General features: G+C 55.2%; 204 protein-coding genes, 7 tRNA genes, 1 other RNA gene and 1 pseudogene (1 of these 213 running past the window's edge). 143 read left to right on the top strand and 70 right to left on the bottom strand.

Features of this window, described 5'->3' with window-relative positions; genetic code table 11:
• Nucleotides 1–125 carry the 5' portion of a phosphoribosylformylglycinamidine cyclo-ligase gene (gene purM / locus ACMGGM_RS07420; protein WP_023331057.1) on the bottom strand. 913 nt of this gene lie to the left of the window's left edge, so 125 of the gene's 1,038 nt are visible here — the first part of the coding sequence; the start codon lies at nt 123–125; the stop codon falls past the left edge of the window.
• A gap of 266 nt (nt 126–391) precedes the next feature.
• Here purM and ACMGGM_RS07415 point away from each other — a divergent pair, with 266 nt between their 5' ends.
• The 4 genes from ACMGGM_RS07415 (at nt 392) to ACMGGM_RS07400 (ending at nt 4,835) form a co-directional block, all read left to right on the top strand.
• Nucleotides 392–1,822, top strand: a complete 1,431-nt coding sequence (locus tag ACMGGM_RS07415; protein WP_045135494.1) for a 6-phospho-beta-glucosidase — start codon at nt 392–394, stop codon at nt 1,820–1,822.
• 216 nt (nt 1,823–2,038) lie between these two features.
• Complete coding sequence (upp, locus tag ACMGGM_RS07410) at nt 2,039–2,665, top strand: uracil phosphoribosyltransferase (protein WP_008501641.1); 627 nt, start codon at nt 2,039–2,041, stop codon at nt 2,663–2,665.
• An 83-nt stretch (nt 2,666–2,748) separates the two neighbouring features.
• Entirely contained in the window at nt 2,749–4,038 is a 1,290-nt protein-coding gene (uraA, locus tag ACMGGM_RS07405) for a uracil permease (RefSeq protein WP_023337593.1), read from the top strand.
• 95 nt (nt 4,039–4,133) lie between these two features.
• Nucleotides 4,134–4,835 (top strand): DnaA inactivator Hda, encoded by a 702-nt coding sequence (locus ACMGGM_RS07400; protein WP_213014348.1) that lies wholly within the window; start codon nt 4,134–4,136, stop codon nt 4,833–4,835.
• 80 nt (nt 4,836–4,915) lie between these two features.
• Here the strand turns inward: ACMGGM_RS07400 and ACMGGM_RS07395 are convergent, their stop codons facing one another.
• From ACMGGM_RS07395 to celB, 3 genes are read right to left on the bottom strand one after another with little or no spacing between them, the layout of a single operon-like run.
• Nucleotides 4,916–6,334: a leucyl aminopeptidase family protein gene (locus tag ACMGGM_RS07395; protein WP_045135493.1), complete on the bottom strand. Its 1,419-nt coding sequence runs from the start codon at nt 6,332–6,334 to the stop codon at nt 4,916–4,918.
• On the bottom strand, nt 6,334–7,290 hold the full coding sequence (locus tag ACMGGM_RS07390; RefSeq protein WP_014884773.1) for a N(4)-(beta-N-acetylglucosaminyl)-L-asparaginase: 957 nt from the start codon (nt 7,288–7,290) through the stop codon (nt 6,334–6,336). Before ACMGGM_RS07390 ends, ACMGGM_RS07395 begins: the two co-directional genes overlap by 1 nt.
• Nucleotides 7,291–7,293: 3 nt before the next feature.
• A complete protein-coding gene (gene celB / locus ACMGGM_RS07385) occupies nt 7,294–8,613 on the bottom strand; it encodes a PTS cellobiose transporter subunit IIC (protein ID WP_023337590.1) in 1,320 nt (439 codons plus the stop codon).
• A gap of 146 nt (nt 8,614–8,759) precedes the next feature.
• Here celB and ACMGGM_RS07380 point away from each other — a divergent pair, with 146 nt between their 5' ends.
• Nucleotides 8,760–9,584, top strand: a complete 825-nt coding sequence (locus ACMGGM_RS07380) for a transcriptional regulator (RefSeq protein ID WP_014884772.1) — start codon at nt 8,760–8,762, stop codon at nt 9,582–9,584.
• Here the strand turns inward: ACMGGM_RS07380 and arsC are convergent.
• Nucleotides 9,581–9,937: an arsenate reductase (glutaredoxin) gene (gene arsC / locus ACMGGM_RS07375; protein WP_023331051.1), complete on the bottom strand. Its 357-nt coding sequence runs from the start codon at nt 9,935–9,937 to the stop codon at nt 9,581–9,583. The two genes, ACMGGM_RS07380 and arsC, sit on opposite strands and share 4 nt — an antisense overlap.
• Nucleotides 9,938–9,950: 13 nt before the next feature.
• Nucleotides 9,951–11,414 carry a beta-barrel assembly-enhancing protease gene (bepA, locus tag ACMGGM_RS07370; protein WP_014884770.1) on the bottom strand — a complete coding sequence of 488 codons (1,464 nt, stop codon included), beginning with the start codon at nt 11,412–11,414 and terminating at the stop codon, nt 9,951–9,953.
• A gap of 221 nt (nt 11,415–11,635) precedes the next feature.
• Between bepA and ACMGGM_RS07365 the strand changes: the two genes are divergently transcribed.
• Nucleotides 11,636–12,700: an AI-2E family transporter gene (locus tag ACMGGM_RS07365; protein ID WP_014884769.1), complete on the top strand. Its 1,065-nt coding sequence runs from the start codon at nt 11,636–11,638 to the stop codon at nt 12,698–12,700.
• Nucleotides 12,701–12,795: 95 nt separating this feature from the next.
• On the opposite strand, the gene bcp is transcribed toward ACMGGM_RS07365, so the two are convergent.
• Nucleotides 12,796–13,266: a thioredoxin-dependent thiol peroxidase gene (bcp, locus tag ACMGGM_RS07360; protein WP_014884768.1), complete on the bottom strand. Its 471-nt coding sequence runs from the start codon at nt 13,264–13,266 to the stop codon at nt 12,796–12,798.
• Entirely contained in the window at nt 13,266–13,835 is a 570-nt protein-coding gene (locus ACMGGM_RS07355; protein ID WP_014884767.1) for a glycine cleavage system transcriptional repressor, read from the bottom strand. Before ACMGGM_RS07355 ends, bcp begins: the two co-directional genes overlap by 1 nt.
• Nucleotides 13,836–13,980: 145 nt before the next feature.
• Between ACMGGM_RS07355 and dapA the strand changes: the two genes are divergently transcribed.
• The 6 genes from dapA (at nt 13,981) to ypfH (ending at nt 20,438) form a co-directional block, all read left to right on the top strand.
• Nucleotides 13,981–14,859, top strand: a complete 879-nt coding sequence (gene dapA, locus ACMGGM_RS07350) for a 4-hydroxy-tetrahydrodipicolinate synthase (protein ID WP_014884766.1) — start codon at nt 13,981–13,983, stop codon at nt 14,857–14,859.
• Nucleotides 14,860–14,875: 16 nt separating this feature from the next.
• Nucleotides 14,876–15,910 carry an outer membrane protein assembly factor BamC gene (bamC, locus tag ACMGGM_RS07345; RefSeq protein ID WP_014884765.1) on the top strand — a complete coding sequence of 345 codons (1,035 nt, stop codon included), beginning with the start codon at nt 14,876–14,878 and terminating at the stop codon, nt 15,908–15,910.
• Between the two features lie 109 nt (nt 15,911–16,019).
• Nucleotides 16,020–16,733 carry a phosphoribosylaminoimidazolesuccinocarboxamide synthase gene (purC, locus tag ACMGGM_RS07340; RefSeq protein ID WP_008501631.1) on the top strand — a complete coding sequence of 238 codons (714 nt, stop codon included), beginning with the start codon at nt 16,020–16,022 and terminating at the stop codon, nt 16,731–16,733.
• Nucleotides 16,734–16,853: 120 nt separating this feature from the next.
• Nucleotides 16,854–17,723, top strand: a complete 870-nt coding sequence (locus ACMGGM_RS07335) for a neutral zinc metallopeptidase (protein WP_045135492.1) — start codon at nt 16,854–16,856, stop codon at nt 17,721–17,723.
• Nucleotides 17,723–19,669 (top strand): tRNA(Met) cytidine acetyltransferase TmcA, encoded by a 1,947-nt coding sequence (locus tag ACMGGM_RS07330; protein ID WP_063943768.1) that lies wholly within the window; start codon nt 17,723–17,725, stop codon nt 19,667–19,669. Before ACMGGM_RS07335 ends, ACMGGM_RS07330 begins: the two co-directional genes overlap by 1 nt.
• 73 nt (nt 19,670–19,742) lie before the next feature.
• Nucleotides 19,743–20,438: an esterase gene (gene ypfH / locus ACMGGM_RS07325; RefSeq protein WP_045135490.1), complete on the top strand. Its 696-nt coding sequence runs from the start codon at nt 19,743–19,745 to the stop codon at nt 20,436–20,438.
• A 71-nt stretch (nt 20,439–20,509) separates the two neighbouring features.
• Here ypfH and ACMGGM_RS07320 read toward each other — a convergent pair whose 3' ends face one another.
• Genes ACMGGM_RS07320 through ACMGGM_RS07310 form a run of 3 tightly spaced genes read right to left on the bottom strand, consistent with a single transcriptional unit; the run spans nt 20,510 to nt 22,219 of the window.
• Nucleotides 20,510–20,707 carry a YpfN family protein gene (locus tag ACMGGM_RS07320; RefSeq protein WP_014171111.1) on the bottom strand — a complete coding sequence of 66 codons (198 nt, stop codon included), beginning with the start codon at nt 20,705–20,707 and terminating at the stop codon, nt 20,510–20,512.
• Between the two features lie 24 nt (nt 20,708–20,731).
• A complete protein-coding gene (dapE, locus tag ACMGGM_RS07315) occupies nt 20,732–21,859 on the bottom strand; it encodes a succinyl-diaminopimelate desuccinylase (protein WP_014884761.1) in 1,128 nt (375 codons plus the stop codon).
• Between the two features lie 3 nt (nt 21,860–21,862).
• Complete coding sequence (locus tag ACMGGM_RS07310; protein ID WP_014884760.1) at nt 21,863–22,219, bottom strand: ArsC family reductase; 357 nt, start codon at nt 22,217–22,219, stop codon at nt 21,863–21,865.
• A gap of 387 nt (nt 22,220–22,606) precedes the next feature.
• Between ACMGGM_RS07310 and ypfM the strand changes: the two genes are divergently transcribed.
• Complete coding sequence (gene ypfM / locus ACMGGM_RS07305) at nt 22,607–22,666, top strand: protein YpfM (protein WP_015572204.1); 60 nt, start codon at nt 22,607–22,609, stop codon at nt 22,664–22,666.
• A gap of 108 nt (nt 22,667–22,774) precedes the next feature.
• On the opposite strand, the gene acrD is transcribed toward ypfM, so the two are convergent.
• Nucleotides 22,775–25,888 (bottom strand): multidrug efflux RND transporter permease AcrD, encoded by a 3,114-nt coding sequence (acrD, locus tag ACMGGM_RS07300; protein WP_014884759.1) that lies wholly within the window; start codon nt 25,886–25,888, stop codon nt 22,775–22,777.
• A gap of 142 nt (nt 25,889–26,030) precedes the next feature.
• The gene (narQ, locus tag ACMGGM_RS07295) at nt 26,031–27,725 is read right to left on the bottom strand and encodes a nitrate/nitrite two-component system sensor histidine kinase NarQ (RefSeq protein ID WP_045134553.1); all 1,695 of its coding nucleotides are present in this window, start codon (nt 27,723–27,725) and stop codon (nt 26,031–26,033) included.
• 220 nt (nt 27,726–27,945) lie between these two features.
• Between narQ and nudK the strand changes: the two genes are divergently transcribed.
• Together nudK and ACMGGM_RS07285 are read left to right on the top strand one after the other, a co-directional pair.
• Nucleotides 27,946–28,536, top strand: coding sequence for a GDP-mannose pyrophosphatase NudK (gene nudK, locus ACMGGM_RS07290; protein WP_014884757.1), 591 nt, complete (start codon nt 27,946–27,948; stop codon nt 28,534–28,536).
• A 109-nt stretch (nt 28,537–28,645) separates the two neighbouring features.
• Nucleotides 28,646–29,689, top strand: a complete 1,044-nt coding sequence (locus ACMGGM_RS07285; RefSeq protein WP_023331047.1) for a DUF1176 domain-containing protein — start codon at nt 28,646–28,648, stop codon at nt 29,687–29,689.
• A gap of 69 nt (nt 29,690–29,758) precedes the next feature.
• On the opposite strand, the gene tkt is transcribed toward ACMGGM_RS07285, so the two are convergent.
• Together tkt and tal are read right to left on the bottom strand one after the other, a co-directional pair.
• Nucleotides 29,759–31,747, bottom strand: a complete 1,989-nt coding sequence (gene tkt / locus ACMGGM_RS07280) for a transketolase (RefSeq protein ID WP_045134552.1) — start codon at nt 31,745–31,747, stop codon at nt 29,759–29,761.
• A 19-nt stretch (nt 31,748–31,766) separates the two neighbouring features.
• Nucleotides 31,767–32,717: a transaldolase gene (tal, locus tag ACMGGM_RS07275; RefSeq protein WP_014884754.1), complete on the bottom strand. Its 951-nt coding sequence runs from the start codon at nt 32,715–32,717 to the stop codon at nt 31,767–31,769.
• A 289-nt stretch (nt 32,718–33,006) separates the two neighbouring features.
• Here tal and maeB point away from each other — a divergent pair, with 289 nt between their 5' ends.
• The gene (gene maeB, locus ACMGGM_RS07270) at nt 33,007–35,286 is read left to right on the top strand and encodes an NADP-dependent oxaloacetate-decarboxylating malate dehydrogenase (RefSeq protein WP_023331046.1); all 2,280 of its coding nucleotides are present in this window, start codon (nt 33,007–33,009) and stop codon (nt 35,284–35,286) included.
• 79 nt (nt 35,287–35,365) lie between these two features.
• Here maeB and hemF read toward each other — a convergent pair whose 3' ends face one another.
• Entirely contained in the window at nt 35,366–36,265 is a 900-nt protein-coding gene (gene hemF / locus ACMGGM_RS07265) for an oxygen-dependent coproporphyrinogen oxidase (protein ID WP_014884752.1), read from the bottom strand.
• Nucleotides 36,265–37,140 carry an N-acetylmuramoyl-L-alanine amidase AmiA gene (amiA, locus tag ACMGGM_RS07260; protein WP_014884751.1) on the bottom strand — a complete coding sequence of 292 codons (876 nt, stop codon included), beginning with the start codon at nt 37,138–37,140 and terminating at the stop codon, nt 36,265–36,267. The genes hemF and amiA overlap by 1 nt, the downstream gene beginning before the upstream one ends.
• A gap of 212 nt (nt 37,141–37,352) precedes the next feature.
• On the opposite strand from amiA, the gene ACMGGM_RS07255 reads away from it, so the two are divergent.
• The 10 genes from ACMGGM_RS07255 (at nt 37,353) to pdxK (ending at nt 45,685) form a co-directional block, all read left to right on the top strand.
• Nucleotides 37,353–37,778, top strand: coding sequence for a GNAT family acetyltransferase (locus ACMGGM_RS07255; RefSeq protein WP_014884750.1), 426 nt, complete (start codon nt 37,353–37,355; stop codon nt 37,776–37,778).
• On the top strand, nt 37,765–38,214 hold the full coding sequence (locus ACMGGM_RS07250) for a DUF2919 domain-containing protein (protein ID WP_023331045.1): 450 nt from the start codon (nt 37,765–37,767) through the stop codon (nt 38,212–38,214). The genes ACMGGM_RS07255 and ACMGGM_RS07250 overlap by 14 nt, the downstream gene beginning before the upstream one ends.
• Nucleotides 38,215–38,277: 63 nt before the next feature.
• Nucleotides 38,278–38,853 carry an RpoE-regulated lipoprotein gene (locus ACMGGM_RS07245; protein ID WP_014884748.1) on the top strand — a complete coding sequence of 192 codons (576 nt, stop codon included), beginning with the start codon at nt 38,278–38,280 and terminating at the stop codon, nt 38,851–38,853.
• A 92-nt stretch (nt 38,854–38,945) separates the two neighbouring features.
• On the top strand, nt 38,946–39,845 hold the full coding sequence (locus tag ACMGGM_RS07240) for a Dyp-type peroxidase (RefSeq protein WP_023331044.1): 900 nt from the start codon (nt 38,946–38,948) through the stop codon (nt 39,843–39,845).
• A 163-nt stretch (nt 39,846–40,008) separates the two neighbouring features.
• Nucleotides 40,009–41,022, top strand: a complete 1,014-nt coding sequence (locus ACMGGM_RS07235; protein WP_023331043.1) for a sulfate ABC transporter substrate-binding protein — start codon at nt 40,009–40,011, stop codon at nt 41,020–41,022.
• A complete protein-coding gene (gene cysT / locus ACMGGM_RS07230) occupies nt 41,022–41,855 on the top strand; it encodes a sulfate/thiosulfate ABC transporter permease CysT (protein WP_023331042.1) in 834 nt (277 codons plus the stop codon). The genes ACMGGM_RS07235 and cysT overlap by 1 nt, the downstream gene beginning before the upstream one ends.
• The gene (gene cysW, locus ACMGGM_RS07225) at nt 41,855–42,730 is read left to right on the top strand and encodes a sulfate/thiosulfate ABC transporter permease CysW (RefSeq protein ID WP_023331041.1); all 876 of its coding nucleotides are present in this window, start codon (nt 41,855–41,857) and stop codon (nt 42,728–42,730) included. Before cysT ends, cysW begins: the two co-directional genes overlap by 1 nt.
• Complete coding sequence (gene cysA / locus ACMGGM_RS07220) at nt 42,720–43,814, top strand: sulfate/thiosulfate ABC transporter ATP-binding protein CysA (RefSeq protein WP_014884743.1); 1,095 nt, start codon at nt 42,720–42,722, stop codon at nt 43,812–43,814. Before cysW ends, cysA begins: the two co-directional genes overlap by 11 nt.
• A gap of 117 nt (nt 43,815–43,931) precedes the next feature.
• Complete coding sequence (gene cysM / locus ACMGGM_RS07215; protein ID WP_023331040.1) at nt 43,932–44,843, top strand: cysteine synthase CysM; 912 nt, start codon at nt 43,932–43,934, stop codon at nt 44,841–44,843.
• 5 nt (nt 44,844–44,848) lie between these two features.
• Nucleotides 44,849–45,685, top strand: coding sequence for a pyridoxine/pyridoxal/pyridoxamine kinase (gene pdxK / locus ACMGGM_RS07210; protein ID WP_023331039.1), 837 nt, complete (start codon nt 44,849–44,851; stop codon nt 45,683–45,685).
• A 44-nt stretch (nt 45,686–45,729) separates the two neighbouring features.
• On the opposite strand, the gene crr is transcribed toward pdxK, so the two are convergent.
• The 5 genes from crr to cysZ form a co-directional block, all read right to left on the bottom strand.
• A complete protein-coding gene (gene crr, locus ACMGGM_RS07205; protein ID WP_003861316.1) occupies nt 45,730–46,239 on the bottom strand; it encodes a PTS glucose transporter subunit IIA in 510 nt (169 codons plus the stop codon).
• A 40-nt stretch (nt 46,240–46,279) separates the two neighbouring features.
• A complete protein-coding gene (gene ptsI / locus ACMGGM_RS07200) occupies nt 46,280–48,007 on the bottom strand; it encodes a phosphoenolpyruvate-protein phosphotransferase PtsI (protein ID WP_014884740.1) in 1,728 nt (575 codons plus the stop codon).
• 44 nt (nt 48,008–48,051) lie between these two features.
• Complete coding sequence (ptsH, locus tag ACMGGM_RS07195) at nt 48,052–48,309, bottom strand: phosphocarrier protein Hpr (RefSeq protein WP_000487600.1); 258 nt, start codon at nt 48,307–48,309, stop codon at nt 48,052–48,054.
• A 317-nt stretch (nt 48,310–48,626) separates the two neighbouring features.
• Nucleotides 48,627–49,598: a cysteine synthase A gene (gene cysK, locus ACMGGM_RS07190; RefSeq protein ID WP_063943766.1), complete on the bottom strand. Its 972-nt coding sequence runs from the start codon at nt 49,596–49,598 to the stop codon at nt 48,627–48,629.
• A gap of 163 nt (nt 49,599–49,761) precedes the next feature.
• The gene (gene cysZ, locus ACMGGM_RS07185) at nt 49,762–50,523 is read right to left on the bottom strand and encodes a sulfate transporter CysZ (RefSeq protein ID WP_023338618.1); all 762 of its coding nucleotides are present in this window, start codon (nt 50,521–50,523) and stop codon (nt 49,762–49,764) included.
• Nucleotides 50,524–50,752: 229 nt separating this feature from the next.
• Here cysZ and zipA point away from each other — a divergent pair, with 229 nt between their 5' ends.
• The 3 genes from zipA to ACMGGM_RS07170 all read left to right on the top strand — a co-directional run bounded on the left by zipA (nt 50,753) and on the right by ACMGGM_RS07170 (nt 54,038).
• The gene (gene zipA, locus ACMGGM_RS07180; RefSeq protein WP_045134549.1) at nt 50,753–51,736 is read left to right on the top strand and encodes a cell division protein ZipA; all 984 of its coding nucleotides are present in this window, start codon (nt 50,753–50,755) and stop codon (nt 51,734–51,736) included.
• Between the two features lie 69 nt (nt 51,737–51,805).
• Nucleotides 51,806–53,821, top strand: a complete 2,016-nt coding sequence (gene ligA / locus ACMGGM_RS07175; RefSeq protein ID WP_014884736.1) for an NAD-dependent DNA ligase LigA — start codon at nt 51,806–51,808, stop codon at nt 53,819–53,821.
• 1 nt (nt 53,822) lies between these two features.
• Complete coding sequence (locus ACMGGM_RS07170) at nt 53,823–54,038, top strand: DUF3820 family protein (RefSeq protein ID WP_063943764.1); 216 nt, start codon at nt 53,823–53,825, stop codon at nt 54,036–54,038.
• Here ACMGGM_RS07170 and ACMGGM_RS07165 read toward each other — a convergent pair.
• Nucleotides 54,035–55,030 carry a bile acid:sodium symporter family protein gene (locus ACMGGM_RS07165; RefSeq protein ID WP_014884734.1) on the bottom strand — a complete coding sequence of 332 codons (996 nt, stop codon included), beginning with the start codon at nt 55,028–55,030 and terminating at the stop codon, nt 54,035–54,037. The two genes, ACMGGM_RS07170 and ACMGGM_RS07165, sit on opposite strands and share 4 nt — an antisense overlap.
• A gap of 89 nt (nt 55,031–55,119) precedes the next feature.
• On the opposite strand from ACMGGM_RS07165, the gene ACMGGM_RS07160 reads away from it, so the two are divergent.
• Nucleotides 55,120–56,055, top strand: coding sequence for a LysR family transcriptional regulator (locus tag ACMGGM_RS07160; protein WP_047027338.1), 936 nt, complete (start codon nt 55,120–55,122; stop codon nt 56,053–56,055).
• On the opposite strand, the gene ACMGGM_RS07155 is transcribed toward ACMGGM_RS07160, so the two are convergent.
• Nucleotides 56,052–56,393 carry a FlxA-like family protein gene (locus ACMGGM_RS07155; RefSeq protein WP_014884732.1) on the bottom strand — a complete coding sequence of 114 codons (342 nt, stop codon included), beginning with the start codon at nt 56,391–56,393 and terminating at the stop codon, nt 56,052–56,054. The genes ACMGGM_RS07160 and ACMGGM_RS07155 overlap by 4 nt on opposite strands.
• Nucleotides 56,394–56,600: 207 nt before the next feature.
• Between ACMGGM_RS07155 and xapA the strand changes: the two genes are divergently transcribed.
• From xapA to ACMGGM_RS07140, 3 genes are all read left to right on the top strand, one after another.
• Nucleotides 56,601–57,425, top strand: coding sequence for a xanthosine phosphorylase (gene xapA, locus ACMGGM_RS07150; protein WP_023338616.1), 825 nt, complete (start codon nt 56,601–56,603; stop codon nt 57,423–57,425).
• 51 nt (nt 57,426–57,476) lie between these two features.
• Nucleotides 57,477–58,733, top strand: a complete 1,257-nt coding sequence (locus tag ACMGGM_RS07145; RefSeq protein WP_063614212.1) for a nucleoside permease — start codon at nt 57,477–57,479, stop codon at nt 58,731–58,733.
• Between the two features lie 67 nt (nt 58,734–58,800).
• A complete protein-coding gene (locus ACMGGM_RS07140) occupies nt 58,801–59,691 on the top strand; it encodes a LysR family transcriptional regulator (RefSeq protein WP_063943762.1) in 891 nt (296 codons plus the stop codon).
• 55 nt (nt 59,692–59,746) lie between these two features.
• Here ACMGGM_RS07140 and ACMGGM_RS07135 read toward each other — a convergent pair.
• The 5 genes from ACMGGM_RS07135 to ACMGGM_RS07115 form a co-directional block, all read right to left on the bottom strand.
• Nucleotides 59,747–59,872: non-coding RNA, RtT sRNA (locus tag ACMGGM_RS07135), on the bottom strand.
• A gap of 29 nt (nt 59,873–59,901) precedes the next feature.
• A tRNA-Lys gene (locus ACMGGM_RS07130) sits at nt 59,902–59,977 on the bottom strand.
• Nucleotides 59,978–59,981: 4 nt separating this feature from the next.
• Nucleotides 59,982–60,057 (bottom strand) — tRNA-Val (locus tag ACMGGM_RS07125).
• 29 nt (nt 60,058–60,086) lie between these two features.
• Nucleotides 60,087–60,162: transfer RNA gene (locus tag ACMGGM_RS07120), tRNA-Val, on the bottom strand.
• A gap of 41 nt (nt 60,163–60,203) precedes the next feature.
• Nucleotides 60,204–60,279 (bottom strand) — tRNA-Val (locus ACMGGM_RS07115).
• A 258-nt stretch (nt 60,280–60,537) separates the two neighbouring features.
• Between ACMGGM_RS07115 and gltX the strand changes: the two genes are divergently transcribed.
• Nucleotides 60,538–61,953 carry a glutamate--tRNA ligase gene (gene gltX, locus ACMGGM_RS07110; RefSeq protein ID WP_023331032.1) on the top strand — a complete coding sequence of 472 codons (1,416 nt, stop codon included), beginning with the start codon at nt 60,538–60,540 and terminating at the stop codon, nt 61,951–61,953.
• 44 nt (nt 61,954–61,997) lie between these two features.
• On the opposite strand, the gene ACMGGM_RS07105 is transcribed toward gltX, so the two are convergent.
• Both ACMGGM_RS07105 and ACMGGM_RS07100 read right to left on the bottom strand, forming a co-directional pair.
• The gene (locus ACMGGM_RS07105) at nt 61,998–62,390 is read right to left on the bottom strand and encodes a YfeC-like transcriptional regulator (protein WP_063943759.1); all 393 of its coding nucleotides are present in this window, start codon (nt 62,388–62,390) and stop codon (nt 61,998–62,000) included.
• Nucleotide 62,391: 1 nt separating this feature from the next.
• Nucleotides 62,392–62,754, bottom strand: a complete 363-nt coding sequence (locus ACMGGM_RS07100) for a YfeC-like transcriptional regulator (RefSeq protein ID WP_014884727.1) — start codon at nt 62,752–62,754, stop codon at nt 62,392–62,394.
• A 217-nt stretch (nt 62,755–62,971) separates the two neighbouring features.
• On the opposite strand from ACMGGM_RS07100, the gene ACMGGM_RS07095 reads away from it, so the two are divergent.
• From ACMGGM_RS07095 to ACMGGM_RS07085, 3 genes are all read left to right on the top strand, one after another.
• Nucleotides 62,972–63,047, top strand: a tRNA-Ala gene (locus ACMGGM_RS07095).
• Nucleotides 63,048–63,088: 41 nt separating this feature from the next.
• A tRNA-Ala gene (locus ACMGGM_RS07090) sits at nt 63,089–63,164 on the top strand.
• A 215-nt stretch (nt 63,165–63,379) separates the two neighbouring features.
• The gene (locus ACMGGM_RS07085; RefSeq protein WP_032635939.1) at nt 63,380–65,569 is read left to right on the top strand and encodes an EAL domain-containing protein; all 2,190 of its coding nucleotides are present in this window, start codon (nt 63,380–63,382) and stop codon (nt 65,567–65,569) included.
• Between the two features lie 44 nt (nt 65,570–65,613).
• On the opposite strand, the gene ACMGGM_RS07080 is transcribed toward ACMGGM_RS07085, so the two are convergent.
• Entirely contained in the window at nt 65,614–66,801 is a 1,188-nt protein-coding gene (locus tag ACMGGM_RS07080) for a NupC/NupG family nucleoside CNT transporter (RefSeq protein ID WP_014884725.1), read from the bottom strand.
• 346 nt (nt 66,802–67,147) lie between these two features.
• Between ACMGGM_RS07080 and ACMGGM_RS07075 the strand changes: the two genes are divergently transcribed.
• Entirely contained in the window at nt 67,148–68,386 is a 1,239-nt protein-coding gene (locus ACMGGM_RS07075) for an Nramp family divalent metal transporter (RefSeq protein WP_045134545.1), read from the top strand.
• 40 nt (nt 68,387–68,426) lie between these two features.
• Here the strand turns inward: ACMGGM_RS07075 and ACMGGM_RS07070 are convergent, their stop codons facing one another.
• The gene (locus ACMGGM_RS07070) at nt 68,427–68,777 is read right to left on the bottom strand and encodes a DUF2502 domain-containing protein (RefSeq protein WP_045134544.1); all 351 of its coding nucleotides are present in this window, start codon (nt 68,775–68,777) and stop codon (nt 68,427–68,429) included.
• 127 nt (nt 68,778–68,904) lie between these two features.
• Entirely contained in the window at nt 68,905–69,903 is a 999-nt protein-coding gene (mgrA, locus tag ACMGGM_RS07065; protein WP_045134543.1) for an L-glyceraldehyde 3-phosphate reductase, read from the bottom strand.
• A gap of 184 nt (nt 69,904–70,087) precedes the next feature.
• On the opposite strand from mgrA, the gene ipdC reads away from it, so the two are divergent.
• Nucleotides 70,088–71,746: an indolepyruvate decarboxylase gene (ipdC, locus tag ACMGGM_RS07060; protein ID WP_045134542.1), complete on the top strand. Its 1,659-nt coding sequence runs from the start codon at nt 70,088–70,090 to the stop codon at nt 71,744–71,746.
• Here the strand turns inward: ipdC and ACMGGM_RS07055 are convergent, their stop codons facing one another.
• The gene (locus tag ACMGGM_RS07055; protein ID WP_014884720.1) at nt 71,747–72,982 is read right to left on the bottom strand and encodes an ion channel protein; all 1,236 of its coding nucleotides are present in this window, start codon (nt 72,980–72,982) and stop codon (nt 71,747–71,749) included. It lies immediately after the preceding gene.
• A gap of 205 nt (nt 72,983–73,187) precedes the next feature.
• Between ACMGGM_RS07055 and glk the strand changes: the two genes are divergently transcribed.
• Nucleotides 73,188–74,153, top strand: a complete 966-nt coding sequence (gene glk / locus ACMGGM_RS07050; RefSeq protein WP_014884719.1) for a glucokinase — start codon at nt 73,188–73,190, stop codon at nt 74,151–74,153.
• Nucleotides 74,154–74,184: 31 nt separating this feature from the next.
• On the opposite strand, the gene ACMGGM_RS07045 is transcribed toward glk, so the two are convergent.
• Nucleotides 74,185–74,916 carry a LytR/AlgR family response regulator transcription factor gene (locus tag ACMGGM_RS07045; RefSeq protein ID WP_023338608.1) on the bottom strand — a complete coding sequence of 244 codons (732 nt, stop codon included), beginning with the start codon at nt 74,914–74,916 and terminating at the stop codon, nt 74,185–74,187.
• Between the two features lies 1 nt (nt 74,917).
• Nucleotides 74,918–76,624, bottom strand: coding sequence for a sensor histidine kinase (locus ACMGGM_RS07040; protein ID WP_014884717.1), 1,707 nt, complete (start codon nt 76,622–76,624; stop codon nt 74,918–74,920).
• 387 nt (nt 76,625–77,011) lie between these two features.
• Here ACMGGM_RS07040 and alaC point away from each other — a divergent pair, with 387 nt between their 5' ends.
• Nucleotides 77,012–78,250 carry an alanine transaminase gene (gene alaC, locus ACMGGM_RS07035; RefSeq protein WP_045134540.1) on the top strand — a complete coding sequence of 413 codons (1,239 nt, stop codon included), beginning with the start codon at nt 77,012–77,014 and terminating at the stop codon, nt 78,248–78,250.
• A 52-nt stretch (nt 78,251–78,302) separates the two neighbouring features.
• Here the strand turns inward: alaC and ypdK are convergent, their stop codons facing one another.
• Both ypdK and lpxP read right to left on the bottom strand, forming a co-directional pair.
• Nucleotides 78,303–78,374, bottom strand: coding sequence for a membrane protein YpdK (gene ypdK / locus ACMGGM_RS07030; protein ID WP_099458937.1), 72 nt, complete (start codon nt 78,372–78,374; stop codon nt 78,303–78,305).
• Between the two features lie 358 nt (nt 78,375–78,732).
• Nucleotides 78,733–79,653, bottom strand: a complete 921-nt coding sequence (gene lpxP, locus ACMGGM_RS07025; RefSeq protein ID WP_087529900.1) for a kdo(2)-lipid IV(A) palmitoleoyltransferase — start codon at nt 79,651–79,653, stop codon at nt 78,733–78,735.
• 767 nt (nt 79,654–80,420) lie between these two features.
• Between lpxP and tssB the strand changes: the two genes are divergently transcribed.
• The 25 genes and pseudogenes from tssB (at nt 80,421) to ACMGGM_RS06900 (ending at nt 110,196) form a co-directional block, all read left to right on the top strand.
• Complete coding sequence (gene tssB / locus ACMGGM_RS07020) at nt 80,421–80,918, top strand: type VI secretion system contractile sheath small subunit (protein WP_414149160.1); 498 nt, start codon at nt 80,421–80,423, stop codon at nt 80,916–80,918.
• 32 nt (nt 80,919–80,950) lie between these two features.
• The gene (tssC, locus tag ACMGGM_RS07015) at nt 80,951–82,495 is read left to right on the top strand and encodes a type VI secretion system contractile sheath large subunit (protein WP_014884713.1); all 1,545 of its coding nucleotides are present in this window, start codon (nt 80,951–80,953) and stop codon (nt 82,493–82,495) included.
• A gap of 18 nt (nt 82,496–82,513) precedes the next feature.
• Nucleotides 82,514–83,850: pseudogene (tssK, locus tag ACMGGM_RS07010) on the top strand (type VI secretion system baseplate subunit TssK).
• Nucleotides 83,847–84,500, top strand: a complete 654-nt coding sequence (gene tssL / locus ACMGGM_RS07005) for a type VI secretion system protein TssL, short form (RefSeq protein WP_045134537.1) — start codon at nt 83,847–83,849, stop codon at nt 84,498–84,500. The pseudogene tssK and the gene tssL overlap by 4 nt, the downstream one beginning before the upstream one ends.
• Nucleotides 84,501–84,503: 3 nt before the next feature.
• Nucleotides 84,504–86,228, top strand: coding sequence for an OmpA family protein (locus ACMGGM_RS07000; protein ID WP_177336742.1), 1,725 nt, complete (start codon nt 84,504–84,506; stop codon nt 86,226–86,228).
• Nucleotides 86,229–86,232: 4 nt separating this feature from the next.
• On the top strand, nt 86,233–86,724 hold the full coding sequence (gene hcp / locus ACMGGM_RS06995; RefSeq protein ID WP_014884709.1) for a type VI secretion system effector Hcp: 492 nt from the start codon (nt 86,233–86,235) through the stop codon (nt 86,722–86,724).
• Between the two features lie 168 nt (nt 86,725–86,892).
• Nucleotides 86,893–89,532 (top strand): type VI secretion system ATPase TssH, encoded by a 2,640-nt coding sequence (tssH, locus tag ACMGGM_RS06990; RefSeq protein WP_045134536.1) that lies wholly within the window; start codon nt 86,893–86,895, stop codon nt 89,530–89,532.
• Nucleotides 89,525–90,079, top strand: coding sequence for a hypothetical protein (locus ACMGGM_RS06985; RefSeq protein ID WP_045134535.1), 555 nt, complete (start codon nt 89,525–89,527; stop codon nt 90,077–90,079). Before tssH ends, ACMGGM_RS06985 begins: the two co-directional genes overlap by 8 nt.
• The gene (locus ACMGGM_RS06980; RefSeq protein WP_045134534.1) at nt 90,073–90,540 is read left to right on the top strand and encodes a putative T6SS immunity periplasmic lipoprotein; all 468 of its coding nucleotides are present in this window, start codon (nt 90,073–90,075) and stop codon (nt 90,538–90,540) included. Before ACMGGM_RS06985 ends, ACMGGM_RS06980 begins: the two co-directional genes overlap by 7 nt.
• 370 nt (nt 90,541–90,910) lie before the next feature.
• Nucleotides 90,911–93,547 (top strand): type VI secretion system Vgr family protein, encoded by a 2,637-nt coding sequence (locus ACMGGM_RS06975; RefSeq protein WP_045134533.1) that lies wholly within the window; start codon nt 90,911–90,913, stop codon nt 93,545–93,547.
• Nucleotide 93,548: 1 nt separating this feature from the next.
• The gene (locus tag ACMGGM_RS06970; protein WP_230278747.1) at nt 93,549–94,079 is read left to right on the top strand and encodes a hypothetical protein; all 531 of its coding nucleotides are present in this window, start codon (nt 93,549–93,551) and stop codon (nt 94,077–94,079) included.
• 8 nt (nt 94,080–94,087) lie between these two features.
• Entirely contained in the window at nt 94,088–95,992 is a 1,905-nt protein-coding gene (locus ACMGGM_RS06965) for a LysM peptidoglycan-binding domain-containing protein (protein ID WP_045134531.1), read from the top strand.
• Nucleotides 95,989–96,672, top strand: a complete 684-nt coding sequence (locus ACMGGM_RS06960; RefSeq protein ID WP_045134530.1) for a hypothetical protein — start codon at nt 95,989–95,991, stop codon at nt 96,670–96,672. The genes ACMGGM_RS06965 and ACMGGM_RS06960 overlap by 4 nt, the downstream gene beginning before the upstream one ends.
• 29 nt (nt 96,673–96,701) lie before the next feature.
• On the top strand, nt 96,702–96,968 hold the full coding sequence (locus ACMGGM_RS06955) for a PAAR domain-containing protein (RefSeq protein ID WP_072044387.1): 267 nt from the start codon (nt 96,702–96,704) through the stop codon (nt 96,966–96,968).
• Nucleotides 96,969–96,971: 3 nt separating this feature from the next.
• The gene (locus ACMGGM_RS06950) at nt 96,972–98,132 is read left to right on the top strand and encodes a hypothetical protein (protein WP_045134529.1); all 1,161 of its coding nucleotides are present in this window, start codon (nt 96,972–96,974) and stop codon (nt 98,130–98,132) included.
• Nucleotides 98,119–101,538, top strand: a complete 3,420-nt coding sequence (locus ACMGGM_RS06945) for an ImcF-related family protein (RefSeq protein WP_045134528.1) — start codon at nt 98,119–98,121, stop codon at nt 101,536–101,538. The genes ACMGGM_RS06950 and ACMGGM_RS06945 overlap by 14 nt, the downstream gene beginning before the upstream one ends.
• Nucleotides 101,538–103,133: a type VI secretion system protein TssA gene (gene tssA / locus ACMGGM_RS06940; protein WP_045134527.1), complete on the top strand. Its 1,596-nt coding sequence runs from the start codon at nt 101,538–101,540 to the stop codon at nt 103,131–103,133. Before ACMGGM_RS06945 ends, tssA begins: the two co-directional genes overlap by 1 nt.
• A 30-nt stretch (nt 103,134–103,163) precedes the next feature.
• Nucleotides 103,164–103,895 (top strand): hypothetical protein, encoded by a 732-nt coding sequence (locus tag ACMGGM_RS06935; RefSeq protein WP_063943755.1) that lies wholly within the window; start codon nt 103,164–103,166, stop codon nt 103,893–103,895.
• A gap of 64 nt (nt 103,896–103,959) precedes the next feature.
• Nucleotides 103,960–104,490 (top strand): DUF805 domain-containing protein, encoded by a 531-nt coding sequence (locus ACMGGM_RS06930; protein WP_063943753.1) that lies wholly within the window; start codon nt 103,960–103,962, stop codon nt 104,488–104,490.
• Between the two features lie 21 nt (nt 104,491–104,511).
• On the top strand, nt 104,512–106,275 hold the full coding sequence (gene tssF / locus ACMGGM_RS06925; RefSeq protein WP_063943751.1) for a type VI secretion system baseplate subunit TssF: 1,764 nt from the start codon (nt 104,512–104,514) through the stop codon (nt 106,273–106,275).
• On the top strand, nt 106,230–107,333 hold the full coding sequence (gene tssG / locus ACMGGM_RS06920) for a type VI secretion system baseplate subunit TssG (protein ID WP_063943749.1): 1,104 nt from the start codon (nt 106,230–106,232) through the stop codon (nt 107,331–107,333). Before tssF ends, tssG begins: the two co-directional genes overlap by 46 nt.
• A complete protein-coding gene (gene tssJ, locus ACMGGM_RS06915; protein ID WP_023331002.1) occupies nt 107,314–107,850 on the top strand; it encodes a type VI secretion system lipoprotein TssJ in 537 nt (178 codons plus the stop codon). The genes tssG and tssJ overlap by 20 nt, the downstream gene beginning before the upstream one ends.
• The gene (gene tssE / locus ACMGGM_RS06910; RefSeq protein ID WP_023331001.1) at nt 107,843–108,295 is read left to right on the top strand and encodes a type VI secretion system baseplate subunit TssE; all 453 of its coding nucleotides are present in this window, start codon (nt 107,843–107,845) and stop codon (nt 108,293–108,295) included. Before tssJ ends, tssE begins: the two co-directional genes overlap by 8 nt.
• A 14-nt stretch (nt 108,296–108,309) precedes the next feature.
• Entirely contained in the window at nt 108,310–108,780 is a 471-nt protein-coding gene (locus ACMGGM_RS06905) for a hypothetical protein (protein WP_023338586.1), read from the top strand.
• Between the two features lie 96 nt (nt 108,781–108,876).
• The gene (locus ACMGGM_RS06900; protein ID WP_023338585.1) at nt 108,877–110,196 is read left to right on the top strand and encodes a VasL domain-containing protein; all 1,320 of its coding nucleotides are present in this window, start codon (nt 108,877–108,879) and stop codon (nt 110,194–110,196) included.
• A gap of 44 nt (nt 110,197–110,240) precedes the next feature.
• Here ACMGGM_RS06900 and ACMGGM_RS06895 read toward each other — a convergent pair.
• Nucleotides 110,241–110,312: transfer RNA gene (locus tag ACMGGM_RS06895), tRNA-Arg, on the bottom strand.
• A 75-nt stretch (nt 110,313–110,387) separates the two neighbouring features.
• On the bottom strand, nt 110,388–111,317 hold the full coding sequence (locus ACMGGM_RS06890; protein WP_014884689.1) for a formate/nitrite transporter family protein: 930 nt from the start codon (nt 111,315–111,317) through the stop codon (nt 110,388–110,390).
• Between the two features lie 315 nt (nt 111,318–111,632).
• Between ACMGGM_RS06890 and mlaA the strand changes: the two genes are divergently transcribed.
• Complete coding sequence (mlaA, locus tag ACMGGM_RS06885; protein ID WP_023338584.1) at nt 111,633–112,385, top strand: phospholipid-binding lipoprotein MlaA; 753 nt, start codon at nt 111,633–111,635, stop codon at nt 112,383–112,385.
• Between the two features lie 44 nt (nt 112,386–112,429).
• Here mlaA and fadL read toward each other — a convergent pair whose 3' ends face one another.
• Nucleotides 112,430–113,713, bottom strand: a complete 1,284-nt coding sequence (gene fadL / locus ACMGGM_RS06880) for a long-chain fatty acid transporter FadL (RefSeq protein WP_014884687.1) — start codon at nt 113,711–113,713, stop codon at nt 112,430–112,432.
• Nucleotides 113,714–114,085: 372 nt separating this feature from the next.
• Between fadL and ACMGGM_RS06875 the strand changes: the two genes are divergently transcribed.
• The 4 genes from ACMGGM_RS06875 to sixA all read left to right on the top strand — a co-directional run bounded on the left by ACMGGM_RS06875 (nt 114,086) and on the right by sixA (nt 118,759).
• On the top strand, nt 114,086–114,370 hold the full coding sequence (locus tag ACMGGM_RS06875; RefSeq protein ID WP_014884686.1) for a YfcZ/YiiS family protein: 285 nt from the start codon (nt 114,086–114,088) through the stop codon (nt 114,368–114,370).
• Nucleotides 114,371–114,606: 236 nt separating this feature from the next.
• Nucleotides 114,607–115,917, top strand: a complete 1,311-nt coding sequence (gene fadI / locus ACMGGM_RS06870; RefSeq protein WP_023338583.1) for an acetyl-CoA C-acyltransferase FadI — start codon at nt 114,607–114,609, stop codon at nt 115,915–115,917.
• On the top strand, nt 115,917–118,064 hold the full coding sequence (gene fadJ, locus ACMGGM_RS06865; RefSeq protein ID WP_063943746.1) for a fatty acid oxidation complex subunit alpha FadJ: 2,148 nt from the start codon (nt 115,917–115,919) through the stop codon (nt 118,062–118,064). The genes fadI and fadJ overlap by 1 nt, the downstream gene beginning before the upstream one ends.
• A gap of 209 nt (nt 118,065–118,273) precedes the next feature.
• Nucleotides 118,274–118,759 (top strand): phosphohistidine phosphatase SixA, encoded by a 486-nt coding sequence (gene sixA, locus ACMGGM_RS06860; RefSeq protein WP_014884683.1) that lies wholly within the window; start codon nt 118,274–118,276, stop codon nt 118,757–118,759.
• A gap of 47 nt (nt 118,760–118,806) precedes the next feature.
• Here the strand turns inward: sixA and smrB are convergent, their stop codons facing one another.
• Entirely contained in the window at nt 118,807–119,358 is a 552-nt protein-coding gene (gene smrB / locus ACMGGM_RS06855) for an endonuclease SmrB (RefSeq protein ID WP_014884682.1), read from the bottom strand.
• 145 nt (nt 119,359–119,503) lie between these two features.
• On the opposite strand from smrB, the gene prmB reads away from it, so the two are divergent.
• From prmB to ACMGGM_RS06825, 6 genes are read left to right on the top strand one after another with little or no spacing between them, the layout of a single operon-like run.
• Entirely contained in the window at nt 119,504–120,436 is a 933-nt protein-coding gene (gene prmB, locus ACMGGM_RS06850; protein WP_014884681.1) for a 50S ribosomal protein L3 N(5)-glutamine methyltransferase, read from the top strand.
• A gap of 60 nt (nt 120,437–120,496) precedes the next feature.
• Complete coding sequence (aroC, locus tag ACMGGM_RS06845) at nt 120,497–121,582, top strand: chorismate synthase (protein WP_014884680.1); 1,086 nt, start codon at nt 120,497–120,499, stop codon at nt 121,580–121,582.
• 2 nt (nt 121,583–121,584) lie between these two features.
• A complete protein-coding gene (gene mepA / locus ACMGGM_RS06840; RefSeq protein WP_014884679.1) occupies nt 121,585–122,409 on the top strand; it encodes a penicillin-insensitive murein endopeptidase in 825 nt (274 codons plus the stop codon).
• Nucleotides 122,409–123,218 carry a sulfite exporter TauE/SafE family protein gene (locus tag ACMGGM_RS06835; RefSeq protein WP_023330989.1) on the top strand — a complete coding sequence of 270 codons (810 nt, stop codon included), beginning with the start codon at nt 122,409–122,411 and terminating at the stop codon, nt 123,216–123,218. The genes mepA and ACMGGM_RS06835 overlap by 1 nt, the downstream gene beginning before the upstream one ends.
• Nucleotides 123,218–123,763, top strand: a complete 546-nt coding sequence (locus tag ACMGGM_RS06830; RefSeq protein ID WP_014884677.1) for an elongation factor P hydroxylase — start codon at nt 123,218–123,220, stop codon at nt 123,761–123,763. Before ACMGGM_RS06835 ends, ACMGGM_RS06830 begins: the two co-directional genes overlap by 1 nt.
• Before the next feature lie 13 nt (nt 123,764–123,776).
• On the top strand, nt 123,777–124,052 hold the full coding sequence (locus ACMGGM_RS06825) for a YfcL family protein (RefSeq protein WP_014884676.1): 276 nt from the start codon (nt 123,777–123,779) through the stop codon (nt 124,050–124,052).
• A gap of 97 nt (nt 124,053–124,149) precedes the next feature.
• Here the strand turns inward: ACMGGM_RS06825 and mnmC are convergent, their stop codons facing one another.
• Nucleotides 124,150–126,147, bottom strand: a complete 1,998-nt coding sequence (mnmC, locus tag ACMGGM_RS06820; RefSeq protein WP_063943742.1) for a bifunctional tRNA (5-methylaminomethyl-2-thiouridine)(34)-methyltransferase MnmD/FAD-dependent 5-carboxymethylaminomethyl-2-thiouridine(34) oxidoreductase MnmC — start codon at nt 126,145–126,147, stop codon at nt 124,150–124,152.
• A 158-nt stretch (nt 126,148–126,305) separates the two neighbouring features.
• Here mnmC and fabB point away from each other — a divergent pair, with 158 nt between their 5' ends.
• Nucleotides 126,306–127,523, top strand: coding sequence for a beta-ketoacyl-ACP synthase I (gene fabB / locus ACMGGM_RS06815; RefSeq protein ID WP_014884674.1), 1,218 nt, complete (start codon nt 126,306–126,308; stop codon nt 127,521–127,523).
• 68 nt (nt 127,524–127,591) lie between these two features.
• The gene (locus ACMGGM_RS06810) at nt 127,592–128,770 is read left to right on the top strand and encodes an MFS transporter (protein WP_058691117.1); all 1,179 of its coding nucleotides are present in this window, start codon (nt 127,592–127,594) and stop codon (nt 128,768–128,770) included.
• A gap of 84 nt (nt 128,771–128,854) precedes the next feature.
• Here the strand turns inward: ACMGGM_RS06810 and flk are convergent, their stop codons facing one another.
• Nucleotides 128,855–129,859, bottom strand: a complete 1,005-nt coding sequence (gene flk / locus ACMGGM_RS06805) for a flagella biosynthesis regulator Flk (protein ID WP_063943740.1) — start codon at nt 129,857–129,859, stop codon at nt 128,855–128,857.
• Between the two features lie 113 nt (nt 129,860–129,972).
• On the opposite strand from flk, the gene pdxB reads away from it, so the two are divergent.
• The 15 genes from pdxB (at nt 129,973) to hisP (ending at nt 144,035) form a co-directional block, all read left to right on the top strand.
• Entirely contained in the window at nt 129,973–131,109 is a 1,137-nt protein-coding gene (gene pdxB, locus ACMGGM_RS06800) for a 4-phosphoerythronate dehydrogenase PdxB (protein ID WP_023338578.1), read from the top strand.
• 67 nt (nt 131,110–131,176) lie between these two features.
• The gene (locus ACMGGM_RS06795; protein ID WP_023330985.1) at nt 131,177–132,190 is read left to right on the top strand and encodes an aspartate-semialdehyde dehydrogenase; all 1,014 of its coding nucleotides are present in this window, start codon (nt 131,177–131,179) and stop codon (nt 132,188–132,190) included.
• On the top strand, nt 132,190–133,002 hold the full coding sequence (gene truA, locus ACMGGM_RS06790; protein WP_014884669.1) for a tRNA pseudouridine(38-40) synthase TruA: 813 nt from the start codon (nt 132,190–132,192) through the stop codon (nt 133,000–133,002). The genes ACMGGM_RS06795 and truA overlap by 1 nt, the downstream gene beginning before the upstream one ends.
• 28 nt (nt 133,003–133,030) lie before the next feature.
• The gene (locus ACMGGM_RS06785) at nt 133,031–133,690 is read left to right on the top strand and encodes a DedA family protein (protein WP_014884668.1); all 660 of its coding nucleotides are present in this window, start codon (nt 133,031–133,033) and stop codon (nt 133,688–133,690) included.
• A gap of 154 nt (nt 133,691–133,844) precedes the next feature.
• Entirely contained in the window at nt 133,845–134,750 is a 906-nt protein-coding gene (gene accD, locus ACMGGM_RS06780; RefSeq protein ID WP_014884667.1) for an acetyl-CoA carboxylase, carboxyltransferase subunit beta, read from the top strand.
• 70 nt (nt 134,751–134,820) lie between these two features.
• Nucleotides 134,821–136,089: a bifunctional tetrahydrofolate synthase/dihydrofolate synthase gene (gene folC / locus ACMGGM_RS06775; RefSeq protein ID WP_063943738.1), complete on the top strand. Its 1,269-nt coding sequence runs from the start codon at nt 134,821–134,823 to the stop codon at nt 136,087–136,089.
• Entirely contained in the window at nt 136,079–136,765 is a 687-nt protein-coding gene (gene dedD / locus ACMGGM_RS06770; RefSeq protein ID WP_023330982.1) for a cell division protein DedD, read from the top strand. The genes folC and dedD overlap by 11 nt, the downstream gene beginning before the upstream one ends.
• 219 nt (nt 136,766–136,984) lie before the next feature.
• A complete protein-coding gene (gene cvpA, locus ACMGGM_RS06765; RefSeq protein WP_000262116.1) occupies nt 136,985–137,473 on the top strand; it encodes a colicin V production protein in 489 nt (162 codons plus the stop codon).
• 33 nt (nt 137,474–137,506) lie between these two features.
• Complete coding sequence (gene purF / locus ACMGGM_RS06760) at nt 137,507–139,024, top strand: amidophosphoribosyltransferase (protein ID WP_014884664.1); 1,518 nt, start codon at nt 137,507–137,509, stop codon at nt 139,022–139,024.
• A gap of 89 nt (nt 139,025–139,113) precedes the next feature.
• Nucleotides 139,114–139,683: a UbiX family flavin prenyltransferase gene (locus ACMGGM_RS06755; protein ID WP_014884663.1), complete on the top strand. Its 570-nt coding sequence runs from the start codon at nt 139,114–139,116 to the stop codon at nt 139,681–139,683.
• A 290-nt stretch (nt 139,684–139,973) separates the two neighbouring features.
• Entirely contained in the window at nt 139,974–140,756 is a 783-nt protein-coding gene (gene argT / locus ACMGGM_RS06750; RefSeq protein ID WP_045269239.1) for a lysine/arginine/ornithine ABC transporter substrate-binding protein ArgT, read from the top strand.
• 226 nt (nt 140,757–140,982) lie between these two features.
• Nucleotides 140,983–141,765: a histidine ABC transporter substrate-binding protein HisJ gene (hisJ, locus tag ACMGGM_RS06745; protein WP_008502592.1), complete on the top strand. Its 783-nt coding sequence runs from the start codon at nt 140,983–140,985 to the stop codon at nt 141,763–141,765.
• 88 nt (nt 141,766–141,853) lie between these two features.
• On the top strand, nt 141,854–142,540 hold the full coding sequence (locus ACMGGM_RS06740; RefSeq protein ID WP_014884661.1) for a histidine ABC transporter permease HisQ: 687 nt from the start codon (nt 141,854–141,856) through the stop codon (nt 142,538–142,540).
• Complete coding sequence (locus ACMGGM_RS06735) at nt 142,537–143,253, top strand: ABC transporter permease (protein WP_008502590.1); 717 nt, start codon at nt 142,537–142,539, stop codon at nt 143,251–143,253. Before ACMGGM_RS06740 ends, ACMGGM_RS06735 begins: the two co-directional genes overlap by 4 nt.
• An 8-nt stretch (nt 143,254–143,261) precedes the next feature.
• Nucleotides 143,262–144,035 (top strand): histidine ABC transporter ATP-binding protein HisP, encoded by a 774-nt coding sequence (gene hisP, locus ACMGGM_RS06730; RefSeq protein WP_014884660.1) that lies wholly within the window; start codon nt 143,262–143,264, stop codon nt 144,033–144,035.
• 122 nt (nt 144,036–144,157) lie between these two features.
• On the opposite strand, the gene ACMGGM_RS06725 is transcribed toward hisP, so the two are convergent.
• From ACMGGM_RS06725 to yfcG, 4 genes are all read right to left on the bottom strand, one after another.
• The gene (locus ACMGGM_RS06725; protein ID WP_023330979.1) at nt 144,158–144,667 is read right to left on the bottom strand and encodes a GNAT family N-acetyltransferase; all 510 of its coding nucleotides are present in this window, start codon (nt 144,665–144,667) and stop codon (nt 144,158–144,160) included.
• A 44-nt stretch (nt 144,668–144,711) separates the two neighbouring features.
• Nucleotides 144,712–145,605, bottom strand: coding sequence for a TIGR01777 family oxidoreductase (locus ACMGGM_RS06720; RefSeq protein ID WP_023330978.1), 894 nt, complete (start codon nt 145,603–145,605; stop codon nt 144,712–144,714).
• A gap of 13 nt (nt 145,606–145,618) precedes the next feature.
• Entirely contained in the window at nt 145,619–145,987 is a 369-nt protein-coding gene (gene folX / locus ACMGGM_RS06715) for a dihydroneopterin triphosphate 2'-epimerase (protein ID WP_023330977.1), read from the bottom strand.
• 75 nt (nt 145,988–146,062) lie between these two features.
• Nucleotides 146,063–146,692 carry a GSH-dependent disulfide bond oxidoreductase gene (gene yfcG / locus ACMGGM_RS06710; protein ID WP_014884653.1) on the bottom strand — a complete coding sequence of 210 codons (630 nt, stop codon included), beginning with the start codon at nt 146,690–146,692 and terminating at the stop codon, nt 146,063–146,065.
• Nucleotides 146,693–146,833: 141 nt separating this feature from the next.
• Between yfcG and yfcF the strand changes: the two genes are divergently transcribed.
• From yfcF to yfcD, 3 genes are read left to right on the top strand one after another with little or no spacing between them, the layout of a single operon-like run.
• The gene (yfcF, locus tag ACMGGM_RS06705) at nt 146,834–147,478 is read left to right on the top strand and encodes a glutathione transferase (protein WP_048997211.1); all 645 of its coding nucleotides are present in this window, start codon (nt 146,834–146,836) and stop codon (nt 147,476–147,478) included.
• Nucleotides 147,479–147,534: 56 nt separating this feature from the next.
• Nucleotides 147,535–148,086 carry a phosphodiesterase gene (gene yfcE, locus ACMGGM_RS06700; RefSeq protein ID WP_014884651.1) on the top strand — a complete coding sequence of 184 codons (552 nt, stop codon included), beginning with the start codon at nt 147,535–147,537 and terminating at the stop codon, nt 148,084–148,086.
• A 55-nt stretch (nt 148,087–148,141) separates the two neighbouring features.
• Nucleotides 148,142–148,708: an NUDIX hydrolase YfcD gene (gene yfcD / locus ACMGGM_RS06695; protein WP_006811396.1), complete on the top strand. Its 567-nt coding sequence runs from the start codon at nt 148,142–148,144 to the stop codon at nt 148,706–148,708.
• A 3-nt stretch (nt 148,709–148,711) separates the two neighbouring features.
• Here yfcD and ACMGGM_RS06690 read toward each other — a convergent pair whose 3' ends face one another.
• Nucleotides 148,712–149,731: a LacI family DNA-binding transcriptional regulator gene (locus tag ACMGGM_RS06690; protein ID WP_014884650.1), complete on the bottom strand. Its 1,020-nt coding sequence runs from the start codon at nt 149,729–149,731 to the stop codon at nt 148,712–148,714.
• 233 nt (nt 149,732–149,964) lie between these two features.
• Here ACMGGM_RS06690 and ACMGGM_RS06685 point away from each other — a divergent pair, with 233 nt between their 5' ends.
• The 5 genes from ACMGGM_RS06685 (at nt 149,965) to ACMGGM_RS06665 (ending at nt 153,946) form a co-directional block, all read left to right on the top strand.
• Nucleotides 149,965–150,408 carry a PTS sugar transporter subunit IIA gene (locus ACMGGM_RS06685; protein WP_047344843.1) on the top strand — a complete coding sequence of 148 codons (444 nt, stop codon included), beginning with the start codon at nt 149,965–149,967 and terminating at the stop codon, nt 150,406–150,408.
• Nucleotides 150,409–150,487: 79 nt separating this feature from the next.
• Nucleotides 150,488–150,760, top strand: a complete 273-nt coding sequence (locus tag ACMGGM_RS06680) for a PTS sugar transporter subunit IIB (protein ID WP_014884648.1) — start codon at nt 150,488–150,490, stop codon at nt 150,758–150,760.
• Between the two features lie 21 nt (nt 150,761–150,781).
• Nucleotides 150,782–152,173 carry a PTS ascorbate transporter subunit IIC gene (locus tag ACMGGM_RS06675; protein WP_014884647.1) on the top strand — a complete coding sequence of 464 codons (1,392 nt, stop codon included), beginning with the start codon at nt 150,782–150,784 and terminating at the stop codon, nt 152,171–152,173.
• Entirely contained in the window at nt 152,170–153,000 is an 831-nt protein-coding gene (locus tag ACMGGM_RS06670; RefSeq protein WP_063614220.1) for a transketolase, read from the top strand. Before ACMGGM_RS06675 ends, ACMGGM_RS06670 begins: the two co-directional genes overlap by 4 nt.
• Nucleotides 152,993–153,946, top strand: coding sequence for a transketolase family protein (locus tag ACMGGM_RS06665; RefSeq protein ID WP_014884645.1), 954 nt, complete (start codon nt 152,993–152,995; stop codon nt 153,944–153,946). Before ACMGGM_RS06670 ends, ACMGGM_RS06665 begins: the two co-directional genes overlap by 8 nt.
• Before the next feature lie 114 nt (nt 153,947–154,060).
• Here ACMGGM_RS06665 and pta read toward each other — a convergent pair whose 3' ends face one another.
• Together pta and ackA are read right to left on the bottom strand one after the other, a co-directional pair.
• Nucleotides 154,061–156,202 carry a phosphate acetyltransferase gene (gene pta, locus ACMGGM_RS06660; protein WP_014884644.1) on the bottom strand — a complete coding sequence of 714 codons (2,142 nt, stop codon included), beginning with the start codon at nt 156,200–156,202 and terminating at the stop codon, nt 154,061–154,063.
• Nucleotides 156,203–156,278: 76 nt separating this feature from the next.
• Nucleotides 156,279–157,481, bottom strand: a complete 1,203-nt coding sequence (gene ackA, locus ACMGGM_RS06655; RefSeq protein WP_414149159.1) for an acetate kinase — start codon at nt 157,479–157,481, stop codon at nt 156,279–156,281.
• Nucleotides 157,482–157,818: 337 nt separating this feature from the next.
• Between ackA and yfbV the strand changes: the two genes are divergently transcribed.
• The 4 genes from yfbV to ACMGGM_RS06635 all read left to right on the top strand — a co-directional run bounded on the left by yfbV (nt 157,819) and on the right by ACMGGM_RS06635 (nt 161,440).
• The gene (gene yfbV, locus ACMGGM_RS06650; RefSeq protein ID WP_014884642.1) at nt 157,819–158,274 is read left to right on the top strand and encodes a terminus macrodomain insulation protein YfbV; all 456 of its coding nucleotides are present in this window, start codon (nt 157,819–157,821) and stop codon (nt 158,272–158,274) included.
• A gap of 92 nt (nt 158,275–158,366) precedes the next feature.
• A complete protein-coding gene (locus ACMGGM_RS06645) occupies nt 158,367–158,861 on the top strand; it encodes a YfbU family protein (RefSeq protein ID WP_008502874.1) in 495 nt (164 codons plus the stop codon).
• Nucleotides 158,862–158,872: 11 nt separating this feature from the next.
• On the top strand, nt 158,873–159,532 hold the full coding sequence (locus ACMGGM_RS06640; protein ID WP_059373646.1) for a sugar phosphatase: 660 nt from the start codon (nt 158,873–158,875) through the stop codon (nt 159,530–159,532).
• A gap of 75 nt (nt 159,533–159,607) precedes the next feature.
• A complete protein-coding gene (locus ACMGGM_RS06635) occupies nt 159,608–161,440 on the top strand; it encodes an SLC13 family permease (protein ID WP_063943736.1) in 1,833 nt (610 codons plus the stop codon).
• 52 nt (nt 161,441–161,492) lie between these two features.
• Here ACMGGM_RS06635 and yfbR read toward each other — a convergent pair whose 3' ends face one another.
• Together yfbR and alaA are read right to left on the bottom strand one after the other, a co-directional pair.
• Nucleotides 161,493–162,092, bottom strand: a complete 600-nt coding sequence (gene yfbR, locus ACMGGM_RS06630) for a 5'-deoxynucleotidase (protein ID WP_014884639.1) — start codon at nt 162,090–162,092, stop codon at nt 161,493–161,495.
• A 118-nt stretch (nt 162,093–162,210) separates the two neighbouring features.
• Complete coding sequence (gene alaA / locus ACMGGM_RS06625) at nt 162,211–163,425, bottom strand: alanine transaminase AlaA (protein WP_003861471.1); 1,215 nt, start codon at nt 163,423–163,425, stop codon at nt 162,211–162,213.
• Nucleotides 163,426–164,365: 940 nt separating this feature from the next.
• On the opposite strand from alaA, the gene lrhA reads away from it, so the two are divergent.
• The 14 genes from lrhA to nuoN all read left to right on the top strand — a co-directional run bounded on the left by lrhA (nt 164,366) and on the right by nuoN (nt 180,874).
• A complete protein-coding gene (gene lrhA, locus ACMGGM_RS06620; RefSeq protein WP_014884638.1) occupies nt 164,366–165,304 on the top strand; it encodes a transcriptional regulator LrhA in 939 nt (312 codons plus the stop codon).
• Between the two features lie 630 nt (nt 165,305–165,934).
• A complete protein-coding gene (gene nuoA / locus ACMGGM_RS06615; protein ID WP_014171000.1) occupies nt 165,935–166,375 on the top strand; it encodes an NADH-quinone oxidoreductase subunit NuoA in 441 nt (146 codons plus the stop codon).
• A 15-nt stretch (nt 166,376–166,390) separates the two neighbouring features.
• Complete coding sequence (gene nuoB / locus ACMGGM_RS06610) at nt 166,391–167,065, top strand: NADH-quinone oxidoreductase subunit NuoB (protein ID WP_003861482.1); 675 nt, start codon at nt 166,391–166,393, stop codon at nt 167,063–167,065.
• Between the two features lie 89 nt (nt 167,066–167,154).
• On the top strand, nt 167,155–168,957 hold the full coding sequence (nuoC, locus tag ACMGGM_RS06605) for an NADH-quinone oxidoreductase subunit C/D (RefSeq protein WP_014884637.1): 1,803 nt from the start codon (nt 167,155–167,157) through the stop codon (nt 168,955–168,957).
• Between the two features lie 2 nt (nt 168,958–168,959).
• Nucleotides 168,960–169,460: an NADH-quinone oxidoreductase subunit NuoE gene (gene nuoE, locus ACMGGM_RS06600; protein ID WP_014884636.1), complete on the top strand. Its 501-nt coding sequence runs from the start codon at nt 168,960–168,962 to the stop codon at nt 169,458–169,460.
• Nucleotides 169,457–170,794 carry an NADH-quinone oxidoreductase subunit NuoF gene (gene nuoF, locus ACMGGM_RS06595; RefSeq protein WP_003861487.1) on the top strand — a complete coding sequence of 446 codons (1,338 nt, stop codon included), beginning with the start codon at nt 169,457–169,459 and terminating at the stop codon, nt 170,792–170,794. The genes nuoE and nuoF overlap by 4 nt, the downstream gene beginning before the upstream one ends.
• A 54-nt stretch (nt 170,795–170,848) precedes the next feature.
• A complete protein-coding gene (gene nuoG / locus ACMGGM_RS06590; RefSeq protein WP_023330966.1) occupies nt 170,849–173,572 on the top strand; it encodes an NADH-quinone oxidoreductase subunit NuoG in 2,724 nt (907 codons plus the stop codon).
• On the top strand, nt 173,569–174,546 hold the full coding sequence (gene nuoH / locus ACMGGM_RS06585) for an NADH-quinone oxidoreductase subunit NuoH (RefSeq protein ID WP_008500211.1): 978 nt from the start codon (nt 173,569–173,571) through the stop codon (nt 174,544–174,546). The genes nuoG and nuoH overlap by 4 nt, the downstream gene beginning before the upstream one ends.
• A gap of 13 nt (nt 174,547–174,559) precedes the next feature.
• A complete protein-coding gene (nuoI, locus tag ACMGGM_RS06580) occupies nt 174,560–175,102 on the top strand; it encodes an NADH-quinone oxidoreductase subunit NuoI (protein WP_003861491.1) in 543 nt (180 codons plus the stop codon).
• Between the two features lie 10 nt (nt 175,103–175,112).
• A complete protein-coding gene (gene nuoJ, locus ACMGGM_RS06575) occupies nt 175,113–175,667 on the top strand; it encodes an NADH-quinone oxidoreductase subunit J (RefSeq protein ID WP_008500212.1) in 555 nt (184 codons plus the stop codon).
• Nucleotides 175,664–175,966, top strand: coding sequence for an NADH-quinone oxidoreductase subunit NuoK (gene nuoK / locus ACMGGM_RS06570; RefSeq protein WP_003861496.1), 303 nt, complete (start codon nt 175,664–175,666; stop codon nt 175,964–175,966). The genes nuoJ and nuoK overlap by 4 nt, the downstream gene beginning before the upstream one ends.
• The gene (nuoL, locus tag ACMGGM_RS06565; RefSeq protein ID WP_014884634.1) at nt 175,963–177,804 is read left to right on the top strand and encodes an NADH-quinone oxidoreductase subunit L; all 1,842 of its coding nucleotides are present in this window, start codon (nt 175,963–175,965) and stop codon (nt 177,802–177,804) included. Before nuoK ends, nuoL begins: the two co-directional genes overlap by 4 nt.
• 76 nt (nt 177,805–177,880) lie before the next feature.
• Entirely contained in the window at nt 177,881–179,410 is a 1,530-nt protein-coding gene (nuoM, locus tag ACMGGM_RS06560; protein WP_014884633.1) for an NADH-quinone oxidoreductase subunit M, read from the top strand.
• 6 nt (nt 179,411–179,416) lie between these two features.
• Nucleotides 179,417–180,874, top strand: a complete 1,458-nt coding sequence (gene nuoN, locus ACMGGM_RS06555) for an NADH-quinone oxidoreductase subunit NuoN (protein ID WP_014884632.1) — start codon at nt 179,417–179,419, stop codon at nt 180,872–180,874.
• Nucleotides 180,875–180,964: 90 nt separating this feature from the next.
• Here the strand turns inward: nuoN and ACMGGM_RS06550 are convergent, their stop codons facing one another.
• Both ACMGGM_RS06550 and rbn read right to left on the bottom strand, forming a co-directional pair.
• The gene (locus tag ACMGGM_RS06550; protein WP_014884631.1) at nt 180,965–181,969 is read right to left on the bottom strand and encodes a chemotaxis protein; all 1,005 of its coding nucleotides are present in this window, start codon (nt 181,967–181,969) and stop codon (nt 180,965–180,967) included.
• A 64-nt stretch (nt 181,970–182,033) separates the two neighbouring features.
• Complete coding sequence (gene rbn / locus ACMGGM_RS06545; RefSeq protein ID WP_045134335.1) at nt 182,034–182,951, bottom strand: ribonuclease BN; 918 nt, start codon at nt 182,949–182,951, stop codon at nt 182,034–182,036.
• A 71-nt stretch (nt 182,952–183,022) separates the two neighbouring features.
• On the opposite strand from rbn, the gene ACMGGM_RS06540 reads away from it, so the two are divergent.
• From ACMGGM_RS06540 to menE, 8 genes are all read left to right on the top strand, one after another.
• Nucleotides 183,023–183,484 (top strand): GNAT family N-acetyltransferase, encoded by a 462-nt coding sequence (locus tag ACMGGM_RS06540; RefSeq protein ID WP_023338569.1) that lies wholly within the window; start codon nt 183,023–183,025, stop codon nt 183,482–183,484.
• 53 nt (nt 183,485–183,537) lie between these two features.
• Entirely contained in the window at nt 183,538–183,843 is a 306-nt protein-coding gene (gene elaB / locus ACMGGM_RS06535) for a stress response protein ElaB (RefSeq protein ID WP_008500219.1), read from the top strand.
• 86 nt (nt 183,844–183,929) lie between these two features.
• Nucleotides 183,930–185,225, top strand: coding sequence for an isochorismate synthase MenF (gene menF, locus ACMGGM_RS06530; protein ID WP_063943734.1), 1,296 nt, complete (start codon nt 183,930–183,932; stop codon nt 185,223–185,225).
• Between the two features lie 88 nt (nt 185,226–185,313).
• Nucleotides 185,314–186,984 carry a 2-succinyl-5-enolpyruvyl-6-hydroxy-3-cyclohexene-1-carboxylic-acid synthase gene (gene menD, locus ACMGGM_RS06525; protein ID WP_014884627.1) on the top strand — a complete coding sequence of 557 codons (1,671 nt, stop codon included), beginning with the start codon at nt 185,314–185,316 and terminating at the stop codon, nt 186,982–186,984.
• On the top strand, nt 186,981–187,757 hold the full coding sequence (gene menH / locus ACMGGM_RS06520) for a 2-succinyl-6-hydroxy-2,4-cyclohexadiene-1-carboxylate synthase (protein ID WP_063943732.1): 777 nt from the start codon (nt 186,981–186,983) through the stop codon (nt 187,755–187,757). The genes menD and menH overlap by 4 nt, the downstream gene beginning before the upstream one ends.
• Nucleotides 187,754–188,611, top strand: a complete 858-nt coding sequence (menB, locus tag ACMGGM_RS06515; RefSeq protein ID WP_013098093.1) for a 1,4-dihydroxy-2-naphthoyl-CoA synthase — start codon at nt 187,754–187,756, stop codon at nt 188,609–188,611. Before menH ends, menB begins: the two co-directional genes overlap by 4 nt.
• Nucleotides 188,611–189,576: an o-succinylbenzoate synthase gene (gene menC, locus ACMGGM_RS06510; RefSeq protein ID WP_045268976.1), complete on the top strand. Its 966-nt coding sequence runs from the start codon at nt 188,611–188,613 to the stop codon at nt 189,574–189,576. The genes menB and menC overlap by 1 nt, the downstream gene beginning before the upstream one ends.
• Entirely contained in the window at nt 189,573–190,934 is a 1,362-nt protein-coding gene (menE, locus tag ACMGGM_RS06505; protein WP_063943730.1) for an o-succinylbenzoate--CoA ligase, read from the top strand. Before menC ends, menE begins: the two co-directional genes overlap by 4 nt.
• Here the strand turns inward: menE and ACMGGM_RS06500 are convergent, their stop codons facing one another.
• Genes ACMGGM_RS06500 through ACMGGM_RS06490 form a run of 3 tightly spaced genes read right to left on the bottom strand, consistent with a single transcriptional unit; the run spans nt 190,935 to nt 193,884 of the window.
• A complete protein-coding gene (locus ACMGGM_RS06500) occupies nt 190,935–192,449 on the bottom strand; it encodes a tripartite tricarboxylate transporter permease (protein WP_014884623.1) in 1,515 nt (504 codons plus the stop codon). It lies immediately after the preceding gene.
• An 11-nt stretch (nt 192,450–192,460) separates the two neighbouring features.
• Nucleotides 192,461–192,892, bottom strand: coding sequence for a tripartite tricarboxylate transporter TctB family protein (locus ACMGGM_RS06495; protein WP_014884622.1), 432 nt, complete (start codon nt 192,890–192,892; stop codon nt 192,461–192,463).
• An 11-nt stretch (nt 192,893–192,903) separates the two neighbouring features.
• Nucleotides 192,904–193,884 (bottom strand): Bug family tripartite tricarboxylate transporter substrate binding protein, encoded by a 981-nt coding sequence (locus tag ACMGGM_RS06490; RefSeq protein WP_045281815.1) that lies wholly within the window; start codon nt 193,882–193,884, stop codon nt 192,904–192,906.
• 141 nt (nt 193,885–194,025) lie between these two features.
• Here ACMGGM_RS06490 and tctD point away from each other — a divergent pair, with 141 nt between their 5' ends.
• The 4 genes from tctD (at nt 194,026) to ACMGGM_RS06470 (ending at nt 198,057) form a co-directional block, all read left to right on the top strand.
• Nucleotides 194,026–194,700, top strand: a complete 675-nt coding sequence (gene tctD, locus ACMGGM_RS06485; RefSeq protein ID WP_014884620.1) for a transcriptional regulator TctD — start codon at nt 194,026–194,028, stop codon at nt 194,698–194,700.
• Entirely contained in the window at nt 194,687–196,096 is a 1,410-nt protein-coding gene (locus ACMGGM_RS06480; RefSeq protein ID WP_023330956.1) for a sensor histidine kinase, read from the top strand. The genes tctD and ACMGGM_RS06480 overlap by 14 nt, the downstream gene beginning before the upstream one ends.
• A gap of 128 nt (nt 196,097–196,224) precedes the next feature.
• The gene (locus tag ACMGGM_RS06475; protein WP_023330955.1) at nt 196,225–196,764 is read left to right on the top strand and encodes a YfaZ family outer membrane protein; all 540 of its coding nucleotides are present in this window, start codon (nt 196,225–196,227) and stop codon (nt 196,762–196,764) included.
• A 93-nt stretch (nt 196,765–196,857) separates the two neighbouring features.
• Nucleotides 196,858–198,057 carry a nicotinamide mononucleotide deamidase-related protein YfaY gene (locus ACMGGM_RS06470; protein ID WP_023330954.1) on the top strand — a complete coding sequence of 400 codons (1,200 nt, stop codon included), beginning with the start codon at nt 196,858–196,860 and terminating at the stop codon, nt 198,055–198,057.
• Nucleotides 198,058–198,089: 32 nt separating this feature from the next.
• On the opposite strand, the gene glpC is transcribed toward ACMGGM_RS06470, so the two are convergent.
• The 3 genes from glpC to glpA are packed head-to-tail and all read right to left on the bottom strand — an operon-like array spanning nt 198,090 to nt 202,112.
• Nucleotides 198,090–199,280: an anaerobic glycerol-3-phosphate dehydrogenase subunit GlpC gene (gene glpC, locus ACMGGM_RS06465; protein WP_063614234.1), complete on the bottom strand. Its 1,191-nt coding sequence runs from the start codon at nt 199,278–199,280 to the stop codon at nt 198,090–198,092.
• Complete coding sequence (gene glpB, locus ACMGGM_RS06460; RefSeq protein ID WP_063614236.1) at nt 199,277–200,494, bottom strand: glycerol-3-phosphate dehydrogenase subunit GlpB; 1,218 nt, start codon at nt 200,492–200,494, stop codon at nt 199,277–199,279. Before glpB ends, glpC begins: the two co-directional genes overlap by 4 nt.
• Nucleotides 200,484–202,112, bottom strand: a complete 1,629-nt coding sequence (glpA, locus tag ACMGGM_RS06455; protein WP_063614237.1) for an anaerobic glycerol-3-phosphate dehydrogenase subunit A — start codon at nt 202,110–202,112, stop codon at nt 200,484–200,486. Before glpA ends, glpB begins: the two co-directional genes overlap by 11 nt.
• Nucleotides 202,113–202,364: 252 nt before the next feature.
• Between glpA and glpT the strand changes: the two genes are divergently transcribed.
• Together glpT and glpQ are read left to right on the top strand one after the other, a co-directional pair.
• Nucleotides 202,365–203,717, top strand: coding sequence for a glycerol-3-phosphate transporter (gene glpT / locus ACMGGM_RS06450; protein WP_014884613.1), 1,353 nt, complete (start codon nt 202,365–202,367; stop codon nt 203,715–203,717).
• Between the two features lie 11 nt (nt 203,718–203,728).
• On the top strand, nt 203,729–204,784 hold the full coding sequence (gene glpQ, locus ACMGGM_RS06445) for a glycerophosphodiester phosphodiesterase (RefSeq protein WP_050862915.1): 1,056 nt from the start codon (nt 203,729–203,731) through the stop codon (nt 204,782–204,784).
• An 81-nt stretch (nt 204,785–204,865) separates the two neighbouring features.
• Here glpQ and yfaE read toward each other — a convergent pair whose 3' ends face one another.
• From yfaE to ubiG, 4 genes are all read right to left on the bottom strand, one after another.
• Nucleotides 204,866–205,120 (bottom strand): class I ribonucleotide reductase maintenance protein YfaE, encoded by a 255-nt coding sequence (gene yfaE, locus ACMGGM_RS06440; protein WP_023338559.1) that lies wholly within the window; start codon nt 205,118–205,120, stop codon nt 204,866–204,868.
• Nucleotides 205,120–206,250 (bottom strand): class Ia ribonucleoside-diphosphate reductase subunit beta, encoded by a 1,131-nt coding sequence (nrdB, locus tag ACMGGM_RS06435; RefSeq protein ID WP_014884611.1) that lies wholly within the window; start codon nt 206,248–206,250, stop codon nt 205,120–205,122. Before nrdB ends, yfaE begins: the two co-directional genes overlap by 1 nt.
• A gap of 100 nt (nt 206,251–206,350) precedes the next feature.
• Nucleotides 206,351–208,636: a class 1a ribonucleoside-diphosphate reductase subunit alpha gene (gene nrdA / locus ACMGGM_RS06430; protein ID WP_014884610.1), complete on the bottom strand. Its 2,286-nt coding sequence runs from the start codon at nt 208,634–208,636 to the stop codon at nt 206,351–206,353.
• 347 nt (nt 208,637–208,983) lie between these two features.
• Nucleotides 208,984–209,712, bottom strand: a complete 729-nt coding sequence (gene ubiG / locus ACMGGM_RS06425; protein WP_014884609.1) for a bifunctional 2-polyprenyl-6-hydroxyphenol methylase/3-demethylubiquinol 3-O-methyltransferase UbiG — start codon at nt 209,710–209,712, stop codon at nt 208,984–208,986.
• Nucleotides 209,713–209,858: 146 nt separating this feature from the next.
• Here ubiG and gyrA point away from each other — a divergent pair, with 146 nt between their 5' ends.
• Together gyrA and rcsC are read left to right on the top strand one after the other, a co-directional pair.
• Nucleotides 209,859–212,495: a DNA topoisomerase (ATP-hydrolyzing) subunit A gene (gyrA, locus tag ACMGGM_RS06420; RefSeq protein ID WP_045134322.1), complete on the top strand. Its 2,637-nt coding sequence runs from the start codon at nt 209,859–209,861 to the stop codon at nt 212,493–212,495.
• A 134-nt stretch (nt 212,496–212,629) separates the two neighbouring features.
• Nucleotides 212,630–215,476, top strand: a complete 2,847-nt coding sequence (gene rcsC / locus ACMGGM_RS06415; protein ID WP_063943728.1) for a two-component system sensor histidine kinase RcsC — start codon at nt 212,630–212,632, stop codon at nt 215,474–215,476.
• 79 nt (nt 215,477–215,555) lie between these two features.
• Here the strand turns inward: rcsC and rcsB are convergent, their stop codons facing one another.
• Both rcsB and rcsD read right to left on the bottom strand, forming a co-directional pair.
• On the bottom strand, nt 215,556–216,206 hold the full coding sequence (rcsB, locus tag ACMGGM_RS06410) for a response regulator transcription factor RcsB (protein ID WP_003859405.1): 651 nt from the start codon (nt 216,204–216,206) through the stop codon (nt 215,556–215,558).
• Nucleotides 216,207–216,222: 16 nt separating this feature from the next.
• Nucleotides 216,223–218,895 (bottom strand): phosphotransferase RcsD, encoded by a 2,673-nt coding sequence (rcsD, locus tag ACMGGM_RS06405; protein ID WP_045268967.1) that lies wholly within the window; start codon nt 218,893–218,895, stop codon nt 216,223–216,225.
• A 742-nt stretch (nt 218,896–219,637) separates the two neighbouring features.
• On the opposite strand from rcsD, the gene ACMGGM_RS06400 reads away from it, so the two are divergent.
• The 6 genes from ACMGGM_RS06400 to mgtE all read left to right on the top strand — a co-directional run bounded on the left by ACMGGM_RS06400 (nt 219,638) and on the right by mgtE (nt 227,009).
• Nucleotides 219,638–220,753 (top strand): porin OmpC, encoded by a 1,116-nt coding sequence (locus ACMGGM_RS06400; RefSeq protein WP_014884606.1) that lies wholly within the window; start codon nt 219,638–219,640, stop codon nt 220,751–220,753.
• A 151-nt stretch (nt 220,754–220,904) separates the two neighbouring features.
• Entirely contained in the window at nt 220,905–221,924 is a 1,020-nt protein-coding gene (gene apbE / locus ACMGGM_RS06395; RefSeq protein WP_396294964.1) for an FAD:protein FMN transferase ApbE, read from the top strand.
• Nucleotides 221,925–221,996: 72 nt separating this feature from the next.
• Entirely contained in the window at nt 221,997–223,055 is a 1,059-nt protein-coding gene (ada, locus tag ACMGGM_RS06390; RefSeq protein ID WP_023330946.1) for a bifunctional DNA-binding transcriptional regulator/O6-methylguanine-DNA methyltransferase Ada, read from the top strand.
• On the top strand, nt 223,055–223,711 hold the full coding sequence (gene alkB, locus ACMGGM_RS06385; protein ID WP_023330945.1) for a DNA oxidative demethylase AlkB: 657 nt from the start codon (nt 223,055–223,057) through the stop codon (nt 223,709–223,711). The genes ada and alkB overlap by 1 nt, the downstream gene beginning before the upstream one ends.
• A gap of 69 nt (nt 223,712–223,780) precedes the next feature.
• On the top strand, nt 223,781–225,424 hold the full coding sequence (locus tag ACMGGM_RS06380; protein ID WP_063943815.1) for a multidrug ABC transporter permease/ATP-binding protein: 1,644 nt from the start codon (nt 223,781–223,783) through the stop codon (nt 225,422–225,424).
• 148 nt (nt 225,425–225,572) lie between these two features.
• Nucleotides 225,573–227,009, top strand: a complete 1,437-nt coding sequence (gene mgtE, locus ACMGGM_RS06375; RefSeq protein ID WP_063943726.1) for a magnesium transporter — start codon at nt 225,573–225,575, stop codon at nt 227,007–227,009.
• Here mgtE and ACMGGM_RS06370 read toward each other — a convergent pair.
• Nucleotides 226,972–228,261, bottom strand: coding sequence for a SulP family inorganic anion transporter (locus ACMGGM_RS06370; RefSeq protein WP_063943724.1), 1,290 nt, complete (start codon nt 228,259–228,261; stop codon nt 226,972–226,974). The two genes, mgtE and ACMGGM_RS06370, sit on opposite strands and share 38 nt — an antisense overlap.
• 187 nt (nt 228,262–228,448) lie before the next feature.
• On the opposite strand from ACMGGM_RS06370, the gene mqo reads away from it, so the two are divergent.
• Nucleotides 228,449–230,098, top strand: a complete 1,650-nt coding sequence (gene mqo, locus ACMGGM_RS06365; RefSeq protein ID WP_014884599.1) for a malate dehydrogenase (quinone) — start codon at nt 228,449–228,451, stop codon at nt 230,096–230,098.
• An 80-nt stretch (nt 230,099–230,178) separates the two neighbouring features.
• Here mqo and eco read toward each other — a convergent pair whose 3' ends face one another.
• Nucleotides 230,179–230,679: a serine protease inhibitor ecotin gene (eco, locus tag ACMGGM_RS06360; protein ID WP_045134317.1), complete on the bottom strand. Its 501-nt coding sequence runs from the start codon at nt 230,677–230,679 to the stop codon at nt 230,179–230,181.
• Nucleotides 230,680–230,686: the final 7 nt, after the last annotated feature.

The raw sequence follows: 230,686 nt of genomic DNA, 5'->3' as shown, positions 1-230,686 counted from the left end.
AGACCACCCATCACTTCCGGGCGGCGGGTTTTTTTCACCACACCTTTGATTCGGTCAACCAGCGCATTACCTGCGTCAATATCAACACCGGCATCTTTGTAGCTGAGAGAAGTTTTGTTGGTCACGGCTCAAGTCCCCACGCGATTGCATAGCTAGTAAGAAAAATCGGCGCAATTCTAACAGTCCAGGCAAACGTTTGCGAGCCTATTCTCGGTGCAGGGATCTTTTTTTCTCTCTGGCCATTGCGGGGCAACAAACTTGACTCTGTTCACGAAAATGAAACCGGTTTCGGCGATCTGCTTGCAACGGATAACCCCTTTGCACATCATCGAACTGAAACCGGTTTCTGTAATTGTTTTTGCAGAAAATAACGCAGAATGAGGGAAAGCGAATGTCAGGATTTAAAGCAGATTTTCTGTGGGGTGGTGCCGTTGCGGCGCATCAGCTGGAAGGCGGCTGGAAAGAGGGCGGCAAGGGCGTAAGCGTTGCCGACGTCATGACGGCGGGTGCGCATGGCGTGCCGCGTGAAATCACCAACGGCGTGCTGGAAGGGAAGAATTACCCTAACCATGAAGCCATTGATTTCTACCATCGTTATAAAGAAGACATCAGACTCTTTGCCGAGATGGGGTTCAAATGTTTCCGTACCTCCATCGCCTGGACGCGTATCTTCCCGAAAGGCGACGAGCGGGAGCCTAATGAGGCTGGCCTGAAATTCTATGACGATCTGTTCGACGAATGCCTGAAGTACGGCATTGAACCGGTTATTACGCTTTCTCACTTCGAGATGCCTTTCCACCTGGTGACGGAATACGGCGGCTGGCGCAACCGTAAGCTGATCGACTTTTTCGTTCGTTTTGCAAAAGTGGTCTTCCAGCGCTATCAGCATAAAGTGAAGTACTGGATGACCTTCAATGAGATCAACAACCAGGCTAACTTCCACGAAGATTTTGCGCCGTTCACCAACTCCGGGTTGAAGTATGAGCCGGGTGAAGACCGTGAGCCGGTCATGTTCCAGGCCGCGCACTACGAGCTGGTGGCCAGCGCCCTGGCGGTGAAGGCGGGACGCGAAATTAATCCGTCGCTGCAGATCGGCTGTATGATTGCTATGTGTCCTATCTATCCGCTGACCTGCGCGCCGGACGATATGATGATGGCGATGAATGCGATGCACCGTCGCTACTGGTTTACCGACGTGCACGTCCGCGGTAAGTACCCGCAGCATCTGCTCAACTACTTTGAACGTCGCGGGTTCGCGCTGGATATTACCGATGAGGATAAAGCAGCGCTGCGCCAGGGTTGCGTTGATTATATTGGCTTCAGCTATTACATGTCCTTTGCCACCAAGGCGACGGCGGACAACCCGCAGCTTGATTACGACGAGAGCAAGAGCCTGGTCTCTAACCCGTATGTGCAGAAATCCGACTGGGGCTGGCAGATTGACCCGGTTGGGCTGCGCTACTCCCTGAACTGGTTCTGGGATCACTACCAGCTGCCGCTGTTCATTGTTGAAAACGGCTTTGGCGCGATTGACGTGCAGGAGAGTGACGGCACGGTAAACGATCGGTACCGTATTGATTACCTTTCTGCGCACATCCGCGAGATGAAAAAAGCGGTGGTGGAAGATGGTGTAGACCTGATGGGCTACACCCCGTGGGGCTGTATCGACCTTGTGTCTGCCGGCACCGGTGAAATGAAAAAACGCTACGGCTTTATCTTTGTAGATAAAGACAATGAAGGGAACGGCACGCTGAACCGCAGCAAGAAAAAGTCCTTCGACTGGTATAAGCAGGTGATTGCGAGCAACGGCGAGCAGCTATAATTGCCCGGTGGCGCTGCGCTTACCGGGCCTACGGGACGTGTAGGCCGGGTAAGCGTTAGCGCCACCCGGCAGAACCCCGCACCCAAGCCGGAGCCCAGCCTCCGGCTTTTTTGTCTTTGATTGACATATGTCAAGCAAGATGGGTATGGCGCAATCCGAAAAAAGCGGTATAATCCCGCGATTTTTTTGCGGATGCCACCTCAGAGGAGAAAGAGAATGAAGATTGTGGAAGTGAAACACCCACTCGTTAAACACAAGTTGGGCCTGATGCGTGAGCATGACATCAGCACGAAGCGTTTTCGCGAACTGGCTTCTGAAGTGGGCAGCCTGCTGACCTACGAAGCAACCTCTGATCTGGAAACGGAAAAAGTCACCATCGAAGGCTGGAACGGCCCGGTGCAGGTTGAGCAGATCAAAGGGAAGAAAATTACCGTCGTGCCTATCCTGCGTGCCGGTCTGGGTATGATGGAAGGCGTGCTAGAGCACGTACCAAGCGCGCGCATCAGCGTGGTCGGTATCTACCGTAATGAAGAGACGCTGGAGCCGGTTCCTTACTTCCAGAAGCTGGTGTCCAACATCGACGAACGTATGGCGCTGGTGGTTGACCCTATGCTGGCGACCGGCGGTTCAATGATCGCCACCATTGACCTGCTGAAAAAAGCGGGCTGCAGCAGCATTAAGGTGCTGGTACTCGTTGCGGCACCGGAAGGGATCGCGGCGCTGGAAAAAGCGCACCCGGACGTTGAGCTGTACACCGCCTCTATCGACCAGGGTCTTAACGAGCACGGATACATCATCCCGGGGCTCGGCGATGCCGGCGATAAGATCTTTGGTACGAAATAATCGAATAACGATAAAAAAGCCGACTTTGATAGTCGGCTTTTTTTTGAATAAAACACCAACAACAAAACTCAGAGGAAAACACTATGACGCGCCGTGCTATCGGGGTGAGTGAAAGACCGCCGCTTTTACAGACTATCCCGCTTAGTTTGCAGCACCTGTTCGCCATGTTTGGCGCAACCGTGCTGGTGCCAATCCTGTTTCACATTAACCCGGCTACCGTGCTGCTGTTCAACGGCATCGGTACGCTGATGTACCTCTTTATCTGTAAAGGCAAAATCCCGGCGTATCTCGGGTCGAGCTTCGCCTTTATCTCTCCGGTGCTATTGCTGCTGCCGCTGGGTTATGAAGTGGCGCTGGGCGGCTTTATCATGTGTGGCGTACTGTTCTGCCTGGTCTCCTTCATTGTGAAGAAAGCCGGTACCGGCTGGCTGGACGTGATGTTCCCCCCTGCGGCGATGGGCGCAATCGTTGCCGTCATCGGTCTCGAACTGGCGGGCGTGGCGGCGAATATGGCCGGTCTGCTGCCTGCGGACGGGCAATCGCCGGATTCTAAAACCATCATTATCTCGATGGTGACGCTGGGCGTGACGGTGTTTGGCTCCGTGCTGTTCCGCGGCTTTATGGCGATTATCCCGATCCTGATCGGCGTGCTGGCGGGCTATGCGCTCTCCTTCGTGATGGGCGTGGTGGATACCACACCGATTGCCGAGGCGCACTGGTTCGCGCTGCCAACCTTCTACACCCCGCGCTTCGAGTGGTTTGCTATCTTCACCATTCTGCCCGCCGCACTGGTCGTGATTGCGGAGCACGTCGGCCACCTGGTGGTAACGGCGAACATCGTTAAGCGTGATTTAATCCGCGACCCGGGTCTGCACCGCTCCATGTTTGCGAACGGTTTCTCCACCATCATCTCCGGTTTCTTCGGATCCACGCCAAACACCACGTACGGTGAGAACATCGGCGTGATGGCAATCACCCGCGTCTACAGCACCTGGGTTATTGGCGGCGCGGCGATTATTGCCATTCTGCTCTCCTGCGTGGGTAAGCTGGCGGCAGCGATTCAGATCATCCCGGTGCCGGTCATGGGCGGCGTCTCGCTGCTGCTGTACGGGGTAATCGGTGCCTCCGGGATTCGCGTGCTGATTGAATCGAAAGTGGATTACAGCAAAGCGCAGAACCTGATCCTCACCTCGGTCATTCTGATTATCGGCGTGAGCGGTGCGAAGGTGCACATCGGTGCGGCCGAGCTGAAAGGCATGGCGCTGGCGACCATCGTCGGCGTGGGCCTGAGCCTGATTTTCAAGCTGATCTCGGTGATCCGCCCGGAAGAGGTGGTCCTGGACGCTGACGAAAGCGAAAAAGCGCCACATTGATCCTTTAACCGGGTGGACGATCCGCCCGGTTCTCTCCTTGCAGGTTCCGTGTTAAACTCCGTTCCGATTTTACGTAAGATCTGGTTGAGGTACTTCTGAACGGACCGGCACAGCTCTCTCTGCCACTCTATCTCCCTGACGATGAAACTTTTGCGAGTTTCTGGCCGGGTGATAACCCCTCTTTACTGGCTGCACTGCAAAACGTGCTGCGCCAGGAGCACAGCGGATACATCTATATCTGGTCACGCGAAGGCGCGGGGCGCAGCCACCTGTTGCATGCCGCCTGCGCGGAGCTTTCGGCGCGCGGTGATGCGGTAGGCTATGTGCCGCTGGATAAACGTACCTGGTTCGTGCCTGACGTGCTGGAGGGAATGGAACATCTCTCCCTGGTCTGCATCGATAATATCGAATGCGTCGCGGGGGATGAGCCGTGGGAAATGGCGATCTTTAACCTCTATAACCGCATTCTGGAGTCGGGCAAAACCCGACTGCTGATCACCGGCGATCGTCCACCGCGCCAGCTCAATCTTGGGTTGCCGGATCTGGCGTCACGTCTGGACTGGGGGCAAATCTACAAGCTCCAGCCGCTGTCGGATGAAGATAAGCTTCAGGCATTACAGCTGCGCGCAAAGCAGCGTGGCTTTGAGCTGCCGGAAGACGTGGGCCGTTTCCTGCTCAAGCGCCTGGACAGGGAAATGCGCACCCTGTTCGATACGCTCGATCAGCTCGATCGCGCTTCCATTACCGCCCAGCGCAAGCTGACCATTCCGTTTGTGAAAGATATCCTTAAGCTTTGAGTGTTTTCGCCCGGTGGCGCTACGCTTACCGGGCCTACAGGTGCTCTTTGTAGGCCGGGTAAGGCGCAGCCGCCACCCGGCTAAAGATCCCCCATCAGGTGTTCAACCAGAAGCGGAATCGGCCGTCCGGATGCCACGCTCCGTCCCCCTTCACGCCACAGCGCCGTGCCGCTGATATCCAGATGCGCCCACGGAATGGTTGGCGGGCAGAAGTGATGCAGCAACCACGCCGCCGAGGCGCTTATCGCCGCATTGTTGGTTGGCGTGTTGCACAGATCGGCGATGGCGCTGTCGGTCTGCTTTTTCAACCGCGCATCCAGCGGCAGGGACCACACTTCGTCGCCACTCTGTTTCCCTGCCTGCGTCAGCGCACTGCGCAGCGGTTCATCCTGCGTCATTAGCCCGCTTAGCTCATACCCCAGCGCCTTCACGACTGCACCGGTTAAGGTCGCCATATCAATAATATAGCGCGTCTGCGGATGCCGCTGGCTGGCCCAGGCGATGGCATCCGCCAGCACCAGTCGACCTTCAGCATCGGTATTGTTGATTTCAACCGTGGTGCCGTTGCAGGCTGTTGCCACCGTGCCGGGCTGCATGGCATTGGGGCCGATGGCATTTTCTGCCAGTGCCAGCACGCCCATGATGCGTACGGGTAATCCCAGCTCTGCCACGGTGAGCATCAGCCCCAGCACGTTAGCCGCCCCGCACATGTCATATTTCATGGTGTACATGCCCGCACCTTCTTTCAGCCACAGACCGCCGGTATCAAAGGTGATGCCTTTTCCCACATAGCAGCGCACCGGGCCGTCGTGAGTGCCATCATAATGCATCGCCAGCAGACGTGGCAGGCAGCTCGCCCCTTTGCCCACGGCGTGCAGTAGACCCAGGCCGTGCTCAACAATCTCTTTTTCGTTGAGCACTTCGCAGCGCAGGGCGGGGAAGAGGGCGCAGAGCTTTAGTGCCTCTTCTACCACAAACTGCGGCGTACACCGGTCAGAGGGGATATCCGCCAGACGTCGTGCCGCGACCATGCCGTGCGCGATAGCCTGCTGCTGGCGGAAAACACTCTCCAGCTTCGCCTGTTGTTCCGGCAGGCAGAGGGCGGTGATATGCGCAATACGGACGTCATCGTCGGTTTTCTTTAGCTGCAAATCGCTCAGCCGGTGCGCCTGATTAAAGAGAAAACGCAGCACTTGCGCCAGCACGACGTCGTCGATATTTGTCACGTCCAGCATCACATCGGGACTCACGGGTGAGGCCAGCAGCGGGCGCAGCGCCGTGAGCAATCCTTCTGTCAGGCTATCGTGCCAGAGCGCATCCGGGAGCAGCGTGATCCGGGCAAAAGGGGCGCAGCCAAAGCGGGCGTCAGCGATGCCGCTGGACTCGCGCATTTCCGCGATAAGCGCAGTTTGCGGCAAATGCGCACAGGCGGTGCGGGCGATGAAATGGCTTTGCGGCTTTGCGTCGGAAAGTGCGGTAATGAGTTGATATGTAATCATCATGACTCCTCAATCGGGGCGCGGATCCGCGCGGCATAGGCCTGCATCCATTCATCGTCTACCGCGTGATAATGCGTTTTTTCCCGCAGACGCTCTGTGCGATAAACGGTGAGAGGCTGTCGAGCCGTCGCCACCACAAACGAAAAGGTTTTGATATTCGTCGCGGCGCCGAACTCGCCCTTGTTATTCATGCACACCACGGAGAGATCGCCCGCGCGACCAAAGCGCGACATCAGCTTATCTTCCAGCTCGAACACCACTGAATCTGCGGCCTGCTGCGGCGACATGCCTTGCGCCATCCGGCGAACGATTTCGTAGCTGGTGCAGCCTTTCATCAGATCTTCACCGACGCCCGTGGCGGTAGCGGCACCGGTTTCGCTGTCGCAGTAAAAGCCGGAGCCGATAATGGGGGAATCCCCAATGCGGCCGCGTTTTTTCATAAACAGGCCGCTGGTGGAGGTGGCGACGCTCATGGAACCCTGCTTATCAAGACCGATAATGCCGACGGTATCGTGTCCGTCGTACGGGCTTAAGCCTTTATCCAGCGTCTCGCGGCAGCGCTTGCGGTAGTGCTGCATGGCGCGCTCCGTGAGCATGGTTTTGTCGGCAAAGCCCTGGCTCAGTGCCCATTCACGTGCGCCCTGGCCGACCAGCAGGCTGTTGTAGCGCTGGCGGCTAAGCGCGTGCGCCACGCGCACCGGATTGGCGATATCCACCAGATTTCCTACGGCACCGAACGCCAGCGTGTCGCCGTCCATGTACGCCGCATCCAATTCGACTTCGCCGTTTTCGGTAGGCAGCCCGCCATAGCCGACGGATTTATACAGCGGGAAGTCTTCCACGGCAGCGACGGCATCCACCACCGCTGCTGAGACCGGTTTTCCCGCCGCCAGGGCAGATGCAGATTCCGTTACGCCTTCAAGCGCCATTCGCCAGGTTGCGATAATTCCCCACATGCTTTACTCCTGTTTTGCAAGGGTGGTGTCAGTTTGCGTGACCGTGCTCAGCTCCGCAGCACGGTACTGTTTGTCCACGATACGCATGAAAGGCAGGTACAACATGGCGCCAATCAGCAGGTTGATAAGCTGCATCACGCTGCCGCTCAGGTGCCCGGTAACGATAAAACCGCTGATGACCGGTGGCAGCGTCCAGGGGATAAACACCCCGGTGGTGACGGCGACCGCGCCAATTTTCATCGCCGCATACTGCACGGTAACCAGCACCAGCGGCACCAGGTTGAACGGAATAAGCATGATCGGGTTCATGATCACCGGCAGGCCAAACAGGATCGGCTCGTTAATGTTAAACACCGACGCCCCCGCGCCGAGGCGCGCCACTTCGCGCATGTTTTTGCTGCGGGCGAAAATCAGCATCGCAATCACCAGCGACAGCGTGGCGCCCGCTCCCCCCATCCAGATCATGTCAAAAAACTGTTCAGTAATAATGTGCGGCGGCGTCGTGCCCGCCTGAATGGCGGCGATGTTATCGGTCTGGTTTTCCATCCACAGCGGACGAATGATGCCGTTGATCATCGAGCCGGAGTTAATCCCCACTGACCAGAGAATGGTGATGCTGAATACGGTCATCAGCGCGCCAAAGTAAGAGGTGCCGTAGTGGCGTACCGGCGTGGCGACCACCTCGTAAATGAACTGATGGATGGTGTTGTAGTGGGTATTTTCGAAGATGATGCGGATACCCAGCACCAGTATCATGACCAGCAGGGCCGGGATCAGCGCCGCGAAGGACTCCTGCACCGCAGGCGGCACGCCGTCCGGCATTTTAATGACCAGATTTTTGCGCTTCAGCCAGCAGAACAGTTCCGTCCACAGCAGCGAACCGATCATCGCCACAAACAGCCCCTTGCTGCCAATCCACTCTACCGGTATGACGGTAATGCCGCCGTTTTCCGCCACTTTGATAAACGGCGTCAGGATTAAAAATGCGACCAATGCCAGGATGCCGCAGGAGATACGGTCCTCGCCATAGTGTTCGGCCAGGCGGAAGGCGACCAGGAAGCTGATAAACAGCGACATGGTGGAGAAGACCGCATTGAACGGAATTTCGATAATCGCGCTCCAGCTCTCACCAAAGGCCTGAGACATAAACTGCTGATAGGTTTGATTCGGGAACGACGAGATGACGAGCAGAATGGAGCCGACGATGATAAATGGCATGAATGAAACGTAGGCACCACGAATGGCCCCGAGATGGCGCTGCTGGGCCGTTTTCGCCGCCAGCGGCATCAGTTTTGCTTCAAGAAATCCCAGAACATTGTTCATTGTGAACTCCGTACAAGATTGAGGGGTGTTGTTTATGTTATGTCTGTGGATTATCAGTGAAGCGCGGTGAGCGAAAGGTGAAATCGGTCACAAAGCAATCGCTTGTATAATATAAATCTCATCAGATTAGTTTCAGGAGGATTGGAATGGAAATCAAACTGCACGCCAATGCCACCACCACGCCGCGCATCCGCCGCTACCTTCAGCAGTCTGATAAAAGCGACCGGGAATTGGCCGTTGAGCTGGGGATCTCGGTCACTACCGTCAGGCGCTGGCGCAACCGCGATCGGGTTTCGGATAACCACACTACGCCAAAAGTGATACACAAAGCGCTGAGACAAGAGCAGGTTGCACTGGTTAATGCCCTGCGCGACATATCAGGTGCGCCATTAGATGAATTGCTGCAGATAGTTAACGACATCCTGGGCATCCCCGTCTCACGGGCAACGCTGAGCCGCTATCTCAAACCGGCACCCGCGAAACAAAAAGGGGCTTCGTTGCAGGGAAAAAAGGCGCTGAAAGCTGGCATCAGGCCGCATACGCTGCTGCTGTATCATCAGCCTTTGTCGCTGCATATGGATGATGGGGGCGAACAACACCTGCTCTGGGCGCGCGAACCGGTGAGCGGCTGGTGTTATGCCCGGCTCTATGCGGGTCTTTCACCGCAGTTGCTCACTACCTGGACGCGCGCGCTGCTGGAGGCCTGCCCCGCTGATATACAATCTGTTGAGACTTTCGGTTTTGAACCGACGCTGCCTGCACAAGACGTTGTTGTTAACGCTCATCCACACAAGCACAATGCGCTGCAGGTGGCGCTACCGCTCCGGGATATTATTCCGCGAGTGAATGATGAACCGGCTGGAGAGGTCGTTATCACGCTATGCGAGTTTTATAACCGGGGTAAAACGCAGAAAAAACTGGGAGAAAGTACGCCGCAGGCGTTTCTGGAAGCGCTGCGGCGTAAGGACTAGAGGATCTCGAGGACATCTTCCGGCGGACGGCCGATGCGTGCTTTACCGTTTGCCACCACAATCGGTCGCTCAATCAGCTTTGGATTGTCAACCATCGCCTGAATCAGCTGGTCTTCGCTGAGGTACGTGTCGTCCAGATTCAGTGACTTATACAGATCCTCTTTCTGGCGCATCAGTTCGCGCGCGCTGCCCATTCCCAGCATGTGCAGCAGCTGACGAAGCGTCTGCGCGTCCGGCGGTGTGTCGAGATACAACACCACGTCAGGGTCGATACCGTTAGACTTCAGCAGGCTGAGCGTGTCGCGGCTCTTGGAGCAGCGAGGGTTATGATAAATTTTTACCGCGTCTGTCATGACTTCTCCTTGGTTACATCTTCTCGTACGGCTTAAAGCGTTGTTGCAGACTACGCAGCTGGTCGATACGCGCGTCGTAGCGGGCCTGTTGCAGGCTGCCGAGTTTGACCTGCGAGCTGGCACTGCTCAACAAGGAAATCGCCTGATCGAGGCGACCCGCCAGTGCCAGGCCTTCAGCACGCGCGGCCAGTTCCTGATCGCGGTTACCCAGTTGCCCCTGGGCCTGGGCGAGCAATTCCCAGCCGTTCTGGTCATCTTTATTGTTAAAGGTATAGCGGTTCAGGATGGTCACAGCCTCCGCTGGCTGACCGCCCTGTAGATAAGCGTTAGCCAGGTTAAGCTGTAGCACCGGGTTGGTGCGTATGTCTTTCGCCCCTTTCAGGCGGTTAATCGCATCGGTGGTTTTCTTCTGCCCCAGATCGATATCCGTCGAGAGATCGAGATACCATGGGTTATTCGGATCTGCGGCCAGCAGGGGCTGCAGCGCTTTCCGCGCGTCGTCGTATTTGCTGGCTTCCATCGCCTGTAATGCCTGGCCATACTGCGCGGCGTTTTTTTCACGCACGTTGCCTTTCGCCAGGGTGTCCAGCAGATCGCTGGTAAGCTGGTTACGCCCGGAGTTGTACATGCCGAGCGTTCGCACTTTCGCCATGTAGAAGTCCTGAGACGACTGCACGACGACCGGGCGCATCTGGTTGGCACGGTTACGTGCATCCGACAAACGGCTTTCCGGTAACGGGTGGGTGAGTAAAATTTCCGGGGGACGGGAAGAGTAACGTGCCTGATCGAGCAGTTTTTCCAGGAAGCTCGGCATGGCCTGCGGGTCAAAGCCCGAACGCTGTAAAACCTGAATGCCGATACGGTCCGCTTCCTGTTCGTTTTGCTGGGTGAAGCTGATCATCCCCTGACGCGTTCCGGCCAGCGTACCGGTCAGTGCCGCCATCCCCGCCTGTGGGCTGGCCATTGCGAGCAGAATAGAACCCAGCGCGCCCACCCAGGTGAGCGGGGCATTGCGCTTCTGGTCTTCCATTGCACGCGCCAGGTGGCGCTGGGTGACGTGTGAAATTTCGTGCGCCATCACTGAAGCCAGCTGGCTTTCGTTGTCAGAGTAGCGAAATAATGCCGAATGCAGCACCACGTTCCCGCCAAAGAAGGCGAAGGCGTTAATTTCGTCGTTATTGATTAAATAGAAATGGAAGGGCGTTTTGACCGAGTCGGCGTGCGCCACCAGACGCATCCCCAGCCCGTTAATATACTGTACCAGCAAAGGATCGTTAATCAGCGGGGCGCTGCCGCGCAGCTGGCGAACATAATAATCGCCCATTTGCATCTCTTGCCCGATAGAGAGCGTGCTTCCTGCTGTGGTGCCCATGTCCGGCAATGAGTCGGACGAGTCAGCGAAAGCGGGCAACACCTGACCGACCGTCACTGCGGCAATCAGTGTTGCAACCAGTGTTTTTCTCAACTGCCTGAACATAACCACTGTCCTGTATGTTGGATGTGCTAATTTGACCGATGAACCGCCATATCGTTCATCTCTGCTGCCCTGCGAGTGTAGCTGTGTTACAGCATGAAGAAAATCCCATTCATCAGGCTTTTGCGGATTGTGACAGGGATACAAAAAGCGAAAGTCTTTTTTGTGACAGTTAGATACAATTCACCGTCTCACTCCCGCCATTCGATTCAGGGAAGGGTTGTATGCTCGAAATGTTAATGCAGTGGTACCGGCGTCGGTTCAGTGACCCGGAAGCCATTGCTTTGTTGGTTATTCTGGTTGCCGGATTCGGTATTCTGTTCTTCTTCAGCGGCCTTCTCGCGCCTCTGCTGGTGGCGATTGTGCTGGCGTATCTGCTGGAGTGGCCAACGGCGCGCCTGGAACATATCGGTTGTTCTCGTCGCTGGGCGGCAAGCATCGTCCTGGTGCTGTTTGTCGGCATTCTGCTGTTGATGGCCTTCGTGGTGATGCCCGTGGCCTGGCAGCAGGGGATCTACCTGATCCGCGATATGCCCGGCATGTTGAATAAGCTCTCTGATTTCGCCGCCACCCTGCCGCGCCGTTATCCCGCGTTGATGGACGCCGGTATCATCGACGCGATGGCGGAAAACATGCGTGCCCGCATCATGACGATGGGCGACTCGGTGGTGAAATATTCGCTGGCCTCACTGGTGGGGCTGCTCACTCTGGCCGTTTACCTCGTGCTCGTGCCGCTGATGGTCTTCTTTCTGGTCAAAGATAAAGACCAGATGCTTAACGCCGTGCGGCGTATTTTGCCGCGCAACCGCGGGCTGGCGGGGCAGGTCTGGGAAGAGATGAACCAGCAGATCACTAACTACATTCGCGGCAAGGTGCTGGAGATGATGGTGGTGGGGGTAGCAACCTGGATTGGTTTCGTGATCTTCGGCCTCAACTACTCGCTGCTGCTGGCCGTGCTGGTGGGATTCTCGGTCCTGATTCCGTACATCGGCGCGTTTGTGGTCACCATTCCGGTGGTGGGCGTCGCGCTGTTCCAGTTTGGTCTGGGGACGGAGTTCTGGAGCTGCTTCGCGGTGTACCTGATTATTCAGGGGCTTGACGGGAACCTGCTGGTACCGGTGCTGTTCTCCGAAGCGGTAAACCTGCATCCGCTGGTGATTATCTTATCCGTGGTAATTTTCGGCGGGCTGTGGGGGTTCTGGGGCGTGTTCTTTGCGATTCCGCTGGCCACGCTGATTAAAGCGGTGGTGCACGCATGGCCGGATGTACCGGCGGTGGAAGAGAAGTAGATTTTGTGCGGGCTGATGCCCTCACCCCAACCCTCTCCCACGGGAGAGGGAGCAAACATTAAAAAAGGCAACTGACGTTGCCTTTTTGCTGTTGATCAGGCGTTTGCTTTCAGCCAGTTCAACACCACGTCGTGGTGATTACTGGTTTTGAAGTCGTCAAACACATGTTCAACTTTACCGTCAGCGTCAATCAGGAAGCTGATGCGGTGAATGCCGTCATAGGTTTTACCCATAAACGTTTTCTCACCCCAGACGCCAAACTGCTCGCAAACCTGGTGGTCTTCGTCGGAAAGGAGCGTGAAGTTCAGCAGCTCTTTTTCCGCAAATCGTGACAGCTTTTCTGGTTTATCGGTGCTGATACCCAGCACTTCCACACCGACTTTTTTCAAGTCGTCCATGTTATCGCGTAAGCCGCAGGCCTGTACGGTGCAGCCGGGGGTCATGGCTTTCGGGTAGAAATAGACCAGAACACGCTGTCCCTGGAAGTCGGTCAAATTTACTTGCTCACCGTCTTGATCCGGTAAGCTAAATTTCGGTGCGATGTCACCGGCTTTCAGTGGATTCATTACTCAACTCCATCCTGTTCGTGCTGCGAATAATTGACGACGCTTATACTGCCCTGCGCGTTTAATTCTGTACAGAGGGCTTTGAACGCTTGCTCGATATTTGACGCATCCTGTGAGGCAGGGCTGTGTGCAGTGATTTGAATAAAGAGCGTGGGAACGGTGCTCTCGTCGCCCGGTTGCGTGCGGGAAACGAGCTCTGCAATGTTCATCTGATGGCTGTCGAACAGCGCGGTAAAACGCTCGATCAGATGCGGGGAATCAGTGACTTCAACCTGCACCCAGACGGTAGCGGGCATGGCCGGGCGCGGGCGCGCGGTAGTGCGTTTCATCACGATCAGCAAATCCAGCTCCGCGCCTTTCAGCGGCAGGGTGGATTCAATAAGGGTAATGGCATTCCATGTTCCGGACAGCAGCATGATAAACGTGAACTCTTCGCCGAGCATTGCCAGACGGCTGTCTTCGATATTACAGCCGCAGCTGCTCACGTGACGGGTGATGGTGTTCACGATACCCGGCCTGTCGGCACCCAGCGCAGTGATAACCAGGTAATGTTGTGATGAGGTTGTCAAACCTGTTCTTCCTTTGCATGGTTAAGTCTTCCTAAGGAAAGCATAAAAAAAACATGCATACAACCGCCTGAGGGCCTCAGGTCGCTTGCTTTTATTACAGTTCCAAACGTACCATTGAGGCTCTTGTTCGCACAGAGGATGGCTCATGTTCACGGGAAGTATTGTCGCGCTTGTAACACCGATGGATGAAAAAGGTAACGTCTGCCGGTCTAGCATGAAGAAGCTGATTGATTACCATGTCGCCAATGGAACCTCGGCGATCGTTTCGGTAGGGACTACCGGTGAATCTGCAACGCTGAGCCACGAAGAGCATGGCGATGTGGTTATGCTGACCCTGGAGCTGGCTGACGGACGTATTCCGGTCATCGCGGGGACAGGCGCTAATGCAACCGCAGAAGCGATCAGCCTGACCAAACGTTTTAATGACAGCGGCATCGTAGGCTGTCTGACGGTGACCCCTTATTACAACCGTCCTACCCAGGAAGGTTTGTTCCAGCACTTCAAAGCCATCGCTGAACATACTGACTTGCCACAAATTCTGTATAATGTGCCGTCCCGTACTGGCTGCGATATGCTGCCGGAAACCGTTGGTCGTCTCTCGGAAGTAAAAAATATTATCGGTATTAAAGAGGCGACAGGGAACTTAAGCCGCGTTCATCAGATCAAAGAGCTGGTTTCAGACGACTTTATCCTGTTAAGTGGTGATGATGCGACCGCGCTGGACTTTATGCAGCTCGGTGGTCATGGCGTGATCTCCGTAACGTCAAACGTTGCGGCGCGCGATATGGCTGAAATGTGCAAACTGGCCGCAGCCGGTCACTTTGATGAGGCACGCGTCATTAACCAGCGCCTGATGCCGCTGCACAATAAATTATTTGTCGAACCCAATCCGATCCCCGTGAAATGGGCGTGTAAGGAGTTGGGACTTGTAGCATCCGATACGCTGCGTTTGCCAATGACACCGATTACCGACCACGGTCGCGACATCGTCAGGGCAGCGCTGAAGCATGCCGGTTTGCTGTAAAGTTTAGGGAGATTTGATGGCTTATTCAGTACAGAAGTCGCGCCTGGCGAAGGTTGCGAGTGTTTCGCTTGTTATGCTGCTCGCTGCCTGTAGTTCAGACTCGCGCTACAAGCGCCAGGTGAGCGGTGATGAATCCTATCTGGATGCGACCCCGCTTGCTGAACTTCATGCACCGGCTGGTATGATCCTGCCGATTCAGAACGGCGATTATAATATCCCCGTCACCAATGGCAGTGGCCTGGTGGGTAAAGCGCTTGATATTCGTCCACCCGCTCAGCCTCTGGCGCTGGTCAGCGGAGCGCGTACCCAGTTCACCGGTGATACGGCGTCTCTGCTGGTTGAAAGCGCGCGCGGAAGCAATCTGTGGCCACAGGTGGTGAGCGTTATTCAGGCGAAGAACTACACCATTGATAAACGCGATGACGCCAGCCAGACCTTAACCACCGACTGGATCGAGTGGAACCGGCTGGATGAAGATCAGCAGTACCGTGGACGTTATCAAGTCTCCGTTAAACCACAGGGTTATCAGCAGGCGGTTAACGTTAAGCTGTTAAACCTGGAGCAGGCGGGCAAACCGGTTGCGGATGCCGCCTCCCTGCAGCGTTACAGCACTGAAATGCTGAACGTGATTGCCGCGGGTCTGGATAAGACCGCGACTGATGCCGCAAATGCGGCGCAGAGCCGTAACGGCGTCACCTTCGACGTTCAGAGCGGTGCGGACGATACCGGCCTGCCAATGCTGGTGGTGCGTGCACCGTTTAACCAGACCTGGCAGCGTCTGCCAGCGACGCTGGAAAAAGTGGGCATGAAAGTGACCGACAGCACCCGTTCAACCGGTAGCATGACGGCAACCTATAAGCCACTGTCCGACAGTGCATGGCTGGAACTGGGCGCCAAAGATCCTCAGCTTGCCTCCGGTGATTACAAGATTCAGGTAGGCGACCTTGATAACCGCAGTAGTCTGCAGTTTATCGATCCAAAAGGTCACACGCTGACCCAGTCGCAGAACGATGCGCTGGTCGCTGTCTTCCAGGCAGCATTCAGCAAATAAATACGAGGGCGGGTTAATCCCGCCCTTTTTATTTTCGTGCTACGCAAACGTGTGCGTGGCATAATATGCCCAGTTTTGAACACAAATCATCACACCAGGAGTAATGAAGATGCAGAAGCAAGCTGAGTTGTATCGTGGCAAAGCGAAGACCGTATACAGCACGGAAAACCCGGATCTGTTGGTGCTCGAGTTCCGCAATGATACGTCAGCAGGGGATGGCGCGCGCATTGAGCAGTTCGATCGTAAAGGCATGGTGAACAACAAGTTCAACCACTTCATTATGACCAAACTGGCCGAAGCGGGTATCCCGACTCAGATGGAAGCGTTGCTGTCCGATACGGAATGTCTGGTGAAAAAACTGGATATGGTTCCGGTTGAGTGCGTTATTCGTAACCGTGCAGCGGGCTCCCTGGTGAAGCGTCTGGGTATTGAAGAAGGTATCGAACTGAATCCACCGCTGTTCGACCTGTTCCTGAAAAACGATGCCATGCACGATCCGATGGTCAATGATTCCTACTGCGAAACCTTCGGCTGGGTCAATAAAGAGAACCTGGCGCGCATGAAAGAGCTGACCTACAAAGCCAACGACGTGCTGAAAAAGCTGTTTGACGATGCGGGCCTGATCCTCGTCGACTTCAAGCTGGAGTTCGGTCTGTTCAAAGGCGAAGTGGTGCTGGGTGATGAGTTCTCCCCGGACGGTAGCCGCCTGTGGGACAAAGAAACCCTGGATAAAATGGACAAAGACCGTTTCCGTCAGAGCCTGGGTGGCCTGATTGAAGCCTATGAAGCGGTTGCTCACCGTTTAGGCGTTAAGCTCGACTAACTCCCTCACTTGCCAAAGGATGTTTGCATCCTTTGGCGTCTTACCTTTGTTTCCTATGGTAATCTTGCCGTTAACCGCCTACGATCATAGCTATTATTAATGGAATAGTTCGAGGTGGTTATGCGCTGGCAAGGGCGTCGTGAAAGTGACAATGTAGAAGACAGGCGCAGTGATGGCGGCGGCGGTCCTTCAATGGGGGGGCCCGGCTTTCGGCTACCCAGCGGCAAGGGCGGTCTCATCCTGCTGATTGTGGTACTGGTCGCAGGCTATTACGGGGTCGACCTCACCGGTTTGATGACCGGTCAGCCGCTGCAACAGCAACCACAGTCTCCGCGCTCCATCAGCCCGAACGAAGATGAAGCGGCCAAATTTACCTCCGTTATTCTCGCGACCACTGAAGATACATGGGGTCAGCAGTTCGAGAAGATGGGGCGCACCTATCAGCAGCCGAAACTGGTGATGTACCGGGGCGCAACCCGCACCGGATGTGGTACCGGTCAATCTGTGATGGGGCCGTTCTACTGCCCGGCAGATGGCACCGTCTATATCGATCTCTCTTTTTACGATGACATGAAACGCAAGCTTGGCGCTGACGGTGATTTTGCCCAGGGCTACGTGATCGCGCATGAAGTCGGGCACCATGTGCAGAAGCTGCTGGGCATTGAGCCAAAAGTGCGTCAGCTTCAGCAAAATGCGTCTCAGGCTGAAGTGAATCGTCTTTCCGTCAAGATGGAACTGCAGGCGGACTGCTTCGCAGGCGTCTGGGGGCACAGCATGCAGCAGCAGGGCGTACTGGAATCCGGCGATCTTGAAGAGGCATTAAACGCGGCGCAGGCCATCGGCGATGACCGTCTTCAGCAGCAAAGCCAGGGACGCGTCGTGCCGGACAGCTTCACTCACGGTACGTCGCAACAGCGTTACACCTGGTTTAAACGCGGTTTTGACAGCGGTGATCCTGCCCAGTGTAATACCTTCGGCAAAGCCATGTGATGGTGTCGTTTGCACATCTGATACGCGAGCTTGAGCGAACCGGGCACCGCCGTCTGGTGGTGCTCACGGGCGATGAGCCGTGGACGCTGAGCCAGGCCACCGCCCTGCGTGATGCTTTACCGGGAGACTGGCTGTGGCTGAATGAAAACCCGTCTAACGCCATCGGCGGACTGTTGGGACGCGAATACCTGCATGCTGTGTTTGACGCGCATGCCGGGTTTGACGTCTCCGCATTCGCCGCACTCAGCGGAACGTTGCGCGCCGGGAGCCTCCTCGTACTGCGAGTACCACCGTTCTCTGGCTGGGCCGACAGGCCAGACAGCGATTCTGTGCGCTGGAGTGACAGCGCAGAGCCGATCGCTACCCCGCACTTTGTTCACCATTTTTGCCGGACGCTTGCCGCCGATACGGATGCGATCGTCTGGCAACAGCATCATCCCCTGACGCTTCCCGCTGCGCCAGATTTACCCGCCTGGCAGCCCGCCAGCGGTGAGCCGCAGCGTGAGCAGGCGGCGATCCTCGACGCGCTTTTGGTCATGCCTGCGGGCATCGCTGCCGTGACGGCACCTCGCGGACGCGGAAAGTCAGCGCTGGCGGGGATGCTGCTGGGCAGCATCCAGGGGAGTGCGGTGGTGACGGCCCCGGCGAAAGGCGCAGCGGATGTCATCGCGCGTTTCGCGGGCGAGCGTTTTCACTTTATGGCACCCGATGCGCTGCTGGACTCCACGCTGCAGGCCGACTGGCTGATTGTCGATGAAGCGGCAGCCATCCCTGGCCCGCTGCTGGAGAAGCTGGTGACACGCTTTCCCCGCGTATTACTGACCACTACGGTTCAGGGTTACGAAGGGACGGGAAGGGGATTTCTGCTGAAGTTCTGCGCCCGATTCAGTGGGTTGCAGCGTTATACCTTATCCACCCCCATTCGCTGGGCGGCCGGATGTCCGCTTGAACGGATCGTGGCGAATACGCTGCTGTTTGACGATGCGCTTATCGACCACAAACCGGAAGGTGAGGTGTCTGTAAGGTCTCTGGAGCCACAAGAGTGGGAGAGCGACCCGGCACGAGTGGCAAGCGTTTATGAACTGCTCTGTGCTGCCCACTACCGGACCTCACCGCTCGATTTACGCCGGATGATGGACGCCCCCGGCCAGCACTTTGCTGTTGCGGACGCGGGGGCTGATATTGCGGGCGCGATCTGGCTGGTGGACGAGGGCGGATTGTCCCCCGAACTCAGCCGGGCGGTGTGGGCTGGCTCTCGTCGTCCACGCGGGAACCTTGTGGCGCAGTCGCTGGCGGCGCACGGCGGAACGCCTCTTGCGGCGACGCTGGAAGGCCGACGGATTAGCCGCATTGCGGTTCATCCCCGTCGTCAGCGGGAAGGCATCGGTCAGCGGCTGATCCTGAACGCCAGCGGTGAAGATTATCTCTCCGTGAGTTTTGGTTATACCGACGAGCTGTGGCGTTTCTGGCAGCGGTGCGGGTTTGTGCTGGTGCGAATGGGCAGCCATCGGGAAGCCAGCAGCGGGTGTTACACGGCGATGGCGCTGCTGCCGCAGAGCGAAGCCGGGCATCAACTGTGTACGCAGGCACATCGGCGTTTATGCCGCGATATGCGCGTCCTGTCGGCCTGGAATGGCGAAAACATCCCGGTGACTGATGCCTGGGAAGCTACCCTTAATAGTGACGACTGGCTGGAGCTGGCGGGGTTTGCTTTTGCGCACCGGGCGTTTTCAACCTCGGTAGCCGCGCTGACGCGGTTGCTGTTAGCCACAGATATGTCGCTTCCGGCGCTGCGCGGGAAAATCGAGGGGAGAAGCGAAGCGGTCGGGCGAAAAGCGTTACTGGCAAAGCTTCGCGAAGAAACCGCGCAAGCGCTTGAGAGCCTTGATTATTCGCGCTGTCAGCAGTTGAAAGCAGACATTTTGCAATGGCAATTTTTTCAATGACTTCTTCAGTAAAGTGGCATGGTCATTACCCCGCATAGGCGTAAAATCCTGCTCATCAATTAAGGAGACCGCCATGAAACACGACCATTTTGTTGTTCAAAGCCCTGACAAACCGGCTAAACAGTTACTGCTTCTGTTTCATGGTGTTGGCGATAATGCCGTCAATATGGGGCAGATTGGTAGCTGGTTTGCGCCTGTTTTCCCTGAAGCATTGATTGTCAGCATCGGCGGCGTAGAACCGTGTGGTCCGAACGGACGACAGTGGTTCCCGGTTCAGGGCGTGACGGAGGAGAACCGTCAGGCGCGCATTGATGCCATCATGCCCACGTTTATCGACATCGTACGTTACTGGCAGCAGCAGAGCGGCGTGGGTGCTGACGCGACCGCGCTGATTGGCTTCTCGCAGGGATCTATCATGTCCCTGGAAAGTGTGAAAGCGCAGCCGGGTCTGGTTTCACGGGTGATCGCGTTTAACGGCCGCTTTGCGACGCTGCCGACGAGTGCGACCACGCAGACCACGATCCATCTGATCCACGGTGGTGAAGACCGGGTCATTGAGCTTTCACATGCGGTTGCCGCTCATGAAGCATTGATTCGTGAAGGTGGGGATGTGACGCTGGATATCGTTGACGATCTGGGCCATGCGATTGACGACCGCAGCATGCAATTCGCGCTCGATCATCTGCGTTATACCGTACCGAAGCACTACTTTGATGAAGCGCTCAGCGGCGGCAAGCCGAATGACGATAATATTGTTGAGTTTATGTAGGCACTTTCCCCCTCACCCCCAGCCCCTCTCCCCACAGGGGCGAGGGTTAGGGGGAGGGGTGAGATTAACAATTACTTCTTCTGGTCTTTCTTCGGCCAGTCGTCGTCATCGTCCCACTTGTCGTTAAAATCGCGGTGTGGCGGGAGATCCGGCTTGTTCGCAAGAAACTTTTTGTGGTCAACGCGCTTAAGGTCTTTAATCACGTTGAGCAGTACGCCGACCAGAAACACCAGCACCAGAATCCACCAGTACTTTGAAAGCCAATCCATTCGCTATTCCTCTCAGAGCATTCGTCAGGCGACGAGTTGCTCCATAATACGTTGATACATACGAGCCAGCAGTTGCAAATCTGCCGCATTAACACACTCATTTATTTTATGAATGGTTGCGTTTACTGGCCCCAGTTCGACAACCTGAGCTCCCATACGGGCGATAAAGCGTCCGTCTGAAGTGCCACCCGTCGTCAGCAGTTGTGGCTTAATTTCATTATAGTGCTCGATGGCGTTCACTACCGCATCAACCAGTTTGCCGCGCTGCGTCAGGAACGGCTGGCCGGAAAGCCACCAGTCCACGGTGTAGCGCAGGTGATATTTTTCCAGCAGCGCGACAACGCGCGCTTTGATCATCTCATCGGTCAGTTCGGTGCTGAAGCGGAAGTTGAACTGGACGAAGAAATCCCCCGGGATCACGTTGTTGCTGCCGGTCCCGGCCTTGACGTTAGCAATCTGCATACTGGTCGGGGGGAAGAACTCGTTACCTTTATCCCACTCAATCGCCACCAGTTCGCTCAGCATTGGCGCAGCGCGATGAACGGGGTTATCGGCCAGATGTGGATAAGCAACATGTCCCTGAACGCCGTGAATGGTCAGGTTACAGGTCAGTGAGCCACGGCGACCGTTTTTCACGACATCGCCCACCACTTCGGTACTGGACGGCTCGCCGACCAGACAGTAGTCGAGACGCTCGTTGCGCGCCATCAGCGCTTCAACCACCTTCACGGTACCGTTATGGGCACTGGCTTCTTCGTCGGAGGTGACCAAAAACGCGAGACGGTTTTTGTGGTTCGGATGCTGAGCCACGAAGCGTTCAGCCGCGACCACCATCGCTGCCAGCGAGCCTTTCATGTCTGCCGCGCCGCGGCCAAAGAGCATGCCATCGCGGATGGTCGGTTCAAACGGCGGGTTAATCCAGCGATCTGCGTCACCTGCGGGAACGACGTCAGTATGCCCGGCAAACGCCAGCGTTTCACCCTGGCCGCGCCACGCCCAGAAGTTCTGAGTATCGCCAAAATCCATGCGTTCAACGGTAAAACCGATGGCACGCAGGCGCTCAATCATTAATGCCTGACAACCTGCGTCGTCCGGGCTAAGGGAAGGACGGCGAATAAGCTGTTGAGTCAGCTCAATGACCGGGCATGACATACACTACACCTCAACGAAAAAGTCAGAATAAAGGGTTTCACTGAAACCCAGCAGCATAGGCTGACCTGGCTTGCAGAGCAATGGGCGTTTGATAATTGCCGGCATTTCACGCATCAGTTTTGCCGCGCTGTCGGCATCAACGATGCTGGCGCGCAGGGATTCGTCCAGTTTACGCCAGGTGGTACCGCGGGTGTTAAGCAGTGCCTCCCAGCCCAGTTCATTGATGGCGTTATGCAGAAAATCTGCATCAAGCCCATCGGCACGGTAATCGTGGAAGCGGTACTCGATGTGGTTCGCTTCCAGCCAGCGGCGGGCTTTTTTGATGGTGTCGCAATTTTTAATGCCGTACATCACAACCATGGTGAATCCTTTTGTCCTTATGACCATTAAATGTTCAATAAATTCGAAGATATATCCTTAAGTAGAATATAACACATTCAGGAATACTCTGGATTTACACGTCTGCTTAATTCAACGCACATCTGTACGCTGAATATTCTTTCATCATTTAAGCATAGATGTCCACCGGGTATAAATTGCTAACAAACTCAGCTGGTAAAATAAAGCTCACCCGTTCGTAGGGTTATTTCAAAATATTGCTGGCCGTCACACAAAATTTAAGATTCTCCATTCATATTTATCATAAATCCCCAACGGTGGCGGGGTACAATCACAGCAATTGGTTAAATAGTCTTCACAATGATGATACGTTTTCGTAGAATGCGCATAATAATAAGAGAGGTTGTTATGATTGAACGTGAACTGGGGAACTGGAAAGATTTTATCGAAGGCATGCTTCGTAAATGACATTCAGTAAGAATTGCAAGAGCACTTAAATAAGTAAAATAATCATAGTGTGAATTAATCACACAATAAAAAGGCGGCTGATAAAGCCGCCTTTTTTATGGCTGAATGTTATTCCTGCCGCTCTCTGAGCGGGAAGCGACGACGCACCAGCACAAAGAACAGCGGCACGAAATAAATGGCCAGGATGGTGGCCGAAATCATGCCCCCCATTACCCCGGTACCGACCGCGTGCTGGCTGCTGGAACCTGCACCCGTGCTGGTTGCCATTGGCAATACGCCAAAAATAAAGGCCAGCGAGGTCATCAGGATCGGGCGCAGTCGCTGACGGCAGGCATGTAGCGTGGCGGCCATCAGCTCGTGGCCTTTGGCATTCATCTCGTTGGCAAACTCAACGATCAGAATGGCGTTTTTCGCCGACAAGCCGATCACCGTCAGCAGCCCGACCTGGAAGTAAACATCGTTTTCCAGGCCGCGCATCCAGGTTGCCAGCAGCGCACCGATAACCCCAAGCGGTACCACCAGCATGACCGAGAACGGAACCGACCAGCTCTCATACAGCGCGGCAAGGCAGAGGAACACCACCAGCAGAGAAAGGGCATAAAGCGCGGGGGCCTGCGCGCCGGAGAGACGTTCCTGGTAAGACATGGCCGTCCATTCCAGACCAAAACCGGCGGGCAGCTGTTGCACCAGTTTTTCCATGGTGTCCATGGCCGTGCCGGTACTTACGCCCGGCGCGGCTTCCCCGACGATTTCCACCGCAGAATAACCGTTATAGCGCTCCAGACGCGGCGAACCGCTCTCCCAGCGCGAGGTGGCAAACGCCGAGAAGGGAACCATCCCGCCGCTGTTATTGCGTACAAACCAGCGGTTAATATCATCCGGCAGCATGCGGTACGGCGCGGCGGACTGAACATATACTTTTTTGACGCGACCGCGATCCATAAAGTCGTTCACATAGCTCGAGCCCCACGCCGTTTGCAGGGTGTCGTTGATATCGTCGATGGAGACGCCCAGCGCCTGCGCCTTACGCTGGTCGATATCCACCTGAAGCTGCGGGCTGTCGTCCAGGCCGTTGTGGCGCACGCGGGTCAGGCCAGAATCATTACCTGCCAGCGCTAACAATTTGTCGCGTGCCGCCATCAGCGCATCGTGACCCGCGCCGGCGTGATCCTGCAGCTCCATATCAAACCCGGCAGAACTCCCCAGGCCGCTGATAGCTGGCGGACTGCTCGCAAAGACGCGCGCCTCTTTAATACGGGAAAAGGCTTTAGTGGCACGTTCAATGATGGCAAATGAGGTTCCCGTTTGGGTGTCCCGTTCATTCCAGTCTTTCAGACGGACAAACATACGGGCGACGTTCTGTCCGTTCCCGCCCGGGCCGGAGCCAACGGTCGAAAAGACCGACACAACGTTATCTTTCTCGTGGGTGAAGAAGTACTGCTCTACGTTTTGGACCACTTTCAGCGTCTGCTGCTGCGTTGAGCCGCTCGGGAGCTGCACCGAGGTGATGAACATCCCCCGGTCTTCCATCGGCAGGAACGAGGTGGGCAAATGCAGAAACAGCCACACCATGCCGCCCAGCAGTACAACGTAAATCATCATCCAGCGCAGGCTGCGGTGCAGCACTTTACCGACCGCAGATTCATACCGGGCGGCATTGCGGTTGAACATCCGGTTAAACCAGCCGAAGAACCCTTTCTGACCGTGATGTTCCCCTTTGTGCAGCGGCTTGAGGAGGGTGGCGCAAAGCGCAGGGGTGAGGATCAGGGCCACCAGTACGGAGAGTACCATTGCTGAGACGATGGTTATCGAGAACTGGCGGTAAATCGCGCCGGTCGTGCCGCCGAAGAAGGCCATCGGGATAAAGACCGCCGACAACACCATCGCAATGCCGACTAACGCCCCCTGAATTTGTCCCATGGATTTTCGCGTGGCCTGGCGCGGGGAAAGACCTTCTTCGCTCATGATGCGCTCGACGTTTTCGACCACCACGATGGCATCATCCACCAGCAGGCCAATTGCCAGCACCATGGCAAACATCGTCAGGGTGTTAATGCTGTACCCGAACGCGTAAAGCACCGAAAAGGTACCCAGCAGCACCACGGGGACGGCAATAGTGGGGATCAGCGTGGCGCGGAAGTTTTGCAGGAACAGATACATGACCAGGAATACCAGGGCAATCGCTTCCAGCAGGGTCTTTACCACATCCTCAATCGAGGCTTTTACGAAGGAAGTGGTTTCATAGGCGACTTTATACTCCAGCCCGTGCGGGAAATACTGCGACAGCTCATCCAGACGGTCCAGCACCAGTTTCGCCGTCGCCATTTCATTTGCGCCGGAGGCCAGCTTAATCCCAAGGCCAGAGGCCGGGTTGCCGTTAAATCGGCTCAGGTAGTCGTATTTCTCAGCACCCATTTCCACCGTCGCCACATCGCTCAGACGCACTTCTGAGCCATCCTGATTCACGCGCAGGGTGATGTTGCGGAACTGGTCCGGTGTCTGAAGCAGGGATTGCGAATTAATGGTGGCGTTCAGGGCTTGTTTATCAACGGAAGGCGTTCCTCCCAGTTGCCCCACGGCAATTTGTGCGTTCTGGGCTTTGATGGCATCCGTCACGTCGGTGGCCGTCATCTGATAGCTGTTCAGCTTGTTGGGATCGAGCCAGATACGCATGGAGTATTGTGAGCCGTAGGCGTCGATATCCCCCACGCCGTTAATACGGCTGAGCGGGTCCTGAATATTACTGGCGACGTAGTCCGCAATGTCCTGTTTATCCATTGAGCCATCGGTGGAGACAAACGCGATGGTCAAAATGTTGGTATCACCGGTTTTACGTACGGTAACGCCCTGGTTCTGCACCGCCTGGGGCAGCTTACGCATAGCCGACTGAAGCTGGTTTTGTACCTGCTGCACCGCTTCGTCCGGGTCGGTGCCCGCCTTAAAGCTCAGGGTAACCGTCGCTTGTCCCGTGGCGCTGCTTTGCGAGGACATGTACATCAGGTTATCCAGACCCGTCATGTTCTGCTCGATAACCTGCGTCACGGTGTTTTCCAGCGTTTGTGCGGAAGCGCCGGGGTAGTTTGCGGTGACACGCACATTAGGCGGTGCCAGATCGGGATATTGCTCAACAGGAAGAGAAGTAATCGCCAGGACACCTGTCAGACACAACAGGATGGCAAGCACCCAGGCAAAAATGGGGCGATCGATGAAAAAATTCGCCATGTAAAAGTGACCTCGTTTTGCTGCACGTCATTATTGTTTATTGCCCGCCTAACTTTAGCGGTAAGGCCCAGGTCAAACGTGGAGAAATAAAGGAGATAGTGTAAATTATCATGCGCTTTTCCCTGCGCTTGCCTCTTTACCGTTATTTACCCGTTAACGGCGCAGGCACCGGGAACGTCACGCAGACCAGCGTGCCGCCGTTTTGCGGTTGCGAAAAGTGCAGCATGCCTCCGAGTCGTTGTGCGCGCTCACGCATAATGTTCAGTCCGTAGTGTCCGGGCGGTTCGCTTGCCTCGCCAATCCCGATGCCGTTGTCGCGAATGCTGACGCTGTGCGTGCCATCCACCGCCGTTACGCAGCTAACGGTAATTTCGCTGGCCTGGGCGTGCTTAATCGCATTCAGAACGGCTTCCCGGACGATCTGCAATAAATGCACCTGTTTCTGGGCGTCAAGCGCCAGGGAGGAGAGACGACAGTCGAGGTGCAGCCTGGCCTGCGTCTGGCTCTGCAGGGCATCGAGAGACTCCTGCAGCGCTGCGGGTAAATTCGCATGATTTAACGTCAGCCGGAAGGTCGTCAGCAGCTCGCGCAGCTGCTGCCAGGCGTTGTTCAGCTCGCGGGAGAAGTCGGTGATGATAGTTTGCGCGGGAGCATTATCCGCTGGCAACGCGCGTTTAAGCAGGGCAAGCTGGATCCGCAGATAAGACAGCACCTGCGCCAGCGAATCGTGCAGTTCCCGGGCGATGGTGGCGCGTTCTTCCATCAGCAGCAGCTGCTGGTAATGCTTTTGCGCCTGGTTAAAGTACAGCCCGCGCCCGAGCATGGTCGCCACGCTTCTCATCAGCGGGAGGGGAACGCTGTCCGTCTCGCTTTGCCAGCGCAGTTCACCGTAAAGGGTGTCCTGCATCAGTACCGGCAGATTTTGCATCGGGATGCTGCCCGACGCGGTCCCTTCACACAGTCGCCAGTCGTCACTGGTGCGGAGTTCCAGGTAATTCATCTGAGTGTATTCATGGACAATCTGCAATATGTGCCGAAAACAATGGCTGTCTATCTGCCCCGTATTCAACGCCTGGGAGCATTTAAACAGCATGTCGAGCTGCTGGTGGGCTTCGTGCAAATGTCGTGTCTTTTCCGCCACGGAAGCTTCAAGCGACCGATAAAGGGTGTGTAGCTCCCCCGACATATGGTTGAAAGCGCGGGAAAGTTGGCCCAGCTCGTTGGGTAGGGCGGTATCCGGCGCAGGCGTCGTAAATTCACCTCGCTCAATCCGCTCGCTGGCCGCCACCAGATTATTCAGCGGTAATACGACCTGGCGGCGGATACGCCGCAGGGTAAACAGCGTCAGCAGCAGGATCCCGAGGGCGCCAGCCAGAGAGAGGAGGGTCACTGTCTGGATTTTATGTTCACTGTAATGCTGGAGGGCGAGCACAAAGGCATCAATGCGGCCGACAAAATCCTCAATATGCGCGGCATACCATGCGCTGTCACCGCGGGCGATGTGCTTATCCATTTCCAGCCAGGCAAACTGCAGTTGCTGGTAGCGCGTTTTGACATTGCCCGGAACGTACCAGCGGTTCAGCTTTTGCAGGGAAGGTGCGCTCAATGTCTGCCGCCAGTTCTCACGATGCGCCATAAGGGAAGGGCTGTTACGCTGCATCTCGTAACCGAGACGATAGCTCTGCATGCGCAGTGAACCCGCAACGTTGATGGCTTCAGCGTCGCGCTGGCTGCTGGCAAGCGTCAGTAGCGCGACGCTGCTGGTCAGCACGGAGAGAACAATTATCGAAAAGAAAGCCCAGGCAAGGCTTCCGGAAACGGGTCGCTTAACGGTCACAGAACGGCTCTCTGGGAGAAATAATCAGACGTTTCGGGCAGGTGTACATTGCCTGATAACGCAGTGATGAGTAAACACTTTATTCATACGTACAGTAAGGTTATTGCGCCTGGCGCAGCTGGAAACATCATCCAGCGAGAAACGCGCCGTCTGAACCCACGGGCGACAAAGCGAGCGTCACGGCGTAGTATAAACAGACTCATTTTGCCGTGGAGCCCGTATGTCCCTGAACATTACCGTTATCAAAGACAAAATCCTTTCTGAAAATTACTTTGTCCTGCGTAACATCACTTACGATTTAACCCGTAAGAACGGGGACGTTATTCGCCATAAACGCGAAGTCTACGACCGGGGCAATGGCGCTACCATTCTGCTGTATAACCGCGAAAAGCAAAGCGTGGTATTGATTCGTCAGTTTCGGGTGGCGACATGGGTCAATGGCAACGCGGACGGGCGCCTGATTGAAACCTGCGCCGGTCTGCTTGATGACGATGAGCCGGAAGTCTGTATTCGCAAAGAAGCCATAGAGGAAACGGGTTTTGAGGTGGGTGCGGTACAAAAAGTCTTTGAGCTTTTCATGTCTCCAGGCGGGGTGACCGAGCTGGTCCACTTCTTCGTTGCGGAATACACCGACGCTCAGCGTACTCACCGCGGCGGCGGGGTCGAGGATGAAGATATTGAAGTGCTTGAAATGCCCTTCGCTCAGGCGCTGGAAATGGTGAAAAGCGGCGAGATACGCGACGGTAAAGCGGTGATCCTGCTGCAGTATCTGCAAACCAGCGGCGTGATGAACGCCGCGCAGGTCCGGTGATAAGTTATATTTCAGATAAATCTATCCGATAAATCCGATTGAGCCCGCCCGTCCAGGGCACGAAGATACGCCCCAGATTGACCTTTTCGTTTCCGGGGCTGTGCCATTCATGCGCTACTGCGTTTTGCTTCTCTTCTTTTTTTGCGTGCTACCCGCACCTCTGGTGTGGGCTGCACCTGCGCAGCAGTCTTTCTCTGACTGGCAGGTCACCTGCAATAACCAGAATTTTTGCGTTGCCCGAAATACCGGTGAACACCGCGGGCTGGTGATGACGCTGAGCCGTAGCGCTGGGGCAAAAACGGACGCCAGCCTGCGTATCGATCTCGGCGGGCTTTCGGCTCCTCCGGTAAAAGAGCCTGACATCGCCCCCCGACTGCTGCTCGACGACGTTCCCTTAAAACTCAATGCCCAGCACTGGCAGTTAACGCCCTGGCATCTCAAGACTGACGATACGGGTACCCTCACCACGTTTCTGAAAACGATTCAGGAAGGACAGAGGCTGACCCTGCGCGGAGGGAAGCAGACGATCTCTCTGGTCGGACTGAAAGCGGCGCTGCTGTTTATCGACGCTCAGCAAAAGCGCGTGGGGAGCGAAACAGCATGGATTAAAAAAGGGGATAGCCCGCCGCTGAGCGTGCCTCCAGCTCCGGCATTAAAAAAGGTGGCCGTGGTGAACCCCACGCCAACGCCACTCTCCCACGCTGAACTAAACGATCTGCTGGATTACGGCACCTGGCGGATGAACAACAGCCAGTGCTCGCTGGATCCTAACCGCCGCGAAGTGCGCGTCACCGCATTAACGGATGATAAAGCGCTGCTGATCGTCAGCTGCGAGGCGGGGGCTTACAATACGGTCGATCTGGCGTGGCTGGTATCGCGTAAAAAACCGTTTACCGCGCGCAGCGTCAGGCTGCGTCTGCCGTTTACCCCGTCCAGTCAGAGTAGCGATATGGAACTGATGAACGCCAGCTTCGATGAAAAAACACGCGAGCTGACGACGCTCGCACTGGGGCGTGGGATCGGTGATTGTGGGATCCAGACGCGCTGGCGTTTCGACGGCCAGCGCTTCCGCCTGGTGCGGTATGCGGAAGAGCCAAGCTGCGATAACTGGAACGGGCCGGACGCCTGGCCCACGCTGTGGATCACGCGGTAGTCCGGCTTACGATTTGATGGTGTTGTAGGCCGGGTAAGGCGTAGCCGCCACCCGGCAACGAAGACCGCACTAAAGCACGCTCAACGCCTTCTCCACCACGTTCTCAACGGTAAAGCCGAAGTACGGGAACAGCTTGTCGGCAGGGGCGGACTCACCGTAGCCCCGCATACCGACAATCGCCCCCTTCAGCCCCACATACTTATACCAGTAGTCGGCAATTCCCGCTTCCACCGCCACGCGCGCCGCGACGCTGGAGGGGAGCACCGATTCACGGTATGCCTCGTCCTGGGAATCAAAGATATCCGTTGAAGGCAGGGAAACGACGCGCACCGCGTGACCTTCGGCAGTCAGTTTCTCCGCCGCTTTCACCGTGATTTCCACCTCAGAACCCGTGGCAATCAGGATCACGTCCGGTTTGCCGCCGCTGTCCTTCAGGATGTACCCGCCGCGGGCGATATTTTTCACCTGCTCCGGGGTGCGCTCAATCTGCGCCAGGTTTTGACGCGACAGGATCAGCGCCGTCGGGCCGTTATGGCGCTCAACCGCCAGCTTCCAGCCCACTGCCGCTTCGACCTGATCGCACGGACGCCATGTGCTGAAGTTTGGCGTTAAGCGCAGGCTCGCCAGCTGTTCCACCGCCTGGTGCGTCGGGCCATCTTCACCCAGCCCGATAGAGTCGTGGGTGTAGACCATGATCTGCCGGGCCTTCATCAGCGCCGCCATGCGCGCTGCGTTACGGGCGTACTCAACGAACATCAGGAAGGTGGCGGTGTAGGGCACGAAGCCGCCGTGATGGGCGATACCGTTGGCAATGGCGGTCATCCCGAACTCGCGCACGCCGTAGTGGATATAGTTTCCGGCGATGTCCTCTTTCAGCGATTTCGAGCCCGACCAGATGGTCAGGTTACTCGGCGCCAGATCCGCCGAGCCGCCGAGCAGTTCGGGCAGGATAGGGCCGATGGCATTCAGGGTGTTTTGCGACGCCTTACGGGTGGCGATTTTCGCCGGGTTAGACTGCAGGTTTTCAATCAGTGCCTGGGTTTTATCGTCCCAGTCTTCCGGCAGACCACCGCTCATGCGGCGGGAAAACTCAGCCGCCAGTTCCGGGTATGCTTTTTTGTAGGCGGCAAATTTTTCGTTCCAGGCATGCTGGGCTTTTTCACCCGTTTCGCGCGCATCCCATGCCTTGTAGATCTCTTTCGGGATCTCAAACGGCGGGTATTTCCAGCCCAGTTTCTGTCGGGTCAGTGCCACCTCTTCTTCGCCGAGCGCCGCGCCGTGCGCTTCTTCTTTACCTGCTTTGTTTGGTGAGCCAAAGCCGATGACCGTACGGCAGATAATCAGGGACGGTTTGTCCTTCACGCTCTGCGCTTCCTGAATCGCTTTTTTCACCGCTTCGGGATCGTGGCCGTCGATCTCATGCACGACGTGCCAGTGATAGGCTTCGAAGCGTTTCGCCGTGTCGTCGGTGAACCAGCCCTCGGTTTCCCCGTCAATGGAGATGCCGTTGTGGTCGTAAAAGCCGATCAGCTTGCCGAGCCCCAGCGTGCCCGCCAGCGAGCAGACTTCATGCGAAATCCCCTCCATCAGGCAACCGTCACCCATAAACACGTACGTGTAGTGATCGACAATCTCGTGGTCCGGCTGGTTAAACTGTGCCGCCAGCGTGCGTTCGGCAATCGCGAGTCCGACGGCGTTGGCCAGCCCCTGACCCAGCGGTCCGGTGGTGGTTTCGACACCCGGCGTATAGCCGATTTCCGGGTGACCCGGGGTTTTCGAATGCAGCTGGCGGAAATTCTTCAGCTCCTCAAGCGGCAGATCATAGCCGGACAGGTGCAGCAGGCTGTAGAGCAGCATCGAGGCGTGGCCGTTAGACAGAATAAAGCGGTCACGATCGTACCAGGCAGGATCGTTGGGGTTGTGCTTCAGGAAGTCGTTCCACAACACTTCGGCAATATCAGCCATGCCCATGGGGGCGCCAGGGTGGCCGGAATTGGCTTTCTGCACGGCATCCATGCTGAGGGCGCGGATGGCATTGGCGAGCTCTTTACGGGACATAGTTCACTCCATGGCAAGGTTAAAGTTTGGCGGCGAGTAGGTCTTCAAGTTTGCGCTGGTCGACGGCGAACAGGCGGATGCCTTCCGCCAGTTTATCCACGGCCATCGCGTCCTGATTGTGCTCCCAGCGGAACTCGGCTTCGGTCATGGCCTTCGGTTTCGGCAGGACGGTGGAGGTTGGCACCAGTTTGCGGATCACCGTCTCTTCTTTGTCCTGTAATTCTTTAAGCAGGTTAGGGGAGATGGTCAGGCGGTCGCAGCCTGCCAGGGCGAGGATCTGCTCGGTACGGCGGAAGCTGGCCCCCATCACGATGGTTTCATAGCGGTGCTGTTTGTAGTAGTCGTAGATATTTCGCACTGACTTCACGCCCGGATCTTCCTCGACTACGTACGGGTCCATGGGCTGTTTCGCCTGATACCAGTCGTAGATGCGCCCGACAAACGGCGAGACGAGGAACACGCCCGCTTCAGCACAGGCGCGTGCCTGTGCAAACGAGAACAGCAGCGTCAGGTTGCAGTGGATACCCTCTTTTTCCAGCACCTCTGCCGCGCGGATACCTTCCCACGTCGACGCGAGCTTGATCAGAATGCGTGACGTATCAATTCCCTGCTCCTGGTAGAGTTCAACCAGACGACGCGCTTTCGTAATACTCTTTTCTTTATCGAACGAGAGGCGGGCGTCCACTTCGGTCGAGACGCGTCCTGGAATGCTTTTCAGAATTTCTGCACCAAAATTAACCGCCAGTTTGTCGCTGGCTTCGGCAACCTGTTGCTCCTGCGTTTTGCCGCGCTTCTTGCCGTAAGCAATCGCGTCATCAATCAGATGGCTAAAATGGGCAAGCCCTGCCGCTTTCAGAAGCAGGGAAGGGTTGGTGGTCGCGTCCTCCGGCTGATAGTGGCGAATCGACTCGATATCGCCGCTGTCCGCAACCACGGTGGTGAATTGTTTGATGCCGTCTAGCTGGTTCATAAATCATTACTCCTTGGAAATAAAAGAGTTAGATGAGTGCGTTAGTTCACACTTCTGAGAAAATCATGATGGACTTAACAAAAAAGCATAGCAGACGGGGGAGGCATTGCTTTTGAGACGGGTAACATGGCTGTTATAAATTGATAACAATTTTTAATGTGTGATGGTGAGAGTTTGGCAGCCTTCAAAGTTTATGCGCTGTCCTGAGGCGATACTAGGCGGCACACCAGGGTGTGCATCAGGATCGCAAACGTCACCCTTTTGACCGATACGTGAAAGGAAAAATAAGATGGATGAGCAGTTGAAACAGAGTGCCCTCGATTTTCACGAGTTCCCCGTTCCGGGCAAAATCCAGGTTTCCCCAACCAAGCCGCTGGCGACTCAGCGCGATCTGGCTCTTGCCTACTCACCGGGCGTGGCGGCACCGTGTCTGGAAATCGAAAAAGATCCGCTGGCGGCCTATAAGTACACCGCGCGCGGTAACCTGGTCGCGGTGATCTCTAACGGTACGGCGGTACTCGGCCTTGGCAACATTGGTGCGCTGGCGGGTAAGCCGGTGATGGAAGGGAAGGGCGTTCTATTCAAGAAATTCGCCGGTATCGACGTGTTCGATATCGAAGTGGACGAGCTGGACCCGGATAAATTCATTAACGTCGTCGCCGCGCTGGAGCCAACCTTCGGCGGTATCAACCTGGAAGACATCAAAGCGCCGGAATGTTTCTATATCGAGCAGAAGCTGCGCGAGCGTATGAACATCCCCGTGTTCCATGACGACCAGCACGGTACGGCCATTATCAGCACCGCCGCCATTCTGAACGGCCTGCGCGTGGTCGAGAAAAATCTTTCCGACGTGCGTATGGTGGTCTCCGGCGCGGGCGCGGCGGCCATCGCCTGTATGAACCTGCTGGTGGCGCTGGGGATGCAGAAACACAACATCGTGGTTTGCGATTCCAAAGGCGTGATCTACAAAGGCCGTGAGCCAAACATGGCGGAAACCAAAGCGGCGTATGCGGTGGACGATGACGGCAAACGCACGCTTGAGGACGTGATTGACGGTGCGGACATCTTCCTTGGCTGCTCGGGCCCGAAAGTGCTGACCCAGGAGATGGTGAAGAAGATGGCGCGTGCGCCAATGATCCTGGCCCTGGCGAACCCTGAACCGGAAATTCTGCCGCCGCTGGCGAAAGCGGTGCGTGAAGACGCCATTATCTGTACCGGCCGTTCGGACTACCCGAACCAGGTGAACAACGTGCTCTGCTTCCCGTTCATCTTCCGTGGCGCGCTGGACGTTGGTGCAACGGCGATCAACGAAGAGATGAAGCTGGCAGCGGTTCACGCCATCGCGGAACTGGCGCATGCCGAGCAGAGCGAAGTGGTGGCTTCTGCCTATGGCGATCAGGATCTGAGCTTCGGGCCTGACTACATCATCCCTAAACCGTTTGACCCGCGACTGATCGTGAAGATCGCGCCAGCGGTGGCCAAAGCGGCAATGGACTCCGGGGTGGCAACGCGTCCGATCCAGGACTTCGACGCTTACGTTGATAAACTCACCGAGTTCGTCTACAAAACCAACCTGTTTATGAAGCCAATTTTCTCTCAGGCCCGCGCGGACGCAAAACGCGTGGTGCTGGCGGAAGGGGAAGAGGCGCGCGTGCTGCATGCCACCCAGGAGCTGGTGAGCCTCGGGCTGGCGAAGCCGATCCTGATTGGTCGTCCGAGCGTCATCGAGATGCGCATTCAGAAACTGGGGCTGCAGATTAAGCCGGGTGTGGACTTTGAGATCGTCAATAACGAATCCGATCCGCGCTTTAAAGAGTACTGGAACGAATACTACGCGATCATGAAGCGTCGTGGGATCACCCAGGAGCAGGCGCAGCGGGCGGTGATCAGCAATACCACGGTGATCGGCGCGATTATGGTCCATCGCGGCGAAGCGGATGCGCTGATCTGCGGTACCATCGGCGATTACCACGAGCATTTCAGCGTGGTGCAGGAGATCTTCGGCTACCGCGAAGGGGTTCACGCCGCCGGAGCGATGAACGCGCTGCTGCTGCCAAGCGGGAACACGTTTATCGCCGATACCTACGTTAACGACGATCCAACCCCGGACGAGCTGGCGGAGATCACCGTGATGGCGGCAGAAACCGTGCGTCGCTTTGGTATTGAGCCGAAAGTGGCGCTGCTGTCGCACTCTAACTTTGGTTCGTCTAAATCAGCGGCGGCGTGCAAAATGCGTCAGACGCTGGAGCGGGTGCGCGAGCGTGCGCCGGAGCTGATGATTGACGGAGAAATGCACGGCGATGCCGCGCTGGTGGAAAGCATCCGCAACGAGCGTATGCCGGACAGTCCGCTGAAAGGCTCGGCAAACATCCTGATTATGCCGAACGTGGAAGCGGCGCGTATCAGCTACAACCTGCTGCGCGTATCCAGCTCTGAAGGGGTGACCGTAGGGCCGGTACTGATGGGCGTGGCGAAACCGGTGCATGTATTAACGCCGATTGCCTCTGTGCGACGCATCGTGAACATGGTGGCGCTGGCGGTGGTTGAGGCGCAGACGCAGCCTCTGTAGCGGCGGTGCGTCGGGTGGCGCGTTCGCTTACCCGACCTACGGGTTAACCAGGCCGGATAAGCGCAGCGCCGTCCGGCAATTACACCCAGTCGCGTACTTTCAGAAACTCACTCAAGGCAGCCTCCGGGCTGCCTTCTTTTGGCTCGTAACAGTATTCCCAGCGTACCAGCGGCGGCATCGACATTAAAATCGACTCCGTGCGCCCGCCGGTCTGCAGGCCGAAGAGCGTCCCGCGATCCCACACCAGGTTAAACTCCACGTAGCGCCCGCGGCGATAAAGCTGGAATTCGCGCTCGCGCACGCCATAGTCGATATCTTTACGTCGTTCGACAATGGGCAAATAGGCCTCAGTAAAGCCTTCGCCCACCGCGCGCATAAAGCTGAACGCGGTATCAAAATCGGGCGTGTTGAGATCGTCAAAGAACAGTCCACCGATGCCGCGCTGCTCGTCGCGGTGCTTCAGGTAAAAGTAGTCATCGCACCACTTTTTAAATTTCGGGTAGACGTCTTCGCCAAACGGCAGACAAAGGTCGCGCGCGGTGGTGTGCCAATGCACGGCATCCTCTTCGAAACCGTAGTAGGGCGTTAAGTCGAAACCGCCGCCGAACCACCAGACCGGATCAGCCCCCGGTTTTTCGGCAATGAAAAAGCGTACGTTAGCGTGACTGGTCGGCACAAACGGATTATGCGGATGCACCACCAGCGAAACGCCCATCGCTTCAAAACTTCGGCCCGCCAGCTCAGGACGATGCGCTGTCGCAGAGGCGGGCATAGCGTCACCATGAACGTGGGAAAAATTCACCCCCGCCTGTTCAAAGATGCCGCCATTTCGCAATACGCGGCTGCGGCCACCGCCGCCTGCCTCACGCTGCCAGTTATCCTCCTGAAATTCACCGCCGTCTGCGGCGGCCAGTTTCTGGCAAATCTCATCCTGCAGTTGCAGCAGGAACGTTTTGACCAGTTGAGCATTGGGTTTCATTAACGTTTCCTGGCGTGCGCTTTTTGGTTATCGAACCAGTTGAAGTAACTGATAATGCCGGAGGCGATGGCGTTAGCAATCTTCTGGCGAAACGCCGTGGTGCCGAGCAGCCGCTCTTCTTCCGGATTGGTAATAAAAGATGTTTCCACGAGTACGGACGGAATTGAAGGTGACTTCAGCACCACAAACGCCGCCTGCTCGGTGCTTTTACTGTGCAAGCGGTGCACCGGCTTAATCCGTTTGAGGATATGCGAGCCGAGCGTCAGGCTATTTTTGATAGTGTCCGTCTGCACGAGGTCGAACAGCACCTGCTGTAACAGATGATCTTTGTCCGTGGCCTTCTTCCCGGCCACTTCATCCGCCCGGTTCTCACGGTCGGAGAGGTATTTTGCCATGGCGCTACTGGCCCCACGGTTGGACAGGGCAAACACCGACGCGCCCGCGGCTGACGGGTTGGTAAAGCCGTCAGCGTGAATCGACATAAACAGATCCGCGCCGTGTTGATGGGCGATCTCCACGCGGTCATACAGCGGGATAAAGGTGTCGCCAGAGCGCGTCAGACGGGCGTCAATGCCGTTGCTGCGTAAAATTGCGCGCACGTTTTTTGCAATCGCCAGCACGACGTGTTTTTCTTTTGACCCGTTTTTACCGATGGCGCCGGTATCAATCCCGCCGTGGCCCGGGTCCAGCATCACCAGACGCTTTGCGCCGGGCTTTTTGGTTTTGGGTTTACTGTGTCCGTTACTGGTTTTGAGCGTGCTCTCGTCTTTCGCCTGAGCCTGCTTTGCAATACCGGTTAACGTTAAGGCCGCCAGCCCCGCTTTGAGAACCTGACGACGCGATGTGAGTGCTTTTAATGGTTTGAATGTGCTCATGCGGCCTGAATACTAAAAAAAGGGGTCCTGGTGTTATATCGTATCGTGTTTCCCGTTACGACAGTCCTTATTGAGAATTGTTTTACTTTTCATTTCAATACGTGACAAAGTGACATTATGCCAAATTTTGGCGAGATTTTCCCCGGTTATTGGCTAAACGTCCCGTACGCGCCATAATCACTGTTTTTGAACCCGAAAAGGCGGTTAATACCATGGAGATACGCGTTTTTCGCCAGGAAGATTTCGAAGAGGTGATCACCCTTTGGGAGCGCTGCGATTTGCTGCGTCCGTGGAACGATCCGGAGATGGACATCGAACGGAAGGTGAATCACGACGTCAGTCTGTTTCTGGTCGCGGAAGTGAATGGCGAGGTTGTCGGCACCGTCATGGGCGGATATGACGGCCATCGCGGCTCGGCTTATTATCTTGGGGTCCATCCGGAATACCGTGGGCGTGGCATCGCGAATGCGTTACTGAACCGGCTTGAGAAGAAGCTGATTGCTCGCGGCTGCCCGAAAATTCAGATCATGGTGCGGGAAGATAACGACGTGGTGCTGGGCATGTATGAACGTCTGGGCTATGAGCACTCTGACGTGCTGAATTTAGGTAAACGCCTGATCGAAGATGAAGAGTACTGAGATCCATCCGGCAGACTATGACGCGCAGGGCCGCCTCAGGCTGCCTTTTTTATTCTGGTGCGTTCTGCTGCTGCAGGCGCGAACCTGGGTGCTGTTTGTGATGGCTGGCGCGTCGCGCGGGCAGGGCGACACGCTGCTGAATCTCTTCTATCCCGATCACGATGCCTTCTGGCTTGGCTTACTGCCGGGCATTCCCGCCGTTCTGGCGTTTTTGGTCAGCGGACGGCGGCATCTGATTCCACGCTTTTGGGGCGCGCTTCGCTGGCTGCTGATCATTGCCCAGACTGCGCTACTGTTCTGGCAGCCTGTACTCTGGTGGTACGGTGAACCGCTAACGGGTATCGGGATTGCGCTGGTGATCGCGGATATTGTGGCGTTGCTGTGGCTGCTGACAAATCCCCGGCTACGCGCCTGTTTTACGCAAGAGTCAGATTAGAACGGCACTTTTTACCGAAGTCGTACTCCAACAAGCGTTGATTTAACACGTAAGGACGTTTCAATGAAATCGCTGCGTTTACTTTTATGCGCTCTCCCGCTGGCATTAACCGGCTGTTCAACGCTCTCCTCCATCAACTGGTCCGCAGCCTATCCGTGGAACTGGTTTGGCGCGTCCACGGAAGTGACCGAGCAGGGCGTAGGAAAAATTACCGCATCAACCGCGCTCGATCAGGATGCCATTCAGGATGCCCTGAGCAGTGACTACCGCCTGCGTAGCGGCATGAAAACCGAGAATGGCAACATTGTGCGGTACTTTGAAGCGCTAAAAGGGGACAAACTGGCGCTGGTGATTAATGGCGATAAAGGCACGGTGAACCGCATTGCGGTGCTCGACGACGAAATCCCGACCGCCAGCGGTGTGAAAGTGGGTACGCCGTTTAGCGATCTGTATAAACAAGCCTTTGGCAACTGCACCAGCGCGCCTTCCGACGAGGGCGTCGCGGTGGAATGTAAGGCGGAAGGCAGCCAGCACATCAGCTATGTCTTCACCGGTACCTGGAGCGGTCCGGAGGGATTAATGCCGTCTGACGACACGCTGAAAAGCTGGAAAGTGAGCAAAATAGTCTGGAAGCAGTAATTTGCGCCTGAACAAACCGCCTCGCTGAAATCCGGGTATAATACCCGCCATCAATGCCACGCTGACGTGGCATCTTTATTTCAGGAGGAGCGATGTCTCAGGTTCAGAGTGGCATTTTGCCAGAACATTGCCGCGCGGCGATTTGGATCGAAGCCAATGTCAAAGGGGACGTGGATGCCCTGCGTGCGGCCAGTAAAGCGTTTGTTGATAAACTGGCGACTTTCCAGGCCAAATTCCCGGATGCCCATCTCGGCGCCGTTGTTGCTTTTGGCAATAACGTCTGGCGTCAGCTGAGCGGCGGCGAAGGGGCGGAAGAGCTGAAAGACTTTATCCCTTACGGTAAAGGTCTGGCTCCGGCCACCCAGTACGATCTGCTCATTCATATTCTCTCTCTGCGTCACGATGTTAACTTCTCCGTTGCCCAGGCCGCGGTGGCAGCGTTCGGCGACAGCATTGAGGTGCAGGAAGAAGTTCACGGTTTCCGTTGGGTAGAAGAGCGCGATCTGAGCGGCTTCGTCGACGGCACGGAAAACCCGGCGGGTGAAGAGACGCGTCGTGACGTGGCGGTCATCAAAGATGGCGTGGATGCGGGCGGCAGTTACGTGTTCGTGCAGCGCTGGGAGCATAATCTCAAGCAGCTTAACCGCATGAGCGTGCATGACCAGGAGATGATGATTGGTCGCACCAAAGAGGCGAACGAAGAGATCGACGGCGATGACCGTCCGGTGACCTCTCACCTGACCCGCGTTGACCTCAAAGAAGAGGGCAAAGGGCTGAAGATTGTCCGCCAGAGCCTGCCGTATGGCACCGCAAGCGGCACCCATGGTCTTTACTTCTGCGCGTACTGCGCACGCCTGTATAACATCGAGCAGCAGTTGATGAGCATGTTCGGCGACACTGACGGCAAGCGCGACGCGATGCTGCGCTTCACCAAACCGGTAACCGGCGGCTACTACTTCGCGCCGTCCGTTGAGCGTCTGCTGGCGCTTTAACGCCCCTCACCCGAACCCTCTCCCCGCAGGGGAGAGGGGGATTGCAGCCTTATTCCCTTTTCTGCTTCTAAATCACCAAACGGTATATAAAACCGTTACTCCTTTCGACCTCGTTATAAATATTATGACTATAAGATAGTCATCACATTTATAAGGGTGCGTAATGGCCGTTACTGTACTGAAAAAAGGAACTCTGGCGCTGGCAGGTTTATTGCTGGTGGCCCAGGCGCAGGCGACTGAGCTGCTGAACAGTTCGTATGACGTCTCCCGCGAGCTGTTTGCCGCCCTTAACCCACCGTTTGAACAGCAGTGGGCGAAAGACAATAACGGCGATAAGCTGACCATCAAACAGTCCCATGCAGGTTCTTCCAAACAGGCGCTGGCGATATTGCAGGGACTGAAGGCGGATGTCGTGACCTACAACCAGGTTACTGACGTGCAGATCCTGCACGACAAGGGCAAACTTATCCCTGCTGACTGGCAGAGCCGTCTGCCGAATAACAGCTCGCCGTTCTATTCCACCATGGGCTTCCTGGTGCGTAAAGGTAACCCGAAAAATATCCACGACTGGAGCGACCTGGTGCGTTCTGACGTGAAGCTGATTTTCCCGAACCCAAAAACCTCCGGTAACGCGCGTTACACCTATTTGGCGGCGTGGGGTGCGGCGGACAAGGCCGACGGTAACGATAAAGCCAAAACCGAGCAGTTCATGACCCAGTTCCTGAAAAACGTTGAAGTGTTTGATACCGGCGGCCGCGGGGCAACCACCACCTTCGCAGAACGTGGGCTGGGCGATGTGCTGATCAGCTTTGAGTCGGAAGTGAACAATATCCGCAAACAGTATGAAGCGCAGGGCTTTGAGGTGGTTATCCCGAAAACCAACATTCTGGCCGAATTCCCGGTGGCGTGGGTGGATAAAAACGTGAAGGCAAATGGTACTGAGAAAGCGGCAAAAGCCTATCTCAACTATCTGTACAGCCCGCAGGCGCAGACCATCATTACCGATTACTACTACCGCGTGAATAACCCGGACGTGATGAACAAACTGAAGGATAAATTCCCGCAGACCGCACTGTTCCGCGTGGAAGATCATTTCGGCTCCTGGCCTGAGGTGATGAAAACGCACTTTGCCAGCGGCGGTGAGTTAGACAAGTTGCTGGCGGCGGGGCGTAAGTAATGTTTGCAGTCTCGACCAAACGCGTGCTGCCGGGCTTTACCTTAAGTCTGGGGACCAGCCTGCTGTTCGTCTGCCTGATCCTGTTGTTGCCGCTCAGCGCACTGGTTATGCAGCTTGCGCAGATGAGCTGGGCGCAATACTGGGACGTGGTCACCAACCCGCAGGTGGTGGCCGCCTATAAAGTGACGCTGCTGTCGGCGTTTGTCGCCTCCATTTTTAACGGTGTGTTCGGCCTGCTGATGGCGTGGATCTTAACCCGCTATCGTTTCCCTGGCCGCACGCTGCTTGACGCACTGATGGATCTGCCGTTTGCGCTGCCGACGGCTGTTGCGGGCTTAACCCTTGCGTCGCTCTTCTCCGTGAACGGACTGTACGGTGAGTGGCTGGCAAAGCTTGATATCAAAGTCACCTATACCTGGCTTGGTATCGCGGTGGCGATGGCCTTTACCAGCATCCCGTTTGTGGTGCGTACCGTGCAGCCGGTGCTGGAAGAGTTGGGTCCGGAATATGAAGAAGCGGCGGAAACGCTGGGGGCCTCGCGCTGGCAGAGTTTCCGCAAGGTCGTGTTGCCGGAACTCTCCCCGGCGCTGATGGCGGGCGTTGCGCTGTCGTTTACCCGCAGCCTCGGTGAATTCGGCGCGGTGATTTTTATCGCCGGGAACATTGCCTGGAAGACGGAGGTCACCTCGCTGATGATCTTCATCCGTCTTCAGGAGTTTGATTATCCGGCGGCGAGCGCCATTGCTTCGGTGATCCTCGCAGCCTCACTGCTGCTGCTGTACTCAATTAACACTCTGCAAAGTCGCTTTGGTCGACGTGTGGTAGGTCACTGATGGCGGAAGTTACGCAATTGAAGCGATACGATGCTCCCCGTATCAACTGGGGTAAATGGTTTCTGATTGGTGTGGGCGTGCTGGTGTCCGCCCTCATTCTCGTCGTGCCGACGGTGTATATCTTCGTTCAGGCGTTCAGCAAGGGGCTGATGCCCGCGCTGGAGAACCTGGCGAATCCGGACATGCTCCATGCCATCTGGCTGACCGTACTGATTGCCCTGATCACCGTGCCGGTGAACCTGGTGTTCGGGACGCTACTGGCGTGGCTGGTGACGCGTTTTAACTTCCCGGGACGTCAGCTGCTGCTGACCCTGCTGGATATTCCGTTTGCCGTGTCGCCGGTGGTGGCGGGTCTGGTGTACCTGCTCTTTTACGGCTCTAACGGCCCGCTGGGCGGCTGGCTGGATGAGCATAACCTGCAGGTCATGTTCGCCTGGCCGGGTATGGTGCTGGTGACTATCTTCGTGACGTGTCCGTTTGTGGTGCGCGAACTGGTGCCGGTGATGTTAAGCCAGGGGAGCAACGAAGACGAAGCGGCGGTGCTGCTGGGCGCGTCAGGCTGGCAGATGTTCCGTCGCGTGACGCTGCCAAATATCCGCTGGGCGCTGCTTTACGGCGTGGTGCTGACCAACGCCCGAGCGATTGGTGAGTTTGGTGCCGTTTCCGTCGTATCCGGCTCCATCCGCGGTGAAACCCTGTCGCTGCCGTTACAGATTGAATTACTGGAACAGGACTACAACACCGTCGGTTCCTTTACTGCCGCAGCGTTACTGACGCTGATGGCTATTTTGACCCTGTTTTTGAAGAGTGTGGTGCAGTGGCGTTTAGAGAATCAGGAAAAACGTCAGCATCAGGAGGGAAATCATGAGCATTGAGATTGCCAATATTAAGAAGTCTTTTGGTCGCACCCAGGTGCTGAATGATATCTCGCTGGATATCCCTTCCGGACAAATGGTGGCGCTGCTGGGGCCGTCTGGCTCGGGTAAAACCACGCTGCTGCGTATTATCGCCGGGCTTGAGCATCAGACCAGCGGGCACATTCGCTTTCACGGCACCGATGTGAGCCGCCTGCATGCCCGCGATCGTAAAGTGGGTTTTGTGTTCCAGCACTATGCGCTGTTCCGCCACATGACCGTGTTTGACAACATTGCGTTTGGCCTGACCGTGCTGCCGCGTCGCGAACGCCCGGATGCCGCCACCATCAAAGCCAAAGTGACTAAGCTGCTGGAGATGGTGCAGCTGGCACATCTGGCGGATCGTTTCCCGGCGCAGCTGTCTGGCGGACAGAAACAGCGTGTCGCGCTGGCACGTGCGTTGGCCGTTGAGCCGCAAATTCTGCTGCTGGACGAACCGTTCGGCGCGCTGGATGCGCAGGTGCGTAAAGAACTTCGCCGCTGGCTGCGTCAGCTGCATGAAGAGCTGAAGTTTACCAGCGTCTTTGTGACCCACGATCAGGAAGAGGCGATGGAAGTGGCGGACCGCGTGGTGGTCATGAGCCAGGGCAACATCGAGCAGGTTGACGAGCCGGAGCAGCTCTGGCGTGAACCGGCGACCCGTTTCGTGCTGGAATTTATGGGTGAAGTGAACCGTCTGCAGGGCACCATTCGCGGTGGACAGTTCCACGTCGGCGCGCACCGCTGGCCGCTGGGCTATACCTCCGCGCATCAGGGGCCGGTCGATCTGTTCCTGCGTCCGTGGGAAGTGGACGTGAGCCGCCGCACCAGCCTGGATTCACCGCTGCCAGTGCAGGTACTGGAAGCTAGCCCTAAAGGGCACTACACCCAATTGGTGGTACAGCCGCTGGGCTGGTATACCGAGCCGCTGACCGTCGTCATGCGCGATGATGTGCCGCCGCACCGGGGCGAGCGTCTGTTTGTCGGCCTGCAGCATGCCCGTATTTATCACGGGAAGGAGCGCATCGAGACGCGCGAGAATATTGCTCTGGCGGAGTCAGCCTGATAGGTTATTAGGATGTTTATCGCCCGGTGGCGCAGCGCTTACCGGGCCTACAGTTATCACTGAGTCTTGTAGGCCGGGATCGCTGCGCGCCCCCGGCTTTTTTATTGAGTAAAAATCGTGAATACACTCGAACATACCATCGGCAATACCCCTCTGGTCAAACTACAACGCATGGGGTTTGCCAACGGCAGCGAAATCTGGGTCAAACTTGAGGGCAATAATCCGGCAGGTTCGGTGAAAGACCGTGCGGCGCTGTCGATGATTGTTCAGGCTGAAAAACGCGGTGAGATAAAGCCCGGCGACGTGTTGATTGAGGCCACCAGCGGCAATACCGGGATTGCACTGGCAATGATTGCGGCATTGAAAGGCTACCGCATGAAGCTGCTGATGCCGGACAACATGAGCCAGGAGCGCCGTGCCGCAATGCGTGCCTACGGGGCCGAGCTGATTCTGGTCACCAAAGAGCAGGGGATGGAAGGCGCACGCGATTTAGCCTTAGAAATGGCGGAGCGCGGCGAAGGTAAGTTGCTCGATCAGTTCAACAACCCGGATAACCCCTACGCGCATTACACCACCACCGGCCCGGAAATCTGGCAGCAAACCGACGGACGTATTACCCATTTTGTCTCCAGCATGGGCACCACCGGCACCATCACCGGCGTGTCGCGTTTTCTGCGCGAGCAGGAAAAAGCCGTCACTATCGTTGGCCTGCAGCCAGAAGAGGGGAGCAGCATTCCGGGGATTCGCCGCTGGCCAGCAGAATACATGCCGGGTATTTTTAATGCGCAGCTGGTGGATCAGGTGCTGGATATTCACCAGCGCGAGGCGGAGAATACCATGCGTGAGCTGGCCGTACGTGAAGGCATCTTCTGCGGGGTCAGCTCGGGTGGCGCGGTAGCGGGGGCGTTGCGCGTTGCGCAGGCGAATCCAGGCGCTGTTGTGGTCGCGATTATCTGCGACCGCGGCGATCGCTATCTGTCTACCGGCGTCTTTGGTGAAGAGAGTTATTCGCAGGGGGCGGGAATTTAAGCGTCATGGAGATGATTTTATTCCGGGATAACACCCGGGCGCAGCAAACCGATATTGTCGCAGTGCAGTCGCAGGTGGTTTATGGCAGCGTGGGGAACAGCATTGCGGTTCCGAATATTCGTACCCACAGGCTGAACGTCACCGCCGTGCCGACGGTATTGTTCAGCAATACGCCGCACTATGACACTTTCTACGGCGGCGTGATCCCCGATGAGTGGTTCAGCGGCTACCTGAAGGCGCTTGAAGAACGCGAGATCCTGCGCGAGCTTAAAGCGGTCACCACCGGTTATATGGGCAGCGCCAGCCAGATCGCCCTGCTGGCTGAGTGGCTGAAGGCGGTCAAAGCGCACCATCCTGACCTGCTGGTTCTGGTTGACCCGGTTATTGGCGACATTGACAGTGGAATGTACGTGAAGCCGGATATTCCGCAAGCGTATCGGGAGCACCTGTTGCCGCTGGCGCAGGGCATTACGCCAAACGTCTATGAACTGGAAGTATTAAGCGGAAAACCGTGCCGCACGCCGGAAAGCGCCGTCGCGGCAGCGCAGGGGCTGCTTTCCGATACCCTGAAATGGGTGGCGATTACCAGCGCGCCGGTCGCTGACGACCCGCACAACATCCACGTGGTGCTGGTGACGAAAGAGGGCGTTACCGTTAGCGCGCATCCGCGCGTAGAAACCGATCTGAAAGGGACGGGCGATCTGTTCTGTTCCGAGCTGGTCAGTGGTATCGTTGAGGGGAAAACCGTTGCCGATGCTATCCGCATGGCGGGGGATCGGGTGACTGACGTGATGTTGTACACCCAGTCGAAAGGGTACGACGAGCTTATCCTTCCCGCATAAACAAAAATGGCGCCCGAAGGCGCCATTTTTCTGTACGGCAAGAATTACTTCTTGATGCGGATAACCGGGGTTTCACCCACGGTGACGCTGCCAGACAGTTTGATCAGTTCTTTGATTTCGTCCATGTTGGAGATAACAACCGGCGTCAGGGTAGACTTGGCTTTTTCTTCCAGCAGTGGCAGATCGAATTCAATGACCGGGTCGCCAACTTTCACACGCTGGCCTTCTTCCGCGATACGTTTGAAGCCTTCGCCTTTCAGTTCAACGGTGTCGATACCGAAGTGAACGAACAGTTCGATACCGCTATCAGATTCGATAGAGAACGCATGGTTGGTTTCAAAAATTTTACCGATGGTGCCGTCAACTGGAGCAACCATTTTGTTGCCAGTTGGTTTGATAGCAATGCCATCACCAACGATTTTCTCAGCAAACACTACATCCGGCACGTCTTCGATGTTGACGATCTCGCCGGAGAGCGGAGCAACAATCTCAATAGTTCCGGAGTCTTTCTTATCATCAGAAACCAGAGATTTCAGTTTATCGAACAAACCCATGATCTTCTCCTAAGCAGTAATTTGGGCCGCATCTCGTGGATTAGCAGATTGTTTTTTCTTCAATGAACTTGTTAACCAGCGTCATTAACTCGTCCGTTGTCGGTTGAGCAAGAGCCTGCTCTGCTAACACCTTCGCATCTTCGAAGTTCGTGTTACGGATAATCTTCTTAATGCGCGGGATGGAAATGGCGCTCATAGAGAATTCGTCCAGACCCATACCCAGCAACAGAAGTGTAGCACGTTCGTCGCCTGCAAGCTCACCACACATGCCAGTCCATTTACCTTCTGCATGAGAAGCATCAATAACTTGCTTGATCAAGTTCAGTACGGACGGTGACATTGGCTGGTAGAGATGTGAAATCATATCATTACCACGGTCAACTGCCAGGGTGTACTGCGTTAAATCATTGGTGCCGATACTAAAGAAATCAACTTCTTTGGCTAAATGACGCGCAATGGTCGCGGCTGCTGGGGTTTCCACCATCACGCCGATCTCGATTGACTCGTCAAACGCTTTACCTTCGTCGCGCAGTTCCTGTTTGTAGATTTCGATCTCTTTCTTCAGTGCACGCACTTCTTCAACAGAGATGATCATCGGGAACATGATGCGCAGTTTACCGAAAGCAGAGGCACGCAGAATTGCGCGCACCTGGTCACGCAGGATCTCTTTGCGATCCATGGCGATACGCACTGCACGCCAGCCCAGGAACGGGTTCTCTTCTTTCGGGAAGTTCATGTATGGCAGCTCTTTGTCGCCACCGATGTCCATAGTACGGACGATAACCGCCTGAGAGCCACACGCTTCTGCTACGGCTTTATACGCAGCAAACTGCTCTTCTTCAGTAGGCAGCGCGTCACGGTCCATGAACAGGAATTCTGTACGATAGAGACCCACACCTTCCGCACCGTTGCGCTCAGCGCCTTCAACGTCACGTACGGTACCGATGTTTGCGCACACTTCAACCTGATGGCCGTCCAGGGTGATGGCTGGCAGGTCTTTCAGCTTAGCGAGTTCCGCTTTTTCAGTCGCAACTTGCTCCTGAACCGCGCGCAGTTTTTCGATCTCTTCGTTTGTTGGATTGACGTAAACCAGATTGTTTACGGCATCCAGAATCAGATAGTCGCCGTTTTTCACCTGAGAGGTGACGCTACCGGTACCCACGATGGCAGGCAGTTCCAGAGAACGGGCCATAATAGAGGTGTGGGAGGTACGGCCACCCGCGTCGGTAATGAAACCGAGGACCTTTTTCAGGTTCAACTGTGCGGTTTCGGACGGGGTGAGGTCAGCGGCAACCAGGATCACTTCATCCTGAATCGCGCTCAGGTCGATGATGGCCAGACCCAGGATGTTGCGCAGCAGGCGCTTACCGATGTCACGTACGTCAGCCGCACGTTCTTTCAGGTATTCATCATCCAGTTCTTCCAGGGCAGTTGCCTGACCTTCGATAACTTCATGCGCAGCCGCGTCGGCCGTCATGCCTTTATCTTTAATCAGGGCTATGATTTCCTGCTCCAGCTCCTCATCTTCGAGCAGCATGATATGCCCTTCGAAGATGGCTTCTTTTTCTTCACCGAAAGTTTCGCCAGCTTTAGTTTTGATTGCTTCCAGTTGCGCAGATGCCTTGGCACGACCGCTCAGAAAACGTTCAACTTCCTGATCAACCTTGTCGGCAGAAATTTTTTTCCGGTCGATGACGATCTCGTCTTCTTTCAGCAGCAGTGCTTTGCCGAAAGCGATACCCGGGGATGCTAAAATGCCTGAAATCATAACCCTACCTTACTTGTGACTGATATTTAAAAGAACCCGGAAACTTACTCGAGCTCAGCCATCAGTTTTACCAGATGCTCAACTGCTTTCTGCTCGTCTTCACCTTCCGCAGAAATGGTGACTACGGTGCCCTGAGTCAGGCCCAGAGTCTGCAGTTTGAACAGGCTTTTTGCGCTGGCGCTTTTGCCGTTGGAAGTCACAGTGATTTCAGAAGTGAAGCCTTTCGCTTCTTTAACAAACTGAGCAGCAGGGCGGGTGTGCAGACCGTTCGGAGCGGTAATGGTAACTTCTTGCTGGAACATTGTATTTCCCCAACTTATAGGTTTAGTGTTGTGGAACTAAAGTCTAGCCTGGCGACTGAACTTTAGCCTGTATTGTTAGCGCTGACGTTTCGATCGTCATTAAACATTATGCAGCGAAAGCAAGACTTGAACCAAATCATAAAATCGATTCAGCAAGGCTATTTCGTTCACTGATTAATTTCACGCATCAAAATAATTGCTGGTTTAAATACCAGACCCAACGGGGTGAAGCAATGCCAGGAGGGGCAAAAGTTTGAAGCAGGCCACAAAAAAGCACCTGAAAAGGTGCTTTTTTACGCGTTATTAACATGCTGGCATTACTGTTGCAGCTCTTTTTCAGTGAACAGATCGGCAAACAGTGCGGTGCTCAAGTAACGCTCACCCGAGGAAGGAAGGATAACCACAATATTCTTATTGGTAAAGGCTTCATCTTCCTGAAGTTTGAGCGCTGCCGCAACAGCAGCACCGGAAGAGATACCGGCGAGAATGCCTTCTTCATCCATCAGACGACGCGCGGTAGAGATGGCTTCTTCGTTAGTGATGGTGACCACTTTATCGATCAGCTTCAGATCCAGGTTGCCCGGAATGAAGCCCGCGCCAATACCCTGGATTTTATGCGGACCCGGCTTGAGCTCTTCGCCCGCCAGTGCCTGGGTGATAACCGGTGAGTCGGTGGGTTCAACCGCAACGGTGATCAGATCTTTTTTACCTTTTGTGCCTTTTATATAGCGTGACACGCCGGTCAGGGTGCCGCCGGTACCGACGCCGGAGATAAACACGTCAACCTGACCGTCAGTATCTTCCCAGATTTCCGGTCCAGTGGTCTTCTCGTGAATTTCCGGGTTAGCCGGGTTGCTGAACTGCTGCAGCAGCAGATATTTTGCCGGATCGCTGGCGACAATCTCTTCCGCTTTCTGAATGGCACCTTTCATGCCCTTCGCACCTTCGGTCAGTATCAGGTTCGCGCCGAGTGCTTTGAGCAGTTTGCGGCGTTCGATACTCATGGTTTCCGGCATGGTCAGCGTCAGTTTATAGCCACGCGCGGCAGCGACATAGGCCAGAGCGATACCGGTGTTACCGCTGGTCGGTTCAACCAGTTCAACGCCAGGCTTCAGCACGCCACGTTTTTCAGCATCCCAAATCATGTTTGCACCGATACGGCATTTTACGCTGAAGCTCGGGTTACGAGATTCGACCTTCGCCAGAATGCGTCCATTACCGATACGGTTCAGTCGAACCAGGGGCGTATGACCGATAGTCAGCGAGTTGTCTTCATAAATCTTACTCATGGCCTGTCCTTAACTGTATGAAATTGGGATACCGCCCCAGCATACCTGCTAAGCAGGGAGGGGGAAGTAAGGAATTCGCATATCTATATACTGCAAGGAAATAATGGGGATCAGTATGGAATAAGGGGCGGCATAAGCCACCCCTGCTTTACACATTTTTGCATCATTTCCATAACGCGTGCTTAGCACGGTAGCAGTCCACCCACATTGCCGTCGCGCCGCACACAGCAACCGGCATTATGAACAGGTTCAGGAAGGGAATCATCGTGAACAGGCTGGTTAGCGCGCCGAACTGCATATTGGCGACCTTCTGGGTACGCAGGGCGTTGCGCATCGCTTTAAACGGTACCTTGTGGTTATCGAACGGATAATCACAATACTGGATGGCGAGCATCCAGGCGCTGAACAGGAACCACAGCACCGGCGCCACGGTCTGGCCAATGCCGGGCACAAAATAGAGGATAAGCAGCACTACCGCCCGGGGGAGGTACCAGGCAAATTTCTGCCACTCGCGCTTCATGATGCGGGGGATATCTTTCATGATCCCGAGCACGCCCGTGTCCGGCGGCGTCGCGCCGGTAAGCCGCGCCTCCAGCTGTTCTGCCAGCAGGCCGTTAAACGGTGCGGCTATCCAGTTAGCGATGGTTGAGAAGAAATAGCCGAACACCAGCAGCACGGAGATAACCGCCACCGGCCAGAGCAGATAGTTCAGCCACTGTAGCCAGTCGGGCACATAGCTCATTAACGCAGGGATCCAGCTCTCGAGCTTTGTAAAAAGCCACCAGAACGCGCCGCCCATCAGAAGAATGTTGATCAACAGCGGAAGGATGACGAAGCGTCGGATACCCGGCAGTGAAACCAGTTTCCAGCCCTGAGAAAAATACCAGACGCCGCTGCGTGGGGGAGAAGACGATGTTGAAACCATAACCAGGCTGTACTCCTTTTTTCACAACCAGTGGAATTGCCGCCTATATTATCCACTTGTAGGCTAATGACCAGTTCGGAAATGTTCGAAAAACCAGCAAAAAGCACGATTTCCTTCATCTTTATGCTGTGAATGCTCTGCACACACTTGCACTTGACGTAAACGGCAAATACTCTTAGTGAGTAAATGTTTGCCGTGGTGGCAAGGTGTTAGAACAACAGAGAATATAATGATGCAGGATTTGCGTCTGATATTAATCATTGTTGGCGCGATCGCCATAATCGCTTTACTGGTACATGGTTTCTGGACCAGCCGTAAAGAGCGTTCTTCGATGTTCCGCGATCGCCCACTGAAGCGCATGAAGTCCAGTCGTGATGACGATGACATTGAAGATGACATCGACGGTCGCGACGATGACGGCGTGGGTGAAGTTCGTGTTCATCGGGTCAATACTGCGCCCGGCGCGGCTCATGGGGAGCATGAAGCCCCCCGTCCTGCGCAGCACCAGTATCAACCGCCGTACGCCTCTGCTCAGCCGCGCCAGCAGGCGCCGCAGCCGGTAGAAGAGCCTGTGCGCCAGCCGCCGCAACAGCCTGTCCATCAGCAGCCTGCTGCGCCACAGCCGGTTCAACCGCAACCCGTGCAGCAGCCTGTGCAACAACAGCCCGCGCAGCCGGTACAACAGCCGCAGCAGCCTGTTCATGTGCAGCCAGCGCCGCAGCCTGCTCCAGCACAGCATGTTGAGCCAGAACCGGTAGCAGAGCCAGAACCGGTTGTTGAAAAACCGCAGCGTAAAGAAGCGGTGATCATCATGAACGTGGCCGCGCATCACGGTAGCCATCTCAACGGTGACGTGCTGCTTAACAGTATTCAACAGGCAGGCTTCAAGTTTGGCGACATGAATATTTTCCATCGCCACCTGAGCCCTGACGGTAGCGGCCCGGCGCTGTTCAGCCTGGCCAATATGGTCAACCCGGGTACTTTTGATCCGGAAATGACCGGTGATTTCGTGACCCCAGGTGTCACCATCTTTATGCAGGTGCCCTCTTACGGTGATGAACTGCAAAACTTTAAGCTGATGTTGCAATCCGCTCAGCACATCGCTGACGAAGTAGGCGGTGTGGTGCTCGACGATCAGCGTCGAATGATGACCCCGCAGAAACTGCGCGAGTATCAGGACCGCATCCGCGAAGTTAAGGAAGCCAACGCGTAATCATCGCGTTTACGTCAACTCCTCCTCAACCCCCGCATGTCGGGGGTTTTTTCTCATTGATGGTGCGATATGGACTCAATCGAACAACAACTCACTGACCTGCGAACCACGCTTCGCCATCATGAATATCTCTATCATGTTATGGACGCGCCGGAGGTGCCGGATGCGGAGTATGACCGCCTGATGCGCGAACTTCGCGAACTGGAGGCGCAGCACCCGGAACTCATTACGCCGGATTCTCCCACCCAGCGCGTCGGTGCCGAGCCGCTGGGAGCGTTCAGCCAGATACGCCATGAAGTGCCGATGCTGTCGCTGGATAACGTCTTTGATGAAGAGAGCTTCCTCGCGTTTAACAAGCGCGTGCAGGACCGTCTGAAAAGCAGCGACGCTCTCACCTGGTGCTGCGAGCTGAAGCTTGATGGCCTGGCGGTCAGTCTTCTCTACGAAAACGGCGTGCTGGTGCGTGCCGCCACGCGTGGCGACGGCACGACGGGTGAAGACATTACGACCAACGTGCGCACCATCCGCGCAATTCCGCTGAAGCTGCAGGGGGACAATATTCCTGCGCGTCTGGAAGTGCGCGGCGAGGTGTTCCTGCCGCAGGCGGGTTTCGAGAAAATCAACGAAGAAGCGCGCCGCACCGGCGGGAAAGTATTTGCTAACCCGCGTAATGCGGCGGCAGGCTCTTTGCGCCAGCTTGACCCGCGTATCACCGCGAAGCGACCGCTCACTTTCTTCTGCTACGGCGTGGGGATCCTGGAGGGAGGCGAGCTGCCGGATACGCACCTCGGGCGCCTGATGCAGTTTAAGGCGTGGGGCCTGCCGGTGAGTAACCGCGTACAGCTCTGTGACTCGCCAGAAGCGGTACTCGCGTTCTACCAAAAGGTGGAAGCGGACCGTCCGACGCTCGGTTTTGATATTGATGGCGTTGTCATTAAGGTGAACTCACTGGCGCTTCAGGAGCAACTCGGGTTTGTGGCGCGTGCGCCGCGCTGGGCGGTTGCGTTTAAGTTTCCTGCTCAGGAACAGATGACCTTCGTTCGCGACGTGGAGTTCCAGGTCGGCCGTACGGGCGCCATTACCCCGGTCGCCCGTCTTGAGCCTGTGCAGGTCGCGGGCGTGCTGGTGAGTAACGCCACGCTGCATAACGCCGATGAGATTGAACGTCTGGGCCTGCGGATTGGTGACAAAGTGGTGGTTCGTCGCGCGGGCGATGTTATTCCGCAGGTGGTAAACGTCGTTGAGTCTGAACGCCCTGATGATACGCGTGAAGTGGTCTTCCCGACCCATTGCCCGGTGTGTGGCTCTGACGTGGAGCGTGTTGAAGGTGAGGCGGTAGCGCGCTGTACGGGCGGCCTGATCTGTGGCGCGCAGCGTAAAGAGTCACTGAAGCACTTCGTCTCCCGTCGCGCCATGGACGTCGACGGCATGGGCGATAAGATTATCGATCAGCTGGTTGAAAAAGAGTATGTGCATACGCCAGCGGATCTCTTCAAACTGACGGCGGGCAAGCTGACCGGTCTGGATCGCATGGGGCCGAAGTCGGCGCAGAACGTGGTTAACGCTCTGGAAGCCGCAAAAGAGACCACCTTCGCCCGTTTCCTTTACGCGCTGGGCATCCGTGAAGTGGGGGAAGCAACGGCAGCAGGTCTGGCGGCGTACTTTGGCACGCTGGAGGCGCTGGAAAAGGCAAGCATCGACGAGCTGCAGAAAGTGCCGGATGTCGGCATTGTAGTCGCCACGCACGTCTTTAACTTCTTTGCGGAAGAGAGCAACCGCGAAGTCATTGGCAAACTGCTGGCAGAGGGCATCAAATGGCCCGCGCCGGTGGTGGTTAATGCCGAAGAGATCGACAGTCCGTTCGCCGGTAAAACGGTGGTGCTGACCGGCAGCCTGAGCCAGCTTTCACGCGACGATGCGAAAGCGCGTCTGGTGGCGCTGGGCGCAAAAGTGGCGGGCAGCGTGTCGAAGAAAACCGACCTGGTGATTGCCGGGGAAGCAGCGGGTTCGAAGCTGGCGAAAGCCCAGGAACTCGGCATTGAGGTTATCGACGAAGCGGAAATGATGCGTCTGTTAGGAGAGTAACGTGGAAAAAGAGCAGCTCGTTGCGATCGCCAATACGGAGATGCCGTTCGGTAAATATAAGGGCCGCAGGCTGATCGATTTGCCGGAGGAGTATCTGCTGTGGTTTGCCCGTAAGGATGAGTTCCCGGCCGGGCGACTGGGCGAGCTGATGGCTATCACGCTGCTGATCAAAACCGAGGGGCTGACCCAGCTGGTTCAGCCCCTGAAACATCCTTAAGCCTTCGCGGCGCGGGTCTCTTCCTGCGCCAGTTTTTCCGTCTGACGTTTATAGCGACGCGCCAGCACGGCGCAGACCATCAGCTGGATCTGATGAAAAATCATCAGCGGCAATACCATCATCCCAATTACCGAGGTCGGGAACAGAATGTTGGCCATCGGGATACCGTTCGCCAGGCTCTTCTTCGAACCGCAGAAAACAATCGTAATTTCATCTGCTTTGTTGAAGCCGCATTTACGTGCCACAAAGACGTTTACGGCAATGACAATCGCCAGCAGGACAATGCTGACGACCACGATAAACAGCAGTGAGCCTGCGCCCACCTTGTGCCAGATCCCGTTCACGACCGCTTCGCTGAAGGCGGAGTAAACCACCAGCAGAATTGAGGTCTGGTCGGTTTTGGAGATCCACTTTTTATGCTTCGTCACAAACGCACCTGTCCACGGGCGCGAGAGATGGCCCAGGACAAACGGCAGCAGCAGTTGCAGACAGATCCTGCCCACCTGCTCAAGGTTACCTTCCGCGCCATGCATGTTCATCAGCAGGCCCACCAGCAGCGGGGAGACGAAAATCCCTAACAGGCTGGATGCCGATGCGGAGCAGACTGCGGCCGCAACGTTGCCACCCGCGAGGGAGGTAAACGCAATGGCCGACTGCACGGTGGCTGGCAGAATACAGAGATACAAAAAACCGGTGTAGAGTGCCGGGTCGACGTTAACCGGCGCCCACCACGCAAACAGCACCCCGAGGATGGGGAACAGAATAAAGGTGCTGCACATCACCCAGAGGTGCAGTCGCCAGTGGCCACCACCCGCGATAATCGCTTCGCGGGAGAGTTTTGCGCCGTGCATAAAGAACAGCAGCGCGATAGCGGCCGTCGTCAGCCCCTCAAAAAACGGGACGAAACCACCGCGGGCCGGGAAAAACGAGGCCAGTAAAACGGTGACCACCAGAGTAAGCGTAAACGGATCAACAATACGAAATAGTTTCATAATGACTCCTGAAAACAGATGTCGCTATTGTGCTTTTTTCCATTTGAGAAATAAAATTGATTTATTGCATTCATTCATGAATTAAACAGATGAATTACTCCTTACGCCAGCTTCGTATTTTTGTCACCGTCGCCCATGCCCGTAGCTTCAGCCGGGCAGGAGAGATGATTGGCCTCAGCCAGTCAGCCGTCAGCCACAGCGTGAAAGAGCTGGAAAATCAGACCGGCGTGCGGTTGCTTGACCGTACCACACGCGAAGTGGTGCTGACCGAAGCAGGGCAGCAGCTGGCCCAGCGCCTCGAACGTCTGCTGGATGAACTGAACAGCACGCTCAGAGACGTGGGAAGGCTGGGGCAGCAGCTTTCGGGCACCGTGCGGGTCGCAGCCAGCCAGACAATATCGGCACACCTTATCCCGCAGTGTATCGCGGAGGGAAACCACCGCTATCCGGACATTGATTTTGTGTTGCACGACCGGCCGCAGCAGTGGGTGCTGGAAAGCATCCGTCAGGGAGATGTGGATTTTGGTATTGTGATCGACCCCGGCCAGGTGAGCGACCTGGCGTGCGAAAGCGTGCTTTCTGAGCCTTTTTTACTGCTCTGCCGGGATGACGATCCGCTGGCAACGTTGCCGGCGGTCAACTGGCAGTTCCTGCAGGGCGCGAACCTGGTTTTGCAGGATTATGCTTCCGGCAGCCGTCCGCTGATCGATTCCGCGCTGGTTAATCAGGGCGTAAAGGCCACCATCGTGCAGGAAATTGGGCATCCGGCCACGCTGTTTCCCATGGTGGAAGCCGGAATTGGGATCAGCGTGTTGCCCGCTCTGGCGCTCCCCCTGCCGCAGGGGAGCCGACTGGCCGTGAAGCGTTTAACGCCTGTTGTCGAGCGAAAACTGATGTTAGTACGGCGCAAAAATCGTTCCCTCTCGGGGGCGGCGCAGGCTATATGGGAAGTGGTGCGTATCCAGGCACAGCGATTAACCGAGGCCCGCATACGCGACCCACTGTTTAACGCATCCGACGATTAAATATAGATATCGATCTGATGATCGTCTGTCGGGCTATTCACCCCTTCCACTTTACCCGGCGCTTGCTCCTGTTTCTTTTGCTCCTCTTCAGCCTGCTGGTGCTGCAGCGCGGCGAGCTGCGCCTGTAGCACGGTGATTTGGGTCTGAATGAGCTCCTGCTGCTTTTTCTTTTCATCTGCACTGCCGGAACTGTCCGCCAGCTCTTTTAACTGCTGAGTCAGCTGTTGGATCTTGTCGAGAATACGGCTGATTTGCGCAGCAATATCGTTCCCGCCAGAAGCCCCACTCCCGCCGCCGCTGGTTTGAATGGGTGGGGCTGAAGCCTGGATAGTCGTCATACTTTTTCCTCGCGTTATAAAACAGAGGTATCGGCACTGACGGGATTAGCTTGAGCAAAACTGCCATATCTGGCAGGACATTACATTGATACAAAAACAGTATTGATGGTGCCGGGAAAGTGTATTGGAGGTCACCCGCAGGCTCCGGATATAAGACTAAGGTCATGCGATCTATGCTATCGCGAACTTCATTCTCAAGGAGCCTCTATGACCCTCTCAAAAAACCCGTGGTATTGCGCCGATATTATCCGTGCGGCTAAGCCTGACTTCACGCCTCGCGTGGCGTTTATTCTCGGATCTGGCCTTGGCGCGCTCGCCGACCAGATTGATGATGCCGTTTCCCTGAGCTATGAAAAACTGCCGGGCTTCCCGGTGAGCACCGTCCACGGCCACGCAGGCGAGCTGGTGCTGGGGCATCTTGCCGGGGTGCCTGTTGCCTGTATGAAAGGGCGAGGGCACTTCTATGAGGGGCGCGGGATGACCATCATGACCGATGCGATCCGCACGTTCAAACTGCTGGGATGTGAGTTGCTGTTTAGCACCAATGCGGCAGGCTCATTGCGCCCGGAAGTTCTGCCGGGGAGCCTGGTTGCCCTGAGCGACCATATCAATACCATGCCTGGCACGCCGATGGTGGGGCTGAACGATGAGCGCTTTGGCGACCGTTTCTTCTCCCTGGCCAATGCTTACGACGCGGATTACCGTGCGATGCTGCAAACCGTGGCGGCGAAAGAGGGTTTCCCGCTGCATGAAGGGGTATTTGTCTCTTATCCGGGCCCGAACTTCGAGACGGCGGCAGAGATCCGCATGATGCAAATTATCGGCGGCGATGTGGTCGGCATGTCCGTGGTGCCGGAAGTGATTTCCGCACGCCACTGTGGCCTGAAGGTTGTAGCCGTTTCTGCAATTACCAACCTCGCCGAAGGTTTGGGCGAGGTAAAGCTGTCGCATGAGCAGACGCTCGCGGCGGCTGAGCTCTCACGCCAGAACTTCATCAATCTTATCTGCGGTTTTCTCCGCCATATTGCCTGAGTAAAACAATAAAGTGGCCCGTCAGGGCCACACTGCTATAAGGAATGGGCTATGAACATCACGACTCGCTTAAAGATGATGTCCTTTATGCAATATTTTATCTGGGGGAGTTGGCTGGTTACCCTCGGTGCTTACATGATCAACACCCTACACTTTACCGGCTCCGACGTGGGCATGGTCTACAGCTCCAAAGGCCTTGCCGCGATCGTTATGCCTTCGCTGGTGGGAATCATTGCCGACAAATGGCTACGGGCAGACCGCGCCTACGTCATTTGCCACCTCGTCTGTGCCGCCGCACTCTGTTACGCCGCGCAGGTGAATGAGCCCGGCCTGATGTTCTGGGTCATGCTGGTCAATGCGATGGCCTTTATGCCCACCATTGCGCTGTCGAATACGATCTCCTATTCCTGTCTTGAGCAGGCGGGTCTGGAGACGGTAAGCCATTTTCCGCGCGTGCGGGTGTATGGCACCGTGGGTTTTATTGCGGCAATGTGGGCCATAAGCCTGATGGGGGCGGAGCTAAGCAACGTGCAGCTTTATATTGCAGCTGGCGCGTCTCTGCTGCTGGCGCTCTATTCTTTGACGTTGCCGGCCATTCCCGTGGCGAAGCAGAAAACGTCCCAGTCTCTGGCCAGCAAGCTGGGCCTTAATGCCTTTGTTCTTTTTAAACAGCCTCGTATGGCGGTGTTCTTTTTGTTCGCGATGCTGCTGGGTGCTGTGCTGCAGATCACCAATACCTTCGGTAGCCCCTTCCTGCATGATTTTGCCCGTAATCCGGCGTATGCAGATAGCTTTATCGTCAGGCACCCGTCCATTTTGCTCTCCGTTTCGCAAATGTCAGAGGTGTTCTTCATTCTGACCATTCCGTACTTCCTCGGACGGTTTGGTATTAAAGCCGTGATGCTGATGAGCATGGTGGCCTGGATGCTCCGGTTTGGTCTGTTTGCCTTTGGCGACCCCTCCGCAACGGGCTTTGTGCTGCTCATGCTTTCCATGATTGTCTATGGCTGTGCATTCGACTTCTTCAATATTTCCGGCTCAGTGTTTGTCGAACAGGAGGTCAGCACCGATATTCGCGCCAGCGCACAGGGGCTGTTTATGACGACGGTTAACGGTATTGGGGCTTATTTCGGATCGGTATTGAGCGGTATGGCAGTTGATTATTTCTCGGTGGATGGGGTGAAAGACTGGCAGACGATTTGGCTGGTGTTTGCAGCCTATGCCCTGGTACTGGCCGTAGTGTTTTATTTCAGCTTTAACTACCACCACGCCAGTAAAAACAGCGAGATGCGCACAGTTGCGCACTAAATTTCCCCTCTCTGCGGTGAAAGGCTTTAAGGTAGGCGCTTAAGTGTTATCGCCAGGATATGTTTTGATGGAACGCGTCTATCGAACCGACCTCAAGCTGCTGCGCTATTTTCTGGCCGTGGCGGAGGAACTGCATTTTGGACGGGCTGCGGCCCGTCTCAATATGTCCCAGCCGCCATTAAGCCTGCACATTAAAGAGCTGGAAAGCCAGCTGGGCACGTTACTGTTTATTCGCCACTCGCGAAGCGTCGCGTTGACGCATGCGGGTAAAGTGCTGATGGAAGAGTCTCGTCGGCTGCTTGCCAGCGCAAATCAGGCTCTGGCGCGCGTCGAACAAATTGGCCGGGGTGAGGCAGGGCGTATTGAGCTGGGTATTGTCGGTACCGCCATGTGGAGTGAGGTGCGCACGGTTATGCGCACTTTTTTGAAAGAACATCCGAATGTTGATGTCGTTTTTCGCGAAAAGTCGCCGGTCATGCAGATGGCGCTGCTTGAGCGTCAGGAGCTGGATATTGGGATCTGGCGAATGGCAACGGAACCCACCGCGGGGTTTACCAGCGTGCGGTTGCGCGAGGCGGCGTTTCTTGTGGCGATGCCGGAAGATCACCGGCTGGTCAGGGAACCCTGCGTTGCGCTTGCTGATTTACAGGACGAGTATTTCGTCACGATGCCGTCAGCACATTCTGACTGGGCATTTTTACATCGCGTCTGCCAGCAGGCCGGTTTTTCACCGATGATTGTACGCGAAGCCGTAGAGCCACAAACGGTACTGGCGATGATAAGCATGGGGATGGGGATTACGCTCGCTGCCGACAGTTACGCGCAAATGCAGTGGCCGGGCGTGGTGTTTCGCCCGCTGAAAGAGCGTATTCCGGCAGATTTGTATGTCGTGTATAACGAGAAACAGGTGACGCCGGCGGTGAAGACGTTGATTGAGACGTTGACGGCAGGAAAGTAGACAAACTGCAGATACGCAGATAGCAAAAAAGCGCCTTTAGGGCGCTTTTTTACATTGGTGGGTCGTGCAGGATGACTCGCTTCGCTCGCCCTTCGGGCCGTCGCCGTAAACGACTCCGGTGCCTCACTGCGTTCGGCTCGAACCTGCTGCAGGTTCGAATCATCCATATCGCAGATAGCAAAAAAGCGCCTTTAGGGCGCTTTTTTACATTGGTGGGTCGTGCAGGATTCGAACCTGCGACCAATTGATTAAAAGTCAACTGCTCTACCAACTGAGCTAACGACCCGAAATGGTGGGCGATGACGGGCTCGAACCGCCGACCCCCTCCGTGTAAAGGAGATGCTCTACCAACTGAGCTAATCGCCCATTTCGGAACTACTGCGATAAGATGAGAATGGTGGGCGATGACGGGCTCGAACCGCCGACCCCCTCCGTGTAAAGGAGATGCTCTACCAACTGAGCTAATCGCCCAATCTCAACACTTATCTACACTGCGAGTCTACCGAAGTAGATGGTGGGTGATGACGGGCTCGAACCGCCGACCCCCTCCGTGTAAAGGAGATGCTCTACCAACTGAGCTAATCACCCCCGCTGTGTGGAGTCGCATTATAGGGAGAGTTGAAAATGAGTCAACGCATTTTCTAAAGTTTTTATTCGTTCGTCGTAAAATTAAACAAAACGATCGCAAAACGGGCGGTGGCGCATGATTTCTAAACAAAAACAGCAAACTCGCTCATGATAAAGGGATGAACATTGAGGAATCCCCCCACAGTGATAGAATATTGCCCATTGTTTTTTCCCCGGGATTTGCCGATTGCCGGCATCTTTATAACGTAAGGCCATTTCATGAAAATCAAAACTCGCTTCGCGCCGAGCCCGACAGGCTATCTGCACGTCGGTGGTGCTCGTACTGCTCTCTATTCCTGGCTTTTTGCACGCCACAACAAAGGTGAGTTCGTGCTGCGTATTGAAGACACCGATCTTGAGCGCTCCACGCCGGAAGCAATTGAAGCCATTATGGATGGGATGAACTGGCTGAACCTGGAGTGGGATGAAGGCCCGTATTTCCAGACCAAACGTTTTGACCGCTATAACGCAGTTATTGATGAGATGCTGGTCGCGGGCACGGCGTATAAATGCTACTGCTCCAAAGAGCGTCTGGATGCGCTGCGTGAAGAGCAGATGGCAAACGGTGAAAAGCCGCGTTATGACGGCCGCTGCCGCCATGACCATAGCGAGCATGCTGCTGATGAACCGTGCGTGGTGCGTTTTGCTAACCCGCAGGATGGCTCGGTGATCTTTGACGACCAGATCCGTGGCCCGATCGAATTCAGCAATCAGGAGCTGGACGATCTGATCATCCGCCGCACCGATGGTTCCCCAACCTATAACTTCTGCGTTGTGGTTGACGACTGGGATATGGAAATTACCCACGTTGTCCGTGGTGAAGACCATATCAACAACACGCCGCGCCAGATCAACATTCTGAAAGCGCTGAACGCCCCTGTGCCTGTCTATGCACACGTTTCCATGATCAACGGCGATGACGGGAAAAAACTGTCTAAACGTCACGGCGCGGTCAGCGTTATGCAGTATCGCGATGACGGTTATCTGCCTGAAGCGCTGCTGAACTATCTGGTGCGTCTGGGCTGGGCCCACGGCGACCAGGAGATCTTCAGCCGCGAAGAGATGATCGAACTCTTTTCTCTGAGCTCAGTGAGTAAATCAGCGAGCGCATTTAATACCGATAAGCTGCAGTGGCTGAACCATCATTACATCAATACCATGCCGCCGGAATACGTGGCGACTTACCTGCAGTGGCACATTGAGCAGGCAAATATTGATACCCGTACAGGCCCTGAACTGGCGGACCTGGTGAAACTGCTCGGCGAGCGCTGCAAAACGCTGAAAGAAATGGCTGAAAGCTGCCGCTACTTCTATGAAGAATTTGATGAGTTTGACGCGGATGCGGCGAAGAAACACCTCCGCCCGGTTGCGCGTCAGCCGCTGGAAGTGGTGCGAGACAAGCTGACTGCGATCGCTGACTGGACCGCAGAGAACGTGCATCACGCTATTCAGGCGACGGCGGACGAGCTGGAAGTTGGTATGGGTAAAGTCGGTATGCCGCTGCGTGTTGCGGTGACCGGTGCGGGCCAGTCCCCGGCACTGGATGTGACCGTGCATGCAATTGGTAAATCACGCAGCGTGGCGCGTATTAACAAAGCGCTGGACTTTATTGCGGCACGTGAAAACCAGCAGTAATTACATTTTAGTCTGGCAGAACGGCAGGGTGACCTGCCGTTTTTTTATGCCGTATATTCAGCCAGATTCAGACGGGTAAGAAAGCCGCGTAACCCTTCGCGCTTCAGGAATGCATCCAGACATTCCTGTTCAGACGGCGTCAGGTTTTCCAGCGTCGCAATGATATCCGGTCGCAGAGTAGAGGAGGGGACACTGTATGGCGCTGTTGTCTCTGCCAGGTGGTAAACTGCCTGACGGTTTCGGATAGCCGGGAGGCGCATGATATGTTCCTTCACGCGCGCATCGACGTGTATGAGCCTCGCCCGACCGCCTTTCACACCATTGAGACCTTCGGTCTCCCATCCCTGCTGGCGTATCCAGCGATTCACCGTTTGCCTGGCAACGCCTAAACTCTCCGCCAGCTCTTCCGTGGTCATTTTGCTACGTAATCTTTTCATATTAATTCTGGTCGCGAATTCCCAGGCGTTGTAACAAACCGGTAATCCCTTCCCGCAGTAACAGTGATGTCATCTGCTTCTGCTCTTCTGGCGTCATTTCATTTGCCAGCGTCAGGAGGAGGGTATGAAGCGAACGCTCATTGCTGATGCCGTCAGGCATTGCGGATGTCTCCGTTGCCCGTCGCGCGCTGCGGATAAAGTCACGCACCTTTTCATTCACATGTACCAGGCGTGCTTTGCCCCCCTGGACGCCTGGTTTTGGTGACGTTATCCAACCCTCTTTGCGTACCCATTTATTGATGGTCTGTCGGCTATAGCCGGTGAGCAGGGCTAACTCTTCCGGCGTCATTCGTTCCTTGATCATACAATTTCCTGAATATTCGTGGGGTTAATTAACGGCTCATTTTATAGCACCGTTTAACGTGAAAACGTGACAGGCTTAACTCATGACTGCGAGCAGGCTCGCAAAGTGATTCATTTGCATGAATTTTCGGCGATTGAATCACGGTCAATGAATTTGCCGTTGACACTCCGCGGCGGAATTCATATTATGCCGCCCGTCAACATGACAGCTTTACGATGGGGCTATAGCTCAGCTGGGAGAGCGCTTGCATGGCATGCAAGAGGTCAGCGGTTCGATCCCGCTTAGCTCCACCAAACTCTGAACCCAACAGAGTGCGGTCAGTAAAGTCACATGTGGGGCTATAGCTCAGCTGGGAGAGCGCTTGCATGGCATGCAAGAGGTCAGCGGTTCGATCCCGCTTAGCTCCACCAAAATTTTAAACCCTCGTCAAAAGACGAGGGTTTTTTTTATCTGTTTGTAACGTTCACCACCGCATTTTGTTATCAAAAAGAAGGTATTCCTGTACCTGACCTCAATCGAAATCAATAAACCTGTCCATAAATAGACTTCAACTTGATTCGCACAATTAATAAACCTATTATCCATCCGGTCAATGATATGAACGGATAATAATCGCATCAGCTTAATGAATAGAAAAACGTACAATAATGTAAAGATATTTATAATTGCCCTGGCGATATGCCTGATCGCGGTTCCTTTCTCCCGTTATCTCTCCCCGCGCGCGATTGTGAATGGTCACGACGTTTATTTAGCCTGGTTACCCCTGAGCGTTATGCTGGCGGTAATTCTGTTATTTGGTCGTCGGGCAATTCTTCCCATTCTGTTAGGTTTTACTGTCACTAATTTATTCTATATTAATTTAGCACCGCTACAATATTCAGTATTGCTGTTTTGTCAGACCTTTGCGTTGTTCGCGGCGTGCGGCCTGTTGCGCCTCATGCTGGGCAGGCGCTGGCGCTACTGCATTCCTAACAAGCACATTGGATTACGGATATTCTGGCTCGGTTTTATTGTGCCACTCGGCATTAAAATGTCGATGTATTTAGCGGGCTATTTGTTTGATTTCCCGGTAACTATCTCCACCTTCTTCGGTGAAGGGACGGTAATTTATAACGTCGTGGATATTCAAAGTCTGATAGGCGCGGCGCTGATTTTTACCATGATGTTCTATTACCCGTTAAGAATGATAATTAATCCTCGTTATGCCATTACCTTCTGGCGACGAAGCGTGAAGCCCATTTTTTTCCATAAGAATTCATTGTTTATATTTGTCTGGCTCATGCTTCTAGGCTTCATTCTCGCTGTTTTATGTGGCCCTTTTGAATCCCCTGTTATAGCGGGCTATTTAATGCCGCTGATTTTTATTCTCTTTACCTTAGCGATAAGCCGCCTGACCTATGCACTTATCTCTCTGCTTTGGGCTGCTTCAGCGCTTCTGCTGTTGACCTACAACTATAACTTCCTGAATGGTGTGGAGTCGGGCCATTCACTCTCCTTTATCCTGTCCGTGCTGATCTCGTTTGCCATCTGCTTGCTTTACATGTCGCGGATTTACCAGCGTAGCGAGTGGCTGAAGCGGGGATGGCAGGGCAGAGCGCTGACCGATCCGCTGACCGGTTTGCCCAATATCCGTGCGCTGGAGGAGTATCTTGAGATTCACCAGGATGCCAAAGTGTGCATTCTGCGCATGGATAACCTGGAATTTTTGAGCCGCCATTACGGGATCCTGATGCGGGTCCACTGCAAACGCACGATCGCCTCGTCGCTGCAGCCCCTTCTGCAAAAGGACGAGATGCTCTTCCAGTTGCCCGGAAGCGAGCTGGTGGTGGTCTTGCTGGGGCCGGAAATTGCTGAGCGTCTCCAGCATATGGTTGATCGGTTGAACAGCCGGAAAATTTTCTGGAACAACACCGGGCTGGATATTGAGTTTGGTGCCTCCTGGGGGATGGTCGAAAACGGTGAAAAATTGCATCACACGCTGGGGCAATTAAGCTGGCTGGCTGAGCAATCTTGTGCAGGACAGAACGTACTTGCGCTGACGAATAGCCTGGAGGCTGCATCAGGACAAACAACAGAGCGCGTCCTGATGTTAGCGCGGATTAAGCATGCCCTGGAGGCGGGTCAGTTCCATTTATACGCGCAACCGATCCAGAAGGCAGACGGTAGCGGTTACTACGAAATTCTGACGCGTATGGAGAGCGAGGGCGAAATCATCACCCCTGATCGCTTTATTCCGCTGATTGCTCAGTTCAACCTTAGCCACCGGTTTGATATGTGCGTTATGGAAAAATTACTGCTGTGGCTGCGCGATCATCCAGCGACGCAGCCTGGGGCCCGTTTCTCCGTCAATCTGATGCCGCTCACGCTGATGCAAAAAGAGGTGGCGACCGAGATTTGTGCGCTGTTTGAACGATACGGCGTTGCCCCTCAAACCGTGGTCATTGAGATCACCGAAGAGCAGGCTTTCTCCAATTCAGGTTGCAGCATCAATAATATTCAGCAACTGCGGGATTGTGGATTCCGGATTGCTATTGATGATTTTGGTACAGGCTACGCTAACTACGAGCGTCTCAGACGTCTGCAGGCGGATATCATCAAAATTGACGGCTGCTTTGTTAAAGACATTTGTACTGATGACATGGATGCGATGATCGTCCAGTCGATGTGTAATCTGGCGAAGACGAAATCGCTATGTGTGGTGGCGGAGTATGTCGAAACACCCGCACAGCGGGAGATGTTGCTTCGCTTCGGCGTGGATTACCTGCAGGGCTACCTGATAGGTAAACCCAAACCGCTGGAAGAAATTCGGGCATAAAAAAACCGGGAGCAAGCTCCCGGTTTTTTGTTTTGCAGTAAACGTTACAGGACCAGCGCTGCGATGGACGCGGACAGAACGCTCACCAGAGTGGAGCCGTACACCAGTTTCAGGCCAAAGCGTGAAACCACGTTACCCTGTTCTTCGTTCAGGCCTTTAATCGCCCCGGCGATAATACCGATAGACGAGAAGTTCGCGAAGGAGACCAGGAACACGGACAGGATGCCTTCCGCGCGCGGAGAAAGCGTGCTGGCAATTTTCTGCAGATCCATCATCGCAACGAATTCGTTAGAAACCAGTTTGGTTGCCATGATACTGCCCACCTGCAGCGCTTCGTGAGCCGGAACACCCATCACCCAGGCAACAGGATAGAAGATGTAGCCCAGAATCCCTTGGAAGGAGATACCCAGCACCGCGGCGAACAGGGCGTTCAGCGCAGAGATCAGCGCAATGAAGCCGATCAGCATGGCGGCAACGATAACCGCCACTTTGAAACCGGCCAGAATGTACTCGCCCAGCATTTCGAAGAAGCTCTGACCTTCGTGCAGGTTGGACATCTGGATATTCTCTTCGCTGGCGTCAACGCGGTATGGGTTGATCAACGACAGCACGATAAAGGTGCTGAACATGTTCAGAACCAGCGCAGCGACAACATATTTTGGCTCCAGCATGGTCATATACGCGCCCACGATAGACATGGAAACGGTAGACATTGCGGTTGCCGCCATGGTGTACATGCGGTTACGCGACATTTTGCCGAGAATATCTTTATACGCGATGAAGTTCTCAGACTGACCGAGGATCAGGGAACTGACGGCGTTGAAAGACTCCAGCTTGCCCATGCCGTTGACTTTGGATAACAGGAAACCAATTCCACGAATCACGAACGGCAGAACACGGATGTGCTGCAGAATACCGATGAGCGCGGAGATGAAGACGATTGGGCACAGCACCTTCAGGAAGAAGAATGCCAGACCTTCGTCGTTCATTTTACCGAAGACAAAGTTGGTCCCTTCGTTGGCGAATCCGAGCAGTTTTTCGAACATTTCGGAGAAGCCTTTTACGAAGCCGAGACCTACGTTGGAGTTCAGGAAGAACCACGCAAGTAAAACTTCAATGACCAGCAGCTGGACAACATAACGAATACGAATTTTTTTGCGGTCTGTGCTGACCAGCAATGCGAGTGCAGTAACGACAACAAGTGCCAGGACAAAATGAAGGACGCGGTCCATATTTGCTCCAAATATGAGGCAGGTTTAATTTTCGTGCACATTCTATGCAACAAGCGAAAAGAAAACGAGATCAAGGACACACTATAGTTACATCCTGTGACGAGTCTCAAAAATAGTGATCCACAATACATTTTCGTTATGTTAGGTAAATGAGTGAAAAGTTAAGTTTGTGTGCTACGCTTCACAAATGACTGCGCATTTTCACATTCTGTGATGTCGCACCACCTGCCCATCTATCGTTCTTAGCTATCAGAGAAATCATGTTTAACCACTTAAATGATCTTGATAATCATTATCATTTTGATAGCATTAAACATAGCAAAGGCTATATTTCCAGAGGCAGATAATGACTAACAGTCGCGTAGAGGGTAGCAGTGGCAGAGCGGCGCGCAAGCTGCGGTTCGCATTAATGGGACCTGCGTTCATTGCTGCCATTGGCTATATCGATCCGGGTAATTTTGCGACCAATATTCAGGCCGGGGCCAGCTTCGGCTATAAGTTGCTGTGGGTGGTCGTCTGGGCGAACCTGATGGCGATGCTGATTCAAATGCTCTCAGCAAAACTGGGGATTGCTACGGGCAAAAACCTGGCAGAACAAATCCGCGACCACTACCCACGTCCGGCCGTCTGGCTCTACTGGGTGCAGGCTGAAATCATCGCCATGGCAACCGATCTCGCTGAATTTATCGGTGCGGCGATCGGCTTTAAGCTGATTCTGGGCGTATCGCTATTGCAAGGGGCGGTCCTGACCGGGATTGCCACTTTCCTGATCCTGATGTTACAGCGTCGGGGGCAAAAGCCGCTTGAAAAGGTGATTGGTGGGCTGCTGCTGTTTGTCGCGGCGGCCTATATTGTCGAGCTGATATTCTCCCAGCCAAACCTGGTACAGCTTGGTAAAGGCATGGTGATCCCCAGCCTGCCAACGTCGGAAGCCGTCTTCCTGGCTGCCGGGGTGCTTGGGGCGACCATTATGCCACACGTCATTTATCTGCACTCTTCGCTGACCCAGCATCTTCACGGTGGGACGCGTAAAGAACGTTATTCGGCAACCAAATGGGATGTGGCGATTGCCATGACCATCGCGGGTTTTGTGAACCTGGCGATGATGGCCACCGCAGCTGCCGCTTTTCACTTTAACGGTCATACCGGTATTGCCGATCTCGACCAGGCGTATCTCACGCTGGAGCCGTTACTGAGCCATGCTGCTGCCACGATTTTTGGTTTGAGCCTGGTGGCTGCCGGTCTCTCTTCCACGGTGGTGGGCACGCTGGCAGGGCAAGTGGTGATGCAGGGATTTGTGCGCTTCCATATTCCCCTGTGGGTTCGTCGTTCCGTCACCATGCTGCCGTCGTTTGTTGTGATTCTGATGGGGCTTGATCCCACGCGAATTCTGGTGATGAGTCAGGTGCTGCTGAGTTTTGGTATCGCACTGGCGCTGGTTCCTCTGCTGATTTTTACCAGCAATCCAGCCCTGATGGGCGGTCTGGTTAACTCGACGCTGGTGAAACGGACAGGATGGGCAATTGTAGTAGTGGTTGTGGCGCTAAATTTATGGCTGTTGATTGGCACAGCGCTGGGGTTATAAAAGAGAAAGGAGCCGAAAGGCTCCTTTTTTACATTTTACATTAATGACGACCGTGGCCGTGACCACCGTGTCCTTTTGGGCCGTGACCCCAGCCACCGCGGCGGTCGTCACGATCGTTCCAGCCTTCGCGGTAGCCGCGTTCATAGGCATTGTTTTTATACCAGCCGCGGTGTCTGCCGTTATCGTGTTTCCACCAGCGGTCTCCGCGCCACTCATAGTGACGATGCCAGTAATCACGGTCGCGCCAGTAGCCGCCGTCCCAGTATCTGCCGTAGTCGTCACGATCGCCAATTTGTAGTTTTACTGATGGCAACAGGGTGATTTCGCCCGCAGTGGCGATCAGCGGGGCGGAAGCCAGTAATACCGCTGCAAGAATCAGTGACCTGAACATACTCTTTCTCCTTCACGATCGGGGCCTTTGTGGGGCCTGTTAACGCAATATTACGAGTTGGTAAAGCCTCGTTTCATCGCCTCAACTCCGAATTCCAGGTTTAGAGCACTTTTTGCTAAAGATGGTTTTATTTTGAGCTACTCAGTATTTCTTCAATAAGGTTCAGCTCTTCCGCGGAGAAATGGCGGTTTTCCAGCATGCCAACGGCGTCATCAATTTGAGCCGCTTGACTTGCCCCAATCAGCACCGACGTCACGTCGTCATGGCGCAACACCCAGGCCAGCGCCATCTGCGATAGCTTCTGGCCGCGGTCTTCCGCCAGGGCATTGAGCTTACGCACTTTTTCCAGCTTCTCTTCGGTGATCTGATCCGGGTTGAGGAACTGACTGCCACTTGCCGCACGGGAGTCTGCGGGAATACCGTTCAGATATCGGTTGGTGAGCTGTCCTCCCGCCAGCGGCGAGAAGGGAATACAGCCGACGCCTTTTTCCTGCAGCACGGCCAGTAAACCCCCTTCCGGTCCTCGTTCAAACATGGAGTATTTCGGCTGGTGGATCAGGCAGGGCGTGCCAAGGTCATTCAGGATATCAATCGCTTTTCGCGCCAGCTCTGCAGGATAGTTGGATAACCCGACATACAGCGCTTTTCCCTGGCGCACCAGATGGTCAAGCGCTTTCATGGTTTCAGTCAGCGGGGTTTCCGGGTCAGGACGGTGATGATAGAAGATATCGACATACTCCAGCCCCATGCGTTTCAGGCTTTGATCCAGGCTTGCCAGCAGATATTTACGCGATCCCCAGTCGCCGTAGGGGCCGTCCCACATGGTATATCCCGCTTTCGTCGAGATAATCAGCTCGTCGCGCCAGGGCAGAAAATCCTCCTGCAAAATACGCCCAAAATTACGCTCGGCCGACCCCGGTGGAGGACCATAGTTATTGGCAAGGTCGAAATGCGTAATACCCAGGTCGAAGGCGCGCTGTAAAAGTTGACGGCTGTTTTCGAGACGCGTGGCGTCCCCAAAGTTATGCCACAGACCCAGCGATATGACGGGCAACCTGAGCCCGCTTTGACCGCAGCGACGATACTGCATTGTCTGGTAACGATTTTTATCCGGCTGATAACCCATTTTATGACCTCGTGCGCAGATGAGAAAAATCAGTGTATGCGTTTACATTAACGTGAAAAAAAGCAGCATAGCGCAGCCTTTTTTGTAAAGCATTCTTTCCATAACCTTCTTGCCGCTGATTCTGGACAGCCATCACGCTTCTCTAATACTCAAAGTGAGGTCAACATTAGAAGGATACCTGTTCATGCGTACCCCATACTGCGTCGCCGATTACCTGCTGGACCGTCTTACTGATTGTGGAGCCGATCATCTGTTTGGCGTGCCGGGCGACTATAACCTGCAGTTTCTCGACCATGTAATAGACAGCCCCGACATCTGTTGGGTGGGCTGTGCCAACGAATTAAACGCGTCGTATGCCGCTGACGGATATGCCCGCTGCAAGGGCTTCGCCGCGCTGCTCACAACATTCGGTGTCGGCGAGTTAAGTGCCATGAATGGCATCGCGGGAAGCTATGCCGAGCACGTTCCGGTATTGCATATTGTCGGGGCGCCGGGGACGGCGTCACAGCAACGAGGGGAACTGCTGCACCATACGCTGGGTGATGGGGAGTTCCGCCATTTTTATCATATGAGCGAGCCGATTACCGTCGCTCAGGCGATCCTGACCGAACAAAACGCCTGCTATGAAATCGACCGGGTTCTGACCACCATGCTCCGGGAGCGTCGCCCCGGCTATTTGATGTTACCTGCCGACGTGGCAAAAAAAGCCGCCACGCCTCCTGTAAACGCTCTCACACTTCACCATGCCCATGCCGACAGTGCCTGCCTGAAAGCGTTTCGGGATGCTGCGGAAAATAAACTGGCAACCAGCAAGCGCACCGCGCTGTTAGCTGATTTCCTTGTTCTGCGCCATGGACACAAGCATGCGCTACAGAAGTGGGTGAAGGACGTGCCGATGGCGCACGCCACGATGCTAATGGGTAAAGGGATATTCGACGAACGTCATGCCGGTTTTTACGGCACATACAGCGGCTCGGCAAGCGCCGGCCCGGTAAAAGAGGCGATTGAAGGGGCGGATACGGTACTGTGCATCGGCACCCGTTTTACCGATACCCTCACCGCCGGTTTCACCCATCAGCTAACCCCGGCCCAAACGATAGAAGTTCAGCCTCACGCTGCCCGCGTCGGTGACGTCTGGTTTACCGGCATCCCGATGCTTCAGGCAATCGAAACGCTGGTGGAACTGTGCAAACAGCATGTGCATGATAAACCTGCGCCAGCTTCCCATCGTGCAATGAGCTTCCCTCAGCCGGAGGGCGCGCTGACCCAGGAGAATTTCTGGAAAACGTTGCAAACGTTTATTCGCCCAGGAGACATCATCCTTGCCGATCAGGGAACTTCGGCCTTCGGCGCCATTGACCTGCGCCTTCCGGCTGACGTGAATTTTATCGTCCAGCCGCTGTGGGGGTCGATCGGCTACACGCTGGCCGCAGCGTTTGGCGCACAAACGGCTTCCCCGAACCGGCGTGTGATAGTGCTGACGGGGGATGGCGCGGCGCAGCTGACTATTCAGGAGCTCGGGTCGATGTTGCGTGATAAACAACGTCCGATCATTCTGGTGCTGAACAACGAAGGGTACACGGTCGAAAGGGCCATCCATGGGCCGGAGCAACGGTATAATGATATTGCGCTCTGGAACTGGACGCACCTTCCTCAGGCGCTGAGTCTCGCGCCTCAGGCCGAGTGCTGGCAGGTGAGTGAGGCGGGCGAGCTGGTGGATGTGCTGGAAAAAGTGGCGCACCACGAGCGGCTTTCGCTGATCGAGGTCATGCTGCCGAAATCCGACATACCGCCGCTGCTGAGCGCGCTCACCAAAGCGCTGGAAGCGCGCAACAGCGCCTGATTACTTATCGTTTCGCCAGGCCATCATCATCGGTTTGCCCGCCAGCAGGAGCCAGGCGGGCAACATCACGATGCAGAGCAGCGGGAACAGCGTCGAATCCGGCACCACAACCGCCGCCATAAACAGGCTCAGCCATGCGTCACGCGTCACCACCAGAACCAGACCCAGAATCGAGCAGGAGACGGTAATTGCCGCCGGAACCGCATCCACATGTTCGTGCAACATCAGCCCCAGCGCCACGCCGACAAAGACTGCCGGGAAAATGCGTCCACCGCGGAAACCGCACGCAGCCGCGACGACCAGCGCCGCCAGTTTGATGACGGCAAACAGCAGATAGTCGGAAACGCTAAATACCTGACTGAATGCCAGCTGCTGCATCTCGTCCAGGCCTTTAAACAGCGTCACCGTCCCGCCGATGGTGCCTAAAATACCGAGGATCAATCCCCCTGTGCCCAGAATCAACACCGGATGCTTGAGTTTATGCACCAGCCGGTGCAGGCGCGGCAGACACCATACCGCGACCATCCCCAGCGCGATGGCAATTGCAACGACGATGGCACCGCTGAAAATATCCGCTATTCGCATCTCTCCGTAGTGGGGCAGAGAGAGGGAGAAGTGGGGATGGAAAAACAGACTGGTTGTTAGCGCGCCCGCCGCCGCGGCCATCAGGGGAGCAAACAGTTTGTCCCAGAGCGGGACATCATTATTGCTGGTAAGCGTCTGTGAAAAAATCAGCGCGGCAGCTACCGGCGTGCCGAAAAGCGCCCCGATGGTGCCTGCGGAGGCGAGGATCGTCCAGTCCAGCGCACCCACGCGCGGTAAAATGCGTGAGCCCAGGAACACCGCCAGACCAATATTCACCGCCATAATGGGATGCTCGGGTCCGAGGCTGACGCCGCCCGCCAGGCCCACAATTAACGCGATGATCAACCCCGGCAGCGCAGAGGGCGGAACCGGGGCGCCAATCAGCGGCTCCAGCGCCGGGTCCGGTCCGGCGTGGCCGGGACTGAATCGGATCACCAGGCCTACCGCAATACCGGTTAACGTCAGCATCAAAATGATCCACGCTGAAGAATCAGCGGTGATCCCCAGTTTCGCCGGAAGCGCCGTCCATAGCAGGGCTTGCAGTACCGACGCGACTTTCATCACGACAATGAGTACCAGGCTTGACGCCACGCCAATGATGAGCGCCGGAATTGCCAGCAACAGCATGGTTCTGGCTCGCGGGTGGAGCATGATGATTTCCTTGTACAAAACGGTATAACGTTACTCTGCACAATCAGCTTTATGGCAATAGTGCAAAAGGTGCTGAAACGGTAAAGTTATTCTGTGACGAAGATCGATAATCCATGGGCATTCACCTTCCAGTCGTTGTTGTTATCACGCCTTGAATTTACAGTGTCCCAAAGATTTATTCTGACTTTAGCGGAGCAGTAGAAGAATGACAAAGTATGCTTTGGTAGGTGATGTGGGCGGCACGAACGCGCGCCTCGCATTATGCGATGTAAGTAGCGGTGAAATTTCCCGGGCGAAAACCTACTCGGGGCTGGATTATCCCAGCCTTGAGGCCGTTGTCCGCGTCTATCTGGATGAACATCAGGTGAGCGTCGAGGATGGCTGCATTGCCATTGCCTGCCCGATAACTGGCGACTGGGTCGCCATGACCAACCATACCTGGGCATTCTCTATTGCAGAGATGAAAAAGAACCTCGGTTTTGCGCATCTGGAAATCATCAATGACTTCACCGCCGTGTCTATGGCGATCCCGATGCTCAAGCCAGAGCATCTGATCCAGTTCGGCGGTGCTGAACCGGTCGAGGGAAAGCCGATTGCGGTTTACGGTGCCGGTACGGGTCTGGGCGTTTCGCATCTGGTGCATGTTGATCGGCGCTGGGTAAGCCTGCCGGGTGAGGGCGGTCATGTAGACTTTGCGCCAAACAGCGAAGAAGAGGGCATTATTCTCGAAGAGTTACGCGCTGAGATCGGCCACGTCTCTGCCGAGCGCGTCCTGTCTGGACCGGGGCTGGTGAACCTGTACCGTGCAATTGTGAAATCGGACGGACGTCTGCCGGAAAACCTGCAGCCGAAAGACGTCACCGAACGCGCGCTGGCGGACAGCTGCATTGACTGCCGTCGTGCTCTGTCGCTGTTCTGCGTGATCATGGGACGTTTCGGCGGCAACCTGGCGCTGACGCTTGGCACCTTTGGTGGGGTCTATATTGCGGGCGGGATCGTACCGCGCTTCCTCGACTTCTTTAAAGCTTCAGGTTTCCGCGGTGGGTTTGAAGATAAAGGACGCTTCAGAAGCTACGTGCAGGATATTCCTGTTTATCTCATCGTGCATGATAACCCTGGCCTGCTGGGTTCGGGTGCCCATCTGCGTCAGGTTCTCGGGCAAATCCTCTGACACAGAGCCCTCTCCGCCGGGAGAGGGCGTTTTACAGGTGCATCAGCTGACGGAACTCTTTCACCTTGCTGCGGCTCACCGGCACCTGAAAATCCAGATCCTTGAGACGCAAAATATAGGTATTGTTAAACCACGGCTCGATCTCGCGGATCTTATTTAAATTCACGCAGAACGAACGGTGGCAGCGGAAAAAGTGGGCCGACGGCAGCTTGCCGCAGAATTCGGTAATGTTCATCGCCATGACAAACGATTCCCGCCGCGTATAGACAAACGTCATCTTCTCATGCGCTTCGGCGTAGTAGATATCATTCACTGGCGTCACGATGATGCGTTCATCCTTGACCAGATTAATGGTGTCGTTTTCCCGTACCGTCGGGCTGGCGGTGACCGGAGCGCTCTGTTGCTGCCATGCGGCCTCCAGCTTTTGCAGCATGCTGACAATCCGCGACTCCTGGTAAGGTTTCAGAATATAGTCAAACGCCTCCAGTTCGAAGGCCTCAACGGCATGCTCTTTCCAGGCGGTAACGAACACAATAAACGGCTTGTGGGCAAACTGATTGATGTTTTGCGCCAGCAAGACGCCGTCCAGCGAAGGAATATTAATATCCAGAAAAATGGCGTCGACCCGGTTATGCTGCAGAAATTTCAGCACGTCCAGCCCATCGTCAAAGGTACCCACAATCTCCATCTGACTGTGGGTTTTGATGAGCCAGGTGAGCTCCTGTTGAGCCAGAATTTCATCTTCAACGATAATGACTTTCATATTACTCACCCTGAGGTAACAGTGATGCCGTCGCATGAACAGGGGAGCGTTCATTCGGGACGTAAAAAGCGATTTCAGTGCCGGGTTCAAGACGGTGAATATGCAGCCCATCGCCGTAGAGCAGCTTGACCCTGTGATGCACATTCAGCAGCCCGATTTTATTCCCCGGCATCTCATTAGACTCCACGCGCTCGATGACTTTTGGGTCAATCCCGTGGCCGGTATCGCGCACGGCGATACGCACCCGGTTGCCGCTTTCGGTGATGCTAATGGTGACCACACCTTTGCCTTTACAGGGCTGAATACCGTGAACAATGGCGTTTTCGACCAGCGGCTGGATCAGCAGGCTCGGGATCACGCAGTTGACCTCTTCATCAATATCGTAAATGACCGTCAGTTTGTCGCCAAAGCGAGCCTGCTCGATCGCGATGTAGTCTTTAATCTGATACAGCTCTTTTTTGATGTCGATCTGCTCGTCATCCTTCAACTCAATGTTGTAGCGCAGATAACGCGACAGGTTGAAAATCAGCTGGCGCGCGGTGTCCGGATTCAAACGAATCGAAGAGGAGATGGCGTTTAACGCGTTAAACAGGAAATGGGGATTGATTTTGCTCTGCAGCGCGCGCAGCTCTGCCTTATTTGCCATCTCGCGTAACTGTTCCGCCCGGGAGACCTCAAGCTGCGTGGAGATGATCTGCGACAGACCTATCGCCATCTCCTGCAGCGTTGAGGTGATCTGATGCGCGTGACAGTAATAAATTTTCAGCGTGCCCGTCACCACGCCTTTCTCCCAAAGCGGGATCACCAGCATAGAGTGGATCTCCGGCGTTCGGTGGGCTTCATCATTGTTTTTAATAATGATTTTACCGTAGTTAATCGCTTGTCTGGTGGTCGGGCTTATCGTGTCATCATTGTCGCGGTAGTTGTGCTCGCCAACGCCGACGTAAGCCAGCACGTGGTCAATATTGGTGATAGCGACGGCATCCGCGTGAATGTCGTGGCGAATAATCTCGCAGACTTGACGCAGCGACTCCGCGTTAACGTGGCGGAAAAGCGGCAGCGTTTTGTTGGCGATATCCAGCGCCAGCTTGGCCTGGCGAGCGGCACTGGCCTCTTTTTCCCCTTCCACACTCTGCACCAGCAGCACGATAAAACCGATGCACACGCTACCCAGAATCATAGGGATACCGATTTTCGAGACGATATCCAGCCCCAGCGCGGTCGTGGGAGCCCAGACGACAACCAGGATCATGGTCAGCGTTTCGCACACCATGCCTGCGAGGATCCCGGCGCGCCAGCGCTGCTTTTTCGGGATTTTACGGCTGATCCAGCCGGATAGTACCCCGGCGATAATGCTGGTGATAAAGCACGGCACCGCCGTGACGCCGCCGATATCAATCAGGTAGCGATGGGTTCCGGCAATCACGCCGGTGATGACACCTACCCACGGACCAAACAAAATTCCGCCAGACATGACGGCGATAATCCGCACGTTAACCAGCGAGCCCTCTACCGGCACGCCGGACCAGGTGCTGAACAGCGCAAAGAGCGAAAAGATAGCGGTGACGGCCAGCAGTTCTTTCGGCGAGTGAGCAGATTTATGCAACAGCTCGCGAAACAGGCGAATGCGAATAAGGAAGAACAGGCAAATCAGCATTAATGCTGCGCGATCAAAAACCGCCAGCAGCATAGTGAATATTTCGTGCACGAGCAGACCTGGGAAAACGGGAAAGAACCATGATAAAAAACCTGGGGCATATTGACCAGCTATCCGTCAGGTTTATCAAATGAGGAAAAACCCTGTTTTAGAAAGGGGATTATCGAATGAGGATTGATACCTCCCGATTCTTTCCTGCTGTCGCATCGTCCGGTAACTGTTTTGATATCATTGTGTTAAACAATAGATAACGGAAAGCCGATATGAGTCCCCCTCCTTCCGCTTTAAGGCGTACCCGTGTTCCGGTTTTCATGGGGTTCTCTTTTTTTTCATTTCCCTCTCGACAGCGTGATTTTTTTCAGGTTATTTTCTAAGCATGTCACATCAGTGGCAGCGTCGCTCGGACGGTCCGGGCGCTAACGTTAATCTGAGGAATCTATGGCTGAATTCAGTCCTGAACGCCGTTTTACGCGTATCGATCGTCTCCCCCCTTATGTTTTCAATATCACCGCTGAACTGAAAATGGCTGCGCGTCGGCGCGGCGAAGACATCATTGATTTCAGCATGGGCAACCCTGACGGCCCCACGCCACCGCATATCGTTGAGAAGCTCTGCGCGGTTGCCCAGCGTCCGGATACGCACGGCTACTCAACCTCGCGCGGTATTCCCAGATTACGCCGCGCGATCTCGCGCTGGTATCAGGATCGTTATCAGGTTGATATCGATCCTGAGAGTGAAGCCATTGTGACCATCGGCTCGAAAGAGGGGCTGGCGCACCTGATGCTGGCCACGCTGGATCACGGTGATACGGTACTGGTTCCCAATCCGAGTTACCCAATCCATATTTACGGCGCGGTGATAGCCGGGGCGCAGGTACGTTCTGTACCGCTGGTGGAAGGCGTCGATTTCTTCAACGAACTGGAGCGCGCAATTCGCGAAAGCTATCCGAAACCCAAGATGATGATCCTGGGTTTCCCGTCCAACCCGACGGCGCAGTGTGTGGAGCTCGATTTCTTTGAGAAGGTTGTGGCCCTGGCTAAGCGTTATGACGTGCTGGTGGTACATGATTTGGCGTATGCGGATATCGTCTATGACGGCTGGAAAGCGCCTTCAATCATGCAGGTACCGGGGGCGCGTGACGTGGCGGTAGAATTCTTTACCCTGTCGAAAAGCTACAACATGGCGGGCTGGCGTATTGGTTTTATGGTGGGTAACAAAACGCTGGTGAGTGCGCTGGCGCGAATCAAGAGCTATCACGATTACGGCACCTTTACGCCGCTACAGGTTGCCGCTATTGCGGCGCTTGAAGGCGATCAGCAATGCGTTCACGACATTGCAGCCCAGTATAAACGCCGCCGCGACGTGCTGGTAAAAGGGTTACATGAAGCGGGCTGGATGGTGGAAATGCCGAAAGCGTCCATGTACGTCTGGGCGAAAATTCCGGAGCCGTATGCGGCAATGGGATCGCTTGAGTTTGCTAAAAAACTGCTGCAGGACGCGAAGGTGTGTGTTTCACCGGGCATTGGCTTTGGTGATTACGGTGACACCCATGTGCGCTTTGCTTTAATCGAAAATAGCGACCGTATTCGTCAGGCGGTGAGGGGCATCAAGAGTATGTTCCGGGCCGATGGCCTGCTCTCAACAAAGAGCGTCTCCGAACACCCCGCATCATCATGACATAAAAAGACAGGAGCCTATGGCTCCTGTCTTTTTGACTGCATGTTCTTCACTAGATCATCAGGGCAAAGGTTCCGGCCCAGACTAAAACGATCACCGAAATGCCCATAAAGAAATATTTCACGTTTCATCGCTCCGCGTATCTTGTGGTACGCATTTTAAAACAGAGTCCAACTGAGTATAGAGAACTGAAATCCGGCCAAAACGGAAATGAGAATTTTCCCGCTATGCCGCCGACTCCAGCTCAGAATTCTGTGCTTTCCTGTAGCCAGACGGCGCTAATGTACGCCTAAAAAAGAGGGGTGACAAGAGAGATTTTTTTAAATAATTTCCGACACTTACGGGTGTCGTGGAACGGCGACAGTTTGATTTCGCAAGGCAATAAATTCACTTTGAGCGACGTGACGAAAAACCGTTACACGGGGTTATTACAGGTGATTGAAAAGGTTAGTTTCTTATCGAAACTAACCGTCGCGCGGGACTTAAATATAGAGCGAGGCTTCGCCAAGTGGGCGCGTTTTGAAACGGCGATGCATCCAGAGATATTGCTCTGGCGCGCGCATGATTTCAGTTTCGATGACCTTGTTGATAAACGCTGCGGCTTCGCATTCGTTTTCCGGATAGTTGGCCATTTCAGGAGAGATGTGCAGACGATAGCCTGATTTATCCGCTTTTCTCACCATCGTCACGGTCAGCATGGCGGCGCCTGACAACCGCGAAATCACAAAGGTACCGTTGGTTGTCGCCACGTCTTTAACGGCAAAGAAGGGGGCAAAGCTGCTGCCTTTACGTCCATAATCCTGGTCAGGGGCAAACCAGACGGCTTCACCTTTCTTCAGGGCACCGACCATTCCACGCAGATTATTACGGCTGATCATCGCTTTATTGGAACGCATGCGGCCGCGCGTCTGTACCCACTCCATTACCGGGCTATTGTGCGGTCTGTAGGTCGCCATCATTGGCTGGCAAAGACCCATCACCCGGCCACCCAACTCCAGCGACATAAAGTGAACGCCCACAACCATCACACCGCGGTTTTGCAACTGCGCGCGTTTAAGGTTGTCCAGCCCTTCGACATCAAACCACTTGCGGACGCGTTCATCCGACCAGAACCAGGCCATACCGGTTTCGAGCAGCGCCATACCGATAGATTTAAAGTTTTCAGAGATCAATTTTTCGCGCTCTTCAGCATTGTACTGAGGAAAGCAAAGCTCGATGTTTTTGCGCGCGATGGCTTCGCGACGTTTCAGGAAATAGCGAGAGGCGCTGCCCAGTTTCGACCCCAGCAAACGCAGCACAGGGTAGGGAAGTTGCACCAGCAGCCAGAGTACGCCAAGACCAAACCATGTAAACCAGTAACGCGGGTGTAAAAACGCACGTTCAAATTTGGATTGAGACAAGATAGTAAAACCTATGTGAAGCCTGTAAAGGTAGCGCAGCGTGTGCGATACGACGTGCCATTAAGACCGTTCTTCAAGGTGATGGTTTCAGGCTTTACCGAACTTTACGGCGTTGCCTGACCACTGCTGATTTGGGTGGGCGGCGTAATGTAGCACCGTTATACGTTATGTGCTATTACTCGTTTTTGATTAAAAAAGCGGCAGCCAAGGAGGTGGTTGATTTTACAGTTTTTATAGGCAGTCAGTCATGAGAACACCTTCCACCTGAGTCGGGCAGGAAGCCTCTTCGAGAGAGGATGGATTAAAAGCGCTATTTTTTTGTGGCAGATTCCGTATTCAAATTTTTTTTTACCTCTTCGTTTAATAAATAAGAATTTTCTTTGTGAAAGTTCTTATTTATTATTCATCCAATGAATGGAGCGCCTGAGTCCATAATTTATTCATCTTTCCTTTTATCGAGTCTAAAGCAGTTCTCTCCTGTGTTTTTGATATAGTGCTGTGATGCAAATCAAAACAATATTGTTTTTTTAGCATCTGACTGGCTGCAACCTCTTTTACGATACAAATATTTGTTTTACAGAAAAAGAGTAGCTTCTTTTTCTGGGTTGGTCTGATAAGTTGCAATAATATCTTAGAGGAAAATTCTTAAGAATTTTCTAATTGCGGATAAATGATCTGTGTATTTGATTTGCGGTCGATCATTGTTCTAATATTGCGCATCAAGAACGATACCGTGAAGTTTGCATCGCAAAACAAAGAGGGATGATCAAATGTCTGACAGTTTTCAGAATGAAGTGCCTAAGGCACGTATTAACCTGAAGCTTGACCTGCATACTGGCGGAGCAAGCAAAAAAATGGAATTACCCTTAAAACTGCTTGTTGCCGGTGATTTCAGTAATGGTCAGGATGCTGCGCCAATATCTGAGCGTGAAAAAGTTAACATCACCAAAAATAATTTCGACAGTGTTCTTTCCGAATATTCCCCAAAAGTTAATCTGAGCGTCAAAAACACCCTGTCAGATGATGGTGGTGAGGACAATATTGAGCTGACTTTCCAGAGCATGAAAGATTTCACGCCAGAGCAGGTGGCTGCCCAGATACCACAGCTGAAGGCGATGCTGGCGATGCGCAACTTACTCCGCGATCTTAAGGCCAACCTGTTGGATAACCAGACTTTCCGAAAAGAGCTGGAAAAAATCGTTCTTGACCAGTCGCTTAGCGCTGAATTTCGCAATGAATTATCCGCACTGGCACCCAAAAAAGCTTAACCATCACGATGTTTTAACGGATTAATCAAGGAATGCTCATGTCTGTACAAAATAATATTGCTGGCGGTGAAAGCATGGTGCTGGAACGTCCTGCTGCGGGTGGGGTTTACGCCTCCCTGTTTGAGAAAATCAACTTAAGTCCCGTCTCTGAATTGAGCGCCCTGGATATCTGGCAGGACGCGCAGGCGATGTCGGATGCGACCGCTGATGAACGTCTGACGGCAGGTATGCAGGTCTTCCTGGAATGTCTGACCAAAGCCGGTGCGAAAGTCGAAAAACTGGATAAAAGCCTGATTGATCACCACATTGCTGAACTCGATTACCAGATCAGCCGTCAGCTGGACGCGGTAATGCACCATGAGGAGTTTCAGGCAGTTGAAGGTCTGTGGCGCGGAGTGAAGTCGCTGATTGATAAAACAGATTTTCGCCAGAACGTGAAAATTGAGCTGCTGAGTATGTCTAAAGAAGACCTGCGTCAGGACTTCGAAGACAGCCCGGAAATCATCCAGAGTGGTCTGTATAAACACACCTATATTGATGAATATGACACACCAGGCGGCGAGCCAATTGCGGCACTGATTTCCGCATACGAGTTCGATGCTTCAGCGCAGGATGTCGCGCTGCTGCGCAACATCTCTAAAGTCTCCGCTGCTGCGCACATGCCGTTTATCGGCTCAGCAGGTCCAAAATTCTTCCTTAAAGAGTCCATGGAAGACGTCGCTGCGATAAAAGATATTGGTAACTATTTTGACCGCGCAGAGTACATCAAGTGGAAATCGTTCCGCGATACCGACGACGCTCGCTATATCGGCCTGGTCATGCCGCGCGTACTGGGACGTTTACCGTACGGACCAGATACCGTTCCCGTTCGCAGCTTCAATTATGTCGAAGAGGTCAAAGGTCCGGATCACGACAAATACCTGTGGACGAATGCCTCGTTTGCCTTTGCTTCCAACATGGTGCGTAGCTTTATCAATAATGGCTGGTGCGTACAGATTCGGGGTCCGCAGGCCGGTGGTGCGGTTCAGGACTTGCCTATCCATCTTTACGATCTCGGTACCGGTAATCAGGTAAAAATCCCGAGTGAGGTCATGATCCCCGAAACCCGCGAATTTGAGTTTGCGAATCTGGGCTTCATTCCTTTGTCCTACTACAAAAACCGCGACTATGCCTGCTTTTTCTCGGCTAACTCAAGCCAGAAACCGGCGCTGTATGACACCGCAGATGCAACGGCTAACAGCCGCATCAACGCGCGTCTGCCGTATATCTTCCTGCTGTCGCGTATCGCCCATTACCTGAAGCTGATTCAGCGCGAAAACATCGGTACCACGAAGGATCGCCGTCTGCTTGAACTGGAGCTGAATACCTGGGTTCGCAGTCTGGTCACTGAAATGACCGATCCGGGCGATGAACTGCAGGCGTCTCACCCGCTGCGTGATGCGAAAGTGGTTGTCGAAGATATTGAAGACAACCCGGGCTTCTTCCGCGTGAAGCTGTACGCGATCCCTCACTTCCAGGTCGAAGGCATGGACGTCAACCTGTCACTGGTTTCCCAGATGCCGAAGGCGAAATCGTAAGGCGAGGGGTAATCAGGGATGAAAATTTACCGCCCACTTTGGGAGGATGGGGCCGCTCTGGCCCCGCAACAATTCCAGCAGCAAGCTCGCTGGGATGAAAACGTTGCCTACATGGTCGCAGGGATGGTTATTTCTCATCCCTGGGGGGTGATTGCTGCAGAGTTTGATGATGCCGCGCTTGCGCTTGCGCGTCTGAATGCTATCCGTCTGGTGGTGCGTTTCCAGGACGGCACGATTGTTGATACGGATCTGGCGGATAATCTTCCCCCGGTCTGTGATTTATCAGCCGCAAATGGCTCTGAGACAGTTGAGGTGGTAGCCGCATTGCCGCTGCTGAGCGCCAGTGGTGGTAACCTTGATAACGGACAGGACAGTGAACGCCCGCGTCGCTGGAAAGCAGAGCGTGTGGTAGTCCAGGAACTGGCCGGGTATGAAAGGGGGAACTGGCTATTCTACGTAATGCCATCACTCTGCGTTTGTCCACTCAAGAAAATACCGCATACCTGACCTGCCCGCTCGCCCGTCTGGTGCGTAATGCTCAGGGACAATGGAGCCGGGACCCGGCTTTCATCCCACCGATGCTTTCCGTTTCTGCAAGCCCGTTGCTGATCACCGAACTGGGTGATCTGCTGGTGCGCCTGCAGGCACGACGTAAGCGTCTGATGGCCATGCGCCGTGAGAGTAACGAGCGAATGGCGGACTTTGCAGTCGCGGATGTCTCCCTGTTCTGGCTGCTCAATGCGCTAAACAGTGCAGAACCGGTGTTAACAGAACTGCTACAGACTCCGGGTCGTCACCCGGAACTGCTGTACCGCGAACTGGCACGCCTCGCCGGCAGTCTGCTGACCTTCTCACTGGAGCATGACGCTGGCGATATTCCTGCCTATCAGCACGATGCACCGGAGCGGGTATTCCCGCCGCTGCTGGCACTGCTCGATAAGCTGCTGGAAGCGAGCCTGCCGTCACGGGTGGTGAGTATCCACCTGGAGCATCAGGATCAGATCTGGAAAGGTGCCCTGCACGATGCGCGCCTGCGCGAAGGGGCAGATTTCTACCTCTCCGTACGCTCCTCCATGCCGAACCATGAGCTTCAGACGAAATTCCCGCAGCTGTGTAAAGCGGGCAGCTTTGAAGATGTTTCGGATGTGGTGAATGTGGCCCTGAGCGGGATGGTTATCAAGCCGCTGACCCATGTGCCGGCCGCTATCCCGTTACGCCTTGAGAACCAGTATTTCTCGCTGGATCTGAGTAGTGAGGCAGCGCGGGCGATGCTGGAAGCGGGAAGCTGCACCTTCTATACCCCGCGCTCACTGGGGGATGTGAAACTTGAACTCTTTGCGGTGCTGCGCACATGAATACATCAGAAATAAGTCAAATTGAGCGTATTTTCTACCCCGGCTGGCTGATGGCCAGCCAGCTGCGGGGCGGACAGGAGGTTCGTGACGGGGAAGGTCTCTATCGTCGGGCCTGCCGTCTGGTGCAGGAGGCAAAAGCGGCGCTCACGGAGGCAGGTTACAGCGACATCAGCTGTGACCATATGGTGTATGCCCTGTGTGCTCTGCTTGATGAGAGCGTGATGAACCGGGGAACCACCGATGATGGCTATCTGACCTGGCGGCGTGACCCGCTGCAGGCACACTTCTTTGGCACTCTCAATGCCGGTGAGGAGTTGTGGGAAAGGATCCGGGACCTGCTGAAAGAAACCTCCCCTGACGCCGCAGTCCTGACCTGTATGCACCGGACTCTGCTACTGGGGTTTGTGGGGCAATATCGCGCACAGGATGATGAGCGTCGGGAAGATATTGTTCGCGCGCTTGCGGAACGGGTACCGGCCTTTACGCTGGCACAGGACTCTCCCATTGTTGCCCGGGCATCACGCCTGCGCAGCGGCCGTCGCGGGTACTGGCTGAGCTGGGTTGTGGCCGCTGTCGCCATGGTGGCGCTCTGGTTTTTCCTTTCGTCTTCGCTTACCGAACTGGTAAGCCAGACCGTCAGGCCGGGGTAAGCGATGCGGGATGCGTACCGAAGTCTGTTAACTGCCCTGGGTGCTGTACTGGCGCTGTGGCTCATCCTGGGATTCTGGCCACTGTCCTCGGGCAGCCGTGTGGCACTCAGTCTGCTGATTGTGCTGGTGTCAGGGGTGATGCTCTGGCGTCAGCGTCGGGCTTCTCAGGCACGAGCGACCGCTGTCCGGGAAATTGTGGATGAAAATCTGCCGCCGGAAGATTTTCAGGGTGCGGTGATCCTTGTTTGTGGCGACAACAGCCCACTGTTTGTGTCCGGCTCCCATAACCGGGAAACCCGACAGGGCTGGTATCTGTGGGTGAAGGATGCGGAGCAGTTGCCACTCCTGGCACAACACCTGAGCCTGGTGCGTCCGGCTCAGGTGTCGCAACTCTCCGTCATGCTGGCGGTGGTACCTGAACAGCACACCTCCGGCGATGATTTTACCCAGCATCTTCGGGGCTGGCAGCGTGCTGTCGTCCGGTGCCGTGCGGCATTTGGCACTATCCCCCCGCTGTGGACCGTGACCTGGGTATCTCCTCCTGTGGCCTGTGCAGAGGCTGAGCCCGTCTGGTTTACCACGGTAAGCCCGCGAAGCGGTATTCAGGTGTATCAGCCCGGTCAGGGCAATGTGTCACTGACGGATTGGCCTCTGGAAATAGGAACGGACGGGCGTCTTTCGCGTTTGAGCCATGGCCTGTGGCTGGACAGTCTGCTTGCCTGGCAAAACAGCGCGGTGAACGACCTGCTGTCGCTACGGCGGGGGGAGTTACCGGTGATGACGCCCTGCGTGCAGGGTATGTGCATAGTGCCGGTGAGTGGTATCGCGGGCAATCTCTGGCAACAACACATCACTTCCTTGACGGCGCTGCCACCGGATGCCTTTGTGAGCACCGAGCCACTGCCGCTGCCTGAACTGCTGCTGCCGGCGTTGCCGCGCCGATGTGGCGTGAGCCGCAGGATGGTGTTCTGGCGTTATGCCGGATTACTGGGCGGGATTTTTCTCGCGCTGGCGATGCTGGCGTCCTGGATGAACAACCAGCGCCTCATTCGTAACGTTGGCGATCACCTTGCGTTATATCACCAGCTGACGGGTCAGCCTGTTGCCCCGAAACTGCGTGCCCAGCAGCGCCTGCGGGCCGATGGCGCATTGCTGGACGACTGGCAACGTCGCGGGGAGCCACTGCGTTATCGCCTGGGTCTGTATCAGGGACTGCGACTGATTCCGCCCGTTGAGGCCGCAGTCAGTGACTGGGCACCTCCGCCACCGCCGCCTCCGGTCATTAAGAAAATTATTCAGGGTCCGAAAACCATTCGTCTCGACAGCATGTCGTTGTTCGACTCCGGAAAATTTGTGCTCAAAGCGGGGTCTACCAAAATGCTGGTGAATTCTCTGGTGGGCATCAAAGCGAAGCCGGGCTGGCTGATTGTCGTATCCGGCCATACCGATAACACCGGAAATCCGCAACTGAACCAGATGCTCTCGCTGAAACGTGCCGAGGCAGTGCGCAACTGGATGCGAGACACCGGCGACGTACCTGAAAGCTGTTTTGCTGTGCAGGGCTATGGCGAAAGCCGTCCTGCTGCAACCAACGACACCCCGGAAGGGCGTGCGCTCAACCGCCGTGTCGAAATCAGTCTGGTGCCGCAGGCCAATGCCTGTCAGCTACCCGGCAAACACCCGGCGCCATCGCAGGATGATGGCGCATCACAATTAAATGGAGAGTAATTCCATGGCAATTCCTGTTTATCTTTGGCTGAAAGACGATGGCGGCGCGGACATTAAAGGGTCTGTAGACGTTCAGGACCGTGAAGGCAGCATCGAAGTGGTGGCTCAGGAACACAACCTGTACATCCCGACCGATAACAATACCGGCAAGCTGACCGGGACGCGTATCCACACGCCATTCCTGTTCACCAAAGAAATCGATTCCTCCAGCCCATATCTTTATAAGGCTGTGACCACGGGTCAGACCCTGAAGTCTGCGGAATTCAAGTGGTACAAAATCAACGACGCGGGCCAGGAAGTGGAGTATTTCAACACCAAACTGGAAAACGTGAAGGTGGTGAAGGTGAATCCTGAAATGTATGACGTTAAGGATCCTTCTAAAGAGAAGCACAACCACCTTGAGCGCGTTGAACTGCGTTACGAAAAAATCACCTGGACCTACAAAGACGGCAACATCATTCATTCCGACTCCTGGAACGAACGCGCTACTGCGTAAGTCGCAAGCGGGCAGGTTTTCCTGTCCGCTTTTCTCTTTGCTGAACGTCTGCCGCTGCAGGCGCTGAGCAAAGAAAACATCACATCCCGGAAACAGACCTTATGGGCCTCGGTAACGGCCAGGGGCGGTAGCGTGTCAGAAAGGTCCACAACAGTGAGTAAAACCAACATGGAAAACCCGGCAATCCTCCTTCGACGTCTTAATCCATACTGCGCGCGGGCAATGGAAGGTGCAGCTTCGCTCTGCCAGACTCGCGCGCATGCAGAAATTCTGCCGGAGCACTGGCTGCTGAAGCTGCTGGAGCAGGGGGAAGGTGACCTGACGGTGCTGGCTCGCCGCTACGAATGGGATATGGACGGCATCTGGCAGGATTTACTGGGCTGGCTGGATAAACAGCCGCGCTCGGTACGCCACCGGCCGCAGCTTTCAGAAAGCATCCAGTCTCTGATGCAGCAAGCCTGGCTGATAGCCTCACTGGCGGGTGAAGAACATATCCGCAGTGTGCATTTACTGATGGCACTGGTTGAGAAACAAAACCTGGTGCGCTGCAACGGTCTGTGGCCTTTGCTGACCCTGGGCCAGAGTCAGCTTGAGCGTCTTCGACCGTTGCTTGATGCGCAGTCAGATGAACGTCCGGAAGTGCAGCAGGAAGCGGAACTGGCGCAAAGTCATGGTGGAGAAGTCGAGTTCGTCGGGCGCCCTGTGGGTGCAGAAGTAAAAGAGGGAGAACTCAACCCTGCATTGCAGAATGCGCTGGATAAATTCACCCTTGATGTCACTGCGAAGGCAAAAGAAGGCAAAATCGATCCGGTGTTCGGTCGTGACACCGAAATTCGTCAGATGGTGGACATTCTTTCCCGTCGACGCAAAAACAACCCGATTCTGGTTGGCGAGCCGGGCGTGGGCAAAACCGCACTGGTTGAAGGCCTGGCGCTCAGAATCGCCGAAGGCAATGTGCCGGAATCACTCAAAACCGTGGTGCTACGTACGCTTGACCTCGGCCTGCTGCAGGCGGGCGCGGGTGTGAAGGGGGAGTTTGAACAGCGTCTGAAAAACGTCATTGATGCAGTACAGCAGTCCCCGGTACCCGTTCTGCTGTTTATCGACGAAGCGCATACCATCATCGGTGCAGGCAACCAGGCCGGTGGCGCGGATGCAGCCAACCTGCTGAAGCCCGCGCTGGCGCGGGGTGAACTGCGGACAATTGCGGCCACCACCTGGTCTGAATACAAACAATACTTTGAGCGCGATGCAGCCCTGGAGCGCCGCTTCCAGATGGTGAAAGTCGATGAGCCGGATGACGATACCGCCTGCCTGATGCTGCGGGGCCTGAAATCCCGCTACGCCGAACATCACCATGTGCACATTACCGATGATGCGGTTCGTGCCGCAGTTACCCTGTCGCGCCGTTATCTGACGGGACGTCAACTTCCTGATAAAGCGGTGGATCTGTTGGATACCGCTGCCGCCCGCGTACGCATGAGCATCGACACGGTTCCGGAGCAACTTATTCGTTATCGCGCATCTATCACCGCGCTCGACATGGAGAAGCAGGCGCTGCTGGAAGATATCGCGATTGGCAATCAGAGTCATGCTGGACGTCTGAGCGCGATAGAGCAGGAAGAGGTAAACTTGATTGTGGCGCTCGATGAACTCGAAAGCCAGTATGGTCAGGAACTGAAGCTGACCGCTCAATTGCTCGAAAGCCGTCAGGATATCTCGCGCCAGAGCGAGACTCACCAGCTGCATCAGGAGCTTAACGAGATGCAGCGCGGTAACCCGCTGCTCTCCCTGGATGTGGATGTACGTACCGTTGCCAACGTGATAGCCGACTGGACAGGTGTGCCGTTGTCATCGCTGATGAAAGACGAGCAGACCGAACTGCTGACGCTGGAAAATGAAATAGGGAAGCGTGTGGTCGGGCAGGATACGGCGCTTAAGGCCCTCGCTCAGCGTCTGCGCGCGGCAAAAACGGGCCTCACGTCCGAGAACGGCCCGCAGGGCGTATTCCTGCTGGTGGGGCCGAGTGGTGTCGGGAAAACTGAAACCGCGCTTGCGCTGGCCGATGTCATGTATGGCGGCGAGAAGTCACTCATCACGATTAACCTTTCTGAACACCAGGAGCCGCATACGGTTTCGCAGCTGAAAGGCTCGCCGCCGGGCTATGTCGGGTACGGTCAGGGCGGTATTTTGACCGAAGCCGTGCGAAAACGACCATATAGCGTGGTACTACTGGATGAAGTGGAAAAAGCCCACCGTGACGTCATGAACCTGTTCTATCAGGTATTCGACCGGGGCTTTATGCGTGATGGAGAAGGTCGTGAAATCGACTTCCGCAATACCGTTATTCTGATGACCTCCAACCTCGGCAGTGACCACCTGATGCAGTTGCTGGAAGAACAGCCTGACGCCACCGAAGGCGACCTGCACGAATTGCTGCGCCCGATATTACGTGACCACTTCCAGCCGGCACTGCTGGCCCGCTTCCAGACCGTGATTTACCGTCCTCTGGCGGAAGCGGCTATGCGCACCATCGTGGAGATGAAGCTGTCACAGGTCAGTAAGCGGCTGAACCGACACTACGGCCTGCGGACGCATATTGAAGAGAGCCTGTATGACGCGCTGACCGCCGCCTGCCTGCTGCCGGATACTGGTGCGAGGAATGTTGACAGTCTGCTGAATCAGCAGATTCTGCCGGTGCTGAGTCAGCAGTTGCTGAGCCATATGGCGGCGAAGCAGAAACCACACTCCCTGACTCTGGGATGGAGTGAGGAAGAGGGCATAGGGCTGGAGTTTACACATGGCTGATGAAACGCAGGATGGGTTCAGAATCAAAGAGGGTGGTGTCAGACTACTCACGGCGGGGGAAATACAGCTGGCGCAATCCGTTTTTTTATCCACCATTGATTATTCGAAAGTATGGATACACAGAGAAAGTTATCTCCCTTTCAATTTACAGGATAACAATACGGCGATGACCCCGAACGGGGAGATCTATTTTCGTGATCTATATTTCGATGATTTCTCACAGACAACCGACAGTCTTCAGCATCTGTTCATCCATGAAATAAGTCATGTCTGGCAGCGTGGAAAAGGAATGAATGTGATCTTCAGAGGGCTGGTGAGCTGGATGGTGAGTTACCGTTATACCCTTGATGGTCGTCTCTTAAGCGAATATCCGATGGAGCAGCAGGCGCAGATTATTGCAGATAATTTTGTTTTACAGACTTTTGGGTATGAAATCTGGAGTCACCTTGAAAATAAAAGATACCCCGATATTACGCTCGATGGGGATACTTCTGAGTCGGTGATACGTGAGGGATATAAAAATGCTTTGAGGGGCTTTCCATGGTGAGACGTAACTATTTTATTAAGCTTAACTCTTTGTTGTTAACGTTTTTTTGTCTTCCAATCCTGACGGGATGCCCTGGACCAGGTGACAGATTTCGTTTTGATGAAACTGCAAAGGTGAGTAAAAAGGGTGATAATGTTTGCGTGAATATTGATAATGCACAAGATTATCAGCCAGTAGATATGGGTATCAATCTGCGAGGGACGCCTTCAATGGAGAAAGATTTTAATTTTTCCCCCGGCCTTAAGGTTATTGAAGGTGAATTATGTATTCCTCCATCTTATTTTAATTTTAAAGATGGTAGCAAGTATATAGTTGAGTTTGTACTTCATCCAACACTTGATAATAAAGAAGCGAGAAGCTTTGTTGTTGGTGTCGGTATTAATAATGATCAAGTGTATAATTTCCCTTTGACAGATCGCGAATTCGCAAGGCCGTATGGTTCAATTAAGGCTCCAGAATAGCAAGTGTAATAAGTGTCCGTATTTAAATTTTTTTGTAAATATATAGCTTAATCTTTTGTTTCCTGACGTTGGGGTGGCTAGTAGATTGAAATTTTCATCTTATTTCTGTTTGTTATCGTTGGTGTTCTATTTCTACCTGAAGCTTTTATTTACACGTTTGTTAAGCGTTTTATTCCCATCAGTGGTAATGGGGAAAATGCGATGGACAACTTTGAAATGACCGTGTTGCTGGTTAAAGCCCTCATGTGTGCTGTCGTGGCTGGAACCGTAATCACCCTTTTTCGTACTCGCTGAGTACCCTGATTGAACCTGTTACTTACCCGTTGGCAATAAAGTCATGGACTGCAGGTTATCCCATGGAGTCAATATCATGAGTCTGACAGATACGCTTAAGAACACCCTGTCTGCGCTAACTGAAGGCGGGCTGAACCGCTATCGTCTGGATATTCCGTCCTGCACAGCCTTACTGGATGTGGAAACTTTCAGCGGTAAGGAGTTTATGAGTGAGCTTTATTACTACCAGGTTATCTTTACCAGCAGCGATCAAAATATCAGTTCAGCGCAACTGCTGACTAAGCCTGCCACGCTGACCATGGGGACCGGGCCTCTGATGGGGATGACCGGGCAGAAAGTGGTGCATGGTGTGGTGACGCATTTTAAGCGTATCAGTGGCTCACGTGACCAGGCGACGTACCAGATTATTATTGAGCCGTTCCTGTCTTTGCTGCGCAATCAATTCCGTACCCACCGCTTTTTCGTTAATAAGTCAGTACCGGAAGTTGTCACTGAAGTATTGCAGGAGCATGGCCTGAAAGGTTGGGAGTATGAGTTCACCCTCAAAGCTGACTATCCGAAGCGTGAACAGATTAACCAGTACAAGGAAAACGATCTCGCGTTCATTGAGCGTCTGCTGGCTGAAGTGGGGATTTTCTACTTCTTTACCTTGCAACCCGACACCCAGACTGAGGTGGTGCATTTTGCAGACAAGCAGAGTGCATGGACGTTCGGTAAGTCGCTGCCACTGAGCAGTCCATCGGGCATGAGTGACAATGCAGCGGACTCGGTATGGGGGGTTCACGTCCGACAGAACGTAGTTGAGCGCTCTGTCACCGCCAGTGATTACAATCACCGTGAAGCCCAGAATATCCTGACTTCTGTACCGGCAGACATGACGAGGGGTGATGGTGAAGGTGTGACCTACGGTGATGTGTATCACTACCTGCCACGTCATCTTGAACGCGGCGACAAAATCACCCCCGCAGCAGAAACCGGCAACTTCTGGGCACGCCTTGAACATGAACGTTTCCTGTCCGGGCAGACGACTATCAGCGGCAGTAGTAATGATGCCCTGCTTTCTCCGGCCCAGGTGCTGACCATCAGTGAACGTGTGGTGTCGCCTACCCTGCCATCAGAAACGGACAACGGCATTATCATTACCCGCACGAGCTATATCGCCAGTCGTAAAGATGCCCTGATGGTGATGTGGGAGGGGATGCCATATTACGAGAACCGATGCTGGCGACCTGCCGCTAAAAAGCGCCCGGTGGTCAGCGGCACGCTGATGGCGCGTGTGACCAGTGCCAAAGATAACGACATCTACGCCTGGCAGGATGCATCCGGCATGTACCGGGTGAAATTCGATGCTGACCGCGACGATAAACGCCAGGGCATGGAAAGTATGCCTGTGCGCTTTGCCAAGCCTTACGGAGGTGACAAATACGGCTTCCACTTCCCGCTGATACAGGGTACTGAAGTTGCCATTGCATTCCATGAAGGCGATCCGGATCGTCCGTATATTGCTCATGCCCTCCACGACTCCCGCCACGTTGACCATGTTACGGAGGCCAACAGCACTCGCAACGTCATTCGCACAGCTGGCCTGAACAAGCTGCGGATGGAAGATAAGCGGGGAGAAGAACACGTTAAGATCAGTACAGAGTACGGCGGTAAGACGCAGCTTAATCTGGGTCACAATGTGGATGCTGACAGGGTACTTCGGGGTGAAGGTGCGGAGTTACGTACTGATAAATGGGTGGCCGTTCGCGGCGGAGCTGGTGTATTTATCACAGCAGATAAACAGCCGTTTGCCGGGGACAAGATGCTTTCGATGCAGGAAGCTATTGCCCAGTTGGAAAATGCACTGAGTATTGCCAGAAGTTTGTCTGATGCTGCTGAAACGGCACAAGCACTTCCTGCTGATATACAGAGCCAGGTAAAGTTGACTGATGCTCTTAAAGACCTTGCCCAGCCAGGAATGGTGCTAAATGCGCCTGAAGGAGTAAGCATCACCAGCCCGCAGGCGGTTCGTATGGCGTCGGGTAGTGCCAGCGTTGGGATCATGTCGCAACAGAATACAGACATTAGCGCACTTAAACGATTTACCGTAGCAGCAGGTGAAGCCGTGAGTATGCTGGCCCGTAAAGCCGGAATGAAACTCTTTGCGGCTAAGGGAAAAGTAGAAATTCAGGCTCAGGATGATGCGCTTGATGCGATAGCCAAAAAGGATGTGACCGTAACCAGTACAGAAGGGCGAATTGAGATCACGGCGGCGAAAGATATCGTGCTGAAAAATCTGGATGGGTCGTTCATCCAGTTGCAGGGTAAGAATATTATTCTGGGCTGTGAAGGTAATATCCTGTGGAAATGTGCCAATGCACAGAAAATGGGTAGTGTAAGCATGAGTAGTGTTATGCCCCAGTTTCCATCTGGATATAGTGGGAAATTTACTGCATCGTCTGATGCCGGAGTTCCAGTTGCCGCTACGGCATACGTGTTGACATCGAGTAATGGGCAGAAATTATTTGGTAGAACAGACGAGAACGGTGAAACAGTCCCATTTTACTCATCAAACCCGAATGAGCCTTTTGAACTTGAAATGATTCAAAGTGATTATTGGTACGATAGTGAAAATATTGTGGACAGAGTACATCGTTCATCATTCTCAGATATGTCGTTCCAGGACGATGGTTGCCAATGCAGTGATTGTGAGGAAAATAAAAGTGCGTGATATGACTTTTAAGTTTAAATTTTTGTTATGCATGTTGCTTGCTCCATTTTTTTCATTTGCAAGTGGCACATGGAATGCTAAATCAGCACAAATGCAATGTGGCTCAGCTTTGGTAAAGGTCAGTGCTGAATGCCAGATGAATCAAAAAAGCCCAACGGAAAATATATGCAGAAATTACCAATTGGAAATAAAAAATGGCACGAATAATAAAGAATTTTCTTTGCCATACATCCCGAACAGCCAAAAAGTCCTCCTGGAAGGACAGGGTTATTCCTTTAATGATGTAGTTAAGCCTGGTGATTGGACTCCCTCCACAATGAAATGCTATGACAATGAAAATATTGTGATCGGATACCATCTAGGCTTGGATGAAGAGGAGAGAGTTAAGGGTTCATTGTTGTCCTATATTGACGCCCCATTTATTGATCTTTCAGGGAACTTTGTTACAGGTAACAAGCTTTCTGAGCTTAGATCTCGAGAGATGAAAAACCCATACGACAATACAAATATAGACTTTATTAGCAATCGCTGAGGTATGATATGTCTGATTTATATGAGTATTTAAATGCTAAAAAGGGAAAGGCATATTTTGATGACCAGATTAAACCGTTTTCTTTAATCTCACTCTATCCGGATATAGATACTTCCCGAAAGCTAAGAGGTAACAGTCGTACAATAGGAGATGCTGATAAAGATGTCCAGGAAGCTATTATAGATATGATAATTACCATAGCTGTCCGCTATGGATTAAGTTATAAAGAGATATCATATATATTATTAACAACTAAAGTCGAGTCCGGGTTTAATCCCGATGCGGCAGCAGGGACTACTAGTGCAGCTGGTTTAGCACAAGGAACAGTTGGTTTTATCGAAGATGCATTGACACAATCTGAAGACATTCTTGGTTTTCAGCTAGATCTTCGTAATGAAGAAGTTTTTGACGCTGAAAAAGGATGTTATGCGGTAGTTTATTCCTTTTTACTTAACAAATCAAAGGTGATGGAGAGTTACACATCAGATCAAAGTGAATACTGGGAATGGCTTTATTTGTTGCATCATGATGGTGCCTATAGTTTAGGAAAGTATATCGCTGGTACACGTAAGAAAAGTGCAGATGGAAAGAAGTGGGCGCTTTATATAAATAAGCATTTATCAGTTGTGGAAGGGTTACTAAAAAACACTGAAGTTAATACTAAATTTAAACTATCTACGGGAAATAATACAGCATTCAAAAACAAAAATTATATTGCTGCAATCTCTCCATTTCCAAGTTTAACATGCCCAAATTTAGTGTCAGACTATGAGAAAACTCTAGTTTTTATCAAAGGCGTGACTGATGCAAACGGGATGACTGAATCAGTCAATGCTATCGCAGGTTCAGAAATTGTGTTTACTATTCTTGCTGATAATTACAAAGAATTAGCTAAAGCAACTGTTGAAAAAAATACCAATGAAAAACATAAGACTCTAACTTATACCGTTAAGAAAGGTGACACCTTATCAGCAATAGCGAAGAAATATAGTGTATCAGTAGAGAAGTTGGCAAGAATTAATAAGATCCATAATGTAAATATGTTGCGTATTGGTGCGAAATTAAAAATACCTGATAGTAATCAAAATCATGGATATGTTAGCCGCTATGTTTCTGAGCAGACCAAGAAAGAGATTCTCAAAAGCGTTGGGGTTGAAAATGCTAATACTAAAGCAGCCATAGAGTATTCAAGAAGTCATATTGTGTTGCCTAAAGGAAGTAAATCTGCGGACTCAGAAAAGAAAAACAATGTAATACATATTAAAACTACGACGACGGATAAATCTGTTGCTGGTAGAAGTAAAAATGAACCAGAGAAGCATCAGACTACTTCCGAGGGGAAAACTAAAAATGTTTCTGTTGATAAAGACTTTGTACCAGCAATAATTTTTTCATCTAAAATACCTGAAGATTTAAAGAATATAGTTTCTAATCAATCCCTTGATATAATGAAAGAAATTATGAAATCGTCGGGTGTTCATAAAATCACGATTACCAGTACACTCCGTACGGTGCAAAAGCAAGTTGTTGCTATGTATGATAATATGCGTAGCAAAGGTATACAGTCTCAACTTGACTATTATGCAGCACCGGGACGGGAGGTTGTGCAGACAGGTGTTGATGCAGGAGGTACAGATAAAAACAAAGAAAGTGTCGTTAAAAAGGCGATGATGGACAAAGTTGAATCTTTACAAAAAGATGGGCGCCTTGTTTCAAAACATTGCGTATCACTTGAAGAGTACGCTCTTCGGAATGTGTTTGATATAAGTAAAACATCTATGCCCGCCAAATTGCAACGTGCATTTGATAAAGCGCTTACTAAATATGCAGAAGATAATCCAGACAAAATGAAATACATAAGTCCACTTAAGACTCATGGTGAACCTGCATTTCATGTGGAGATTGTACAATGAAAAAAATAATTCTTTATGTCTTTCTTATCTTTCCGGTAATTACTTTTGCAAAAAACACTCAAGTAAAAGATGGTTTGTATTATGGTTATTGGGTTTATAAAGATAAGGGAGTGTTAAAAGAATATGGGGTATTGGCTAACAATCCAAGAAAAGATGCTGGTGAATACATTTTAAGCCCCACCTCTGAACTTGCCGCCACTGATGAAATATACATTCAAATAAAAGATAATGTACCTACTATATTCTTTTATCATGAAAGTAGTGATGCCGATTTAAATGTTGTTGGTTGGGCGAGTGCTAAGTTTTCAGAGGGCGAAATGATTGTTTCAGCAAACACTATTCGTTTTTTAAAAGAAGATTCGAAAGAACGAATTTCTGTTGGTGATAAATTTAATGGTAAAGTTGTTCGCCTTGATATTGGAGAGAAGGCACCGATAGAAGAAGTCAATGATAAAGGGTTTAGTATTGATTGTAATCAATATTTAAAAGCTAATAATTACGCAGAGACGGGGCTTCCTGATGTTGAGGAGCCAGACCCATCAGGCAGGAAAGGTATATTGGTTGGGTATCCTGCTACAGTTTTCGCTGTCGGTGAGCTCGGTATTTGTTCTGCATTCCTCAATGATGATGTTGTTCCACAAATCAAAAAAGGATGGATTCAGTTCCGTCGGCTCAATTAAAACATACAAACTAATTTGTTAGGTGTGATATGTCCAAAGGATTTGTATTGCTAGGAGATAAAACTACTCACGGCGGTGAGGTTATATCTGCATCTTCGACCATGACTGTGAACAGAAATAAAGTGGCTCTTGTTGGCGATGATATTTTTTGCCCTGTCGAGGGGCATGGTGTCAATGCCATTATCGAAGGATCACCAGAATGGATCTCTGATGGGAAACCTGTTGTTGTGGATGGCTGCGAATGTGAATGTGGCTGCCATGTTATCTCCAGTGCGCCAGATTGTTCAGTAGGATAAGTTATGAACTGGGAGCGTCAGAAAGCCACAATTGCTGCAGAACCTGATGAGCCTTCACTGGTCATCTGGCTGATTGCAGGCCTTGTTGCTGTTATTGCTGGAGTGTTGCTCTTTGTACTCTACGCCAATCAGTTTCTTGGTGAATTGCAAAAATTTAACCTCTGGATTGTTGCCGGAAGTCCTCTTTTCATCTGGTTCGTGACGATTTGTATTCGCGGCTGGATGTATAACCACGCAATGGATCGTCACCAGTTTGAATCTGATGAAGCAGATTATGCACAGCAGCAATGGGTTTCCTGGGCCGGGCGTTATCTGGCGGTTCTGTATAGCCGGGTTATTCTGCCTGGTGAATTGACACCATCAACATTTCTGCAGGCCCCCAAAGATCTCGAGCAGAGTAGCTCTCTTTCTCGGAGAATAACGTTACCTGCTGGCGAAGATACTTTTTCAGCATTGATTGGGGGCCTGGACATATCAGAATTACAGCGCTTATCAGACCTCCCTTTCCACGCAACCTTACTGACTGATTCACACGATCCTGATGAGACATTGCAGAGAGAATTTACAGCATGCTGGCTCCAGTTAGTTGGAATGGCCTATCCCGTACCGTTACTGACGATTCTTAAAGGCCGGGCCTTCGATTGGGTGGGCGAACGCCTTAAATCCCCGATTCTGGATGTTGAGCTTTTGTTGGTTCACCAGACTCAGGGAGGGAATGAGTACAGTGATTCGCTCTCGGCTTTAATGCTGACTTCTGATGACGTCGCAACGAAGTATCAGCTAAACCATCACGCTCGCCTGCTTCGGCCTATGTCGATTGAATCAACCCAAATGCTGAGTAAAGAGCTCGATACCTTTTTCTCGACCCAGTCACAGGCTATTGCTGCGCGTGCAATTATGGGTGACAGCATGGAGTGGGGCGATGATTTTTCCGCTCTTCTGACCAGTGCAAAACAATATGAAGGCAGATGGAAACCTCAGCAGTGCCACTGGCTGGAAAAATATGCCGGACTCAGTGGTCCCTTCTCACCGTGGATTGTGGCCGCCGTCGTCAGTGATATAGCTCTGCTCACAAAAGAAGATTGCCTGATGCTTTCGGGTGACAAAGAGCAGCGATTTGTAAATACCGTAACTACAGGGAATCTGATGAATGGCGAAGGATAGTTCAGTGTGGCGTGGTAACTGGGGGCGCCTCAGCATTACCACACTAATTGCTGTTGCGATAGGATTGGTCATCTGGAAAAACGGTGAAGCGTTCGGACTGACAAGTAATGGACTAAAGCTGCTGGGATCTGTGGCAGCTATAATCCTTCTTTTGCTTGCCCGCCATGGCAAAATCATTAGTCTTGCGATTTTACAACAGTGGTCGCGTTTGCAGGGGAAGCGTAAAAATGTCCTGCCGGACGATGAAGGTCGTGTCAAGCAGACAGCACCACGCAATGTCACCGTTGATACTATCCGTGACGCCATGCGTAACCTCTACGGTCGGTGCTGGGGACGTAAAACACGCATTCTGCTGGTCACTGGGACCATATCTGAGGTGGAGCAGTTGACTCCGGGTCTTACGGGCCAGCTCTGGCAGGAAGACCGAGGCACACTGTTGCTGTGGGGCGGTGACCTCAATACCCCAGCCGACAGTGCCTGGCTGACCGCGCTGCGCAAATTGCGCCGTCGCCCGGTAGATGGGCTGGTGTGGGTCACCTCGGCCTTTGACCAGCTCTCAGCACCAGGGCTGGAGCCGCCGCTACCGGTACCTTCAGAAAGCACCATGGACTCCCTGTCTCATGCTATCAGCGCGCGTATGGATACGCTTGGCTGGAAACTCCCGCTGTATGTCTGGTGCCTGCACCCACGAGCCGGTAAGCCGGAAGGACGCATTACGCAGGCGACCGGCTGCCTGTTGCCTGCCGGTTGTCGTACCGAGGGGCTGGCAGAACAACTCTCCGCTCTGACGCCAGATTTGATATTAAAGGGCCTGCAGCAGACCTGTGATGATGTTAAACACCACTTCCTGCTGACGCTTGCCGACCAGCTCATTCGTGAACCGGAGAGTGTGACCGCGCCATTGTCGGTGATGCTAAACCCGTACCGCCCGCTGCCGCTGGCTGGTGTGGTGTTCAGTCAGCCCTCTGCCGGTGCTGAACGTAGCGTGCAGCATCACTGGGGTATGGACAAGCGCTGGGATGTACTGCCTGAATCTGTCGGGATGCTTCCTACCGCACTGCGCCCCGTGAAACCTGGCATTCCGTGGCGCAGAGTGTTGGCGTCTGCTGCTGCGCTTACGATGGTGAGCTGGGCTGTGTGGATGAGCATCGCGTATGTCACCAACCGCAACCAGATTGCCGGTGCAAATGCTCAGGCATCTCTTGCCGCCCGGGAGAATCAGTCGCTGGAGCAGCGTCTGCACGCGCTGTCGGAACTGCAGAAGACCCTGGCTCGTCTTCAGTATCGCGCTGAGCATGGCGTGCCATGGTATGAACGTGCTGGGCTGAGTCAGAATGATGCGCTGCTGACCGCACTCTGGCCCCGTTATCAGGACAGTACACAGCCATTGTTAAGGGATGCGGCGGCAAACCATCTGCAGAAGAAGGTCAGTGCCTTTAACTCGCTGCCGCCGGGTAGTCCGTTGCGAGAACAGATGGCAAAAAGTACCTATGACCAGCTCAAGCTCTATTTGATGCTGGCACGTCCGGAGCATATGGACACGGCATGGTTCAGCTCTGCTTTGCTGAACGACTGGCCGAAGCGTAACGGTGTGAAAGACGGTGTCTGGCAGGGGATGGCTCCGTCTCTGTTGTCGTTCTGGGGCGCTCAGCTGATTGCGCACCCGGAGTGGAAACTCCGTGCCGATGAGGGCATGGTCAGCCAGGCGCGTTCGCTGCTGGTTCGCCTGATGGGCGTGCGTAACAGTGAATCTACCCTGTACCAGAAGATGCTCTCTCAAGTGGCGCACCTGTATGTCGATATGCGACTTGAAGACATGACCGGGGACACTGATGCCGCCCGTCTGTTCAGCACCACCGAAATCGTACCTGGGATGTTTACCCGTCAGGCCTGGGAGCAGGCCGTGCAGCCCGCTATCGAGAAGGTGGTGAAGGCACGCCGGGACGAGCTCGACTGGGTCCTGACTGACAGCAAGCATCAGGTGAATAAACAGGACGAGACTTCGCCGGAAGTGCTGAAAAGGCGCCTGACGGAGCGTTACTTCGCCGACTTTGGTGGTGCCTGGCTGGCGTTTCTGAACAGTCTGCGCTGGAACCCGGCTGCGACGCTGTCGGACTCCATTGACCAGCTGACGCTGATGGCCGATGTGCGCCAGTCCCCTCTTGTTGCATTGATGAACACACTTAACATCCAGGGGCGCACCGGACAGACCGGCGAGGCGATTTCTGACTCCCTGGTGAAATCCGCGAAGAACCTGCTGGGCGGTGACAACAAAGATGCCATTGACCAGAGTGCCGGTGTTCACGGGCCGCTGGATGCGACCTTTGGTCCGGTACTGGCCCTGATGGACAAGAGCCGCACCGGTGCACAGGAACTGAGCCTGCAGTCATATCTGACCCGCGTGACGCAGGTGCGTCTTCGTCTGCAGCAGGTGACCAACGCTGCCGACCCGCAGGCAATGACCCGGACCCTTGCTCAGACGGTGTTCGAGGGCAAGGCGGTTGACCTCACCGAAACCCGCGACTACGGCAGTCTGATTGCTGCCGGGCTCGGTCAGGAGTGGAGCGGCTTTGGCCGCACGGTGTTTGTGAACCCGATGGAGCAGGCCTGGCAGCAGGTGCTGACCCCGGCGGCTGACAGCCTCAATGCCCAGTGGCAGCAGGCAGTCGTCAGTGAGTGGAATTCTGCGTTTGGTGGCCGCTATCCGTTTAACAATGCCAGTAGTGACGTTTCTTTGCCTCTGCTGGCGAAGTACCTTAATGCAGACTCCGGGCGTATCGCGCAGTTCCTGCAGACCCGCCTTAAAGGCGTGCTGCACAAAGAGGGCAATCACTGGGTGCCGGACAGCATCAATTCGCAGGGGCTGACGTTTAACCCGGCATTCCTCAGTGCCATCAACACCCTGAGCCATATCTCGGATGTGGCCTTTACGGAAGGTAATGCCGGGATGAACTTCGATCTGCGGCCGGGCACCGCCGATGGGGTGATGCAGACCGACATGATTATCGACAGCCAGAAGCTGACCTATATGAACCAGTTGCCGGCGTGGAAGCGCTTCACCTGGCCTGCGGATACCGAAGCACCCGGCGCGAACCTGAGCTGGATTAGTACTCAGGCCGGAACCCGTCAGTACGCCGATATTCCGGGTGCCTGGGGCTGGATACGCCTGCTGGATAAGGCAGCGGTCAGTGCTTATCCGGGCGTGGGTAGCAGCTACAGCCTGAGCTGGAAGGCACAGGATGGTCGCACGCTCAATTACACCCTGCGTACCGAAGCCGGCGAGGGGCCGCTGGCACTGCTGAAGCTGCGTAATTTCCGCCTGCCGGAAACCATCTTCAGCACCACCGGCATCGCGCCCTCAGACCAGGCGACAGATACGGCCAGTGACGACGGGGGGACGTACTGATGAGCACACTCAATGCCTTACTCAGTGCCTGCCAGACAGAACAGGAACCATTGCTTGTAGCAACCCGTGAACGTGTGGCGCAGTGGGAAAGCTGGCTGCAGCCGCTGTCCGGGCAATCGTCCGCTGGCGAAGACCCGGGCTATGACGATGACTTCCAGCAGATGCGTGAAGAGGTCAATAAACTTTCCGGTGCAGATACCGAACTCATCTGCCGGCTTGCTGAGAAGCTACTGACCACGATCGCCAAAGATATCCGTGTGGCAACATACTACTGCTGGGCGAAGCTACACCGCGAAGGTGAGCAGGGGCTGGCCGAAGGACTCGAGTTGCTGGCTGGTCTGCTGGAGCGCTTTGGACCACAGTTGCACCCGCAGCGTGACCGCAGCCGTAAGGCGGCACTGGAATGGCTGGCCGGGTCGCGCATGACTGATTCGCTTTCCCTGTACCCGGAGGTTGTCAGGATCGATGCGATGCGAACCACTGGTGCGCTGCTGCTGATATCACAGCTTATTGAGAATGAGCCGGATGAAACCCGTCCCGAACTCAATACGCTTTATAGCGCGCTGGAAAGTCGTCTGCAGAAAGCGGGAGGCGTGGATGCGGTGGTACCTCAGAATGCCAGTACCAGCGAAACCCCTTCGGCTGCCAGCCACAGCGATGCCCCGGCCATCGGGCGGATCACCTCCGGTCAGGATTTGCTGGCCCAGGCCCGTACCCTTACTGAATATCTGCGCGAGCAGCCGGACGGCTGGCTGTCAGCACACCATCTGATGAAAAGCCTGCGTCACGATACCCTGCGGGCCATTCCTGCCCCGGATGCGCAGGGGCGCACACGCATTGAGCCGCCAAGGGCGGATCAACGCGCTTTACTCAAACGTCTCTACCTGCAGCAGAACTGGACTGAAATGCTGGAAACGGCCGACAGCACCTTTTCACGTGGTGCCAATCACCTGTGGCTGGATTTGCAGTGGTATATCCACCAGGCGCTGACGAAGTCGGGGCAGGAGACGCTGGCCGACATTATTGTCGCTGACCTGAAAGGGCTGCTTACCCGTCTGGCCGGGCTTGAAACGCTGGCGTTCAGTGACGGTACCCCCTTTGCGGATGAAGTGACGCTGAACTGGATCCAGCAGAGCGTGCTTGATACCACTGGTGGGTGGGACAACGATACGCCATCAGCCCCGGCCACCGCCGGTAACGACGACATTCTGGCGCTGGAGCCGGAAGCCGTGGCGCTGGCCGACAGTGAAGGCCCGGATGCCGCGCTGGGCTGGTTGCAGACCCGACCGGGCATGATCACCGATCGTCAGAGGTGGCTGTTGCGTCTGCTGATGGGACGCATTGCTGAGCAGTACGGTAAGAATGACCTGGCGGTGCACCTGTTTGCTGAGCTGGGTGAGCGTGCCCGTGTAGTGACCCTCAGTGACTGGGAGCCTGAACTGTTGTTCGAGGTACAGGCCCGCCATCTGAAACTCCTGCGCCTGAAAGCCGGTCGCAGTGAGGCTGATAAGGTGCGCCTGAATCCACTAATGGAAGAGTTGCTGGCTGGACTGATTGCGATTGATCCGGTTCGTGCTTCTGTCTTGTGCGCGTAATTTATTTTTAATAAGACTAATGAGAAAATAATGAGCAAAAAATATTTAGCTGTACTGCTATTTTTATCAACCGTGATATTAAGTGGGTGTACTTCAATTCTCTGGGCCTTGAGTAATCCAAATGATAACAGCAGGCATTCTGAACGAGTTGAAGCATATAGTGATGAAATCCAGTCCGCTTTTGAATACAAAAATGTCAATCTGAGTACTAAGTCGCTCTCAGGCGCAACAGGAATTATTGATATTCCATCTGAAGGTGTCGGTTTTATTGGTAAGAAAAATGTGTATTTTGTCACTCAGAATGGCAATACTTTGCTATCACTCAATAAACTAATGAAAGATATTCCACTTAAGGCAATCGGAAGCAGTAAGTATATAGATATTAGTCTTGTCAGCGATTATCAGGGCTATGGTAACGCCGGATTTAATCAGTTCATTCATGTAAAAACTCGACAACCCGCATCATCATTAACGGTTAAAGAAAGAACCCGGCTTACGGATGCCTCTTTTCGATTAAAAGACGGATTCTATCAACGGTCTGTTGAGATCAGAGGTGTTATTATCAATAAGTCAAGATTCGGAGGAGCCATACCGGGTGAAGCATCTCTCAATGACAGCTATCAGGTTCGTTTTTATAGGTACACATCCAGTGCAGGTATGGACGGAGGGAAGCTTGCATTCAATGTATTGATGACCCCAGTCACTCTGACCGGAGACATCCTGCTGATTCCTTTATATCTCCTAATGATGATGAATGGATGATGCATACCACATCTCATCATGGATTACGTTGTCAATTACATTGCATGTCTAATTAGAGGGATTTATGCCGGAGAGTATTTGGGGTTGCTACTGGTCTGCGTGGAAAAAAAGTTTCATATATCAAGGGGTAGCTACCCGGCAGGAGTTTTGGTTATTTATTATTATCAACCTGATTTTTTTCTTTCTTATCGGTGCAGGGAGCTATTTCCTGCTCGTTGATGTCATGGCGGATAAAACCAGTGCCGGAGGCATTGCATTGGTTTGGGCCTATTTTATTTATCTTCCTTTGCGCACATTTGGATCTTTGATTTTACTCTTTCCTTTTCTTGCGCTTGGTGTACGTCGCATGCACGATACTGGAAAGTCAGGATGGTGGTTTGGGAGCCTGATGCTTCTGGAAATTTTTATTTTACCAATGTTAGCTGTCCTGATGTATTACGTCCTCAGGCATTTTCTGGATGAGGTTTCAAGCCAGCAGGTAGCTAAAGGTTTCACCATAAGTGCCAGCATTATGGTTGCTTTTGCCCTGGTCTGGTTATGTAGTAAACCAACAAAAATAAAACACCCGATCTCATCTTCTGATTCGATGAATTAATTACCTGAGGGATTTATTTTTATGGATGATTTAACCCTGCGTTATTACGACGCAGAAATGCGCTACCTGCGTGAAGCCGCGAAAGAGTTCGCGCATACCCATCCCGATCGCGCAGCGATGCTCGACCTGGATAAGGCCGGCACACCGGATCCGTATGTTGAACGGCTGTTCGAAGGCTTTGCTTTCTCAATGGGACGGCTACGGGAGAAGATCGACGACGACCTGCCGGAACTGACCGAAGGGCTGGTCAGTATGCTCTGGCCACACTACCTGCGAACCATTCCGTCACTCTCGGTGGTCGCGTTCACGCCTGCGCTTCAGACTGTTAAGATGGCGGAAGTGATGCACGCGGGTCTGGAAGTATACTCCCGCCCGGTTGGGCCGAAAAACACGGTTTGCCGTTACCGCACCACCCGCGATGTGATGCTCAATCCGCTGAATATCTCCCGGGTGACCATGGCCACTGAGCCGGACGGGCGCTCGTTGCTGCGGATGCGTTTTGCCTGCAGCACCCAGGCGGACTGGTCCCATGCGGACCTCAGCCACCTGAGTCTTTATCTCGGGGCGGACGCCCCGGTCAGCAGCCAGCTGACCCTGATGCTGACCAAACGACAGGCTGCCCTGTATATGCGTCTGCCCGGACAGACCGACCGTATTCGCCTCGACGGGTATTTCTCGCCGGGTGGTTTTGCGGAAGAAGACTGCCTGTGGCCGAAGGGTGATACCGCCTTTAGTGGTTACCAGCTGCTACTGGAGTATTTCACCTTCCGCGACAAGTTTATGTTTGTCCACCTTAACGGCCTTGAGGGCATTACACTGCCCGCCGGGGCAGAGTATTTCGATATTGAAGTGGTGTTCAGCACACCGTGGCCATCAGAGCTGCCGGTCACCGATGATGCGGTTCGTCTGCACTGTGTGCCGGTGATTAACCTGTTCACACTGGAAGCTGACCCGCTCACCATTACCGGGCTTGAAAGTGAGTACCTGCTGCGCCCCAAACGTCTGCAGGACGGACACACCGAGATTTATTCGGTGGATTCGGTGACAGGCTCAAACCGGACCAGTGATGCAGAGTATGTGCCGTTCAGCAGCTTCAGGCACAAGGGCGGGATGATGCGCCGTCATGCACCACCCCGTTACTACCACACCCGTGTGAAGCGCAGCGTGACCGGGCTGTATGACACCTGGCTTATCCTCGGTGGCCACCAGTGGGAAGATGACCGCTTGTTTGAGCGTGAAGCTGTCTCGCTGCAAATCACCGGCACCAACGGCCAGCTGCCGCGCCGTGCGCTACAAAGCACGCTGCTTGACCGTTGTGAGCAGGTGGTCAGTACACAACTTTCAGTACGCAACCTCTGCAAACCAACGCTGCCTGTTTACCCGCCAGCGGAAGACCGTTTCCACTGGCGGGTGCTGAGCCACCTTGGCTCCGGATTCCTGAATATGATGAGCACCGCTGAAGTGCTGCGCGGGACGCTTGCACTGTATAACTGGCAGGAAGATGAACTGAACACCCGACGCCTGGAGGCGATTCAGCAGGTGGCGCATTATCGCCTTCAACGTTTTGAGCAGGGTTACCTCCTGCGGGGGCTGGATATCGAAGTGACCCTCGACAGCAACGGCTTCACTGGTGAGGGCGATATTCACCTGTTCGGCGAAATGCTCAACCGATTCTTTGCGCTTTATGCCGATATGAACCAGTTCAACCAGCTCACCCTCATCGTACAGCCAGAAGGAAAATGTATCCGGTGGAAAGAGAACCACAGTCCGCGCCTGCCCAGCTGATAGCGCTGCTGGGTGACCGGCTGCCATACATGAATTTTTACCGTTTCTGTCGGTTGCTGGAGCAGAGCCAGCCGGATAAACCTGTCACCGGCAGCACATGGCAGGTACGGCATGAGCCGGTGCGCTTCCGGCCCCATCCAGGCATGAGTTTTCCGGCATCTGAAATCAAAGGGATTGAGCAGCCTGAGTATCCGCATCTTCCACCGACTGTACGTATCACCTTTATGGGGCTCTACGGCGTGGAGTCTCCACTGCCGACGCACTATATCGATGACATTACCCAGCGACGGGAAGGGTATGAGGCCACCGCGGATTTCCTCGATATCTTTAACCATCGGCTGATTACCCAGTATTACCGTATCTGGCGTAAATATTCATACCCGGCGACTTTCGAAGAAGGCGGTAAGGACAAAACCTCGCAGTACCTGCTGGGACTGGCCGGGCTCGGGATTAATGGCTGCACGGACAGTATCGCGACCCCGGTTTCGCGCTTTCTGGCACTGCTGCCGGTCATGTTACTGCCGGGGCGTACCGCAGAAGGCATGGCCTCGCTGGTGCGCCTGCTGGCACCCAACACGCAGGCGAAAATCTGGCACCATGACAAACGCCGTGTGCCGCTGAAGAAGCCACTGATCATGAGCGTCAGCCAGCCCGTCTCCCTGACAAATCGCCCGGTGATGGGCAGCTATGCCACCGATGTGAACAGTCAGGTACTGATGCGTCTGTACACCTCGAATCCGGCTGAAGTACAGGGCTGGTTACCAGGCGGCGAGCTTCACACGGATTTAATGGCATTGCTGCATGTGTATCTTGGGTCACGGCTCGACGTTCGCCTGCAGTTGTGTGTCGATCGTAGCCTGTTGCCGGATGCGACAATGAGCATTAAACCTGAGGTCGGCGCAGTACAGTTGGGCCGCACCGCCGTAATGCGGCCGCTAAATGCGGCGAACACTGCCGCACATTGCAAAACAATAACCATCAATCTTGGCCGCTATGAGCGGGTACAGGAAAATATACACCGCAGGGAGACCGATGAAGATGGCGATTACCGCTGGTAAATTTCCTCTGGCTGCGCTGGCCGCCAGTATCACACTGATGCTGACGGGCTGTGGGCTGACTCAAAAAGTGACTGACGGCACCGTTGCTGTGACCAAATCTATTTTTTATAAGCAGGTAAAAATTCTCCACCTCGATATCCGTGCCCGCGAGGCCGTGAACAACAACGCCGGTGGTGTAGCACTGTCGACAGTGGTGCGTATTTATCAACTTAAAGACCGTAAGACCTTCGACAGCACGGACTACCCGTCTCTGTTTAAAGCCGATAGTGAGGCCATTAATGCAGATCTGGTGGCAGAGAAAGATATCCGCCTGCAACCGGGCGGTGCTGCGACGGTGGATATGCCAATGGAGGAGGACGCTCAGTACGTGGCAGTGGCAGGGATGTTTATGTCGCCGGACCAGACGAACAATACCTGGCGCGTTGTGCTGAGCCGTGATGATCTTGATCCGGATAAAGCACGGGTTATTGAGGCGGGCAACAACCGATTGACCCTGCAGGTGCTGAAAGATGAGTGAGTCATCCAGTCCTTCACTTTATGAAACGCTTTACGGCAATTTCACCGGCGGCTTAGATCTTCATCAGGTCAGCGAGGAAAATCAGGTCATTCTGTCGGTACTGGATAACATGCAGCGCGTTCTCAACTGCCGCGCCGGCACGCTGGCGCATCTGCCCGACTATGGCCTGCCGGATATGACCAAAATCCTCCAGGGTATGCCAGGTACCGCCCATGAACTGATGGGCACCCTGTCGGCTGTCCTGCTCAAATATGAACCCCGCCTGAAAAGGATAGATGTGGTCCTGCTGGAGCAAAACGTACCTGGCGAGCTGCGTTATGCCATTGATGCTGAGCTCAAAGGTATCGGCCTGGTGCGCTACGGCACCGAGTTTATGCCGGAAGGGCGGGTTCTCCTGCGGCATCTTAAGCAACAGCAATATCTCGATACGAAAACTCGTCTGTAAGGCCAGAAAACACCATGTCAGTAAAATCACAGTTCCTCAAAAAACTACAGGCCATACAGCCAGTTCCGGTTTCGTTTACCAGCAAAACTCAGGCCGATATTGCAGCGTTCCGCCAGCGAATGGCACAGCTTCAGGAGCAAATGGACGCGTGGCTGACAGGTACCGGACTGAATATGGAGCTGTTCACTGCATCGGTCACGGACCTGCTGGTGGAGGGCGGGGCTTTTGACATTCCCGGGATCGTCCTGCATTACGACGACCGGTCTGTAACGTTTACGCCGGTATTTTTGTACGGTCAGGGCGTGACCGGATGTGTGGAAGCGGTCTTTCACAATAAAGGAAGCATATCGTCACTGGGGCGTTTATTTATGCGTTCAGGTACGGTGAGCGACTGGACCTATACTCCGGCGGGTGCATTATCACGTTCTGGACAGCGTTTTGATGAGAGCACATTTTTTGGTCTAATTCTGGCGCTTCTGCCATAGCTGCGGGTACTGCAGCCCCCTCTGAATATGCAGCACGCGAAGCCGCATAAACGACGACCTTCACTCACTCCTGATAAGCCAAATGGACGACTGGCCATGAATGACATTATCCCACGTAAAATCAAAACCGGCGGCGACCCGCGCACGCTACCGGACTATACCGCCCTGCGTGATGAGCTGAGTAAGCTCACCCATCCGGCGCGTCCAGACGTTAACTGGCGGCATGTCGAAAAACTTTGTCTTTCACTGTTTGAGCAGAACGGCGTGGAGCTTCAGACGCTGGCCTGGTACACGCTGGCTCGGACGCAGCTGGCCGGATTATTCGGGCTCAATGAAGGCCTGGCGATACTGGAGGCGCTGATTAGTCATCAGTGGGGGGCGATGTGGCCACAGCCGGTTCATGCCCGCATGGAAATCCTCAGCAGTCTGAGTCAGCGTCTGCAGCAACGGATGCGCTCGCTCCCGCTCAATTACAGCGACCTCAGCCAGCTGTACCAGGCTGAGCAACGGCTCACCGCGCTGGGGGAGGTGCTGCAGCGCCTGGAGCTTAAGCATCATAGCCAGCTGGATACGCTGCGTACCCTGATGCACAACAGTGCTGTCCGGCTGGAAAACAGCGAGGGAGCAACCGTCTCTGCCAGTGGTCCTGTTGAAGAAGATAACGCCCGGAACGAAGCAGTAAAATGGGTGTATGTCGCACAGTCGGAGTACCCGGCGAATGTTGACGTTCAGACGGCAATACCCGGTCCGATGAAAAAGTGGAAATCTTTCGTCGCCGGGATGGGGACCATGCTGGTGATAAGCGCACTTGCACTATGGGGTTGGCAGTATCTTCACCGTACTGACCCGCTACAGGCTCAGCTTGCAGCCTCATTGTCACCTTTACCTGCACCTCTGTCATCTGAACAGCTTAAAACGTTGCGCCAGCAATCTTCGTTACCGAAAACGGCTATCGCGCAAACGCAGCAGCAACTTGCCCTGCTGGATAAATTGCCTCCTGACTGGAGTATGACTTACAGCCGAAAACTCACGGAACAGGCTGAGATGTTGTGGCCGGAGCAGGCTAAGCCTCTGGTTCAGCAGTGGCAGCAGCAACGGAATGCCGCGGCGTTACCAACAGAACAACTGAACGGCTGGCATCAGGGAATGGCGACGCTGGAGAAGTTGAGTCACCGCCTGAACGGTCTGGATGAGCAGAAGGGGAAATACATGACCGTCAGTGAGCTGAAGTCAGTGGTTTTTTCCGCTATGCAGTCATTTAATCAATCGATACCGGCTGAAGAACAGCTCCGACGACTGTCGCAGTATCCTGCTGGAAATGTACTTCCTGAAGGGGAGAAGACTCAACTTGAGCTGCATTTAAAACAACTGGCAACACGTTATGCTCAAATAAAACAGGACGCCTCTGCTCAATGAGTTGATGGGGCGAAATTGGCTGAAAAAAGAGAGAAAGGTCAAAGTGTCCCCTGCAGGAATCGAACCTGCAACTAGCCCTTAGGAGGGGCTCGTTATATCCATTTAACTAAGGGGACGAGGCGGCACGAGTATAGCGTTATTTACACTTTGCGTTAAGCGCATCGCCGCCTGACTGCTCAAAGAGTCACCATTCAGCCCGTTTTTTTTGCCGAATTGCCCTCATTCTCCTGTGCCTTTAGCTCAGCTTTGCGTTTGTTAGACATGTCGTTACGGATTTGTGCATGGCTTAACAGCGCGAAGATAAACGTTCCGCCGCAGATATTCCCGGCCAGAGTCGGAAGGGCGAACGGCCAGAAAAAATCAGTCCAGTGAAGCGTACCATTAAAGACCAGATAAAGTATTTCAACGGTACCGACCACAATATGCGTGGTGTCCGCCAAGGCAATCAGCCAGGTCATCAGTATGATCACCACAATTTTGGCGCTGCCTGCGGAAGGAAACATCCACACCATCGTGGCGATAATCCAGCCGGAGATGATGGCGTTTGCGAACATTTCGGCCGGCGTGTTTTTCATCACGTCCATGCCAATTTTCACAAACGCATCCCGGGTAGGTTCATCAAAGATCGGCATATATTCAAACGCCCAGGCGGCGATACCCGTGCCGATAATGTTACCCAGCAGGACCACGCCCCACAAACGCAACAATAAACCGAAATTGCCGAGGGTTGGATTTTGCATCACTGGCAGAACGGCAGTCACCGTGTTTTCAGTAAACAGCTGCTGGCGGGCCATGATGACAATAATAAAGCCGAAGGTATAGCCGAGGTTCTCCAGTAAAAAACCGCCGGGGACACCCTCAAGTTGAACATGAAATATCCCTTTTGCGAGCAGTGACGCGCCCATTGACAGTCCCGCAGCGATGGCTGACCAGAAGAGGGCCATGGCATCGCGCTCCATCTCCTTTTCGCCATCCTGGCGTATATGTTCGTGAATTGCCATCGCGCGGGAGGGGAGGCGATCTTCATCAACTTCTATCTTCTCGCCGCGCGCTTTCTCCTCGCTCTCAATTTCAATATCCTCTTTGCTCTCTGCAATTTTGTCTTCACCCACTTCTTTCATAACGGCTCCCGGAGGTTGATCTTTCTTTTAAGCGTAGCGGCTTTTATCAGGATGCCTGTGGGGATGCTCTTAAATTGGCGGCAATGACAACAAAGGTGAGACATCTCTTTCAAAGGCATTATAAAATTGCCAGCGAAACGAATTCCAAAAGCCAGGCTATGCTGAGATCAGAGCCACGGTGTTTATTGCCCGTGCTTGTGCTCATAGACATCGGTAAACGTGCTGTTACAATCACTTGCACGTTTACAGACGGAGCGCCAGATGCTTCGTTACGGATGGCAATCAACGATAGCCATACTGAACAGGGAGATATTTATGAAACTTCGGCTGTCGGCGCTTGCGCTGGGCATGACGATGCTTGTGGGCTGCGCCAGCTCCGGGGAGCAAACGGGACGCTCCGATCCTCTCGAAGGATTTAACCGCTCCATGTATAGCTTCAACTACAACGTGCTGGATCCGTATGTGGTTCGGCCGGTGGCAGTGGCATGGCGCGATTATGTTCCACAGCCTGCGCGTAACGGGCTAAGCAATTTTACCAGCAACCTCGAAGAGCCCGCGGTTATGGTGAACTACTTCCTGCAGGGCGATCCGTATCAGGGGATGGTGCACTTTACTCGCTTCTTCCTGAACTCCCTGCTGGGGATGGGCGGCTTTATTGATGTCGCCGGCATGGCAAACCCGAAACTGCAGCGTGAACAACCGCACCGCTTCGGCAGCACCCTGGGGCATTATGGCGTAGGTTATGGTCCGTATGTCCACCTGCCGTTCTATGGCAGCTTCACCGTGCGTGATGATGGCGGCGATATGGTCGATACGCTGTATCCAGTCCTGTCGTGGCTGACCTGGCCGCTGTCGATTGGTAAATGGACGGTGGAAGGGATTGAAACCCGTGCGCAACTGCTCGACTCAGACGGTCTGCTGCGCCAGTCTTCCGATCCTTACATTATGGTGCGCGAAGCATACTTCCAGAATCACGATTTTATTGCCAACGGTGGCAAGCTGAAGCCGGAGGAGAATCCAAACGCGAAGGCTATCGAAAACGAACTCAAAGATATCGATTCGGAATAAATAAAAAAGGTGAGCGATGCTCACCTTTTTCGATTTCAGTGCGCTTAGAACGCGTAGTTAAAGTTCGTACCGAACAGCCAGGCTTTACCTTCAGAGGTAAACTCGTACGGACCTTCCTGGAACGTCACTTTCTGACCGTGCATATAAGATACGCCCGCATCGATGGACGCATTCTCGTTGAACGCATATGTCGCACCAGCACTTAACCAGAAGCGGTCCTGATCCGGAATGGAAATGGAACGTTTGTCTGCCGGAACCGGGCTGTCGTCAAATGCGATACCGGAGCGGAAAGTCCAGTTTTTATCGTAGTAGTAGGTGGTACCCAACGCAATACGATAGGCGTCGTGGAAGCTTTCATCCTTATAGAACAGCGTTTGACCATTGTTGCCGGTTGCTTTCAGCTCCTGGAACTGGCTCCAGCTGGTGTAGGCCAGGCTATAGTGAATAGCCCATTGTGGTGCCACGCGGTTGTAACCGGAGACTTCCCACATTTCTGGTAAATGCAGCGACAGTGAACCCGGAACTGTCTGGTTTGAGGTGCCCCATGGAATGGTGGTACCCGCGCCTGGAACCAGGTTGTTGACTGGCGCCAGGATGCCGCTCTTGTAATCGCCGTCAAAGTCAATTTTCACTTCGGAACGATAGGTCAGGCCCCAACGGTTGTTTTTGTCCAGCTCATACAGGATACCGGCGTTCCAGCCATAGCCCCACTCATCACCTTTCAGGCTGGCAATTTTATTGCTGTTTTTCGGCAGGCTGGCAGTCTGCTCGCCGGAGTAACGCTCAATTTTTGCATCAGCGTAGACGGCATCAAAGCCCAGACCAAAGCTCCAGCTGTCGTTCAGACGATAAGCACCGCTCAGGTTCAGGTTCAGCGTCGTAAGATCGGTTTTACCGCCGTATTCACCTGCCGGATAGTTGTTATTGAATTCAGTTGCAAGGCCGTAGTTGGACGTGACGGACGCCCCCCAGCCAAATTGCTCATTAATAGGTGCAACGAAGTGCAGGTTGGGTACCCATGCGGTCGGGGCAATATTGTCCGCTTTCAGGCTCGCACCTGTGTAAGGCGACTTGCCAGAAATGTTGACATCAGGATCGATATATACCGCACCCGCAGAGAAGGTCGGGCGATCGAACATCATGATCAGTGCAGGGTTACGGCTGGCGTTACCTGCATCATCAGCAATTGCACCTTCCCCAGAATACGCGCGGCCAAGGCCAGAGGAAGAAAATTCGTTTAACTGAAAGCCCGCTGACCAGGCGGAAGTGGAGACGATTGCCACTGCGACTGCCAGCGCAGTCTTGTTGAACAGGGTTTTCTGGCTCATGACCATAACCTCATTGAGTTATTTTTATTCAATAATTGTTACATACCGTAACAGGAGCGCGAAGTGTAGGGTCTGAGGTTTGACAGACAAATCAGACCAGTGGCCAGAGTATAGGTCTGACCAGCTGGGATGTTGCAAGTTTGTTTATTAATATTTTCAAACATGTTTCATGAAACGAGATCTGGTTGGCAAAAATGTGACCATCGCGACTCAGTCAAAAGGGTGGTTTTTGTTTTAGATCATTTTTTAGTGTGATATTGGTCACTTATCCGATTTTGCGCCATTAACGGCTGGAGAGAGCCTGCGCCGGGGCGTAAAATAGCAGCATCGTGTTTATCTCGCGCGCTGCGCGAATACAGAGGAAATTGAGCTATGAGTAAATGCAGTGCTGATGAAACCCCGGTTTGCTGCTGTATGGATGTTGGCACCATCATGGACAACTCCGATTGCACAGCGTCTTACAGCCGTGTGTTCACCAACCGCGCTGAAGCGGAAGAGACCCTGTCCGCGCTGAGCAAGCGTGCACGTGATGTTGAATCCGATCCGTGCGAAATCAAATCTACCTTCACCGAGGTGGACGGCGGCGTGAAGCTGGATATTGACTTCGTGTTTGCCTGCGAAGCAGAAACGCTGATTTTCCAGCTGGGCCTGCGTTAATTCCTGCGGGCTGGTGCCCTCACCCCGACCCTCTCCCACGGGAGAGGGTGCAAACACTAAAAACGGTAACCTACGGGTTACCGTTTTGCTTTTACCTCGGGGCATTTTCTTTTTCTTCTCTGTGTCTTACCTCGCACTTTTTCGTTTCCCCAATTGGCTGAATGTAAAAAAATGGTTAAGACTATTATCAGGTCAGACCACTTAACGTTTGCGTCAATTTTTTACAGGGGAGTGTTATGAGTCAGGCATTACCGCTTATTACCCGTCAGGGCGATCGCATTGCCATTGTCAGTGGTTTGCGTACGCCGTTTGCGCGTCAGGCAACGGCGTTTCATGGCATACCGGCTGTCGATCTGGGGAAAATGGTGGTGGGGGAGATGCTGGCTCGCAGCGAAATTCAGCCTGAGGTCATTGAACAGCTGGTTTTCGGCCAGGTGGTTCAGATGCCTGAAGCTCCCAATATTGCGCGAGAAATTGTCCTCGGCACCGGGATGAGCGTTCATACGGATGCCTATAGCGTCAGCCGCGCCTGCGCGACCAGTTTTCAGGCGGTGGCTAACGTGGCGGAAAGCCTCATGGCGGGCACCATTCGCGCCGGGATCGCCGGAGGCGCCGATTCCTCTTCGGTACTGCCTATTGGCGTCAGTAAAAAGCTGGCCCGTATTCTGGTGGATGCAAACAAAGCCCGCACGACCGGTCAGAAGCTCAAACTCTTCTCGCGTTTACGTCTGCGCGACCTGATGCCTGTACCCCCTGCTGTCGCAGAATATTCTACCGGCCTGCGCATGGGCGATACCGCGGAACAGATGGCGAAAACCTATGGCATTACCCGTGAGCAGCAGGACGCGCTGGCGCATCGTTCACATCAGCTGGCGGCGAAAGCCTGGTCAGAGGGCAAGCTCACCGACGAGGTGATGACCGCCTATACGCCTCCTTATCGGGAACCACTGGTTGAAGACAACAATATCCGCGGTACCTCGACGCTGGCGGATTACGCCAAACTGCGTCCGGCGTTCGACCGTAAACATGGCACCGTGACTGCGGCCAACAGTACACCGTTGACGGATGGGGCAGCCGCCGTGATCCTGATGACCGAATCCCGGGCGAAAGAGCTGGGCATCACCCCTCTGGGCTATTTGCGCAGCTATGCCTTCACCGCCATTGATGTCTGGCAGGACATGTTGTTAGGTCCGGCCTGGTCCACGCCGCTGGCGCTGGATCGCGCAGGGCTGACGCTGGCTGATTTAACCCTGATTGATATGCACGAAGCCTTCGCCGCACAAACCCTGGCAAACGTACAGCTGCTGGCAAGCGAGCGTTTTGCACGTGATGTGCTGGGGCGCGCTCATGCCACGGGTGAAGTGGATCAAAGCAAATTCAACGTGCTGGGTGGTTCGATTGCCTACGGTCATCCGTTTGCGGCGACAGGGGCGAGGATGATTACTCAGACATTACACGAGCTACGTCGCCGCGGTGGCGGGTTTGGCCTGGTGACCGCCTGTGCGGCGGGTGGACTGGGTGCTGCAATGATTCTGGAGGCTGAATAATGGAAATGACATCTGCATTTAACCTGACGGTTCGCCTCGACAACGTCGCCGTGATCGCCATTGATGTGCCTGACGAAAAAATGAATACCCTAAAGGCGGAGTTTGGCACTCAGGTTCGCGCGATGCTCAGGCAGATCCGCGAAAACAAGGCCATTCGCGGTCTGGTGTTTATCTCGGCCAAGCCGGACAACTTTATTGCCGGGGCCGACATTAACATGATCGCCCGGGCGCAAAGCGCGCAGGAAGCGGAAGATCTTGCACGTCAGGGGCAGCAGGTGATGGCCGAGATCAACGCGCTGCCGATCCCGGTGATTGCCGCGATCCACGGTGCTTGTTTGGGTGGTGGACTGGAGCTGGCGCTGGCCTGCCACAGCCGCATTTGTACTGACGATGCGAAAACCGTTCTGTGCCTGCCGGAAGTGCAATTAGGTCTCCTGCCTGGTTCTGGTGGCACGCAGCGTCTGCCGCGCCTGGTAGGGGTTAGCACCGCGCTGGAAATGATTCTCACCGGCAAGCAGCTGCGCGCCCGTCAGGCGCTGAAAGCCGGTCTGGTTGACGATGTCGTTCCCCACGCGATTTTACTGGAAGCTGCTGTAGAACTGGCGCTGAAAGGTCGCCAGCCAAAACGTCCTCTTCCGGTGCGAGAGCGTGTGCTGGCGGGTCCTCTGGGAAGGACGATCCTGTTCAACATGGTGGGCAAAAAGACCGAACAAAAAACCAAAGGCAACTACCCGGCGGCGAAACGGATCCTGGAGGTGATTGAAACCGGGTTGTCACAGGGAAGCAGTAGCGGCTATGCCGCTGAAGCCAAAGCCTTTGGCGAGCTGGCGATGACGCCGCAGTCACGGGCGCTGCGCAGCATTTTCTTCGCCAGCACAGAGGTGAAAAAAGATCCGGGCAGCGAGGCTGAGCCTGCTCCGCTGCGTGCAATTGGCGTGCTCGGGGGTGGGCTGATGGGCGGCGGCATTTCTTTCGTTACCGCAAGTAAAGGGAAACTGCCGGTACGCATCAAAGACATTAACCCTAAGGGAATCAACCACGCGCTGCAGTACAGCTGGCAGAACCTTGATCAAAAGGTCAAGCGCCGCCATATCAAGGCAAGCGAGCGTGATAAAACCCTGGCGATGATCTCCGGCACGACGGACTACAGCGGTTTTGCGCACCGCGATCTGGTGATTGAAGCCGTATTTGAAGATCTTGCGCTCAAGCAGCAGATGGTGGCGGACGTTGAACAGCATTGCGCGCCGCATACCATTTTTGCCTCAAATACGTCGTCATTACCCATCGGCGATATCGCAGCGAAAGCCGCGCGTCCTGAGCAGGTGATTGGTCTGCACTTTTTCAGCCCGGTAGAAAAAATGCCGCTGGTGGAGGTGATCCCTCACGGTACAACCAGCCCGCAAACCATCGCTACCGTGGTGAAGCTGGCGAAAAAACAGGGCAAAACCCCCATCGTGGTTGCGGACAAAGCCGGCTTCTACGTCAACCGTATTCTGGCGCCGTACATCAACGAAGCGATGCGGCTGCTGACGGAAGGGGAGAAGATTGAGCACGTCGATGAGGCACTCGTAAAGTTTGGCTTCCCCGTTGGTCCTATCCAACTTTTGGATGAGGTGGGAATAGACACCGGCACTAAAATTATACCTGTACTGGAAGCCGCTTATGGCGATCGTTTTGCGCCGCCTGCAAATATTGTTTCTGCAATTTTGAAGGACGATCGCAAAGGCAGAAAAAATGAACGCGGTTTCTATCTTTACGGCTCGAAAGGGCGTAAAAGCAAGAAACAGGTCGACCCTTCTGTTTATGGGCTTATCCCGACCTCAGGTCAGGGGAGACTCTCCGCCGTTCAGTGTGCTGAACGTTGTGTGATGATGATGCTCAATGAAGCGGCACGCTGCTTTGGTGAGCAGGTGATCAAGAGCGCACGGGATGGCGACATCGGCGCCGTATTTGGTATTGGTTTCCCGCCGTTCCTTGGCGGCCCGTTCCGTTACATGGATACACTCGGCGCGGGTGAAGTGGTGGCTATTCTGCAACGTCTGGCATCGCAATATGGCCCGCGGTTTACACCGTGTGACGAATTATTGCAGATGGCGGAACGGGGCCAGACATTTTGGCCTGCAAGGGAAACTGTCCTCGTAAGCTGAGGTCAAAGAAGGGTAAATCCCGACGTGAATGAACCTGTTCTGGCGATTTTGTAAACAGAGATTGACTATACTTACGCCATTGAGGTAAAAAACAGCGTTTCATTCACCGAATGGATCAGGCACAATGCCCGGCCATCGGGTTTTCTACCTCAGAGCATTTATCGCGGGTAGTCAACGCCGGTGATTCTGGTTAACAAAAGCGGTGCAATATGCAAGTTTTTATCATGCGTCACGGCGACGCGGCACTCGATGCCGCCAGTGACTCAGTACGTCCTTTAACAGTCTGTGGTTGCGACGAATCTCGTCTGATGGCAACCTGGCTTAAAGGCCAAAAAGTGGATATCGAACGCGTTCTGGTGAGTCCGTTCCTGCGTGCAGAACAGACGCTGGACGTGGTAGGGGAGTGTATGAACTTGCCATCCAGTGTCGATGTTCTTCCTGAACTGACGCCATGCGGTGATGTCGGCCTTGTCAGCGCCTACCTTCAGGCACTGTGCAATGAAGGTGTCGCTTCCGCACTGGTCATTTCCCACCTGCCACTGGTTGGCTATCTGGTTTCTGAGTTGTGCCCGGGCGAAACGCCGCCAATGTTCACCACATCCGCCATTGCCAACGTCACCCTCGACGAAACCGGCAAAGGGGTCTTTAACTGGCAAATGAGTCCGTGCAACCTGAAGATGGCAAAAGCTATCTGACGTGACGTGCGACAGGGCGGGGTGCAAATGTGCCTCCCGCCATGCTGTCAGGGCAACTCAGGCGGTTGCCACTCCTCAACTTCTATCAACACCAGCAATGCGGCATCTCCGCCGTACTCTTTGGGTGCCTGATGAAACGCCATCACATGTGGATGCTGAGCCAGCCACAGCGGCGTTTGCTGCTTAAGTATATGTTTCCCATGGCCGTGCATCACGCAGGCGCAAAACACGTGTTCGCGGCGACAGGCGGCGATCAGTGCCCCCAGCTCCTGTTTCGCCTGCATCTGCGTTAACCCGTGCAGATCGAGAAACAGCTCCGGTGAATAATCTCCGCGACGTAATTTTTTCAGTTCAAAGTGGCTGACGTCCTCGCGCACGTATTTCACCGCGCCCTGCGTATTCAGCAGCGGTTGGAACTCATCTGAAAAATAGTGGCTGTTATCCGCCTGCTCCTGCAGCAGTCGTTTGACCGGAACGTCGCTGATTTTTTTACGCTGCGGGCGATGGACAATGGTGTCCTGCGTGATTTTACGCGTCCCGGTCATCAGCTGGCGGAAGAGAGCCTGATCCTCCTCGCTGAGCGATGTTTTCTTTTTCATTCGTCATTCTCATCTCGTATTTACGATAGTGTACCCGACTAAACGCATTTTTTAACCTCAAGCGCGACGCGTCATTGCTGATTTATCGCCGTCTTCATGGCAAACTAGCCGCCGAAAATTATGCGAGCATGCCCTGGAGGAAAGAGTGGATAAAATATTTGTCGATGAAGCAGTAAACGAGCTGCATACCATACAGGACATGTTGCGCTGGTCGGTTAGCCGCTTCAGCGCCGCCAACATCTGGTACGGTCATGGTACCGATAACCCGTGGGATGAGGCCGTTCAGCTGGTGCTGCCGTCTCTTTATCTGCCGCTGGATATTCCGGAAGACATGCGCACCGCGCGCCTGACCTCCAGTGAAAAACACCGCATTGTTGAGCGGGTGATCCGCCGCGTCAACGAACGCATTCCGGTCGCCTACCTGACCAACAAAGCCTGGTTCTGCGGCCACGAATTCTATGTTGATGAGCGCGTGCTGGTGCCGCGTTCACCGATTGGTGAGCTGATCAACAACCACTTTGAAGGCCTGATTCACCATCAGCCGCAGCACATTCTGGATATGTGCACCGGCAGCGGCTGTATCGCGATTGCCTGCGCCTACGCCTTCCCGGAAGCGGAAGTGGACGCCGTCGATATCTCTACCGACGCGCTGGCCGTCACCGAGCACAACATTGAAGAGCACGGCCTGATCCATCACGTTACGCCAATCCGCTCGGATCTGTTCCGCGACCTGCCGACGCTGCAGTACGACCTGATCGTCACTAACCCGCCGTACGTCGACGCGGAAGACATGTCCGATCTGCCAAATGAATACCGTCATGAGCCGGAGCTGGGTCTGGCGTCAGGCACTGACGGCCTGAAGCTGACTCGTCGCATTCTGGCCTGCGCGCCGGATTACCTGACCGACGACGGTGTTCTGATTTGTGAAGTGGGCAACAGCATGGTACATCTGATAGAGCAGTACCCGGATGTGCCGTTCACCTGGCTTGAGTTCGATAACGGCGGTGACGGCGTCTTTATGCTGACCAAAGCGCAGCTGCTCGATGCGCGCGAATACTTCAGTATCTATAAAGATTAATCCAGCGGGCTTCGGCCCGTTTCACAACGCTCAAACACAAACAACATCATCGGAGCCGTGATGGCAGGAAACAGTATTGGACAGATATTCCGCGTGACCACCTTTGGTGAGTCGCACGGGCTGGCTTTAGGTTGTATCGTTGACGGCGTACCGCCCGGCATCGAACTGACTGAAGCTGATTTGCAGCACGACCTTGACCGCCGTCGTCCGGGCACCTCTCGCTACACCACGCAGCGTCGCGAGCCGGATCAGGTCAAAATTCTCTCTGGCGTCTTTGAAGGCCGCACCACCGGGACCAGCATTGGTCTGCTGATCGAAAACACCGACCAGCGTTCTCAGGACTACGGCGCTATTAAAGACGTATTCCGTCCGGGCCACGCTGACTATACCTACGAGCAAAAGTACGGTTTCCGCGACTATCGCGGCGGCGGACGCTCTTCCGCGCGTGAAACCGCGATGCGCGTGGCGGCGGGTGCCATTGCCAAAAAATACCTGCAGCAGAAATTTGGCATCGTCATTCGCGGCTGTCTGACCCAGATGGGCGATATTCCGCTGGCCATTAAAGACTGGGACCAGGTTGAGCAAAACCCGTTCTTCTGCGCCGATGCCGACAAGCTGGATGCGCTGGACGAGCTGATGCGTGGCCTGAAAAAAGAGGGTGACTCCATTGGGGCGAAGGTCACCGTGGTGGCCGACGGCGTGCCGCCAGGCTGGGGCGAGCCGGTGTTTGACCGTCTCGACGCTGACATTGCGCACGCGCTGATGAGCATCAACGCGGTGAAGGGCGTAGAGATTGGCGACGGGTTTGACGTGGTTCAGCTTCGCGGCAGCCAGAACCGCGACGAAATCACGAAAGCGGGCTTCCAGAGCAACCATGCGGGTGGCATCCTCGGCGGGATCAGCAGCGGGCAGCAGATTGTTGCGAATATTGCCCTGAAGCCAACCTCCAGCATTACCGTGCCGGGCCACACGATTAACCGCTCTGGCGAAGAAGTTGAGATGATCACCAAAGGACGTCACGATCCTTGCGTGGGGATCCGTGCGGTGCCGATCGCAGAAGCGATGCTGGCGATCGTGCTGATGGATCACTTCCTGCGTCAGCGCGCGCAGAATGCGGATGTGACGACCACCATTCCACGCTGGTAACCATGAAAAAAACCGCAATTGCTCTGCTGGCTCTGCTCGCCAGTGGAGCCAGTCTGGCCGCCACGCCGTGGCAAAAGATCACCCATCCGGTGGCGGGCAGCGCACAGTCTATCGGCGCCTTTTCGAACGGCTGTATCGTCGGCGCGCAGGCACTTCCGCTGCAATCGGATACTTATCAGGTGATGCGTACCGACCAGCGCCGTTACTTCGGTCACCCTGACCTGGTGCTGTTTATTCAGCGACTGGGAAACCAGGTACATAACCTGGGGCTGGGGACGATGCTGATTGGCGATATGGGCATGCCTGCGGGCGGGCGCTTTAACGGCGGGCACGCCAGCCACCAGACCGGACTGGATGTCGATATCTTCCTGCAGCTACCGAAAACACGCTGGACGTCCGCGCAACTGCTGAAACCGCAGGCGCTGGATCTGGTGGCGAGTGACGGTAAGCGCGTGGTGCCCTCCCTGTGGACGCGGGATGTGTCCAGCATGATCAAGCTGGCAGCAGAAGATAATGACGTCACGCGGATCTTTGTGAATCCGGCCATCAAACAACAGCTCTGCCTGGATGCCGGAACTGACCGCGACTGGCTGCGCAAAGTGCGCCCGTGGTTCCAGCATCGTGCGCACATGCACGTTCGTTTGCGTTGCCCGGCAAACAGCCTGGAATGTGAAGATCAGCCGTTACCTCCGCCAGGCGATGGCTGCGGTGCGGAGCTGCAGAGCTGGTTTGAACCGGCAAAACCTGGAACCTCTAAGCCTGAGAAGAAGACACCGCCTCCGTTGCCGCCTTCCTGCCAGGCGCTACTGGATGAGCATGTACTTTAATGGATAATTTCGTCGATCTGTTTATGGTGTCCCCGCTGCTGCTGGTGGTGCTGTTTTTTGTTGCCATGTTAGCCGGGTTTATTGATGCGCTTGCTGGCGGCGGCGGGTTGTTAACGGTACCCGCACTGCTGGCGGCGGGTATGAGCCCCGCTCAGGCACTGGCCACCAACAAACTTCAGGCCTGCGGCGGCTCGCTTTCGGCATCGCTCTATTTTATCCGCCGCAAGGTGGTGAGCCTCGCCGATCAGAAGCTCAATATTTTGATGACCTTTATCGGCTCGACGTCGGGCGCGCTGCTGGTGCAGCACGTACAGTCCGATATTTTGCGCCAGATCCTGCCGATTCTGGTTATCTGCATCGGTCTCTACTTCCTGCTGATGCCAAAGCTCGGTGAAGAAGACCGTCAGCGTCGCTTGCATGGCTTGCCGTTTGCCCTGATAGCCGGGGGCTGCGTCGGTTTTTACGACGGCTTCTTTGGCCCGGGCGCAGGCTCGTTTTACGCGCTGGCGTTTGTGACGCTGGCCGGGTTTAACCTCGCTAAATCTACCGCCCATGCCAAAGTGCTTAATGCGACCTCTAACCTTGGTGGCCTGTTGCTGTTTATCATTGGCGGCAAGGTCATCTGGGCAACCGGTTTTGTCATGATGGCAGGGCAGTTCCTGGGCGCGCGCGCGGGCTCGCGCCTGGTATTAAGCAAAGGACAGAAGCTGATTCGCCCGATGATCGTCATCGTTTCGGCGGTCATGAGCGCAAAGCTTCTTTATGACAGCCATGGACAGGAGATCCTCCACTGGTTGGGGATGAACTAATGAACAGTACGCATAACTACGAACAGCTGATTGAGATTTTTAACGGCTGCTTTGCTGATGATTTTAATACCCGTCTGATTAAAGGCGACGACGAACCGATCTATCTTCCTGCTGATGCCGAAGTGCCGTACAACCGGATCGTCTTTGCGCACGGCTTTTACGCCAGTGCGCTGCATGAAATTTCGCACTGGTGCATTGCGGGGAAAGCGCGTCGCGAGCTGGTGGACTTCGGCTACTGGTACTGTCCGGACGGACGCGACGCCGCAACCCAGGGCCAGTTTGAAGATGTGGAAGTGAAACCGCAGGCGCTGGAATGGCTATTCTGTGTCGCGGCGGGTTTCCCGTTCAACGTCAGCTGTGACAACCTCGAAGGCGACTTCGAGCCAGACCGTATCGTCTTCCAGCGCCGCGTGCATGCACAGGTGATGGAATATCTTGAGAAAGGCATCCCGGAACGTCCGGCCCGCCTGATCGAGGCTTTACAGAATTATTACCACACGCCGGTGATCACGGCGGAATGCTTCCCCTGGCCGGAAGATCTTTAACTGAGGAAAAAAGATGATCGCAGAATTTGAATCACGCATTCTGGCGTTAATTGATGACATGGTGGAACACGCCAGTGATGATGAGCTGTTCGCCAGCGGTTATCTGCGTGGTCACCTGACGCTGGCTGTTGCCGAGCTGGAGGCAGGAGACGATCATTCTGCCGAAGCAGTGCATGATGAAGTCACCCGCAGCCTGGAAAAGGCGATTCAGGCGGGTGAACTGTCCCCGCGCGACCAGTCTCTGGTGCTGGGCATGTGGGACACGTTGTTCCAGCAGGCTAAACGCTAAGTCATCGTATTTCGCCCGGTGGCGCTGCGCTTACCGGGCCTACGAATATCCCCTCTCCCTGTGGGAGAGGGTTAGACTGAGGGCACCTGTCCGCACCCTACTTAACTTTCTTCCCCTTCAGCAGTTTTCGCACCCACAATCGATTCGGGTTCAGCCCCGCAAGCGTGGTTCTGTCCAGCGGTAGCGGCTCGTTGCTCATTTGTGCGGCTAAGGCTTCAGCCAGTAGTGGTGCAGAACACAATCCACGCGAACCCAGCCCACCCAGCATAAACAGTTCGGGATAAACCGGTGCAGCTACCGCCGTTTCCTGGTGGTTTGCAAGGTCGTGATAGGCTTCAAGCGTTGCCTCATAGTCCGGCACATTCCCCATCATCGGCAGATGATCGCGCGTTGCGCAGCGCACGCCACAGCGGGCCGCGCCTTCGCTGACGTCAACCTCTTTCGCCCACGCTGCATCCGGGAAGCAGTCAATCAGGCGCTGGCGGTTTTGCTGTTGATCCGCCTCGCTGTAGCGCATATCCGCTTCGCCACGATGATAGCTCGCCCCGATGCAGTGATGACCATTAGACGGATTTTGTGGCGTCAGATAGCCGTCATAGCACAGCACCTGACGCAGTTTGCCCAGTTCGGACGTAGTAGGGATATGACTCACCTGACCGCCGACCGGATAAACCGGCACGGATTCTGTCTGGATAAACTGGTTGATGCTATGTCCGTTCGCCAGCACAACGCTGGCATGGCTTGCCTCTTTGCCATCAGCAAAACGCAAATTCCAGCGTTCTGTTCGGGACAGCGATTCAACCTTGTGGGCATAGTAGACCGTCAGCCCGCGTGACTGCGCAAGGTCAATCGCCGCAGCGGTCAGTTCAGCCGGGCACAGCCAGCCGCCGAGCGGATACTGAATGCCCTCGCAGCCGGTTTCAATGCCGGTGGTGTTGGCGGCCTCTTGCGCGCTTACCGCCCGCGCAATGTCTTCCGGCAGTCCCAGGGACAGCATCTGCGCGATTTTTTGCTGACTTCTCTCATCCCAGCCGAGCTGCGTCACGCCGCACCATTCATGATCGAACGTCACCGGCAGGGCATCATACAGGCGACGGGCAAAGGTAAAGGCCGCCGGGAAAAACTGGAACAGTGCCGGATCGTGCGCGCTTAAAAGGGGATAGAGCGCCCCCTGGCGGTTGCCGGAGGCCCCACCTGCTGGCGCATCGTCAGCACAATAAAGCGTCACCTGCCAGCCACGTTGGATAAGCGCAAGAGACAGCAGGGCGCTGGCGATCCCTCCGCCTGCTATCGCCACTTCCCGTGACGCGCTGGCGCTGCGCGCAAACCAGGGTGCACTGGCGGGGATGTCCAGCGTCTGCTCCATCCTGCCGACCAGCATGTCGCGCTTGCGGCCAAAACCTTTGGTTTTCTGCATGGTAAAGCCCGCTTCCTGCAAGCCGCGGCGAACAAAGCCTGCTGAGGTGAAGGTGGCGAGCGTTGCGCCCGGACGCGCCAGTCGCGCCATCGCGTTAAACAGATGCTGGCTCCACATATCCGGGTTTTTGGCAGGCGCAAAACCGTCCAGGAACCACGCGTCCACCGTCTGATTCATCGCATCATCAAGCTTATCGGTAAGGTCGTTGATGTCGCCCAGCCACAAATCCAGCGTCACGCGTCCGCCGTCGAGAATCAGACGGTGGCACCCCCCAATGTGAGGCGGCCACTGCGCCTGAAGCTGTTCAGCCCAGGTGGCAAGCTCCGGCCAGCGTTGATGGGCCAGGCGTAGATCGTGCGCGGTGAGCGGGAATTTTTCGAAACTGATGAAATGTAATCTTTGTAGCGTAGCCTCAGGGTGGGCAGCGTGAAACTGGTCAAACGCCTGCCAGAGGGTCAGAAAATTGAGCCCGGTGCCGAATCCGCTTTCCGCGACCACAAACAGGCTCCGCGGATGCTCCGGGAAGCGGGTGCTGAGCTGGTTTCCGTCGAGGAAAACATAGCGAGTTTCTTCGAGTCCGTTATCATTAGAAAAATAGACGTCATCAAAATCTCGGGAAACAGGTGTACCCTCAGCGTTGAATTCGAGGTTGGCGGGTTGTATAGCGTTTTGTTTCACGTAAGTTACTCGTCTGACAGGCAGTGGCACGATCTTAACGATGTGAGTCCATCGGTGCAAATTTCCGCAGAAAATGTCTGATCGGACTTGTTCGGCGTACAAGTGTACGCTATTGTGCGACTCGAAACTTACTATAGTGCGACTTACAGAGGTATTGAATGAAACGTGCAGTGATTACTGGCCTGGGCATTGTTTCCAGCATCGGTAATAACCAGCAGGAAGTCCTGGCATCTCTGCGTGAAGGACGCTCCGGGATCACTTTCTCTGAAGAGTTTAAAGATTCAGGTATGCGTAGCCACGTATGGGGTAACGTCAAACTGGACACCACCGGTTTGATTGACCGCAAAGTGGTTCGTTTCATGAACGATGCCTCTATTTATGCTTATCTCTCCATGCAGGAAGCGATTGCAGATGCAGGTCTGAGCGCGGAAGTTTACCAGAACAATCCCCGCGTAGGTCTTATCGCTGGTTCCGGCGGCTCATCTAAAGCGCAGGTATTCGGTGCTGACGCAATGCGTAGCCCGCGTGGTCTGAAAGCGGTAGGTCCGTACGTGGTCACCAAAGCCATGGGCTCTGCGGTTTCCGCATGCCTGGCCACTCCGTTCAAAATCCACGGTGTGAACTACTCCATCAGTTCCGCGTGTGCGACGTCCGCACACTGCATCGGTAACGCGGTTGAGCAGATCCAGCTGGGTAAACAGGACATCGTCTTTGCTGGCGGCGGCGAAGAGCTGGGCTGGGAAATGGCCTGTGAGTTCGACGCGATGGGCGCTCTGTCCACCAAGTACAACGAAACCCCGGAAAAAGCGTCCCGTACTTACGACGCGCACCGTGATGGCTTCATCATCGCAGGCGGCGGCGGTATGGTTGTGGTTGAAGAGCTGGAGCACGCGCTGGCACGTGGTGCGCATATCTACGCTGAGATCGTGGGCTACGGCGCAACGTCTGATGGCGCTGACATGGTTGCGCCATCCGGTGAAGGTGCGGTGCGCTGCATGAAGATGGCGATGCACGGCGTTGATACGCCAATCGACTACCTGAACTCTCACGGTACCTCTACTCCGGTAGGCGACGTGAAAGAGCTGGGTGCAATCCGCGAAGTCTTCGGCGACAACAGCCCGGCAATTTCTGCCACCAAAGCTATGACCGGCCACTCTCTGGGTGCTGCGGGCGTGCAGGAAGCGATCTACTCTCTGCTGATGCTGGAAAACGGCTTTATCGCCCCAAGCATCAACATTGATGAGATGGACGAGCAGGCTGCTGGCCTGAACATCGTGACGAAACCAACGGAAGCGACACTGACCACCGTCATGTCTAACAGCTTCGGTTTCGGCGGCACGAACGCGACGCTGGTAATGCGTAAGTACAAAGCATAAGCGTTTGAATGTATAGTAGAAGGGAACCGGAAGGTTCCCTTTTTTTATGCCTCAACACGGAGTTATGCATGAAGGCTGTTATCCCAGAGAAGAGCGCCCCTTCCGGTAACCTTTCCCTTTTCCGAATCGCCTTTGCGGTATTTCTGACCTACATGACCGTTGGCCTGCCGCTGCCGGTGATCCCACTGTTCGTTCATCAGGAACTCGGCTATGGCAACACTATGGTCGGCATTGCCGTGGGCATTCAGTTTTTAGCCACGGTGTTAACCCGCGGGTACGCCGGACGGCTGGCAGATCAGCATGGTGCAAAACGCTCGGCGTTACAGGGGATGTTTGCCTGTGGTCTGGCGGGCGGGGCATGGCTGTTAGCCGCGCTTTTGCCGGTAGACGCAGGGTATAAATTTGCGCTGCTGGTGCTGGGACGTTTAATCCTTGGCTTTGGTGAAAGCCAGCTGCTGACCGGCACCCTGACCTGGGGAATGGGTCTGGTGGGGCCTGCTCGTTCGGGCAAAGTGATGTCCTGGAACGGCATGGCTATCTATGGCGCGCTGGCCGCTGGCGCACCGCTGGGACTGCTGATCAATAGCCAGTTTGGCTTTGCGGCGCTGGCAGCCACCACCATGGTGTTGCCGCTGCTGGCGTGGGCGTTTAACGGCTCGGTACGTAAGGTACCCGCTCACAAAGGGGAGCGTCCTTCCCTGTGGAGCGTGATCGGCCAAATCTGGCAGCCGGGTCTGGGCCTGGCGCTGCAGGGCGTAGGTTTTGCGGTGATTGGCACGTTCGTCTCGCTCTACTTTATGAGCCGCGGCTGGGCGATGGCCGGATTTACGCTCACCGCGTTTGGCGGGGCGTTTGTGCTGATGCGCGTGTTCTTCGGCTGGATGCCGGATCGCTTTGGTGGCGTGAAGGTGGCGGTGGCATCGCTGATGATAGAGACCGTTGGCCTGCTGCTGCTGTGGCACGCACCGGTCGCCTCTGTCGCGCTGATTGGCGCAGCACTCACCGGCTGCGGTTGCTCGTTGATTTTCCCGGCGCTGGGCGTGGAAGTCGTGAAGCGTGTGGCCCCGCAGGTGCGTGGCACAGCACTCGGCGGCTATGCGGCGTTTCAGGATATCTCATACGGAGTAACCGGACCGCTGGCCGGACTGCTGGCCACCTCGTTTGGCTACCCGTCCGTCTTCCTGGCCGGTGCCATTTCTGCGGTCGTGGGGATCGTGGTGACGCTGGTGGCGTTTCGTCGGTCATAGTTTTTGCCCGGTGGCGCTTCGCTTACCGGGCCTACAACCGCACTGGCCTTAGGCCGGGTAAGGCGAAGCCGCCACCCGGCAGTGTTAAGCAACCAGCCAGAAAATCGCCAGCGCAATCAGTAACGCAATAAACAACAATCCCGGACGGGCAGAAAGCGTTCTGAACGTCTCCACAACGGGCGCAAAAAGCGGGCTGTAGATCGGCTGAATGTTTCTTGCCTCCGGTACGCCGCCTTCCCGCTCGGCGCGGCGCACGAAGATCTGATTGAGCACATCCTGCACCTGCGCGGTGGTCAGTACCGTTTGCGGTGTCGCCTGCCAGTTCTGCTGGGCGTAATCCCGAATCGCCTCGAACTCGTGCGGTTCCAGCGGCTGTTTAAGCGCAGCCTGAACGGTATGCAGGGTAGGGGCGCTCTGGGTGCTGAGCGTCTGGCGCGCCTGTAGCCAGGTCACCAGATGGGGAAACTGTTTGGCCGGGATCAACTCGCCCGCCTTTACGCCGGACAGTTCGAGCATGGATTGCCAGATAAGCTTTGTTGACTCGCCGGTGGCGGCGGCCAGTTTGGTCACCATTTGATTCAGCGTGTTGTGCTCAGCAGGCAGCAGCGAACGCTCGGTCGCTGGCCGCAGCTGCGGCTGTGGGATCGACAGCTGATTGTTCTGCAACAGCGTCAGCACGGTTTTAAGCTGGTCTGGCGTCAGCTGGCTCAGGGCCGTCTGGCCATACTGCTGGCGGATAAAGTCGCTGACCGCCTGACGGTTATTTCCCTGGCCGAGCAGCTCGGTCAGTTGCGTGACAATCTGCCGCGTGGTGTGGTTCTGCTGTGCGGTCGTAATACGCTGGTTGAGATTTTGCTCGGCAGCAGGGAAATGTCGCGACTGCAGCGGTGCGTCGTTCCTTACGCCTAAATCATGCTTTACCCCGGCCCAGACTTCCGCGTTTTGCTGTGAAGTCAGCGCAATCAGGCGCGTGATCAGTCGCTCCAGCACGGTGCGCTGTTGCGTGGATAGCGGTTGTTCACCGGCAACGTTTGGCGTGACAGTGCCTTCACCCGGAGGGCGTGGCGGCGTACCTGAAATGGGCTGCATCGTCAAAAATCCTTAAAGTCAAAACTCAGCGTAAACCTGGCAGACGTATATGCCTGGCGGCCAGATTATGGCACACTTGGCAGGTTTACTTCCTCTCAAACAGGTACTCAGACGTGAAAATCCTCGTTGATGAAAATATGCCTTATGCCCGTGAGCTGTTTAGCCGCCTGGGTAATGTTAAGGCTGTCCCTGGTCGCCCGATCCCGGTCAACGAACTGGATGACGCAGACGCGCTGATGGTGCGCTCGGTGACCAAAGTAAATGCGTCGTTGCTCGCCGGAAAAGCGATTAAGTTTGTCGGAACCGCAACGGCAGGGACCGATCATGTGGATGACCAATGGCTGAAGCAGGCGGGGATCGGCTTTTCCGCCGCGCCCGGCTGTAATGCTATTGCCGTCGTGGAATATGTCTTCTCCTCTTTGCTGATGCTGGCCGAGCGCGACGGTTTTGTGCTGAAAGACCGCACCGTGGGGATCGTCGGGGTGGGTAACGTGGGTGGACGCCTGCAAAAGCGCCTGGAGGCGTTAGGTATTCGCACGCTGCTGTGCGACCCACCGCGTAAAGACAACGGTGACGAAGGGGATTTCCGCTCGCTGGATGAGCTGGTTGAACAGTGCGATGTGCTGACGTTCCACACGCCGCTGTTTAAAGAGGGCCCCTATACGTCCCTGCATCTTGCCGATGAAGCACTGATCCGTCGTCTGAAGGCTGGCACTATTCTGATAAATGCCTGCCGTGGCCCGGTGGTGGACAACGCCGCGCTGCTGAAATGTCTGAATGAAGGACAAGACCTCCGCGTTGTGCTGGACGTCTGGGAGCCGGAGCCGGATCTTAACGTTGAACTGCTTAACAAGGTGGACGTAGCCACTGCGCATATCGCGGGCTATACGCTTGAAGGCAAAGCCCGCGGCACAACGCAGGTGTTTGAAGCCTACAGCACGTTTATTGGCCATCCGCAGCAGGTGGCGCTGGATACCTTACTTCCCGCACCTGAATTTGGCCGCATTACCCTGCATGGCCCGCTCGATCAGGCAACGCTGAAAAGGCTGGTGCATTTGGTGTATGATGTGCGCCGCGATGATGCGCTGCTGCGTAAAGTGGCGGGGATCCCGGGTGAATTTGACAAGCTGCGTAAGAACTATGTTGAGCGCCGCGAGTGGTCGTCCCTGTATGTGATGTGCGACGACGCAACGGCCGCGACGCTGCTGAAAAAACTGGGTTTTAACGCCGTTCATCACCCGGCGCATTAATGTCTTCTTAATGCTCCCTGTCGGATACTCCGGCAGGGACGCTTTTTTATTTCTGGAGTAAACCACCATGTCTGAAGGCTGGAACATTGCCATTTTAGGTGCCACCGGTGCCGTGGGCGAAGCCCTGCTCGAAACCCTTGCTGAGCGTCAGTTCCCGGTGGGCGATATCTATGCGCTGGCGCGTACCGATAGCGCGGGTGAGCATCTGCGCTTTAACGGTAAATCCGTCATGGTCCAGGATGCGGCTGCGTTTGACTGGACCCAGGCGCAGCTGGCATTTTTCGCCGCAGGTGCTGAAGCCACGGCGTCTTACATCGAAGAGGCGACCAATTCAGGTTGCCTGGTGATCGACCTGAGCGGTCTGTTCGCCATGGAGCCGGACGTGCCGCTGGTGGTGCCGGATGTCAACCCGTATGTCCTGGCTGACTACCGTAACCGTAATATCATCGCGGTACCGAACAGTCTGACCAGCCAGCTGCTGACCGCGCTGAAACCGCTGATTGACGACGGTGGCCTGTCGCGTATCACCGTCACCAGCCTGCTGTCTGCCTCCGCAAATGGCAAAAAGGCCGTCGATGCGCTGGCCGGGCAGAGCGCGAAGCTGCTGAACGGTATCCCGATTGATGAGGATGATTTCTTCGGTCGCCAGCTGGCGTTCAACATGCTGCCACTGCTGCCGGATCGTGAAGGTTCCGTGCGCGAAGAGCGCCGTATCGTAGATGAAGCGCGCAAAATTCTGCAGGATGAGGGGCTGATGATCTCCGCAAACGTCGTGCAGTCGCCGGTATTCTACGGTCACGCGCAGATGGTAGGTTTTGAAGCCCTGCGCCCGCTGGCGGCGGAAGAAGCGCGCGATGCGTTTGGCCGCGGTGAAGATATCGTACTTTCCGAAGAGAGCGAGTTTCCGACGCAGGTGGGTGACGCCACCGGTAGCGCCCATCTTTCAGTCGGTTGCGTGCGGAACGATTACGGTATGCCGGAGCAGGTTCAGTTCTGGTCCGTTGCGGACAACGTTCGTTTTGGCGGCGCGCTGATGGCGGTCAAAATTGCTGAGAAACTGGTGCAGGAGTACCTGTACTGATGTCAGAAGTGGAACAAAAGCCGGTTCATAAAATTGCCCTCGGTATCGAGTACGATGGCAGTAAATATTATGGCTGGCAGCGTCAGAATGAGGTGCGTAGCGTCCAGGAAAAGCTGGAGAAAGCGCTCTCTCAGGTGGCAAACGAGCCGATTAACGTTCTGTGCGCAGGCCGTACGGATGCGGGTGTTCACGGTACCGGGCAGGTGGTCCACTTTGAAACCACTGCCGTGCGCAAAGATGCCGCCTGGACGCTGGGTGTAAATGCGAATTTACCTGGTGACATTGCGGTGCGTTGGGTGAAAGCTGTGCCGGATGATTTTCACGCGCGCTTCAGCGCGACGGCGCGTCGCTACCGCTATGTCATCTACAACCAGCGTCTTCGTCCGGCGGTGCTAAGCCAGGGCGTAACGCATTTTTATGAACCGCTCGATGCTGAACGCATGCATCGTGCGGCGCAGTGTCTGATTGGTGAAAATGACTTTACGTCGTTTCGTGCGGTGCAATGTCAGTCCCGTACGCCGTGGCGTAACGTTATGCACATAAACGTCAGCCGTTTTGGCGCGTATGTGGTGGTGGATATCAAAGCCAATGCCTTTGTACATCATATGGTGCGGAATATTGTAGGCAGCCTGATGGAAGTGGGTGCCGGACACCAGCCGGAGAGCTGGATTGCAGACCTGCTGGCAGCGAAGGACAGAACGCTTGCGGCAGCCACGGCGAAAGCAGAAGGACTGTATCTGGTTGCGGTAGACTATCCGGATCGGTTTGACCTGCCAAAACCGCCAATGGGCCCGCTGTTTTTAGCGGACTAAACAACGGTGCAATTAAGGCTTAGACAATATGGACGTAATACGTTTTCTGATTGATTTCATTCTGCATATTGATGTTCACCTGGCGGAACTGGTCGCGCAGTATGGCGTCTGGGTTTATGCCATCCTGTTCCTCATTCTGTTCTGTGAAACCGGTCTGGTCGTTACCCCCTTCCTGCCGGGGGACTCCCTGCTGTTTGTTGCGGGTGCGTTATCGGCCCTACCGACCAATGATTTGAACGTGCATCTGATGGTGGTGTTGATGGTGATTGCCGCAATTATCGGGGATGCCGTCAACTATACCATTGGCCGGGTGTTCGGTGAGCGCTTGTTCAGCAATCCTGATTCGAAAATTTTCCGTCGCAGCTATTTAGATAAAACCCATGCGTTTTATGAACGTCATGGCGGAAAAACCATTATCCTTGCGCGTTTTGTGCCTATTGTGCGCACATTTGCACCGTTTGTGGCGGGAATGGGGCATATGTCCTATCGTCATTTTGCGATGTATAACGTCGTTGGCGCGCTGCTGTGGGTGCTGTTGTTTACCTATGCAGGCTACCTGTTTGGCGACTTGCCGGTGGTTCAGGAAAACCTTAAGTTACTGATTGTAGCGATTATTGTGCTTTCCGTACTGCCTGGCGTTATCGAGATTATTCGTCACAAACGCGCGGCGGCAAAGCAAGCGAAGTAAATGCACGCTGGCGGTTCGACCACTTTTTTATCCAAAGTTTCGGGCTGTTATGTTTTAATGTGCAACATTCATGGTCTGTTGGAGGCAAAAATGGCATTATTCGCCTCTTATAGCAAAACTGGCATACGACCAGGTTCAGGCAGAAAGGTTATCAATGAGCTGGATTGAACGAATTAAAAGCAACATTACCCCAACGCGCAAAGCGAGCATTCCTGAAGGGGTATGGACTAAGTGTGATAGCTGCGGTCAGGTTCTGTACCGTGCAGAGCTGGAACGCAATCTTGAAGTGTGTCCGAAGTGTGACCACCATATGCGTATGTCGGCGCGTAACCGCCTGCATAGCCTGCTGGACGAAGGTTCACTGGTAGAACTGGGCAGCGAGCTTGAGCCAAAAGATGTGCTGAAGTTCCGCGATTCCAAAAAATACAAAGATCGTCTGGCCTCTGCACAGAAAGAGACTGGCGAGAAAGACGCGCTGATCGTCATGAAAGGCACCCTACATGAAATGCCGGTTGTCGCCGCGGCGTTTGAGTTCTCCTTTATGGGTGGCTCAATGGGCTCTGTCGTGGGCGCACGTTTTGTGCGTGCCGTTGAGCAAGCGCTGGAAGATAACTGCCCGCTGATCTGCTTCTCTGCCTCTGGCGGAGCACGTATGCAGGAAGCGCTGATGTCTCTGATGCAGATGGCGAAAACCTCTGCGGCGCTGGCGAAAATGCAGGAACGCGGTCTGCCTTACATTTCCGTGCTGACCGACCCAACCATGGGTGGCGTCTCTGCAAGCTTCGCGATGCTGGGCGATCTGAACATTGCTGAGCCAAAAGCACTGATCGGTTTCGCTGGTCCTCGCGTCATTGAGCAAACCGTTCGTGAAAAACTGCCCCCGGGCTTCCAGCGCAGTGAGTTCCTCATTGAGAAAGGCGCCATCGATATGATCGTCCGCCGTCCGGAAATGCGCCTGAAACTGGCAAGCGTTCTGGCGAAGCTGATGAATCTGCCCGCGCCAAACCCGGATGAGCCGCGCGAAGGCGTGGTGGTACCGGATCAGGAACCCGAGGCCTGATAACTGAAAAGGGCAGGGCCAGATGGCGCTGCCCTTTTGCTTTATAACCTGCTAATGACAACCGGGCATCATGGAAAATAAAAGCATTCCTCAAGCCACGTCGCCCCTGGCCGCGTGGCTTTCTTATCTGGAAAACCTGCACAGTAAAACCATTGATATGGGGCTTGAGCGCGTAAGCCAGGTTGCCGCGCGTCTGGGCGTGCTGAAACCTGCGCCTTTCGTTTTCACCGTCGCAGGCACCAACGGTAAAGGCACTACCTGCCGTACGCTGGAATCCGTCCTGATGGCGGCGGGTTACAAGGTAGGCGTTTACAGCTCACCACACCTGGTACGTTACACTGAGCGGGTTCGCGTGCAGAACAGCGAGCTGCCGGAATCGGCGCATACGGCGTCGTTCGCGGAAATCGAAGCCGCGCGAGGTGATATCTCGTTAACCTATTTCGAGTACGGCACGCTTTCGGCATTGTGGCTGTTCAAACAGGCGCAGCTGGATGTGGTGATTCTGGAAGTGGGTCTTGGCGGGCGGCTTGATGCCACCAATATGGTGGATGCGGACGTGGCGGTGGTCACCAGTATCGCGCTGGACCATATCGACTGGCTGGGGCCGGATCGTGAAAGCATTGGTCGCGAGAAGGCCGGTATTTTCCGGGCGAATAAACCCGCCGTGGTCGGTGAGCCGGATATGCCGCACACTATTGCTGACGTGGCCCAGGAGAAGGGCGCTCTGTTGCTGCGCCGTGGCGTTGACTGGCAATATGAGGTTCAGGATAACGGCTGGCGTTTTAGCGATGCGCAGGGAGTGCTGGACAACCTGCCGCTGCCGCAGGTGCCACAGCCTAACGCGGCAACCGCGCTGGCGGCATTGCGCGCCAGCGGATTAGCGGTCAGCGATCAGGCGATCCGCGACGGCATTCAGAATGCGCTGCTGCCGGGACGTTTTCAGATAGTGAGTGAGTCACCGCGCCTGATCCTGGACGTGGCGCACAACCCACACGCAGCGGCGTACCTCGCAGGACGTCTCAAATCGTTACCAAAAACCGGGCGCGTGCTGGCGGTTATCGGTATGCTTCATGATAAAGATATCGGTGGCACGCTGGCCTGCATGGAGAGTGTGGTCGATAGCTGGTATTGTGCTCCTCTTGAGGGGCCGCGTGGTGCGACGGCCGAGCAGTTGATGGAACATCTCGGCAAAGGCGCAATCTATAGTAGCGTGGCTCAGGCCTGGCATGCCGCGATGGCGGATGCTAAACCAGAAGATACCGTGCTGGTGTGTGGCTCTTTCCACACGGTGGCACATGTCATGGAAGTGATGGACGCGGGGAGAACCGGTGGCGAGTAAGTTTCAGAACCGTTTAACAGGAACCATTGTGCTGGTCGCGCTCGGGGTGATTATTCTTCCCGGGCTGCTCGACGGGCAGAAAAAGCATTATCAGGACGAGTTTGCAGCCATTCCGCTGGTGCCGAAACCGGGCGACCGTGATGAACCGGATATGCTGCCTGCGGCGACACAGGCGCTGCCTGCCCAGCCGCCGGAAGGGGCGGCTGAAGAAGTTCGCGCGGGCGATGCCGCTGCGCCGTCGCTCGACCCGTCGCGTCTGGCGGCGAATAACAACATCGAGATTGATCCGGTACCGGTAGAGAAGCCGAAGCCTGTTGAAAAACCGAAGCCGGTAGAGAAACCGCAGCCGAAGCCAACGCGTGATAAAGCGGCAGAGCAACTGGCTGCAGCGTCAGAAACCCCTCCGCCAGCGAAGCAAGACGCAGCCCCGACCGGCAAAGCCTATGTTGTGCAACTGGGCGCGTTGAAAAACGCCGATAAAGTTAACGAGGTCGTGGGTAAACTGCGCAGCGCGGGCTATCGTGTTTACACTTCACCTTCCACGCCGGTGCAGGGTAAAATTACCCGTATCCTTGTGGGGCCGGAAGCGTCTAAAGATAAGCTGAAAGGCTCGCTGGGTGAACTGAAGCAGATCTCCGGTCTGAGCGGTGTGGTGATGAACTATAGCGCGAACTGATAAGATCTCCCCCTCCCCCTAACCCTCGCCCCTCAAGGGAGAGGGCCGGGGTGAGGGGGAGAAGACGTCCGCAGAGAAGTCAAAAGGACCGTGGCGTTGATTATTTTTTCAGCGCCTTTTTTATTTACGCGCGGGAAGGAAATCCCTACGCAAACGTTTTCTTTTTCTGTTAGAATTCGCCCCGAACTGGATGACAGGGCGTTAAATCGTGGGACACATATGGTCTGGATTGATTACGCCATCATTGCGGTGATTGGTTTTTCCTGTCTGGTTAGCCTGATCCGTGGCTTTGTTCGTGAAGCGTTATCGCTGGTGACTTGGGGTTGTGCTTTCTTTGTTGCCAGTCATTACTACACTTACCTGTCTGTCTGGTTCACGGGCTTTGAAGATGAACTGGTCCGAAATGGAATCGCCATCGCGGTGCTGTTTATCGCGACGCTGATTGTTGGTGCTATCGTCAATTACGTGATAGGTCAGCTGGTCGAGAAAACCGGTCTGTCAGGAACGGACAGGGTACTCGGGATCTGTTTCGGGGCGTTGCGAGGTGTGCTGATTGTGGCCGCCATCCTGTTCTTCCTGGATACCTTCACCGGGTTCTCCAAAAGTGAAGACTGGCAGAAATCGCAGCTCATTCCTGAGTTCAGCTTCATCATCAGATGGTTCTTTGACTATCTGCAAAGCTCGTCGAGTTTTTTGCCCAGGGCATAAACCCTGAGATGTGGCTTAACGAGGAAAAGACGAATGTGCGGTATTGTCGGTATCGCCGGTTTCATGCCGGTAAACCAGTCGATTTATGACGCGTTAACGGTGCTTCAGCACCGTGGGCAGGATGCTGCGGGTATCATCACCATTGATGCAAACAACTGCTTCCGTTTACGTAAGGCGAATGGCCTGGTAAACGATGTGTTTGAAGCCCGCCATATGCAGCGTCTGCAAGGTAATATGGGGATCGGTCACGTTCGTTATCCTACTGCTGGCAGTTCCAGCGCCTCTGAGGCACAGCCTTTCTACGTCAACTCACCGTATGGCATCACCCTTGCCCATAACGGCAACCTGACCAACGCCCATGAGCTGCGTAAAAAGCTGTTCGAAGAGAAACGTCGCCACATTAACACCACCTCTGATTCTGAAATCCTGCTCAACGTGTTCGCCAGCGAGCTGGATAACTTCCGTCACTACCCGCTGGAAGCAGACAATATCTTTGCTGCCATTGCTGCGACCAACCGCCAGATCCGCGGTGCATACGCCTGCGTGGCGATGATTATCGGTCACGGTATGGTTGCCTTCCGCGATCCAAACGGCATTCGTCCGCTGGTGCTGGGCAAGCGCGACCTTGGCGATGGCCGTACCGAATATATGGTTGCCTCTGAGAGCGTGGCGCTGGATACCCTGGGCTTCGAATTCCTGCGTGACGTTGCGCCGGGCGAAGCGGTGTATATCACCGAGAAGGGCCAGCTGTTTACCCGTCAGTGTGCCGACAACCCGGTCAGCAACCCGTGCCTGTTTGAATACGTCTATTTCGCCCGCCCGGACTCCTTCATCGACAAGATTTCCGTCTACAGCGCGCGCGTAAATATGGGCACGAAGCTCGGCGAGAAGATTGCTCGCGAATGGGACGATCTCGACATCGACGTGGTTATTCCTATCCCGGAAACCTCCTGCGATATCGCTCTGGAAATTGCCCGTATTCTGGATAAACCTTACCGTCAGGGCTTCGTAAAGAACCGCTACGTTGGCCGCACCTTCATCATGCCGGGCCAGCACCTGCGCCGTAAGTCTGTACGTCGTAAACTGAACGCCAACCGCGCCGAATTCCGTGATAAGAACGTTCTGCTGGTGGATGACTCCATCGTGCGTGGTACCACCTCTGAGCAGATTATCGAGATGGCGCGCGAAGCGGGGGCGAAGAAAGTGTATCTGGCGTCTGCCGCACCGGAAATTCGCTTCCCGAACGTGTACGGCATCGATATGCCAACCGCCAATGAGCTGATTGCCCACGGTCGCGAAGTGGACGAAATTCGTCAGATTATCGGCGCCGATGGCCTGATTTTCCAGGATCTGAACGATCTTATCGACGCGGTGCGCGCCGAGAACCCGGAGATTCAGCAGTTCGAATGCTCCGTGTTTAACGGCGTCTATGTGACGAAAGACGTCGACCAGCAGTACCTTGACTATCTTGATTCGCTGCGCAACGACGATGCGAAAGCCGTTCAGCTGCAAAACGATCTCGAAAGTTTAGAGATGCACAACGAAGGTTGATCTCTCTGCAGGTGAGGGCGCTCGCCCTCACTTGCAACTCCCCGCGAAATCCTGCACAGTCTGCCCTGAAATCAGTTAGGGCGAAAATCATGAAACGACTCATTGTTGGGCTCAGCGGTGCCAGTGGCGCCATTTACGGCGTACGTCTGCTGCAGGTTTTGCGCGACGTAGCGGAAGTCGAAACCCATCTGGTGATGAGCCAGGCGGCGCGACAAACCCTCTCCCTTGAAACCGATCTCTCCCTGCGTGATGTTCAGGCACTGGCCGACGTCGTTCACGACGCGCGCGATATCGCCGCCAGCATCTCCTCAGGCTCGTTTAAAACCGCTGGCATGGTGATCCTGCCCTGTTCAATTAAAACGCTCTCCGGCATTGTGAACAGCTATACCGACACGCTGGTAACGCGCGCGGCGGATGTCGTGCTGAAGGAACGTCGCCCGCTGGTGCTTTGCGTGCGGGAAACGCCGCTACATCTGGGGCATTTGCGCCTGATGACCCAGGCCGCCGAGCTGGGCGCCGTGATCATGCCGCCGGTACCGGCGTTTTATCATCGCCCGCAGTCGCTGGATGATGTGATCAACCAGACCGTCAACCGCGTGCTGGATCAGTTTGATATCGACCTGCCGGAAGATCTCTTCACCCGCTGGCAGGGAGCCTGATTCTGTGCACACATGCTGTGCATGAAAAGAGACGTTGCCCTGTTTCAGGGCAATTATGCAACGGCGATCATATCCTCGACATTTAATTCGTTTTTTCCCTTTTTCTCTCTCCGGTTCGTTCGGCAGACCTGCTATCTTTCACCATTAAGGCAATATCGCAACGTTTTATTAACATATTTAACGTCGAAGTTTTGACCAGACGGCAATGTGGCATAAGACCTGCAAGAGAAGCCTGCAACACAACACACAACACAATACATAATAAAATCACGGTACTTGAGGGTAAATGTATGAAGAAGACGGTTCTGGCTCTGTCTTTGCTGGTGGGGTTAAGTGCGGCGGCAGGTAGCTATGCAGCGCTTCCACAGACGGTTCGTATCGGTACAGACGCAACCTACGCGCCATTCTCTTCCAAGGATGCGAAAGGCGATTTCGTGGGGTTTGATATCGATCTGGGAAATGAAATGTGCAAACGCATGCAGGTGAAATGCACATGGGTGGGCAGCGACTTTGACGCATTAATTCCGTCGCTGAAAGCCAAGAAAATCGATGCCATTATCTCTTCTCTCTCTATCACCGAAAAGCGTCAGCAGGAGATTGCCTTCTCTGACAAGCTCTACGCCGCTGATTCACGTCTGATTGCCGCTAAAGGCTCCCCGATCCAGCCGACCATCGACTCGCTGAAAGGCAAGCATGTTGGCGTGCTCCAGGGGTCAACGCAGGAAGGTTATGCCAATGCCAACTGGCGCGAGAAGGGTGTTGACGTGGTTGCCTATCAGAATCAGGATCTGATTTACTCTGACCTGTCGGCGGGCCGTCTGGATGCCGCATTCCAGGATGAAGTCGCCGCGAGCGAAGGCTTCCTGAAGCAGCCAGCCGGGAAAGACTACGCTTTTGCAGGCCCGTCCGTGAAAGACAAAAAATACTTTGGTGACGGCACCGGTATTGGCCTGCGTAAGGATGATACCGAGCTGAAAGCCGCCTTTGACAAAGCGTTTAAAGAGCTGCGTAAAGACGGTACTTACGACAAACTGGCGAAGAAATACTTCGACTTCAACGTCTACGGTGACTGAGACCTGACGGTGATGCACTGAAAAGAGGCATCAGGCGAAGGGGTGATCCAGTATGGTGCGTTAAATGCACTATATTGGATCGCTTTGTGCATACTTACGCATTTATAATGCAAAATATCCCGGCCCGAAGGCATTAATCTTTGCCTGAAGGTGGGGATTAATGGCACATTAGCACCACCCCGTCGTCGTAAAAATCCCGTATGAAGACAGTTTGTTGAGGACAAATATGAAAAAACTCGTGTTGTCACTATCTCTGGTGCTGGCCTTTTCCAGCGCCACCGCGGCATTCGCAGCCATTCCGCAGAAAATCCGTATTGGTACCGATCCAACCTATGCGCCGTTTGAGTCGAAGAATTCAAAGGGTGAACTGGTGGGTTTTGACATCGATCTGGCCAATGAGCTGTGCAAACGCATCAAAGCGCAATGTACCTACGTTGAGAACCCGCTGGACGCGCTGATCCCATCCCTGAAAGCAAAAAAAATCGACGTAATTATGTCCTCGCTCTCCATCACTGAAAAACGCCAGCAGGAGATTGCCTTCACCGACAAACTCTACGCGGCCGATTCACGTCTGGTGGTGGCGAAGTCTTCTGATATTCAGCCAACGCTTGAGTCGCTGAAGGGCAAACGCGTGGGCGTGCTGCAGGGCACCACCCAGGAAACCTACGGTAACGAGCACTGGGCGCCGAAGGGGATCGAAATTGTCTCCTATCAGGGCCAGGAAAATATTTACGCAGACCTGACGGCCGGCCGTATTGATGCGGCATTCCAGGATGAAGTCGCGGCAAGCGAAGGCTTCCTGAAAACGCCGGTGGGCAAAGATTACAAGTTCGGCGGTCCGTCCATTAAGGATGTGAAGTTGTTCGGTGTGGGTACCGGTATGGGCCTGCGCAAAGAAGACAACGAACTGCGTGAAGCGCTGAACAAAGCGTTTGCGGAAATGCGCGCTGACGGTACCTATGACAAGCTGGCGAAAAAGTACTTTGATTTCAATGTGTACGGCGGCTAATCGCTCCGTCAAATAACGTGCGGCCCCTCCCGATGCGGGAGGGGAAAAGACACGGTTTCACCACTCACGATACGACAGGGCTCGCGGTATGCTGTACGGATTTTCTGGCGTCATTTTACAGGGCGCGCTTGTCACCCTTGAGCTGGCTATCAGCTCCGTGGTGCTGGCGGTGCTGATAGGTCTGGCGGGCGCAGGGGCGAAGCTTTCGGCTAACAAACCGCTGGCGCTCATTTTTGAAGGCTATACCACGCTCATTCGCGGCGTACCCGATCTGGTGCTGATGCTGCTCATCTTTTATGGTCTGCAGATTGCGTTAAACAGCGTAACGGATGCGATGGGACTGGGACAAATTGATATCGACCCGATGGTGGCCGGTATTATTACCCTCGGTTTTATCTACGGTGCCTACTTCACCGAAACCTTCCGCGGTGCTTATATGGCCGTGCCGAAAGGTCACATTGAGGCGGCAACCGCATTTGGTTTTACCTCTTCACAAACGTTTCGCCGGATCATGTTCCCGGCCATGATGCGCTATGCGCTGCCGGGCATTGGTAACAACTGGCAGGTTATCCTCAAAGCGACGGCGCTGGTCTCTTTGCTCGGTCTGGAAGATGTGGTCAAAGCCACTCAGCTGGCGGGTAAAAGCACCTGGGAGCCCTTCTACTTTGCGGTGGTCTGTGGCGTGATCTATCTGGTCTTTACGACCGTCTCCAATGGTGTGCTGCTTCTGCTTGAGCGTCGCTACTCCGTGGGTGTGAAGAGGGCTGACCTGTGATTGAGATTATTCAGGAATACTGGAAATCCCTGCTGTGGACGGATGGCTATCGCTTTACCGGCGTGGCGATCACGCTGTGGCTGCTGATTTCGTCCGTGGTGATGGGCGGCATTCTGGCGGTGTTTCTCGCCATTGGCCGCGTGTCGAACAATAAATTTATTCAGTTCCCCATCTGGCTGTTTACCTACGTCTTTCGCGGTACGCCGCTGTACGTGCAACTGCTGGTCTTCTATTCAGGCATGTACACGCTGGAAATCGTAAAAGGCACGGAAATGCTGAATGCGTTCTTCCGTAGCGGCCTGAACTGTACGGTGCTGGCGTTGACGCTCAACACCTGTGCCTATACCACCGAGATCTTCGCCGGGGCTATTCGTTCCGTGCCTTATGGCGAGATTGAAGCGGCGCGGGCGTATGGCTTTTCGTCGGTAAAACTTTACCGCTGCATTATTCTGCCATCGGCGCTGCGTATTGCGCTGCCTGCGTACAGCAACGAAGTGATTCTGATGCTGCACTCCACTGCGCTTGCCTTTACCGCGACGGTGCCGGATCTGCTCAAAATCGCGCGCGATATTAACTCCGCGACCTATCAGCCGTTTACCGCGTTTGGCATTGCGGCGGTGCTCTATTTAATTATCTCTTATGTCTTGATTAGCCTGTTCCGCAAGGCTGAAAAACGCTGGTTGCAGCATATAAAACCTTCTTCGACGCACTGAGAAAGATGATGGCTGAGAACAAATTAAACGTTATTGATTTGCACAAACGCTACGGCGAACATGAAGTGCTGAAAGGGGTGTCGCTGCAGGCGAATGCAGGCGACGTAATCAGTATCATCGGCTCATCCGGCTCGGGTAAAAGTACCTTCCTGCGCTGCATTAACTTCCTCGAAAAACCGAGTGAAGGCTCGATTGTGGTGAGCGGGCAGAATATTAATCTGATACGCGATAAAGACGGCCAGCTGAAGGTGGCGGATAAGAATCAGCTGCGTCTGCTGCGCACGCGTCTGACCATGGTGTTCCAGCACTTCAACCTCTGGAGCCACATGACGGTGCTGGAGAACGTGATGGAAGCGCCGATTCAGGTGCTGGGCCTGAGCAAACAGGAAGCCCGCGAGCGCGCGGTGAAATACCTGGCGAAAGTGGGTATCGACGAGCGTCAGCAGATGAAATACCCGGTGCACCTCTCCGGCGGTCAGCAGCAACGTGTCTCCATCGCCCGCGCGCTGGCGATGGAACCCGAAGTGCTGCTGTTCGATGAACCGACTTCAGCGCTGGATCCTGAACTCGTTGGCGAAGTGCTGCGCATCATGCAGAAGCTGGCCGAAGAGGGCAAAACGATGGTGGTGGTGACGCACGAGATGGGCTTTGCCCGTAACGTTTCTAACCACGTCATCTTCCTGCATCAGGGCAAAATTGAAGAGCAGGGCCATCCGGACGACGTCTTAGCGAATCCGCAAAGCCCGCGTCTGCAGCAGTTCCTGAAAGGCTCCCTGAAATAACGGGGGTTTTCCCTCTCCCCGTGGGAGAGGGTTGGGATGAGGGCATCAGACCGCAGTACAGCCCAATCGCCCGGTGGCGCTTCGCTTACCGGGCCTACAAAAACCGCAGTGCCGCCCGGCATTCAGACCGCACCACACTCCAGCCGATAGACCCAGTCGTCATACCGCACCCCATTAATTTCATATGCCTTTTCCAGTACCTGCGTACGCACAAACCCGGCTTTCTCCAGCACGCGCACCGACCCGCCGTTATCCGCCAGCACAAACGCGTTAATGGCCTTCACGCCGGTCTGGTTAAAGGCGTAATCACACACCGCGCGCAGCGCCTCGCTGGCAATACCTTTCCCCTGCGCAGCAGGCACAACCGTATAGCCGATATCTGCCTCTTCATGATTCGCCGGGCTGATTTGCAGGCCAATATCGCCAAGCGGGGTCTCCTCATCCCGAAAACGGATCACGAAAACATGCTCGGCCATCAGGCGCGCGGCAAACACGCGTCGGGTCTCTTTTTCCGGCGCGATGGCGGACATATAGCGCATGATGTCGCGGTTTTCACGCAGCGAGCGGAAGAAGGCCCAGTCGGTGGGTTCGAAAGGGGTGAGATGAAGCCGGGGAGTGGTGATGGTTGCCATTGTTACGCCATTTCATCGGAACATGGCGTACAACTGTAACATATTCACCGCACCACATCCCCCAGCGCCTCTTCTAAGTCATACCAGCGGAACGCGAACCCCGCCGCTTCCAGCCGTTTGGGTAGCGCCCGTTGTCCGCCTAATACCAGCACGGACGCTTCACCCATCATCAGGCGAATCACCGTGGCAGGTACGCGCAATATCGCCGGGCGATGCAGGGCGTGCCCCAGAGCGTGAGCAAACTGTTCATTACGCACGGGATATGGCGCGACCATATTAAACGGTCCGCGCAGGTCGTTATCCAGCAGCCAGAGAATGCCGTTGACCATATCGTCGATATGGATCCACGCCAGATACTGACGGCCGTTGCCAATCGGTCCACCGAGTCCCAGCTTAAAAGGCGGGAGCATTTTGCCCAAAATACCGCCGTTCGGCGCCAGTACCACACCGGTACGCAGCAGGCAGACGCGGGTACGATCGCTTTGCGCCGCACAGGCGATGCGTTCCCACTGGGCACAGAGTTTATGGGTAAATTCGTTGTGGGGCGGCTCTTCCTCGGTCACCACCACTTCGCCAAGATCGCCGTAATAGCCCGTCGCTGAGCCCGAAATCAGCACCGACGGCGGCGTGTGGCTGTTGCGAATCAGCTCAACCAGCTTCTCGGTGATGTTCCAGCGGCTGCTGCAGAGCCGCTGTTTCTGCTCTTCGGTCCAGCGCTTATCGGCAATGGGTTCACCCGCGAGGTTGATGACGGCATCAAAGCCGTCCAGATTCTGCTGCTCAGCCAGCCCTTTCCAGATGTCGACGCCTGCGCCCAGCACCTGACGCGCTTTTTCCGGGCTGCGCGTCACCACGGTGATGTCATGATGCAGCGCCTGAAGACGCGCAATGAGATGGCGACCAATCAGACCCGTACCGCCGGTCAGCAAAATCTTCATACAACCTCCAGGTTTATCCCTGGCGTCGCCAGCTTAACGTCATAGAGACGGAGTCGGCGTAGCGCAGGGCGTGAAGTTTATCGATCTCTACTTCAGCATAAGTGACCCAGTGATGATCGCGTGCGATATCGAGCACATCCTGAGTTAATTTCTCCAGCAGAGAGAAGCGGTTGTTCTCCACGTACTGAATGATGTTTTTGGTTATCGTGCGATAGTTCAGCGCGTCATTGATGTCTTCGCTGGCCCGCGCTTTGTCGGCGGGATAGTGAATAACCACATTAATGACAATATCCTGACGGTTGGCAATCTCTTCCTCTTTGATACCGATGAAGGTACGCAAGCGTAAATTTTTTATACGAATAATAGCGTCTGGCTGTGACATTGCAGGTCTTCTCCGTGTCAGTAATTGCCGCCCATAATACATGAGAGGCTTGCAGGCACACAGCCTCCTATAAGGTTAAATCTGCTGGATTTTTTGCAGTGCGCGTTCGGTGGCCGGGCGGGTACGGATACGTTCAAACCAGTTGTTCACCGCCGGGTAGGACGCGAGATCAATCCGGTGTTTTTCATGGGTATTCACCCACGGCCAGCAGGCGATATCGGCAATGCTGTAATGATCTCCCCCAAGCCACGGCGTTTTTTCCAGCCGCTGGTTTAGCACGCCATACAAACGTTGCGTCTCCACCTGATAGCGTTCTATCGCATAAGGGATGGGCTGCGGGGCGTAAGCGGTAAAATGGTGATTCTGTCCCAGCATGGGCCCAAGTCCGCTCGCCTGCCAGAAGAGCCATTGCAAGGTATGGTGACGTTCACGCAGCTCCCCGCTCAGGAGTTTGCCGGTTTTCTCCGCCAGATAGAGCAAAATTTCGCCGGATTCAAACAGGCTCAACGGTCTTCCTCCGTCGGCCGGCTGATTATCAATAATGGCCGGAATTTTATTGTTCGGCGAGATAGCCAGAAAGAGAGGACTGAACTGTTCACCTTTGCTGATATCCACGCGAATGATTCTGTAATCCAGTTCGGCTTCTTCGAGAAAGAGGGTGATCTTATGGCCGTTTGGGGTAGGGGCGTAATAAAGGTCAATCATTCTCAACTCCTGTCCATGCGAATAGTAGTGCCACGACAACTGAGTATAGGTAATTGTTGTAAATCGTGAGTTTTCATCAAGTGACAGCGGGGCAAAGAGATTATATGTTGAGTAAAAAACCGATCAGCCGATGAGGATGTTATGAACCAGCCCCTAATCACGTTGTGGTCCGATGCGAATTTCTTTTCCCCCTATGTCATGAGCGTGTACGTTGCGCTGGCTGAAAAAGGGCTTACTTTTACGCTGAAGACCGTTGATCTCGACGGCGGGGAACATCTCAAACCGCAGTGGCAGGGTTACGATCTCACCCGACGCGTACCGGTGCTGGAGGTTGACGGCTTTGCGCTGAGCGAATCATCAGCGATCGATGAATACCTGGAAGATCGTTTTGCGCCGCCCGAGTGGGAACGGATCTATCCTCACGATCTGCAAAAACGCGCCCGTGCGCGGCAGATCCAGGCGTGGCTACGTAGCGACCTGGTGCCGATTCGTGTAGAGCGCTCGACAGATGTCGTGTTTGCCGGGGTGAAAAAGCCAGCTTTGAGCGCGGAAGGCACGCACAGCGCCCAAAAACTGATTGAAACGGCCACGACGCTTCTCGCGCATGGCAATCCGAACCTGTTTGGTGAATGGTGCATTGCCGATACCGACCTGGCGCTGATGCTGAACCGCCTGATCCTCAACGGCGATGAAGTCCCTCAGCTGCTGGTGGATTATGCAGCGTTCCAGTGGCAGCGCGCCTCTGTGCAGCGCTATGTGGCACTCTCCGCTAAGCGCGCGGGCTGATAAGCCCTGACGCTTCAGGTATGATAAGGGCAGTGAGTTTTCCGAGGGAGAGACGAATGAAATTGATGTTTGCGTCGGATATCCATGGATCGCTGCCCGCGACCGAGCGCGTGCTTTCTCTGTTTGCGCAAAGCGGCGCGCAATGGCTGGTGATTCTGGGGGATGTGTTAAACCATGGCCCGCGCAATGCGCTGCCGGAAGGCTATGCCCCTGCGCAGGTCGCGGAGAAGCTCAATCCGTTTGCCTCGCGCATCATTGCCGTGCGCGGTAACTGCGACAGCGAAGTCGACCAGATGCTACTGCACTTTCCCCTTACCGCTCCGTGGCAACAGGTACTGCTGGAAAACAGCCGCCTGTTCCTGACCCACGGGCACCTTTTCGGCCCGGATAATCTCCCGGCACTCGCGGCTGGCGATGTACTGGTTTACGGTCATACTCATATTCCGGTGGCTGAAAAACGCGGTGAAATTTATCACGTTAACCCGGGGTCGGTCAGCATACCCAAAGGCGGATATCCTGCGAGCTATGGCATGCTGGATGGAAATACCCTGAGCGTAATCGCACTTAATGATCAGCAAGTTATTGCGCAGGTAGCGATTAATCCGTAAGTTACACCTCAACTGCAAACGCGCCGAAAGAGCGCTTAGACGAGAAGGTTTCCCGATGGTGGAGCAGAATCATTTGGCAAGTACTGAATGGGTTGACATTGTCAGCGAAGAAAATGAAGTGATCGCGCAGGCCAGCCGCGAACAAATGCGTGCAGAGCGTCTGCGTCACCGTGCAACCTACATTGTTGTGCATGACGGCATGGGCAAGATTCTGGTTCAGCGTCGCACGGACACGAAAGATTTTCTGCCAGGTATGCTGGATGCCACAGCGGGTGGTGTCGTGCAGGCCGATGAAGTGCTGCTGGATTCCGCGCGTCGTGAAGCGGAAGAAGAGTTAGGGATTGCCGGTGTGCCATTTGCTGAACACGGGCAGTTCTATTTCGAAGACGAACATTGCCGCGTCTGGGGCGGACTGTTTAGCTGCGTTTCCCACGGGCCTTTCGCCCTGCAGGAAGAAGAAGTGAGCGAAGTCTGCTGGATGACGCCGGAAGAGATTACCGCGCGTTGCGACGAGTTCACGCCGGATTCGTTAAAAGCACTGGCGCTGTGGATGACCCGCAACGCCAAAAACGAATCCGCTAAGCCGGAAAATAAAGCGGAAAAAGAGGAAGAGGCTGAATAAGCCTTAACAGCTTTCCCGCAGACACAGGCTGGACGCGATGGGTTTATGGTCGCGCCAGTCTCCATCATTCAGACGTTCCAGTAACGCTTTCCCGGCCTCAATCCCAATCTTTCGATGCGGTACCGCCATGGTCGTCAGCGGCGGCTGACAGACGCGGCTGACGTCGCTATCCCCAAAGCCCACGACGGCAAGATCGTCCGGCACTTTGATGCGCCGACGCTGACACTCATACAGCGCACCGCAGGCCAGTTCGTCTGAAACGCATACCAGCGCATCCAGCTCCGGCCACGCCAGCAGAAACTCAGGCAGCTGCGCCGCACCGGTCGAGAAACTCGGCGGCATGGCGGCGTTAATTACCCGGTTCGGCGACAGATGATGGCGCAGCATCGCTTTGTACCAGCCCTGTAAATGCTGTTGAAAAATCCACTGTTCCTGGTTGGCGCACAGCAGGCCGATATTCTGGTAGCCGCGCTTAATAACCATTTCTGTTAGCTCATACATGGCCGCCACGTTATCAATCCCGATATTCATATCAATCGGGTCGGCGCGCATAGCACCCATCTCCATCACCGGGATGGAGGCATTTTTCAGCCAGTGGCGAACGGTGTCGGTATGCTCCACGCTGAGCAGGATCGCGGCGGCAATATTTGACGCCAGCAGCGTTTCCAGCAGCTTTTCCTCTTGTTCAAGACGATGCTGAGACTCGGCCAGCATGATCTGGTATCCGGCAGGCTGAAGCACCTGCTGTAGCCCGGCAAACATCTCTGAACACCCAGCTTCGGAAAGATTAGGAACAACCATTGCGATCGTCCATGACGACGCCGATGCCAGTGCGCTGGCGGCGAGATTGGGCATATAACCCAGTTCCTGCACCGCAGCTTCAATTTTTTCACGCAGTTTATCGGAAACCTGTTCCGGCGTGCGGAGCGCACGGGAGACGGTCATCGTGCCAACTCCGGCAAGCTGTGCGACATCCGCGAGCGTGACTTTTCCGGTACTGCGCCGTTTTCGGGTTAAAGACATACACCTTCCTGCTGACCAGACGCGTTCTTATTTCCTTCACTCCAGGTGACAGGCAGTATACGCCTTAAATCCCTTTTTTTGCTGTGATTTCACACGATGATAGCATTTTGATAGCGCTATCACACTTCTGCATGTTAATCGTTGGTAGCGCTATCTTTGTGACCGGGATCGCAGTCAAGGATTGATGGGTTGAATAAAGTTTGCTCATCTTTGGCGTGACGACGGAGTGAAAAGTGCTCAAAAAGTGGATATATGATACAACCATCACGCTTCAGGAGAGCGTTGTAAGCTGGCCTCAGGCGCTGGAGATATGCGCGAAACCGTTACTGGAGCTGCAGGTGATTGAACCGGAATACGTGACGGCAATCATTCAGCAGCACCATGCTTTAGGACCGTATTATGTGCTGGCACCAGGGCTGGCCATGCCGCATGCGCGGCCGGAAGAAGGCGCCAAAGGACTGGGGTTGTCATTACTAAAACTAAAACAGGGTGTCTCTTTTGGTGCCGGGGAGTTTGACCCTGTCGATGTCATTATTATGCTCGCGGCACCGGACAAACATAGCCATATCGAGATGATCTCATCGCTGGCAGAGTTATTTTCCAGCGACGAAGATATGGAAAAATTACATCAGGCGAATACCCTGGAGGACATTAAAACCATTATTGACCGCTTCTGATTTAATTCTTTAATCCGATTATTCACAACATTACGCGCCAGCGTGATGGGGCGTGCTCTACTCATAAAAGGGGACAACAATGAAAATCATGGCTATTTGTGGGTCTGGCCTGGGCAGCAGTTTTATGGTCGAAATGAACATTAAAAAGGTGCTCAAAAAGCTGGAAATTGACGCCGAGGTTGAACACTCCGATCTCTCCTCCGCCACGCCGGGCGCGGCTGACCTGTTCGTGATGGCAAAAGATATTGCCGCCAGCGCCAGCGTACCGGAAAGCCAACTGGTGGTGATCAATAACATCATTGATATCAACGAACTTGAAGCGCAACTGCGCGCCTGGTTCGAAAGACAATAATCCTGATAAGGCGAGGTGGATATGTTTATCCTTGAAACGCTGAATTTCGTTGTTGATATTTTAAAAGTCCCTTCGGTGTTGGTCGGATTAATTGCCTTGATCGGTCTGGTTGCGCAGAAAAAAGCGTTTTCAGATGTGGTGAAGGGAACCATTAAAACGATTCTTGGTTTTATTGTGCTGGGCGGTGGCGCCACGGTGCTGGTGGGGTCATTAAATCCATTGGGGGGTATGTTCGAGCACGCCTTTAATATTCAGGGCATCATTCCCAATAATGAAGCGATTGTTTCGATTGCGCTGGAAAAATACGGTGCCTCTACCGCGCTGATTATGGCGTTTGGGATGGTGGCGAATATTATCGTCGCGCGCTTTACCCGTCTGAAGTACATCTTCCTGACCGGGCACCACACGTTTTACATGGCGTGCATGATTGGCGTAATTCTCACCGTGGCGGGCTTTGAGGGGGTAGGGCTGGTCTTTACCGGATCGCTGATCCTCGGCCTGATTATGGCTTTCTTCCCGGCCATTGCGCAGCGTTACATGAAGCGCATCACCGGTAACGATGAGATCGCCTTCGGCCACTTCGGCACCCTGGGCTACGTGCTGTCCGGCTGGATTGGCAGCAAGGTCGGCAAAGGCTCTCGTTCAACCGAAGAGATGAACCTGCCGAAGAACCTGAGCTTCCTGCGCGACAGTTCGATCTCTATCTCCCTGACGATGATGATTATCTACCTGATCATGGCGGTGAGCGCCGGGCGGGAGTACGTCGAAGCCACCTTCAGCGGCGGTCAGAACTACCTGGTTTACGCCATTATCATGGCGATCACCTTCGCGGCGGGCGTTTTCATCATCCTGCAGGGCGTGCGCCTGATTCTGGCGGAAATCGTCCCGGCCTTTACCGGCTTCTCTGAAAAACTGGTGCCGAACGCACGCCCCGCGCTGGACTGCCCGGTGGTCTACCCGTATGCGCCAAATGCCGTGCTGATTGGCTTCCTGTTCAGCTTCCTCGGGGGAATTGTCGGGTTGTTCATCTGCGGGCAGTTCAGCTGGGTGCTGATCCTCCCGGGCGTCGTGCCGCACTTCTTTACCGGTGCAACGGCGGGCGTGTTCGGTAATGCCACCGGCGGACGTCGCGGGGCAATGATAGGCGCCTTCGCCAATGGTCTGCTGATTACCTTCCTGCCGGTTCTGCTGCTGCCGGTGCTGGGCGCGATTGGCTTTGCTAACACCACCTTCTCGGACGCCGATTTCGGCGCGGTGGGGATTGTGCTCGGTAACCTGGCGCGCTTCCTGTCACCGCTTGCCATCACCGGGCTGGTCGTGGCGCTGTTCGCGCTGCTGGTGGCCTACAACCTGTTTGCGAAAAACAAACCTGCGGGCGGTAACGCGCAGGAAAATACCGGAGCCAAATCATGAATGAGAATGAGATAACCGAGCTGGCGCGCCAGATTCGCCTTGAGACGCTGAAATCGCTGACGCAGCTCGGATTTGGACACTACGGCGGCAGCATGTCGGTGGTCGAAACGCTGGCCGTGCTGTACGGCGCGGTGATGAAAATCGACCCGGCGGATCCGGACTGGCCAGAGCGTGACTACTTTGTCCTGTCGAAAGGCCATGCGGGCCCGGCGCTGTACAGCACGCTGGCGATCAAGGGCTACTTCCCGGTGGAGGAGCTGAGCACCCTGAACCAGAACGGTACGCGCCTGCCGAGCCATCCGGATCGCCTGAAAACGCGCGGCGTGGATGCGACCACCGGTTCGCTGGGGCAGGGGATTTCCATTGCTGGCGGGATGGCGCTATCGCACAAGCTCGCGGGGCGACCGAATCGGGTTTTCTGCATTGTCGGTGACGGCGAGCTGAACGAGGGACAGTGCTGGGAAGCCTTCCAGTTTATTGCCCACCATCGTCTGAAAAATCTGACGGTATTCGTCGACTGGAACAAACAGCAGCTGGATGGCGAACTGGATGAAATCATTTGCGCGTTTGACCTCGAAGGGAAATTCCGTGCCTTTGGTTTTGACGTGGTGACCGTGAAGGGAGACGACATTCCGGCGCTGCTGGACGTGACGTCGCGCGTGCCGGCGAAAGACGCCCGCCCGCAGGTGGTGATCCTCGACAGCATTAAAGGGCAGGGGGTGCCGTATCTCGAACAGCTCAGCAATTCGCACCACCTGCGATTGACCGCGGAGAGCAAAGCGGCCCTCAACGAGACGATTCGCCAACTGGAGGCTTCACATGATTAAGGTTGCACCGGCAGGACAGAAAGACGCCGTTGAGATGCGCAAGGTCTACGCGGGCTTCGTGGCAAAGCAGATTGAGGCCGGAAGCGAGATTATCGCCCTGGAAGCGGACCTGATGAGTTCGATGGCGATGGACGGCGTGGCGCGCGATTATCCGCAGCACGTGATTAACTGCGGCATCATGGAGGCCAACGTGATCGGTACAGCTGCCGGGCTGTCGCTCACCGGTCGCAAACCGTTCGTGCATACGTTCACCGCGTTTGCCAGCCGACGCTGCTTCGACCAGCTGTTTATGTCCCTGGACTATCAGCGTAACAACGTGAAGGTGATAGCCTCGGATGCTGGCGTGACGGCCTGTCACAACGGCGGGACGCATATGTCGTTCGAGGATATGGGCATCGTGCGCGGTCTGGCGCACTCGGTGGTGCTGGAGGTGACCGACGCGGTGATGTTTGACGATGTGCTGCGCCAGCTTATCGATCTGGAAGGCTTCTACTGGGTACGCACCATCCGTAAGCAGGCGCCGAGCGTGTATGCGCCGGGCTCAACCTTCACCATCGGCAAAGGCAACGTGCTGCGTGAGGGAAGCGATATTACGCTTATCGCCAATGGCATTATGGTAGCGGAAGCGCTGGAGGCGGCGCGTCAGCTGGAGCAGGAGGGGGTCAGTGCAGCGGTTATTGATATGTTCACCCTGAAGCCCATCGACCGTATGCTGGTGAAAAACTACGCTGAGAAAACCGGGCGCATCGTGACCTGTGAAAACCACAGCATTCACAACGGTCTTGGCTCGGCGGTGGCGGAAGTGCTGGTGGAAACCTGCCCGGTGCCAATGCGACGCGTGGGGGTGAAAGAGCGTTACGGTCAGGTGGGGACGCAGGACTTCCTGCAGAAGGAGTACGGCCTGACGGCACATGACATCGTGTCGGCGGCGCGAGAGCTGCTGTAATAAAAAAGGCGACCCTTTGTGGTCGCCTTTTTGTTGCCCGGTGGCGCTAGCGCTTACCGGGCCTACGGTCCTGTAGGCCGGATAAGCGAAGCGCCATCCGGCAAGACCTTACAATTACTGCTGCTGCGAAGACTGGATCGCCGTCAGCGCGATGGTATAGACGATATCGTCAACCAGCGCACCACGGGACAGGTCGTTCACAGGTTTGCGCATACCCTGCAGCATTGGCCCGATGGAGATCAGGTCTGCTGAACGCTGTACCGCTTTATAGGTGGTGTTACCGGTGTTCAGATCCGGGAAGATGAACACGGTAGCGCGACCTGCAACCGGAGAGTTCGGCGCTTTGGATTTTGCCACGTCAGCCATCACGGCGGCGTCGTACTGCAGCGGACCGTCGATCATCAGATCCGGACGTTTTTCCTGAGCAATACGGGTCGCTTCACGCACTTTCTCTACGTCGCTACCTGCACCAGAAGTACCGGTGGAGTAGGAGAGCATCGCAACGCGCGGCTCGATGCCGAAGGCAGTCGCGGAATCTGCGGACTGAATAGCGATCTCAGCCAGCTGCTCTGCGGTTGGATCCGGGTTGATCGCGCAGTCGCCGTAAACATAAACCTGTTCAGGCAGCAGCATGAAGAACACGGAGGAGACCAGAGAGCTGCCCGGTGCGGTTTTGATCAGCTGCAGCGGTGGACGGATGGTGTTTGCGGTGGTGTGAACTGCACCGGAAACCAGACCGTCAACTTCGTCCTGCTCCAGCATCAGCGTACCCAGCACCACGTTGTCTTCCAGCTGCTCGCGCGCAACGGCTTCGGTCATGCCCTTGCTCTTACGCAGTTCAACCAGACGGGCAACGTAGCTTTCACGAACCACTTCAGGGTCAACGATTTCGATGCCCGCACCCAGCTCAACGCCCTGAGACGCCGCAACGCGGTTGATCTCATCCGGGTTACCCAGCAGCACACAGGTCGCGATGCCGCGCTCTGCACAGATAGCCGCCGCTTTAACGGTACGTGGCTCGTCACCTTCTGGCAGAACAACGCGTTTGCCCGCTTTACGCGCCAGCTCGGTCAGCTGGTAACGGAATGCAGGAGGAGACAGACGGCGGCTGCGCTCGGAGGTCGCGGTCAGGGATTCGATCCAGTCTGCGTTGATGTAACCTGCAACGTATTCCTGAACTTTCTCGATACGCTCGTGGTCATCAACCGGCACTTCCAGGTTGAAGCTCTGCAGGCTCAGGGAGGTCTGCCAGGTGTTGGTATTCACCATGAAGACCGGCAGGCCAGTGGCAAACGCGCGTTCGCACAGCTTGCTCACGCGTGGGTCCATCTCGTAAGCGCCGGTCAGCAGGATGGCACCGATCTCTACGCCGTTCATCGCCGCCAGACACGCTGCAACCAGCACGTCAGGACGATCGGCAGACGTTACCAGCAGGGAACCTGCGCGGAAGTGTTCCAGCATGTGCGGAATGCTACGCGCACAGAAGGTCACGGACTTCACGCGGCGGGTATTGATATCGCCTTCGTTGACGATGGTCGCGTTCAGGTGACGCGCCATATCGATTGCACGGGTGGCAATCAGATCGAAGCTCCAGGGTACCGCGCCGAGAACAGGCAGCGGGCTGGAATCCTGCAGTTTAGCCGGATCAACTTTGATGACTTTCGCTTTGGAAGAGTCGTCGAAGATCTCAGACAGGTCTGGGCGAGTACGGCCCTGATCGTCAACCGGGGCGTTCAGTTTGTTCACGATCACGCCGGTGATGTTGGTGTTTTTCGTGCCGCCGAAGCTGCTGCGTGTCAGTTCGATACGCTCGTTCAGCTGTTCCGGGGTATCAGTGCCCTGGGACATGACGAAAACGATCTCTGCGTTCAGGGTTTTCGCGATTTCAAAGTTCAGAGACTGAGCAAACTGGTGTTTGCGCGTCGGGACCAGACCTTCAACCAGCACCACTTCTGCGTCCTGCGCATTTGCATGGTAGTTGGCGATGATCTCTTCCATCAAAACGTCTTTTTGGTTGCTGGAGAGCAGCGACTCAACGTGACTCATCTTCAGCGGTTCAGCCGCAGGCAGATTGGAGTTTTTGCGAACGATGGTGGTGGTCTGGTCAGGCGCATCGCCACCGGCACGAGGCTGGGCGATTGGCTTAAAGACGCTCAAACGAACGCCTTTGCGTTCCATAGCACGGATTACGCCAAGGCTGACGCTGGTCAGGCCGACGCTGGTTCCGGTAGGGATCAGCATAATAGTACGGGACACGGTTTATCCTCTTTCGTTACCGCCGACACGGGGCGGGTTACAAAACAGCACCGCCAGCATTGCTGGCGGTGTGGAATCAGGCAGTCAGGCGGTGTGAGTCTTGCGCGATGACCAGCTCTTCGTTAGTTGGGATAACGATAGCCGGACGGGTGCCTTCTTTGTTGATGAAGCCAGACTTGCCGAAACGCGCAGCCAGGTTACGCTCGTGATCAACGTCGAAGCCCAGAACGCCGAGTTTGCCCAGAGACAGTTCACGAACCATAGCCGCGTTCTCACCGATACCACCGGTGAAGATAACCGCGTCCAGACGACCGTCCATCAGCGCAGTGTAAGAACCGATGTATTTCGCCAGACGGTGGCAGTAAACGTCCATTGCACGTTTAGCGTCTGCTTTCTCTGCGTAGTTGTCTTCAACATAGCGGCAGTCGCTGGTGACTTCGGTCAGACCCAGCAGGCCAGACTCTTTAGTCAGCATTTTGTTGATGTCGTCAACGCTCATGCCCAGAGTGTCGTGCAGGTGGAAGATGATCGCCGGGTCGATGTCACCGGAACGGGTACCCATCACCAGACCTTCCAGCGGGGTCAGACCCATGGAGGTATCAACACATTTACCGTTGCGGATAGCAGAAACAGAACCACCGTTGCCCAGATGGCAGGTGATGATGTTCACTTCTTCAACAGGTTTGTTCAGGATTTTTGCGGCTTCCTGAGTCACAAAGAAGTGGCTGGTGCCGTGCGCGCCGTAACGACGTACGCCGTGCTCTTTGTACAGGCTGTATGGCAGGGCATAGAGGTAAGACTCTTCCGGCATGGTCTGATGGAACGCGGTGTCGAACACGGCCACGTTTTTGTCTTTCAGATTCGGGAAGGATTTCAGCGCTTCAGCGATACCGATCAGGTGCGCCGGGTTGTGCAGCGGAGCAAAAGAGGCAGAATCTTTGATGCCCTGGATAACAGATTCGTCGATCACGACGGAGCTGGTGTATTTTTCGCCGCCGTGGACGATACGGTGACCAATCGCAGTCAGCTGAGCAGACAGTTCTGGTTTTTGTGCCAGAATAGTGTTAACGATAAAGTTCAGCGCTTCACTGTGAGCGGCGCCTGCACCTAAAGCCGCTTCTTGTTTGCTGCCGTCCATCTTCCACTTGATACGTGCTTCAGGCAGATGGAAACATTCGGCCAAACCAGAGAGGTACTCGTCACCGTTGAGCGCATCGATGATGGCGAATTTCAGTGAGGAGCTACCGCAGTTCAGAACCAGTACTAACTTACTCGACATGGAAGTACCTATTATTGATACGTGGCTAAAAAAACGTCAGTGAGTCTAACAGCGTAACGCATGATGACTCGGACATTTATGATTAACATCATGCCAAACGAACATTGTGGCATGATGGAAGAAATAACTATGATTTTATGCCATTTTGCACAATTTTCAGCCAATGGCATAATGTGCGATAATTTGACGAGTGAATGATTCTCGTCTATGGCCCAATCAGGCTGGCACAGGATACCCGATACGGGGTAGCGATGACAAAATATTTTGAACGTTGTCATAGCCTGTTGTGGTTTTGCACAAAAATTTTAATTTTTATACGTGAAGTTGAGGTACAGCCATGTCGACACCCGAAACCCCTACCGTGAATTTCTTCAGTCTGTTTCGTCGGGGACAGCATTACGCAAAGACGTGGCCGATGGAAAAGCGCCTTGCGCCAATGTTTATTGAGAATCGCACCATCCGCGCCACGCGCTACGCGATTCGCTTTATGCCCCCTGTCGCCATTTTTACCCTGTGCTGGCAAATAGCGTTAGGCGGACAGCTTGGCCCGGCCGTGGCGACAGCACTCTTTGCGTTAAGCCTGCCGATGCAGGGGCTGTGGTGGTTAGGAAAACGGTCCATCACGCCACTGCCACCTTCTATTTTACACTGGTTTTATGAAGTCCGTGGAAAACTGGAGGAGGCCGGGCAGGCGCTTGCTCCGGTTGAAGGCAAGCCGGATTACCAGGCGCTGGCGGATACGTTAAAGCGCGCTTTTAAGCAGTTGGATAAAACATTCCTCGATGACTTGTGATTGATCATCGAAACGACTAACAAAAAAAGGCACAGTAACAAACCGTTACCGTGTCTTTTTTTTACAGTGCAATGCGCTACAGGAGTCGAAAGATGGAAATGACCCATGCTCAACGTCTGATTTTGTCTAACCAGTACAAAATGATGACAATGCTTGATCCCGATAACGCTGCGCGCTACAGCCGCCTGCAGACTATCGTCGAACGGGGGTTTGGTTTGCAAATGCGCGAACTGGACCGCGAGTTTGGTGAGCTGAAAGAAGAAACCTGCCGCATCGTGATCGACATTATGGAGATGTACCACGCCCTGCATGTTTCCTGGACTAATCTCAAAGATCAGCAGTCCATTGACGAGCGCCGTGTCACCTTCTTAGGCTTTGATGCAGCGACGGAAGCGCGTTATCTGAGCTATGTCCGCTTTATGGTGAATACCGAAGGGCGTTATACCCACTTCGATGCGGGTACCCACGGCTTTAACGCGCAGACCCCAATGTGGGATAAATACCAGCGCATGCTGAGCGCGTGGCACGCCTGCCCGCGTCAGTACCATTTAAGCAGCAACGAAATTCAACAAATCATTAATGCGTGACGGAGGTGCGTGTGCAGTGTAGAGGTTTTCTGTTTGATCTGGACGGTACGCTGGTGGATTCGCTGCCGGTTGTGGAGCGTTCATGGTGCCATTGGGCTGACAGGCATGGTATCGACCATCAGGACGTACTGAATTTCATCCATGGCAAGCAGGCCATAACCTCATTGCGGCACTTCTTAGCGGGGCGTTCTGAGGAGGAGATTCAGGCGGAGTTCAAATACCTGGAGCAGATTGAGGCCACCGATACAGAGGGTATCACTGCACTGCCTGGCGCACGCGAACTGCTTGAACATCTTAACGAAGCGCAGATCCCGTGGGCTATCGTCACGTCCGGCTCTGTTCCGGTCGCGCATGCCCGTCACAAAGCGGCCGGTTTACCGAAGCCCGAGGTGTTCATTACCGCTGAACGCGTTAAACGCGGCAAGCCAGAGCCGGATGCGTTTCTGCTTGGCGCTGAACTGCTGGGCCTCGCTCCCGCTGAGTGCGTGGTCGTGGAAGACGCGGCGGCCGGCGTGCTGGCCGGGCTGAACGCCGGGAGTCACGTCATTGCCGTTAACGTTCCGGCGGGGTCTCCCCGGCTGAGTGAGGCGGACTTTGTGCTGGATTCCCTGACGGCACTGGCGGTGTCTAAGGCGCCCGATGGCGTTGTAACCGTCTCGCTAAAAATGTAATCCCATGATTTAGCCCCACGTTGCTGGGGCTTTTTTATGGCAAAATTCCTCATCTTCCACTGACAAGGATAGGTTGTGAACGGTGAACTGATTTGGGTCCTGAGCCTGCTTTTAATCGCCATTATTCTCTTCGCCACAGGCAAGGTGCGCATGGATGCCGTTGCCCTGTTTGTCATCGTCGCGTTTGTGCTGAGCGGCACGCTTACGCTACCGGAAGCTTTCTCCGGGTTCAGCGATCCTAACGTTATCCTGATTGCCGCCCTGTTTATTATTGGCGACGGCCTGGTGCGCACCGGTGTGGCGACCATCGTGGGCGCGTGGCTGGTTAAAGTGGCCGGCAGCAGTGAAACCAAAATGCTGATCTATCTGATGCTGACGGTTGCCGGGCTGGGGGCGTTTATGAGCTCAACGGGCGTGGTCGCTATTTTTATCCCGGTGGTACTGAGCGTCTCCATGCGGATGCAAAGCTCGCCATCGCGACTGATGATGCCTCTGAGTTTTGCCGGTTTGATAAGCGGTATGATGACGCTGGTGGCGACGCCGCCGAACCTTGTCGTAAACAGTGAGCTGCTCCGGGAAGGTTTTCAGGGCTTCAGCTTTTTCAGCGTCACCCCGTTGGGTCTGGTGATTCTGGCGATGGGCGTGGTCTATATGCTGCTGACCCGTTTTGCCCTGAAAGGCGAGAACCAGGACAGAAACAAAGACGGGTGGAAGCGGCGCACTTTCCGCGATCTCATCAAAGAGTACCGCCTCACCGGGCGGGCACGGCGTCTGGCCATTCGCCCCGGCTCGCCGATGGTCGGCCAGCGTCTTGACGACCTGAAACTGCGCGAGCGCTATGGGGCGAACGTGATCGGCGTGGAACGCTGGCGCCGTTTTCGCCGGGTGATCGTCAACGTCAATGGCGTATCGGAATTTCGGGCGCGTGACGTCCTGCTGATCGATATGTCCACTGCGGATGTGGATTTGCGCGAGTTCTGCAGCGAACAACTGCTGGAGCCAATGGTGCTGCGCGGGGAGTATTTCTTCGATCAGGCGCTGGATGTCGGTATGGCTGAAGTCTCGCTGATCCCCGAGTCCGAACTGTTGGGCAAAACCGTGCGCGAAATGGGGTTCCGCACCCGGTATGGCCTGAACGTCGTGGGGCTGAAGCGCGACGGCGTGGCGATGGAAGGGGCCGTCGTGGATGAACCGATCCTGCTGGGGGATATCTTCCTTGTGGTGGGAAACTGGAAGTTGATTAGCCAACTCGGGCAAAAAGGGCGTGATTTTGTGGTGCTCAACATGCCGGTTGAGGAGAGCGATGCGTCTCCGGCGCACAGCCAGGCGCCGCACGCGATTTTTTGTCTGGTGCTGATGGTCGCGCTGATGCTGACTGATGAAATTCCAAACCCCATAGCCGCCATCATTGCCTGTCTGCTGATGGGGAAATTCCGCTGTATCGACGCCGAGAGCGCTTATAAAGCCATTCACTGGCCGAGCATCATTCTTATCGTGGGGATGATGCCTTTTGCCCTCGCGCTGCAAAAAACCGGCGGGGTAGATTTAATCGTTAAAGGGCTCATGGACATGGGCGGCGGGTACGGACCGTATTTGATGATGGTGTGCCTGTTCATTATGTGCGCCACGATCGGGTTGTTTATCTCCAATACCGCCACGGCGGTGCTGATGGCACCCATTGCGCTGGCGATGGCGAAATCCATGGGCGTGTCACCCTACCCGTTTGCGATGATGGTGGCGATGGCGGCTTCCGCGGCATTTATGACGCCGGTTTCATCCCCGGTCAATACGCTGGTGCTGGGGCCAGGAAATTATAAATTCAGTGATTTTGTAAAGATTGGCGTGCCATTCACCGTACTGGTGATGGTGGTGTGCGTGGTGTTAATTCCGGTTTTATTCCCGTTTTAGCGTGAGCGCAGAAACGTAGGCCGGGTAAGGCGAAGCCGCCACCCGGCTAAAATTACAACGGTGAATCCTGGCTAATCTCATCCAGCGATAAATGGAAGCTCGGCACAAATACCTGCATAAAATAATCCATCTCGTCGCTGCGACGGGATGCCAGGGTTTTTTCCAGACGCGTTTTCGCCAGTAAAAACTCGTTATTGCCCGCAGACAACTCTTCAAGACACTTCAGATAGGCGCACAGCGCGTCGGCCTGTTTGACCAGCGACTTTTCATCTTCCGTATACTGATGCTCGTCGATGAGCGGTTCAAAGATATCGCGCAGCTCCTCCGGCACCATGTCGATCAACTTCTGCTGGGCGATTTTCTCAATGGCCTTATATTCCTGCGCAATCTGTGAGTTGAAATATTTCACCGGTGTCGGCAGATCACCGGTTAACACTTCTGACGCGTCGTGGTACATCGCCAGCAATGCGATGCGCTCGGCATTCACCTGCCCGTTAAATTTGCGGTTTTTAATGGCGGCCAGCGCGTGCGCGACCATGGCAACCTGAAGACTGTGCTCTGATACGTTCTCTGTGCGCACGTTGCGCATCAGCGGCCAGCGGTTGATGAGTTTCAGGCGGGAGAGGTGGGCAAAGAAATGACTCTGACTCATAGGTTACCTTTTGTCTTCACTGCGACAGGACTTCATTGTGCGGGGAGGGGAGGCAAGATGCAAATTTGCGGATTTTGTAGGCCGGGTAAGCGCAGCGCCACCCGGCAGAATGGCTACGTTACTGATGATAACCTGAGAGGAATCGCCCGAAGCGGCTGATAGCCATTTCGAGATCGTCCTCGCGCGGCAGCGTCACGATACGCACATGGTCCGGCCACGGCCAGTTAAATGCTGTCCCCTGAACCAGCAGCACTTTTTCCTGCAACAGGAAATCGAGCACCATCTTCTGATCGTCGTGAATATTGAAGCGCTTCGCGTCGATTTTCGGGAACATATAGAGCGCCCCATTTGGCTTCACGCAGGAGACGCCCGGGATATCGTTGATCAGCTCCCACGCGCGGTTACGCTGTTCGTACAGGCGGCCTCCAGGGACGATAAACTCGCTGATGCTCTGATAGCCACCGAGCGCGGTCTGGATTGCATGCTGTGCCGGCACGTTGGCGCAAAGACGCATAGACGCCAGCATTTCCAGCCCTTCAATATAGCCTTTGGCGTGCTTTTTCGGGCCGTTGAGTACCATCCAGCCCTGGCGGAAACCGGCCACACGGTAGGTTTTAGACAGGCCGTTAAAGGTAACGGTCAACAGGTCCGGGGCCAGCGCGGCAATGGAGTGGTGTTGCGCCGCGTCATAGAGGATCTTGTCGTAAATTTCGTCGGCAAAAATGATCAGGTTGTGCTGGCGGGCGATCTCAACGATCTCCATCAACAGCTCTTTTGAGTAGACCGCGCCCGTCGGGTTGTTCGGGTTGATAATTACGATGCCGCGCGTGCGAGGGGTAATCTTCGCGCGAATATCATCCAGATCCGGGAACCAGTCAGAGGATTCGTCGCAAAGATAATGGACAGCTTTACCGCTGGACAGTGATACGGCAGCCGTCCACAGCGGATAGTCTGGCGCGGGAACCAGCATTTCGTCACCGCTGTTCAGCAGCGCCTGCATGGCCTGGACGATCAGTTCAGAGACACCGTTGCCAATGTAGATATCTTCTACGGTAACGTCACGCATGCCGCGAGCCTGGTAGTGCTGCATAATGGCTTTACGTGCGGAATAAAGTCCTTTTGAGTCGCAATAGCCTTGAGCTGTGGGCAGGTTGCGGATCACATCAACCAGAATCTCATCCGGCGCTTCAAAACCAAATGGCGCAGGGTTACCAATGTTGAGCTTCAGAACCTTATTGCCTTCTTCCTCAAGGCGTTTTGCCTCTTTCAGAACCGGGCCACGGATGTCATAACAGACGTTATCTAGCTTGCTGGATTTTTCGATAGGGGACATGAACCTTTAACCTTTTCGCTATTATTGCCACTCCCTGCCGTGGAAGTCAGCACGGAATAATGTACTCCCCCCACGCTTCGTTTTGAAGGGTGTGCAGTAGAAGATTTTGTGCATGTTGTGAAATTCTGGTGAATCTTTTTTGCTGTTTGTTGACGCTTTTACTGTCGTAACGTAAGGTCAAATGCGCTGGTTAAGGGGGATTGTGCTGAAAATAATTGTAAAAAATGGATATTATCCCGGTGGAAAATAAATGACCCGTAGAGGAGAGACAGAAGTCACGCTGCGTGACTTTTCGTAAAACCTGAGTGTTGAAAAAATCTTGCAGTAATAGCCTGCAGCGGCTAAAAGTTACTCATGTGAAAATAATGTTAAGTGTTATTAATGAATGACCTTAATCGAAATTAAAATTTATTTATTATTAACCAACAAAATGCAACTTTAGTTAATTTTAATAAAATTAGTTGAGAAGCTTAACAAAGCGCTTTACTCCTTAATATTGCAATAAGACTTATAAATAAAGTGGATTTGGGTTAAGATGTCTTTAGGTAAAGCAGATGAAAGATACCCAAATGTTGTATATCTGAAACTGGTTTTCCGATTTAATTGATTGTTATTGTTAGAGTTATCTCTGGCTGGAATGTGTAAAACATCTCCTGCTACGTTGACAGCGCTGCGATAAAGATGGCAGAAAAGGTGTCACGCCTTTAATGTAATTTACATAAACCTGCGAACATCTAAATATCCTGAACGTTTAAGAGAATAAAAATATCGTCATGAAACGTGCTTTCTGACTGTTGATATAAAGCAGCACAATAACTATCTGTCAGGCAGTCTGCCGGGCCGGGATGCGAGGGAAAATCTTCAGAGGGAATTGCTTAACTGTTACACACACAGCTTCAACCCGGGCAGCTCCGCACGAGCAACCTGAAAGTGAATAGATATGATAAATGCAAATCGTCCGATAATGAATCTCGACCTCGATCTGCTGAGAACGTTTGTTGCGGTCGCCGATCTCAACACTTTTGCAGCAGCTGCTGCCGCCGTCTGCCGAACTCAGTCCGCCGTTAGCCAGCAAATGCAGCGGCTGGAGCAACTGGTCGGTAAAGAGCTTTTTGCCCGTCACGGACGCAATAAGCTCTTAACGGAACACGGTATTCAGCTACTGGGTTATGCCAGGAAAATTCTTCGCTTTAATGATGAAGCATGTATGTCACTTATGTTTAGCAACCTTCAGGGGGTGTTAACCTTAGGGGCATCTGATGAGTCAGCGGATACAATATTACCGTTTCTTCTCAACCGAATTAGTTCGGTTTATCCGAAACTTGCGCTGGATGTGAGCGTCAAGCGCAATGCTTTTATGGTTGAGATGTTAAATGAGAATAAGGTCGATCTGGTGGTCACCACGCATCGTCCCGGGCAGTTTGATTGCCTGACGTTGCGCAGATCGCCGACGCACTGGTATTGCGCGGCTGAATATGTGTTGCAAAAAGGGGAGCCCGTTCCACTGGTTTTACTGGACGATCCGAGCCCTTTCCGCGATATGGTGCTGACAGCATTAAATGAAGCCAATATTCCATGGCGTCTGGCGTATGTAGCGTCCACGCTGCCTGCGGTGCGTGCCGCCGTCAAAGCAGGACTTGGCGTAACGGCCCGTCCGGTGGAGATGATGAGCCCTGACCTGCGCGTTCTCGGTAAATCTGATGGTCTTCCTGCGCTGCCAGATACTGAGTATCTGCTTTGCCATAATGCGTCCAGTCATAACGAGCTGGCGAAAGTGGTGTTCGAGGCGATGGAAAACTACCATAACCCGTGGCAGTACGAGCATGTTACCTCCGAAGGAGGGGATGATTCCCTGATCGTTGAAGGTGACTTTGAGTGATCAAACGCTCAAAATTCTGGTAACAAAATGTAAGTGTAAAAAAAAGCCACTCGTGTCGTTTTCGCACGCAGTGGCTTTTTTATGTCAATATTATCCCTGTTTGACGAAGGGGCTTCATAAATAGTATCTGTTTATCAATGCCATAAATGCTTTTGCTTAAATCTTGTTCGTTTTCAGTTCTAACTTCATCCATAACCTAACGATGTTAAAAAAACAGCAAATATGTTGCTGGTTTTTTGGTTGAATTAACAAAAGCGTGTCTCAGATCAAGAAAATACTCCTATTTGGGGGGAGGAATCGTTGGCAAATCCTGTCAAAATAGGAGGGTTATTTTTTTTACTTCCAAAACGGACACGATTCAACAACCTGCATTTGACGGAAAGTCATGTACCCACCAGGGTTAAAGGGCACCAAATGTTAATGAGAATCGCTCGATGTAATTTAATGTGAAGAAACCTTTGTTAAAGTTGACAAAAGGTTATAGAAAGGAGTAAAAAACCCCATCATTTTGCTGTCTACGTCTCATTTCAGACAGTTAGTGTAAGGTTATTTGTTCCTCCCCATGAATCGATGTGATGCCTATCTGCCAGCAAGAGCAGTGTCGTCGGTATCACTTTTGATGAGTAAGCAATGAGTATGTCAACATCCACAGAAGTCATCGCTCATCACTGGGCATTCGCAATCTTTCTTATTGTAGCCATTGGCCTGTGCTGCCTGATGTTAGTCGGCGGCTGGTTCCTGGGCGGTCGCGCCCGTGCAAGGCACAAAAACACACCTTTCGAATCAGGTATTGATTCAGTAGGTTCCGCTCGCTTACGCCTGTCTGCCAAGTTCTATCTGGTAGCGATGTTCTTCGTCATCTTCGACGTGGAAGCGCTCTACCTGTTCGCATGGTCGACCTCCATCCGCGAAAGTGGTTGGGTGGGCTTTGTCGAGGCCGCAATTTTCATTTTAGTGTTACTGGCCGGTCTGGTTTATCTGGTGCGTATTGGCGCGCTTGACTGGACGCCTGCGCGTTCACGTCGTGAACACATCAACCCGGAAAACAGTATCTCTAATCGTCAGCAGTAACAGCGAGGCAATAAGATGGATTATACGCTCACCCGCATAGATCCTAACGGTGAGAATGACCGTTACCCCCTGCAAAAACAGGAGATCGTAACCGACCCCCTGGAGCAAGAAGTCAACAAAAGCGTGTACATGGGCAAACTCGAACATGCCATGCACGATATGGTCAACTGGGGTCGTAAGAACTCTATCTGGCCCTACAACTTTGGCCTTTCTTGCTGCTACGTTGAAATGGTGACGTCATTCACTGCGGTGCATGACGTTGCGCGTTTTGGCGCCGAGGTACTGCGTGCATCCCCGCGTCAGGCTGACCTGATGGTGGTAGCCGGTACCTGCTTTACCAAGATGGCACCTGTTATTCAGCGTCTTTATGACCAGATGCTGGAGCCAAAATGGGTTATTTCCATGGGCGCATGTGCAAACTCTGGCGGCATGTACGACATTTATTCCGTTGTGCAGGGCGTTGATAAGTTCATTCCGGTGGATGTTTACATCCCGGGCTGCCCGCCGCGTCCAGAAGCCTATATGCAGGCGCTGATGCTGCTGCAGGAGTCTATCGGTAAAGAGCGTCGTCCGCTTTCATGGGTTGTTGGCGATCAGGGTGTCTACCGCGCGAACATGCAATCTGAGCGCGAGCGTAAACGTGGTGAACGTATTGCCGTCACCAACCTGCGTACGCCTGACGAAATTTAATTTGCGCCTGTGGGCCTGGAGAACACCTTCGCATATCACTACTCAAATAGCGCGAAGCCAGGCTTAACAGTCACCACGGACCATTTGCAATGGTGAACAATATGACCGACTTAACCGCGCAAGAAGCCGCATGGCAGACACGGGATCATCTGGATGACCCCGTCATTGGCGAACTGCGCAACCGTTTTGGGCCGGATGCCTTTACCGTTCAGGCGACCCGCACCGGGGTACCCGTTGTTTGGGTGAAGCGTGAACAATTACTGGAAGTGGTCGATTTCCTCAAGAAATTGCCAAAACCTTACGTCATGCTGTTTGACTTACACGGCATGGATGAGCGTCTGCGTACTCACCGCCAGGGTCTACCTGCAGCGGATTTTTCCGTTTTCTACCACCTGATCTCAATAGACCGCAACACGGATATCATGCTCAAGGTGGCATTGTCTGAAAACGACATGCATCTGCCGACAATCACCAAACTTTTCCCGAACGCGAACTGGTATGAGCGTGAAACCTGGGAAATGTTCGGCATGACCTTCGACGGCCACCCACATCTGACGCGCATCATGATGCCGCAGACCTGGACCGGCCACCCGCTGCGTAAAGACTACCCGGCACGTGCAACCGAATTCGACCCGTTTGAGCTGACCAAAGCCAAGCAGGATCTGGAGATGGAAGCACTGACCTTCAAGCCGGAAGACTGGGGCATGAAGCGTGGTACCGAAAACGAGGACTTCATGTTCCTCAACCTCGGTCCGAACCACCCGTCTGCGCACGGTGCATTCCGTATTATTCTTCAGCTTGATGGCGAAGAGATTGTCGACTGCGTTCCTGACATCGGTTACCACCACCGTGGTGCTGAGAAGATGGGCGAGCGTCAGTCCTGGCACAGCTACATTCCGTATACCGACCGTATCGAGTACCTCGGCGGTTGCGTCAACGAAATGCCTTACGTGCTGGCCGTTGAGAAACTGGCGGGTATCGTTACGCCGGATCGCGTTAACGTGATTCGCGTAATGCTGTCAGAACTGTTCCGTATTAACAGCCACCTGCTGTACATCTCCACGTTCATTCAGGACGTCGGCGCGATGACCCCGGTCTTCTTCGCCTTTACCGATCGTCAGAAAATCTACGATCTGGTGGAAGCGATTACCGGTTTCCGTATGCACCCGGCCTGGTTCCGTATCGGCGGTGTGGCACACGATCTGCCGCGCGGCTGGGATCGTCTGCTGCGTGAATTCCTTGACTGGATGCCAAAACGTCTGGCCTCTTACGAGAAAGCCGCACTGCGCAACACCATCCTGAAAGGCCGTTCCCAGGGCGTTGCTGCCTACGGCGCAAAAGAAGCGCTGGAGTGGGGGACGACAGGTGCAGGTCTGCGTGCGACCGGTATTGATTTCGACGTGCGTAAAGCCCGTCCTTACTCTGGCTATGAGAACTTCGACTTTGAGGTCCCGGTGGGCGGCGGTGTTTCCGACTGCTACACCCGCGTGATGCTGAAAGTGGAAGAACTGCGCCAGAGTCTGCGCATCCTTGAGCAGTGCCTCAACAATATGCCGGAAGGCCCGTTCAAAGCGGATCACCCGCTGACCACGCCGCCACCGAAAGAGCGCACGCTGCAACATATCGAAACCCTGATCACTCACTTCCTGCAGGTTTCCTGGGGCCCGGTCATGCCGGCGCAAGAATCCTTCCAGATGATTGAAGCGACCAAGGGTATTAACAGTTACTACCTGACCAGTGACGGCAGCACCATGAGCTACCGTACCCGCGTGCGTACGCCGAGCTTTGCGCACCTGCAGCAGATCCCGTCCGCCATTCGCGGCAGTCTGGTCTCCGACCTGATTGTGTATCTGGGTAGTATCGATTTTGTTATGTCAGATGTGGACCGCTAATTATGCACGAGAATCAACAACCACAAACCGAGGCTTTTGAGCTGAGTGACGCAGAGCGTGCCGCCATTGAGCACGAGATGCACCACTACGAAGACCCGCGTGCGGCGTCCATTGAAGCGCTGAAAATCGTACAGAAACAGCGTGGTTGGGTGCCGGATGGGGCGATCTACGCGATCGCAAAAGTGCTGGGTATTCCGGCCAGTGACGTAGAAGGCGTAGCCACGTTCTACAGCCAGATCTTCCGTCAGCCGGTGGGCCGCCATGTGATCCGCTACTGTGACAGCGTGGTCTGCCACATTACCGGTTATCAGGGCATTCAGGCTGCCATTGAGAAGAAACTCAATATCAAGCCGGGCCAGACCACGTTCGATGGTCGCTTTACTCTGCTGCCAACCTGCTGCCTGGGTAACTGCGACAAGGGGCCGACCATGATGATTGATGAGGATACTCACAGCCATCTGACGCCGGAAGCGATTCCTGACCTGCTGGAGCAGTACAAATGAAAACTGTAATTCGTACTGCTGAGACGCATCCGCTGACCTGGCGTCTGCGTGATGACAAACAGCCGGTATGGCTTGACGAATACCAGAGCAAAAACGGCTATGCCGGTGCGCGTAAAGCCCTTGGCGGCATGGCGCCGGACGACATCGTTAACGCGGTGAAAGAGTCGGGCCTGAAAGGCCGCGGCGGCGCAGGTTTCTCCACCGGTCTGAAGTGGAGCCTGATGCCGAAAGACGAATCCATGAACATCCGTTACCTGCTGTGTAACGCTGATGAAATGGAGCCGGGCACCTATAAAGACCGCCTGCTGATGGAACAGTTGCCGCACCTGCTGGTGGAAGGCATGCTGATCTCCGCCTTCGCGCTGAAAGCGTACCGTGGCTATATCTTCCTGCGCGGTGAGTACATCGAAGCGGCGGAAAACCTGCGTCGTGCGATTGCCGAAGCCACCGAAGCCGGTCTGCTGGGTAAAAACATCCTGGGCACGGGTTTTGACTTCGAACTGTTTGTGCACACCGGTGCCGGGCGATATATCTGCGGTGAAGAGACCGCGCTGATTAACTCCCTGGAAGGCCGCCGCGCGAACCCGCGTTCCAAGCCACCGTTCCCGGCAAGCTCCGGCGTATGGGGTAAACCGACCTGCGTCAATAACGTTGAAACCCTGTGTAACGTTCCGGCTATCCTCGCCAACGGCGTGGAGTGGTATCAGGGCATCTCTTCAAGTAAGGATGCCGGTACCAAGCTGATGGGCTTCTCCGGTCGCGTGAAAAACCCGGGTGTCTGGGAACTGCCGTTCGGTACCACCGCACGCGAAATTCTTGAAGACTACGCGGGCGGCATGCGTGATGGCCTGAAATTCAAAGCCTGGCAGCCAGGTGGGGCAGGGACAGACTTCCTGACCGAAGCCCATCTTGACCTGCCAATGGAATTCGAAAGCATTGGTAAAGCAGGCAGCCGTCTGGGTACGGCGCTGGCGATGGCCGTCGACCACGAGATCGGCATGGTTTCGCTGGTGCGTAACCTGGAAGAGTTCTTTGCCCGCGAGTCCTGCGGCTGGTGTACACCTTGCCGTGACGGACTGCCGTGGAGCGTGAAAATCCTGCGTGCTATCGAACGTGGCGAAGGTCAGCCGGGCGATATCGAGACACTTGAGCAACTGTGTCGATTCCTTGGCCCTGGTAAAACCTTCTGTGCCCACGCACCGGGTGCCGTCGAGCCGCTGCAGAGCGCGATTAAATATTTCCGCGACGAATTCGAAGCAGGCATCAAGCAGCCGTTCAGCAATACCCATTCTATCAATGGGATTCAGCCGAACCTGCTGAAAGCACGCTGGTAAAGACAGAATTTTGATTAACGCTCGGTTACGACCGAGCCAACTGGAAGCATGCTAATGGCTACGATTCATGTAGACGGCAAAGAATACGAAGTCAACGGGGCGGACAACCTTCTGGAAGCTTGTCTGTCTCTTGGCCTCGATATTCCGTACTTTTGCTGGCATCCGGCGCTGGGCAGCGTCGGTGCTTGCCGCCAGTGTGCGGTGAAGCAATATCAAAACGCGGAAGACACGCGTGGTCGCCTGGTGATGTCCTGTATGACGCCAGCCACCGAAGGCACCTTTATTTCGATTGATGACGAAGAAGCCAAACAGTTCCGCGAAAGCGTGGTGGAGTGGTTGATGACCAACCACCCGCACGACTGTCCGGTCTGTGAAGAGGGCGGTAACTGCCACCTTCAGGATATGACCGTAATGACCGGTCACAGCTTCCGTCGCTATCGCTTTACTAAACGTACCCACCGTAACCAGGATCTGGGGCCGTTCATCTCTCACGAAATGAACCGCTGCATCGCCTGCTACCGCTGCGTGCGTTACTACAAAGACTACGCAGACGGTCAGGATCTGGGCGTGTATGGCGCGCATGACAACGTCTACTTCGGTCGCCCGGAAGACGGAACGCTGGAAAGCGAGTTCTCCGGTAACCTGGTAGAAATCTGCCCGACCGGCGTATTCACGGATAAAACCCACTCCGAGCGTTACAACCGTAAATGGGACATGCAGTTTGCGCCTAGCATCTGCCAGCAGTGTTCCCTCGGCTGTAACACCAGCCCGGGTGAGCGTTACGGCGAACTGCGTCGTATCGAAAACCGTTACAACGGTACCGTTAACCACTACTTCCTGTGCGACCGCGGTCGTTTCGGCTATGGCTATGTGAACCTGAAAGACCGTCCGCGTCAGCCGGTTCAGCGCCGTGGTGACGACTTCATTACCCTGAACGCTGAGCAGGCGATGCAGGGCGCGGCAGATATTCTGCGTCAGTCTAAGAAAGTGATCGGTATCGGTTCCCCGCGCGCCAGCATCGAAAGCAACTTCGCGCTGCGTGAGCTGGTTGGGGCTGAGAACTTCTATACCGGCATCGCCGAGGGCGAGCAGGAACGTCTGCAGCTGGTTCTGAAAGTGCTGCGTGAAGGCGGTATTCATACCCCTGCGCTGCGCGAAATTGAATCCTACGATGCGGTTCTGGTGTTGGGTGAAGACTTGACTCAGACCGGCGCACGCGCGGCTCTGGCGGTTCGTCAGGCGGTGAAAGGAAAAGCACGTGAAATGGCTGCCGCGCAGAAAGTGGCTGACTGGCAGATTGCGGCGATCCTGAACATTGGTCAGCGTGCGAAGCATCCTCTGTTTGTGACCAACGTCGACAATACCCGTCTGGACGATATCGCTGCGTGGACCTACTGCGCGCCGGTTGAAGATCAGGCACGCCTTGGCTTTGCCATCGCCCACGCGCTGGACAACAACTCTCCCGCCGTTGAACTGGATCGCGATCTGCAAAACAAGGTTGACGTGATTGTTCAGGCCCTGGCAGGTGCGAAGAAACCGCTAATTATTTCCGGTACCAACGCCGGTAGCGCGGAGATCATTCAGGCGGCAGCTAACGTGGCGAAAGCGTTGAAAGGCCGTGGTGCAGATGTTGGTGTGACCATGATTGCCCGTGCGGTGAACAGCATTGGTCTGGGTATGATTGGCGGCGGCTCGCTGGAAGCGGCGTTAAGCGAACTGGAGTCTGGTTCTGCGGATGCCGTTGTGGTGCTGGAAAATGACCTGCATCGCCATGCTTCTGCCGCTCGCGTTGACGCCGCGCTCTCCAAAGCGCCGCTGGTCATGGTCATCGACCATCAGCGCACCGCGATCATGGACAAAGCACACCTGGTGCTCTCTGCGGCAAGCTTCGCAGAAAGTGACGGTACCGTTATCAACAACGAAGGTCGCGCACAGCGTTTCTTCCAGGTCTATGATCCGGCGTACTACGACAGCAACACCGTGATGCTGGAAAGCTGGCGCTGGCTGCACTCCCTGCACAGCACCGTACAGAGCCGTGAAGTGGACTGGACGCAGCTTGACCACGTTATCGACGCGGTGGTGGAAAAACTGCCTCAGCTGGCGGGCATTAAAGATGCAGCCCCTGAAGCAAGCTTCCGTATTCGCGGCCAGAAACTGGCACGTGAACCGCACCGCTACAGTGGCCGTACCGCAATGCGTGCCAACATCAGCGTACACGAACCGCGTCAGCCGCAGGATAAAGACACCATGTTCGCCTTCTCAATGGAAGGGAACAACCAGCCGTCTGCGCCGCGTTCGCAAATCCCGTTCGCATGGGCTCCGGGCTGGAACTCCCCGCAGGCGTGGAACAAGTTCCAGGCTGAAGTGGGCGGTTCCCTGCGCCACGGCGATCCGGGCGTGCGTCTGATTGAAGCGTCTGAAACCGGTCTGGATTTCTTCACGACCGTGCCAGCAAGCTTCCAGGCCCAGGACGGTAGCTGGCGTATTGCGCCGTACTACCATCTGTTCGGTAGCGACGAGCTGTCCCAGCGTTCACCTGTCTTCCAGACCCGTATGCCGCAGCCGTACATCAAGCTCAACCCGGCGGATGCCGCAAAGCTTGGCGTTAACGCGGGTGCGAACATTGCCTTTAGCTATGACGGCCAGACCATCAGCCTGCCGCTGATTATCTCTGAAAGTCTGACAGCAGGGCAGGTGGGGCTGCCGATGGGTATGCCAGGCATCGCGCCGGTTCTGGCGGGTGCGCGTCTTGATAATCTGCAGGAGGCAAAAGCATGAGTTGGTTAACGCCGGATCTTATCGACATCCTGCTGAGCATTCTGAAAGCGATTGTTATCCTGCTGGTGGTGGTCACCTGCGGCGCGTTCATGAGCTTCGGTGAACGTCGTCTGCTCGGTCTGTTCCAGAACCGTTACGGACCGAACCGCGTGGGCTGGGGTGGTTCACTCCAGCTGGTCGCGGACATGATCAAGATGTTCTTTAAAGAGGACTGGATCCCGCGCTTCTCGGACCGCGTGATCTTTACGCTGGCTCCGATGATCGCCTTCACCTCGCTGCTGCTGGCATTTGCTATCGTTCCCGTTAGCCCGACCTGGGTGGTCGCTGACCTGAACATCGGCATTCTGTTCTTCCTGATGATGGCAGGCCTCGCGGTTTACGCGGTCCTGTTCGCAGGCTGGTCCAGTAACAACAAATACTCGCTGCTGGGTGCGATGCGTGCTTCCGCGCAGACGCTGAGCTACGAAGTGTTCCTGGGACTCTCCCTGATGGGCGTGGTGGCGCAGGCCGGTTCATTCAACATGACCGACATCGTCAACAACCAGGCTGACATCTGGAACGTTATCCCGCAGTTCTTTGGTTTTATTACCTTTGCTATCGCGGGCGTGGCAGTGTGTCACCGTCACCCGTTTGACCAGCCAGAAGCCGAACAGGAACTGGCCGACGGTTACCACATCGAATATTCCGGTATGAAGTTCGGTCTGTTCTTCGTGGGCGAGTACATCGGTATCGTCACCATTTCCGCGTTGATGGTAACGCTGTTCTTTGGTGGCTGGCATGGCCCGTTCTTACCGCCGTTCATCTGGTTCGCGCTGAAAACCGCGTTCTTCATGATGATGTTCATTTTGATTCGCGCAGCGTTACCGCGTCCACGTTATGACCAGGTAATGTCCTTCGGCTGGAAAGTGTGCCTGCCGCTGACGCTCGTCAACTTGTTGGTAACGGCAGCTGTCATTCTCTGGCAGCAGCCATAAGGGGCTATAGACCATGACCTTAAAAGAATTACTGGTAGGCTTCGGTACCCAGGTACGCAGTATCTGGATGATCGGCCTGCACGCGTTTGCCAAACGCGAAACCCGGATGTACCCGGAAGAGCCGGTATATCTGCCGCCGCGCTACCGTGGTCGTATTGTGCTGACGCGCGACCCGGACGGTTCCGAGCGCTGCGTTGCCTGTAACCTGTGTGCGGTAGCGTGTCCGGTCGGCTGTATCTCTCTGCAGAAAGCAGAGACGGTAGATGGCCGCTGGTACCCTGAGTTCTTCCGCATCAACTTCTCACGCTGCATTTTCTGCGGTCTGTGTGAAGAAGCGTGCCCAACCACGGCGATTCAGCTGACTCCAGACTTCGAGCTGGGTGAGTACAAGCGTCAGGACCTGGTGTACGAGAAAGAGGATCTGCTGATTTCCGGTCCGGGCAAATACCCGGAATATAACTTCTACCGGATGGCGGGTATGGCAATCGACGGCAAAGATAAGGGCGAAGCAGAGAACGAAGCTAAGCCTATCGACGTCAAGAGCCTGTTACCGTAAGGAGAGGGCAATGGAATTCGCTTTTTATATCTGTGGCCTTATCGCCATCCTGGCTACGCTGCGAGTGATTACGCACACCAATCCGGTGCATGCGCTGCTGTACTTAATCATCTCGCTGCTGGCTATCTCCGGGGTGTTCTTCGCACTGGGCGCGCACTTCGCCGGTGCGCTGGAAATCATCGTCTACGCCGGGGCCATTATGGTGCTGTTCGTGTTCGTCGTGATGATGCTGAACCTGGGCGGCTCTGAAATTGAGCAGGAACGTCAGTGGTTAAAACCGCAGGTGTGGATTGGTCCGGCAATTTTGTCGGCCATCATGCTGGTGGTGATTGTTTACGCCATTCTGGGCGTGAACGATCAGGGCATCGACGGCACGCCGATCGGCGCTAAAGAGGTGGGTATCACGCTCTTTGGCCCATACGTTCTGGCGGTGGAACTGGCCTCTATGCTGCTGCTGGCAGGCCTGGTGGTTGCTTTCCACGTTGGTCGCGAAGAGCGTGCTGGCGAGGTGCTGAGCAACCGCACTGACGACCGCGCGAAAAGAAAAACGGAGGAGCGCGCATGATCCCCTTAACACATGGACTGATCCTCGCTGCGATTTTATTCGTTCTGGGTCTGACCGGTCTGGTTATCCGCCGCAATCTGCTGTTTATGCTGATCGGTCTGGAAATCATGATTAACGCTTCCGCGCTGGCCTTCGTGGTCGCCGGAAGCTACTGGGGCCAGACCGATGGTCAGGTGATGTACATTCTCGCCATCAGCCTCGCGGCTGCCGAAGCGAGTATTGGCCTGGCGCTGTTGCTGCAGCTCCATCGTCGCCGCCAGAATCTGAACATCGATTCAGTAAGTGAGTTGCGTGGATGAACATGCTTGCCTTAACCATTATTTTTCCGCTGATTGGCTTCGTGCTGCTGGCGTTTTCTCGCGGCCGCTGGTCTGAGAATCTGTCTGCGACCGTGGGCATTGGCTCAATCGGTCTGGCTGCGCTGGTCACAGCGTATGCGGGGATCGACTTCTTTAACAACGGACGTCAGCCTTTCAGCGTGCCGCTGTGGACCTGGATGTCGGTCGGTGATTTCAACATCGGCTTCAACCTGGTGCTGGACGGCCTCTCGCTGACCATGCTCTCCGTGGTCACCGGCGTTGGCTTCCTGATCCACATGTTCGCCTCCTGGTATATGCGCGGTGAAGAGGGTTACTCCCGCTTCTTCGCCTACACCAACCTGTTTATCGCCAGCATGGTGGTTCTGGTGCTGGCCGATAACCTGCTGCTGATGTATCTGGGCTGGGAAGGCGTGGGTCTGTGTTCTTACCTGCTGATTGGCTTCTACTACACCGATCCGAAGAATGGCGCAGCGGCCATGAAAGCGTTCGTCGTGACCCGCGTGGGTGACGTCTTCCTCGCTTTCGCGCTGTTCATTCTTTACAACGAACTGGGCACGCTGAACTTCCGCGAAATGGTGGAACTGGCGCCAGCGCACTTCGCTGCAGGCAACAACATGCTGTGGTGGGCAACGCTGATGCTGCTGGGTGGCGCTGTGGGTAAATCCGCACAGCTGCCGTTGCAGACATGGCTGGCCGACGCGATGGCGGGTCCAACCCCTGTCTCCGCACTGATCCACGCCGCGACCATGGTCACCGCCGGTGTCTACCTGATTGCGCGTACCCATGGCCTGTTCCTGATGACCCCGGAAATTCTGCATCTGGTGGGTATCGTCGGTGCGGTCACGCTGGTGCTGGCAGGCTTTGCTGCGCTGGTACAGACCGACATCAAACGCGTTCTCGCGTACTCCACCATGAGCCAGATTGGTTATATGTTCCTGGCGCTGGGCGTTCAGGCGTGGGACGCGGCCATTTTCCACCTGATGACGCACGCGTTCTTTAAAGCGCTGCTGTTCCTCTCATCCGGTTCGGTGATTCTGGCCTGCCACCACGAGCAGAACATCTTCAAGATGGGCGGACTGCGTAAGTCCATTCCGCTGGTGTATGTCTGCTTCCTGGTGGGCGGCGCGGCGCTGGCGGCACTGCCGCTGATCACCGCGGGCTTCTTCAGTAAGGACGAAATCCTTGCGGGTGCCATGGCGAATGGTCATATCAATCTGATGGTTGCGGGTCTGGTCGGTGCATTCATGACCTCCCTGTATACCTTCCGTATGATTTTCATCGTATTCCACGGTAAAGAACAAATTCACGCTCACGCAGGGAAGGGGATTACCCACCACCTGCCGCTGATTGTGCTGCTGGTACTGTCCACCTTCGTTGGCGCAATGATTGTGCCGCCGCTGCAGGGCGTACTGCCAGACACCACCGAGCTTGAGCACGGTCGCGTTCTGACGCTTGAAATCACCTCCGGTGTAGTCGCTATTGCGGGCATCCTGATTGCGGCATGGCTGTGGCTGGGCAAACGCACGCTGGTGACCGCCGTTGCCAACAGCGCGCCTGGCCGTCTGCTGGGCACCTGGTGGTACAACGCGTGGGGCTTCGACTGGCTGTACGACATGATCTTCGTTAAGCCGTTCCTGGGCATTGCGTGGCTGCTGAAGCGCGACCCACTGAACAGCCTGATGAATATCCCGGCGATCCTCTCCCGCTTTGCAGGTAAAGGCCTGCTGTACAGCGAGAACGGTTACCTGCGCTGGTATGTGGCGTCCATGAGCATCGGTGCGGTTGTCGTGCTGGCGCTGCTGATGGTGTTGCGTTGATCGTTAAGTGAATTTTATTCGAATTCGTTGAAAATCAGGCCCCTGCTGGGGGCCTTAAAAAGGAATGTAAATCGCCATGTTACTACCCTGGCTAATATTAATTCCCTTCATCGGCGGCTTCCTGTGCTGGCAGACTGAACGCTTTGGCGTGAAGATGCCGCGCTGGATCGCGCTGATCACCATGGGATTGACGCTCGCGCTTGGCCTGCAACTGTGGTTGCAGGGCGGTTACTCACTGACCCAGTCTGCGGGCATCCCGCAGTGGCAGTCTGAGTTCATCCTGCCCTGGATCCCACGTTTCGGTATTACCATCCACCTGGCGATTGACGGTCTGTCGCTGCTGATGGTGGTGCTGACCGGTCTGCTCGGTGTTCTGGCGGTACTCTGCTCCTGGCGAGAAATCGAAAAATACCAGGGCTTTTTCCACCTGAACCTGATGTGGATCCTGGGCGGCGTGATCGGCGTGTTCCTTGCCATCGACATGTTCCTGTTCTTCTTCTTCTGGGAGATGATGCTGGTGCCGATGTACTTCCTGATCGCGCTGTGGGGCCACAAGGCATCCGACGGTAAAACGCGTATCACGGCGGCGACCAAGTTCTTCATCTACACCCAGGCGAGCGGTCTGGTGATGTTGATTGCCATTCTGGCACTGGTGTTTGTTCACCATAACGCAACGGGCATCTGGACCTTCAACTACGAAGATCTGCTGAAAACCCCGATGTCACACGGCGTTGAATACCTGCTGATGCTGGGCTTCTTCATCGCATTCGCGGTGAAAATGCCGGTGGTTCCGCTGCACGGCTGGCTGCCAGACGCGCACTCTCAGGCACCCACTGCGGGTTCCGTTGACCTGGCGGGCATCTTGCTGAAAACCGCGGCCTACGGTCTGCTGCGCTTCGCGCTGCCGCTGTTCCCGAATGCGTCCGCTGAGTTTGCCCCGATTGCCATGTGGCTCGGTGTGATCGGTATCTTCTACGGTGCCTGGATGGCCTTCACGCAGTACGACATCAAGCGTCTGATTGCCTACACCTCCGTTTCCCACATGGGCTTCGTGCTGATTGCCATCTACACCGGCAGCCAGCTGGCGTACCAGGGCGCGGTGATCCAGATGATTGCGCACGGTCTGTCCGCTGCCGGCCTCTTCATCCTGTGTGGTCAGCTGTACGAACGTCTGCACACGCGTGACATGCGCATGATGGGCGGTCTGTGGAGCAAAATTAAATGGCTGCCAGCGCTCTCCATGTTCTTCGCGGTTGCCACCCTGGGGATGCCAGGCACCGGTAACTTCGTCGGCGAATTTATGATTCTGTTCGGCAGCTTCAAAGTGGTGCCGGTGATCACCGTGATCTCCACCTTTGGTCTGGTGTTCGCTTCCGTCTACTCGCTGGCGATGCTGCACCGCGCTTACTTCGGTAAAGCGAAGAGCGAAATTGCTGCACAAGAACTGCCGGGGATGTCGCTGCGTGAGCTGTTCATCATCCTGCTGCTGGTCGTACTGCTGGTGCTGCTGGGCTTCTTCCCGCAGCCGATTCTGGATACCTCGCACAGTGCGATGGGCAACATCCAGCAGTGGTTTGTTAATTCTGCTTCTACTACAAGGCCGTAAATCGCCATGACAATAACTCCACAACAACTGATTGCGCTGCTACCGCTGCTGATCGTCGGATTGACGGTGGTGGTTGTGATGCTCTCCATTGCGTGGCGACGCAATCACTTCCTGAATGCCACGCTGTCGGTCATCGGCCTGAACGCCGCGTTAGTCTCTCTCTGGTTTGTTGGCCAGGGCGGTGCGATGGACGTCACGCCGCTGATGCGCGTTGACGGCTATGCCATGCTCTACACCGGTCTGGTGCTGCTGGCGAGCCTGGCGACCTGTACCTTTGCGTACCCATGGCTCGAAGGCTACAACGACAACAAAGAAGAGTTTTATCTGCTGGTTCTGATTGCCGCGCTGGGCGGCATTCTGCTGGCGAATGCTAACCATCTGGCCGCGCTGTTCCTCGGTATTGAGCTGATCTCTCTGCCGCTGTTCGGTCTGATTGGTTACGCCTTCCGTCAAAAGCGCTCTCTGGAAGCAAGCATCAAGTACACCATCCTGTCTGCTGCTGCGTCCTCGTTCCTGCTGTTTGGTATTGCGCTGCTGTACGCACAGTCCGGTAACCTCTCTTTCATGGCGCTCGGCAAGAGCCTCGGCGACGGCATGCTCCACGAGCCGCTGCTGCTGGCGGGTCTGGGCATGATGATTGTAGGCCTTGGCTTTAAACTCTCACTGGTTCCGTTCCACCTGTGGACACCAGACGTATACCAGGGCGCGCCTGCGCCGGTGTCGACCTTCCTGGCGACAGCGAGCAAAATCGCTATCTTCGGTGTGGTCATGCGTCTGTTCCTGTACGCGCCGGTGGGTGACAGTGAAGCGGTTCGCGTGGTGCTGGGCATCATCGCGTTCGTCTCCATCATCTTCGGTAACCTGATGGCGCTGAGCCAGACCAACATCAAGCGTCTGCTGGGCTACTCGTCCATCTCTCATCTGGGCTACCTGATGGTGGCGCTGATTGCGCTGCAGAGCGGTGAAATGTCGATGGAAGCCGTGGGCGTGTATCTGGCCGGTTACCTGTTCAGCAGCCTCGGCGCCTTCGGCGTGGTGAGCCTGATGTCCAGCCCATACCGTGGCCCGGATGCCGACTCACTGTTCTCTTACCGTGGTCTGTTCTGGCACCGTCCGATCCTGTCCGCGGTGATGACCGTGATGATGCTCTCTCTGGCGGGTATCCCGATGACGCTGGGCTTTATCGGTAAATTCTACGTGCTGGCCGTCGGTGTGCAGGCACACCTGTGGTGGCTGACTGCCGGTGTGGTTATCGGTTCCGCGATTGGTCTCTACTACTACCTGCGCGTTGCCGTGAGCCTCTACCTGAGCGCGCCTCAGCAGCTCAACCGCGATGCGCCATCTAACTGGCAGTACAGCGCCGGTGGTATCGTAGTGCTTATCTCAGCCCTGCTGGTGCTGATCTTCGGTATCTATCCGCAGCCGCTGATTGATATCGTGCAGCGAGCGATGCCATTAATGTAAAAGTAAAACCCGCCTCGGCGGGTTTTTTTATGGTTTTCTCCCTCTCCCTGTGGGAGAGGGACGGGGTGAGGGCACCAGCCCGCACCAGACCTAAGCCAGCTGCTTCCGGCTAATCAACGGCCCATCAATCTTCTTCATCGAGCGATCCAGCACCTCTTCAATCACCGACGACAGCTCGTTCAGCTCAAACTTCGCCACGTACCCGTCCGCCTTCACCTTGCGAATATGGTCTTCGTTGGCGTTGCCGGAAAGGGAAGAGTGGATCACCACCGGAATATCCTTCAGTACCGGGTCGGTTTTGATTTTGCGCGTCAGCGTAAAACCGTCCATCTCCGGCATTTCGAGGTCGGTCAGCACCAGGGCAATCTTATCGGTGATCGGCACACCTTCGGCCTGCGCCTGAGCGGCCAGCAGGCTAATTTTTTCCCACGCATCTTTGCCGGTGATATGCAGCTGCGCCGGGATCTCCATCGCCTGCAAACCTTTCTCCAGCATCGAGCGCGCCACTTTGGAATCTTCCGCCACAATCGCCACGGAACCCGGCTTGATGTTGAATTTAGTGGTCTTCAGATTCGTGGCGTGCAGGTCGTGGTTCGCCGGGGTGATGTCATACAGGATCTGCTCAACGTCCAGCACCATCGCCAGTTCGTTGGTATCGGCCTTCTCGTCCAGGCAGGCAATACTGGTGATGTAGCGCCCGCTGACGGCAGTTTCCGCCGCGTGCACCTGCTTCCAGTCCAGACGCATGATGTTCTCAACCGACTCCACGGCAAACGCCTGCACGCTGCGGGCATATTCGGTAATCAGCAGGATGTTCAGCCCGGTGGTGGGTTTACAGCCCGCCACGGCGGCCAGATCGATAACCGGGATCACCTGATCGCGAATATTCACCATCCCCATCAGCGGAGACTTCATCCCGGCAGGTTTCGTGAACTCCGGCATCGGTACAATTTCGCGCAGCTTGAAAACGTTAATACCAAACAGCTCGGATTTGTTGTCGTTCAGAGAGGTGCCAAGACGGAACAGCAACAGTTCAAAACGGTTCGACAGGGTCAGATTCGCCCTGTCATCAATATCTTTCTGGAAATTATCCATTCTACCCTCGAGAGAAATGCTGGCCTTTTAATCGTTATCGGCATCCTGAGGGAAAAATGAAGGGCTAAACGCTGACCTTAGCGAAATCTTCGGCCAGCTCACATTCCGGGAACAGCGCCCGACACTCTGCCAGCAGGCTTTCGCACCCCCGCGCGTCGTAACGCGAGCTGACATGGGTGATAATGAGCCTGCCGACAGCTGCGTCACGGGCAAGCAGCGTCGCCTGACGCGTTGAGCTATGGCCCCGACTGTTGGCTTTCTCTTCCATCGCCGTCTCCAGCGTGGCTTCATGCACCATCACGTCCACGCCCTGAGCAAGCTGAACGGCGGCAGGGCACGGTGCCGTGTCACCAAAAATGGCCAGTTTTTTGCCCGGCTGCGGTGCGGCGAGATAATCCTGGCCGTTGATGATGCGCCCGTCCTCCAGCGTAACGTGCTGTCCGTGCTTCAGGCGCTGGAACAGCGGTCCAGGCTTTACGCCATCGGCGATGAGCGCGGCGGCATCCAGTGCGCCGGGTTTGTCGTGTTCCTCAATGCGGTAGCCATAGCACTCCACCGGATGATTAAGCGGTCGGGCGGTGACCTGATAATCCCCATCGTCGAAAACCAGGCCTTCGGTAATCTCAACGACCTCAAGCGGATAGTCGGTCCAGGAGCCGCTGAGGCGTAGCGTGGTTTCAACAAATTCCCGGATTCCCACAGGCCCATAAATTGTCAGCGGGTTGGCATTACCGGCCATTGAGCGGCTGCAAAGCAAACCGGGAAGGCCAAAAAGATGGTCGCCATGCAGGTGAGTGATGAAAATTTTATCCAGCTTGCCGGGGTGATAAGCGGTATGTAAAAGCTGATGTTGTGTCCCTTCACCACAGTCAAACAGCCATAGCCCGCCACGGGTGGGATGTTTAAGATCCAGCAGTATCGCGGTCACATTTCGTGATCGGGTTGGCACGCCAGCAGACGTCCCCAGAAAAATCAGTTCCATAATGCAATCAGCCCTTTGCCGAACGGGGAGGGGTTTAGTATAACGTGATGAACCCCAGGAAGGAGAAAGAGATGATCCAGTGGCAAGATTTACACCATAGTGAGCTCACCGTTCAGTCGCTCTACGCGTTGCTCAAACTGCGCTGCGAAGTGTTTGTGGTTGAACAAACCTGTCCGTATCAGGATATCGACGGTGATGATCTCACAGGGGAAAACCGTCATATCCTCGGCTGGAAGGATAACGAGCTGGTGGCGTATGCGAGGATTCTGAAAAGCGAGGACGATTTTGAGCCCGTCGTGATAGGTCGCGTCATTGTCAGCAACAAAGCACGGGGCGAAAAACTCGGCTATCAGCTGATGGAAAAAACGCTGGATGCGTGCCGGAAACAGTGGCCGGACAAGGCGTTATACCTGGGCGCGCAGGCGCACCTGCAACCCTTCTACGGCCATTTTGGTTTTACGCCGGTTACCGACGTTTATGACGAAGATGGCATCCCGCACATCGGCATGGCACGGGAAGTGAAACAGGCGTAATGGCACGTCGTTGTCTATAGTTAGCGGACTGGTGTACTAACATGGAGAAAAATATGTCATTTCAATCCTGGGATACCCGTATCGACGACGACCTGGCTTTGCTGAGCGAAACGCTGGAAGAGGTGTTACGTTCCTCGGGCGACCCTGCCGATCAGAAATATATTGAGTTAAAAGCCCGTGCTGAACAGGCGCTGCATGAAGTGAAAAACCGCGTCAGCCATGCGTCTGATACTTACTACTACCGTGCCAAAAAAGCGGTTTATCGTGCCGATGACTATGTCCATGAAAAACCGTGGCAGGGCATTGGGGTGGGTGCTGCCGTAGGGCTGGTGCTGGGTCTGCTGCTGGCCCGTCGTTAAGCCGCTTAACCACTCCCTATACGTGGGTACTGCTATTTATGTTCAGTACCCCGTATAATATGCGGTTTTAACAGGGAGAGGTTCGCGTGAATTCGATTTTCCTTGCGCTGGAGCAACTGCAAACCCAGCTTTCGCAAGCGTTACCCGCCACACCCGGCCTGCGTCATTTCGACGTCTCTTTCCCGTTAAACGACGCCTTCGATCCTCTCGCCTGGCTTGGCGAGCAGCAGTGCTATCCGCAATTTTACTGGCAGCAGCGTAACGGTGATGAAGAGCTGGCTGCGCTGGGGGCGGTCACCCAATTTTCCTCTCTGGCGCTGGCCTCACAGTTCTTGCGTGCAGAACATGCGCCAAAAGAGACTCGCATCTGCGGCCTCAACGCATTCAGCCCGGAGCAGGGCAGTCTTTTTCTGCCGCGCCTGCTCTGGCGACGTACCGCTGGCAACGCCACCTTGCGCCTGCAGCTGTGGAGCGATAGCTCGCTTCAGGACGACGCGCGCACTGCCCTGGAATTACTCCAGCAACTCCGTCCAGCCAGAGCCATTCGTCCGCTGTCTGTCCAGGTTGAGCGCGAAACGCATCTGCCGCAAAAACCGGAATGGTTGACCCTGATCGGCAAGGCGACGGAGACTATCGCGCGCGGCGATTTCGAAAAGGTCGTGCTTGCCCGGGCCACCGATCTGCAGTGTAAACAGCGGGTTAATCCTGTCGCTCTGATGGCCGCCAGCCGCGCCCTGAATCTCAACTGCTATCATTTCTGCATGGTATTCGACGCCCGCAACGCGTTCCTCGGCTCCACGCCCGAGCGCCTCTGGCGGCGACGTGGCAAGCTGCTGCGCACCGAAGCGCTGGCGGGCACCGTCGCCAGCCATACGGATGATAAACAGGCGCAGCGCCTGGGCGAGTGGTTGCTGAATGATGATAAAAACCAGCGTGAAAATATGCTGGTCGTGGAAGATATCTGCCAGCGTCTTCAGCACCATACGCAGACGCTTGAGGTATTGCCTGCTCAGGTCGTCCGGCTGCGTAAAGTCCAGCATTTACGACGCTGTATCTGGACGGAGCTAAAACAGGCCGATGACGAATTGTGTCTGCATGTGCTCCAGCCGACAGCCGCCGTTGCCGGGCTTCCGCGACAGCCCGCGCGTGCGTTTATCCACAACGTCGAGCCTTTCAACCGCGAATGGTACGCCGGTTCGGCCGGGTATTTATCGCCCGATCAAAGCGAGTTCTGTGTGGCGTTGCGCTCGGCGCGCGTCCAGGATGACGCCCTGCGGCTCTACGCCGGGGCGGGCATCGTCAGCGGATCTGACCCGGAGCAGGAGTGGCAGGAGATCGAAAACAAAGCCGCTGGCTTGCGCTCTCTGCTCCTTAGGGATTAATACTGATTCGCGCAATCCCGATTCATATCAAAATTCCAATTTTTTCTATTATTTATACTGTGTCGCATTCTTGATACCGGACAATCTCATGTCAGTAAGTTCTTTTAACCGACGCTGGGCGGCGGTGATCCTTGAAGCCCTGACGCGCCATGGCGTCAGGCACGTGTGTATTGCACCGGGTTCTCGCTCAACGCCGCTGACGCTGGCGGCCGCCGAAAATCGGGCATTGATTCATCACACCCATTTTGATGAGCGTGGCCTTGGGCATCTGGCGCTTGGGCTGGCAAAGGTCAGCAAAGAACCTGTGGCGGTGATTGTCACCTCCGGTACCGCCGTGGCGAACCTCTACCCGGCCCTGATTGAAGCGGGGCTAACCGGTGAAAAACTGATCCTGCTGACGGCCGACCGTCCTCCTGAGCTTATCGACTGCGGAGCGAATCAGGCCATTCGTCAGCCGGGACTCTTTTCTTCGCATCCTTCGCAGACGGTTTCGCTGCCGCGTCCTACCCAGGATATTCCGGCAAGCTGGCTGGTCTCCACGGTCGATCACGCCATGGAGACATTGCGCAGCGGGGCGTTGCACATTAACTGTCCATTTGCCGAGCCGCTGTATGGCGAACTGGACGATACCGGCATTGACTGGCAGCGCTCCCTCGGTAACTGGTGGCAGAGTGAAAAACCGTGGCTGCGCGGGCAAACGCATCTTGAGAGCGCGAAACAGCGCGACTGGTTCTTCTGGCGCCAAAAACGCGGCGTGGTTATTGCCGGGCGCATGAGCGCCGCCGAAGGCCGGCGGGTCGCCGAATGGGCGCAAACCCTCGGCTGGCCGCTGATTGGCGACGTGCTTTCCCAGACCGGTCAGCCGTTGCCGTGCGCCGATCTCTGGCTCGGGAATGCGAAGGCGGTCACTGAGCTTTCACAGGCGCAGATAGTGGTCCAGATCGGCGCCAGCCTGACCGGGAAACGCCTGCTGCAGTGGCAGGCGACCTGCACGCCGGAAGAGTACTGGCTGGTCGACCCGCTGGAAGGGCGGCTTGACCCGGCGCACCATCGCGGCCGCCGTCTGGTGAGCAACATTGAGAGCTGGCTGGAACTGCATCCGGCGGAAAAACGTCAACCCTGGGCGGTGGCAATCCCCGAATTATCTCGTCAGGCGTGGGAAATCACCAAAGCGCACTGTGAGACATTCAGCGAAGCCGGTCTGGCGCACCGTATTCGTCAGTATCTGCCTGAACAGGGCCAGCTGTTTGTCGGTAATAGCCTGGTGGTGCGTCTGATTGATGCCTTTTCGAAGCTGCCTGCGGGCTACCCGGTTTATAGCAACCGCGGCGCCAGCGGCATCGATGGGCTGATCTCGACGGCGGCGGGCGTGCAGCGCGCCAGCGCGAAATCGACGCTGGCGATCGTGGGCGATCTCTCCGCGCTCTACGATCTCAACGCGCTGGCGCTGCTGCGTCAGGCTTCCGCACCGTTTGTGCTGATCGTCGTGAACAACAACGGCGGGCAGATTTTCTCTCTGTTGCCAACGCCCCAGAGCGAGCGTGAGCGTTTCTATCTGATGCCGCAGAACGTGCAGTTTGAACATGCTGCGGCAATGTTCAGCCTGAAATATCACCGCCCGGAGAGCTGGGAACAGCTGGAAACAGCGCTAAGCAGCGCCTGGAAGCAACCGGGCGCGACGCTGATTGAGCTGGTCGTGAATGATGCCGACGGTGCGCAGAGCCTGCAAAGCCTGCTGGCACAGGTGAGCCAGCTGTGATCCTCGCAGGCGTGCAGCAGACCGGAGAACCAGGCTATCCCTGGCTGGTCTTTTTGCACGGTTTTTCCGGAGATTGCCGCGAGTGGCAGGTTGTCGGGGAGACGCTGAGCGAGTATCCCCTGCTCTATCTTGACCTGCCGGGGCACGGTGAATCCCGGAATATTACCGTGACGGGGTTCGAGGAGATGAGCGATTTGCTGACCCGGACTCTGCTTAGTTACAACATACTGAATTTCTGGCTGGTGGGGTACTCCCTCGGCGGCCGCATTGCGATGTTTCACGCCTGCCAGCAGCCGAAGGGGCTGTTGGGCGTGATGGTTGAGGGCGGACATCCGGGCCTGCAGAACGCCGACGATCGCCATGCGCGGCGGGTATCCGACCACCGCTGGGCGACACGTTTTCGCACCGAACCGCTGGATAAGGTCTTTGCTGACTGGTACCAGCAGCCGGTGTTTGCCTCTCTCCCGGACGCTGAGCGGAAGGCGCTTATTACCCTGCGCAGCCAAAACAACGGCATAACGCTGGCGAAAATGCTTGAAGCGACCTCGCTGGCCGGGCAGCCGGATTTACGTCCCGCGCTCAGCACCCGCCATTTCTCTTTTGATTACCTCTATGGCGAACGTGATAAAAAGTTCGCGGCCCTTGCCGCTGAACTGCACGCCGTTCGCCATGAAATTCCAAACGCCGGACACAACGCCCACCGGGAAAACCCCGCTGCGGTCGCCGCGAGTCTGGCTCAGATACTGCGTCTTCGAACAAAGGACACTCTATGATCTATCCTGATGAAAACATGCTTTACGCGCCGGTCGAATGGCAAGACTGCTCCGAAGGCTACACCGACATTCGTTACCACAAATCCGCTGACGGCATCGCCAAAATCACCATCAACCGTCCGCAGGTGCGTAACGCCTTCCGTCCGCTGACCGTCAAAGAGATGATCCAGGCCCTGGCGGATGCACGCTATGACGACAACATCGGCGTGATTGTCCTGACCGGCGAAGGTGAGAAAGCCTTCTGCTCCGGTGGCGATCAGAAAGTGCGCGGTGACTACGGCGGATACCAGGACGATGCGGGTACGCATCACCTGAACGTGCTCGATTTCCAGCGCCAGATCCGCACCTGCCCGAAACCGGTGGTGGCGATGGTGGCGGGTTACTCCATCGGCGGCGGTCATGTGCTGCACATGATGTGTGACCTGACCATTGCCGCCGAGAACGCCATCTTCGGTCAGACCGGTCCGAAAGTGGGCTCTTTCGACGGCGGCTGGGGCGCTTCCTACATGGCGCGCATCGTCGGGCAGAAAAAAGCGCGTGAAATCTGGTTCCTGTGCCGTCAGTACAACGCCCAGGAAGCGCTGGATATGGGCCTGGTGAATACCGTGGTACCGATTGCCGATCTCGAAAAAGAGACCGTCCGCTGGTGCCGAGAAATGCTGCAAAACAGCCCAATGGCGCTGCGCTGCCTGAAAGCGGCACTCAACGCTGACTGTGACGGTCAGGCGGGCCTGCAGGAGCTGGCGGGCAACGCCACCATGCTGTTCTACATGACCGAAGAGGGTCAGGAGGGACGCAACGCGTTTAACGAAAAACGCCAGCCTGATTTCAGCAAATACAAACGGAACCCGTAATGCGTCGCGCGCAGGTTTACCGCTGGCAGATACCGATGGACGCGGGCGTGGTGCTGCGTGAACGGCGGTTAAAAACCCGTGATGGCTTCTTTGTGCATCTCCAGCAGGGTGAGCGAGAAGGCTGGGGCGAGATTTCGCCGCTGCCGGGCTTTAGCCTGGAGTCGCTCGATGATGCACAGGCTGCGCTGCTGGCGTGGGCAGGTGCGTGGCGCGAGGGCGCGAACCCGGCGTTGCCGGACGTGCCTTCTGCGGCCTTTGGTATCAGCTGTGCGCTGGCAGAACTGGAGGGCAGCCTGCCGGAAGAGGGCAATTACCGCGCGGCACCGCTGTGCACGGGCGACCCGGACGAGCTCTTTGCGTTGCTCTCCACCATGCCGGGCGAGAAAGTGGCGAAAATTAAGGTCGGTCTCTACGAAGCGGTGCGCGACGGAATGGTTGCCAACCTGCTGCTGGAAGCGATTCCCGATTTGCAGCTGCGTCTTGACGCAAACCGCGCCTGGACGCCGCTTAAGGCGCAGCAGTTTGCGAAATACGTCAACCCGGCGTACCGCAGCCGCATCGCCTTCCTGGAAGAGCCGTGCAAAACCCGCGACGATTCGCGCGCGTTTGCTCGTGAAACGGGGATTGCTATCGCCTGGGATGAAAGCCTGCGCGAAGACGATTTTGAATTTATTGCCGAGCCGGGCGTCAGCGCAGTGGTGATTAAACCGACGTTAACCGGCAGCCTGGCGAAGGTCCGCGAGCAGGTTGCCGCGGCGCATGCGCTGGGTCTGACGGCGGTGATCAGTTCGTCGATTGAGTCCAGCCTTGGGCTGACCCAACTGGCACGTATTGCCGCCTGGTTAACGCCTGACGCTGTCCCCGGCCTCGATACGCTGAACCTGATGCAGGCTCAGCTTCTCCGCCAGTGGCCGGACAGCGCGCTGCCGTGCCTCAGCGTTGAGGCGCTGGAGCCGCTGCTATGAGTTTTACCGACTGGCCATGGCGGCACTGGTGTGCGCAGTTTGCCGATAAACCTGCTCTCAGGCTGAACGACGACGCGCTGAGCTGGCAACAGCTGTGCACGCGTATCGATCGCCTTGCCGCGGGCTTTCATCAGCAGGGGGTGGAGGAGGGTGACGGTGTTCTGCTGCTGGCCTATAACCACCCGCAAACGCTGATGGCATGGCTGGCGCTGCTCCAGTGCGGCGCGCGTATTCTTCCAGTGAATCCACAGCTGCCGCGTCCGCTGCTGGACGTGCTGCTCCCCCAGATGACCCTGCGCTTTGCGCTGGTGCTGGACGGCAGCTACGACGCTCTTCCTGCCCTGAGCATGCGTGAGCCAGCCGACGCGTACCGCGTTGCATGGCAACCGGCGCGGCTGGCCTCGATGACGCTCACCTCCGGCTCGACCGGGCTACCGAAGGCGGCGGTGCATACCTGTGCCGCCCACCTTGCCAGCGCACGCGGCGTGTTGTCGCTGATGCCCTATGGGGACAACGACGACTGGCTCCTTTCGCTGCCGCTGTTTCACGTTTCCGGTCAGGGAATTTTATGGCGCTGGCTGGTGGCCGGGGCACGCTTAACGGTGCGCGAGAAACAACCTCTGGAACAGGCGTTACGCGGCTGCACCCACGCCTCGCTGGTGCCGACCCAGCTCTGGCGTCTGCTTAATCGTCACGAGCCTGTTGCACTGAAAGCGGTGCTGTTGGGCGGGGCTGCAATCCCCGTTGATTTAACACAGCAGGCGCGCGAACAGGGTATTCACTCCTTCTGCGGTTACGGCCTCACCGAGTTTGCCTCTACCGTCTGTGCGAAAGAGGCAGACGGCGAGCCGGACGTAGGGTATGCGCTGCCGGGCAGAGAGGTGCAGGTCGTTGAAGGTGAAGTCTGGATTAGGGCGGAAAGTATGGCTTCCGGCTACTGGCGGGACGGTGCGCTGATGCCGTTGACCAATGCGCAGGGATGGTTCGCCACCCGCGACCGTGGGGAATGGCATAACGGGCGACTGACGATTTTAGGCCGCATAGACAATCTCTTTTTCAGCGGAGGAGAGGGGATCCAGCCGGAATCGCTGGAACGTGTTATCGCCGCACACCCGCAGATTAACCAGGTGTTTATCGTCCCGCTGGACGATGCCGAGTTTGGACAACGTCCGGTGGCGGTGGTGGAGTGCGAGCCGGGAACGGATATCGCGCAATTTCCTGACTGGATCCAGGGCAGACTGGCGCGCTTTGAGCAGCCGGTCCACTGGCTGGTACTGCCGGCGGAGCTAAAAAATGGCGGGATTAAGATCTCCCGCCAGGCGTTAAAACAGTGGGTGAATGCCCAGCTGTCGGCGTAATTATCCGATATCCGGCTCCGGTTTGCGCTGGCGACGGCGCAGCAGGCGTAATACCGGCGGCACCACAATCACCATGATTGCCAGCGCTAACAGGACCTTCGCGACGCTGCTGTCCCACAGGATCGACATATTGCCGTTACTGATGGACAGCGCGCGGCGCAGGTTCTGCTCCAGCATCTCGCCAAGCACGAACCCCAGAATCAGCGGTGACATCGGGAAGTGCATCTTACGGAGTATGTATCCCAGCACGCCCAGGACCACCATCAGCACCAGGTCAAACGTGGTGCTGTGCACCGCGTACACCCCTACAGCAGAGACGGCGGCAATCGCCGGGACCAGGAACCACAGGGGAATGGTCAACATGCGGGTGAACAGCCCAATCAGCGGGATATTCATCACCAGCAGCATCACGTTAGCGATCAGCAGGGCGGCAATCAGCCCCCAGACAATATCCGGCTGCTCGGTAAACATTGCCGGTCCCGGCGTGATGTTGTAGAGCGTCAGGGCGCCCATCATCACCGCCGTGGTGCCGGAGCCCGGTACGCCAAGGGTCAGCATCGGGATAAACGAGCCACAGGCCGAGGCGTTATTGGCCGCCTCAGGCGCCGCCACGCCGCGAATATCGCCTTTACCAAAGCTGTCGCTGTTGCCGCTGAGCTTTTTCTCGGTCATGTAGGTAATGGCACTGGCGATGGTGGCCCCGGCGCCCGGCAGGATGCCGACAAAGAAGCCAATTACCGATGAGCGCAGCGTGGTGCCGATGCACTGCGCGCCCTCTTTAGCGCTAAAGAGCATCCGGCCGGTTTTGCGCACCAGCGTCTGCCCGCTGCTGGTATGTTCCAGCATCAGTAAGATTTCAGAGACAGAGAACAGACCAATCACGACCACGATAAACTGCACGCCGTCGGACAGGTGAACGCTGTCGAAGGTAAAGCGATAGACCCCGGTGTTGGCATCCACGCCGACGGTGGCTAACCCTAAGCCAATCAGCGCGGACAAAAACGACTTGAGCGGATTTTGCGCCATCATGCTGCCGAGGCAGGCAATGGCAAACACCATCAGGGCAAAATATTCTGCCGGACCAAAAGCCAGCGACCACTGGGCCAGCGCAGGCGCAAACAGAATGATGCCGCCAATGGCAACCAGCGAGCCAAAGAACGAACTGACCGCTGAAATGGAGAGCGCCACGCCCCCGCGACCCTGTCGCGCCATCGGATAGCCATCCAGCGCGGTCATGATCGCCGCCGCATCTCCCGGCACGTTAAGCAGGATCGACGAGATGCGCCCGCCATATTCACAGCCGATATAGACCGTTGCCAGCAGGATCAGCGCCGATTCCGCAGGCAGATGCAGGGCAAAGGCCAGCGGAAGTAAAATTGCTACCCCGTTGATCGGCCCAAGACCCGGCAGCAGGCCGACAATCGTGCCCACGAAACAGCCGATCAGGGCGATCACCAGGTTTTCCGGGGTCATCGCCACGGCGAACCCCTGTGAGAGGTAAATCCAGGTATCCATAGCGTGCTCCGTTAATTAAGCCAGGCGCCGAGCGGTAACGTCACGTCCAGCAGGCGGTCAAAGGCGTACCACAGTAAAATCCCCATCACCACGCCTGAGATCCCTGCCGCGGGAAGGGTGGCGTTAAACAGCATGCCGATCACCATCGTCAGGATGGCGGTCGCCACCGGGAAGCCGAGCCATTCAAAGCCCCAGGCGTACATCAGCAGGACAATGACCATCACCAGCAGGCGCTGAAGAATGCGACGCGGTGGCCACTCGACGGTGTCCGGGTGGCGCAACAGCAGCGCCACCGAGCAGAGCAGCATCAGGCCGACGATGCCCATCGGGAAGGGGCGTGGCCCTACGGGTTCATAGCTGTATTCGCTGTGGATCTGCCAGGCGACAAACATCCCGCCAACGCAGAGCAGCAGCCATATCCCGGCAAAAATACGATCGCTCATAGCGCCTCCGGTTATTTCGCCAGGCCAAAGGCTTTCGCCTGCTCGCGGTAGTCATTCACCTGTTTTTTGACGTACTCATCCAGTGGCTTACCGGTCAGGTTAAATTCAAACAGCCCGCGCAAATCGCGCTGTTTCTTAAACGCTTCGGTCTGCTGGAGTGTGTTGAACGCGTCGACCCACCACTGGTACTCGGCATCGGTCACTTTTGGCCCGACGAAGAACCCGCGGATGATCGGCCAGACCAGGTTGTAACCCTGCTCTTTGGCGGTCGGCACGTTAGCCAGCTGTCCCGGCAGACGGTTTTCCGAGAAGACCGCCAGCACGCGGATTTTGTCCCCGTTCAGGTAGGGCACCATCTCGCTGAGATCGCCGGAAACGGCCTGAACATGGTTGCCCATCAGTGCCGTAACCGGCTCGCCGCCGCCTTCAAAGGCCACGTAGCGCATTTTGTGTGGGTCAACCTTCGCCTGTTGCGCGAGAAGGGCGGCTTTCATCCAGTCCTGGCTACCGATCGACGCGCCTGCGCCAATCACCACGCTGTTCGGATCTTTTTCCATGGCGGTGAGCAGGTCTTTCAGGGACTTCCACGGTGAGTCGGCACGCACGGCAATCATCCCGTAGTCGGTACCGACGGTCGCCAGCCAGCGCACGTCATCCACGCCATAACGGCCAAACTTGCCCTGAGACAGGTTCAGCAGTGAACCACCGGAGAAGGCCACCACCGTCCCCGCTTCCGCAGGTCGTTGTGCGACGATGGCGTTATAGGCCACCGCGCCCACGCCGCCGGGCATGTAGGTCACGCGCATCGGTTTCTCGATTGCCTTCGTCTCCAGCATGCTGACCTGAATCAATTTGCAGGTGAGATCGAAACCGCCACCCGGTTTGGCCGGGGCGATACATTCGGTACGGGACGGGGCGTCCTGCGCCTGAACGACAGAGGTACTCAACAGGAATGCGCTTGCAGCAAGGGTAGAAAGTAAGTGTTTTTTCATCGTTTATCCTCACGCCGGGGTACGGGTATGGGTCTTTTTTCTGATTATGTGAACCGCCTTGTAGCGGTTCCGTTGCGTGATTGTTAAAACAATAACCTTTCATTTCCCTTTCAATGGGGAACCAACTTTACAGGATGTGACATGCGTCTCTTACTGGCAGAAGATAATCGTGAGCTGGCTCACTGGCTGGAGAAAGCGCTGGTGCAGGAGGGCTTCGCCGTGGATTGCGTGTCTGACGGGCGTGCCGCCGACCATCTGCTGCAGGGAGAACATTACGCGGTTGCTATTCTGGACATCGGCATGCCCGGTTTTGATGGCCTGGAAGTGGTCCATCGCCTCAGAAAACGGGGGCAGACGCTGCCCGTCCTGTTCCTGACTGCGCGCAGCAACGTGGCGGACCGGGTAAAGGGCCTGAACGCCGGGGCGGATGATTATCTGCCAAAACCGTTTGAGCTGGAGGAGCTTGACGCCCGGCTGCGTGCCCTGTTGCGAAGAAGCGAGGGGCGCACGCAGGAACGTCAGCGTCTTGGGGAGCTGGAGTATGACGACGAGGGCTTTTTCCTGCTCCGCGATGAACCGCTTTCCCTGACGCCGCGCGAGCTCTCTCTGCTGAAAGTGCTGATGCACCGCCGCACACGTCCGGTTTCGCGGCAGCAGCTTTTTGACCAGGTGTTCAGCCTGAACGACGATGTCAGCCCTGAAAGTATCGATCTTTATATTCACCGCCTGCGAAAGAAGCTCACCGGCAGCGGCGTGCGGATCACCACGTTACGGGGGCTGGGATACGTGCTGGAGTGCGGCGATGAGAGGGTTTAAGCCGCAGTCGCTCTACCTGCAACTGCTGCTTTTTCTTGGCCTGCCGCTACTGTTGCTGTGGGGATTGTCAGCCTTTAACAGCTACGTCAGCGCGTTGCAGGCGGCCACGCAGGCTTACGACCGCACGCTGTTATCCTCTGCCCGCACCATCTCGGAACGGCTGGAGGTACGCGACGGCAAGCTGGCGGTGGACGTGCCCTGGGTGGTGCTTGATAGCTTTGAGCTCAACATGAACGACCGGCTCTATTACAAGGTGGTCGACCCCGACGGGCGGGTGATCTCCGGCTATGACGATCTGCCGAAGATGCCGCCTGCAACGTCGCGTACCACGCTCTACCCCGCGCTGGCGTGGTTTTACCATACCGAATATCGCGGGCAGGCGATTCGGGTGGCGCGTCTGCTGCAGCCCGTGAATCAAGATTCTATTTTTGGCATGGCGGAAATTTACGTTGCGGAGACGCTCCAGTCACGCCGCTATCTCGCCAGCCAGTTGCTCTTTTCATCCTGGGTTTCGCAGGGGCTGCTGGTGCTGCTGACGCTGGTGCTAACCGCCTGGATGCTGCGCCGCGTGTTGCGCCCGATGCGCCAGCTCTCCTCGCTGATGGTGCGGCGCGAGCCGGGTCTGCTGGCACCGCTGCCGGAGCTGCTGCCCTGGTCCGAGACCCGGCTGCTGATTGTGGCTTTTAACCGCTATATCGACCGTCTGCGCGGCGTGCTTTCGCGTCAGGAACGTTTCAACGCGGATGCATCGCACCAGCTCAAAACGCCACTGGCGGTACTTAAAACACAGGTGTCTGTCGCGCTTACTCGCCAGGATCCCGCTTTGTGGCAGGAGAGTCTGCGGGCAATGAACGCCACGCTGGATGAGACTATCGTACTCACCGAGCGGCTGTTGCAGCTTTCGGCGGTGAAGGGGAGAGAGCAGGGCGATCGTCAGTTCTCGCCTGTGGATTTGGTTCAGGTGGTGCAGAACTGCTGCTTCTCCCGACTGGCGCAGGCGCGGAGCAAAGGGATCGATCTGGGTTATGACGGTGTGGAGCAGCCGGTCATGATCGAAGGCGATGACGTCCTGCTGGGCGAACTGTGCGCTAACCTGCTGGAGAACGCGATTAAATATACCCCAGCAGGCGGGACCGTGACCGTTTTCCTGCGTGCGGAGGCCGGTGCCGTTGAGCTGCGCGTTGAAGATAGCGGCCCCGGCATTGAAGAGGATCAGATCCACCAGGCAATGCTCCCTTTCCACCGCCTGGACAACGTCGGGGATGCTGCCGGTTCCGGGATCGGGCTGGCACTGGCGGGTGACATTGCCCGGCTGCACCGCAGCCATTTGCAACTCAACCGCAGTGAATCCCTGGGTGGCCTGTGTGTCAAAATGCGCTTTCTGTTGCTTGCATAAAAAAGCCGCAAGTTTCAAATCGTTACAATCTTCCCCCCGCCGCACGCAGAGTGCTTGATCCCCGGGAGACTCAGGTTAAAATCTCGCGGTTTTGGGACTTCTCTATAAAATTGCGCGGGATCATGACAATGAAAAAAGTGGCATTACTGGGCTTCGGCCTGATGGTTGTATCGGCGGCGGCTAACGCCATCAGCTTCAACGGCTCGGCGGGTCAGGACTATACCCACCTGGGCTTTGGCCTGGGAACAGAGACTTCCGGTCTGGCGATGACCGGTGGCTGGACGCATAACGATGACGACGGCGATGCGGCAAGCCTCGGTCTGGGTCTGAACATTCCTCTTGGTCCATTCCTGGCGACCGTCGGCGGTAAAGGTATCTATACCAACCCGAACGACGGTGACGAAGGGTATGCGGCAGCGGTGGGTGGCGGCCTGCAGTGGAAAATTGGCGACAGCTTCGGTCTGTTTGGCGAGTATTACTACTCTCCGGACTCGCTCTCCAGCGGTATCGACAGCTATGAAGAAGCCAACGCCGGCGCGCGCTGGACCATCATGCGTCCGATTACCATTGAAGCGGGCTATCGCTACCTGAACCTGGCGGGCAAAGACGGCAACCGCGACAACGCGCTGGCCGACGGTCCCTACGTGGGCGTAAGCGCAGGCTTCTAATCCTGTCGGCGCGGCGTTCCGTCGCGCCAGTTTCTCTCTTCTCCCTCCCGCGTTTGCGCTATAGTGTTTTCACCAAATAAGCGGGAGAACACAATGATTAACGTGGAGATGTTATCCACCGGCGACGAAGTGCTGCATGGACAAATTATTGATACCAATGCTGCCTGGCTTGCCGATCTTTTCTTTGAGCAAGGATTACCGTTAACGCGTCGCAATACGGTAGGCGACAATCTTGAGTCGCTGGTCAGCATTCTGCGTGAGCGGAGCGAACACTGCGATGTGCTGATCGTGAATGGCGGACTCGGTCCTACCAGTGACGATCTCAGCGCGCTGGCCGCCGCAACCGCAAAAGGTGAAGGGCTGGTGCTGCATGAGGCATGGCTTTCACAGATGGAACGCTTTTTCTCCGAACGTGGCCGCGTGATGGCCCCCAGCAACCGCAAGCAGGCTGAAATCCCCGCCAGTGCTGAGCTGGTTGATAACCCGGTCGGCACCGCGTGCGGGTTTGCCCTGCAGCTGAACCGTTGCCTGATGTTCTTCACGCCCGGCGTACCTTCCGAATTTAAAGTGATGGTTGAGCAGCAGATCCTGCCGCGCCTTCGCGACCGTTTTACCCTGCCTGAACCTCCGCTGTGCCTGCGACTGACCACGTTTGGCCGTTCTGAAAGCGATCTGGCCCAGAGTCTTGACCACCTGCAATTGCCGCCGGGCGTGTCCATGGGCTATCGCTCCTCTATGCCGATCATTGAGCTCAAGCTGACAGGACCGGCGACGCAGAAAGCGGCGATGCTGGCCCTGTGGCCCGAAGTGCAGCGCGTGGCGGGCGAGAGCCTGATCTTTGAAGGGACGGAGGGGTTGCCTGCGCAGATTGCGAAGCACCTGCAGGATCGTCAGCTGAGCGTGACCTTAAGCGAGCAGTTCACCGGTGGCCTGCTGGCGCTGCAATTGTCGCGCGCCAGCGCGCCGCTGCTGGCCAGCGAAGTGGTGCCGTTCCAGCAGGAAACCCTGGCGCAAACCGCCCGCTGGGCCTCGGAGCGACGGGTTAAACATTTTGCCGGTCTGGCGCTGTTCGTGGGTGGGCTGGATGAGGAACACCTTAACGTCGCGCTGGCGACGCCGGAGGGGACCTGGGCTCTGAGGGTCAAAATGAGCATCACTCGCCACAGTCTGGCGGTGCGTCAGGAAGTCTGCGCCATGATGGCGCTGAATATGCTGCGCCGCTGGCTCAATGGCAAAGAGGTCGCCAGCGAGCACGGCTGGATTAACGTTGTTGAGTCGCTGTTCGTCGAGTAATGTTTGTGCCGGGGCGTTCGCCCCGGCCATGTTCAGCCCAGCGCGTTCGCCAACAGGGTAATCGGATGCTCACAGCGCTTGCTGGTGGACATCTCGATCTGCCATTTACAGGTTTCGCAGTCGGTCACCACGATATCCGCGCCGCTCTCTTCGATCTGTCGGAACAGCGGGGCGCCAATCGCCTGGGAGGTTGCGTAGTTTTCGCGCTTAAAGCCGTAGGTTCCCGCAATCCCGCAGCAGCGCGAATCCAGCACCGTCAGCTCAAGTCCGGGAATTAACCGCAGCAGCTCAAGCGTATAGAGCGACCAGCCCATTTTCTCCATATGACACGGGGTGTGATACACCACTTTCAGGGGCAATTCCCCCAGCGGCAACGTCTGCCCGCTGTCCAGCTTGCGCCACAGGAAGCGTGTTGCCAGCTCGATGTGCTCACGCAGCCCGCCGTTATCGACATCCAGCAGGTGCGGATACTCATCGCGCAGGGTGAAGGTGCAGGTGGACGAGGTCGCCAGCACCGGTATGCCTTTGTCGACGATGGCTTCGCGCAGGGAAGTCACATTGCTTTGTGCCTGTTTGCGCGCTTTATCGGTAAATCCGTTGGCAATCAGCGGTACGCCGCAGCACTTCTCTTTGTTCAGTAGCTGAACGCCCGTTCCCATGGCGTTTAGCACCTTCAGCAGATCTTTGCCCAGCTGCGGGTGGTTGTAATTCACATAGCAGCCGTGGAAAAAGGCCACCTGGTCGGCGTACTGCGCCTGCTCCGCCGCGACGGATTTGTACCAGCGGCGGAAGGTGCCGTGAGAATATTTCGGCAGGCTGCGGTGATGGTCTATCTTCAGCGTGGCATCCAGCAGCTGGCGCACCGGTTTGAGGGCGGTCGCGGCATTGACCAGCGGGGCAAACGGCGTTGAGACGCTGCCCATCAGGTCGGTATGGCTGAGGATGGCATCGCGCAGGGACGGCTTTTGCGTGCTGTAGCGCGCCCTGGCGCGCTGGATGATATCGCCGATTTTCACATCCGACGGGCAGGCAACTTCGCAGCGTTTGCAGTTGATACAGTATTTCAGCGCCTCGTCGTACAGCTTACCGTCCTTCAGGCGCAGACGCTCGCCGTCAGGCCCGGCCTGCTTCGGTCCGGGATAGCGCGGGTTCACGCCGCTGACCGGGCAGACGGTTGTGCAGACCGTGCATTTAATGCAGCTTTCAAAACGGGTATCGTTCATTGTTCCGCCTCCGCGCGCTGGCTAATCTGCTCTGCCACATACAGCGCCGTGACGGCGCAGACCCCGCCACCGCACCCCTGAGTTATGGGATCGTACCCGCCCAACAGCGAGCCAATGGCAAAGAGATTCCTGACGGGCTTACCGGACAGTTGCGGGTGCAGTTGGTTATCAACCATCACGCCGAACTGTTGCCAGGGCTGCGGCGAGAAGAAATCACTCTGATACCAGTCCGCGCGGGACGCGCCTTGCCGGACATCAAGCCCCATAATGGCTTCCCGGATGCCCTCCCGGCTGCTCAGCAGCCCGTTGCTGAAGAAACTGCCGCTTGCCAGCACCGTATAGCGGGCGCGAAGCGGAATATCACCGTGGTTGCGGGTCCAGATTTCACTCACCGCGCCGTCCGTCAGGGTGATTTTTTTCACCTCGTCACCCGCCATCCACACGCCGCCCTGCGCCACAAACTGGCGCTGGAGCTGGGTATGCAGGCGAATGCCGGGCACGGAAGGGGGAAGCGTTGGCAGCAGGCCGAGCGAGCAGGGCAGACGGTCCGATAGCCAGCGCCACAGGCGGTTATCGCTGAGTCCAAAGCAGGCAGGCATCAACAGCGTATCGCAGGTTTCACCGAGCGGTCTGAGCGCCTCATACAGCAGCGGCCATCTGTCTTCGTTATCCAGAAAGCGGGCGATATTCACCGCGCGAAACTCGCTCGGGTTTTCGCGCAGGACATCCAGTTCAGGTAGTTCTATCTCTGCCGTCTCGGCGTGCACGCCCTGGCGACACAGTGACGCCGCCGCAAGATGGGGCTGAAAATCCAGAAAGCCGCTAATACCCACGACCCGTACCCGTCCTGTGCTCACAGGGGCAACGGGGACCTCCTCCGGGCTGAGCCATGCGGAACGCAGGGTGCCAAGCGGCGTGATGCGTTGATGATTTTGCCTGGCGCTCCCCTTCAGACGCGCACCGCAGTCAGCCAGCAGCGCTTCGGTTTCCAGCGCAAAGCGGTCAATATGCTGCGCGCCAACCCGATGATACGGGTGCTCCGGCGGCAGTTTGTCGCGGTACGTGTCGTCCACCAGATCCAGCGATCCCGACGAGAAGTGCAGGGCACTCTGCCCCCGGGTGATAATGGCGCAGCGCAGCCCCTGCTTCGTGAGCTTGATGCCACAGAGCAAGCCCGCCAGCCCGCCGCCGACAATCACGGTATCAAATTTCATCGTGTTGCTCCTTCTCAAGACCGCAAAGCCCCTGGTAGACCCAGCGGGTAAACTCGCTCTCACGCAGGGCATCGCCCCAGGCGACAGGCTGAATGCCTTTCCAGCGCTCGTTTAAAAAGGCGCTGAGCTGAGCGAGCGACTGGGTGGCAGTCGTGGTATGAAAACGCTGCAGCAGACCCGCCGCACGGCAGGCGCACAGTTCACCCTGGCAGGTTCCCATGCCGACGCGGGTGCGACGGCGGAGATCGAGCAGGCTCTTGACCGTCAGGTTCTCCACCGCGTATTGCACCTCGCCCGCGGTGACGGCTTCGCACTCGCACACCAGGCTGCGGCTCAGCCGACCTTCGCCGAGCCAGACCGGCGTTCTGTCCCCGTGGCGGTAAATCGCGGAACCGCGCAGCGGGGCGGGCAGGGAGATGATTTTTTGCAACGTTTTTTCGGTGGACTGACGCGATCCCGGCAGCGGTTGTTCTGCCGTCACGCACGGCTCGGTATTCCCCAGCTTGCGGCAGACTGCATCGGTGGCCCATTCGGCCATCAGGCGGTAGGTCATTAGTTTGCCGCCTGTAATGGTGATAAATCCGTCCATGCCGTCGCGTTCGGCGTGGTCGAGCAGCACGATGCCCCGGCTAACGTTACGTCCGCTCGGATCGTTATCGCTGGCGACAAGAGGACGCACGCCCGCGTAGGCACGCAGAATACGCGTCTGGGCCATCACCGGGGCCAGTTTCTCACCTTCACGCAGCAGGATATCCACCTCTTCGGCGGTCACGCGGTTGTAGTCAATGTCGCTGTAGTCGACGTGGGTTGAGGTCGTACCAATCAGCGAAATGGTATCGCCCGGCACGAGGATATCGGCATCAGACGGTTTGCGGCAGCGGTTGATCACATGGTTATTGATGCGATGGTCGAGGATCAGCAGCGAGCCTTTCGCCGGGAACATGCGCACCGACAGGTCAGCGTATTCTGCAATGCGCTGCCCCCAGATCCCCGCGGCATTAATGACGACGGAGGCAAACAGCTCGCTGTGTTCGTGGTATTGCGTATCAAACACCCGCACGCCGCAGACGCGATGGCCTTCGCGGATAAGTCCGGTCACTTCATGCCCGGTCAGAATGCGCGCTCCATGTTCCCGGGCATCCAGCATATTGGCGGCGGTCAGGCGGAACGGATCGACGGTGCCATCCGGGACTTTCACTGCGCCAATAAGCGCCGGGTTGACCGACGGTTCCAGCTGCCGTGCCCGCGCCGGATCCATGGCCTCCGCCTGAATACCTGCTGCGTTACAGGCGGTGATAAAGGTTTCCTGAAAGGCGAGGTCATCTTCGGGAAGGGTGATAAAGAGGCCATCGGTCGGTTCAATGCAGTGGCGGGCGATACGCTTGAGGATCTGGTTTTCCGCAATACATTCCCGTGCCGACTCACCGTCAGTGACGGCGTATCGCGCGCCGCTGTGTAGCAGACCGTGGTTACGCCCGGTCGCGCCCGTGGCAATATCGTGGCGTTCCAGAAGCGTGACGCTTAATCCGCGAAGGGCGCAATCGCGAGCGATACCGGCGCCGGTGGCACCACCGCCAATGATAATCACATCGCTGTAGCGAGGATCGTGAATTGTCATTGTCTTCCCTCAATGTTCGTTTTTTTATCATTTAGCCACATGAAAACTGTGGTTTGTTTGATTTCGAACATAAACGCGCGAAATTCGAAAGCGAAACGTGATTTAATGCGCTTTTTTGCGCATTCTGTCATATTTCTGTAACAATCTGTGCGTTGATTCACAGTAACAATCACCATGATTTCTTAACATCCCCGGCTCTGGAATTCAGGTGCGAGCCACCTGCTCATTCAATTCAAGGCCACGGAGGCTGTCATGCTCAGTATTTTCAAACCCGCGCCGCATCGGGCGCGTCTGCCAGAGGCAGAGATTGATCCGCTATACCGTCGTCTGCGTTGGCAAATTTTCCTGGGGATCTTCTTCGGGTACGCGGCGTACTATCTGGTGCGTAAAAACTTTGCGCTCGCCATGCCGTATCTGGTGGAGCAGGGCTTTTCACGCGGCGATCTGGGGTTCGCGCTGTCGGGGATCTCTATCGCGTATGGTTTTTCCAAGTTCATTATGGGGTCCGTGTCGGATCGCTCGAATCCGCGCGTGTTTCTGCCCGCCGGTCTGATTCTGGCGGCTGCGGTGATGTTGTTCATGGGTTTTGTGCCGTGGGCAACCTCCAGCATTGCCGTTATGTTCGTGCTGCTGTTCCTCTGTGGCTGGTTCCAGGGGATGGGATGGCCGCCATGCGGACGTACCATGGTGCACTGGTGGTCGCAGAAAGAGCGCGGCGGCATTGTGTCGGTGTGGAACTGCGCGCATAACGTGGGTGGCGGTATTCCGCCGCTGCTGTTCCTGCTGGGGATGGCCTGGTTCAACGACTGGCACGCTGCGCTCTACATGCCTGCGTTTGGCGCCATTCTGGTGGCGATTATTGCCTTCGCGCTGATGCGCGATACGCCGCAATCCTGCGGCCTGCCGCCGATTGAAGAGTATAAAGACGACTACCCGGATGATTACAGCGAGAAGCACGAAGAAGAGCTGACCGCGAAGCAGATCTTCATGAAGTACGTGCTGCCTAACAAACTGCTGTGGTACATCGCGGTGGCCAACGTGTTCGTTTATCTGCTGCGTTACGGCATTCTGGACTGGTCACCGACCTACCTGAAAGAGGTGAAACACTTCGCGCTGGATAAATCCTCCTGGGCCTACTTCCTGTATGAATACGCGGGGATCCCGGGCACGCTGATCTGCGGCTGGATGTCGGACAAAGTGTTTAAAGGTAACCGTGGTGCAACAGGCGTGTTCTTCATGACCCTGGTGACCATCGCCACCGTGGTGTACTGGCTCAACCCGCCGGGCAACCCGGGCGTAGACATGGCCTGTATGATCGTCATCGGCTTCCTGATTTATGGCCCGGTCATGCTGATTGGCCTGCATGCCCTGGAACTGGCACCGAAAAAAGCGGCGGGCACGGCGGCAGGCTTTACAGGTCTGTTCGGCTACCTGGGCGGTTCAGTCGCGGCGAGCGCCATCGTGGGCTACACCGTGGACTTCTTCGGTTGGGACGGCGGCTTTATGGTGATGATTGGCGGTAGCGTGCTGGCGGTACTGCTGTTGATTGTCGTGATGATCGGTGAGAAACGTCACCACGCTGAAGTGCTGGCGCGTCGTCAATAAGGAACATGACCATGAAATTATCTCATTTAACCACCGGTCTGCTGCTGGCGGGCCTGATGACAGGCTCCGCGCTGGCGGCGGATAAAATCGTGATTGCCCACCGCGGCGCGAGCGGCTATCTGCCGGAGCATACGTTGCCGGCGAAAGCAATGGCCTATGCGCAGGGCGCGGATTATCTGGAGCAGGATCTGGTGATGACGAAGGACGACCAGCTGGTCGTCCTGCATGACCACTATCTTGACCGCGTAACGGACGTGGCGGAGCGTTTCCCGGACCGCGCGCGTAAAGATGGCCGTTTCTACGCCATTGATTTCACCCTGGCGGAGATCCGCTCCCTGAAGTTTACCGAAGGGTTCGAGATTGAAAACGGCAAGAAGGTACAGGTCTATCCGGGACGTTTCCCGATGGGCAAATCTGACTTCCGTATTCACACCTTCCAGGAGGAGATAGAGTTTGTTCAGGGGCTGAACCACTCGACCGGTAAAAATATCGGTATCTACCCGGAAATCAAAGCGCCGTGGTTCCATCATCAGGAAGGGAAGGATATTGCCGCGAAAACCCTGGAGGTCCTGAAGCAGTACGGCTACACCAGCAAGAAGGACAAAGTTTACCTGCAGTGTTTTGACGCCGCCGAGCTGAAGCGCATTAAAACCGAGCTGGAGCCGAAGATGGGGATGGATCTCAATCTGGTGCAGTTGATTGCCTACACCGACTGGAATGAAACCCAGGAGAAACAGCCGGACGGGAAGTGGGTGAACTACAACTACGACTGGATGTTTAAGCCGGGCGCGATGAAGCAGATTGCGCAGTACGCTGACGGCATCGGACCGGATTACCACATGCTGGTGGCAGAAGGCTCCACGCCGGGTCACGTGAAGCTGACGGCGATGGTGAAAGAGGCGCATGCCAGCAAGATGCAGGTTCATCCGTATACCGTGCGCGCAGACCAGTTGCCGCCGTATGCCACGGACGTGAATCAGCTTTATGAGGTGTTGTATAACCAGGCGGGCGTGGACGGGTTGTTTACGGATTTCCCGGATAAAGCGGTGAGTTTTTTGAAGGATTAACACTGGAATTGCCGGGTGGCGGCTGCGCCTTACCCGGCCTACGAACTAACCCTCTCCCACAGGGAGAGGGAACCAGGGCAATCACATCTCGATCTCAATATCGCCTTTTGCACGGCAGCAGCAGGGTAAAATTTCCCCTTCGTTGATAAAGGCCAGCGGTTCGGTCAGCCAGTCCACCTGGCCGGCGACCAGACGGCAGCGGCAGGAGCCGCAATAGCCGGAACGACACTGGTACTCTACTTCTACCTCATGCGCTTCAAGCGCCACCAGCAGAGAAGGGTGCTCCTCCCGACACAGCACCTCAGTGCCGGAAAGACTTAACGTGACGCGTGACATCAGAGCTGGAAGTCGCTCAGATCGTCAGTGTTGACTTCAGAATCAATCTGACCGACCAGGTAAGAACTCACCTCCACTTCCTGAGGCGCAACCTGCACGTTATCGGACACCAGCCAGGTGTTGATCCACGGGATTGGGTTAGAACGCGTCTGGAACGGCAGGTCGAGACCGACAGCCTGCATACGGATGTTGGTGATGTACTCAACGTACTGGCAGAGAATGTCTTTGTTCAGGCCAATCATGGAACCGTCGCGGAACAGGTAGTCTGCCCACTCTTTCTCCTGCTGAGCCGCCAGCACGAACAGATCATAGCACTCCTGCTTGCACTCTTCGGCGATTTCCGCCATTTCAGGGTCATCCGTACCGCTGCGCAGCAGGTTCAGCATGTGCTGGGTGCCGGTCAGGTGCAGGGCTTCGTCACGGGCGATCAGACGGATGATTTTGGCGTTGCCTTCCATCAGTTTGCGCTCGGCAAAGGCGAAGGAGCAGGCGAAGCTCACGTAGAAGCGGATCGCTTCCAGCGCGTTGACGCTCATCAGGCACAGGTACAGCTGTTTTTTCAGCGCGCGCAGGTTCACGGTAACGGTTTTACCGTTCACGTTATGCGTACCTTCGCCCAGCAGGTGCCAGTAGCTGGTCATCTCGATCAGTTCGTCGTAATAGTGCGCAATGCCTTCCGCACGCTTCTGGATCTGCTCGTTGGTGACGATATCGTCAAACACCACCGCCGGATCGTTCACGATGTTGCGGATGATGTGTGTATAAGAGCGGGAGTGGATCGTCTCGGAGAACGCCCAGGTTTCCACCCAGGTTTCCAGCTCGGGAATGGAAATCAGCGGCAGCAGCGCTACGTTCGGGCTACGGCCCTGAATGGAGTCCAGCAGCGTCTGGTACTTCAGGTTGCTGATGAAGATATGCTTTTCGTGATCCGGCAGCGACTGGTAATCAATGCGATCGCGGGAGACGTCTACTTCTTCCGGACGCCAGAAGAAGGAGAGTTGCTTTTCAATCAGCTTTTCGAAGATGTCATATTTTTGCTGATCGTAGCGTGCCACGTTGACCGGCTGGCCAAAGAACATCGGCTCTTTGAGCTGGTCGTTTTTCGTCTGTGAAAATGTGGTGTATGCCATTGCGGTGAGTCCTGTTGAGATTTTATTGCCCGGCAACACTGCGTTTGCCGGGCCTACAAAACCGTAGGCCGGGTAAGCGTAGTGCCACCCGGCGAAGTGCTTAGATCTTACATGCGCCGCTTTCGCAGCCATCGTCCTGAATTGACGGTACCATGTCGTCCTGCGCGTCTTCTGCACCGTCACGGGTGTTGTGATAGTACAGCGTTTTCACGCCAAATTTGTAGGCGGTCAGCAGGTCTTTCAACAGCTGCTGCATCGGTACCTTGCCAGACGGGAAACGCGTCGGGTCATAGTTGGTATTGGCAGAGATCGACTGGTCGATAAACTTCTGCATGATACCCACCAACTGCAGGTAGCCGTCGTTGTTTGGCATTTCCCACAGCAGCTCGTAGTTGTTCCCGAGTGTTTCGTAGTCCGGTACCACCTGACGCAGCACGCCGTCTTTCGACGCTTTGATGCTGACGTGGCCGCGCGGCGGCTCAATACCGTTAGTGGCGTTGGAGATCTGCGAAGAGGTCTCAGACGGCATCAGGGCAGAGAGCGTGGAGTTGCGCAGACCGTGAGTCTTGATGGACTCGCGCAGGCCTTCCCAGTCAAGGTGCAGCGGCTCGCTGACGATCGCATCCAGGTCTTTCTTGTAGGTGTCGATCGGCAGAATGCCTTTTGCATAGGTGGTTTCGTTGAACCACGGGCATGCGCCTTGCTCTTTCGCCAGCTCGTTAGACGCTTTCATCAGGTAATACTGAATGGCTTCGAACGTCTGGTGCGTCAGGTTATTGGCGCTGCCATCGGAGTAACGCTTACCGTTTTTCGCCAGCCAGTAGGCGAAGTTAATCACGCCGATACCCAGGGTACGACGACCCATCGCGCCACGTTTAGCGGCCGGAATTGGGTAATCCTGGTAGTCCAGCAGGGCGTCGAGCGCGCGAACCGCCAGCACGGCCAGCTCTTCCAGCTCGTCCAGGCTTTTAATTGCACCCAGGTTGAACGCAGACAGCGTACACAGCGCAATTTCGCCATTTTCGTCGTTCACGTCTTCCAGCGGCTTGGTCGGCAGGGCGATCTCAAGGCACAGGTTAGACTGGCGTACTGGCGCAACCACCGGATCAAACGGGCTATGGGTGTTGCAGTGGTCAACGTTCTGGATGTAGATACGGCCGGTAGAGGCACGCTCCTGCATCATCAGGGAGAACAGATCGACCGCCTTCACGCGCTGCTTGCGGATGCTGTCGTCTTTTTCATATTTGGTGTACAGACGCTCGAACTCGTCCTGATCGGCGAAGAACGCGTCGTACAGGCCCGGGACGTCGGACGGGCTGAACAGGGTAATGTCTTCCCCTTTCAGCAGACGGGTGTACATCAGTTTGTTGATCTGTACGCCGTAGTCCATGTGACGCACGCGGTTGCCTTCCACGCCACGGTTGTTTTTCAGCACCAGCAGGCTTTCCACTTCCAGGTGCCACATTGGGTAGAACAGGGTCGCAGCACCGCCGCGCACGCCGCCCTGAGAGCAGGATTTCACTGCCGTCTGGAAGTGCTTGTAGAATGGGATACAGCCGGTGTGGAACGCTTCACCGCCGCGAATCGGGCTGCCCAGTGCACGGATGCGACCGGCGTTGATGCCGATACCGGCGCGCTGGGAGACGTATTTCACAATGGCGCTGGAGGTCGCATTGATGGAATCCAGGCTGTCGCCACACTCGATCAGTACGCAGGAGCTGAACTGACGGGTAGGGGTACGCACGCCAGACATGATTGGCGTTGGCAGAGAAATCTTGAACGTCGATACCGCATCGTAGAAACGCTTCACGTAATCCAGACGGGTGTCACGCGGGTAGTTTGAGAACAGGCAGGCGGCCACCAGAATATAGAGGAACTGGGCGCTTTCGTAGATCTCACCGGTAACGCGGTTCTGAACCAGGTATTTGCCTTCGAGCTGCTTCACCGCCGCATAGGAGAAATTCATATCGCGCCAGTGATCGATAAACCCGTTCATCTGCTCGAACTCTTCTTCCGTATAGTCTTCCAGCAGATGCGTGTCGTATTTGCCCAGCTCAACCATTTTCACCACGTGATCGTAAAGCGCAGGCGGCTCAAACTGGCCGTAGGCTTTTTTACGCAGGTGGAAAATCGCCAGACGTGCAGCAAGGTACTGATAATCCGGTGCGTCGCGGGAGATCAGATCTGCCGCTGCTTTGATAATCGTTTCGTGGATATCAGACGTTTTGATGCCGTCGTAGAACTGAATGTGGGAACGCAGTTCAACCTGGGAGATAGATACGTTGTTCAGTCCTTCTGCTGCCCAGTCGAGAACTCGATGGATTTTGTCCAGATTGATACGCTCGGTCGTCCCGTCGCGCTTTGTCACCAGCAGACTCTGATTCATGTGGGTTTTACCTGTCCGTGAAATAAAAAATATCCCCCGCTTATCCACAGAATCGTCTTGTGACTAACTCTGTGGATAAATACTACATATAGGGGGTTTGCGATAAGAAAAACGCTATATGGTGAGTATTCTAGTATCGAATCTTTTCAGCACAAGGGTTGATTTTGACGTTAAATTGAGGTTGTGAAAGGGTAAAAAAGGCTAAGTCCTCGTACCGTAAGGCCTGGACGACATGTCAATAATTAAGAAAAAAAATTCAAAATTTGATCGAGTGCTGATTTCTTCAACGGGAGGGCAGAATTGCGCAACATGATGTCGCGCAATCTTTATAAGAATAACGAATGACGTTAGTCGTTTTTGGCGGTTGTATGCAACATATAGTTAACATCCACGCCCGGGGCGAGTTTGAATTTATCGGTCAATGGATTGTAGTGCAGGCCGGTAATGTGCTGCTCTTTAAGCCACGTCCGATCAACCCAGCTCAGTAATTCAGCAGGCTTGATGAATTTCTTCACGTCGTGCGTGCCTTTTGGCACCATGCGCAGCACATATTCCGCGCCGACGACGGCCATCAGCCAGGCTTTACCGTTACGGTTGATGGTTGAGAAGAAGACCTGACCGCCCGGTTTCACCAGTTTTGCGCAGGCGTTCACCACGGATTGCGGATCGGGAACGTGTTCCAGCATCTCCATGCAGGTCACCACATCATACTGGTGGGCATGTTTTGCAGCGTGTTCTTCCACGGTTTCCTGCACGTATTCAACCTGGATCCCTGACTCCAGCGCATGGAGACGGGCCACCTGCAAGGGTTCAAAGCCCATATCCAGACCGGTGACCGTCGCGCCTTCGCGCGCCATGCTCTCCGCCAGGATGCCGCCGCCGCAGCCGACATCAAGCACCTTCTTACCGAACAGGCCGCCGGAACGCTCCGCGATATAGCCCAGACGCAGCGGGTTAATGCGATGCAGCGGTTTGAACTCACCTTCGAGATCCCACCAGCGGGACGCCACCGCTTCAAATTTGGCAATCTCTTCGTGGTCAACGTTGTGAGCCACCGGGGATTTTTCGGCATTCATGGGCGCTTTTACTCCTTATTTAGCAAGACAAAGGAGTATATCAGGCAATCCCCATGAATAAAGCGTATAGGTTTACCTCAATCACCGCGGCTGTGTTATAATTTGCGACCTTTGAATCCGGGATACAGTAGAGGGATAGCGGTTAGATGAGCGACCTTGCGAGAGAAATTACACCGGTTAACATCGAGGAAGAGCTGAAGAGCTCCTATCTGGACTATGCGATGTCGGTCATTGTTGGCCGTGCGCTGCCGGACGTCCGCGATGGCCTGAAGCCGGTACACCGTCGCGTACTATACGCCATGAACGTATTGGGCAATGACTGGAATAAAGCCTACAAAAAATCTGCCCGTGTCGTTGGTGACGTAATCGGTAAATACCATCCCCATGGTGATTCCGCGGTGTACGACACTATCGTCCGTATGGCGCAGCCATTCTCGCTGCGTTACATGCTGGTAGATGGTCAGGGTAACTTTGGTTCTATCGACGGCGACTCCGCCGCGGCAATGCGTTATACGGAAATCCGTCTGGCGAAGATTGCCCATGAGCTGATGGCCGACCTGGAAAAAGAGACGGTTGATTTCGTTGATAACTACGACGGCACGGAAAAAATCCCTGACGTCATGCCGACGAAAATCCCTAACCTGCTGGTGAACGGCTCGTCCGGTATCGCCGTGGGTATGGCAACTAACATTCCGCCGCACAACATCACGGAAGTGATCAACGGCTGCCTGGCCTATATCGAAGATGAAGACATCAGCATTGAAGGGCTGATGGAGCACATCCCGGGCCCGGACTTCCCGACGGCGGCGATCATCAACGGTCGTCGCGGTATTGAAGAAGCGTACCGCACCGGTCGCGGCAAGATTTACATCCGTGCCCGCGCCGAAGTGGAAGCGGACGCTAAAACCGGCCGTGAAACCATTATTGTTCACGAGATCCCGTATCAGGTGAACAAAGCCCGTCTGATTGAAAAAATCGCCGAGCTGGTAAAAGAAAAACGTGTTGAAGGCATCAGCGCGCTGCGTGACGAGTCTGACAAAGACGGTATGCGCATCGTGATTGAGATCAAACGCGACGCGGTGGGTGAGGTTGTACTGAACAATCTGTACTCCCAGACTCAGCTTCAGGTCTCCTTCGGTATCAACATGGTGGCACTGCACCATGGTCAGCCGAAGATCATGAACCTGAAAGAGATCCTGAGCGCGTTCGTGCGTCACCGCCGCGAAGTGGTGACCCGCCGTACCATCTTTGAACTGCGCAAAGCGCGCGACCGTGCGCACATCCTTGAAGCGCTGGCGGTTGCGCTGGCCAACATCGACCCGATCATTGAACTGATCCGTCGCGCGCCAACCCCGGCAGAAGCAAAAGCCGGACTGGTATCCCGTCCGTGGGATCTGGGTAACGTGGCGGCGATGCTGGAGCGTGCGGGTGATGACGCGGCGCGTCCTGAGTGGCTGGAACCTGAGTTCGGCGTACGTGACGGTCAGTACTACCTGACTGAACAACAGGCCCAGGCGATTCTGGATCTGCGTCTGCAGAAACTGACCGGCCTTGAGCATGAAAAACTGCTCGACGAATACAAAGAGCTGCTGGAGCAAATTGCCGAGCTGCTGCACATTCTGGGCAGCGCAGAGCGCCTGATGGAAGTGATCCGCGAAGAGCTGGAGCTGGTCCGCGACCAGTTTGGCGACGAGCGCCGCACCGAAATCACCGCGAACAGCTCTGATATCAACATTGAAGATCTGATCAACCGCGAAGATGTGGTGGTCACCCTGTCTCACCAGGGCTATGTGAAGTATCAGCCGTTGACCGACTACGAAGCACAGCGTCGTGGCGGCAAGGGCAAGTCTGCGGCACGTATTAAAGAAGAAGACTTTATTGACCGTCTGCTGGTGGCCAACACCCACGACACGATCCTCTGCTTCTCCAGCCGTGGCCGTCTGTACTGGATGAAAGTCTATCAGTTGCCTGAAGCGAGCCGTGGCGCGCGTGGTCGTCCAATCGTCAACCTGCTGCCGCTGGAAGCGAACGAACGTATCACCGCCATTCTGCCGGTACGCGAGTACGAAGAGGGCGTGAACGTCTTTATGGCGACCGCCAGCGGTACCGTGAAGAAAACCGCGCTGACCGAGTTCAGCCGTCCACGTTCCGCCGGGATCATCGCGGTGAACCTGAACGAAGGCGACGAGCTGATCGGTGTGGATCTGACCTCCGGTTCTGATGAAGTCATGCTGTTCTCTGCGGCCGGTAAAGTGGTGCGCTTCAAAGAGAACGCCGTGCGCGCAATGGGTCGTACAGCGACCGGTGTACGCGGTATCAAACTGGCGGGTGAAGATTCCGTTGTTTCCCTGATCGTTCCTCGCGGCGAAGGTGCAATCCTGACCGTCACCCAGAACGGTTACGGTAAACGTACCGCGGAAAGCGAATACCCGACCAAATCACGTGGCACGCAGGGCGTTATCTCTATTAAGGTTACCGAGCGCAACGGTTCCGTTGTGGGTGCGGTACAGGTCGATGATGCCGACCAGATCATGATGATCACTGATGCCGGTACGCTGGTGCGTACACGCGTATCTGAGATCAGCGTGGTGGGTCGTAACACCCAGGGCGTTATCCTCATCCGTACTGCGGAAGATGAAAACGTGGTGGGTCTGCAGCGCGTGGCTGAGCCGGTGGATGACGAAGAGCTCGATTCCATCGACGGTAGCGTTGCGGAAGGTGATGATGAAATCGCGCCGGAAGCGGACACCGACGATGATACAGCGGATGACGCTGACGAGTAATGTCTCCTGACGCAAAAAGGGCCGGATTCCGGCCCTTTTCTTTTACGTAAGCAGACAAGTGAACGTTGCGGCAAGCCGCGTTTACCGCTACCTTAACCACATTCTTTTGACCCCGACGGCGGAGCCTCGCCCCTTTGAAATACCTCGTCTCCTTTCGTACCACGCTGAAAGTTTCTCGCTATCTGTTCCGGGCGCTGGCGCTCCTGCTTTGGTTGCTGGTGGTCCTGCTGTCGGTGTTCTACATCGTCAACGCGCTGCACAAGAAAGAAGCGGAGATCCGCCAGGAGTTTAATTTAAGCTCCGATCAGGCCCAGCGTTACATTCAGCGAACATCTGATGTGATGAAGGAGCTGAAGTATATTGCTGAAAACCGGCTGACGGCGGAAAACGGCATCCTGGCGCTTCGCGGGCGTAATGACAAAACCGAAGTGCCGGACTTCCAGCCGCTGTTCCCGGACTCCGACTGCTCCACCATGAGCAACACCTGGCGCGGGTCGCTGGAATCCCTCGCCTGGTTTATGCGCTACTGGCGCGACAATTTTTCCGCCGCCTACGATCTCAATCGCGTCTTCCTGATTGGCAGCGAAAATCTCTGCATGGCTGACTTCGGCCTGCGCGACGTGCCCGTCGAGCGTGATGATGCGCTGAAAAGCCTGCATGAGCGTATTGTGAAATATCGCAATGCGCCGCAGGACGAGCGCGGGAATAACATCTTCTGGATTAGCCAGGGGCCGCGCATGGGCGTGGGCTATTTCTACGCGCTGACGCCGGTTTACCTCGGTAACCGCCTGCAGGCGCTGCTGGGCATTGAGCAGACCATCCGCATGGAAAACTTCTTCACCCCAGGCAGCCTGCCGATGGGTGTGACCATTCTGGATGAAAACGGACATCAGCTGATCTCGCTTGCCGGGCCGGATAACCGTTTGAACGTCGATCCGCACTGGATGCAGGAACGCTCGTGGTTTGGTTACACCTCCGGCTTTCGTGAGCTGGTGTTGAAAAAAAGCCTGCCACCGTCGTCGCTGAGTATCGTCTACTCGCTGCCGGTCGATATGGTGCTGGAGCGGATACGCATTCTGATTATGAATGGAATTCTGCTCAACCTGCTGGTGGGAGGGGCGCTGTTTACGCTGGCGCGCATGTATGAGCGAAGAATCTTTATTCCCGCCGAAAGCGACGCCCAGCGTCTGGAAGAGCACGAGCAGTTTAACCGTAAGATAGTCGCCTCGGCACCGGTGGGGATCTGTATTCTGCGTACTCAGGACGGGACCAACATCCTGAGTAACGAGCTGGCGCACAACTATCTGAACATGCTGACGCATGAGGATCGTCAAAGGCTGACGCAAATCATCTGCGGTCAGCAGGTAAACTTTGTCGACGTGCTCACCAGCACCCATACCAACCTGCAGATCAGCTTTGTTCACTCCCGCTATCGTAATGAAAACGTGGCGATTTGTGTGCTGGTGGATGTCTCCGCACGCGTGAAGATGGAGGAGTCGTTGCAGGAGATGGCGCAGGCGGCGGAGCAGGCCAGCCAGTCGAAATCTATGTTCCTTGCCACCGTCAGCCACGAGCTGCGTACGCCACTGTACGGGATTATCGGTAACCTCGACCTGTTGCAGACGAAAGAGCTGCCGAAAGGGGTAGACAGGCTGGTGACGGCGATGAACAACTCCTCCAGCCTGCTGCTGAAAATCATCAGCGATATTCTCGATTTCTCTAAAATTGAGTCTGAGCAGTTGAAAATCGAACCGCGGGAGTTTTCGCCGCGTGAAGTGATGAACCACATCAGCGCCAACTATCTGCCGCTGGTGGTGCGTAAACAGCTGGGTCTCTACTGCTTTATTGAACCGGATGTGCCGCTGACGCTGCACGGCGATCCGATGCGCCTGCAGCAGGTCATCTCTAACCTGCTTAGCAACGCCATCAAATTCACCGATATTGGCTGTATCGTGTTACACGTCTGCCGGGCGGGGGATTACCTGAGCATTCGCGTCCGTGACACGGGTGTAGGCATCCCGGCGAAAGAAGTGGTTCGCCTGTTCGACCCGTTCTTCCAGGTCGGCACCGGCGTGCAGCGTAACTTCCAGGGCACCGGTCTGGGGCTGGCGATTTGTGAGAAGCTCGTCAGCATGATGGACGGTGATATCTCGGTGGATACCGAGCCCGGCATGGGCAGCCAGTTCACCATCCGTATTCCGCTCTATTCGGCGCAGTATCCGGCAAAAGCGACGGTTGACGGGCTGAGCGATAAGCGCTGCTGGCTGGCGGTGAATAACGCTTCGCTGAATGATTACCTGACGGCGCTGCTTACCCATAGCGGCGTGAGGGTGTGCCGCTATGAAGACCAGACGCCGGACGCGGATGACGTGCTGATCGCCGACGAGATGCCGGAACAGGCGTGGCAGGGGAGAGGAACGGTACTCTTCTGTCGTCGCCACATTGGCATACCGGTTGAACGTGCGCCGGGAGAGTGGGTACACAGTGTCGCCACGCCGCATGAGCTGTTGAGCCTGCTGGCACGCATCTACAAAGTGCAGCTGGAAGAGAACGACGGAGCTGGTGAATTGCCGTCACCGGAAGGTCTGGCGTCAGTGAATGACGATATGATGATTCTGGTCGTGGATGACCATCCGATTAACCGCCGACTGCTGGCAGACCAGCTCGGGTCGCTTGGCTACCAGTGCAAAACGGCCAATGACGGTGTGGATGCGCTGAATGTGCTGAGTAAAAATCATATTGATATCGTTCTCAGTGACGTCAACATGCCTAACATGGACGGCTACCGTCTGACGCAACGTATCCGCCAGCTTGGCCTGACGTTGCCGGTGGTGGGCGTCACGGCGAACGCGCTGGCGGAAGAGAAACAGCGATGCCTGGAGTCAGGCATGGACAGCTGTCTGTCGAAACCGGTCACGCTGGACGTGCTGAAGCAGACCTTGTCGGTCTATGCGGAACGCGTCAGGAAAACGAGGATATAAAAAAGGCCCTTTCGGGCCTTTTTTATTTGCCCGGCGGCGCTTCGCTTGCGCGAACACCACCCGGCATTTACTGCGGTGATCAATCCTTGTCCGTTGCGCTCAGCGTCACGGAGGAGAGATAGTTCAGCAGGGCAATATCGTTGTCCACGCCCAGCTTCATCATTGCGGATTTCTTCTGGCTGCTGATGGTTTTAATACTGCGGTTCAGCTTCTTGGCAATCTCGGTCACCAGGAAACCTTCAGCGAACAGGCGCAGAACTTCGCTCTCTTTCGGTGACAGACGTTTGTCACCGTAGCCACCCGCGCTGATTTTTTCCAGCAGACGAGAGACGCTCTCAGGCGTGAACTTCTTGCCTTTCTGCAGCGCAGCGAGCGCTTTTGGCAGATCGGTCGGTGCGCCTTGTTTCAGCACAATCCCTTCGATGTCCAGATCCAGCACGGCGCTCAGGATCGCCGGGTTGTTGTTCATGGTCAGAACAATGATCGAGATGTCCGGGAAGTGACGTTTGATATATTTGATGAGCGTAATCCCATCACCGTACTTATCTCCAGGCATGGAGAGATCGGTAATGAGCACGTGCGCATCAAGCTTTGGGAGGTTATTGATCAGTGCTGTAGAGTCTTCAAATTCACCGACTACATTCACCCACTCGATCTGTTCAAGCGATTTGCGAATACCGAACAGTACAATCGGATGGTCATCGGCAATAATTACGTTCATATTGTTCATGTATAAGGCTACCTTGCTACAGCAAGCTTTTGACGTAGTCGTCAATGTCGCTGATGTATTTTTCAATGCCAGAGGCATCTTTCTCACGAATTAGATGTTCCAGCGTTTCACATAACTGCTTGCCGGGAACCAGATTAAGCATGGCAAACACCCCTTTAAGCCGGTGTGCTGTCTGCGCCAGCGCTGCAAAATCATTCGCAGCGGACTCAGTATACAACCGCTTAACATCATCTGGTACTGTATCAACAAAGAGTGAATAGTATCCGCTGGCGTGAAGCTCGGCGTTTTCATTGCCGCCTAACGGGGATTCCGTTATCTCATCCTGCGCCAGCTGCTCTTCTATTAGTTGTAGTACAGCTTCCTGCATCGCATTGCTTATATTAAAGTTGACGCGCAGCTGGCCAGGGCCGATTTTCCGCACGCCTGACTCATCATCGCTTAAAAGCAAGCCCGAGGCAGTAAGATTAGACGGATTATCCGTTAAAAACAGATCAAATTCTTGACTTGCCAGTCGTTCATCCGGCGTGATGCAGGCCGCGCCCCAGTTTTCTAACTGACGCACCACGATGTTGCGAATCTCGTTTGAGGTCACATCCACCATCGCCACCACGTCATCCAGCAGGCGCTCTTCATCTTCTTCCTGCGGATTGACGGCCATTTTCACGTGCAGAGAGTAGCGAGTGCCGAGCGATTCACGTGCTTTGATATTCAGGTGGCCGCCGAGCTTACGCGCCAGCTGATCGCACAGCCAGAAGGTCAGGGCGTTAGCCTTACCGTAATGATCGCTTTGTGTGTCATTCAGGAACGGGAAGTGCAGATTATCAATTTCACTCGTCGTGACGCCTTCACCGGTGTCCAGAATGCGGAACGTCAGGCGATCTTCTGCCGACTCGTCGGTGCTCACTTCGAGGGTGATCTTGCCGATCTGCGTGGTGGTCACGGCATACTGAATAATCATCAGCAGAATGCGACGTAGCGCTTCGCGATCGCCATGGCGTTCGTCATTCGCCGGTAAATGGTTGTTGATCAGCAGTTGCAGACCTTTACGCTTGATCACCGGCAGGACTTCCGGAACCACTTCATCGATCAGATCCTGAATGGAGAAGAGGGAAGGCGTACCTTTCCAGAAATCATTCTCCAGCATGTTCGCTAACTGGATCTCATCCACCATACGAACCAGCGAGTCGGCCTGGCAGGCAAGCTGGTGGCTTTCAGAGGTGTTTAACGCCGCCGCCTGGGTTGCCAGCGTTTTTAACGGCTGTTTGAAGGCGTCGCCAATATTCTGCATAAAGGCGGCGCGCCCCTGCTGGTTCTTCTCATACAGCCTTTGCGCCTGCTTGAGTTTCTTATTCACCAGCACTTCGCGATCCTGGTCGCGGATAATGAAGATTTGCGTGCGTGGGGCTACCTGACTGCGGAACTGACGGATCTCGTACAGTTCATTATTGATGGTGGCCTGAATAACCCCCTGGTGCTGATCCGCCATGGTGGTGATGTTCTGCAGGTTAAGATGCGGCAGCAGATGGTCTGCAATTTTATTGCTCATCACCGTGCGGTTCGCTTCCTGATCGTGGACTAATACGCCCAGCGGCAGCACGGAAACAATCTCTTCATTGAGCGCGCGTAACACGCGAAGTTCATTCGTGTTGCCCGCGGTAACCGCAGAGGCGTCGCTATGACGTCCCGGCTGGAAGCGGAAGGTGCTGTAGCCAAACAGGGCCAGCGCCAGCAGGCCGATATTCAGCAGCAACGGCAGCAAAATATTTTGCAGGGTATCGAGCAGCAGGGTGCCAAACGGTACCTGCCACACCAGGCGCATGCCGGTTGAGTTCAGTGACGAGGCAATTTCAATTTTCGAGCCGTTAAAGGAGATGGTGACGCTCTCTGCGGCCTCTTTGTCCGACGCCGCGCGCATGTTCTGGGTACTGCTGTCTGGCTCCATACGGAAGCTGTCGAGCGGCATATCCGGCGGGATCAAATCATTAATAGGCAAATCAAACGCCACGACCGTCGCCAGATGTCCCGGCTGGTTGAACGTGGTACGCAGGGTAAAATAGTGACCATTTTGCCAGGCCAGGCGGCGCAGCGATGAGAAACTTTCACGCTCATCAAGGGCATTCGCCTGCTGCAGCATTTCTGCACGGCGGGAATCGACAATGCCGCCAACGGTCGTCTCTTTAAAACCAGAAGAGAGATCTTTCAATGGCAGCGTCGAGATCAGGATCATGCTGTTGTCCTGACCATTCAGATAGTACATCGACCACGGCACCGTCTCGGCACCCCAGAGGGTATCCAGATAGGTTGAAATACGCTGCGTCATCTCAAGCGTTGCGCTGTCGTGAGAGCCAAAGATAAGCGCCTCAGTCTTACGCTGCGGTTTTTCGAGATAGTAGACATCCTGCTTAAGCCGGGTCTCCTGAAGCCCATCCCCCGATGCGCTTGCAGGCGCTGCGGCAATATTGTCGTAAATCTGCCAGGTGGCGTAGCGCCAGGTATCAATGCGCTTGTGGACGGCATGAGTGATATCAACCACCTGGTAGCTCTTGTCCTTCAGCCAGGCGTTTACCGCGCTCTGCACCATCACGCCCAGGGTGACTAATAACACAACGATCAAAAGAAGAAAGAAACGGGTGATGCTCCCGGGAAGAAGGGAGAATTTGCTCGGGGCGGTAGTTTCAGTCTGACTCATTGATATCTTTAACCCGTAATGGTCGTGCTCTGTGGCGATAGGGCAGTATAAAGGGTAATACCTGAATTTCCAGCGCCACTGGCCTGGAACAGGCGACTTTTTCAGGGAACACTGAGGAAGAGGCGATGTGCGTTAAAAGTGTACAAGTTCACGATGCGTGTACAAATAAAAGAAACTTCTCGCCAGTAAATAGCACGAATTAACAAGAAATTAAGTTTCTGCTGAATTTTTGCACGTTGGTTGACCCTCGTAACGGGATTAGTTAATAGTCGTTACAATTTAGTGCTGGTAGCACATAAAAAGAAAAGTTACGTAAAGAAGGGTAAAAAAAACCGAATGCGATGCATTCGGCTCAATTAGGGATAAACAGACATTCAAAACTGAATGACGGTAATAAATAAAGTTAATGATGATAGCGAGAGCTATTTTAGAGATTAGGTGCGATCTTGTTTTGTCATTCAGTGCTGTAACGATTTATATCCCAACACATTGAAATTTAATGGAATAATATTAATTTTGATAATAAATGCTAATTTTCTAAGCTATTTGTGCTTTGTAAAAGTTCCTTGATATTAACATTCTGAAACATGTTGATAGATGAATGAAACATCTTCAAAGTTTTCGTATCATATTCGCATTGGATTATTCTGTAATTTTGCGGAGAATGAAATTGCCGACTGGTTAATGAGGGTTAGCCAGTAAGCAGTGGCAATTATAAGGCATATAACAGAGGGTTAATAAAATGAAAGTTAAAGTACTGTCCCTCCTGGTACCAGCACTGCTGGTAGCAGGCGCAGCAAATGCGGCTGAAATTTATAACAAAGATGGCAACAAATTAGATCTGTACGGCAAAGTTGATGGTCTGCACTATTTCTCTGACGACAAGAGTGCTGACGGTGACCAGACCTACATGCGTCTTGGCTTCAAAGGTGAAACTCAGGTTAACGATCAGCTGACCGGTTACGGCCAGTGGGAATACCAGATCCAGGGCAACACAACAGAAAGCGACAACCAAGCCTGGACCCGTGTGGCGTTTGCTGGTCTGAAATTCGCTGAAGCGGGTTCTTTCGATTACGGTCGTAACTACGGTGTGATCTACGACGTAACGTCCTGGACTGACGTGCTGCCAGAATTTGGTGGTGATACCTACGGTGCAGACAACTTCCTGCAATCTCGTGCTAACGGCGTGGCAACCTACCGTAACCAGGACTTCTTTGGTCTGGTGGATGGCCTGAACTTTGCTCTGCAGTATCAGGGTAAAAACGGTAGCGTAAGCGGTGAAAACGACACCGGTCGTAGCACCCTGAAACAGAACGGTGACGGTTACGGTGCGTCCCTGACCTATAACCTGGGCGAAGGCTTCAGCATCGGTGGTGCAATGTCTTCTTCCAAACGTACCGCCGATCAGAACAACACGGCTAACCCAGCCCTGAAAGGCGAAGGCGATCACGCCGAAGTCTATACGGGTGGCCTGAAATACGATGCCAACAACATCTATCTGGCCGCGCAGTACTCTCAGACTTATAACGCAACACGTTTCGGCAACTCTCAGAGCAGCAGCGATATCTACGGTTTCGCTAACAAAGCGCAGAACTTCGAAGTGGTTGCTCAGTACCAGTTCGACTTCGGCCTGCGTCCATCCGTGGCTTACCTGCAGTCTAAAGGTAAGGACATCGAAGGGTATGGCGACCAGGATCTGCTGAAATATGTTGATGTGGGTGCGACTTACTACTTCAACAAAAACATGTCTACCTACGTGGATTACAAAATCAACCTGGTTGATGAAAATGAGTTCACCCGTCAGGCCGGTATCGGTACTGATGATATCGTCGCGCTGGGTCTGGTTTACCAGTTCTAATCGCGTCGTAGTATGACTCAGGGGCCTGATGGCCCCTTTTTTGTGCGTGTTTTTGGATCTCACAATTGACCCGTTTTGGTGTACTCTTGCCGCCCTGGCATGAGGATAATAATGAATGGATATGACTTTTTTACGCGCCAGCTTTCTGGCTATGCTTTTTTTCCTGACCGCATGTAACGATCCCGCCCCCGTGGCGAAAACCGACGCACCCGCTGCCACGGTGCTGGAAGGCAAAACGATGGGCACCTTCTGGCGCGTCAGCGTGATGAATCTCGATAAAACGCGCACGGAAGAACTTCGCGGCAAAATCCAGGCTCAGCTGGACGCCGACGATCAGCTGCTGTCGACCTACAAAAATGACTCGGCGCTGATGCGCTTTAACCTCTCCACCAGTACGTCTCTGTGGCCGGTGAGTGAAGCGATGGCTGATATCGTCACCGAGTCCATTCGCGTGGGATATAAAACCAACGGTGCGATGGACGTGACCGTCGGACCGCTGGTGAACCTCTGGGGATTTGGCCCGAATAAACAGCCGGTGGCGACGCCCGATCAGGCGGCTATTGATGATGCCCGTGCCCGGACAGGGCTGCAGCATCTGACGGTGATCAATCAGTACGGCCAACAGTACCTGCAAAAAGATATCCCCGATCTGTTTGTCGATCTGTCGACGGTAGGGGAAGGCTACGCGGCGGATCACCTTGCCGCGCTGATGACGCAGGAAGGCATTTCGCGCTATCTGGTCTCCGTGGGCGGCGCGTTAGTCAGCCGGGGCATGAACGCCAGCGATAAACCGTGGCGCGTAGCGATTCAAAAACCGACCGATCGGCAAAATGCCGTGCAGGCGATAGTCGATATCAACGGACATGGCATCAGCACCTCCGGGAGTTACCGTAACTATTACGAGCTTGACGGGAAGCGCATCTCGCATGTTATTGATCCGCAGACCGGGCGGCCGATCGCGCATAATCTGGTCTCTGTGACGGTGATTGCGCCGACGGCGCTGGAAGCCGATGCCTGGGATACCGGCTTAATGGTCCTCGGCCCGGAAAAAGCGAAAGAGGTGGTTCGTCAGGAAGGGCTGGCGGTGTACATGATCACCAAAGAGGGCGACGAGTTTAAAACCTGGAGCTCGCCGCAGTTCAACAGTTTCCTGGTGAGCGACAAAAATTAAAAAGCAAGGTTGCGGGTTTTTTATCAGTGGCACTCAGGCACGCTACAGGTATGCTTGTAAGAGGAGCTGATGATGAAAAATCCAACCTATATGACCGATGAGGATCGCTGGCAGGCTGTACTGGCTCGCGATCCGCGTGCTGACGATCAGTTTGTTTTTGCCGTGCAAACGACGGGGATTGTCTGTCGTCCGTCCTGCCGGGCACGTCACGCCCTGCGTAAAAACGTCCACTTTTATCCTGATGTTCACCATGCCATTGAGGCAGGGTTTCGCCCGTGCAAGCGCTGTATGCCGGATAAACGCGATCCGCAGCAGCAGAAGCTGGCGAAAGTGGAGCACGCCTGTCGCCTTCTGGAGCAGGATCCTGCGTTAACGCTGGACGGTCTGGCGCAGCAGGTGGCCATGAGTCCTTTTCACTTCCACCGGCTGTTTAAGTCCGTCACCGGAATGACGCCAAAAGCCTGGCAGCAGGCGGCGCGCGGTCAACGTCTGCGCACGGCGCTTGCCCAGGGGGATACCGTTACCGATGCCGTGCTGGCCGCAGGCTTTCCCGACAGCAGCAGCTATTATCGTAAAGCCACGGATGCGCTGGGTATGACGGCGAAGCAGTACCGCAAAGGCGACGTGGCGGTGCAATACGCCATCGATGACTGCTCATTAGGACGCTGTCTGGTCGCTGAAAGCGAGCGGGGGATTTGCGCAATACTGCTCGGTGATGACGATGCCGAATTAGCCGGGGAGCTGGCGACGCTGTTTCCAAAAGCAGAGCCCGCGCCGCAGGAAGATGCCTTCGCGCAGCGTATCCGCCAGGTGATTGCCAGTATTGATAACCGCGCAGCGCCGCTTGAACTGCCGCTGGATATACGCGGAACCGCGTTCCAGCAGCGAGTCTGGCAGGCCCTTCGTGAAATTCCCTGCGGTGAAACAGCAAGTTATCAGCAGGTGGCGCAGGCGATTGGACAACCCAACGCGGTACGTGCCGTCGCGGGTGCCTGTGCGGCAAACAGGCTGGCGATTGTGATCCCCTGTCACCGCGTTGTCCGTAACGATGGTGCACTGTCGGGTTACCGATGGGGGACGGCGCGAAAAGCGCTATTGCTAAAACGTGAGGCGAAACGCCAGGAGGGATAATGCTCGATCTTTTTGCGGATGCGGAACCCTGGCAGGAGCCACTGGCACCGGGGGCGGTTATTTTGCGTCGCTTCGCGCTCTCCCGTGCGGCGGCGCTGCTTGCGGGTATAGAAGAGGTGACGGCGGTTTCCCCTTTTCGCCATATGGTCACGCCGGGCGGTTACACGATGTCGGTGGCCATGGCGAACTGCGGCGAATTAGGGTGGGCGACGAATGAACGAGGCTACCTGTATGCGCCGAACGATCCCGCGACCGGCCAGCCGTGGCCCCCGATGCCTGCGGTTTTTCAGGCTCTCTGCCACGAGGCTGCCGTTGCCGCTGATTATCCTGACTTCCGACCGGATGCCTGCCTGATTAACCGCTACGCCGTTGGCGCGAAACTCTCCCTGCATCAGGATAAAGATGAACCCGATCTCCGCGCGCCCATCGTCTCGGTATCGTTAGGGCTTCCTGCCGTCTTCCAGTTTGGCGGATTACGCCGTAACGATCCGCTCAAACGCATTATGCTGGAGCATGGCGACGTGGTGGTGTGGGGCAGGGAATCGCGGCTGTATTATCACGGCATTCAGCCTCTGAAACCCGGGGTGCATCCCCTCACTGGCGAGTACCGTTTTAACCTGACGTTTCGCCAGGCAGGGTTTAGTAAACAAAAATAAGAATTATTCTTGATGTACACGCCGGGCAGTTTACACTGCTGGCTGATTTTTATTGTCCGGATTGCCTGCATGCAACTACTTCTCCTTGTCTGGCGTCAGTATCGCTGGCCCTTCATTGCCGTCATGGCGTTAAGCCTTGCCAGCGCCGCATTGGGTATTGGCCTGATCGCGTTTATTAACGTGCGGTTGATTGAAATGGTCGATACCTCACTCTCTGTTTTGCCAGAGTTTCTCGGCCTGCTGCTGCTGTTGATGGCGGTTACGCTTGGCTCTCAGCTGGCGCTAACCGCGCTCGGCCACCATTTCGTTTTCCGTTTGCGCAGCGAATTTATCAAGCGGATCCTGGACACTCAGGTTGAACGGGTGGAGCAACTTGGCAGCGCCTCCCTGCTGGCGGGGCTGACCAGTGACGTGCGGGCTATCACCATCGCGTTTGTTCGTCTGCCGGAGCTGGTGCAGGGGATCATTCTGACCTTTGGCTCGGCGGCTTATCTTGCCTGGCTCTCCAGTAAAATGCTGGCGGTGACCGCTCTGTGGATTGCCATTACCATCTGGGGCGGCTTTGTGCTGGTGTCACGCGTCTATAAACATATGGCGGTGCTGCGCGAAACGGAAGATAAACTGTATAACGATTACCAGACGGTGCTGGAAGGGCGCAAGGAGCTGACCCTGAACCGCGAGCGCGCCGAGTATATCTTCAATCATCTCTATATCCCGGACGCGCGCGAATATCGGCATCACATCATCCGCGCCGATACTTTCCACCTGAGCGCGGTGAACTGGTCAAATATCATGATGCTGGGTGCCATTGGCCTGGTATTCTGGATGGCGAACAGCCTGGGCTGGGCGGACACCAACGTGGCGGCAACCTACTCACTGACGCTGCTGTTTTTACGCACGCCGCTGCTCTCGGCGGTCGGCGCATTGCCCACCTTGCTGAGTGCGCAGGTGGCGTTTAACAAGCTCAAAAAATTCGACCTCGCGCCATTTAAGGCGGAATTCCCTCGCCCGCAAGCCTTCCCGGACTGGCATACGCTGGAGCTGCGCGACGTGACGTTCCGCTATCAGGACAACGCCTTCTCCGTGGGGCCGGTCAACCTGACGATTCACCGCGGCGAACTGCTGTTCCTCATCGGCGGTAATGGCAGCGGTAAATCCACGCTGGCGATGCTGCTCACCGGACTCTACCAGCCGCAGTCGGGCGAGATTTTGCTGGACGGTAAGGCGCTGAGTGCCGGGAAACCTGAGGACTACCGCAAGCTCTTTTCGGCGGTATTTACCGACGCCTGGCTGTTCGATCGGCTGCTCGGTCCTGAAGGGCAGCAGGCCAATCCTGTGCTGGTGGAAAAATGGCTGGCACAGCTGCAGATGTCGCACAAGCTGGAGCTGCAGGACGGTAAAATTCTTAACCTGAAGCTCTCTAAAGGGCAGAAGAAGCGCGTGGCGCTGCTGCTGGCGCTGGCGGAAGAGCGCGATATCATTCTGCTGGACGAATGGGCGGCGGATCAGGATCCTCACTTCCGCCGTGAGTTCTATCAGGTGCTGCTGCCGCTGATGCAGGAGATGGGCAAAACCATTTTCGCCATTAGCCACGACGATCACTACTTCATTCACGCTGACCGTCTGCTGGAGATGCGCGATGGCAAGCTGAGCGAGTTGACCGGTGACGAGCGTGAGGCGGCCTCGCGTGATGCGGTGGCGCGCACGGCCTGATGCCCTCACCCTAACCCTCTCCCACAGGGAGAGGGGATAGATCGTGGCCGTAATGCCGTTTTTTTCTTCATCCCGTCCCGTTGTTTATTCTTATTTACATATCCTCGCGCTATGCTTAACGCCAACTCATTTAATGGATTTATGATTGATGTCGGTATTAAAGAAAAACAGCGCCAGGCAGCGCGATCAGGAGCGTGCGCGACTCATCTGGCTTCTCACGACCGATAAAGCGGTCACTTCTACGTTATTAGGCAAACTGACCCTGGCTGAGCAATATGATGTCGGCACTTTAGCCGACGATATTGCTGAGGTAGGTGCGCTGGTTGCTCATTTACCCCCGCCGGATCTGGCGGATACGCTCGAAGCACTTCCCTCCGAAGAGCGTCACGCCCTGTGGCGTCTGGTGCAGGATCACGAGCGCGGGCAGGTACTGCTTGAAGCTTCGGAAAACGTCTGGGATGACCTGATCGACGAGATGAGCGACCGGGACATCCTCGATGCGCTGCAAACGCTGGATATCGACGAACAGATTTACCTTGTACAACACCTGCCGCGTAACCTGACCGGTCGCCTGCTGGCCTCCCTGCCTGCCGATGAGCGCGCGCGTGTCCGTCAGGTGATGCACTACGAGAAAAATAGCGTCGGCGCGATCATGGAGTTTGGCGTTATCACGGTGCGTCCGGACGTCACGCTCGGTACCGTGCAGCGCTACCTGCGTCGCCTGGGCAAGATGCCGGATAACACCGATAAACTGTTCGTTACCTCGCGGGATAAAACCCTGCTGGGCGAGCTGGAGCTGAAAACGATCCTGCTTAACAGCAACCAGCGGCGAGTCAGTGAGGTGATGGAAAACGAGCCGATGGTCTTCTCTCCGGAAGACGATGCTGAAAAAGCGGCACGTACCTTCGAACGTGACGACCTCGTGAGTGCGGCCGTCGTGGATTCCGTCGGCAAGCTGATGGGCCGTCTGACGGTTGATGAGATCGTTGACGTGGTCTACGAAGAGACCGATAACGACCTGCGCGCGCTCGGGGGGATCAGCGCCGAAGATGACGTCCACGCCTCCGTCGGTAAGGCGGTGAAAACGCGCTGGGCGTGGCTTGCCATTAATTTGTGTACCGCCTTTATCGCCTCCCGCGTAATCGATGGCTTTGAACACACCATTTCACAGCTGGTGGCCCTGGCGTCATTGATGCCGATTGTGGCCGGGATTGGCGGCAACACCGGAAACCAGACCATCACGATGATCGTCCGCGCGCTGGCGCTGGAAAATATTCAGCCCGGCAATTTCGCCTTTCTGATCTTCAGAGAGATGGGGGTGGCGCTGATCAACGGCCTGGTGTGGGGCGGCATTATGGGGGGCATCACCTGGTGGCTGTATGACGATATGGCCTTAGGCGGGGTGATGATGCTGGCGATGGTGCTGAATTTACTGGTGGCATCGATGATGGGGGTCATTATTCCACTGACCATGACCAAACTGGGGCGCGACCCCGCGGTGGGGTCGAGCGTGATGATCACTGCCATCACCGATACCGGTGGTTTCTTTATTTTTCTTGGGCTTGCAACGCTTTTTCTGCTTTAAGACGACGTTTAATGCGGGCGGGAAGCAGTGCCATGAGGATAATCCCCCCCAGCACGCCAATCGCCAGGTTACCGGTTGATACCGTTGCGGCGACCGTCACCAGCATCACGACGGTTTCCGCAACCGGTGCATTTTTTACCGTTGCGGGCTGAATGCTGTGCCAGCTGAAGGTTTTGATGGCGACTATCGCCATAATGCCTGCCAGCACCGCCATCGGAATTTTAGCCATCACGTCGCTCAGCGCCGTCACCAGCACCAGTAAAACGATACCAGCCGCTAACGTTGAAATACGGCTTCGGCCTTTCCCCATCTCCACGTTGACGATGGTTTGTCCAATCATCGCGCAGCCTGCGATCCCGCCATAGAGCCCGGCCAGGATATTGCCCACGCCCAACCCGATGCTTTCACGGCGTTTACTGGACGGTGTGACGGTCAGTTCATCCACCAGCTTCGCCGTCAGCAGTGACTCCAGCAGCCCGACGAACGCAATGCTTAACGCGCACGGCCAGATAATGCTTAACGTTTCTATGTTCAGGGGGACCAGCAGTTCCGTCAGTCCCGGTAACCCGCCACTCATCGAGCCTTCATCACCCACCGTCGGCAGAATTTGCCCGCTGGTAACGGTAAACAACGTGAGCACCACTATCGCAATCAGCGGGGAAGGGATGCTTTTGATATAGCGCGGCACCCACAGCACGATAAGCAGCGTGAGCACGAACAGGCCGACGATTAACGGGCTTCGGCTCCAGAAGTGCGGAACCTGAGCAAAGAAAATTAAGATGCCGAGGGCGTTAACAAACCCGGTCATCACCGACTGAGGGATAAAGCGCATCAGCCTTGCCATGCCCAGTGCGCCAAACAGTATTTGGATCACCCCCGCCATGAGAACCGCCGGAAGAATGTACTGCACGCCGTGCTGGTGCACCATCGGGCCAATAACCAGCGCCACGGAACCGGCCGCCGCCGTGACCATCGCCGGACGACCGCCCAGCACAGACAAAGCAAAACACAACACCACGGAGGCGATCAGGCTGACTTTGGGATCAACGCCTGCAACCACCGAAAATGAGATCACTTCAGGGACCAGGGCCAGGGCGGTAATGACGCCCGCCAGCGTTTCACGCATCAGAAGTTTTGGCGAGCTAAGGACCGTGGTGACGCGGTCTTCGCCGGGTACAGCAGAATGGGGTAAGGACATAACTTTTCGCAGATTAGGGCAGGCTTCCGTGCGCGCGATCACAAAACGCCACATACTAGCCAGTAAACCCACGATTTACCAGCCACATCGATAATTCCTTACAAACAACCCACCATTAAATTTCACAATTACAATAATTTCGTAACCTTTAAACAATATTTAAAAGTTGTTACCGTGCCTCCGCAGCTTTTTTCACCTGCAATTTCCACGCATCAAGCACTTTTACACTAAGGCATAAATTATGAAAAAAATGACTGCCATGCTCTTTTCTCTGGCCGTGGGGCTTAACACCGTCTCTATGGCGGCGAAAGCTGACACCCCTAAAGAGCAGGAAACGGACGTCCTTTTAATTGGTGGCGGTATCATGAGCGCCACGCTGGGAACCTATCTGCAAGAACTTCAGCCGGACTGGTCCATGACCATGGTCGAGCGCCTTGATGGCGTGGCGCAGGAAAGTTCGAACGGCTGGAACAACGCCGGTACCGGACATTCGGCACTCATGGAACTGAACTATACGCCGCAGAAAAAGGACGGTTCCATTAGTATCGAGAAGGCGGTAGAGATCAACGAAGCGTTTCAGATCTCACGCCAGTTCTGGTCTCACCAGGTCAACAGCGGCGTGATGCATGACCCGCACTCCTTCATTAACACCGTACCGCACATGAGCTTTGTGTGGGGCGAGCAGAACGTCAACTTCCTGCGCGCGCGTTACGCTGCGCTGCAGCAGAGCACGCTCTTCCGTGGGATGAAATACTCTGAAGACCACGCTCAGATCAAAGAGTGGGCGCCGCTGGTGATGGAAGGTCGTGACCCGAACCAGAAAGTGGCCGCGACCCGGACCGAAATTGGTACCGACGTTAACTATGGCGAAATTACCCGTCAGCTGGTGACGTCTCTGAAGAAGAAAGAGAACTTCAACCTGCAGCTCAGCACCGAAGTGCGTGGTTTTAAGCGCAACGCGGATAACAGCTGGAGCGTGACCGTTGCCGATCTGAAAAACAACGAAGCCGAGCACGTCATCAAGGCGAAGTTTGTCTTTATTGGTGCCGGTGGGGCGGCGCTGAAACTGCTGCAGGAGTCCGGTATTCCTGAAGCTGACGACTATGCGGGCTTCCCGGTTGGCGGTCAGTTCCTGGTATCCGAGAATCCGGAAGTGGTGAATCGTCATCTGGCAAAAGTGTACGGTCAGGCTTCCGTCGGTGCACCGCCGATGTCTGTTCCGCACATCGACACCCGTATGCTTGACGGTAAGCGCGTGGTGCTGTTCGGACCGTTCGCGACCTTCTCCACCAAGTTCCTGAAAAATGGCTCCCTGTGGGATCTGCTCAGCGCCACGACCACCTCTAACGTCAAGCCGATGATGGACGTGGGTCTGGATAACTTCGATCTGGTGAAATATCTCATCAGCCAGGTGATGCTCTCTGACGAGGAACGCTTCGAGGCGCTGAAAGAGTACTATCCGCAGGCGAAGAAAGAAGACTGGCGTCTGTGGCAGGCGGGACAGCGCGTTCAGATCATCAAGCGTGACCCGAAAGAGGGCGGCGTGCTGCGTCTGGGTACGGAAGTGGTGAGCGATAAGGATGGCACGATTGCCGCGCTGCTGGGCGCGTCACCGGGTGCATCTACTGCTGCGCCAATCATGCTGCACCTGATGGAAAAAGTGTTTAAAGATAAAGTTGCCAGCCCGGAATGGCAGGCGAAGCTGAAAACGATTATTCCATCCTACGGTACGAAGCTGAACGGGAATGTCGACGCGACGGAGCAGGAGCTGGAATACACCAGCCGCGTATTGCAGTTGCAATATGTGAAGCCGCAGGCAGCGGATGCTGCGCCAAAGGCGGAACTGAAGCCTCAGGCTGAAAACAAACCGGTTGCGGATATCGCCCTGTAAGGTAAAAGCAAAACGGTAACATTCGTTACCGTTTTTAGTGTTGTAGGTCGGGTAAGGCGAAGCCGCCACCCGACTTAATTTCAACGTACTACCGCTTGTCCGACATTCTCATCCGCTTTCCATACGCGGTATTTCACTTCTACGTTTTCAGGCGTATACACCACGACAGGCAACTTGCTGTTATAGCGCAGCAGACTGTTATCACCCAGATATGCCGTTACAAATTTCTTCTCTTTCTTGCCGTCCGGGCACGCCATCATGGTGGAGACGGGGGAGGTCACTTTGTCGAAGACGTAGTAATCGTAGCCCCAACCTTCCAGCGTTTTGCTCTCCAGCTGGCCGCCCAGTCGGTGCTGGTTACAATCCACTTCCAGCGTTTTACCAATCAACAGCTCCACTTTGTAGTTCGCTTCGTCCTGCAGAACCGGTAGCTGAATCACCTGACGTTTCATCCCTTTGTCCGCTTTCGGATAGGGGGCAACTTTTTCCAGCGGCTGCTCTTTTTGGGTTTCGCTGGCGAAAGCGCCGGTGCTGATGCACGCGGCAATCAGGGCGATGGCAAATTTAGGTGCGTTTTTCATTGTCATT

The organism is Enterobacter sp. BNK-14 (genome assembly GCF_047456095.1).
Classification (GTDB): Bacteria; Pseudomonadota; Gammaproteobacteria; order Enterobacterales; family Enterobacteriaceae; genus Enterobacter; species Enterobacter kobei.
Note: the sequence above shows the minus strand (reverse complement) of the source record. Positions and strands in the feature narration are given on the sequence as shown.

Excerpts from the sequence above, each read along its gene's own strand:
- ACMGGM_RS07415 (WP_045135494.1), top strand. The coding sequence starts at position 392 with ATGTCAGGATTTAAAGCAGATTTTCTGTGGGGTGGTGCCGTTGCGGCG.
- upp (WP_008501641.1), top strand. The coding sequence starts at position 2,039 with ATGAAGATTGTGGAAGTGAAACACCCACTCGTTAAACACAAGTTGGGC.
- uraA (WP_023337593.1), top strand. The coding sequence starts at position 2,749 with ATGACGCGCCGTGCTATCGGGGTGAGTGAAAGACCGCCGCTTTTACAG.
- ACMGGM_RS07395 (WP_045135493.1), bottom strand. The coding sequence starts at position 6,334 with ATGATTACATATCAACTCATTACCGCACTTTCCGACGCAAAGCCGCAA.
- ACMGGM_RS07390 (WP_014884773.1), bottom strand. The coding sequence starts at position 7,290 with ATGTGGGGAATTATCGCAACCTGGCGAATGGCGCTTGAAGGCGTAACG.
- celB (WP_023337590.1), bottom strand. The coding sequence starts at position 8,613 with ATGAACAATGTTCTGGGATTTCTTGAAGCAAAACTGATGCCGCTGGCG.
- ACMGGM_RS07380 (WP_014884772.1), top strand. The coding sequence starts at position 8,760 with ATGGAAATCAAACTGCACGCCAATGCCACCACCACGCCGCGCATCCGC.
- arsC (WP_023331051.1), bottom strand. The coding sequence starts at position 9,937 with ATGACAGACGCGGTAAAAATTTATCATAACCCTCGCTGCTCCAAGAGC.
- bepA (WP_014884770.1), bottom strand. The coding sequence starts at position 11,414 with ATGTTCAGGCAGTTGAGAAAAACACTGGTTGCAACACTGATTGCCGCA.
- ACMGGM_RS07365 (WP_014884769.1), top strand. The coding sequence starts at position 11,636 with ATGCTCGAAATGTTAATGCAGTGGTACCGGCGTCGGTTCAGTGACCCG.
- bcp (WP_014884768.1), bottom strand. The coding sequence starts at position 13,266 with ATGAATCCACTGAAAGCCGGTGACATCGCACCGAAATTTAGCTTACCG.
- dapA (WP_014884766.1), top strand. The coding sequence starts at position 13,981 with ATGTTCACGGGAAGTATTGTCGCGCTTGTAACACCGATGGATGAAAAA.
- bamC (WP_014884765.1), top strand. The coding sequence starts at position 14,876 with ATGGCTTATTCAGTACAGAAGTCGCGCCTGGCGAAGGTTGCGAGTGTT.
- purC (WP_008501631.1), top strand. The coding sequence starts at position 16,020 with ATGCAGAAGCAAGCTGAGTTGTATCGTGGCAAAGCGAAGACCGTATAC.
- ACMGGM_RS07335 (WP_045135492.1), top strand. The coding sequence starts at position 16,854 with ATGCGCTGGCAAGGGCGTCGTGAAAGTGACAATGTAGAAGACAGGCGC.
- ACMGGM_RS07330 (WP_063943768.1), top strand. The coding sequence starts at position 17,723 with ATGGTGTCGTTTGCACATCTGATACGCGAGCTTGAGCGAACCGGGCAC.
- ypfH (WP_045135490.1), top strand. The coding sequence starts at position 19,743 with ATGAAACACGACCATTTTGTTGTTCAAAGCCCTGACAAACCGGCTAAA.
- ACMGGM_RS07320 (WP_014171111.1), bottom strand. The coding sequence starts at position 20,707 with ATGGATTGGCTTTCAAAGTACTGGTGGATTCTGGTGCTGGTGTTTCTG.
- dapE (WP_014884761.1), bottom strand. The coding sequence starts at position 21,859 with ATGTCATGCCCGGTCATTGAGCTGACTCAACAGCTTATTCGCCGTCCT.
- ACMGGM_RS07310 (WP_014884760.1), bottom strand. The coding sequence starts at position 22,219 with ATGGTTGTGATGTACGGCATTAAAAATTGCGACACCATCAAAAAAGCC.
- acrD (WP_014884759.1), bottom strand. The coding sequence starts at position 25,888 with ATGGCGAATTTTTTCATCGATCGCCCCATTTTTGCCTGGGTGCTTGCC.
- nudK (WP_014884757.1), top strand. The coding sequence starts at position 27,946 with ATGTCCCTGAACATTACCGTTATCAAAGACAAAATCCTTTCTGAAAAT.
- ACMGGM_RS07285 (WP_023331047.1), top strand. The coding sequence starts at position 28,646 with ATGCGCTACTGCGTTTTGCTTCTCTTCTTTTTTTGCGTGCTACCCGCA.
- tkt (WP_045134552.1), bottom strand. The coding sequence starts at position 31,747 with ATGTCCCGTAAAGAGCTCGCCAATGCCATCCGCGCCCTCAGCATGGAT.
- tal (WP_014884754.1), bottom strand. The coding sequence starts at position 32,717 with ATGAACCAGCTAGACGGCATCAAACAATTCACCACCGTGGTTGCGGAC.
- maeB (WP_023331046.1), top strand. The coding sequence starts at position 33,007 with ATGGATGAGCAGTTGAAACAGAGTGCCCTCGATTTTCACGAGTTCCCC.
- hemF (WP_014884752.1), bottom strand. The coding sequence starts at position 36,265 with ATGAAACCCAATGCTCAACTGGTCAAAACGTTCCTGCTGCAACTGCAG.
- amiA (WP_014884751.1), bottom strand. The coding sequence starts at position 37,140 with ATGAGCACATTCAAACCATTAAAAGCACTCACATCGCGTCGTCAGGTT.
- ACMGGM_RS07255 (WP_014884750.1), top strand. The coding sequence starts at position 37,353 with ATGGAGATACGCGTTTTTCGCCAGGAAGATTTCGAAGAGGTGATCACC.
- ACMGGM_RS07250 (WP_023331045.1), top strand. The coding sequence starts at position 37,765 with ATGAAGAGTACTGAGATCCATCCGGCAGACTATGACGCGCAGGGCCGC.
- ACMGGM_RS07245 (WP_014884748.1), top strand. The coding sequence starts at position 38,278 with ATGAAATCGCTGCGTTTACTTTTATGCGCTCTCCCGCTGGCATTAACC.
- ACMGGM_RS07240 (WP_023331044.1), top strand. The coding sequence starts at position 38,946 with ATGTCTCAGGTTCAGAGTGGCATTTTGCCAGAACATTGCCGCGCGGCG.
- ACMGGM_RS07235 (WP_023331043.1), top strand. The coding sequence starts at position 40,009 with ATGGCCGTTACTGTACTGAAAAAAGGAACTCTGGCGCTGGCAGGTTTA.
- cysT (WP_023331042.1), top strand. The coding sequence starts at position 41,022 with ATGTTTGCAGTCTCGACCAAACGCGTGCTGCCGGGCTTTACCTTAAGT.
- cysW (WP_023331041.1), top strand. The coding sequence starts at position 41,855 with ATGGCGGAAGTTACGCAATTGAAGCGATACGATGCTCCCCGTATCAAC.
- cysA (WP_014884743.1), top strand. The coding sequence starts at position 42,720 with ATGAGCATTGAGATTGCCAATATTAAGAAGTCTTTTGGTCGCACCCAG.
- pdxK (WP_023331039.1), top strand. The coding sequence starts at position 44,849 with ATGGAGATGATTTTATTCCGGGATAACACCCGGGCGCAGCAAACCGAT.
- crr (WP_003861316.1), bottom strand. The coding sequence starts at position 46,239 with ATGGGTTTGTTCGATAAACTGAAATCTCTGGTTTCTGATGATAAGAAA.
- ptsI (WP_014884740.1), bottom strand. The coding sequence starts at position 48,007 with ATGATTTCAGGCATTTTAGCATCCCCGGGTATCGCTTTCGGCAAAGCA.
- ptsH (WP_000487600.1), bottom strand. The coding sequence starts at position 48,309 with ATGTTCCAGCAAGAAGTTACCATTACCGCTCCGAACGGTCTGCACACC.
- cysK (WP_063943766.1), bottom strand. The coding sequence starts at position 49,598 with ATGAGTAAGATTTATGAAGACAACTCGCTGACTATCGGTCATACGCCC.
- cysZ (WP_023338618.1), bottom strand. The coding sequence starts at position 50,523 with ATGGTTTCAACATCGTCTTCTCCCCCACGCAGCGGCGTCTGGTATTTT.
- zipA (WP_045134549.1), top strand. The coding sequence starts at position 50,753 with ATGATGCAGGATTTGCGTCTGATATTAATCATTGTTGGCGCGATCGCC.
- ligA (WP_014884736.1), top strand. The coding sequence starts at position 51,806 with ATGGACTCAATCGAACAACAACTCACTGACCTGCGAACCACGCTTCGC.
- ACMGGM_RS07165 (WP_014884734.1), bottom strand. The coding sequence starts at position 55,030 with ATGAAACTATTTCGTATTGTTGATCCGTTTACGCTTACTCTGGTGGTC.
- ACMGGM_RS07160 (WP_047027338.1), top strand. The coding sequence starts at position 55,120 with ATGAATTACTCCTTACGCCAGCTTCGTATTTTTGTCACCGTCGCCCAT.
- ACMGGM_RS07155 (WP_014884732.1), bottom strand. The coding sequence starts at position 56,393 with ATGACGACTATCCAGGCTTCAGCCCCACCCATTCAAACCAGCGGCGGC.
- xapA (WP_023338616.1), top strand. The coding sequence starts at position 56,601 with ATGACCCTCTCAAAAAACCCGTGGTATTGCGCCGATATTATCCGTGCG.
- ACMGGM_RS07145 (WP_063614212.1), top strand. The coding sequence starts at position 57,477 with ATGAACATCACGACTCGCTTAAAGATGATGTCCTTTATGCAATATTTT.
- ACMGGM_RS07140 (WP_063943762.1), top strand. The coding sequence starts at position 58,801 with ATGGAACGCGTCTATCGAACCGACCTCAAGCTGCTGCGCTATTTTCTG.
- gltX (WP_023331032.1), top strand. The coding sequence starts at position 60,538 with ATGAAAATCAAAACTCGCTTCGCGCCGAGCCCGACAGGCTATCTGCAC.
- ACMGGM_RS07105 (WP_063943759.1), bottom strand. The coding sequence starts at position 62,390 with ATGAAAAGATTACGTAGCAAAATGACCACGGAAGAGCTGGCGGAGAGT.
- ACMGGM_RS07100 (WP_014884727.1), bottom strand. The coding sequence starts at position 62,754 with ATGATCAAGGAACGAATGACGCCGGAAGAGTTAGCCCTGCTCACCGGC.
- ACMGGM_RS07085 (WP_032635939.1), top strand. The coding sequence starts at position 63,380 with ATGAATAGAAAAACGTACAATAATGTAAAGATATTTATAATTGCCCTG.
- ACMGGM_RS07080 (WP_014884725.1), bottom strand. The coding sequence starts at position 66,801 with ATGGACCGCGTCCTTCATTTTGTCCTGGCACTTGTTGTCGTTACTGCA.
- ACMGGM_RS07075 (WP_045134545.1), top strand. The coding sequence starts at position 67,148 with ATGACTAACAGTCGCGTAGAGGGTAGCAGTGGCAGAGCGGCGCGCAAG.
- ACMGGM_RS07070 (WP_045134544.1), bottom strand. The coding sequence starts at position 68,777 with ATGTTCAGGTCACTGATTCTTGCAGCGGTATTACTGGCTTCCGCCCCG.
- mgrA (WP_045134543.1), bottom strand. The coding sequence starts at position 69,903 with ATGGGTTATCAGCCGGATAAAAATCGTTACCAGACAATGCAGTATCGT.
- ipdC (WP_045134542.1), top strand. The coding sequence starts at position 70,088 with ATGCGTACCCCATACTGCGTCGCCGATTACCTGCTGGACCGTCTTACT.
- ACMGGM_RS07055 (WP_014884720.1), bottom strand. The coding sequence starts at position 72,982 with ATGCTCCACCCGCGAGCCAGAACCATGCTGTTGCTGGCAATTCCGGCG.
- glk (WP_014884719.1), top strand. The coding sequence starts at position 73,188 with ATGACAAAGTATGCTTTGGTAGGTGATGTGGGCGGCACGAACGCGCGC.
- ACMGGM_RS07045 (WP_023338608.1), bottom strand. The coding sequence starts at position 74,916 with ATGAAAGTCATTATCGTTGAAGATGAAATTCTGGCTCAACAGGAGCTC.
- alaC (WP_045134540.1), top strand. The coding sequence starts at position 77,012 with ATGGCTGAATTCAGTCCTGAACGCCGTTTTACGCGTATCGATCGTCTC.
- tssB (WP_414149160.1), top strand. The coding sequence starts at position 80,421 with ATGTCTGACAGTTTTCAGAATGAAGTGCCTAAGGCACGTATTAACCTG.
- tssC (WP_014884713.1), top strand. The coding sequence starts at position 80,951 with ATGCTCATGTCTGTACAAAATAATATTGCTGGCGGTGAAAGCATGGTG.
- tssL (WP_045134537.1), top strand. The coding sequence starts at position 83,847 with ATGAATACATCAGAAATAAGTCAAATTGAGCGTATTTTCTACCCCGGC.
- ACMGGM_RS07000 (WP_177336742.1), top strand. The coding sequence starts at position 84,504 with ATGCGGGATGCGTACCGAAGTCTGTTAACTGCCCTGGGTGCTGTACTG.
- hcp (WP_014884709.1), top strand. The coding sequence starts at position 86,233 with ATGGCAATTCCTGTTTATCTTTGGCTGAAAGACGATGGCGGCGCGGAC.
- tssH (WP_045134536.1), top strand. The coding sequence starts at position 86,893 with ATGGAAAACCCGGCAATCCTCCTTCGACGTCTTAATCCATACTGCGCG.
- ACMGGM_RS06985 (WP_045134535.1), top strand. The coding sequence starts at position 89,525 with ATGGCTGATGAAACGCAGGATGGGTTCAGAATCAAAGAGGGTGGTGTC.
- ACMGGM_RS06980 (WP_045134534.1), top strand. The coding sequence starts at position 90,073 with ATGGTGAGACGTAACTATTTTATTAAGCTTAACTCTTTGTTGTTAACG.
- ACMGGM_RS06975 (WP_045134533.1), top strand. The coding sequence starts at position 90,911 with ATGAGTCTGACAGATACGCTTAAGAACACCCTGTCTGCGCTAACTGAA.
- ACMGGM_RS06970 (WP_230278747.1), top strand. The coding sequence starts at position 93,549 with ATGACTTTTAAGTTTAAATTTTTGTTATGCATGTTGCTTGCTCCATTT.
- ACMGGM_RS06965 (WP_045134531.1), top strand. The coding sequence starts at position 94,088 with ATGTCTGATTTATATGAGTATTTAAATGCTAAAAAGGGAAAGGCATAT.
- ACMGGM_RS06960 (WP_045134530.1), top strand. The coding sequence starts at position 95,989 with ATGAAAAAAATAATTCTTTATGTCTTTCTTATCTTTCCGGTAATTACT.
- ACMGGM_RS06955 (WP_072044387.1), top strand. The coding sequence starts at position 96,702 with ATGTCCAAAGGATTTGTATTGCTAGGAGATAAAACTACTCACGGCGGT.
- ACMGGM_RS06950 (WP_045134529.1), top strand. The coding sequence starts at position 96,972 with ATGAACTGGGAGCGTCAGAAAGCCACAATTGCTGCAGAACCTGATGAG.
- ACMGGM_RS06945 (WP_045134528.1), top strand. The coding sequence starts at position 98,119 with ATGGCGAAGGATAGTTCAGTGTGGCGTGGTAACTGGGGGCGCCTCAGC.
- tssA (WP_045134527.1), top strand. The coding sequence starts at position 101,538 with ATGAGCACACTCAATGCCTTACTCAGTGCCTGCCAGACAGAACAGGAA.
- ACMGGM_RS06935 (WP_063943755.1), top strand. The coding sequence starts at position 103,164 with ATGAGCAAAAAATATTTAGCTGTACTGCTATTTTTATCAACCGTGATA.
- ACMGGM_RS06930 (WP_063943753.1), top strand. The coding sequence starts at position 103,960 with ATGCCGGAGAGTATTTGGGGTTGCTACTGGTCTGCGTGGAAAAAAAGT.
- tssF (WP_063943751.1), top strand. The coding sequence starts at position 104,512 with ATGGATGATTTAACCCTGCGTTATTACGACGCAGAAATGCGCTACCTG.
- tssG (WP_063943749.1), top strand. The coding sequence starts at position 106,230 with ATGTATCCGGTGGAAAGAGAACCACAGTCCGCGCCTGCCCAGCTGATA.
- tssJ (WP_023331002.1), top strand. The coding sequence starts at position 107,314 with ATGGCGATTACCGCTGGTAAATTTCCTCTGGCTGCGCTGGCCGCCAGT.
- tssE (WP_023331001.1), top strand. The coding sequence starts at position 107,843 with ATGAGTGAGTCATCCAGTCCTTCACTTTATGAAACGCTTTACGGCAAT.
- ACMGGM_RS06905 (WP_023338586.1), top strand. The coding sequence starts at position 108,310 with ATGTCAGTAAAATCACAGTTCCTCAAAAAACTACAGGCCATACAGCCA.
- ACMGGM_RS06900 (WP_023338585.1), top strand. The coding sequence starts at position 108,877 with ATGAATGACATTATCCCACGTAAAATCAAAACCGGCGGCGACCCGCGC.
- ACMGGM_RS06890 (WP_014884689.1), bottom strand. The coding sequence starts at position 111,317 with ATGAAAGAAGTGGGTGAAGACAAAATTGCAGAGAGCAAAGAGGATATT.
- mlaA (WP_023338584.1), top strand. The coding sequence starts at position 111,633 with ATGAAACTTCGGCTGTCGGCGCTTGCGCTGGGCATGACGATGCTTGTG.
- fadL (WP_014884687.1), bottom strand. The coding sequence starts at position 113,713 with ATGAGCCAGAAAACCCTGTTCAACAAGACTGCGCTGGCAGTCGCAGTG.
- ACMGGM_RS06875 (WP_014884686.1), top strand. The coding sequence starts at position 114,086 with ATGAGTAAATGCAGTGCTGATGAAACCCCGGTTTGCTGCTGTATGGAT.
- fadI (WP_023338583.1), top strand. The coding sequence starts at position 114,607 with ATGAGTCAGGCATTACCGCTTATTACCCGTCAGGGCGATCGCATTGCC.
- fadJ (WP_063943746.1), top strand. The coding sequence starts at position 115,917 with ATGGAAATGACATCTGCATTTAACCTGACGGTTCGCCTCGACAACGTC.
- sixA (WP_014884683.1), top strand. The coding sequence starts at position 118,274 with ATGCAAGTTTTTATCATGCGTCACGGCGACGCGGCACTCGATGCCGCC.
- smrB (WP_014884682.1), bottom strand. The coding sequence starts at position 119,358 with ATGAAAAAGAAAACATCGCTCAGCGAGGAGGATCAGGCTCTCTTCCGC.
- aroC (WP_014884680.1), top strand. The coding sequence starts at position 120,497 with ATGGCAGGAAACAGTATTGGACAGATATTCCGCGTGACCACCTTTGGT.
- mepA (WP_014884679.1), top strand. The coding sequence starts at position 121,585 with ATGAAAAAAACCGCAATTGCTCTGCTGGCTCTGCTCGCCAGTGGAGCC.
- ACMGGM_RS06835 (WP_023330989.1), top strand. The coding sequence starts at position 122,409 with ATGGATAATTTCGTCGATCTGTTTATGGTGTCCCCGCTGCTGCTGGTG.
- ACMGGM_RS06830 (WP_014884677.1), top strand. The coding sequence starts at position 123,218 with ATGAACAGTACGCATAACTACGAACAGCTGATTGAGATTTTTAACGGC.
- ACMGGM_RS06825 (WP_014884676.1), top strand. The coding sequence starts at position 123,777 with ATGATCGCAGAATTTGAATCACGCATTCTGGCGTTAATTGATGACATG.
- fabB (WP_014884674.1), top strand. The coding sequence starts at position 126,306 with ATGAAACGTGCAGTGATTACTGGCCTGGGCATTGTTTCCAGCATCGGT.
- ACMGGM_RS06810 (WP_058691117.1), top strand. The coding sequence starts at position 127,592 with ATGAAGGCTGTTATCCCAGAGAAGAGCGCCCCTTCCGGTAACCTTTCC.
- flk (WP_063943740.1), bottom strand. The coding sequence starts at position 129,859 with ATGCAGCCCATTTCAGGTACGCCGCCACGCCCTCCGGGTGAAGGCACT.
- ACMGGM_RS06795 (WP_023330985.1), top strand. The coding sequence starts at position 131,177 with ATGTCTGAAGGCTGGAACATTGCCATTTTAGGTGCCACCGGTGCCGTG.
- truA (WP_014884669.1), top strand. The coding sequence starts at position 132,190 with ATGTCAGAAGTGGAACAAAAGCCGGTTCATAAAATTGCCCTCGGTATC.
- ACMGGM_RS06785 (WP_014884668.1), top strand. The coding sequence starts at position 133,031 with ATGGACGTAATACGTTTTCTGATTGATTTCATTCTGCATATTGATGTT.
- accD (WP_014884667.1), top strand. The coding sequence starts at position 133,845 with ATGAGCTGGATTGAACGAATTAAAAGCAACATTACCCCAACGCGCAAA.
- folC (WP_063943738.1), top strand. The coding sequence starts at position 134,821 with ATGGAAAATAAAAGCATTCCTCAAGCCACGTCGCCCCTGGCCGCGTGG.
- cvpA (WP_000262116.1), top strand. The coding sequence starts at position 136,985 with ATGGTCTGGATTGATTACGCCATCATTGCGGTGATTGGTTTTTCCTGT.
- purF (WP_014884664.1), top strand. The coding sequence starts at position 137,507 with ATGTGCGGTATTGTCGGTATCGCCGGTTTCATGCCGGTAAACCAGTCG.
- ACMGGM_RS06755 (WP_014884663.1), top strand. The coding sequence starts at position 139,114 with ATGAAACGACTCATTGTTGGGCTCAGCGGTGCCAGTGGCGCCATTTAC.
- argT (WP_045269239.1), top strand. The coding sequence starts at position 139,974 with ATGAAGAAGACGGTTCTGGCTCTGTCTTTGCTGGTGGGGTTAAGTGCG.
- hisJ (WP_008502592.1), top strand. The coding sequence starts at position 140,983 with ATGAAAAAACTCGTGTTGTCACTATCTCTGGTGCTGGCCTTTTCCAGC.
- ACMGGM_RS06740 (WP_014884661.1), top strand. The coding sequence starts at position 141,854 with ATGCTGTACGGATTTTCTGGCGTCATTTTACAGGGCGCGCTTGTCACC.
- hisP (WP_014884660.1), top strand. The coding sequence starts at position 143,262 with ATGGCTGAGAACAAATTAAACGTTATTGATTTGCACAAACGCTACGGC.
- ACMGGM_RS06725 (WP_023330979.1), bottom strand. The coding sequence starts at position 144,667 with ATGGCAACCATCACCACTCCCCGGCTTCATCTCACCCCTTTCGAACCC.
- ACMGGM_RS06720 (WP_023330978.1), bottom strand. The coding sequence starts at position 145,605 with ATGAAGATTTTGCTGACCGGCGGTACGGGTCTGATTGGTCGCCATCTC.
- folX (WP_023330977.1), bottom strand. The coding sequence starts at position 145,987 with ATGTCACAGCCAGACGCTATTATTCGTATAAAAAATTTACGCTTGCGT.
- yfcG (WP_014884653.1), bottom strand. The coding sequence starts at position 146,692 with ATGATTGACCTTTATTACGCCCCTACCCCAAACGGCCATAAGATCACC.
- yfcF (WP_048997211.1), top strand. The coding sequence starts at position 146,834 with ATGAACCAGCCCCTAATCACGTTGTGGTCCGATGCGAATTTCTTTTCC.
- yfcE (WP_014884651.1), top strand. The coding sequence starts at position 147,535 with ATGAAATTGATGTTTGCGTCGGATATCCATGGATCGCTGCCCGCGACC.
- yfcD (WP_006811396.1), top strand. The coding sequence starts at position 148,142 with ATGGTGGAGCAGAATCATTTGGCAAGTACTGAATGGGTTGACATTGTC.
- ACMGGM_RS06690 (WP_014884650.1), bottom strand. The coding sequence starts at position 149,731 with ATGTCTTTAACCCGAAAACGGCGCAGTACCGGAAAAGTCACGCTCGCG.
- ACMGGM_RS06680 (WP_014884648.1), top strand. The coding sequence starts at position 150,488 with ATGAAAATCATGGCTATTTGTGGGTCTGGCCTGGGCAGCAGTTTTATG.
- ACMGGM_RS06675 (WP_014884647.1), top strand. The coding sequence starts at position 150,782 with ATGTTTATCCTTGAAACGCTGAATTTCGTTGTTGATATTTTAAAAGTC.
- ACMGGM_RS06670 (WP_063614220.1), top strand. The coding sequence starts at position 152,170 with ATGAATGAGAATGAGATAACCGAGCTGGCGCGCCAGATTCGCCTTGAG.
- ACMGGM_RS06665 (WP_014884645.1), top strand. The coding sequence starts at position 152,993 with ATGATTAAGGTTGCACCGGCAGGACAGAAAGACGCCGTTGAGATGCGC.
- ackA (WP_414149159.1), bottom strand. The coding sequence starts at position 157,481 with ATGTCGAGTAAGTTAGTACTGGTTCTGAACTGCGGTAGCTCCTCACTG.
- yfbV (WP_014884642.1), top strand. The coding sequence starts at position 157,819 with ATGTCGACACCCGAAACCCCTACCGTGAATTTCTTCAGTCTGTTTCGT.
- ACMGGM_RS06645 (WP_008502874.1), top strand. The coding sequence starts at position 158,367 with ATGGAAATGACCCATGCTCAACGTCTGATTTTGTCTAACCAGTACAAA.
- yfbR (WP_014884639.1), bottom strand. The coding sequence starts at position 162,092 with ATGAGTCAGAGTCATTTCTTTGCCCACCTCTCCCGCCTGAAACTCATC.
- alaA (WP_003861471.1), bottom strand. The coding sequence starts at position 163,425 with ATGTCCCCTATCGAAAAATCCAGCAAGCTAGATAACGTCTGTTATGAC.
- lrhA (WP_014884638.1), top strand. The coding sequence starts at position 164,366 with ATGATAAATGCAAATCGTCCGATAATGAATCTCGACCTCGATCTGCTG.
- nuoA (WP_014171000.1), top strand. The coding sequence starts at position 165,935 with ATGAGTATGTCAACATCCACAGAAGTCATCGCTCATCACTGGGCATTC.
- nuoB (WP_003861482.1), top strand. The coding sequence starts at position 166,391 with ATGGATTATACGCTCACCCGCATAGATCCTAACGGTGAGAATGACCGT.
- nuoC (WP_014884637.1), top strand. The coding sequence starts at position 167,155 with ATGGTGAACAATATGACCGACTTAACCGCGCAAGAAGCCGCATGGCAG.
- nuoE (WP_014884636.1), top strand. The coding sequence starts at position 168,960 with ATGCACGAGAATCAACAACCACAAACCGAGGCTTTTGAGCTGAGTGAC.
- nuoF (WP_003861487.1), top strand. The coding sequence starts at position 169,457 with ATGAAAACTGTAATTCGTACTGCTGAGACGCATCCGCTGACCTGGCGT.
- nuoG (WP_023330966.1), top strand. The coding sequence starts at position 170,849 with ATGGCTACGATTCATGTAGACGGCAAAGAATACGAAGTCAACGGGGCG.
- nuoH (WP_008500211.1), top strand. The coding sequence starts at position 173,569 with ATGAGTTGGTTAACGCCGGATCTTATCGACATCCTGCTGAGCATTCTG.
- nuoI (WP_003861491.1), top strand. The coding sequence starts at position 174,560 with ATGACCTTAAAAGAATTACTGGTAGGCTTCGGTACCCAGGTACGCAGT.
- nuoJ (WP_008500212.1), top strand. The coding sequence starts at position 175,113 with ATGGAATTCGCTTTTTATATCTGTGGCCTTATCGCCATCCTGGCTACG.
- nuoK (WP_003861496.1), top strand. The coding sequence starts at position 175,664 with ATGATCCCCTTAACACATGGACTGATCCTCGCTGCGATTTTATTCGTT.
- nuoL (WP_014884634.1), top strand. The coding sequence starts at position 175,963 with ATGAACATGCTTGCCTTAACCATTATTTTTCCGCTGATTGGCTTCGTG.
- nuoM (WP_014884633.1), top strand. The coding sequence starts at position 177,881 with ATGTTACTACCCTGGCTAATATTAATTCCCTTCATCGGCGGCTTCCTG.
- nuoN (WP_014884632.1), top strand. The coding sequence starts at position 179,417 with ATGACAATAACTCCACAACAACTGATTGCGCTGCTACCGCTGCTGATC.
- ACMGGM_RS06550 (WP_014884631.1), bottom strand. The coding sequence starts at position 181,969 with ATGGATAATTTCCAGAAAGATATTGATGACAGGGCGAATCTGACCCTG.
- rbn (WP_045134335.1), bottom strand. The coding sequence starts at position 182,951 with ATGGAACTGATTTTTCTGGGGACGTCTGCTGGCGTGCCAACCCGATCA.
- ACMGGM_RS06540 (WP_023338569.1), top strand. The coding sequence starts at position 183,023 with ATGATCCAGTGGCAAGATTTACACCATAGTGAGCTCACCGTTCAGTCG.
- elaB (WP_008500219.1), top strand. The coding sequence starts at position 183,538 with ATGTCATTTCAATCCTGGGATACCCGTATCGACGACGACCTGGCTTTG.
- menD (WP_014884627.1), top strand. The coding sequence starts at position 185,314 with ATGTCAGTAAGTTCTTTTAACCGACGCTGGGCGGCGGTGATCCTTGAA.
- menB (WP_013098093.1), top strand. The coding sequence starts at position 187,754 with ATGATCTATCCTGATGAAAACATGCTTTACGCGCCGGTCGAATGGCAA.
- menC (WP_045268976.1), top strand. The coding sequence starts at position 188,611 with ATGCGTCGCGCGCAGGTTTACCGCTGGCAGATACCGATGGACGCGGGC.
- menE (WP_063943730.1), top strand. The coding sequence starts at position 189,573 with ATGAGTTTTACCGACTGGCCATGGCGGCACTGGTGTGCGCAGTTTGCC.
- ACMGGM_RS06500 (WP_014884623.1), bottom strand. The coding sequence starts at position 192,449 with ATGGATACCTGGATTTACCTCTCACAGGGGTTCGCCGTGGCGATGACC.
- ACMGGM_RS06495 (WP_014884622.1), bottom strand. The coding sequence starts at position 192,892 with ATGAGCGATCGTATTTTTGCCGGGATATGGCTGCTGCTCTGCGTTGGC.
- ACMGGM_RS06490 (WP_045281815.1), bottom strand. The coding sequence starts at position 193,884 with ATGAAAAAACACTTACTTTCTACCCTTGCTGCAAGCGCATTCCTGTTG.
- tctD (WP_014884620.1), top strand. The coding sequence starts at position 194,026 with ATGCGTCTCTTACTGGCAGAAGATAATCGTGAGCTGGCTCACTGGCTG.
- ACMGGM_RS06480 (WP_023330956.1), top strand. The coding sequence starts at position 194,687 with ATGAGAGGGTTTAAGCCGCAGTCGCTCTACCTGCAACTGCTGCTTTTT.
- ACMGGM_RS06475 (WP_023330955.1), top strand. The coding sequence starts at position 196,225 with ATGAAAAAAGTGGCATTACTGGGCTTCGGCCTGATGGTTGTATCGGCG.
- ACMGGM_RS06470 (WP_023330954.1), top strand. The coding sequence starts at position 196,858 with ATGATTAACGTGGAGATGTTATCCACCGGCGACGAAGTGCTGCATGGA.
- glpC (WP_063614234.1), bottom strand. The coding sequence starts at position 199,280 with ATGAACGATACCCGTTTTGAAAGCTGCATTAAATGCACGGTCTGCACA.
- glpB (WP_063614236.1), bottom strand. The coding sequence starts at position 200,494 with ATGAAATTTGATACCGTGATTGTCGGCGGCGGGCTGGCGGGCTTGCTC.
- glpA (WP_063614237.1), bottom strand. The coding sequence starts at position 202,112 with ATGACAATTCACGATCCTCGCTACAGCGATGTGATTATCATTGGCGGT.
- glpT (WP_014884613.1), top strand. The coding sequence starts at position 202,365 with ATGCTCAGTATTTTCAAACCCGCGCCGCATCGGGCGCGTCTGCCAGAG.
- glpQ (WP_050862915.1), top strand. The coding sequence starts at position 203,729 with ATGAAATTATCTCATTTAACCACCGGTCTGCTGCTGGCGGGCCTGATG.
- yfaE (WP_023338559.1), bottom strand. The coding sequence starts at position 205,120 with ATGTCACGCGTCACGTTAAGTCTTTCCGGCACTGAGGTGCTGTGTCGG.
- nrdB (WP_014884611.1), bottom strand. The coding sequence starts at position 206,250 with ATGGCATACACCACATTTTCACAGACGAAAAACGACCAGCTCAAAGAG.
- nrdA (WP_014884610.1), bottom strand. The coding sequence starts at position 208,636 with ATGAATCAGAGTCTGCTGGTGACAAAGCGCGACGGGACGACCGAGCGT.
- ubiG (WP_014884609.1), bottom strand. The coding sequence starts at position 209,712 with ATGAATGCCGAAAAATCCCCGGTGGCTCACAACGTTGACCACGAAGAG.
- gyrA (WP_045134322.1), top strand. The coding sequence starts at position 209,859 with ATGAGCGACCTTGCGAGAGAAATTACACCGGTTAACATCGAGGAAGAG.
- rcsB (WP_003859405.1), bottom strand. The coding sequence starts at position 216,206 with ATGAACAATATGAACGTAATTATTGCCGATGACCATCCGATTGTACTG.
- rcsD (WP_045268967.1), bottom strand. The coding sequence starts at position 218,895 with ATGAGTCAGACTGAAACTACCGCCCCGAGCAAATTCTCCCTTCTTCCC.
- ACMGGM_RS06400 (WP_014884606.1), top strand. The coding sequence starts at position 219,638 with ATGAAAGTTAAAGTACTGTCCCTCCTGGTACCAGCACTGCTGGTAGCA.
- apbE (WP_396294964.1), top strand. The coding sequence starts at position 220,905 with ATGCTTTTTTTCCTGACCGCATGTAACGATCCCGCCCCCGTGGCGAAA.
- ada (WP_023330946.1), top strand. The coding sequence starts at position 221,997 with ATGAAAAATCCAACCTATATGACCGATGAGGATCGCTGGCAGGCTGTA.
- alkB (WP_023330945.1), top strand. The coding sequence starts at position 223,055 with ATGCTCGATCTTTTTGCGGATGCGGAACCCTGGCAGGAGCCACTGGCA.
- ACMGGM_RS06380 (WP_063943815.1), top strand. The coding sequence starts at position 223,781 with ATGCAACTACTTCTCCTTGTCTGGCGTCAGTATCGCTGGCCCTTCATT.
- mgtE (WP_063943726.1), top strand. The coding sequence starts at position 225,573 with ATGTCGGTATTAAAGAAAAACAGCGCCAGGCAGCGCGATCAGGAGCGT.
- ACMGGM_RS06370 (WP_063943724.1), bottom strand. The coding sequence starts at position 228,261 with ATGTGGCGTTTTGTGATCGCGCGCACGGAAGCCTGCCCTAATCTGCGA.
- mqo (WP_014884599.1), top strand. The coding sequence starts at position 228,449 with ATGAAAAAAATGACTGCCATGCTCTTTTCTCTGGCCGTGGGGCTTAAC.
- eco (WP_045134317.1), bottom strand. The coding sequence starts at position 230,679 with ATGAAAAACGCACCTAAATTTGCCATCGCCCTGATTGCCGCGTGCATC.